At 72.1% G+C, this 230,686-nt stretch carries 192 protein-coding genes, 5 tRNA genes and 1 pseudogene (2 of these 198 cut by a window edge); 123 read left to right on the top strand and 75 right to left on the bottom strand.

What is annotated here, in order from left to right:
- Positions 1 to 433: the 3' portion of an ABC transporter permease gene (locus tag ACZ4VK_RS04505; protein ID WP_389679267.1), read on the top strand. It extends 443 nt beyond the left edge of the window; only the last 433 of its 876 coding nucleotides appear in the window; its start codon lies off the left edge, out of view; it ends in the stop codon at positions 431 to 433.
- Between the two features lie 17 nt (positions 434 to 450).
- On the opposite strand, the gene ACZ4VK_RS04500 is transcribed toward ACZ4VK_RS04505, so the two are convergent.
- Positions 451 to 1,170 (bottom strand): helix-turn-helix domain-containing protein, encoded by a 720-nt coding sequence (locus ACZ4VK_RS04500; RefSeq protein ID WP_468348323.1) that lies wholly within the window; start codon positions 1,168 to 1,170, stop codon positions 451 to 453.
- A gap of 215 nt (positions 1,171 to 1,385) precedes the next feature.
- Here ACZ4VK_RS04500 and ACZ4VK_RS04495 point away from each other — a divergent pair, with 215 nt between their 5' ends.
- The 4 genes from ACZ4VK_RS04495 (at position 1,386) to ACZ4VK_RS04480 (ending at position 6,956) form a co-directional block, all read left to right on the top strand.
- The gene (locus tag ACZ4VK_RS04495; protein WP_468348321.1) at positions 1,386 to 3,002 is read left to right on the top strand and encodes a vWA domain-containing protein; all 1,617 of its coding nucleotides are present in this window, start codon (positions 1,386 to 1,388) and stop codon (positions 3,000 to 3,002) included.
- Positions 3,003 to 3,035: 33 nt separating this feature from the next.
- A complete protein-coding gene (locus ACZ4VK_RS04490; protein WP_468348319.1) occupies positions 3,036 to 3,503 on the top strand; it encodes an anthrone oxygenase family protein in 468 nt (155 codons plus the stop codon).
- Positions 3,504 to 3,867: 364 nt separating this feature from the next.
- Entirely contained in the window at positions 3,868 to 4,749 is an 882-nt protein-coding gene (locus ACZ4VK_RS04485; protein ID WP_468348317.1) for an AfsR/SARP family transcriptional regulator, read from the top strand.
- Between the two features lie 179 nt (positions 4,750 to 4,928).
- The gene (locus tag ACZ4VK_RS04480; protein WP_468348315.1) at positions 4,929 to 6,956 is read left to right on the top strand and encodes a helix-turn-helix domain-containing protein; all 2,028 of its coding nucleotides are present in this window, start codon (positions 4,929 to 4,931) and stop codon (positions 6,954 to 6,956) included.
- A gap of 133 nt (positions 6,957 to 7,089) precedes the next feature.
- Here the strand turns inward: ACZ4VK_RS04480 and ACZ4VK_RS04475 are convergent, their stop codons facing one another.
- Positions 7,090 to 8,352 carry an IS701 family transposase gene (locus ACZ4VK_RS04475; protein ID WP_468348313.1) on the bottom strand — a complete coding sequence of 421 codons (1,263 nt, stop codon included), beginning with the start codon at positions 8,350 to 8,352 and terminating at the stop codon, positions 7,090 to 7,092.
- A 383-nt stretch (positions 8,353 to 8,735) separates the two neighbouring features.
- Here ACZ4VK_RS04475 and ACZ4VK_RS04470 point away from each other — a divergent pair, with 383 nt between their 5' ends.
- Positions 8,736 to 9,179 carry a fluoride efflux transporter FluC gene (locus ACZ4VK_RS04470; RefSeq protein WP_468348311.1) on the top strand — a complete coding sequence of 148 codons (444 nt, stop codon included), beginning with the start codon at positions 8,736 to 8,738 and terminating at the stop codon, positions 9,177 to 9,179.
- On the top strand, positions 9,176 to 9,529 hold the full coding sequence (gene crcB / locus ACZ4VK_RS04465) for a fluoride efflux transporter CrcB (protein WP_468348309.1): 354 nt from the start codon (positions 9,176 to 9,178) through the stop codon (positions 9,527 to 9,529). The genes ACZ4VK_RS04470 and crcB overlap by 4 nt, the downstream gene beginning before the upstream one ends.
- Positions 9,530 to 9,649: 120 nt before the next feature.
- On the opposite strand, the gene ACZ4VK_RS04460 is transcribed toward crcB, so the two are convergent.
- From ACZ4VK_RS04460 to ACZ4VK_RS04445, 4 genes are all read right to left on the bottom strand, one after another.
- Entirely contained in the window at positions 9,650 to 10,801 is a 1,152-nt protein-coding gene (locus tag ACZ4VK_RS04460; RefSeq protein ID WP_468348307.1) for a winged helix DNA-binding domain-containing protein, read from the bottom strand.
- Between the two features lie 32 nt (positions 10,802 to 10,833).
- Positions 10,834 to 11,472 (bottom strand): endonuclease, encoded by a 639-nt coding sequence (locus ACZ4VK_RS04455; protein WP_468348305.1) that lies wholly within the window; start codon positions 11,470 to 11,472, stop codon positions 10,834 to 10,836.
- Between the two features lie 176 nt (positions 11,473 to 11,648).
- Positions 11,649 to 12,185 (bottom strand): GNAT family N-acetyltransferase, encoded by a 537-nt coding sequence (locus ACZ4VK_RS04450; RefSeq protein ID WP_468348303.1) that lies wholly within the window; start codon positions 12,183 to 12,185, stop codon positions 11,649 to 11,651.
- Between the two features lie 558 nt (positions 12,186 to 12,743).
- Positions 12,744 to 12,819 (bottom strand) — tRNA-Arg (locus tag ACZ4VK_RS04445).
- A gap of 302 nt (positions 12,820 to 13,121) precedes the next feature.
- On the opposite strand from ACZ4VK_RS04445, the gene ACZ4VK_RS04440 reads away from it, so the two are divergent.
- From ACZ4VK_RS04440 to ACZ4VK_RS04410, 7 genes are all read left to right on the top strand, one after another.
- Positions 13,122 to 14,732 (top strand): dynamin family protein, encoded by a 1,611-nt coding sequence (locus ACZ4VK_RS04440; protein ID WP_468348301.1) that lies wholly within the window; start codon positions 13,122 to 13,124, stop codon positions 14,730 to 14,732.
- Between the two features lie 157 nt (positions 14,733 to 14,889).
- Positions 14,890 to 16,710: a YfjP family GTPase gene (locus ACZ4VK_RS04435; protein ID WP_468348856.1), complete on the top strand. Its 1,821-nt coding sequence runs from the start codon at positions 14,890 to 14,892 to the stop codon at positions 16,708 to 16,710.
- A 150-nt stretch (positions 16,711 to 16,860) separates the two neighbouring features.
- Entirely contained in the window at positions 16,861 to 17,361 is a 501-nt protein-coding gene (locus ACZ4VK_RS04430; RefSeq protein WP_468348299.1) for a single-stranded DNA-binding protein, read from the top strand.
- A gap of 377 nt (positions 17,362 to 17,738) precedes the next feature.
- A complete protein-coding gene (locus ACZ4VK_RS04425) occupies positions 17,739 to 19,046 on the top strand; it encodes an LAETG motif-containing sortase-dependent surface protein (RefSeq protein ID WP_468348297.1) in 1,308 nt (435 codons plus the stop codon).
- Positions 19,047 to 19,351: 305 nt separating this feature from the next.
- Positions 19,352 to 21,016 (top strand): energy-dependent translational throttle protein EttA, encoded by a 1,665-nt coding sequence (gene ettA, locus ACZ4VK_RS04420; protein WP_468348295.1) that lies wholly within the window; start codon positions 19,352 to 19,354, stop codon positions 21,014 to 21,016.
- Positions 21,017 to 21,018: 2 nt separating this feature from the next.
- Positions 21,019 to 21,456 (top strand): acyl-CoA thioesterase, encoded by a 438-nt coding sequence (locus ACZ4VK_RS04415; RefSeq protein WP_468348293.1) that lies wholly within the window; start codon positions 21,019 to 21,021, stop codon positions 21,454 to 21,456.
- Positions 21,453 to 22,118: a DUF8010 domain-containing protein gene (locus ACZ4VK_RS04410; protein ID WP_468348291.1), complete on the top strand. Its 666-nt coding sequence runs from the start codon at positions 21,453 to 21,455 to the stop codon at positions 22,116 to 22,118. Before ACZ4VK_RS04415 ends, ACZ4VK_RS04410 begins: the two co-directional genes overlap by 4 nt.
- A 111-nt stretch (positions 22,119 to 22,229) precedes the next feature.
- On the opposite strand, the gene ACZ4VK_RS04405 is transcribed toward ACZ4VK_RS04410, so the two are convergent.
- The 5 genes from ACZ4VK_RS04405 to ACZ4VK_RS04385 all read right to left on the bottom strand — a co-directional run bounded on the left by ACZ4VK_RS04405 (position 22,230) and on the right by ACZ4VK_RS04385 (position 30,812).
- Positions 22,230 to 22,829: a hypothetical protein gene (locus ACZ4VK_RS04405; RefSeq protein WP_468348289.1), complete on the bottom strand. Its 600-nt coding sequence runs from the start codon at positions 22,827 to 22,829 to the stop codon at positions 22,230 to 22,232.
- Positions 22,830 to 22,893: 64 nt separating this feature from the next.
- On the bottom strand, positions 22,894 to 23,862 hold the full coding sequence (locus ACZ4VK_RS04400) for an ABC transporter ATP-binding protein (RefSeq protein ID WP_468348287.1): 969 nt from the start codon (positions 23,860 to 23,862) through the stop codon (positions 22,894 to 22,896).
- A complete protein-coding gene (locus ACZ4VK_RS04395; RefSeq protein WP_468348854.1) occupies positions 23,859 to 26,663 on the bottom strand; it encodes an FtsX-like permease family protein in 2,805 nt (934 codons plus the stop codon). Before ACZ4VK_RS04395 ends, ACZ4VK_RS04400 begins: the two co-directional genes overlap by 4 nt.
- 188 nt (positions 26,664 to 26,851) lie before the next feature.
- On the bottom strand, positions 26,852 to 30,199 hold the full coding sequence (locus ACZ4VK_RS04390; RefSeq protein ID WP_468348285.1) for an FtsX-like permease family protein: 3,348 nt from the start codon (positions 30,197 to 30,199) through the stop codon (positions 26,852 to 26,854).
- A gap of 208 nt (positions 30,200 to 30,407) precedes the next feature.
- On the bottom strand, positions 30,408 to 30,812 hold the full coding sequence (locus ACZ4VK_RS04385) for a globin (protein WP_468348283.1): 405 nt from the start codon (positions 30,810 to 30,812) through the stop codon (positions 30,408 to 30,410).
- 85 nt (positions 30,813 to 30,897) lie between these two features.
- Here ACZ4VK_RS04385 and ACZ4VK_RS04380 point away from each other — a divergent pair, with 85 nt between their 5' ends.
- The gene (locus ACZ4VK_RS04380; protein WP_468348281.1) at positions 30,898 to 31,854 is read left to right on the top strand and encodes a methyltransferase domain-containing protein; all 957 of its coding nucleotides are present in this window, start codon (positions 30,898 to 30,900) and stop codon (positions 31,852 to 31,854) included.
- 9 nt (positions 31,855 to 31,863) lie between these two features.
- Here the strand turns inward: ACZ4VK_RS04380 and ACZ4VK_RS04375 are convergent, their stop codons facing one another.
- The 14 genes from ACZ4VK_RS04375 to ACZ4VK_RS04310 form a co-directional block, all read right to left on the bottom strand.
- A complete protein-coding gene (locus tag ACZ4VK_RS04375) occupies positions 31,864 to 33,231 on the bottom strand; it encodes an FHA domain-containing protein (protein WP_468348279.1) in 1,368 nt (455 codons plus the stop codon).
- Between the two features lie 41 nt (positions 33,232 to 33,272).
- On the bottom strand, positions 33,273 to 34,604 hold the full coding sequence (locus tag ACZ4VK_RS04370; protein ID WP_468348277.1) for a vWA domain-containing protein: 1,332 nt from the start codon (positions 34,602 to 34,604) through the stop codon (positions 33,273 to 33,275).
- A 53-nt stretch (positions 34,605 to 34,657) separates the two neighbouring features.
- The gene (locus tag ACZ4VK_RS04365) at positions 34,658 to 36,061 is read right to left on the bottom strand and encodes a PP2C family serine/threonine-protein phosphatase (RefSeq protein WP_468348275.1); all 1,404 of its coding nucleotides are present in this window, start codon (positions 36,059 to 36,061) and stop codon (positions 34,658 to 34,660) included.
- 2 nt (positions 36,062 to 36,063) lie between these two features.
- Positions 36,064 to 38,655, bottom strand: coding sequence for a serine/threonine-protein kinase (locus tag ACZ4VK_RS04360; RefSeq protein WP_468348273.1), 2,592 nt, complete (start codon positions 38,653 to 38,655; stop codon positions 36,064 to 36,066).
- A 59-nt stretch (positions 38,656 to 38,714) separates the two neighbouring features.
- Entirely contained in the window at positions 38,715 to 39,992 is a 1,278-nt protein-coding gene (locus ACZ4VK_RS04355; protein WP_468348271.1) for a hypothetical protein, read from the bottom strand.
- Positions 39,993 to 40,038: 46 nt separating this feature from the next.
- Positions 40,039 to 41,076: a glutamate ABC transporter substrate-binding protein gene (locus ACZ4VK_RS04350; protein ID WP_468348269.1), complete on the bottom strand. Its 1,038-nt coding sequence runs from the start codon at positions 41,074 to 41,076 to the stop codon at positions 40,039 to 40,041.
- An 11-nt stretch (positions 41,077 to 41,087) separates the two neighbouring features.
- Complete coding sequence (locus ACZ4VK_RS04345; RefSeq protein WP_468348267.1) at positions 41,088 to 42,512, bottom strand: hypothetical protein; 1,425 nt, start codon at positions 42,510 to 42,512, stop codon at positions 41,088 to 41,090.
- Positions 42,513 to 42,818: 306 nt separating this feature from the next.
- Positions 42,819 to 43,793: an N-acetylglucosamine kinase gene (locus ACZ4VK_RS04340; protein WP_468348265.1), complete on the bottom strand. Its 975-nt coding sequence runs from the start codon at positions 43,791 to 43,793 to the stop codon at positions 42,819 to 42,821.
- Positions 43,784 to 45,049, bottom strand: a complete 1,266-nt coding sequence (locus ACZ4VK_RS04335; RefSeq protein WP_468348263.1) for a 6-phospho-beta-glucosidase — start codon at positions 45,047 to 45,049, stop codon at positions 43,784 to 43,786. The genes ACZ4VK_RS04340 and ACZ4VK_RS04335 overlap by 10 nt, the downstream gene beginning before the upstream one ends.
- Before the next feature lie 7 nt (positions 45,050 to 45,056).
- The gene (locus ACZ4VK_RS04330; RefSeq protein WP_468348261.1) at positions 45,057 to 45,944 is read right to left on the bottom strand and encodes a carbohydrate ABC transporter permease; all 888 of its coding nucleotides are present in this window, start codon (positions 45,942 to 45,944) and stop codon (positions 45,057 to 45,059) included.
- A 3-nt stretch (positions 45,945 to 45,947) separates the two neighbouring features.
- Positions 45,948 to 46,829, bottom strand: a complete 882-nt coding sequence (locus tag ACZ4VK_RS04325; protein ID WP_468348852.1) for a carbohydrate ABC transporter permease — start codon at positions 46,827 to 46,829, stop codon at positions 45,948 to 45,950.
- A 133-nt stretch (positions 46,830 to 46,962) separates the two neighbouring features.
- On the bottom strand, positions 46,963 to 48,300 hold the full coding sequence (locus ACZ4VK_RS04320) for an ABC transporter substrate-binding protein (protein ID WP_468348259.1): 1,338 nt from the start codon (positions 48,298 to 48,300) through the stop codon (positions 46,963 to 46,965).
- A 46-nt stretch (positions 48,301 to 48,346) separates the two neighbouring features.
- A complete protein-coding gene (locus tag ACZ4VK_RS04315) occupies positions 48,347 to 49,561 on the bottom strand; it encodes an ROK family transcriptional regulator (RefSeq protein ID WP_468348257.1) in 1,215 nt (404 codons plus the stop codon).
- 219 nt (positions 49,562 to 49,780) lie between these two features.
- Positions 49,781 to 50,875, bottom strand: coding sequence for a mechanosensitive ion channel family protein (locus tag ACZ4VK_RS04310; RefSeq protein WP_468348255.1), 1,095 nt, complete (start codon positions 50,873 to 50,875; stop codon positions 49,781 to 49,783).
- A 222-nt stretch (positions 50,876 to 51,097) separates the two neighbouring features.
- Here ACZ4VK_RS04310 and ACZ4VK_RS04305 point away from each other — a divergent pair, with 222 nt between their 5' ends.
- Entirely contained in the window at positions 51,098 to 51,661 is a 564-nt protein-coding gene (locus tag ACZ4VK_RS04305; RefSeq protein ID WP_468348253.1) for an HNH endonuclease, read from the top strand.
- Between the two features lie 87 nt (positions 51,662 to 51,748).
- Here the strand turns inward: ACZ4VK_RS04305 and ACZ4VK_RS04300 are convergent, their stop codons facing one another.
- A complete protein-coding gene (locus ACZ4VK_RS04300) occupies positions 51,749 to 54,952 on the bottom strand; it encodes a beta-N-acetylglucosaminidase domain-containing protein (RefSeq protein WP_468348251.1) in 3,204 nt (1,067 codons plus the stop codon).
- A gap of 238 nt (positions 54,953 to 55,190) precedes the next feature.
- Here ACZ4VK_RS04300 and ACZ4VK_RS04295 point away from each other — a divergent pair, with 238 nt between their 5' ends.
- The 3 genes from ACZ4VK_RS04295 to ACZ4VK_RS04285 all read left to right on the top strand — a co-directional run bounded on the left by ACZ4VK_RS04295 (position 55,191) and on the right by ACZ4VK_RS04285 (position 57,751).
- Positions 55,191 to 55,391, top strand: coding sequence for a hypothetical protein (locus ACZ4VK_RS04295; RefSeq protein WP_468348249.1), 201 nt, complete (start codon positions 55,191 to 55,193; stop codon positions 55,389 to 55,391).
- A gap of 1 nt (position 55,392) precedes the next feature.
- Positions 55,393 to 57,456: a 4-alpha-glucanotransferase gene (gene malQ / locus ACZ4VK_RS04290; protein WP_468348247.1), complete on the top strand. Its 2,064-nt coding sequence runs from the start codon at positions 55,393 to 55,395 to the stop codon at positions 57,454 to 57,456.
- A gap of 67 nt (positions 57,457 to 57,523) precedes the next feature.
- On the top strand, positions 57,524 to 57,751 hold the full coding sequence (locus tag ACZ4VK_RS04285; protein WP_384100669.1) for a hypothetical protein: 228 nt from the start codon (positions 57,524 to 57,526) through the stop codon (positions 57,749 to 57,751).
- A gap of 96 nt (positions 57,752 to 57,847) precedes the next feature.
- Here the strand turns inward: ACZ4VK_RS04285 and ACZ4VK_RS04280 are convergent, their stop codons facing one another.
- A complete protein-coding gene (locus ACZ4VK_RS04280) occupies positions 57,848 to 58,354 on the bottom strand; it encodes a MarR family winged helix-turn-helix transcriptional regulator (RefSeq protein WP_389679222.1) in 507 nt (168 codons plus the stop codon).
- A gap of 136 nt (positions 58,355 to 58,490) precedes the next feature.
- On the opposite strand from ACZ4VK_RS04280, the gene ACZ4VK_RS04275 reads away from it, so the two are divergent.
- The 5 genes from ACZ4VK_RS04275 (at position 58,491) to ACZ4VK_RS04255 (ending at position 64,432) form a co-directional block, all read left to right on the top strand.
- The gene (locus ACZ4VK_RS04275; RefSeq protein ID WP_468348244.1) at positions 58,491 to 59,450 is read left to right on the top strand and encodes an EamA family transporter; all 960 of its coding nucleotides are present in this window, start codon (positions 58,491 to 58,493) and stop codon (positions 59,448 to 59,450) included.
- Positions 59,451 to 59,455: 5 nt separating this feature from the next.
- Positions 59,456 to 60,457, top strand: a complete 1,002-nt coding sequence (locus ACZ4VK_RS04270) for a DMT family transporter (RefSeq protein ID WP_468348242.1) — start codon at positions 59,456 to 59,458, stop codon at positions 60,455 to 60,457.
- A 10-nt stretch (positions 60,458 to 60,467) separates the two neighbouring features.
- Complete coding sequence (locus ACZ4VK_RS04265; protein WP_468348239.1) at positions 60,468 to 61,424, top strand: LysR family transcriptional regulator; 957 nt, start codon at positions 60,468 to 60,470, stop codon at positions 61,422 to 61,424.
- Positions 61,425 to 61,483: 59 nt separating this feature from the next.
- The gene (gene alc, locus ACZ4VK_RS04260) at positions 61,484 to 62,617 is read left to right on the top strand and encodes an allantoicase (protein ID WP_468348237.1); all 1,134 of its coding nucleotides are present in this window, start codon (positions 61,484 to 61,486) and stop codon (positions 62,615 to 62,617) included.
- Between the two features lie 99 nt (positions 62,618 to 62,716).
- Complete coding sequence (locus tag ACZ4VK_RS04255) at positions 62,717 to 64,432, top strand: FG-GAP-like repeat-containing protein (RefSeq protein ID WP_468348235.1); 1,716 nt, start codon at positions 62,717 to 62,719, stop codon at positions 64,430 to 64,432.
- A gap of 64 nt (positions 64,433 to 64,496) precedes the next feature.
- On the opposite strand, the gene pepN (ACZ4VK_RS04250) is transcribed toward ACZ4VK_RS04255, so the two are convergent.
- The 4 genes from pepN (ACZ4VK_RS04250) to ACZ4VK_RS04235 form a co-directional block, all read right to left on the bottom strand.
- Positions 64,497 to 67,070: an aminopeptidase N gene (gene pepN / locus ACZ4VK_RS04250; protein WP_468348232.1), complete on the bottom strand. Its 2,574-nt coding sequence runs from the start codon at positions 67,068 to 67,070 to the stop codon at positions 64,497 to 64,499.
- Between the two features lie 139 nt (positions 67,071 to 67,209).
- The gene (locus tag ACZ4VK_RS04245; protein ID WP_468348230.1) at positions 67,210 to 68,226 is read right to left on the bottom strand and encodes an aspartate-semialdehyde dehydrogenase; all 1,017 of its coding nucleotides are present in this window, start codon (positions 68,224 to 68,226) and stop codon (positions 67,210 to 67,212) included.
- Between the two features lie 159 nt (positions 68,227 to 68,385).
- Positions 68,386 to 71,697, bottom strand: coding sequence for a S8 family serine peptidase (locus ACZ4VK_RS04240; protein ID WP_468348228.1), 3,312 nt, complete (start codon positions 71,695 to 71,697; stop codon positions 68,386 to 68,388).
- A 181-nt stretch (positions 71,698 to 71,878) separates the two neighbouring features.
- Positions 71,879 to 72,421 carry a CGNR zinc finger domain-containing protein gene (locus tag ACZ4VK_RS04235; protein WP_468348226.1) on the bottom strand — a complete coding sequence of 181 codons (543 nt, stop codon included), beginning with the start codon at positions 72,419 to 72,421 and terminating at the stop codon, positions 71,879 to 71,881.
- A gap of 359 nt (positions 72,422 to 72,780) precedes the next feature.
- Between ACZ4VK_RS04235 and ACZ4VK_RS04230 the strand changes: the two genes are divergently transcribed.
- The 3 genes from ACZ4VK_RS04230 (at position 72,781) to ACZ4VK_RS04220 (ending at position 75,012) form a co-directional block, all read left to right on the top strand.
- Complete coding sequence (locus ACZ4VK_RS04230; RefSeq protein WP_468348850.1) at positions 72,781 to 73,224, top strand: HPP family protein; 444 nt, start codon at positions 72,781 to 72,783, stop codon at positions 73,222 to 73,224.
- A 9-nt stretch (positions 73,225 to 73,233) separates the two neighbouring features.
- A complete protein-coding gene (locus ACZ4VK_RS04225; protein WP_468348224.1) occupies positions 73,234 to 73,701 on the top strand; it encodes an NUDIX hydrolase in 468 nt (155 codons plus the stop codon).
- A gap of 183 nt (positions 73,702 to 73,884) precedes the next feature.
- Complete coding sequence (locus ACZ4VK_RS04220; protein WP_468348222.1) at positions 73,885 to 75,012, top strand: serine hydrolase domain-containing protein; 1,128 nt, start codon at positions 73,885 to 73,887, stop codon at positions 75,010 to 75,012.
- 2 nt (positions 75,013 to 75,014) lie between these two features.
- Here the strand turns inward: ACZ4VK_RS04220 and ACZ4VK_RS04215 are convergent, their stop codons facing one another.
- Positions 75,015 to 76,019: a hypothetical protein gene (locus tag ACZ4VK_RS04215; protein ID WP_468348220.1), complete on the bottom strand. Its 1,005-nt coding sequence runs from the start codon at positions 76,017 to 76,019 to the stop codon at positions 75,015 to 75,017.
- Between the two features lie 185 nt (positions 76,020 to 76,204).
- Positions 76,205 to 78,766 carry an aminopeptidase N gene (gene pepN / locus ACZ4VK_RS04210; protein WP_468348218.1) on the bottom strand — a complete coding sequence of 854 codons (2,562 nt, stop codon included), beginning with the start codon at positions 78,764 to 78,766 and terminating at the stop codon, positions 76,205 to 76,207.
- A gap of 141 nt (positions 78,767 to 78,907) precedes the next feature.
- On the opposite strand from pepN (ACZ4VK_RS04210), the gene ACZ4VK_RS04205 reads away from it, so the two are divergent.
- Positions 78,908 to 79,543, top strand: a complete 636-nt coding sequence (locus ACZ4VK_RS04205) for a mycothiol-dependent nitroreductase Rv2466c family protein (protein ID WP_468348216.1) — start codon at positions 78,908 to 78,910, stop codon at positions 79,541 to 79,543.
- A 118-nt stretch (positions 79,544 to 79,661) separates the two neighbouring features.
- Here ACZ4VK_RS04205 and ACZ4VK_RS04200 read toward each other — a convergent pair whose 3' ends face one another.
- From ACZ4VK_RS04200 to ACZ4VK_RS04190, 3 genes are all read right to left on the bottom strand, one after another.
- Positions 79,662 to 80,306, bottom strand: coding sequence for a superoxide dismutase (locus tag ACZ4VK_RS04200; RefSeq protein WP_468348214.1), 645 nt, complete (start codon positions 80,304 to 80,306; stop codon positions 79,662 to 79,664).
- Between the two features lie 198 nt (positions 80,307 to 80,504).
- A complete protein-coding gene (locus tag ACZ4VK_RS04195; RefSeq protein ID WP_468348212.1) occupies positions 80,505 to 81,917 on the bottom strand; it encodes an amino acid permease in 1,413 nt (470 codons plus the stop codon).
- A gap of 199 nt (positions 81,918 to 82,116) precedes the next feature.
- Positions 82,117 to 83,499 carry an amino acid permease gene (locus ACZ4VK_RS04190; protein WP_468348210.1) on the bottom strand — a complete coding sequence of 461 codons (1,383 nt, stop codon included), beginning with the start codon at positions 83,497 to 83,499 and terminating at the stop codon, positions 82,117 to 82,119.
- Between the two features lie 254 nt (positions 83,500 to 83,753).
- On the opposite strand from ACZ4VK_RS04190, the gene ACZ4VK_RS04185 reads away from it, so the two are divergent.
- Positions 83,754 to 84,347, top strand: coding sequence for a biotin transporter BioY (locus tag ACZ4VK_RS04185; RefSeq protein ID WP_468348207.1), 594 nt, complete (start codon positions 83,754 to 83,756; stop codon positions 84,345 to 84,347).
- A 71-nt stretch (positions 84,348 to 84,418) separates the two neighbouring features.
- On the opposite strand, the gene ACZ4VK_RS04180 is transcribed toward ACZ4VK_RS04185, so the two are convergent.
- On the bottom strand, positions 84,419 to 85,852 hold the full coding sequence (locus ACZ4VK_RS04180) for an amino acid permease (RefSeq protein WP_468348205.1): 1,434 nt from the start codon (positions 85,850 to 85,852) through the stop codon (positions 84,419 to 84,421).
- Between the two features lie 196 nt (positions 85,853 to 86,048).
- Between ACZ4VK_RS04180 and ACZ4VK_RS04175 the strand changes: the two genes are divergently transcribed.
- Positions 86,049 to 86,543, top strand: coding sequence for a ribose-5-phosphate isomerase (locus ACZ4VK_RS04175; protein WP_468348203.1), 495 nt, complete (start codon positions 86,049 to 86,051; stop codon positions 86,541 to 86,543).
- Entirely contained in the window at positions 86,543 to 87,352 is an 810-nt protein-coding gene (locus ACZ4VK_RS04170; RefSeq protein ID WP_468348201.1) for an Fpg/Nei family DNA glycosylase, read from the top strand. The genes ACZ4VK_RS04175 and ACZ4VK_RS04170 overlap by 1 nt, the downstream gene beginning before the upstream one ends.
- Positions 87,353 to 87,416: 64 nt before the next feature.
- On the opposite strand, the gene ACZ4VK_RS04165 is transcribed toward ACZ4VK_RS04170, so the two are convergent.
- On the bottom strand, positions 87,417 to 88,646 hold the full coding sequence (locus ACZ4VK_RS04165; RefSeq protein ID WP_468348199.1) for a GNAT family N-acetyltransferase: 1,230 nt from the start codon (positions 88,644 to 88,646) through the stop codon (positions 87,417 to 87,419).
- Between the two features lie 106 nt (positions 88,647 to 88,752).
- Between ACZ4VK_RS04165 and ACZ4VK_RS04160 the strand changes: the two genes are divergently transcribed.
- Entirely contained in the window at positions 88,753 to 89,898 is a 1,146-nt protein-coding gene (locus ACZ4VK_RS04160; RefSeq protein WP_468348197.1) for a PP2C family protein-serine/threonine phosphatase, read from the top strand.
- Positions 89,899 to 90,055: 157 nt separating this feature from the next.
- Positions 90,056 to 90,250, top strand: a complete 195-nt coding sequence (locus ACZ4VK_RS04155; RefSeq protein WP_015033610.1) for a hypothetical protein — start codon at positions 90,056 to 90,058, stop codon at positions 90,248 to 90,250.
- Positions 90,251 to 90,323: 73 nt separating this feature from the next.
- Here the strand turns inward: ACZ4VK_RS04155 and ACZ4VK_RS04150 are convergent, their stop codons facing one another.
- Together ACZ4VK_RS04150 and cutA are read right to left on the bottom strand one after the other, a co-directional pair.
- On the bottom strand, positions 90,324 to 91,892 hold the full coding sequence (locus ACZ4VK_RS04150) for a hypothetical protein (protein WP_468348194.1): 1,569 nt from the start codon (positions 91,890 to 91,892) through the stop codon (positions 90,324 to 90,326).
- 509 nt (positions 91,893 to 92,401) lie between these two features.
- On the bottom strand, positions 92,402 to 92,719 hold the full coding sequence (cutA, locus tag ACZ4VK_RS04145; RefSeq protein ID WP_468348192.1) for a divalent-cation tolerance protein CutA: 318 nt from the start codon (positions 92,717 to 92,719) through the stop codon (positions 92,402 to 92,404).
- A gap of 848 nt (positions 92,720 to 93,567) precedes the next feature.
- On the opposite strand from cutA, the gene ACZ4VK_RS04140 reads away from it, so the two are divergent.
- Complete coding sequence (locus tag ACZ4VK_RS04140; protein WP_468348190.1) at positions 93,568 to 93,867, top strand: hypothetical protein; 300 nt, start codon at positions 93,568 to 93,570, stop codon at positions 93,865 to 93,867.
- Positions 93,868 to 93,952: 85 nt separating this feature from the next.
- On the opposite strand, the gene ACZ4VK_RS04135 is transcribed toward ACZ4VK_RS04140, so the two are convergent.
- The 4 genes from ACZ4VK_RS04135 to ACZ4VK_RS04120 form a co-directional block, all read right to left on the bottom strand.
- On the bottom strand, positions 93,953 to 94,477 hold the full coding sequence (locus ACZ4VK_RS04135) for an AAA family ATPase (protein WP_468348848.1): 525 nt from the start codon (positions 94,475 to 94,477) through the stop codon (positions 93,953 to 93,955).
- Between the two features lie 42 nt (positions 94,478 to 94,519).
- Entirely contained in the window at positions 94,520 to 94,864 is a 345-nt protein-coding gene (locus ACZ4VK_RS04130; protein WP_468348189.1) for a hypothetical protein, read from the bottom strand.
- Positions 94,865 to 94,968: 104 nt separating this feature from the next.
- Positions 94,969 to 95,364: a hypothetical protein gene (locus ACZ4VK_RS04125; protein ID WP_468348187.1), complete on the bottom strand. Its 396-nt coding sequence runs from the start codon at positions 95,362 to 95,364 to the stop codon at positions 94,969 to 94,971.
- 119 nt (positions 95,365 to 95,483) lie between these two features.
- Positions 95,484 to 95,557: transfer RNA gene (locus tag ACZ4VK_RS04120), tRNA-Gly, on the bottom strand.
- Positions 95,558 to 95,689: 132 nt separating this feature from the next.
- Between ACZ4VK_RS04120 and ACZ4VK_RS04115 the strand changes: the two genes are divergently transcribed.
- The 5 genes from ACZ4VK_RS04115 (at position 95,690) to clpX (ending at position 100,342) form a co-directional block, all read left to right on the top strand.
- Positions 95,690 to 95,766 (top strand) — tRNA-Pro (locus tag ACZ4VK_RS04115).
- 170 nt (positions 95,767 to 95,936) lie between these two features.
- On the top strand, positions 95,937 to 97,322 hold the full coding sequence (gene tig, locus ACZ4VK_RS04110) for a trigger factor (RefSeq protein ID WP_468348185.1): 1,386 nt from the start codon (positions 95,937 to 95,939) through the stop codon (positions 97,320 to 97,322).
- 238 nt (positions 97,323 to 97,560) lie between these two features.
- Positions 97,561 to 98,178: an ATP-dependent Clp protease proteolytic subunit gene (locus ACZ4VK_RS04105; RefSeq protein WP_389679192.1), complete on the top strand. Its 618-nt coding sequence runs from the start codon at positions 97,561 to 97,563 to the stop codon at positions 98,176 to 98,178.
- A gap of 62 nt (positions 98,179 to 98,240) precedes the next feature.
- Positions 98,241 to 98,903, top strand: coding sequence for an ATP-dependent Clp protease proteolytic subunit (locus ACZ4VK_RS04100; RefSeq protein ID WP_468348183.1), 663 nt, complete (start codon positions 98,241 to 98,243; stop codon positions 98,901 to 98,903).
- 155 nt (positions 98,904 to 99,058) lie between these two features.
- Positions 99,059 to 100,342, top strand: coding sequence for an ATP-dependent Clp protease ATP-binding subunit ClpX (gene clpX, locus ACZ4VK_RS04095; protein ID WP_015033605.1), 1,284 nt, complete (start codon positions 99,059 to 99,061; stop codon positions 100,340 to 100,342).
- A 63-nt stretch (positions 100,343 to 100,405) separates the two neighbouring features.
- Here the strand turns inward: clpX and ACZ4VK_RS04090 are convergent, their stop codons facing one another.
- Positions 100,406 to 101,362, bottom strand: coding sequence for a hypothetical protein (locus tag ACZ4VK_RS04090; protein WP_468348181.1), 957 nt, complete (start codon positions 101,360 to 101,362; stop codon positions 100,406 to 100,408).
- 138 nt (positions 101,363 to 101,500) lie between these two features.
- Between ACZ4VK_RS04090 and ACZ4VK_RS04085 the strand changes: the two genes are divergently transcribed.
- The 12 genes from ACZ4VK_RS04085 (at position 101,501) to ACZ4VK_RS04030 (ending at position 117,860) form a co-directional block, all read left to right on the top strand.
- Complete coding sequence (locus ACZ4VK_RS04085) at positions 101,501 to 104,122, top strand: valine--tRNA ligase (protein ID WP_468348179.1); 2,622 nt, start codon at positions 101,501 to 101,503, stop codon at positions 104,120 to 104,122.
- Positions 104,123 to 104,296: 174 nt separating this feature from the next.
- Complete coding sequence (locus ACZ4VK_RS04080) at positions 104,297 to 105,439, top strand: sensor histidine kinase (protein ID WP_468348177.1); 1,143 nt, start codon at positions 104,297 to 104,299, stop codon at positions 105,437 to 105,439.
- A 125-nt stretch (positions 105,440 to 105,564) separates the two neighbouring features.
- Positions 105,565 to 107,067: a bifunctional tetrahydrofolate synthase/dihydrofolate synthase gene (gene folC, locus ACZ4VK_RS04075; protein ID WP_468348175.1), complete on the top strand. Its 1,503-nt coding sequence runs from the start codon at positions 105,565 to 105,567 to the stop codon at positions 107,065 to 107,067.
- A gap of 5 nt (positions 107,068 to 107,072) precedes the next feature.
- A complete protein-coding gene (locus ACZ4VK_RS04070) occupies positions 107,073 to 107,438 on the top strand; it encodes a DUF4233 domain-containing protein (protein WP_468348173.1) in 366 nt (121 codons plus the stop codon).
- A 66-nt stretch (positions 107,439 to 107,504) separates the two neighbouring features.
- Positions 107,505 to 107,918 carry a nucleoside-diphosphate kinase gene (gene ndk, locus ACZ4VK_RS04065; protein WP_121830245.1) on the top strand — a complete coding sequence of 138 codons (414 nt, stop codon included), beginning with the start codon at positions 107,505 to 107,507 and terminating at the stop codon, positions 107,916 to 107,918.
- Positions 107,919 to 108,143: 225 nt separating this feature from the next.
- On the top strand, positions 108,144 to 109,163 hold the full coding sequence (locus ACZ4VK_RS04060; protein ID WP_215065773.1) for a rod shape-determining protein: 1,020 nt from the start codon (positions 108,144 to 108,146) through the stop codon (positions 109,161 to 109,163).
- Positions 109,164 to 109,246: 83 nt separating this feature from the next.
- Complete coding sequence (gene mreC / locus ACZ4VK_RS04055) at positions 109,247 to 110,269, top strand: rod shape-determining protein MreC (RefSeq protein WP_468348171.1); 1,023 nt, start codon at positions 109,247 to 109,249, stop codon at positions 110,267 to 110,269.
- Complete coding sequence (mreD, locus tag ACZ4VK_RS04050) at positions 110,266 to 110,934, top strand: rod shape-determining protein MreD (protein WP_468348169.1); 669 nt, start codon at positions 110,266 to 110,268, stop codon at positions 110,932 to 110,934. The genes mreC and mreD overlap by 4 nt, the downstream gene beginning before the upstream one ends.
- Positions 110,935 to 110,953: 19 nt before the next feature.
- Positions 110,954 to 113,140 (top strand): penicillin-binding protein 2, encoded by a 2,187-nt coding sequence (mrdA, locus tag ACZ4VK_RS04045; protein ID WP_468348167.1) that lies wholly within the window; start codon positions 110,954 to 110,956, stop codon positions 113,138 to 113,140.
- 4 nt (positions 113,141 to 113,144) lie between these two features.
- Entirely contained in the window at positions 113,145 to 114,344 is a 1,200-nt protein-coding gene (rodA, locus tag ACZ4VK_RS04040) for a rod shape-determining protein RodA (RefSeq protein WP_468348165.1), read from the top strand.
- A gap of 20 nt (positions 114,345 to 114,364) precedes the next feature.
- Positions 114,365 to 115,879, top strand: a complete 1,515-nt coding sequence (locus ACZ4VK_RS04035) for a CYTH and CHAD domain-containing protein (RefSeq protein WP_468348163.1) — start codon at positions 114,365 to 114,367, stop codon at positions 115,877 to 115,879.
- A 52-nt stretch (positions 115,880 to 115,931) separates the two neighbouring features.
- On the top strand, positions 115,932 to 117,860 hold the full coding sequence (locus ACZ4VK_RS04030; protein WP_468348161.1) for a TIGR03960 family B12-binding radical SAM protein: 1,929 nt from the start codon (positions 115,932 to 115,934) through the stop codon (positions 117,858 to 117,860).
- Between the two features lie 84 nt (positions 117,861 to 117,944).
- On the opposite strand, the gene ACZ4VK_RS04025 is transcribed toward ACZ4VK_RS04030, so the two are convergent.
- The gene (locus ACZ4VK_RS04025; RefSeq protein ID WP_468348159.1) at positions 117,945 to 120,254 is read right to left on the bottom strand and encodes a bifunctional glycosyltransferase/CDP-glycerol:glycerophosphate glycerophosphotransferase; all 2,310 of its coding nucleotides are present in this window, start codon (positions 120,252 to 120,254) and stop codon (positions 117,945 to 117,947) included.
- Between the two features lie 363 nt (positions 120,255 to 120,617).
- Between ACZ4VK_RS04025 and ACZ4VK_RS04020 the strand changes: the two genes are divergently transcribed.
- Positions 120,618 to 124,220, top strand: a complete 3,603-nt coding sequence (locus ACZ4VK_RS04020; protein ID WP_468348157.1) for a bifunctional glycosyltransferase/CDP-glycerol:glycerophosphate glycerophosphotransferase — start codon at positions 120,618 to 120,620, stop codon at positions 124,218 to 124,220.
- Positions 124,221 to 124,371: 151 nt separating this feature from the next.
- Here the strand turns inward: ACZ4VK_RS04020 and ACZ4VK_RS04015 are convergent, their stop codons facing one another.
- A complete protein-coding gene (locus ACZ4VK_RS04015) occupies positions 124,372 to 126,336 on the bottom strand; it encodes a glycosyltransferase (protein WP_468348155.1) in 1,965 nt (654 codons plus the stop codon).
- 200 nt (positions 126,337 to 126,536) lie between these two features.
- Between ACZ4VK_RS04015 and ACZ4VK_RS04010 the strand changes: the two genes are divergently transcribed.
- The 8 genes from ACZ4VK_RS04010 to galE all read left to right on the top strand — a co-directional run bounded on the left by ACZ4VK_RS04010 (position 126,537) and on the right by galE (position 137,859).
- A complete protein-coding gene (locus ACZ4VK_RS04010; RefSeq protein ID WP_468348153.1) occupies positions 126,537 to 127,655 on the top strand; it encodes a hypothetical protein in 1,119 nt (372 codons plus the stop codon).
- A gap of 124 nt (positions 127,656 to 127,779) precedes the next feature.
- Positions 127,780 to 128,571 carry a TIGR03936 family radical SAM-associated protein gene (locus ACZ4VK_RS04005; RefSeq protein WP_468348151.1) on the top strand — a complete coding sequence of 264 codons (792 nt, stop codon included), beginning with the start codon at positions 127,780 to 127,782 and terminating at the stop codon, positions 128,569 to 128,571.
- Between the two features lie 228 nt (positions 128,572 to 128,799).
- Positions 128,800 to 132,714 (top strand): Rne/Rng family ribonuclease, encoded by a 3,915-nt coding sequence (locus ACZ4VK_RS04000; RefSeq protein WP_468348149.1) that lies wholly within the window; start codon positions 128,800 to 128,802, stop codon positions 132,712 to 132,714.
- A gap of 248 nt (positions 132,715 to 132,962) precedes the next feature.
- Positions 132,963 to 133,283: a 50S ribosomal protein L21 gene (gene rplU / locus ACZ4VK_RS03995; protein ID WP_056558958.1), complete on the top strand. Its 321-nt coding sequence runs from the start codon at positions 132,963 to 132,965 to the stop codon at positions 133,281 to 133,283.
- 13 nt (positions 133,284 to 133,296) lie between these two features.
- Positions 133,297 to 133,551 carry a 50S ribosomal protein L27 gene (rpmA, locus tag ACZ4VK_RS03990; RefSeq protein ID WP_030317577.1) on the top strand — a complete coding sequence of 85 codons (255 nt, stop codon included), beginning with the start codon at positions 133,297 to 133,299 and terminating at the stop codon, positions 133,549 to 133,551.
- Between the two features lie 108 nt (positions 133,552 to 133,659).
- Positions 133,660 to 135,099, top strand: coding sequence for a GTPase ObgE (gene obgE / locus ACZ4VK_RS03985; protein WP_468348146.1), 1,440 nt, complete (start codon positions 133,660 to 133,662; stop codon positions 135,097 to 135,099).
- A 130-nt stretch (positions 135,100 to 135,229) separates the two neighbouring features.
- Entirely contained in the window at positions 135,230 to 136,858 is a 1,629-nt protein-coding gene (locus ACZ4VK_RS03980; protein ID WP_468348144.1) for a glycosyltransferase family 2 protein, read from the top strand.
- A 14-nt stretch (positions 136,859 to 136,872) separates the two neighbouring features.
- A complete protein-coding gene (gene galE, locus ACZ4VK_RS03975; RefSeq protein ID WP_468348142.1) occupies positions 136,873 to 137,859 on the top strand; it encodes a UDP-glucose 4-epimerase GalE in 987 nt (328 codons plus the stop codon).
- Positions 137,860 to 137,984: 125 nt separating this feature from the next.
- On the opposite strand, the gene ACZ4VK_RS03970 is transcribed toward galE, so the two are convergent.
- The 3 genes from ACZ4VK_RS03970 to ACZ4VK_RS03960 form a co-directional block, all read right to left on the bottom strand.
- Complete coding sequence (locus ACZ4VK_RS03970) at positions 137,985 to 139,091, bottom strand: glycosyltransferase (protein WP_468348846.1); 1,107 nt, start codon at positions 139,089 to 139,091, stop codon at positions 137,985 to 137,987.
- A gap of 62 nt (positions 139,092 to 139,153) precedes the next feature.
- The gene (locus ACZ4VK_RS03965; protein ID WP_468348140.1) at positions 139,154 to 142,024 is read right to left on the bottom strand and encodes a bifunctional glycosyltransferase/CDP-glycerol:glycerophosphate glycerophosphotransferase; all 2,871 of its coding nucleotides are present in this window, start codon (positions 142,022 to 142,024) and stop codon (positions 139,154 to 139,156) included.
- 89 nt (positions 142,025 to 142,113) lie between these two features.
- Positions 142,114 to 143,658, bottom strand: coding sequence for a hypothetical protein (locus tag ACZ4VK_RS03960; RefSeq protein WP_468348138.1), 1,545 nt, complete (start codon positions 143,656 to 143,658; stop codon positions 142,114 to 142,116).
- 241 nt (positions 143,659 to 143,899) lie between these two features.
- Here ACZ4VK_RS03960 and ACZ4VK_RS03955 point away from each other — a divergent pair, with 241 nt between their 5' ends.
- The 7 genes from ACZ4VK_RS03955 (at position 143,900) to ACZ4VK_RS03925 (ending at position 150,665) form a co-directional block, all read left to right on the top strand.
- On the top strand, positions 143,900 to 144,895 hold the full coding sequence (locus ACZ4VK_RS03955) for a glycosyltransferase family 2 protein (RefSeq protein ID WP_468348136.1): 996 nt from the start codon (positions 143,900 to 143,902) through the stop codon (positions 144,893 to 144,895).
- A gap of 188 nt (positions 144,896 to 145,083) precedes the next feature.
- Positions 145,084 to 145,506, top strand: a complete 423-nt coding sequence (locus ACZ4VK_RS03950) for a GtrA family protein (protein ID WP_468348844.1) — start codon at positions 145,084 to 145,086, stop codon at positions 145,504 to 145,506.
- Positions 145,507 to 145,614: 108 nt separating this feature from the next.
- Complete coding sequence (gene proB / locus ACZ4VK_RS03945; RefSeq protein ID WP_468348842.1) at positions 145,615 to 146,718, top strand: glutamate 5-kinase; 1,104 nt, start codon at positions 145,615 to 145,617, stop codon at positions 146,716 to 146,718.
- A 156-nt stretch (positions 146,719 to 146,874) separates the two neighbouring features.
- Entirely contained in the window at positions 146,875 to 147,396 is a 522-nt protein-coding gene (locus tag ACZ4VK_RS03940; protein ID WP_468348134.1) for a hypothetical protein, read from the top strand.
- Positions 147,397 to 147,502: 106 nt separating this feature from the next.
- Entirely contained in the window at positions 147,503 to 148,786 is a 1,284-nt protein-coding gene (locus ACZ4VK_RS03935) for a glutamate-5-semialdehyde dehydrogenase (RefSeq protein ID WP_468348132.1), read from the top strand.
- Positions 148,787 to 148,862: 76 nt separating this feature from the next.
- A complete protein-coding gene (locus tag ACZ4VK_RS03930) occupies positions 148,863 to 149,423 on the top strand; it encodes an SCO2584 family spore wall biosynthesis protein (RefSeq protein WP_468348130.1) in 561 nt (186 codons plus the stop codon).
- 156 nt (positions 149,424 to 149,579) lie between these two features.
- Positions 149,580 to 150,665, top strand: coding sequence for an SCO2583 family membrane protein (locus tag ACZ4VK_RS03925; protein ID WP_468348127.1), 1,086 nt, complete (start codon positions 149,580 to 149,582; stop codon positions 150,663 to 150,665).
- Here ACZ4VK_RS03925 and ACZ4VK_RS03920 read toward each other — a convergent pair.
- Positions 150,650 to 151,780, bottom strand: coding sequence for a M48 family metallopeptidase (locus ACZ4VK_RS03920; RefSeq protein ID WP_468348125.1), 1,131 nt, complete (start codon positions 151,778 to 151,780; stop codon positions 150,650 to 150,652). The two genes, ACZ4VK_RS03925 and ACZ4VK_RS03920, sit on opposite strands and share 16 nt — an antisense overlap.
- A 292-nt stretch (positions 151,781 to 152,072) precedes the next feature.
- On the opposite strand from ACZ4VK_RS03920, the gene ACZ4VK_RS03915 reads away from it, so the two are divergent.
- The 6 genes from ACZ4VK_RS03915 (at position 152,073) to ACZ4VK_RS03890 (ending at position 156,036) form a co-directional block, all read left to right on the top strand.
- Positions 152,073 to 152,234, top strand: a complete 162-nt coding sequence (locus ACZ4VK_RS03915) for a hypothetical protein (RefSeq protein WP_468348123.1) — start codon at positions 152,073 to 152,075, stop codon at positions 152,232 to 152,234.
- Positions 152,235 to 152,285: 51 nt separating this feature from the next.
- Positions 152,286 to 152,906, top strand: coding sequence for a nicotinate-nucleotide adenylyltransferase (gene nadD / locus ACZ4VK_RS03910; protein WP_468348121.1), 621 nt, complete (start codon positions 152,286 to 152,288; stop codon positions 152,904 to 152,906).
- A gap of 19 nt (positions 152,907 to 152,925) precedes the next feature.
- Positions 152,926 to 154,668: an LCP family protein gene (locus tag ACZ4VK_RS03905; RefSeq protein WP_468348119.1), complete on the top strand. Its 1,743-nt coding sequence runs from the start codon at positions 152,926 to 152,928 to the stop codon at positions 154,666 to 154,668.
- 83 nt (positions 154,669 to 154,751) lie between these two features.
- Complete coding sequence (rsfS, locus tag ACZ4VK_RS03900) at positions 154,752 to 155,219, top strand: ribosome silencing factor (protein ID WP_468348840.1); 468 nt, start codon at positions 154,752 to 154,754, stop codon at positions 155,217 to 155,219.
- Complete coding sequence (locus ACZ4VK_RS03895; RefSeq protein WP_468348838.1) at positions 155,216 to 155,869, top strand: histidine phosphatase family protein; 654 nt, start codon at positions 155,216 to 155,218, stop codon at positions 155,867 to 155,869. Before rsfS ends, ACZ4VK_RS03895 begins: the two co-directional genes overlap by 4 nt.
- Before the next feature lie 94 nt (positions 155,870 to 155,963).
- A tRNA-Ala gene (locus tag ACZ4VK_RS03890) sits at positions 155,964 to 156,036 on the top strand.
- Positions 156,037 to 156,078: 42 nt separating this feature from the next.
- Here the strand turns inward: ACZ4VK_RS03890 and ACZ4VK_RS03885 are convergent.
- Positions 156,079 to 156,948, bottom strand: a complete 870-nt coding sequence (locus ACZ4VK_RS03885) for a helix-turn-helix transcriptional regulator (protein ID WP_468348117.1) — start codon at positions 156,946 to 156,948, stop codon at positions 156,079 to 156,081.
- Between the two features lie 101 nt (positions 156,949 to 157,049).
- Between ACZ4VK_RS03885 and ACZ4VK_RS03880 the strand changes: the two genes are divergently transcribed.
- Together ACZ4VK_RS03880 and ACZ4VK_RS03875 are read left to right on the top strand one after the other, a co-directional pair.
- Positions 157,050 to 158,483 (top strand): MFS transporter, encoded by a 1,434-nt coding sequence (locus ACZ4VK_RS03880; protein WP_468348115.1) that lies wholly within the window; start codon positions 157,050 to 157,052, stop codon positions 158,481 to 158,483.
- 137 nt (positions 158,484 to 158,620) lie between these two features.
- Entirely contained in the window at positions 158,621 to 158,854 is a 234-nt protein-coding gene (locus ACZ4VK_RS03875) for a hypothetical protein (protein WP_015033559.1), read from the top strand.
- On the opposite strand, the gene ACZ4VK_RS03870 is transcribed toward ACZ4VK_RS03875, so the two are convergent.
- Entirely contained in the window at positions 158,833 to 160,053 is a 1,221-nt protein-coding gene (locus ACZ4VK_RS03870; RefSeq protein WP_468348113.1) for a glycosyltransferase 87 family protein, read from the bottom strand. The genes ACZ4VK_RS03875 and ACZ4VK_RS03870 overlap by 22 nt on opposite strands.
- A gap of 124 nt (positions 160,054 to 160,177) precedes the next feature.
- Between ACZ4VK_RS03870 and ACZ4VK_RS03865 the strand changes: the two genes are divergently transcribed.
- The 8 genes from ACZ4VK_RS03865 to ACZ4VK_RS03830 all read left to right on the top strand — a co-directional run bounded on the left by ACZ4VK_RS03865 (position 160,178) and on the right by ACZ4VK_RS03830 (position 170,848).
- A tRNA-Ala gene (locus ACZ4VK_RS03865) sits at positions 160,178 to 160,250 on the top strand.
- Between the two features lie 293 nt (positions 160,251 to 160,543).
- Positions 160,544 to 163,420, top strand: coding sequence for a leucine--tRNA ligase (leuS, locus tag ACZ4VK_RS03860; RefSeq protein WP_468348111.1), 2,877 nt, complete (start codon positions 160,544 to 160,546; stop codon positions 163,418 to 163,420).
- Between the two features lie 135 nt (positions 163,421 to 163,555).
- Complete coding sequence (locus ACZ4VK_RS03855) at positions 163,556 to 164,335, top strand: hypothetical protein (protein WP_468348109.1); 780 nt, start codon at positions 163,556 to 163,558, stop codon at positions 164,333 to 164,335.
- A 49-nt stretch (positions 164,336 to 164,384) separates the two neighbouring features.
- Complete coding sequence (locus ACZ4VK_RS03850; protein ID WP_468348107.1) at positions 164,385 to 165,230, top strand: DegV family protein; 846 nt, start codon at positions 164,385 to 164,387, stop codon at positions 165,228 to 165,230.
- Between the two features lie 372 nt (positions 165,231 to 165,602).
- Positions 165,603 to 166,355 (top strand): ComEA family DNA-binding protein, encoded by a 753-nt coding sequence (locus ACZ4VK_RS03845; protein ID WP_468348105.1) that lies wholly within the window; start codon positions 165,603 to 165,605, stop codon positions 166,353 to 166,355.
- On the top strand, positions 166,352 to 168,856 hold the full coding sequence (locus tag ACZ4VK_RS03840; protein ID WP_468348103.1) for a ComEC/Rec2 family competence protein: 2,505 nt from the start codon (positions 166,352 to 166,354) through the stop codon (positions 168,854 to 168,856). The genes ACZ4VK_RS03845 and ACZ4VK_RS03840 overlap by 4 nt, the downstream gene beginning before the upstream one ends.
- 29 nt (positions 168,857 to 168,885) lie before the next feature.
- Complete coding sequence (locus ACZ4VK_RS03835) at positions 168,886 to 169,575, top strand: winged helix-turn-helix domain-containing protein (protein WP_468348101.1); 690 nt, start codon at positions 168,886 to 168,888, stop codon at positions 169,573 to 169,575.
- A gap of 4 nt (positions 169,576 to 169,579) precedes the next feature.
- Complete coding sequence (locus ACZ4VK_RS03830; RefSeq protein ID WP_468348099.1) at positions 169,580 to 170,848, top strand: MFS transporter; 1,269 nt, start codon at positions 169,580 to 169,582, stop codon at positions 170,846 to 170,848.
- Positions 170,849 to 170,865: 17 nt separating this feature from the next.
- Here the strand turns inward: ACZ4VK_RS03830 and ACZ4VK_RS03825 are convergent, their stop codons facing one another.
- A complete protein-coding gene (locus tag ACZ4VK_RS03825) occupies positions 170,866 to 171,126 on the bottom strand; it encodes a hypothetical protein (RefSeq protein WP_389679148.1) in 261 nt (86 codons plus the stop codon).
- Between the two features lie 33 nt (positions 171,127 to 171,159).
- Between ACZ4VK_RS03825 and holA the strand changes: the two genes are divergently transcribed.
- Entirely contained in the window at positions 171,160 to 172,149 is a 990-nt protein-coding gene (gene holA / locus ACZ4VK_RS03820; protein ID WP_468348097.1) for a DNA polymerase III subunit delta, read from the top strand.
- Between the two features lie 328 nt (positions 172,150 to 172,477).
- On the opposite strand, the gene rpsT is transcribed toward holA, so the two are convergent.
- Positions 172,478 to 172,744 carry a 30S ribosomal protein S20 gene (gene rpsT, locus ACZ4VK_RS03815; protein WP_266965826.1) on the bottom strand — a complete coding sequence of 89 codons (267 nt, stop codon included), beginning with the start codon at positions 172,742 to 172,744 and terminating at the stop codon, positions 172,478 to 172,480.
- A gap of 184 nt (positions 172,745 to 172,928) precedes the next feature.
- On the opposite strand from rpsT, the gene lepA reads away from it, so the two are divergent.
- The 3 genes from lepA (at position 172,929) to hemW (ending at position 178,217) form a co-directional block, all read left to right on the top strand.
- Positions 172,929 to 174,794, top strand: coding sequence for a translation elongation factor 4 (gene lepA, locus ACZ4VK_RS03810; protein ID WP_468348095.1), 1,866 nt, complete (start codon positions 172,929 to 172,931; stop codon positions 174,792 to 174,794).
- 247 nt (positions 174,795 to 175,041) lie between these two features.
- Positions 175,042 to 176,919, top strand: coding sequence for an AMP-dependent synthetase/ligase (locus ACZ4VK_RS03805; RefSeq protein WP_468348093.1), 1,878 nt, complete (start codon positions 175,042 to 175,044; stop codon positions 176,917 to 176,919).
- A 65-nt stretch (positions 176,920 to 176,984) separates the two neighbouring features.
- Positions 176,985 to 178,217, top strand: a complete 1,233-nt coding sequence (gene hemW, locus ACZ4VK_RS03800; RefSeq protein WP_468348091.1) for a radical SAM family heme chaperone HemW — start codon at positions 176,985 to 176,987, stop codon at positions 178,215 to 178,217.
- Between the two features lie 115 nt (positions 178,218 to 178,332).
- Here hemW and ACZ4VK_RS03795 read toward each other — a convergent pair whose 3' ends face one another.
- The gene (locus tag ACZ4VK_RS03795; RefSeq protein ID WP_468348089.1) at positions 178,333 to 179,136 is read right to left on the bottom strand and encodes a DUF3097 domain-containing protein; all 804 of its coding nucleotides are present in this window, start codon (positions 179,134 to 179,136) and stop codon (positions 178,333 to 178,335) included.
- A gap of 10 nt (positions 179,137 to 179,146) precedes the next feature.
- Entirely contained in the window at positions 179,147 to 179,875 is a 729-nt protein-coding gene (locus ACZ4VK_RS03790) for an MBL fold metallo-hydrolase (protein ID WP_468348088.1), read from the bottom strand.
- A gap of 147 nt (positions 179,876 to 180,022) precedes the next feature.
- Between ACZ4VK_RS03790 and hrcA the strand changes: the two genes are divergently transcribed.
- From hrcA to ACZ4VK_RS03740, 10 genes are all read left to right on the top strand, one after another.
- A complete protein-coding gene (gene hrcA, locus ACZ4VK_RS03785) occupies positions 180,023 to 181,042 on the top strand; it encodes a heat-inducible transcriptional repressor HrcA (RefSeq protein WP_389679138.1) in 1,020 nt (339 codons plus the stop codon).
- Positions 181,043 to 182,182, top strand: a complete 1,140-nt coding sequence (dnaJ, locus tag ACZ4VK_RS03780) for a molecular chaperone DnaJ (RefSeq protein ID WP_389679137.1) — start codon at positions 181,043 to 181,045, stop codon at positions 182,180 to 182,182.
- Between the two features lie 151 nt (positions 182,183 to 182,333).
- The gene (locus ACZ4VK_RS03775) at positions 182,334 to 183,425 is read left to right on the top strand and encodes a nitronate monooxygenase (protein ID WP_468348085.1); all 1,092 of its coding nucleotides are present in this window, start codon (positions 182,334 to 182,336) and stop codon (positions 183,423 to 183,425) included.
- Complete coding sequence (locus ACZ4VK_RS03770; protein WP_468348083.1) at positions 183,422 to 184,165, top strand: 16S rRNA (uracil(1498)-N(3))-methyltransferase; 744 nt, start codon at positions 183,422 to 183,424, stop codon at positions 184,163 to 184,165. The genes ACZ4VK_RS03775 and ACZ4VK_RS03770 overlap by 4 nt, the downstream gene beginning before the upstream one ends.
- Before the next feature lie 28 nt (positions 184,166 to 184,193).
- Positions 184,194 to 185,522 (top strand): ATP-binding protein, encoded by a 1,329-nt coding sequence (locus ACZ4VK_RS03765; protein ID WP_468348081.1) that lies wholly within the window; start codon positions 184,194 to 184,196, stop codon positions 185,520 to 185,522.
- Positions 185,519 to 186,613, top strand: coding sequence for a tetratricopeptide repeat protein (locus ACZ4VK_RS03760; protein WP_468348079.1), 1,095 nt, complete (start codon positions 185,519 to 185,521; stop codon positions 186,611 to 186,613). Before ACZ4VK_RS03765 ends, ACZ4VK_RS03760 begins: the two co-directional genes overlap by 4 nt.
- A gap of 80 nt (positions 186,614 to 186,693) precedes the next feature.
- Positions 186,694 to 187,053 carry a histidine triad nucleotide-binding protein gene (locus ACZ4VK_RS03755; protein WP_468348077.1) on the top strand — a complete coding sequence of 120 codons (360 nt, stop codon included), beginning with the start codon at positions 186,694 to 186,696 and terminating at the stop codon, positions 187,051 to 187,053.
- A 3-nt stretch (positions 187,054 to 187,056) separates the two neighbouring features.
- Positions 187,057 to 187,962, top strand: a complete 906-nt coding sequence (locus ACZ4VK_RS03750) for a ribonuclease Z (protein WP_468348075.1) — start codon at positions 187,057 to 187,059, stop codon at positions 187,960 to 187,962.
- Between the two features lie 2 nt (positions 187,963 to 187,964).
- Positions 187,965 to 188,963: an adenosine deaminase gene (locus tag ACZ4VK_RS03745; RefSeq protein WP_468348836.1), complete on the top strand. Its 999-nt coding sequence runs from the start codon at positions 187,965 to 187,967 to the stop codon at positions 188,961 to 188,963.
- 117 nt (positions 188,964 to 189,080) lie between these two features.
- On the top strand, positions 189,081 to 189,986 hold the full coding sequence (locus ACZ4VK_RS03740) for an RICIN domain-containing protein (RefSeq protein ID WP_468348073.1): 906 nt from the start codon (positions 189,081 to 189,083) through the stop codon (positions 189,984 to 189,986).
- Positions 189,987 to 190,047: 61 nt separating this feature from the next.
- On the opposite strand, the gene ACZ4VK_RS03735 is transcribed toward ACZ4VK_RS03740, so the two are convergent.
- Positions 190,048 to 191,385, bottom strand: coding sequence for an MFS transporter (locus tag ACZ4VK_RS03735; RefSeq protein ID WP_468348071.1), 1,338 nt, complete (start codon positions 191,383 to 191,385; stop codon positions 190,048 to 190,050).
- Between the two features lie 270 nt (positions 191,386 to 191,655).
- Between ACZ4VK_RS03735 and ACZ4VK_RS03730 the strand changes: the two genes are divergently transcribed.
- The 5 genes from ACZ4VK_RS03730 (at position 191,656) to ACZ4VK_RS03710 (ending at position 196,115) form a co-directional block, all read left to right on the top strand.
- Positions 191,656 to 192,789 (top strand): carbohydrate kinase family protein, encoded by a 1,134-nt coding sequence (locus ACZ4VK_RS03730; protein ID WP_468348069.1) that lies wholly within the window; start codon positions 191,656 to 191,658, stop codon positions 192,787 to 192,789.
- Positions 192,790 to 192,904: 115 nt separating this feature from the next.
- Positions 192,905 to 193,951, top strand: coding sequence for a PhoH family protein (locus ACZ4VK_RS03725; RefSeq protein WP_468348067.1), 1,047 nt, complete (start codon positions 192,905 to 192,907; stop codon positions 193,949 to 193,951).
- A 13-nt stretch (positions 193,952 to 193,964) separates the two neighbouring features.
- Positions 193,965 to 194,462, top strand: coding sequence for an rRNA maturation RNase YbeY (gene ybeY / locus ACZ4VK_RS03720; protein ID WP_468348065.1), 498 nt, complete (start codon positions 193,965 to 193,967; stop codon positions 194,460 to 194,462).
- 4 nt (positions 194,463 to 194,466) lie between these two features.
- Positions 194,467 to 195,762, top strand: coding sequence for a hemolysin family protein (locus ACZ4VK_RS03715; protein ID WP_468348063.1), 1,296 nt, complete (start codon positions 194,467 to 194,469; stop codon positions 195,760 to 195,762).
- On the top strand, positions 195,759 to 196,115 hold the full coding sequence (locus ACZ4VK_RS03710) for an MmcQ/YjbR family DNA-binding protein (protein WP_468348061.1): 357 nt from the start codon (positions 195,759 to 195,761) through the stop codon (positions 196,113 to 196,115). The genes ACZ4VK_RS03715 and ACZ4VK_RS03710 overlap by 4 nt, the downstream gene beginning before the upstream one ends.
- Before the next feature lie 43 nt (positions 196,116 to 196,158).
- Here ACZ4VK_RS03710 and ACZ4VK_RS03705 read toward each other — a convergent pair whose 3' ends face one another.
- Entirely contained in the window at positions 196,159 to 197,601 is a 1,443-nt protein-coding gene (locus ACZ4VK_RS03705) for an MFS transporter (protein ID WP_468348059.1), read from the bottom strand.
- A 157-nt stretch (positions 197,602 to 197,758) separates the two neighbouring features.
- On the opposite strand from ACZ4VK_RS03705, the gene ACZ4VK_RS03700 reads away from it, so the two are divergent.
- The 9 genes from ACZ4VK_RS03700 (at position 197,759) to ACZ4VK_RS03660 (ending at position 205,704) form a co-directional block, all read left to right on the top strand.
- On the top strand, positions 197,759 to 198,580 hold the full coding sequence (locus tag ACZ4VK_RS03700) for a helix-turn-helix transcriptional regulator (RefSeq protein WP_468348834.1): 822 nt from the start codon (positions 197,759 to 197,761) through the stop codon (positions 198,578 to 198,580).
- A 67-nt stretch (positions 198,581 to 198,647) separates the two neighbouring features.
- Positions 198,648 to 199,010, top strand: coding sequence for a cytidine deaminase (locus tag ACZ4VK_RS03695; RefSeq protein ID WP_468348057.1), 363 nt, complete (start codon positions 198,648 to 198,650; stop codon positions 199,008 to 199,010).
- A 198-nt stretch (positions 199,011 to 199,208) separates the two neighbouring features.
- Entirely contained in the window at positions 199,209 to 199,688 is a 480-nt protein-coding gene (locus ACZ4VK_RS03690) for a hypothetical protein (protein ID WP_468348055.1), read from the top strand.
- A 191-nt stretch (positions 199,689 to 199,879) separates the two neighbouring features.
- Complete coding sequence (locus ACZ4VK_RS03685) at positions 199,880 to 201,211, top strand: beta-xylosidase (RefSeq protein ID WP_468348053.1); 1,332 nt, start codon at positions 199,880 to 199,882, stop codon at positions 201,209 to 201,211.
- Positions 201,212 to 201,278: 67 nt separating this feature from the next.
- Positions 201,279 to 202,250, top strand: a complete 972-nt coding sequence (locus tag ACZ4VK_RS03680) for a COG1470 family protein (RefSeq protein WP_468348051.1) — start codon at positions 201,279 to 201,281, stop codon at positions 202,248 to 202,250.
- 21 nt (positions 202,251 to 202,271) lie between these two features.
- On the top strand, positions 202,272 to 203,222 hold the full coding sequence (era, locus tag ACZ4VK_RS03675) for a GTPase Era (RefSeq protein WP_389679117.1): 951 nt from the start codon (positions 202,272 to 202,274) through the stop codon (positions 203,220 to 203,222).
- A gap of 149 nt (positions 203,223 to 203,371) precedes the next feature.
- Positions 203,372 to 204,358: an AraC-like ligand-binding domain-containing protein gene (locus ACZ4VK_RS03670; protein WP_468348049.1), complete on the top strand. Its 987-nt coding sequence runs from the start codon at positions 203,372 to 203,374 to the stop codon at positions 204,356 to 204,358.
- Positions 204,359 to 204,455: 97 nt separating this feature from the next.
- A complete protein-coding gene (locus tag ACZ4VK_RS03665) occupies positions 204,456 to 204,812 on the top strand; it encodes a peptidase inhibitor family I36 protein (protein ID WP_468348047.1) in 357 nt (118 codons plus the stop codon).
- Positions 204,813 to 204,816: 4 nt separating this feature from the next.
- The gene (locus tag ACZ4VK_RS03660) at positions 204,817 to 205,704 is read left to right on the top strand and encodes a hypothetical protein (protein ID WP_468348045.1); all 888 of its coding nucleotides are present in this window, start codon (positions 204,817 to 204,819) and stop codon (positions 205,702 to 205,704) included.
- Positions 205,705 to 205,721: 17 nt separating this feature from the next.
- Here the strand turns inward: ACZ4VK_RS03660 and ACZ4VK_RS03655 are convergent, their stop codons facing one another.
- Positions 205,722 to 205,985, bottom strand: coding sequence for a protealysin inhibitor emfourin (locus ACZ4VK_RS03655; protein WP_468348043.1), 264 nt, complete (start codon positions 205,983 to 205,985; stop codon positions 205,722 to 205,724).
- 20 nt (positions 205,986 to 206,005) lie between these two features.
- The gene (locus ACZ4VK_RS03650; RefSeq protein ID WP_468348041.1) at positions 206,006 to 207,058 is read right to left on the bottom strand and encodes a M4 family metallopeptidase; all 1,053 of its coding nucleotides are present in this window, start codon (positions 207,056 to 207,058) and stop codon (positions 206,006 to 206,008) included.
- A gap of 298 nt (positions 207,059 to 207,356) precedes the next feature.
- Here ACZ4VK_RS03650 and leuA point away from each other — a divergent pair, with 298 nt between their 5' ends.
- On the top strand, positions 207,357 to 209,120 hold the full coding sequence (gene leuA / locus ACZ4VK_RS03645; protein ID WP_468348039.1) for a 2-isopropylmalate synthase: 1,764 nt from the start codon (positions 207,357 to 207,359) through the stop codon (positions 209,118 to 209,120).
- 329 nt (positions 209,121 to 209,449) lie between these two features.
- Positions 209,450 to 210,142 (top strand): TerB family tellurite resistance protein, encoded by a 693-nt coding sequence (locus tag ACZ4VK_RS03640; protein ID WP_468348037.1) that lies wholly within the window; start codon positions 209,450 to 209,452, stop codon positions 210,140 to 210,142.
- A gap of 12 nt (positions 210,143 to 210,154) precedes the next feature.
- Here the strand turns inward: ACZ4VK_RS03640 and ACZ4VK_RS03635 are convergent, their stop codons facing one another.
- The 6 genes from ACZ4VK_RS03635 to ACZ4VK_RS03610 form a co-directional block, all read right to left on the bottom strand.
- Positions 210,155 to 211,525 (bottom strand): FAD-binding oxidoreductase, encoded by a 1,371-nt coding sequence (locus ACZ4VK_RS03635; RefSeq protein WP_468348035.1) that lies wholly within the window; start codon positions 211,523 to 211,525, stop codon positions 210,155 to 210,157.
- Between the two features lie 80 nt (positions 211,526 to 211,605).
- Positions 211,606 to 213,381, bottom strand: coding sequence for a helix-turn-helix transcriptional regulator (locus tag ACZ4VK_RS03630; protein ID WP_468348033.1), 1,776 nt, complete (start codon positions 213,379 to 213,381; stop codon positions 211,606 to 211,608).
- Between the two features lie 74 nt (positions 213,382 to 213,455).
- Complete coding sequence (locus ACZ4VK_RS03625) at positions 213,456 to 214,826, bottom strand: FAD-dependent oxidoreductase (RefSeq protein ID WP_468348031.1); 1,371 nt, start codon at positions 214,824 to 214,826, stop codon at positions 213,456 to 213,458.
- Between the two features lie 145 nt (positions 214,827 to 214,971).
- Positions 214,972 to 215,787 (bottom strand): hypothetical protein, encoded by an 816-nt coding sequence (locus ACZ4VK_RS03620; RefSeq protein WP_468348029.1) that lies wholly within the window; start codon positions 215,785 to 215,787, stop codon positions 214,972 to 214,974.
- A gap of 33 nt (positions 215,788 to 215,820) precedes the next feature.
- The gene (locus ACZ4VK_RS03615; RefSeq protein WP_468348027.1) at positions 215,821 to 216,015 is read right to left on the bottom strand and encodes a DUF397 domain-containing protein; all 195 of its coding nucleotides are present in this window, start codon (positions 216,013 to 216,015) and stop codon (positions 215,821 to 215,823) included.
- Positions 215,997 to 216,833 (bottom strand): helix-turn-helix domain-containing protein, encoded by an 837-nt coding sequence (locus tag ACZ4VK_RS03610; protein WP_468348024.1) that lies wholly within the window; start codon positions 216,831 to 216,833, stop codon positions 215,997 to 215,999. Before ACZ4VK_RS03610 ends, ACZ4VK_RS03615 begins: the two co-directional genes overlap by 19 nt.
- Positions 216,834 to 216,964: 131 nt before the next feature.
- Between ACZ4VK_RS03610 and ACZ4VK_RS03605 the strand changes: the two genes are divergently transcribed.
- Together ACZ4VK_RS03605 and ACZ4VK_RS03600 are read left to right on the top strand one after the other, a co-directional pair.
- The gene (locus ACZ4VK_RS03605; RefSeq protein ID WP_468348022.1) at positions 216,965 to 217,186 is read left to right on the top strand and encodes a hypothetical protein; all 222 of its coding nucleotides are present in this window, start codon (positions 216,965 to 216,967) and stop codon (positions 217,184 to 217,186) included.
- A complete protein-coding gene (locus ACZ4VK_RS03600; RefSeq protein WP_389679103.1) occupies positions 217,183 to 217,401 on the top strand; it encodes a hypothetical protein in 219 nt (72 codons plus the stop codon). The genes ACZ4VK_RS03605 and ACZ4VK_RS03600 overlap by 4 nt, the downstream gene beginning before the upstream one ends.
- A 40-nt stretch (positions 217,402 to 217,441) precedes the next feature.
- Here ACZ4VK_RS03600 and ACZ4VK_RS03595 read toward each other — a convergent pair whose 3' ends face one another.
- Complete coding sequence (locus ACZ4VK_RS03595; protein ID WP_468348020.1) at positions 217,442 to 218,041, bottom strand: maleylpyruvate isomerase family mycothiol-dependent enzyme; 600 nt, start codon at positions 218,039 to 218,041, stop codon at positions 217,442 to 217,444.
- 71 nt (positions 218,042 to 218,112) lie between these two features.
- Between ACZ4VK_RS03595 and ACZ4VK_RS03590 the strand changes: the two are divergent.
- The 4 genes and pseudogenes from ACZ4VK_RS03590 (at position 218,113) to ACZ4VK_RS03575 (ending at position 221,311) form a co-directional block, all read left to right on the top strand.
- Positions 218,113 to 219,035 (top strand): annotated as a pseudogene (locus ACZ4VK_RS03590) (LysR family transcriptional regulator).
- Between the two features lie 60 nt (positions 219,036 to 219,095).
- The gene (gene recO / locus ACZ4VK_RS03585) at positions 219,096 to 219,845 is read left to right on the top strand and encodes a DNA repair protein RecO (RefSeq protein ID WP_468348019.1); all 750 of its coding nucleotides are present in this window, start codon (positions 219,096 to 219,098) and stop codon (positions 219,843 to 219,845) included.
- Positions 219,846 to 219,857: 12 nt separating this feature from the next.
- A complete protein-coding gene (locus tag ACZ4VK_RS03580; protein WP_468348018.1) occupies positions 219,858 to 220,682 on the top strand; it encodes an isoprenyl transferase in 825 nt (274 codons plus the stop codon).
- Positions 220,683 to 220,759: 77 nt separating this feature from the next.
- Positions 220,760 to 221,311: a YcxB family protein gene (locus tag ACZ4VK_RS03575; protein WP_468348017.1), complete on the top strand. Its 552-nt coding sequence runs from the start codon at positions 220,760 to 220,762 to the stop codon at positions 221,309 to 221,311.
- 63 nt (positions 221,312 to 221,374) lie between these two features.
- On the opposite strand, the gene ACZ4VK_RS03570 is transcribed toward ACZ4VK_RS03575, so the two are convergent.
- From ACZ4VK_RS03570 to ACZ4VK_RS03555, 4 genes are all read right to left on the bottom strand, one after another.
- Positions 221,375 to 221,785 (bottom strand): Fur family transcriptional regulator, encoded by a 411-nt coding sequence (locus tag ACZ4VK_RS03570; protein WP_141297974.1) that lies wholly within the window; start codon positions 221,783 to 221,785, stop codon positions 221,375 to 221,377.
- A gap of 81 nt (positions 221,786 to 221,866) precedes the next feature.
- Complete coding sequence (locus ACZ4VK_RS03565) at positions 221,867 to 222,760, bottom strand: metal ABC transporter permease (RefSeq protein ID WP_468348016.1); 894 nt, start codon at positions 222,758 to 222,760, stop codon at positions 221,867 to 221,869.
- A 2-nt stretch (positions 222,761 to 222,762) separates the two neighbouring features.
- The gene (locus tag ACZ4VK_RS03560) at positions 222,763 to 223,551 is read right to left on the bottom strand and encodes a metal ABC transporter ATP-binding protein (RefSeq protein WP_468348015.1); all 789 of its coding nucleotides are present in this window, start codon (positions 223,549 to 223,551) and stop codon (positions 222,763 to 222,765) included.
- A gap of 26 nt (positions 223,552 to 223,577) precedes the next feature.
- A complete protein-coding gene (locus ACZ4VK_RS03555; RefSeq protein WP_468348013.1) occupies positions 223,578 to 224,603 on the bottom strand; it encodes a metal ABC transporter substrate-binding protein in 1,026 nt (341 codons plus the stop codon).
- A 212-nt stretch (positions 224,604 to 224,815) separates the two neighbouring features.
- On the opposite strand from ACZ4VK_RS03555, the gene ACZ4VK_RS03550 reads away from it, so the two are divergent.
- Positions 224,816 to 226,198, top strand: coding sequence for a glycine--tRNA ligase (locus ACZ4VK_RS03550; RefSeq protein ID WP_468348011.1), 1,383 nt, complete (start codon positions 224,816 to 224,818; stop codon positions 226,196 to 226,198).
- Positions 226,199 to 226,290: 92 nt separating this feature from the next.
- Here the strand turns inward: ACZ4VK_RS03550 and ACZ4VK_RS03545 are convergent, their stop codons facing one another.
- Together ACZ4VK_RS03545 and ACZ4VK_RS03540 are read right to left on the bottom strand one after the other, a co-directional pair.
- Positions 226,291 to 226,881 (bottom strand): TetR/AcrR family transcriptional regulator, encoded by a 591-nt coding sequence (locus ACZ4VK_RS03545; protein ID WP_468348009.1) that lies wholly within the window; start codon positions 226,879 to 226,881, stop codon positions 226,291 to 226,293.
- A gap of 43 nt (positions 226,882 to 226,924) precedes the next feature.
- Positions 226,925 to 227,962 carry an aldo/keto reductase gene (locus ACZ4VK_RS03540; protein WP_468348007.1) on the bottom strand — a complete coding sequence of 346 codons (1,038 nt, stop codon included), beginning with the start codon at positions 227,960 to 227,962 and terminating at the stop codon, positions 226,925 to 226,927.
- Positions 227,963 to 228,010: 48 nt separating this feature from the next.
- Between ACZ4VK_RS03540 and ACZ4VK_RS03535 the strand changes: the two genes are divergently transcribed.
- Both ACZ4VK_RS03535 and ACZ4VK_RS03530 read left to right on the top strand, forming a co-directional pair.
- Entirely contained in the window at positions 228,011 to 228,136 is a 126-nt protein-coding gene (locus ACZ4VK_RS03535; protein ID WP_468348005.1) for a hypothetical protein, read from the top strand.
- Positions 228,137 to 228,195: 59 nt separating this feature from the next.
- Positions 228,196 to 228,420 (top strand): DUF6243 family protein, encoded by a 225-nt coding sequence (locus tag ACZ4VK_RS03530; RefSeq protein ID WP_468348003.1) that lies wholly within the window; start codon positions 228,196 to 228,198, stop codon positions 228,418 to 228,420.
- Positions 228,421 to 228,514: 94 nt separating this feature from the next.
- Here the strand turns inward: ACZ4VK_RS03530 and ACZ4VK_RS03525 are convergent, their stop codons facing one another.
- Positions 228,515 to 229,954 carry an MFS transporter gene (locus ACZ4VK_RS03525; RefSeq protein WP_468348001.1) on the bottom strand — a complete coding sequence of 480 codons (1,440 nt, stop codon included), beginning with the start codon at positions 229,952 to 229,954 and terminating at the stop codon, positions 228,515 to 228,517.
- A 144-nt stretch (positions 229,955 to 230,098) separates the two neighbouring features.
- On the opposite strand from ACZ4VK_RS03525, the gene ACZ4VK_RS03520 reads away from it, so the two are divergent.
- Positions 230,099 to 230,686, top strand: the 5' portion of a protein-coding gene (locus ACZ4VK_RS03520; RefSeq protein ID WP_468347999.1) for an MmyB family transcriptional regulator. The gene runs 276 nt beyond the window's last position; 588 of the gene's 864 nt are visible here — the first part of the coding sequence; its start codon is at positions 230,099 to 230,101; the stop codon falls past the right edge of the window.

Here is a 230,686-nt window from a genome sequence, read left to right as displayed (position 1 = left end):
CCTTCCGCTCGTCGCCCTGGCCGTGGGCACGGTCGCCTACGGCTGGGGCCCGCTCCAGCTGCCGACCGGCGGTTCGGTGCCCGCGGGGGACGCGCTGTTCCGCATCGCCGTCGCCGTCGCGTTCGTCTTCGCCTCCCAGCTGGTCACCGCCGGTCTCGCCTTCTGGCTCTCCACCCGCACCGACGCCCCGCTCGGCGCGGTGGGCGGCGCCGTCGGCCTGACCATCGTCGGCAACGTCCTGGACGCCGTCACGGCCCTCGGCGACTGGCGCGAATACCTCCCGGCGCACTGGCAGTTCGCCTGGATCGACGCGCTCCAGCCCCAGCTGGAGTGGGGCGGCATGGTGAAGGGGACCGCGATCTCCCTGACGTACGCCCTCGTCCTCTTCGCGCTCGCCTTCCGGGGCTTCGCCCGCAAGGACATCGTGTCGTAGAAGCTCCTACGGTCGTCTCACAGCCACCCCCTCCGAGCCGCTTCCGCGCCCGCGCGGAAGCGGCTCGTCGTGCCGAGGGCGGCCATCAGCTCGCCGACCCGGCGGCTGTACGTCCGCGCGGACATGCCGAGCCGGGCCGCCGCCGTCTCGTCCGTGACCCCCGACAGGAGGGCGTCGAGCACCGGACGCAGCTGCGGCGGCAGATCGCATGGCGGCGCCGGGGGCGGCGTCGTGTACGTCAGCTCCTCGGCCGTCGCCCAGCAGGCGTGGTGAGCCCGGGCGAGGGCCTGCACCACCACGGGGTCGCGGATCAGCAGCAGTCCGTTGTAGAGCAGCTCCAGATCGAGCGGGACCGCGGCCACCGTCCGGTCGACGACGATCATCTTGAACGGGATGGCCTCCGCGAGACGGGCCCGGCCGGGGAGAGCGAGCCCCCCTTCGAGCCTCGCGAGGGCGTGCCGCGGCACGATCCGTCTGACCTCGGCGGCCCGCTCGGCCGCCGCACGCATGCACGCTCCCGCCAGCTGGAGGAACGGCTCGGGGATCGCACAGCCCGCCGAGGCGACCGGGTCGTCGAAGGTCAGCAGCTCGTACCGGGTGGAAGCGGCGAGCCCGGCGAGCGCCGCGCTGATGCGCCGCGCGCCCCGGACCGGCCGCCCCGCGGGCCGCTGTCCCTCGGTCACGGCCCGGTTCATCGCCGAACGGGCGAGCACCACGGAGCCCGCGCTCTCTGCCACCGCTGACCACCCCCGCCCGATCGATGTCCACTCCATGTACGCATGCGACTGCACACGGTGACAAGCCCTGTTGAGAAGGATGGCGAATCCATGCCACCGGTCGTCACGCCGGCCGCCGTTGCCGCATCGAGATCCATCCGCAACCCCTTCGACGGCTCCGGGCGGACCTCTCGTTCGTCACAGTCACAAGTGCCATACGAAGTGGGGGAGATGAGATGCATCGACACAAGACCCGGACACCCGCGCGACGCCGGGCCCGGTTCCCGGCCGTGCTCGCGGGGCTGCTCGCGGCCGGGCTCGCCGTCGGAGGCTGCTCGGACGGCGGCCACGAACGCACCGTCGACCGGTCGAGCGGGACGGGCGGCAGGACCGCCCCCGCGGCCCCCGACGGCGCCCAGAGCGTCCGCCCCGACGGCGCGTACGAGGAGGGGAAGGAGAGCGCGGGTGGCTCCAGGGCGCCCGCCCCCGACTACCTGTCCACCTTCGCCCTGGACGTGGACACCGCCTCCTACGGCTACGCCCGCCGGACCCTCGCCGAGGGACGGCTGCCCGATCCGGTGACCGTGCGCCCCGAGGAGTTCGTCAACAGCTTCCGCCCCGACTACCCGCGCCCCGCGGACAACGGCTTCAGCGTCACCCTCGACGGGGCCCGCACCGGGCAGGACGGCTGGTCCCTCGTCCGGGTCGGGCTCGCCACCCGGGGCGCGGACCGTGGCGCCGAACGGCCGCCCGCCGCCCTCACCTTCGTCGTCGACGTCTCCGGCTCGATGGCCGAGCCGGGGCGGCTCGACCTGGTCAAGGAGTCCCTCGGGCTGCTCGCGGGACGGCTCCGCGACGACGACTCGATCGCCCTCGTCACCTTCAGCGACGAGGCCGAGACCCGGCTGCCGATGACCCGGGTGGGGGAGGCGCGGGGCCGGATCCGCGAGGTGGTGGACTCCCTCGCGACGAGCGCCTCCACCAACGTCGAGGCGGGCGTCCTCACCGGCTACGACGTCGCCGTCGAAGGCCACAGGAAGGGCGCCACCAACCGGGTCGTGCTGCTCTCCGACGCCCTCGCCAACACCGGTGCCACCGAGGCCGCGACGATCCTCGAACGCATCGACGAGGAGCGGAGGGAGTACGGGATCACCCTCTTCGGCGTCGGTGTCGGCAGCGAGTTCGGCGACGACTTCATGGAGCAGCTCGCCGACCGGGGCGACGGCCAGACCACGTACGTCTCCACCTCCGCGCAGGCCCGCAAGGTCTTCGTCGACCAGCTGCCCTCCCATCTCGAGCTGCGCGCCCGGGACGCCAAGGCGCAGGTCTCCTTCGACCGGCGGACCGTCGAGAAGTTCCGGCTGATCGGCTACGAGAACCGGGAGGTCGCCGACGAGGACTTCCGGAACGACCGGGTCGACGGCGGCGAGGTCGGTGCCGGCCACACCGTCACCGCGCTCTACGCGGTCAAGACCCGGCCCGGTGCGACCGGTCAGGTCGCCACCGCCACCGTCCGCTGGCTCGACCCGGCCACCCGGGCGCCGCACGAGCGCTCCGGCTCCGTCGCCACCGGCGGGCTCACCGCCGACCTCTGGGGCGGCGGTCACGACAGTCTGCAGCTGACGGCGATCACCGCCTACTTCGCGGAGGCCCTGCGCGGGGGCGACCTGCCGGGCTCCCCGGGGCTGCACCGGCTCGCGAACCATGCCGGGGCGATCGCCGACCGGTCGGGTTCGGCGGTGGTCCGCGAACTGGCCGACGCCGTCCGGCAGGCCTACGGCCTCATCGGGGACGGGCAGGGCGAAAACCCCTCCCAGGAAGGCGAGTGGGAATCGGGGGACCCGTACAGCTGACGCCTGCGGCGGGCAGCGGGACAGAATGGCCCCATGGCCTCCCTGCTGCTCGCCCTCGCCGTCGGATGCACCGGCCTCTACGCCGGTTTCATGCTGATCTTCCAGACCGGGATCATGCCCGCGCTCGCCCGGCTGACGGACGCCGAGTTCGTCACGGCGATGCGCCGGATCAACGAGTACGTGCCGAGGGCCGTGTTCCTGACCGTCTTCCTCGGAGCCGTCGCCTTCCCCGCCGCCGCGTTCCTCGTCCCCGCCGACGGTCGTACGGACACGCAGAAGTGGCTCGTCCTCGCGGGGCTCGTGTGCGCGGTCCTCAACCACGCGGTCACCATCGGCGGCAACATCCCGCTCAACAACGCGCTGGCCGCGTCGGAGACCCCGGGCGACGACCCGGCGACGGTCCGGGCGGCCTTCGAGAAGCGCTGGAACGGCTTCCACCGGGTCCGTACGGCTCTGGTCACCGTCGCGTTCGCCCTGCTGACGGCCGCCGCCGTCCTCTAGACAGAGCCCCGGGCGCGGCCCGCCTCCGCCCCTCCCTGCCCCGCCGACCCCCTCAGGCCGCCTCGGAACCGTACCGAGCGGCCTGATTCTGGCGTGAACTCGCGCGTGTCGGCCGCTCAGGCATCCGCAAGGACCCTGCGAAAGCGTACCCCCGAGTCCGGAAACAGTCTTCCGGCGTGCGCACACCCCCCTGTGTGACCAAACCCTGACGCCCCAATACCCCCATAAAGGGGGTGAATCACCCTGATATCCAGGGTCGGGTTTCCATACCCTCCGGTTTCTTATTGACATGCCTACGGGGGTCTTTTCTAATCAACGAGAGTCATCCCGCGCGCAGACACCGCACAGGCACTGAGGGGGCAAGGTGGACGTCCGGATCCTGGGGGGACTGTCGGTACGTGAGCACGGGGTGTCGATCACCCCGACGGCGGCCGCGCCCCGGCAGCTCCTCGCCCTGCTCACCGCCAGCGCCGACCAGGTCGTCCCCGTGACCGTGCTGACCGAGGAGCTGTGGCCGTCCGGCGCCCCCCGCGGCGCCCGCACCGAACTGCAGGCCCACATAGCCGAGTTGCGCGCGCTCATCGCGGCCGCGCTGCGCGGTGCCCACCCCGCGGAACCCGGCGTCGGCTGGTCCGAGCGGCGGACCGCCGACGCGATCCTCGTCTCCCAGCCCGGCGGCTACCGGCTCGACACCGGCGGCGGCGCCCACGACGTCTGGCAGTTCGAGCGCGCGGCCGGCGCCGGCTACCGCGCCATGGAGGCGGGCGACCTCCCCCGCGCCGCGCTCCGCCTCGGCGAGGCACTGGCCCTCTGGCGCGGCGAACCGTACGCGGGCGTCGCGGCCGGACCGCGCCTCCGCAGAGAGATCGAACGCCTGGAGACCTCCCGGCTGAGCGTCCTCGACCAGTGGGTCGAAGCGCAGCTCGGCCTCGGCCGGCACGCCGAACTCGTCTCCGAACTCTCCGGGCTCGTCGCCCGCTACCGCACCAACGAGCCCCTCCACGCCCACTACATGGTCGCCCTCCTCCGCTGCGGACAGCACGACGAGGCCCTCACCGTGTACGAGCGGCTGCGCGTGGCGCTCAAGGGGGAGACCGGCATGGAACCCTCGGCCCGGCTCCGCCGTCTCCAGCGCTCCGTCCTCACCGTACGGAACACCACGGTCCGCCCCCTCTACACCCCGCGCATCCCCGCCCAGTTCAGCCCGCCACGGGCCCGGCTCGTCCCCGCGGGCTCCGTCGGCTGACCACCCGGCGGGACGACCGGTCCGCCATGCGGACCACGGCGCTCACGGCGGGACCGTGACGGGGAATGAAGTGCGGCAACTCACCGTTGACCGACTCCCGAAGCCGAATTAGTTTCGGCGAGCAGTACGGGTTTCCTCCCAGGGTGCCCGATTTCGCTCGACCACGGGGGACGGGAACCATGACCTTGCACGGCGCCGACGGAGCCGGTGGTGCCGACGCGCTGCTCACGGTCCTCGAACTGCTCGCCCGACAGGCCCCGCCCGCCCGCTTCGACGCCCTCCTCGACGAGGCCCGCCTCTCCGGACTCGCCGGCGAGGACCTCCACCGCCTCGAACGGGCCGTCGCACTCGCGGGCGAGGTCCGCTCCGGACACGAGCAGGAGGCGCGCCGCGAGGCCGGAATCGCCGCCCTCACCGACACCGCCCGCGACCTGACCTCCTCCTACGACCTCGACAGCCTGCTGCGCGTCATCACCCGCCGCGCCCGCCGGCTGCTCGGCCTCGACCTGGCGTACGTCACCCTCCGCGGCCCCCACGGAGCCTGCTACGTCCACAGCACGGAGGGCTCCCGCACCGGACGCGCCGAAGGACCCAGGCTCGCCCCCGGACTGCGGATCGCCGAGGGATACGGGCTCGCCGGCGCCGTACAGCTCCACGGCGAACCCGTCTGGACCGCCGACTACCTCGCCGACGAGCGCTTCGCCCCCTCCGGCTCCCTCGACGCCGGCGTCCACGCGCCCGCCTTCGACGAAGCCGCCGAAGCGGCCCTGCGCTCCGAGGACCTGCACGCCATCATGGCCGCGCCGCTGCGCAGCGGCGACACCGTGATCGGCGCCCTCCACGGCGCCGACCGCCGCGTCCGCCACCACACCTCCGAGGAGATCGGGCTGCTCGCGGCCCTCGCCGACCTCGCCGCCCTCGCCGTCGACAAGGCCGGACTCCTCGACCGCACCCGCGCCGAGGTCTCCGAACTGGAACGCGACAGCTCCCGGGTCCGTACGAGCCTCACCCGCATGCGGCACGTCAGCGAGGCCCACGGCCGCATCATGAACCTCGTCCTCGCGGGCGGCGACCTGTGCAACGTCGCCAAGGCCGCGGCCGACGCCCTCGACGCGACCGTGATGATCCGCGACCAGGGCGGCCGCTGCCTCGCCGTCGCCGGAGACCTCCCCGGACTCGACGAGGAGGCCGTCGCCAAGGCCTCGCTCGACGCCCACGCCCGCCGTCGCCCGGTCCTCGCCGCCGACGACACCTGGGTCGCCCCCGTCATCGCCGGCTCCGAGGACCTCGGAGGCCTCGTCATCCGCGCCGCCGGCGGGCTCACCGGCGAGGACGAGCGGCTCCTCGAACTCGCCGCCCAGTCCGTCGCCTTCCTCCTCCTCATGCGGCGCTCCACCGCCGTCGCCGAAGGACCCGTCCGCGACGAACTCCTCGACGACCTCATCGCGGACCCTCCGCACGCTCCGCAGCAGATAGCCCAGCGGGCCCGCCGCCTCGGCGTCGACCTGCGCAAACCGCACGTCCTGGTGCTCGCCCGGCCCGAGGGCGGCGAGCAGGGCAGGGCCGTGGTGTGGGCCTCCTCGTACGCGTACCGCCTCTCCGGTCTGAAGACCGTCCAGGGCGGCTGCATCGTGCTGCTGCTCCCGGGCATCGACGCCTCCGCCGCCGCCAAGGCCGTCGCCGCCGAACTGTCACCGCTGCTCGGCCACCCCGTCTCGGTCGCCGCCGCCGGACCCGGCTGGAGCCCGGACGGCGTCGCGCGGATGCACCAGGAGGCCGGGCGCTGCCTCGACGCGATGAGCGCGCTCGGCGGCACCGGCTCCGCGGCCTCCGTGCAGGACCTGGGATTCCTCGGGCTGCTGCTCTCCGACGACAACGACGTCGACGGCTTCGTCGAGGCCGCCATCGGCCCCGTACTCGACTACGACGCCGAGCGGTTCACCGACCTCACCCACACCCTCGAGGCGTACTTCGCCTCCGGCGGCAGCCCGACCAACGCGGCCGAGGCGCTGCACGTCCACCCGAACACGGTCTCCCGCCGTCTGGAACGGATCAGCGAACTCCTCGGCCCCGAATGGCAGAAGCCCGGCCAGGTCCTGGAGGTCCAACTGGCCCTGCGCCTCCAGCGCACCCGGGAGGTCCTGGCCCGCGGCCGCGCCACGACGGACCCGCCCCGCCAGCCGGGGCCGCCGGAACGGGGCAACTGACGGGGCCTTCCCACGCGCGCGTACGTGGGGAGGGCTCTCCCCCCGCGCGCGTACGTGGGGAGGGCTCTCCCCCCGCTCGCGTACGACCCCGCCGGGCGTACGCGCGCGCGTACGCCCCGCGCCCGTCGCCCCGTCAGCTCGCCGTGCGGCGCGAGCCGTAGCCCGAGGCGTAGGCCGCCGACCAGTCCGTGGCGGCCATGACCGTCGCCGCGTGGGCCGCCGAGGCCAGCGTGATGTGACGGTGCCAGCCACGGAACGAGCGGCCCACGAAGTCGCGGAGGCCCGCCCCCTCCCCGACCTCGAGGAAGTCCCGCTCCACCCGCCGGGCCAGCTTCGTCAGGCGCAGCAGGGAGCCGACCGGAGACCCGGTCAGATCGCTGATCCACACCCGCGCCGGCGCCCGCCGGGGATCGTCCCACTCGCCGAGCAGCACCAGCGGACGCATCCGCTCCCCGCCCGGCGTCGGCAGCGCCACCCGGACGGCCGTGGCGAGCGACGTACGCGAGGTCCGCGCCCCGGCCACGGTGTCCACCCAGCTCACCGGCCTCCGCAGCCCCTTGAGCGACTCCAGGATCTGTACGGCGGTCAGCGGGCCCGCCCCGAACCCGGGCAGCGACCGGTCGGCGATGGCGAGCCGGGAACCCGGACCGATCCGGGCCACGACCGGCACCCCCGCCCCGGCGAGCCGGGTGAGGGCCGCCCGCCCCGCGCCGCCCCGGATGTCGAGCAGCACCGGCTTGCGGGTGACGTCGGACCAGCGGGCGGTGTCGAGCGCCGCGGCGACCGCGCACTCCTCCAGGGTCTCCTCGCCGGCCTCCTGCGGAACCTCCGCGCGGTCCCGCCGGGTCCGGTCGTTGACCCAGGGGTCCGGCAGGAACAGGCGCCAGTTCACGGGGACGCTCAGCTCGTCGCTCGCGAACCACACCCCGAACGCCTGCTGGCCGTGGAAGACCTGCCCGCGCTCCGGGTCGAAGCGCCGGTCCACGCCCACCGAGTGCTCCCCGGCCTTCGGGATCGGCATGGGACGCACCACCCAGGCCTGCGGGCAGCTGTTCCGCTCGAGGAACCGGGCGAGCGCGGCCCGCATGGGCTGCCAGTCCCAGGTCGAGCTGGACACGAAGTGGTGCAGGCTCTGCTCGGCCGCCGGACCGCCTATCTGGGCGGCGATGTTACGGATGGACTTGCGGCCCTGCGCGGTCAGCAGACCGTGCAGATACTGCTCGGCCTTCAGACGCTGATCGCGGCGCGGAAAACCGGAGAACAGCGCGCCGCACAGCTCGGCGTAGACGTCCTCGCGCGAGCCGGCCACGCCGACGGAACTGACGACGCCCAGGGGAACGGCCGGCGGAACAGCCCCGGCGACGGCCCTGCGCTTGATTGCGACGGATGTACTCACGACACTCCTGCCCGAAGGTTGCGCAGCTCCCTCCCGCTGCTCCACCACCGTCGCCCGTCACCGCCCGCCGGGACGAGGTGTACCCGGCACCCGAATCGGCCGCCGGATGGTGGCCGGACCACCTCCCGCCGTGTCGTCGCAGGTCGCAGCCCTTTCCGGCCGGCCGCTCCCGGCCCCGATGCGACCTCCTGTCCGCCTTCCGGGATACCCCGGGGGAGAACCGCCGGGGATCTGACAGACTCGCCCCCTCCGCTTTGACCCGTCGCGGTGCGTGGCCGGACCATCGCAGAGCGAGGCTGCACGGGCCGGACTCCGGTTAATGCCCCAGGCCGGGGACCGAGCCTGTGCGCCTCGCCTTCTCCGTCCCCTCGTAGTCTGTGGGGATGCGAGTGCGTGCCGAACTGCCGGTCGTCGCGGTGGTGGCCGCCGGCGGCGCGCTCGGCGCGACCGCCCGCTACGGCGCGGGGCTGCTCCGGCCGACCCCGGAAGGCGCCTTTCCCTGGACGACGTTCGTGGTGAACGCGGCCGGGTGCGCACTCCTCGGTGTTCTGATGGTCCTTCTCACGGAGCGGTCGACCGAGTGGTCGACCGCCGTCCCGCACCCGCTTCTCCGCCCGTTCCTCGGCACCGGATTCTGCGGCGGGTTCACCACCTTCTCGACGTACGGCCTCGAAACGGAGCGGCTGTTGAGCGCGGGTGACCCGACACGGGGCCTGCTCTACCTGGGCGGGACCGTGGTCACCGCGCTCGCCGCCGTCCTGGCCGGGGTCACCGCCGCCAGGGCCGTACGCGCGCGGACCGGCCGGGGGCGGGTGGGGCGCGCGTGAACTGGCTGCTCGTCGTCGCGGGAGCCGCCGCCGGCGCGCCCCTGCGGTACCTCACGGACCGTGCGGCACGGGCCCGGTTCGGCCCCGACTTCCCCTGGGGCACGTTCCTGGTGAACGTCGTCGGCTCCTTCGTGCTCGGGCTGCTCACCGGAGTCGCGTCGACCCACGTCCACCTGTTGCTCGGCACGGGCCTGTGCGGGGCGCTGACGACGTACTCCACCTTCTCGTACGAGACGCTGAAGCTCTACGAGGACGGCGAGAAGGGGTACGCGCTGCTCAACGTCGCCGTGAGCCTGGCCGCCGGGCTCGGAGCCGTATGGCTGGGAGTCCGGGCGGCCGGGCTGTGGTGAGCCGGGTACGGCTCAGGCGGTGATCCAGTCGCTGGTCGCGTCACTGGCAAGGGGATCGGCCGCGCGGAGGACCGGGGCCTCCGGCTGAGGGGCGTCTTCGGCCGAGGAGCGGGCCGGGCGTCAGGCGGCCGGGAGGAGGCGGGTCTCGACGGCCGGCAGGCCCTTGGTCCACCAGTGGTCGTAGCGGCGGTAGACCCCCGGGTCCCGGGCGGCGAGGAGACCGCCGAGTGCCCCGGCCTCCTCCGCGAGGCCCTCCCAGACGGCGGCGGGCAGCGGGTGGAAGGCCGAGGCCTCGATGCCCCCGCCGGCGACCGGCCGCCAGACCCCGGCGACGTACCCGTCGACGAGGAGCGTCGGCAGCGTGTCGCCGTTCACGCGGATCACATGCTTGCGGTACGCGGGCGGGATGACCCGGCCCCGGTCCGCGTAGGCCAGCAGGACGCTGTCCCACATGGCCATGAGACGGGGCGGCGCGTGGACCTCCTCGCCGGGCAGGGGCGCGCCCAGCACGTCGTACAGCACCGTCCCGTCGGGCCCCTCCAGCTGGTCGAGCTCCCCGCCGAGCGCCCGCACCGCCTCGCGGACCTTGCCCCGCGGGGCCATCGTGAACTGGGCCATGTCGGGTACGGACGCCGGACCGAAGCCCTCCAGATAGCGCCGGAGCAGAGTGGCGAGGCCCGCCGTCGCCGCCTCCGGGTCGGCGAGCACCGGCAGGGTGCTCGCCGTCACGAACGCCTGCGCCGTCCCGAACGACCACGGCGGCCCCGTCGGCGCGTGCCACAGCGGCGCGTACTGGCGGATCATCCGCCAGACGACGGCCTCCACGGGCCCGCCCCGCGCCTCCTCGAGACGGGCCCGGAGCTGGGCGCCGGTCCGTGCCTCCCCGGCGTACGTCAGGAGCTCCGGCAGCAGCGCGTCGGCGTCGGCGGCCGTGAACCCGGCGGCCTTGAACCGGGGATCGTGCAGCCGCGCACCGCGCATCGTCGGCTCCATGCCCTCCCGGAAGGCCCGCCAGTCCCCGGCGTGCACCAGGTGCAGCGTGAGCCGCATCAGGGTCGACCTGACCAGCCCGAAACCACCGACGGCCCCGTCGAGCCGCGCGGGATCGAAGTCCGCGACCCGGTTCCACAAGGCGACGTAGGGCGAACCCGGTTGCTGCGCCTGAAGCGCCACCACCCGCCGGACGGCGTCCTCGACACCTATCGGGGCGCGGTCGAGGAGCAACTGCCGGGCGAGAGTGGAGCGGTTGAGGGCGCGCGGGGTGATCACCATGGCGCGATTGTCCTCCAGCCCGCGGCCGTCCCTCACGCCGCCCGCAGCTCCCGCTCCGCCTCCTTCGACAGGCTGACGCGTACGAGGGCGGCAGCCAGACGGGCCGTGTCCTCGCCCGACACGTGCCGGGCGAGCCCGGCCGCGGTGTGGGGCAGGCCGAGGGCACCGGCGGTCGCGAGCGCGCGTTCGTCGAAGAACGGCCGCAGCTCCGGCCAGACGGCCTGTACCTCCCGGCAGAAGATCCCGGCGCCCACCGGCCCGATCCTGGGCACCTCCCGCAACAGCTGCCGCAGCTCCTCCCCGGAGCCGTCGGCCTGCTCGCGGAGCCGGCGCAGATCGCCGTGGTACCGGTCGAGGACCAGCGTCGCGCCCTCGCCGAGCGCGGTCGCGGTGCTCTCGTCGTACCGCACGTAGTGAGCCCGCCCGAGGGCGTCCACCCGCTCCTGCCAGGAGGAGTCGACCATGGCCCGGGGCGTCCGCAGCCCGGCGGCGAAGAGCTCGCGGGCGGCGGCGGTGGCGATGTCCGCCTTGATGCGGATGGAACAGAGGACGGTGAGCACGAGCAGCTGGTAGAGCGGTGACGGCTTGTCCCGCAGGGCGATCCCGGCCTCGTCGGCGTAGGTCCGCCCGTGCTCGCGGAGCAGCTGGTCGATCGTCTCGACGGTGTCCACGGAACGCTCCCTCCTCCCGCCCCTGCGGCCTACCTCCGAGCGACTACCCGAAGGGAGGCCCACGGATTCGTCCTGGGAGGGGGTGACGCGTGGGCGGGTACGCGGTTCTCGCCGGTGGCGTCAGAGCCGGTGGCAGAACGCGCTGATCCGGGGGTACAGGACGCCCGGAGGGGCCGTCACATCGGGAGGGAGAGGAGTCGCACAGGCCCTGCGGGCCAGTGCGCGTCGTCGCGCAGGGGCGTCACCATGGTCCGCAGCGGCATGGTCACCACGCGGGTCTCGGGCTGTTCGACGAGTACGTCCTGGTCGAGCGGATGCCACCCGAGGCGCTGGTACAGCGGCACGAGGGGAGGCCGGCAGAACAGGAGCGCATGGTGGGGACCCATCGTGCGCGCGTGGTCAAGTGCCGCTGCGACGACGAGCCGAGCCAGACCATGACCTCGCACATCGGGCGCGACGGCCACTCCGCCGACGCCCACCACCTCCGTCTTGGCGGCACCGATCGCGACAGCCAGCCGTAGCAGGCCGGCGTGGGCCACAAGCCGGCCGCCGCGCCTGACACCGAAGTGTTCTTCCTTGGGCAGCCAGGTCAAGCCGGTCGCGGCAACCCCGAAGGGGTCATCGCCGCCACCGAGAATCTCTTGCTGCTCCGCTTTCGTGTACCGGGTGAGCCGCACCACGGCCGGTGCTGCAGAGGATGGGTTCTCAGGCATCCCCACATGATGATCTCTCCACCGCGGCGTGGCCAAGCGCTCGGCAGTCGCTCGTCACAAGGAGGGGCTCAAGCCCGGTGAGCTGCTGATGCAGGGAGAAAAATGCGGCGACCTCGCGGGGTCCGTGATCAGGCGGGCGTGGCGGCGGGCTCGAAAAGAAGTGCTCAATTCGTACGAATTCGGCACTCTGCTCGGTCGTCGCGTATACGACCTCCGCACACCTGCCTGACGAACTGGCTCAACGCCGGCGTTCCGGCCGCGAGCGTGGCCGAGTGGGCGGGCAACAGCGTTCCCGTCCTCCTGGCCGCGTACGCCCGACGGGCAGCTCGACGACCTGAAGCAGAGGATCGAGGAGGCGGGGGAGTTCTCGGACCCGCCGCGCCGAGGTGCTGAAAACTTCTCCGCGTATTCTCCGCGGCCACCCGCGGAAACCCGGAATCAGCCGGATACCGCCGGACGTGCCCCCTGCCCGCCGAGGGCCACGTCCGGCCTCTGTGCCGCTCGCTGAAAACCGCCCCTGACCAGCAAAAAGGACCCTCCCGAAGGAGGGTCCTCGTGTGGTGCCCCCGGCAGGACTCGAACCTGCGGCCAAGTGCTTAGAAGGCACCTGCTCTATCCACTGAGCTACGGGGGCCGGGTGGTGGCCGTGTGGCCAGGAGCCCCTTGTGGGTGGGGTGTGGCCTGACGGGACAAGGATAGGGCTCCGATCGCCTTGGCCCGGTTGCTTCACCTGCGTGGCACGATGTGGAGGTTCGGTGAAGCGGAACGATAATCGCAGGCAGGTGCGATTCGCGCAGCGCTTTTCGCGTCGCTCCGGGCGGGTGTTGTGCACTCGTTATGCCCGTGGTTCCGGTCACCGGCCCTCTCTTCGGCGCGCAGGGCCGCAATAGGCTTCAAAAACACTCATAAATTGGGCATTCTTCGCATGTGGTGACCTTGGACGAACGGCCTCAGCTGATCGACGCACTCTCCGCCCTGCGCGACCGTGTCGCCGCCGTGCGTCTCCCCCTGCCCCTGCCCGACACGCCACGCGCCCGGCAGACCCGGGCCGAATTGCTCGCCCAGCTCGACGACTATCTGGTGCCACGACTGAAAGACCCCGACGCCCCGCTCCTCGCCGTCGTCGGCGGCTCGACCGGGGCCGGCAAGTCCACGCTCGTCAACTCCCTTGTCGGACGGCGCGTCAGCGAGTCCGGCGTGCTCCGACCCACCACCCGGACCCCCGTGCTCGTCTGCCACCCCGAGGACCACCACTGGTTCGCCGGGATGCGGGTCCTCCCCCAGCTCACCCGCGTCTGGCTGCCCCAGGCCGACGAGGACCACCCCGCCGACGAGGCCGCCCTCGAGGAGAACGCCCTCCGCGTCGAGACCGCCTCCTCCGTCCCCCGGGGGCTCGCCCTCCTCGACGCGCCCGACATCGACTCCCTCGTCGTCGAGAACCGGCTCCTCGCCGCCGAGTTGATCTGCGCCGCGGACATCTGGGTGATGGTCACCACCGCCTCCCGGTACGCCGACGCCGTGCCCTGGCATCTGCTCCGTACCGCCAAGGAGTACGACGCCACCCTCGTCACCGTCCTCGACCGCGTCCCCCACCAGGTCATCGGCGAGGTCTCCCGGCAGTACGGAGCCCTGCTCGACAAGGCCGGCCTCGGCGACGTACCCCGCTTCACCATCCCCGAACTGCCCGAGTCCGCCGACGGCGGCAGCGGACTCCTGCCCGACAGCGCCGTCGCCGCCCTGCGCGGCTGGCTCGCCCACCGCGCCGAGGACCCGGCCGCCCGGCAGCAGGCCGCCGACCGGACCGCCTCCGGCGTCATCGACTCCCTCGACACCCGGCTCCCCGAGCTGGCCGCCGCCGTCGCCGCCCAGTACGCCGCCGCCGTCCGCCTCGGCGGCGCCGTCGAAGCCGCCTACGGGGAGCAGGGCACACGCGTACGCAAGGAGCTGGGCCGCGGCGCCGTCCTCGCCGGGGACGCCCGCACCCGCTGGCGCGCCTACCCCCGCGACAGCACCGCCGACGAGCTCCTCGACGCCCTCGCCGAGTCCCTCGCCGCCCTCCTCCACTGCGCCGTCTCCGCCGCGGAGGAGCGCGTCTGCGACGCCTGGCGCCGCGAGCCCGCCTCCGGCGCCCTGGGCCCCCTCCGGGCCGGCGGCGACCGCGAGGCGGGGGAGCGGATCGGTGTCGAGGTGCGGCGCTGGCGCCGGGTGCTGGAGGAGCTCGCCGAGGAGGAGGTACGGACCGTGGAGCGCCCCTCCACCTCCCGTACGGCCGCCCCCGAGGCCGACACCGTCGCCGCCCTCCTCGCCGCCTCCCTCCTCGGCGGCCGCCGTACCCGGCCCGCCGGTGAACGCCTCGCCGAACTCCTCGGCGCCCAGGCCGCTCTGCGCCTGCGCGACAAGGGCGGCGAACTCGTCCTCTCGTACGTCGACCGAGTCCTGCGCGCCGAGCGCGACCGGCGCCTCGCGCCCCTCGCGGCACTCGACGTGACCCCCGAGCCGCAGGCGGAGCTGATCGCCGCGCTCTCCGTACTGCAGAAGGAGAAGTGACGTGGCGGACGACCGCGACCGGAACCGGGACCTCCGGAACCAGGAGCACGACCACGACGGCGACCACGACGGCGACCGGGACCGGGGCCGGGACCAGGGCCGGGACCGTGAGCGCGACCACGGCCGGAATCGTGCACCCGGATCCGTATCCGCGTCCCTGCTCGTTCCCGCGTCCCCTTCCGATTCCGACTCCGGCCGTCGTCCCTGGGACGACGGCCTGATCGCCCGCCGCGCCGCCGAGCGGGCCGCCGCCGTCGAGCTGTCTCCCGGTGAGGCGGGAACGGTCCAGCAGGAGGAGGACACGTTTCCGCCCCTCGGCGGGAGCTACGGCGGCCCCCTCCGTGCCCGCCTCGACGCCCTCCACGAGCTCGTCGGGCTCTCCCGTACGCGGGTCGAGAGCGAGGCGCTCGCCGAGGCCGGGCGGGTGCTCGACGAGGCCGCCGCCCGGCAGCGGCTCTCCTCCCGGCACACCGTGATCGCCATCGCGGGCGCCACCGGAAGCGGCAAGTCCACGCTCTTCAACGCCCTCGCCGGCGTCCCCGTCTCCGAGACCGGACTGCGCCGCCCCACCACCTCCGCGCCCATCGCGCTCAGCTGGTCCGAGGGCGCCGCCGGACTGCTCGACCGGCTCGCCGTCCCCGGCCGCCTGCGGCGCAAGCCGCTCGCGGGCGGCGCGGCCGACACCGAGCTCCAGGGCCTCGTCCTCATCGACCTGCCCGACCACGACTCGGCCGTCACCGCCCACCGCGACCAGGTCGACCGGGTCCTCGGTCTCGTCGACGCCGTCATCTGGGTCGTCGACCCCGAGAAGTACGCCGACGCCGCCCTCCACGAGCGCTACCTCCGGCCGCTCGCCGGGCACGCCGAGGTCACCTTCGTGGTCCTCAACCAGATCGACCGGCTGGGTACGGAGGCCGCCGACCTCGTCCTCGACGACCTGCGCCGCCTCCTCGACGAGGACGGCGTGGCGCTCGGCGAGCACGGCGAGCCCGGCGCCACCGTCCTCGCCGTCTCCGCGGTGACCGGCGAAGGCGTATCCGAACTGCGGGAGGTGATCGGCCAGTTCGTGCAGGAACGCACCGCTCCCGAACGTCGGCTCGCCGCCGACGTGGACGCCGCCGCCGCCCGGCTGCGCCCCGCCTACCTCGCCGACGGGCGGCCCGGCCTCGACGAACGGGCCAGGGACGCCTTCACGGACCGGCTCGCGGTCGCCGTCGGGGCCCAGGCCGCGGGCGAGGCCGCCGAACGGGTCTGGCGCAGGGGCGCCATCCGCGCCTGCGGCACGCCCTGGCTGCGGCTCTACCGCTGGTACGAGCGGATCCGCGCCCACGGTTCCACCGACCCGCACCTGTCCTCCCCGGTGGAGGACGAACTGACGGCACGCCAGCGCGTGGAGCAGGCGGTACGGATCCTCGCCGCGGAGGCCTCGCGCGGGCTCCCGACGCCATGGGCGCAGGCGGTGCGCGAGGCGGCGGCCCGCGGGGCGGACGGGCTGCCCGAGGCCCTGGACGAGCTGACGGCCACCATCGGAGACCCGGCGGCCCGCCCGCCGCGGCCCGCCTGGTGGCCCGCGGCCGTCCTCGCCCAGGTCGTGATGACGCTCCTGCAGATCTTCGGCGCGCTGTGGCTGGTGGGTCAGATCGTCGGCGTCGTGGAACCCGGGCTGCTTCCGCCGGTCCTCGTGATGCTCGGCGGCATCATCGGCGGACCGCTCGTCGAATGGGCCTGCGAGGGTGCGGTGAAGGGCCCGGCGCGGCGGTACGGGCAGGAGGCCGAACGGCGCCTGCGGGAGGCGGCGGCGGCCTGCGGCCGGGCCCGGGTGCTCGACCCGGTGGCGGCGGAGCTGATGCGCTACCGGGAGGTGCGTGAGCAGTACGCGGCGGTGGTGGGCACGCGGTCCTCCGCGCGGATCGTCGGCGGGAGCCGCTCCGGCGCGACCCGGCTGGGCGCGACGCGTGCGGGGGTACGGGGAAGGTGACGGGGCTCGTACCGTCCCGGGCTTCCGTTCCCTCTTCCGGGTGAGGACGTCGTCCCCATCCGCCCGGCTGTCCACAGGCGCGAGCGGGATCTCGCGGGCCGCCCCAGCATGGTGGTGACCGAGAGAAACGCAGAGGTTGGGGGCGGGACCATGAACGACACGACCGTGACGCTCGTCGGCAATGTGGCGACGGCGGTGGAGTACCGGGACACGGTGACGGGCGGGGTGGCCAGGTTCCGCTTCGCGGTGACCGCACGCCGCTGGGACCGGGAGCGGAGCCTCTGGACCGACGGGCACACCAGCTTCTACACGGTGTCGGCCTGGCGGTCGCTCGGGGCCAACCTCGCGGCCTCGGTCTCCGTCGGCGAACCCCTCGTGGTGCACGGCCGGCTGAGGATCCGTGAGGAGGAGCGCGACGGCCTTCGAAAGACGTTCGTGGATGTGGCCGCGGTGGCCGTGGGGCACGATCTGACGCGGGGTACGGCGGCGTTCCGGCGCGCGGTGCGGACGGAGCCGTCGCCGCGTGCCGAGCCGTCGCCCCACCCCGAACCGGCGGAATCACTCCTTCCGGAGCCCCAACGGGACCCGTGGGCAGGGGCGGTGACGGACGCCGGGGCGGAGGCGACAACGCGGCTGGTGACCGTCCCCTGACCTTGTGTTGTGGGGATTTGTCGACCAACTCGCGCTGCTGATAACGATTCCGAGTCGGAATGGTTATCTGAACGTATGGCAGGGCACCGGGGGGTTCCGCATCCCTAGGATTCGCGAGTACTCATGTGGCACATGAGCCCATCGGGTCTGTGAATCTGCTGGCGTGCGCTCCCCCCACGCGAATCGACCAAGTTCGCGGAGCGGCTCGCCCGGAGGGGAATGCAATGTTTTCAGTTCGTGGGCGCGGCGCTGCCCGCCTTGCCGCTGCGACGCTGGTCTCGGGCCTCGTCGCGGTCGGATCCATCGCGACCGCCGGTCCGGCACTCGCCGATGACGGTGCTTCGGGTACCGGTGGCGTCATGGCGAAGCTCGGCGGTATGACCGACGACGCCGGCGCTGTCGAGATCACCGAGAAGAACGGCGAGAAGTGGCCGGTCGACGGTGGTCTGTTCAAGATGGAGGTCGAGGGCGGGGGCACTCTCTTCACCTACTGCATCGACCTCCGTACCGGGGCCAAGCAGGACTACGACTACAAGGAAGTCGGCTGGGAGGAGTCCTCCCTGCACAACAACGGGAACGCGGGCAGGATCCTCTGGATCCTTGAGAACGCCTACCCGAAGTTCTCCGCCGAGGCCCTCGGCGCCAAGCTGGGCGTCGACCTCTCCAAGAAGGAGGCCGCGGCCGGCACGCAGGCCGCGATCTGGACCCTCTCCGACGACGTCACGGCGACGCCGAAGGACGAGGACGCCGAGAAGCTGAAGGCATACCTGCTCGAGAAGGCCGTCCAGCTCGACGAGCCGACCGCCTCCCTGAGCGTCTCGCCGTCCTCCGTCGCGGGCAAGGCCGGCGAGAAGCTCGGCCCGATCACCGTCGACACCAACGCCGAGACCGCCAAGATCTCGGTCGTGCCGGGCGCCCCCGCGGGCGTCACGGTCGTCGGCAAGGACGGCAAGCCCGTCACCGAGGTCCCCAAGGGCAAGACCGAGCTCTTCTTCGACGTTCCCGCCGGCACCGCCGACGGCTCCGCCGAGCTGACCGCCGAGGCCACCACCAAGGTCTCCCTCGGTCGCGCCTTCGTCTCCGTCGACGGCCCCTCGCAGACCCTGATCCTGGCCGGCTCCAGCGAGTCCACGGTCACCGGCAAGGCCTCCGCGACCTGGGCGAAGACGGGTGCCGTCCCGGCCATCACGGTCGCCAAGGACTGCGCCAAGGGCGGCCTCGAGGTCATCGCCTCCAACGAGGGCGACGAGGCCTGGACCTTCGACCTGAAGGGCACCTCGCACACGATCGCCCCGGGTGAGCGCAAGACCATCCCGGTCCCGCTCGCCGAGGACGAGGCGTACAAGTTCACCGTCACCGGCCCGAACGGCTTCGAGGAGACCTTCGAGGGCGTCCTGGACTGCAAGACGGCCACCCCCGGCCCGAAGCCGTCCGAGACCCCCACCACGGAGCCCTCGGCCGAGCCCACCCCGTCGACCTCTCCGTCGACGTCCACCGGCACCACCGGTGACACCACGGGCGGCTCCACCGGCACGACCGGCTCCACCACGACCGGTGGCGGCGACCTCGCCGAGACCGGCAGCTCCAACGCCACCCCGATGATCGCGGGCATCGCCGCCGCGCTCGTCGTGATCGGCGGCGGCGCGGTGTTCTTCCTCCGCAAGAAGAAGACCGCCGGCCACTGAGCCCGGACCCCCGGCGCCGGCCCCGCCGGCACCGGGGGCACCTGACCCCACGGGATGACCCGCCACACACCGGCCCCACCCCGTGACCCCCGCCCGACCCCGGACCGCACCAGCGGCCGGGGTCGTCGCACGTCCGGGCCCCACGCCCTCGCCCCACTGCGCTGCTGACAGTGAGCGGACCGCTACGGACCGACCCGGGAAAAGGGCGGTCGAGCCCTTCCCCCGTCAACGAGTTCGCCCCCGAGGGTGGCGGTCAGGCAAGATGGGGTGTATCTGCCCACTCACTCTTTGCCGGACGGTTTCTCTTGGCTGAGTACATCTACACGATGCGCAAGACGCGCAAGGCGCACGGCGACAAGGTCATCCTCGATGACGTGACGCTGAGCTTCCTGCCCGGTGCGAAGATCGGTGTGGTCGGCCCGAACGGTGCCGGTAAGTCCACCGTTCTGAAGATCATGGCGGGCCTTGAGCAGCCGTCCAACGGTGACGCCTTCCTGTCGCCCGGCTACAGCGTCGGCATCCTCATGCAGGAGCCGAAGCTGGACGAGGCCAAGACGGTCCTGGAGAACGTCCAGGACGGCGCCGCCGAGATCATGGGGAAGCTCAAGCGCTTCAACGAGGTCGCGGAGCTCATGGCGACCGACTACTCGGACGCGCTGATGGACGAGATGGGCAAGCTCCAGGAGGACCTGGACCACGCCAACGCCTGGGACCTCGACGCGCAGCTCGAGCAGGCCATGGACGCCCTGGGCTGCCCGCCCGGCGACTGGCCCGTCACCAACCTCTCCGGTGGCGAGAAGCGCCGTGTCGCGCTCTGCAAGCTGCTGATCGAGGCCCCGGACCTGCTCCTCCTCGACGAGCCCACCAACCACCTCGACGCCGAGTCGGTGAACTGGCTGGAGCAGCACCTCTCGAAGTACGCGGGCGCCGTCGTCGCCGTCACGCACGACCGGTACTTCCTGAACAACGTCGCCGAGTGGATCCTCGAGCTCGACCGCGGCCGCGCGATCCCCTACGAGGGCAACTACTCCACGTACCTGGAGAAGAAGGCCACCCGTCTCAAGGTCGAGGGCCGCAAGGACGAGAAGCGCGCCAAGCGCCTCAAGGAAGAGCTGGAGTGGGTCCGCTCCAACGCCAAGGGCCGGCAGACCAAGTCCAAGGCCCGTCTCGCTCGCTACGAGGAGATGGCGGCCGAGGCCGACAAGATGCGGAAGCTGGACTTCGAGGAGATCCAGATCCCGCCGGGCCCGCGTCTGGGCTCCATCGTCGTCGAGGTCAACAACCTCTCCAAGGCGTTCGGCGACAAGGTCCTCGTCGACGATCTGTCCTTCACCCTGCCCCGTAACGGCATCGTCGGCATCATCGGCCCGAACGGCGCCGGCAAGACCACGCTGTTCAAGATGATCCAGGGTCTCGAGGCGCCGGACTCCGGCGAGGTCAAGATCGGCGAGACCGTCAAGATCAGCTACGTCGACCAGACCCGCGCCAACATCGACCCCAAGAAGACCCTCTGGGCCGTCGTGTCGGACGAGCTGGACTACATCAACGTCGGCCAGGTCGAGATGCCGTCGCGCGCGTACGTCAGCGCCTTCGGCTTCAAGGGGCCGGACCAGCAGAAGCCCGCCGGTGTCCTCTCCGGTGGTGAGCGCAACCGCCTGAACCTGGCGCTCACGCTCAAGGAGGGCGGCAACCTGCTGCTCCTCGACGAGCCCACCAACGACCTCGACGTCGAGACCCTCTCCTCGCTGGAGAACGCGCTGCTCGAGTTCCCCGGTGCGGCCGTGGTCATCTCCCACGACCGCTGGTTCCTCGACCGGGTCGCGACGCACATCCTCGCGTACGAGGGCGACTCGAAGTGGTACTGGTTCGAGGGCAACTTCGAGTCGTACGAGAAGAACAAGATCGAGCGCCTCGGCCCGGACGCGGCCCGTCCGCACCGTGCCACGTACAAGAAGCTGACCCGAGGCTGAGCGTGCGCCACATCTACAGCTGTCCCCTGCGCTGGTCGGACATGGACGCCTTCGGGCACGTCAACAACGTCGTCTTCCTGCGGTACCTGGAAGAGGCACGGATCGACTTCATGTTCCGGCTGGCGCCGGGGGACGGTTCCCCCTCGTTCTCCGGCGGGTCCGTCGTGGCCCGGCACGAGATCGACTACCTGCGGCCGCTGGTCCACCGGCACGAGCCGGTGACCATCGAGTCCTGGGTCACGAAGATGGGCGCGGCGTCGCTGACGATCGCGTACGAGATCAAGGACCCCGACGTCACGTACGTACGGGCGTCCACGGTCGTCGTGCCCTTCGACCTGGAGGCGCAGCGACCGCGCCGGATCTCCGCCGAGGAGCGCGCGTTCCTCCAGGAGTACGTCGACGACGCGATGACCTCCGGAGGGGCGAAGTCCGCCGCATGACCGTGTTCGCTCCGCTGCACTTCGACGACGCCAGGGAGGCGGCGGCGCTCGCCGCCTTCCTGACGCGCCTGGTCCACTACGACCGGGCCGCCGCCGTCCGCCTCCAGGCGGGCGGCGGAGCGCTGGCCGTCTTCGGCCGGCCCGCGTCCTTCGAGGTGCTCGCGATCCGTACGGCCCGGCTCGTCGACGCCGTGGAACTCGACGTCACCGTCTCCGCCGGCGAACTCCTCGAAGGCATCGAGGAGTCGGCGGGCAAGGCGGTCGTCCCCCAGTCCGTGACCGGGCCGGCCTGGGCGGGCGTGCTCCCGCCCCGCACCGGCTGGGCGCCGGTCGCCGGGCTGCCGGGTGCCGCGGAGATGCGGGGCGCCGTCGCCGCCGCCGTCGCCGAGTTCCGGGCGCGGGACGAGGAGTTGCCCGAGGAGCGGCGGACCAGGGCGGAGCGCGACCGCATCGGCCGCGAGATCTGGTCCCGGACCCTCGGGCCCACCGGTCTGCCCCTGCGTGCCGTGCACGCCGCACAGTCGCTGGGCTTCCTGCCGTCGGCGGACCCGGATGCCGCCGTCGCGCTGTTCGCCTCCGGGCCGTGGCTCCGGCTGCGCACCGCGTACGGCTCGATCGCCCTCCGTACCGCACCGATGTCCCTGACGGTCGCGCCCCGCTGAAACGTCGGGCCTGAGGGTCCGATGAACGTCGGGCCTGAGGCGACGCCGATGACTGTCGGGCCTGAGGGTCCGATGACCGTCGGGCCGGCTTCCGGCCCACCGTCGCCGGGCTCATTCCTCCGGACTGCCGCCCTGCCGGCTGAACCGCCTCGCCCCCGCGGTCGCCGCCGCCAGCAGGAGGACGGCGAGAACCGCCTGCCGCAGCGGCGAGGTGGAACCCTCGAGAGCCGGGGCCACCCGGCGTCGCGGGTCGTACGCCACCCGTACCTCCCCGCCGTCCTCGGCGGCCCGGTGGTCCTCCGTGACGGTCGACGGGTAGCCGCCCGGGCAGCGCAGGGTGTGGTGGTACACCACCGTGGTCGCACCGCCCTCGCCGACCGAGGTCCGCTCCTCCGCTCGGACCGTCACCACCACACACGTGGCGACCGCCCCCCGCGAGGCCGCCTGGTCCGCGGTGGCCACGGTCAGCAGCAGCCCGCCGACCAGCGCGAGCGCGCCGAAGAGGCCCATGGCCCCGTCGACGAGCAGGAAGTACGCCACGGCCGCCGCGAGGATCGCCGCCCCGCCGACCGATACCGCGACCGTGGTGGACGGCGCGCTCTCGCCTCCGAAGCACCAGGCCGACCAGGCGTAGAGCGCGGCCGCGCAGACCGCGGGCAGAGCCACGATCCCCCAGGCCCGCATGTTTCCCGACGACTCCGTCGATGACATGGACATCACCCCGGGAGTGGGACGTCCGCCGCCGCTCCCCGGTTTCACCCCCACCCGCCCCCTCTCACCGCTCCGCGTCGTCCGGCCACACCCCGATGTGGTCCTGTTCGAGCTCAAGGGCCACCCGGTGCTCCATGCCGAGGGCCTGGGTGTACTCCGCCGGGAGCTGGAGCCGGCCCGCGCGGTCGAGCATCGCGTACTCCCGTGCCACCAGCGACTCCTGACCCTGCTCGTCGACCTCCGTGCGCCGCAGCACCTCCGAGGAGGTGCGGCCGTCGCGGATGGCGACCGTCCGGCGTACCTCCGAGGCGACGGCCTGGTCGTGGGTGACGATCACGATCGTCGTGCCCAGTTCGTCGTTGGCGCGGCGGAAGGCCGCGAAGACCTGCTCGCCGGTGGCCGAGTCCAGCTCGCCCGTCGGCTCGTCGGCGAGGAGCACGGACGGGTTGTTGGCGAGGGCGACCGCGATGGCCACCCGCTGCTGCTGGCCGCCGGACAGCTGGTGCGGCCGCCGGTCCCTGACCTCCGCGATGCCCAGCATCGCGAGGAGCTCCTCGGCCCGCCGCGTCTTCTGCCGGGCCCTGCCCCGCAACTGCATGGGCATCGCCACGTTCTGTGCGGCCGTCAGGTAGGGCAGGAGGTTGCGGGCGGTCTGCTGCCAGACGAAGCCGACGACCTCGCGGCGGTAGCGCAGCCGCGCCCTGCCGTCCATGGCGAGCAGATCGCACCCGGCGACCCGGGCCGCGCCGGCGGTCGGCACGTCCAGGCCCGCGAGGATGTTCATGAGCGTCGACTTGCCGGAGCCCGAGGCGCCGACCAGGGCCATCAGCTCGCCTTCCTTGACGAGGAGGTCGAGCCCCTGGAGGGCCTGCACCTCCACCCCGTCGGTGGTGAAGATCCGGACCAGCCGGTCGCAGGCGATGAGCGCGTCATGACCGTACGAGGGCCGGTCGCGGTGCGCGGTCGCCCGCCGTTCCAGCTCCTCCAGGGTGGTGTCCGAAGCGGTGCTGAGGGTCGTCCCGGTCTTCGTCATCGTGCGTCTCCTGCCCTGAGTTCCTTGATCGAGCCCTTGCGCCCCGCCCACCAGGCCTGTCCGGCCGCCGCCGTCGCCGTCAGGAGGACGACCCCGAGCGCCGGCACGAGCAGCGACCACGGGTCCGCGCGCAGCGGCGCGCTGTCCAGCGGCGCGTACCCCGGTGTCGTCGCGAGCGCGAGCCGGAACAGGTCGATGCCGGGGGCGAGCAGCGGCACCGTCGCCCAGCCGACGAGCGTCCCGCCGAGCGCCGCGAGGACCGCCTGCGGTACCGCTTCGAGTCCGAGCAGCCGCCGCCCCTGCTTCCGGGTCAGCCCCATCGTCCGCAGCCGTGCGAGGAGCGTCGTCCGCTCCGGCGCGTTCTGCGTGAGGGAGAGCAGTACGGCCACCACGGCGAAACCGGCGCCCACGCCGATCGCGCCCAGGTACATCCGCTCGGCGCCCGACTGGAGCGGCGAGTCCACATAGCCGGCCCGCTCCTCGCTGCGCATCGTCACGAGCAGGGCGCCGGACTTCGCCTTCACGGCGGCCCGCAGCGCGGCACCGTCCTTCGGGCCCGTGACGAGCAGCGCCGTCGGGGTCCGGTGGGTGAGGTCGGCGGCGTTGACGAGCAGGAAGTCCTCGCCGGGCAGGGCCGGGGTGGCCGACCGGACGGCGACCACCCTCACACGGAAGACGCCGGCCGCCGACACGATCTCCTGCGGCGCGCTGCCGAGGCGTTCGGCGACCGAAGGGGAGGCGACCGCGGGCAGCACCCGCTCGGTGTCGGCCGCGGCCTCCTTGCCGCCCTTGCCCGTCGACGCGAGCAGCCCCGCGGGGAACGGGCCGAAGCCGGTGCGTTCCGCGTGCCGGGTGTACGAGCCCGGTTCGACGCCCACGAGCGTGCCGCTCATCGGCTGGGCGGAGGTCCCCTGGAAGGACGGCAGCGCCACGCCGTACTCGATCTGCAGCGGCGCCACGTCCCGTACCCCCGCCGTCCCGCGCACCGACTCGGTGAGACCGGCGGGCAGCGGGGTCCACTCCGCGGAGCCGTCGATCCGGGCGTCCGCGCCGGTCGCCAGGAGAGCGGCCCGGTCGCGGGCGTCGGCGACCCCGGCGAGGACCGAGCCGCCGAAGGCCGCCGTGGTCAGCGCGAGGACGAGCGCGAGCAGGGGGAGCGTGCCCGCCGATGAGGAGCGTCCGGCGCGGGCCAGGGCCAGCGGACCGACCGCCCCGCGCAGCCGGCGGGCGGGCCGGGCGAGCCACCGCAGCGGCAGCGGATAGATCCGTACGAGGAGCGCGGCGGCGATCAGTCCGACGAGCACCGGGGCGGCGCTCACCAGATGGTCCCCGGAGTCGCCGGTTCCGCGGAGTCGGAGGGAGGCGACCGCGCCCACGGCGAGGACGAGGACGGTGAGTTCGGCGACCGTACGGCGCCGGGAGGGGCGCGCGGTGAGCAGGTCGTCGCGGCCGCCGTGCAGGCGCGGCCGCCGGTGCAGGACGACCGCCCGCACCGGCAGGACGAGCATCGCGAGCAGGGCGACCACCGAGGCGGCGAGGAGCGAGGGGCCGAGGGGGATGTCGCCGGACCCGCCGGCGGGCGCCCGTACCGTCGCCACCGCGAGGGCCAGGGCGAGCGCCGCGGCCGGTACGGCGACCGCCGAGGTCTCGCCGAGCAGCCGCAGCCCGATGCCGGTGAGCGAGGCGCCGCGCGAGCGGAGCAGGGCCAGTTCGCCGTCCCGGCGGGCGACGAAGAGCCCGCCGGTCATGGCGAGGACGACCGCGGCGACCGCGCCGATCCCGAAGACGGCGACGGCGACGACCGGACCGATCGCCTCCCGCATCGAACGGTACGCGTCCACGATCGCGTCGAGTTCGGTGGTGAGCGCCCCGGTGGGCCCGAGGACCTTCCGCATCCTGACCAGGTCGGGGCCGCCGGCCGCCGAGTCGAGCGCGGCGGCGAGCCGGTCGGTGTCCCGGCCGGTGAGATGGCCGGACGTCGGCATGAACCGGAAGAAGACCTCCGGGTCGCCCATGGTGGAGGGCAGAACGGGCGCGGACGTGGGGGAGAGGAGCAGCGCGCCCTGCCAGTAGTGCTTCACCTCGCCGTTCTCGACCAGCGCGGCGAGCGCGGGGGTACGGAGGAGCGGCTCCACCGCCCAGTACGCCCCCTCGGGGCCGCGCGGCTCGACGATCCCGGTGACCGTGACGGCGATCGGCTCCGCGCTGACCTTGCTCGGCACGTGCACCACGGAGCCGGGCTTCAGACCCAGGGACGCGGCGGTCCTCGCGGTCACCACCGCTTCCGGCGCACGGGCCGTGCCCGCGGCGAGCCGGCCCTTCCGCAGGGTGGCGTGCCCGGTGAGGTCGGAGGGGGAGGAGAGCACCAGCTCGGGGGACATGCCGTCGGGCCGGGGCAGCCAGGGGTCGAGCGCCTCGACGCGCTTGACCGTACGGACGCCGTGGACGCTCTGTCCCGGGTCGGTCCGGATCGGCTCGGGGAACAGGCCGCGCACCGCGTCGCGCTGCTCCTGGAGGACACCGGGGGCCAGGCTCGACTCGGGCGGGGCCACGGGGAGCGGGACGGTGAGTTCGAGGACGGAGGTGCGGGGTGCGGCGGTCCGGATGTCGTGCCGCAGCCCCTCGGTCTCGTACACGTCGACCGCGCGCGGCAGCGCGGCCGCGAGGTAGGCGGTGACCAGGACGAGGAGGGCGAGGGAGGCGGCGGCCCACGGTGCGGTCCGCAGCCGGGTCCGCACCCAGGGCGCCACGGCGCGGGCGGGCTTGTCGGACCGGGACGGGCGAGACCGGGGCCGGGTCATGTCGGGAGCCTTCCTGCGTACGGCGGGCATGTCGGTGCGGTCGCGGTCGCCGTGGCCTTCGCGGTCGCTGTCGTGGTCGCCGTGGCCGGCACGGTCGTCGGCAGTGTCGCGGTCGCCCTGACCGGCCCGGTCGCCGTGGCTGTCGCCGCTCTCGTCGCTGCGGCCGTCGTACGGCGTGGCCGGCGCCATCAGTTCTCCCCCTGGTGGCGCAGGGTCACGGCCGGGTCGGTCGGGCGCAGGGCGATCGCGGCGACCATGGCCAGCGGCAGCGCCGCGACGCCGGCGAGCAGCAGGGCCACCTGGCCGACGGGCAGTTCGACCAGGACCGGGGGCACGGGACGGGCGGCCTGGCCGGTGAGGACGACGAGCGGGACGACGGCCCGGGCCAGGACGGTGCCGAGTCCGATGCCGACGAGCAGGCCGATGCCGATGAGCAGTCCCTGCTCGGCGGCGATCAGCCGGGCGAGGCGGCGGCGCGGCGCGCCGAGCGCCCGCAGCACCCCGAACTCGGCGGAACGTTCCCGCATCGCGCCGGCCGAGCCGACCGCGAAGCCGACGGCGGCGAGCGCGGCCGCGGCGGCGGCGACCGCCATCAGGGCGGCGTTGGGGCCCGCGCCGAGCGGGTCGCCGAGCAGCTCGGCGGCGAGCTCGTCGCGTACGAGGACCTGGGCGGGGTCCGCGTCGGGCCGGGCGCGCAGGGCCGCGGCGACCTCGTCGGCCCGGCCGGGAGCGACGGTCAGCCACCATTCGGTGGCGGGCACGGTCGACGCCTCGCCGGTGGACAGGTACTGGTTGACCGAGGCGAGGTCGAGGAGGATCGCCCCGCCGTCGTTGGGGGTGGTGAGGGGAGTGGTCGCGGAGGGTGCCCGGCCGCCCGGCCCGGTGGTGGGCAGTTCCCCGACGACGTGGTCGACGGTGACGTCGACGTTCCGGCCGCCGATGGGGACCTCGATCGGCTCGCCGGGTTCGGCTCCGGTAGCCGCCATGAAGGCCCCGGTGGCCACGGCCGACAGCCGTTCGGGTGCCTTGGGCCCGGGGGCGGTCATCCGGAGGAGGTACTCCTCGGGCCCCCGGTAATTCTCTTCGGGGGGCGCGCCGGTGACCGCGAAGGAGACGGTGTACGGGGCGGGCCGGCCCCCGCGGCCGGGGGCGCCGGGGACGCCGGACGTGGGACCGCCGCTCTTCGTGTCCTCCCCGGCCTGCTCGGAGAGGTGCGTCCAGGCGGCGAGGAGCTGCCCCGGGGCGTGGACCCGCTCGCCGGCGCCACCGATCACGCCGAACCGTTCGACGCGCACGGTCTGCGTGTCCTCCGCGCCGTCGTCGATCAGGGCGGCGGCCTCCAGGCCGGTGAGGGTGAGCAGGCCGCCGGAGCCGCGGCTCGCGTCGGTGCCCGGTACGGCGGTCACGCCGCCGAGGTCCAGGGTCAGCCGGTGCGTCCGGCCGTCGGAGGGCACGGACCCCATGGTCTGCCGGTACGGGATGCCGTTCGGGTCCTCCAGGACGGCCGTGACCCGGGCGGCGGCGGTCGGCCCGGTGAGGCGCAGGTCGGCGGTGAGCGCCCGGGTGCCCGCGGGCAGCGCGAGACCGGGGCGGGTGGTCGCCCGGGGAGCGAGCGGGGCGAGCAGGGAGCGGACGGGGACGTCGGCGAGGTCGGGACGGAGGAGCAGGCCGCCGGCGGCGTTGCGGGTGTCGACGGCGAGGACGGTCGCGTTCTTCCCGGCGACGTCCATGGTGGTGCGGTGCACCGGGGCCACCGCGCGGACGCCCGGTACGGCGCCCAGCTGCTCGGTCCTGGTGGGCTCGCCGGGGCCCGTGCCGAGGACGCGGACGGCCGCGCCGGTGCGGAAGTCGGCCTGGTCGCGCTGCGAACGCTCCCACGATCCGCTCTGTCCGATGGCGAGCATGCCCATCGCCACGGCGAGGACGAGGAGGAGGACGGGGCCCGCGCCGCGCAGCGGCCGGCGGCTGAACTGCCAGCCGGCGAGGGCGGCGGAGAGCCCGCGGCCGCCCGCCGCGCGCCGCTCGGCGAGCCGGGCGGCGGGCGGCAGCAGACGCAGGGTCAGGACGGTTCCGGCGAGCAGGGCGAGGGCGGGCGCGGCGATGAGCACCGGGTCCACGGAGCCTCCGCCGGACTCCCCGGAGCCGAGGGCGCCGCCCGCCGCCGACGGGCGCTGCAACTGCCAGTACGCGACGGCGGCGACGGCAAGGAGAGCGACGTCGGCCCCGGCCCGTACGGGACCGGGCAGCGAGGCCGAACGGGCCTTGCGCAGCGAGACGACGGAGCCGTCACCCGCGGCGAGCGCGGGCGCGACGACGGCCGCCGCGCAGCACAGGGCCACGGCGGCGGCGACCAGCCACACCTGGAGCGAGGGCGTCGTGTCGAGCCGTACGCCGAGGGAGGAGAGCGCGGACCGCTCGGCGAAGAGCCGGGTCAGCGGTCCCGAGAGGAGCGGGGCGGCGATCGCCGCGGGCAGGGCGAGCAGCAGCGCCTCGACGGCGGCGAGGCCGGCGATCCGGCGCCGCGAACCGCCGCGGGCCCGCAGCAGCGCCGTCTCGCCGGAGCGCTCGGTGCTGAGCAGCCGGGCGACGAGCAGCAGCGCGTACGCGGCGAGGAGCACCAGCTGGACGGCGACGATCAGCAGGGTGGAGCGGGAGACGAGCAGCGACCGCTGGGTCTGCTCGAGGACGGTCGGGAGGGCGGTGGTCGCGGAGATCGTCGTACCGAACCGGGCGTGGTCGTCGGCGAGCGCCTTCGGGCCCTCGGTCGCCGTGGCCCGCAGGGCGTCGATGCGGTCGGTGGTGAGGCCGGTGAAGTCGGCGATGCCGAGCCAGGAGGTGTCGCCGGAGCTCAGCGTCCCGGAGACGACGACCGCCGGGTCGACGAGGAGCGGGCCGTACGTCGTGAAGGCGACCGTCCGCACGCCCCGGCCGCCTGCGGGGTCCAGCCGCCAGTACAGGTCACCGGGGTCGGCGGGCCGGTAGACGCCGGTGATCCGGGTCCTCAGCCGCCGGTCTTCGAGCCGGTCGCTCAGGTCGAGCACGGTCCCGGGGCCGACCCGCAGCCGCCGTGCCGCCTCCTCGGGCAGCGCCGTCTCGACCACGCCGGCCGTGCGGGCGGCCGAGGGCCAGGCGCCCCGGACGAGGGTGAGCTTCGAGCGGTCGAGGGCGGCGAAGTGGGTGAGGTCGGGTTCGCCCTTGCGGGCGGCGGACGCCTGGAGACTCCGGGGCAGCGCGTACGGCCCGGAGCGTTCGAGCCGCCGTACGGTCACCGGCAGCCCGTCGAAGGTCTTCCGGGCCCCCTCCCGGACGGCCTCCTCGGCACCGGGCCGCCGGGCGGCGGGCACCTGCCCGCTGACGTGCAGCGAGGCGGCGGCCGCGGACCCGCCCCGCAGCCCGGCCTGGAGCGCCGCGTCCCCGATGGCCCCGGAGAACGCGGCGAGGGTGGCGAGCACCGAGGTGGTCAGGAGCACGGCGAGCAGCGCCGCGGAGAGCAGCAGCCGGTGTGCCCTGACGCGCAGAAATACGAACCCCGTCACCCATCCCCCTGGCCACCCTGATCACGGTGCGCACGTCGACGACGCTCCGAGCGCTCCCGAAACTTCCTTCGGATGCTTTCAGAGCGCATGTGCCGCTGGAAACCGCTTACGGGCGCACCTTGATGCGATCGTGACCGTTATCCGGCGTTCCGGGTCCGGAATGTGTCCGTCCAGGGCCGACGGGCCGCGAACGGGAGATGAGGGGCCGTCAGCCCGCCGTGTTCACCATCGAGGCCGCCGCGTAGGTCAGATAGCGCCAGAGCTCCCGCTCGTGCTCCGGGGCGAGCGACAGCTCGTCCACGGCCGCGCGCATATGGCGGAGCCAGGCGTCGTGCGCCGCCTGGTCCACGGTGAACGGGGCGTGGCGCATACGGAGACGGGGGTGGCCGCGGTGGTCGCTGTAGGTGCGGGGACCGCCCCAGTACTGCATCAGGAAGAGCGCGAGGCGCTCCTCCGCCGGGCCGAGGTCCTCCTCGGGGTACATCGGGCGCAGCAGCGGGTCCTCCGCGACGCCCTCGTAGAAGCGGCGGACCAGACGGCGGAACGTCTCCTCGCCGCCGACCAGCTCGTAGAAGGTCTGCTCCTGTGTTGTTTCCCCGGGAATCTCGTTCACCGTTCCATCGTCTCAGATGCCCGGCCCTAGGACCGGAGGTCCAGGACCGCTCGCCCGAGACCACCGGCGGCGGGAGAGTGGAGGCATGGAAGAGCGGCGGGACGAGTTCGCCGAGGCCGGCGCGCGGGCGCGACGGGCGCTCGTGCGGGAGATCGAGGCGGAGGGCGATCTGACCGACCCCACCTGGCGCGCCGCCTTCTCCGACGTCCCGCGCCACCTCTTCGTCCCGTACTACTACGTCCCCGGGCCCGGCGGCTACGAGCGGCTCTGGTCCGGCGACCCCGACCCCGAGCGCCGGGAACGCTGGCTGCGCGGGGCGTACGAGGACACGGCGATCGCCACCCGCGTGCGGGACGGCGAGCTGTTCTCGTCCGCCAGCCAGCCCTCCCTGATGGCGCTGATGCTCCAGGCCCTCGACGTACGCGACGGGGACGACGTCCTGGAGATCGGTGCCGGGACCGGCTACCACGCGGCGCTGCTCTGCCACCGCCTCGGCGAGGAGCACGTCACCACCGTCGACCTGGACGAGGAGATCACCGAGTCCGCCAGGACCCATCTGGCCGCCGCCGGATACCGCCCCGCGGTCGTCGCCGCCGACGGCGCCCGGGGCTGCCCCGAGCGCGCCCCCTACGACCGGATCGTCGCGACCTGCGAGGTCCCCTCGGTGCCGTACCCCTGGCTCGCCCAGTGCCGGCCCGGCGCCCTCGTCCTCACCCCGCTCTCCACGGGGCTGCTCCTGCTGCGGGTGCGCGACGGGACGCACGCGGAGGGACGGTTCCTCGCGACCTCCGCGTACTTCGTGGCGCTCCGGGGCGCCACGGGCCACGCGACCCCGCCCGACCTGGCCGGGGACGAGCGCTTCCGCTTCCTGCGGGGTCTCGTCGGCGGAACCCTCGACAGACGCGAAGCGCTCTCGCTCTGGCTGCGCGAGGGGCGGCCGGAGCGGGAGCGCTTCGGGGTGACGGTCAGCGGCGACCGGCAGTGGGCCTGGCTCGACGACCCCGGAGGGCCGTACGCCTGGCCCCTGCCCGGCGACCGCTGACGGGCGCCGTCAGCCCAGCCGGACCGTGATCGTCGTCCAGGCGCCGACGTGCACCCGGTCGCCGTCCTGGAGCTGGACCGGGACGTACGGCTGGATCGGCTCCTCGCCGCCGTTGACCGTGGTGCCGTTGGTGGAGTTCTGGTCCACCACCGCCCACGAGCCGTCCGGCTGCTGCACGAGCACGGCGTGCTGGTGCGAGACGCCCGGGTCCTCCGGCGGCACCGACAGGTCGATGTCGGGGGACTCGCCGGTGGAGTGCCGGCGGCGGCCGATGGAGATCTGGTTGCCCTGGAGCGGCAGGTGCTTGGCCGGCGAGTACGCGGGCAGGTTCAGGCCCGTCGCCTCCGGGCCGCTGCGCTGCATCATCGCCATGAAGTAGTCGCGGTCCGGGCCGATGACCGCGGTCCAGGAGAGCGGCTGCCGCGGCGGCTGGAACTGCTGCGGGGGCTGCTGGCCCGGGTGCTGCCCCTGCTGTCCGTGGTGAGGCTGCTGTCCCTGGTGCTGCGGAGGCCCCTGGTGCGGCGGCGGTCCCTGGGGAGGCTGGTGCTGCGGCGGGCCCTGGTGCTGCGGCGGTCCCTGCGGCGCCTGGTGCTGCGGAGGCGGCGGGGGAGCCTGGTGCGGCGGGGCCTGCGGTGCCTGCGGGGCCTGGTGCGGCGGGGCCTGGTGCTGCGACGGCGGGGAGAGGACCCAGTCGTCGTCCGCGCGCGGCTGCGGCGGCGCGGGCGGGGCCGGAGCCTGGGCCGGGGCCTGGAGGTACGCGGGCGGGCCCGGCTGCTGCTGGCCCGGCTGCTGCTGCGCCGGCGGGCGCTGCGGCGGGGCCTGGTGGTGCGTGGGGTCGCCGCCCAGCGGCTCGGCCGGGCGGTTCACCTGCGAGGGCCGGGAACCCTGGTAGCCGAACGGGTCCTGCGGCTGCTGCGGCGGCCCGGGCGGCGGGGACTGGAACCCCGGCGGCAGGTTCAGGCCGGGCGGCGGCCCGGGCTGCTGCGGCGGGGCCGGGGCGTTCTGCGGGGCCAGCGGCGTATAGGAGGTCGCCGTGTTCGTGAGGAAGTTCCAGCGGCACTCCTCGCAGAACGGCGCCATGTACTCCCGCGGCGTACGGCACTGCGGGCACAGCTCCGCCTGGGCCGTCGCGTTCGGGTCGCCACCGGGACCGAAGCCGCCGGGAGCGGCCGGAGCACCGTGACCGCCGTGACCGGGCGCGCCGGGCGGCGGGCCCGCCGGGGGCTGTCCGGGGCCGGGGTATCCGTACGCGGGGGGCGGCGGCGGGGGAGGCGGCGGTACGGCACCCGTCGGCGCACCCGCCCCGGCCATGCGATGGCCGCAGACCTCGCACCAGTCGTCGGAGACCGACTGGTGTCCGTTCGGGCAGGTCGGCATGTCGGTGCTTCCCCCTCTCGTCGTCCGGCCCGGTGGCCGGGCTACCTCTTGACGCGAACGGTCTTGGTGGAGCGGGTCTCGAGTGTCATCTCGTCCGCTTCCGCGACCTTCGCCTTCAAACGCACAGTACCGGTCGCCGCGTCGACGACGTCGACCACCTTCGAAAGCAGTTTCGCCGTATCCGCGTTGCCCGATGCCGCCGCGAGCTGCACGGCACGGCCCAGTTTCGCCGTCGCGCCGTCCTGATCGCCCGATTTGCGGGCATCGAGTCCCTGCTGGATGACGTCCGCCAGCTCGGCCTGGCCCGTGTAGTGCGCGACCTGCGGGTTGATCGACGTGGACATCGCCAGGTCGTCCGTCCACACCGCCCGTACCAGTCCTTGAGACAGCGGGCGCGGATCGCCGCCCGCCGGGTCCGGGGCGATCAGGGAGACGCGGGCGGCGAGCATCTCCTGCCCGACCGCGGCCCGGGGGACCCGCACGCTCACGTGGTAGTCGCGGGACTCGTCGCCCCAGGAGCCCGTCGGGTAGTCCCCGGCGCGCGGCCCCGCCTCCGTACGCCGTCCGGTCAGGTCCTCGACCGTCGGCGCCACCTGCTTCACGAAGGCGATCTCCACCCCGACCGGCGTCCACAGGCGCAGCGCGACGTCCGCGACGCCCTTGCCCATCGCCTGCTCCATCATCGTCGTGAAGTCGTCGGCGAGGCCGGACGGGTCGGCGACGATGTCGGCGGTGCCGAGGAGCGCGGAGGCGATCCCGGTGACCTCCTTGACCTCCCAGTCGGTGCCCACTCCGCGCGCGTCGCAGGTGAAGCGGCCCGCGCAGGCGTCGAGCGCGGCCCGCAGCTCCTCCGGCGACTCGTGCTCGTTGCGGCCGTCGGTGAGCAGGATGCCGTGCCGGATGGTGAGGCCGGCGGCGGAGGAGAGCAGCCGGTCGGCGAGCCGCAGCCAGGTGCCGATGGCCGTGCCGCCGCCCGCGCTGAGCCGGCGCAGCGCCTCCTTGGCCTCGGCGCGGGTCCTGGCGTCGGCGACGGCGAGGCCGCCGTTCCCCGGGTAGACCTCCTTCGCCACGTGCGTCCCGGCGACGACGGCGAAGGACGTGCCGTCGCGCAGGGTGTCGACGGCGGCGGCGGTCGCCTCACGGGCGCCGCGCATCTTGGTCGGGGGATAGTCCATCGACCCCGAGCAGTCGACCATGATGACGACCCCGGCCGCGCCGCCCGCCGGGCCGAACAGCCGCTGTCCGCTCGTGCCGCCCCCGGTCGACGTGACCGTCACGATCGCGCTGACGTCACGGCCGCCCTCGGGCAGGAACTCGTTCTGGTAGACGTCCACCGAGAACTGGGGCACGGTCGACTTGGAGAAGTTCGCCATCTGTTACGGCTCCTCGGACAACAACGGTGAAGGGACAGGGGATCGGCGACCGCTCAGGCGGATCCTGCCCCTGGAGTGGAGACGGTGAACGGCACGACGGCGACCGTGATGTTGTCGTGGCCGCCGCCGTCCAGGGCGTGGCCGACGAGGACCTGGGCGCTGTGCAGGGGGCGGTCCGCCGCGTCGGCCGGGACGACCCGGGCCATGTCGTCGGCGCCCTCCGCGTAGTTCCACAGGCCGTCCGTGCAGACCACCACCACACCGGAACGGTCCGGCTTGAACGCGGCCGTGTGCGGCTCCAGCTCGTACGCGTCGGCGCCGAGCCAGCCGGTGATCGCGTGGGCGCGCTCGTCCGCGTACGCCTCGGCCTCGTTCATCAGGCCCGCCGCGACCATCTGCGCGGCCCAGGAGTCGTCCTCGGTGAGCCGGGCGGGCGGGGTGGCGCGGTCGTCCGGCACCCAGTAGACGCGGCTGTCGCCGATCCAGCCCACGACGAGCAGGCCGTCGGCGACGACGGAGCCCACGATGGTGCAGGCCGGGGCGTTGCGGTGGCGGTGCGGATCGTGCTCCGCCCCGTCCTGACCGGGCTCCTCCGCGAGGGAGTTGACGGCCTCGGACGCTGCCACGATCGCCTCGTGCATCGCCTGCTGGGGGTGGGTGCCCCGGGGCAGCGCCGCGTGCAGCGAGGCGCCGGCCGCCGCGGCGGCGGCCGCGGAGGCCTCGTCGGGCCGGGTCGCCGAGGACACGCCGTCGCAGACGATCGCGACGGTGGCGGGGGAGCCGTCGGGGAGCGTGGTCGCGGAGACGGCGAACGCGTCCTCGTTGCGGTGGTGGCGAAGGCCGCGGTCGCTGACGGCGGCGACACCGGTGACCTCGCGCTCCATGTGGTCGCGCTCGCGGGGCTGCGCGTGCCCGCAGTTCTCGCAGTAGCCGTCGGTGTCGACGCGTCCGGCACGGCAGGCCACACACACGGCGGCGGCGTGGGCGGCCGGCGCCTGACCAGCGGGGGCCGGGGCCGGGGCCGGAGTGGGAGCCGGAGTAGGGCTCGGGCCCGGGTTCGGGGCAGGAGGGGCCGGGGCCGCCCGTACCGCCGTACGCGGATCCGGCGCGGCCAGTTCGAAGTCCCCGGTGCCCGCCGTCGTGTTCCCGCCGGGCGGGACCGGGCCGTCCGTGCGCACCGGCATCGTGGGCAGGTCGCGGCCGCCGGAGTCGGTGCCCGGCAGGTCGCCCGGGTGCTGGGTCATGGTCGACAGCGAACCGGGCTCGCGGGGCGGGGCGTCCGGCCAGGCCACGGGGGTGGCGATGGCCACGGTCGGGCGGTCGGGCTCCACCCCGGCGGCCGGCACGGCCGTCAGGTCGTGACCGCACGCCCCGCAGAACCGGTCACCCGACTCCAGCGGCTCCGCGCACTCCGGGCAGACGGCGAGACCGTGCGACGGCTTCGGCTTCTGGGACATCCTCACACCCACGTCCGGGGGCGGAAGCGGTTGGCCCGCTCCACCAGTTCGATCCTCTCCTCGCCGCGCTGGGCGAGCCGGGCCAGCACCCGGTACGAGCGCTCCAGGCCGAAGCGCAGTCCGCGCTCGTCCAGTTCACTCCCGAGCAGCAGCGCGCCGCCGCCCGGTTCCGCACCGGGACTTCCGGAGAGTACCCAGTCCAGGGCCGCTCCGAGGACCTCCGTCGACAACTGCTCCCGGCGCACCGCGTCTAGACCGAAGCCCTGGAGCGCGGAGACCTGCGCCGCGGCCGCCGTCAGATCGGCGCCCAGCGGGTCCCGCGCGGGCCGCCGCCGCAGCCGCGCCCGCACGGCCGCCACCCGGGCCGCCGTGTAGTGGATCGACGCCTCCGGTACGGACTCCAGGGCCTGGACGGCTCCCGTACGGTCACCTGCCGCGAGCCGCACCCGGGCGAGTCCGAAGGCCGCGCTGACGAAGCCGGGGTCGGTGGCCCACACCAGCCGGTAGTACTCGGCGGCGTTGTCCAGCTGGCCGAGCACCTCGGCGCAGATCCCGAGGGCCAGCTTCGGCGCCGGTTCCCCGGGGAAGGCGTCGTAGACCGCGTCGAAGGCGAGCGCCGCGTGCTCGTGGTCCCCGGTGACCAGGGAGGTGACGCCCCGGTACCAGACGACCCGCCAGTCGTCCGGGTCCCGCTCCTCGATCCCGGCGAGGGTCCGTACGGCGGCGGGCAGGTCGCCCAGCTGCAGCTGGGCCCGCAGGGTGCGCAGCCACAGCTCGGCGGAGGGCGTGGGCGCGGCCTGGAGCGCGCCGAGCAGCTCGCCGGGAGCGGCGGCGGCCAGGCCGGCGAGGAAGCCGGCGTTGGGGTCGCCCGGGTCGACGCGCGGCACGGGCAGCGCGAGCGCGGTGGCGGGCGTGTCGAGCGGAGCGAGCGACCCACCGAGCAGCCCCGGCGCGACGGAGGGCACGGCACCGGGAGCCGGCCTGGGGGAGGGCACGCCCCCGGAAGCCGACCCAGGGGAGGGCACGCCACCGGAAGCCGCCCCGGCGGACGGCACGGCACCCGAAGCCCCGGCGGCGCCTCCCGGCAGCGTCCGCCGCTTGCGGGCCCCGCGGCCCCCGCGCGCCCCGAGCAGTGACACGTCCTCCGCCAGTTCGGCGAAGAGCGCGGTGTCCGTGACGCGGACCTCCGTGCCGAACAGCGTCGAGAGCGCCGGGCGCGGCCGCCCCGACTGGAGCGCGACCACCTCCCGCAGCACACCCGTCAGCTGCTCCGCCATCTCCTGCGCGGAGGCGAACCGGCGCGCCGGGTCGGGGTCGGTGGCCCGGACCAGGAACCGGTAGAACGACTCGTAGGTCCGGAACACCGCGATGTTGTCCGGTTCGGGCAGCGAGTCCACGAAGACGTTCGTGTAGCCCTGGAAGTCGAAGGTCATCACGGCGAGCGTGCGCGCCACCGTGTACAGGTCGCTCGCCACCGAGGGGCCGACCTCGCCCACCTCGGGCGCCTGGTAGCCGACCGTGCCGTAGATCGCGGACTCGTCGTCGTCCATCCGCCGGACCGCGCCCATGTCGATCAGCTTCAGCTGGTCCTCGGACTGGATGGCGTTGTCGACCTTGAAGTCGCAGTACAGCAGGTTCCGGCTGTGCAGGTGCCCGAGCGCCTCCAGCGCCTCGATCCCGTACGCGCAGGCCTGTTCGACCCGCAGCGGGTCGCGCCGGCCGTCGGGGGTGCGCCGGTCGTTGGCGATCTCCTTGAGCGACTTGCCGCCGACGTACTCCATGACGATGTAGCCGTCCATGGAGCCCGTGCGCTGGTCGAGGTGCTCGACGAAGTTGTAGATGCGGACGATGTTGGAGTGCTCGATCTCGGCGAGGAAGCGGCGCTCGGAGATCGCGGCGGCCATGGCGTCCTGGTCGCCGGTGTCGAGGAGGCCCTTGAGGACGACCCACCGGTCGGAGACGGCCCGGTCGACGGCGAGGTAGATCCAGCCGAGGCCGCCGTGCGCGAGACAGCCCGCGACCTCGTACTGACCGTGGACGATGTCGCCGCCGCGCAGCTTCGGCACGAAGGAGTACGGATGCCCGCACTTGGTGCAGAAGCCCTCCGTACGGCCCGGCCGGTCACCCCGCGAACGCCCCACCGGCGCCGCGCAGTCGGAGCGGGAGCAGAATCGCTTCCGCTCGGGGACCTCGGGGTTCTCCATCACCGCGCCCCGAGGGTCCGGACGCGGCACCTCCGGGATCGACACCAGACCCGCGCCAAGCCGGTTCCTCGCGGACTGACCGGTCGAGGTGCCCGAGCTGCGCACCGACACCGAGCGGGACGTGGAGGCCCCGGAGAGCGAGCGCGAGAGCCGCCCGGAGACCGAACGGCGAGACGTGGACGAGCGGGAGGAGCGCGACGAGGCCCGTGAGGACGCCCGCGAACTGCTCCGCGCGGAGCCGGAGTCCGCCCCTCCGACACCCGCTCCGGAACCCGTACCGGTGCCCCGGCCGGGCACGGCCATCCCCGTCGGCGTCGAGCCGATCAGGCCGCCGGGGGCCACCACCGGGGCGAGCCCGCAGGTGTCGCAGTACAGCTCACCGCCTCCCATGTCCTCGTACGAACCCTCGCACGAAGGACGCTGACAGCTCCCCACGCCCGTCTCCCCGCTCACCACTCTCGTCCTTCCGCGTCTCTCGGGCCGGACAGTACGTCCGCCGCCGCCTGCTGGTAGCGCAGCACGGCCTGTTCCGCCACGCGCAGATCGCAGGGCGCGCTCCACAGCATCCTGCGGGCCGCGTCGTACCGCTCCACGAGCAGCGGATCCTCCGCCGCGCCGAGGCGCGCCACCTTCGCCTTGTACGCGTCGAGCCGGCCGCGCAGCTCCGCCCGGACCGCGAGCGGCGCCGTGACCGCCGTCAGCGACTCCCGTGCCCGCAGCAGTTCGTCCTCGGCCTCCCGCTCCAGGGACTCCAGGAGCGGGGAGAGCCGGTGCCACCGGGCGTGCCTGCGGTATTCGGCGGCGGCGGCGAGCCGCTCCTGGAGCGCGGTCGGCGGCCCGCTGACGGCCGGCACCTCGGAGGCGGCGATCTTCGCGAGGACCTCGCCGCGCGCGGCCCGTGCCTCGGCGAGCGTACGGTCCGCCCGCGAGAGCACGTCCCGCAGCCTGAGGAGCCGCTCCTCGGAGTCCTGCCGGACCGCGAGCACCGCCTCGATCTCCCGCCGGACGTCCTCGAGGGCCAAGGCGGCCCTGTCGTACCGCCCGGTGTCGGGACGGCCCCCGCCGGGCGCCGAACTGCCGACAGCGGGACGCCAGAACGCCAGCGGGTCCGTCACCACCTGGGAGCGCAGCAGGGTCAGCTCGGCGGTGATCGCCTCCAGCTCGTCCCCTGCCGGGTGCTCTCCCGGACGTACGCCGACGGAGTGGGCGAGCGAGCGCGTACGGCGCAGTTCGGCGGCGAGCAGGTCTATCCGGGCGGGCAGCGCCGACCAGACGGCGTCGGCGGTGACCACCACGTCGAGCGAGGACGCGTACAGCTCGTTCATCCGCCGGACCAGGCCCTCCAGGGTGAACCGCTCGGAGAGCAGCCCCTGTTCGCCCGCCCCGCCCGCGACGTGCACGCTCTCGCCGCGCAGCCGGTCGGTCAGCTCCACGAGCTCCTCACGGCCGGGCCAGCGGCGCCGGGCGCGCAGCTCGCGGGCTTCCCGCAGGGCGCCGGTGTACACGTCGAAGCAGGTCCAGAGCAGGGTGATGGTCCGCTCGGTCGCCGCCCAGCGGTCCCGGGTCGTGCCGGTCAGCTCGGCCCCTTCGAGCAGTCTGCGGCCCGCGTGGTCCTGGAGCGCGAGGAGCGAGTCCTCGATCGCCTTGTGCTCGGCGCCGAGCCGTCCCAGCGCACGGTCCACCTCGTCCCGGTCCATCACCGGCCCAGGGGGTCCCGTGACGCCCATCGGTCACCTCTTCCTCTCCGCGTACAGGGCTGTCGTTCGGGCGGGGCTACTTGTACAGGGGAGCGGGCGGGCCGGGTATGCCGGGCAGGTCCTTCTCCAGCCAGTCCTTGTACGCCTGCTGCCAGGGGCCCTGCCGGTAGTTCACCAGGACGTGGTTGACCCGGCGGATCAGGTCGTCGTTGCCGAGTTTGGCGGCCACGCCGTAGAACTCCGTGGTGAACGGCCGGCCCTTCAGCTCGACCGCCGGGTCCTGGGCGGCCTGGCCGGCCGCGAGGGCGTTGTCGGTGACGACGGCGTCGACCTCGCCCAGCTGGAGCCGCGCCAGACAGTCCAGCTGGTTGGGCACGGTCAGCAGGTCCTCGTCGTCCTTGGTGCCGTCGCCCTCGTCCTTGAAGATCGCGCCGAAGGAGTTCTCCTCCAGGGCCTCGTAGGCCGTGGAGCCCTCGGCGGTGCAGATCCGCTTGCCGCGCAGCGAGGAGTCGTAGCCGGTGATGTCCTCGGCGCGCTTGGGCGCGAGGACCTGCTGCCCGGCCTGGAAGTAGGCGGTGGAGAAGGCGACCTGCTGGATCCGCTTGCAGTTGATCGTCATCGTGCGCACGACGAGGTCGACCTTGCCGCTGTCGAGGGCGGCGATCCGCTGGTTCGTCGGGATCGCCCGGAAGATGACCGCGTTCTCGTCGCCCAGGACGTCCCGGGCGATGGCGCGGGCCAGATCGATGTCGAAGCCCTCCAGGGTGCCCTTCTCCGGGTTCCGGTAGCCCCAGCGGTAGCTGGACTGGTCGACGCCGACGACGAGCTTCCCGCGGTCCTTGATGGCCTGGATCGACGGACCGTCCGCCGGCGAGGGCCGCAGGGACGCCTCCGGGTTCTCGCAGGTGTCGGCGGTGACCTGGACCGCGGTGCCCACGCCCGCCGCGGACGCGGCCGTGCCGGGTACGGCCGCCGCGTCCCCGCCGTGGTGGGCCAGCGGAAGCAGGGTGAGCGAGGCGGTGAGCCCGCAGGCCACGGCCATGGCGGCGACCCCGCCCCAGCCCCGGAAGCGCTGCGCCGTCCGCCGCACCAGCGGGTACGTGCCGTTCGGCATCCCGCCCCCTCTCACCGGTACTCCGACAGTCTGCGGTTGATGCCGAGCACGGCGCCCGCCGCGCCGAGGATCCCGAGGGCGGCGGCGCCGAGGGGCAGCGCCGTCAGCGCGTCCCTGGCGTTCCCGGCGGCGAGGGTGAACTCGTCCTGCTCGTGGTCGAGGGCCTCGTCCAGGGCCGCGTCGACCTGGTCGAAGGACTGGCCGGTCGTCTCCCTGGGGCCGACGATCCGGCCGAGGGCGCCGTCGAAGTCTCCGGCCTCGTCCTTCGCGCGGGCGTCCTTGTGGCGCTTCTGCCACTCGCCGGTGCGGGAGACGGCCTCGTCGACAGGGGTGCGACCCTTGTCGTCGTCGGCCCGCTCGCGCGCCGTGGCGAGCGCCGCCGTCAGGGCGTCCATGCTCGCCGTGTACTCGGCCTCGTACTTGTCGTTCTTGCCGTCCTCGGTGAGGACGGCGCCCCGGGCGACCAGGGTCAGGTTCTCGTTGGCGCGGGCCGTGAGCGAGCTGATCCGGGCCGTGTTGAGCACCTGGAGGGACTCCTGCCCGTGCTTCCGCGCGCTGTCGAGCCCGCCGCGCGCGATCGTGTGCGCGGCGAGGAGCCACAGCACGACGGTCACCGTGGCGGCGGTGGCGGCGAGCAGCCCGTGGTTGAAGACCCGGTTCGTCCTGGCGTAGTTGCGGCGCTGGGCCCAGACGAGGACGGCGAGGGTGAGCAGGCCGAGGCCGAGGGAGAGGAACGGCCAGGAGCGGGCCGACTCGTCGTCCTCCTGGAGCCGTACGGTCTCCGCCGCGTACAGCCGCTCGGCGGCGGGCAGCAGCGTGCTGGTCATCTGCTGGTTGGCGTACCGCAGATAGGCGCCGCCCAGCGGAAGGCCCTGCCGGTTGGCGGCCCGCGCCCGCTCGATCAGGCCCGTGTAGCGGGGGAGCTGCTGGTTGAGGGTGGCGATCTCACGGGCCGACTCGCTGGAACCGCCGGTGCTCGCGGCGGCCTTGACGAGGAGCCGGGCCGCGGTCGCGATGTCCCGGTCGTACCGCGCGCGTGAATCCGCCGGCTCCAGGGTGCCCGCGAGGAAGCCGCTGGCGGCCGTGGTGTCGGCGTCGGCGAGGGAGCGGTAGATCGCGGCGGCGTCGGCGGACAGCGGCTGGCTGCGGCTGACGACGTCGTCGGCGGCGGTGGCCCGGTCGTCGACCTGGAGGGCGGTGACGGCGCCGAACGCGACGACGAGCAGCGCGAGGACGGCCCCGAGGATCTGGAGCCGTCCCGGCTCCGTCGTCGTGGCGACCCGCAGCCGCTCCCGGCCCACGGCCAGGGCACCGCGTCCCGCGGGCGGGGCGCCGGGCGCGGGCGACGGCTGCGCGGGCACGCCGGCCGGGCGTGCGGGCGCGGGCGCCGTGCCCCGCGCCGCCGAGGCGGCGGACGCGTTCGGCGGGTGTGTCACTTGACCTCCCCCTCGGTCGCTGACGTCGGCCCGTCCGGCCGGTGCTCCGGTGGTCACCGGTCCGGTGGACGACCACCCGGCCAGCAGTATGGCCGCAGGGGGCCGTCCGCACACCGGTATTGACTCGATCTTGTTCTTATCGTGCCGTATGCCTCCGGCACATCCGCGAGCGAACCCCCTCACTGTGAATACGTCGCGGGGCGGAGATCGGTTCCGCGAGGGGCATCGCTCGAACAGGTGAACATGGCCGTGGGGCGTCCCTCCGAAGAGAGGAGACGCCCCACGACCCGCCCGTCCAGAATCTGTTCAGGCCCCGTAGTGCTCCCGCAGCCTGGCCGCCGCCTCCGGCCCCGCCGCCACCTCGTCCAGGGCGAGCAGCCCCGCCCCGAGCACCGGCGGCGCCGTCACGAAGCCGACGACGGCCTTCGGCGCCCGCTCGGCGAGGAGTTCACGGATCCGCTCCTCCAACTGCGGGTGCCGCGCCGCGAGCACGCTGCCGCCCAGCATCACCGGAGCCTCCTCGTCGAGCAGACCGAGCCGCCCGAGAGCCACCGCGGCCAGCGCGACGACCTCCTCGGCGAGCCGGTGCACGAGCGACAGGGCGACCTGGTCACCCGCCGCGCTCACCCGGAACAGCACCGGCGTCAGCTCGTGCCGCCGCTCGAAGGGCAGCAGACCCAGGTGCAGCGCCTCGATCAGCGCGTACATCGTCTCCAGACCGAAGTGCTCCGGCAGCGCCCGCGCGAGCTCCGTCGGCTCGCCGCGCCCGTCCTCGGCGCGCGCCGCGAACCAGAGCGCCTCCTCGGCCATACCGCTGCCGCCGCCCCAGTCCCCGGAGATCTTCCCGATCGCCGGGAAGCGCGCGGTCCGTCCGTCCGGGGTCATCCCGACGCAGTTGATCCCCGCCCCGCACACCACCGCCACACCGCGCGGCTCGTCGAGCCCGGCGCGCAGGATCGCGAAGGTGTCGTTGTGGACCCGTACCGACCCGCTCCAGCCCCTGCCGAGGAGTTCGGCCTGGAGCGCGGTCTCCTCGACGGGCAGGTCGGCGTTGGCGAGACAGGCCGAGACATGGGCGAACCCTGCCGGGACGCCCGCCTCCGCGCCCGCCCGGCCGACGATCTCCGCGAGCGCGTCGACCGCCGCCGTCACCCCCACCAGAGGAGGCTGGAACCCGCCGCCGCGGGCCGCGCCGAGGACGGTGCCGTCCGCGCCGAGGACCGCGACGTCGGTCTTGCTGTTGCCGGCGTCGATGGCGAGCACGGCTCCGGTCAGGCCCACGCGAGGTGCTCCCGGTTGTGCGCGATCAGCCGGTCGGTGAGCCCGTCGGCGTACGCGTACTGCCCCACCAGGGGGTGCGCGAGGAGCGCCTTGAACACCCGGTCGCGGCCACCGCGCAGTGCCGCTTCGAGGGCCAGGTCCTCGTAGGCCGTGACGTTCGCGATCAGACCGGCGTACAGCGGGTCCACCGGCGCGACCGGCAGCGGGGTGGCGCCGTGGGCACCGACCGCGGCCTGCGTCTCGATCACGGCGTCGTCCGGCAGGAACGGCAGCGTGCCGTTGTTGTACGTGTTCACCACCTGGTACGGCGAACCCCCGCCGCCGAGGAGGGAAGCCGCCAGGTCCACGGCCGCCTCCGAGTAGAAGGCGCCGCCGCGCTTGGCGAGCAGGGCCGGCTTCTCGTCGAGCGCCGGGTCCCCGTACATCTCCAGGAGCTCCTTCTCCATCGCGGCGACCTCGGCGGCCCGCGAGGGCTTCGTGCCGAGCTCCCGCACCACCTCGTCGTGCGCGTAGAAGTACCGCAGGTAGTACGAGGGGACGACGCCGAGCCGGTCCAGGACCGGGCGCGGCAGACGGAGGTCGTCGGCGACGGCGTCGCCGTGCTCGGCGAGCAGCCGGGGCAGCACGTTCTCGCCCTCGGGGCCCCCGATCCGTACGGCACGCTCCCAGGTCAGGTGGTTCAGCCCGACGTGGTCCAGGTGGACGTCGGACGGGGCCACGCCGAGGAGCCCGGCGAACTTCCGCTGGAAGCCGATGGCCACGTTGCACAGGCCGACGGCCTTGTGCCCGGCCTGGAGCAAGGCGCGCGTGACGATGCCCACGGGGTTGGTGAAGTCGATGATCCAGGCGTCGGGGTTGGTGCGCCGGACCCGCTCGGCGATGTCCAGGACGACCGGGACGGTGCGCAGCGCCTTGGCGAGACCGCCGGCGCCGGTGGTCTCCTGGCCGACGCAGCCGCACTCAAGCGGCCACGTCTCGTCCTGCTGCCGGGCGGCCTGTCCGCCGACCCGCAGCTGGAGCAGGACGGCGTCGGCGCCCTCGACCCCGGCGTCCAGGTCGGTGGTGGTGACGATCTTCCCCGGGTGGTCCTGCCGGGCGAAGATGCGCCGGGCGAGCCCGCCGACGAGTGCGAGCCGCTCGGCGGCCGGGTCGACGAGGACGAGTTCGGTGATGGGCAGGGTGTCGCGCAGGCGCGCGAATCCGTCGATCAGTTCGGGGGTGTAGGTGGAACCGCCCCCCACGACAGTGAGCTTCATGGTTGAGTCAGCCCTTCACTCCGGTCAGTGTGACTCCCTCGACGAACGCCTTCTGGGCGAAGAAGAAGACGAGGATCACAGGGGCCATGACCAGGACGGTCGCGGCCATGGTCAGATTCCAGTCGGTGTGGTGCGCGCCCTTGAAGGACTCCAGGCCGTAACTGAGCGTCCAGGCACCCGGGTTCTCCGAGGCGTAGATCTGCGGCCCGAAGTAGTCGTTCCAGCAGTAGAAGAACTGGAAGAGGGCCACGGCGGCGATGCCGGGCTTCGCCATCGGCAGGACGATCCGGATCAGGGTGCGGAACTCGCCGCAGCCGTCGATCCGCGCGGACTCGATGTACTCGTTCGGGATGGTCAGCAGGAACTGGCGCAGCAGGAAGATCGCGAAGGCGTCGCCGAAGGCCATCGGGATGATCAGCGGCCACAGCGTGCCGGAGAGATCCATCTGCTTCGCCCAGAACAGGTACATCGGGATGATGACGACCTGCGGCGGCAGCATCATCATCGAGATGACGAGCAGCAGCGAGAGGTGCCGGCCGCGGAAGCGGAACTTGGCGAGCGCGTACGCCACGGGGACCGAGGACACCACGACGAGTGCGGTGCCGACGCCCGCGTAGAGCAGCGAGTTCCGCCACCAGGTGAGGAAGCCCTCCGTCTCGAAGACCCGGACGTAGTTGTCCCAGTGCCAGGAGTTCGGGGTCAGGTCAGGGGTGAGCGCCTGCTGGTCGCTCATCAGGGAGGTGAGGAGGACGAAGACGAACGGCAGCACGAAGAAGAGGGCCGCGGCGATGCCGAGCGAGTGCACGGCGATCCAGTGAAGGAGCGCTTTGCGGCGGGCGGTCTTCTCGGCCGGGCTCGCCGTCGCGGGACGGTAGGGGAGGGGCGAGGTCGTCATGGTTCAGTCACCCGAGCCGATCAGGCCGCCGCGCCGGCGCATGAGGAGCGCGGTGAAGGCCATGGAGAAGGCGAAGAGCACCAGCGCCACCACACAGGCCGCGCCGTAGTTGAACTGGCTGAAGCCGAGGCTGTAGACGAGCTGCGGCAGGGTGAGCGTGGAGTCGTCCGGGTAGCCGGGGACGAAGACCTCGCCGGAGCCGCCCATCTTCCCCGAGGCGACCTTCGCGGCCACGATCGGCTGCGTGTAGTACTGCATCGCGCCGATGATCCCGGTGACGACCGCGAAGAGCACGATCGGCGAGATGTTCGGCAGGGTCACGTAGCGGAACCGCTGCCACGCGGACGCGCCGTCCAGTTCGGCGGCCTCGTACTGCTCCTTCGGTACGTCGAGGAGCGCGGCCATGAAGATGACCATGAGGTCGCCGACGCCCCACACGGCGAGGACGGTGAGGGCCGGCTTGGCCCAGTCCGCGTCGTTGAACCAGGAGGGGGCGGGTATGCCGACCGCCTCCAGGAGCGAGTTGACGGGTCCGGTGCCGGGGTTGAGGAGGAAGACGAAGGCGAGCGTGGCGGCCACCGGTGGCGCCAGGTACGGCAGGTAGAAGAGGGTGCGGAAGACTCCCGTACCCGTCTTGATCCTGGTGATGAGCATGCCGATGCCGAGGCCGAAGACCACCCGGCAGCTGACCATCACGACACAGAGCCAGAGGGTGTTCTGCAGGGCGGGCCAGAACTGGGGGAACTCGCCGAAGACGTACGACCAGTTGTCCGTGCCCCGCCAGGTCGGCGGGTTGAGGCCGTCGTACCGCATGAACGAGAAGTACAGGGTGGAGATCAGCGGATAGGCGAAGAAGACGCCGAAGCCGATCAGCCAGGGCGACATGAACGCCAGGGTGCGGAGCGCGTCGCGGCGGCGCTTCGACCGCAGCGTGTTCCGTCCCCCGGCGGAGGGGGCGGCCGGGGCGGCCGCCTCCTTCGCGGGCAGGGTGTCCGTGCTCATGGATGGGTTCCGGTCGTCACTTCGCCGCGGCGATGTCGCGGTCGATCTGGGCCGCGGTCTCCGCGAGGCCCTTCTTCAGGTCGGCGACCTCGCCCTTCTCGTACTTCTGGGCGAACTTCTGGAGGCTGTCCTGGTAGGCGGAGCCGTTGACCGCGCCGTCCGAGGTCGTGGAGGCGGGGTGCCGGGCGATGTCGAGGAAGACCTTGAAACGCTCGTCGAACTTCAGGTTCGGCGACTTCAGCGCCTCCAGGGTGGAGGGGACGTTGCCGATGTCGTTGGCGAAGCCCACCACGGCGTCGGTGTCCGTGGTCATGTACTTGACCAGCTCCCAGGCCGCGTTCTGCTTCTTGCTCTGCGGCGCGATGCCCATGATCGTGCCGGAGAGGTAGCCCTTGCCGTACTCGGCGACCTCGTCGTCGGCGACGGGCATCGGCGCGACGCCGACCTCGAAGTCCACCTTGGCGGCCTTGACGAAGTTCAGCCGCCACTCGCCGTCCAGCTGCATGGCGACCTGGCCGGTGTGGAAGGGGTGCTTGGCGCCCCACTCGTCACCGAAGGTGGTGCGGTACTTGTCGAGCTTCTTGAAGCCGCCCAGGGCGTCCACCAGGGACTTCTGGTACGTCATCATCTCGGCGAACGCCGGGTCCTTGGCGATGTTCGACTTGCCGCTCTCGTCGAAGTACCTGTGGTCCCACTGGGACATGTAGTGGGAGACGACGGTCTCGTAGCCGAGGTAGTTCGGCATGAAGCCGAGCTGCTCGTACGAGTCGCCCTTGGACTTCGTGAGCTTCTTGGCGACCTGGGTGAACTCGGACCAGGTCTTCGGGGCCTCCTTGATGCCGGCCTTCTCGAACGCGTCCTTGTTGTAGTAGAGCCCGTACGCGTCGGAGAGCAGCGGCAGCGTGCAGCGCCTGCCCTCGAACTGGGTGTACTCCTGGAGGACCTTCGGGAAGGTCTTGTCGAGGTCCAGCTTGTCCTTCTCGATGAAGGGCTTGAGGTCCGCGAGGGCGCCCGAGGCGCAGAACTTGCCGACGTTGGCCGTCGTGAAGGAGGAGACGACGTCCGGGCCGTTCGAGCCGCCCGCGCGCAGGGCCTGGCCCAGCTTGTCGTCGTTGATGTTGCCGACGACCTTCACCTTGATGTTCGGGTGGGCCTTCTCGAAGCGGGCGATGTTGTCCTCGATCGCCTTGACCTCGGCGGGCGCCACCCAGCCGTGCCAGAAGGTGATGGTCGTCTCGGCCTTGGGGTCGTCGGAGGCCGCGTTGTTCGCGGAGCCCGTGCAGGCGGAGGCGAAGAGGGCGATCGAGGCGGTGGCGGCGAGCGCGGCGGCTGCTCCGCGTGGGCGTACGGGCATGACGGTGTCTCCCTGTGGCGGGGGTGATGGGCGGGAATCGGTCAGGTCAGCGCGAGGTGTCGAAGACCTCGTCGCGCGTGGTGGCGAGGGCGCTTTCGAGGGCGCCGCGCAGGACGGGCCGCACGGGGACGGCGGCGAGGACGAGCCGGGGCCGGGAGGCGGCGAGGTCGGCGAGTTCGGACTGCACGCGGGCGCGCAGGGCTTCGCCGCCGGCGACGAGGACGTCACCGGACAGCACGATCAGTTCGGGGTCGAGGACCGCGACGATCGAGGCGAGGCCGGTGGCGACCCGCTCGGCGTACCGGTCGAGCAGCTCCGCGTACCGGGGGTCCTCGCCGTGCGCCTCGGCGGCGTGGGCGAGCAGCCGGGACGCGACCGGGACGTACGGCTGCTCGGGCGTCTCGATCCCGGCGGCGCGGGCGATCCGGGGGACGGCCTGGACGCCGGCGAGCTCCTGGTAGCCGCCGGAGTTGGCCTTGGCGACCTGCCGGACGAGCGGGGTGCCGGGGACGGGCAGGAAGCCGACCTCGCCGGCGCCGCCGGTGAAGCCGCGGTGCAGTCGCCCTCCGAGGACGAGGGCGGCGCCGAGGCCCTCCTCGTTCCAGAGGAGGGCGAAGTCCGTGTGGCCCCGGGCGGCGCCGACCCGCTGCTCGGCGACGGCGACCAGGTTGACGTCGTTCTCGTACTCGAACGGCATGGGCAGGGTGGCGGCCAGTTCCTCCAGGAGCGTGGGGGAGTGCCAGCCGGGCAGGTGGGAGGCGTACCGCAGGCGTCCGGTGGCCGGGTCGAAGGCGCCGGGGGTGCCGATGACGAGGCGCCGGACGTCCTCGCGGGTGAGGCCGGCCGCCTTCACGGCCCCGTCGAGGGCTTCGGTGACCTGGCGGACGACGCCGGAGGAGGCACGGCCCGGGGTGCGGAGCTCGTACTCGCCGACGATCTCGCCCGCGATGTCGGCGACGGCGGCGTGGATGCGGAACTGGTTGACGTCGAGTCCGGCGGCGTACGCGGCCCGCGCGTTGACCGCGTAGAGCTGGGCGTTGGGTCCCGGCCGGCCCGCGGTGGTGCCGGTGGCGACGACGAGCCCGGCGGCTTCGAGGCGGGCGAGGAGCTGGGAGGCGGTCGGCTTGGACAGGCCGGTGAGCTTGCCGATCCGGGTGCGGGAGAGCGGCCCGTGCTCCAGGAGCAGGTCCAGGGCGGCACGGTCGTTCATGGCGCGCAGCACGCGCGGTGTACCGGGGGTTCCCGGGGTCGTACCGGCCATGGGTCGCACCTGCCCTTCCGTTCCGCTCGGGCCATTCTGCTGCCTCGCGGCGGCCCGCTCTCCCACGGTGCTGTCGGAGAAGCACTGTTAGGAAAGTTTCCTATTCGATGGGAGGAAAATAAGGCGGCCGTCACGGAACCGTCAATACCCGGGAACGCAGGACGCCCCCGAAGGCAACCGAAGCGTTACCTGCGGGGGCGTCGGGCCCTGCGTTCCGCGCTACTTGGAGAGGTCGGACCTCGGCAGCGGGGTCGCCGCCGCCGACTGCGGCGAGGTCGCCGAGGCGAACGCCGAAGGGGCCGCCATGCCCGCCGTCGGATCGGCCGCCGACTCCTCGGCCTGCGCCGGGAGCCCGCCGACGATACGGATGCCCGCCGCGTCAAGACCCTGCTTGATGCGCCAGCGCAGCTCGCGCTCCACGCCCAGCGCCTTGCCCGGCATGGTCTTCGCCGAGACCCGGATCGTCATCGAGTCCAGGAGCACCTCGCTCAGACCGAGCACCTCCACCGGACCCCAGAGGCGCTCGTTCCACGGCTCCTCCTTCGCCATGGCCTCCGCCGCCCCGGTGATCACGGACCGCACCCGCTCCAGGTCCTCCGTCGGCCGGACCGTCACGTCGACGCCCGCCGTCGCCCAGCCCTGGCTGAGGTTCCCTATCCGCTTGATCTCGCCGTTCCGCACGTACCAGATCTCGCCGTCGACGCCGCGCAGCTTGGTCACCCGCAGACCCACCTCGACGACCTCGCCGGAGGCCACGCCCGCGTCGACCGAGTCACCGACGCCGTACTGGTCCTCCAGGATCATGAAGACACCCGAGAGGAAGTCCGTCACGAGGTTCCTGGCGCCGAAACCGATCGCCACACCGGCCACACCGGCCGAGGCGAGCAGCGGCGCGAGATCGATCTTGAACGCGCCCAGGACCATCAGTCCCGCCGTGCCCAGGATCAGGAACGACGCCACCGAACGCAGCACGGAGCCGATCGCCTCCGAGCGCTGCCTGCGCCGCTCGGTGTTGACGAGGAGACCGCCGAGAGCCGTCCCCTCCACCGCCTGCGCCGAACGGTTCATCCGCTCGATCAGCTTCGTCAGGGCACGGCGGACGGCCATCCGGAGCAGCAGCGCGACGACCAGGATCAGCAGGATGCGCAGGCCCGTGTTCAGCCAGGTGGACCAGTTCTCCTCCACCCAGCTCGCCGCGCTCGTCGCCTTCTGCGCCGCCTCGTCCAGGGTCGTCGGCAGGGGTTCGGGCTCGGTGGCAGCCGCCAGGGCGGACCAGGACACGGAAGACCTCCAGGCATCGTGTACGCAGGCCATCCACAGTAACGGGGCGGCGGGCATGGTCCCGTAGCCCTGTTCGAGGGAGAGACCGACCTCACCAGGGCAGAAAGAGAACAGACATGCCGATGTGGTCGAGAACACGCCGGGCCCGTCACCCCGATCCCCGAACGTGGTGGCGTTCCGACCAGGCATGAGGGGAAACTGAGAGCAGTTCGTCCCGGCGCGAGCCACGCGCCGCCGGCGTCATAGGAGGCATCCGTGCCGCATGTCCTGGTCCTCAACGCGTCGTACGAGCCGCTCGGCGTCGTACCGCTCCGCCGCGCACTCGTCCTCGTCCTGGAGAACAAGGCTCTCTGCCTCGAGGAATCCGGCGCCTTCCTGCACAGCGAGACCCAAGTCCTGCCCGCACCCAGCGTGGTGCGACTGAAACGCTTCGTGCGGGTCCCCTACCGGGGGCCCGTTCCCTTGACCCGCCGGGCCCTCTTCGCCCGCGACGGCGGGCGCTGCATGTACTGCGGGGCCGTCGCGACCAGCGTCGACCACGTCATCCCCCGCAGCCGCGGGGGCACGCACGCCTGGGAGAACGTGGTGGCGGCCTGTCGCCGCTGCAACCACGTCAAGGCCGACCGGCACCTGCGCGAGATCGGCTGGCGCCTGCGCCACCAACCGGCCCCGCCGACCGGCCTGGCCTGGCGGATCATCGGGACCGGACACCGGGACCCCCGCTGGCTGCCGTACCTCAAGCCGTACGGAGCCGAGGACGTGATGGCCCGGATCGACTCCGCCGCCGACGCCCCTGTGAGGGCGCTGACGACGGGTTGAGCCGGGCCTTCCGCGTACGCGGGGGGTCGCCGGACCGGGAGCCTCCTCGCGTACGCGAGGGGTGGCGGGACCGGGAGCGGCGCGCCGTCAGGGGGTGGGCTGCTCCTCCGGCGTGCCCTCGGGCGGTGTCCCCGGCCCCTGAGGCGTGTCCCCGGTCGGCGTCCCGGGCGTGTCCTCCGTAGGTGTCTCCGGCGTGTCGGGGGTGTCGGGCTTGTCGGCCGTGCCGGGTGTGTCGGGCGCGTCCCCGGCCGGCGCACCCGGCTTCTCCGGCGCGTCCTGCGGGGCCACCGCGTACGACTCCACCGACCAGAGCGAGTAGCCGTACGGAGTCGCCCGCTGCTCGCCCTGCACCCGCAGGAAGCGCGTGTCCGCCGCGTCCATCCGGACCGACTCCCGGCCGCCCTTCCCGTTCGCGACCGTCGCCGCCGTCCGCCAGACACGCCCGTCGGCCGACACCTGGACCCGGTAGCGGGAGGCGTACGCGTCCTGCCAGTGCAGCACCACCTGTCCTATCCGGGCCGGCTCGGACAGCTCCATCTGCCACCAGGCGCCGTCCTCGGCGGGGGACGACCAGCGGGTGGCCGGATCGCCGTCCACCGCCGAGGACGCGGGGAAGTCCGCCGTCTCGTCGCCCGAGGAGGAGGCCGTCGCCGTCCGCGCCAGGTCCGGGCCAGCCGTCCGCGGGAAGGCCCGCACCGTCAGGACCCGCTCCTCGCCCGCGAAGGACACCGGCACCCGGTACGCGCCCGCGGGGGCGTCCGCCGCCACCGACACCTCCAGGGGGACGGTCGTCCGCGCGCCTCGCTCCACCACCGCCTGCTCCGGCAGCCGGACCGTGATCCCCTTCGGGGCCTTCGCCGTCACCGGCCCGCGCACCTCGCCCGCGCGCCGGCCCGAGAGCTCCACGTCCACCCGCTGGGCCGGGCCGCCGATCTCCGCGTCCGTCTCCGTACGGGCCAGGTCGAGCCCCGCGCGCGGACCGTCCGCGAACCACGGCACCAGGGAGCGCACCTCGGGGGCCGGTCCCTCCTCGCTCCACACCACCCGCAGCGCCTCGGCCCGCAGCCCCTTGAGCGCGGCCTGCGTCCACCCGGACACCGACAGCGGGCCGAGCGGCCGCCAGCCCTCGCCCGGGACGTACGCCTCCACGCGCGCGTCGCCGCCTTCGCCGTTCCCCGGCTCCGCCATCACCGTCAGGGCCTCCACGGGCCGCGCCCGGTCGAGCCGCACGGTGTACGAGCCGGTGGCGCGGTCGGCGGGGGCAGCGGGAGGCCGGTCGGCGCCCGTCCAGGCCGCCGCCCGCTCCACCGCGCGCGTGAGGAACGGGTCGAGCACCCCCGCGCCGACCGTCACCGGGCTCGCCTTCAGCTCCTCGCGCAGCGCTTCGAGGCGCAGCTGCGCCTTCCACGCGGCCGCGCCGTCGCCGGCCGCCTGGGCGAGCAGCATGTCGACGGCCGTCTCGCCCGCCTCGCCGTACCGGGAGAGCTGGTCGAGCCAGGGGCCGGTCTCGTCGTCGAGGGTGCCGCCCGCGGTGCCCGCGAGCCGCGCGGGGGCCTCGCGCATCACGGTGAAAGCGGCCCGCAACTCGCGCGCCGCCTTCTCGCGGCCCGTGCCGCCGCCGCTCGTTCGGGAGGCCCAGAAGGCCGCGAGGAGCGGCTTCAGATAGGCCGACTCGCCCGCCGGGTCGAGGACCGAGGAGGCGCCGTTCCCGGCGAGCGCGCGGAGCGCCTCGCGGGCGGCGGGATCCGGTCCCGCCAGGTCGTCGACGGCCGCCCGCCAGGACTCCTGGGGCCGGTAGCCGCGCGGGTTCCAGGCGTAGTCGGCCGTGGTGAAGAGCGGGACGCGGGAGGCCGCGGGCTGCTCCATGGCGTGGGCGAGGAAAGCAGCGGAGCCGGCCGCCACGCCCGGCTCCCGGCCCGTGGCGGGGCCGAGGAACAGCCGGTCCTGCGCGTAGTCGTTGACCGGGTAGTTGTCCATGGTGACCAGCGGGTGGCGCAGGGCGCCGCGCGCCCCCGCGAGTTCGCCGCCGGTGATGGTGCGCGGCACGACGCCGACACCGGTCCACGCCACCCGTACGTCCGCGTCGAGCGCGTCGGCGAGCTTCGTGCGGTACGCGGTCGCGCCGTCCTGGTAGTACTCCGTCGGCATCACCGTCAGCGGCTCGGCGTCCGGGTGCCGTGCGGCGAGGTGACGGGCGACCGCGTTCGCCACGCGCGCGTGGGCGTCGGCCGCGGACTCGGGGCCGCGCCCGAAGGTGTCGGCGTCCCGGTCGCAGTGCCACTCGTCGTACGAGGCGTCCTGGAACTGGAGCTGGAAGGCGCGCACCCCCAGCGCCCACATCGCGTCGATCTTCCCGGTGAGCGCCGCCATGTCACCGGCCGATGACAGGCACATGGACTGGGCGGGCGCGACGGCCCAGCCGAGCGTCACATGGCGGGCGCGGGCCCGCTCGGCGAGCGCGCGGAACTCGGCCTGCTGCGCGGCCGGGTAGGGCTCGCGCCACTGCGCCCCGCGGTACGGGTCGTCGCCGGGCGCGTACAGATAGCGGTTCTGCTTGGTCCGGCCGAGGAAGTCGATCTGGGCGAGCCGCTGTTCGGCGGTCCAGGGGCGGCCGTAGAAGCCCTCGGTGATCCCGCGCTCGGCCGTACCGGGCCAGTCGCGCACGACGACCCCCGGGATCCGCCCGTCGCCACCGACGAGCTGACGCAGCGTCTGCACGGCGTGGAACAGGCCGTCCTCACCCACCCCGTCCAGGACGACCGTGTCCCGCCCCTGGAGGCGGCCCGTGGCGAGCCGGTAGCCGCCGCGCGGCAGATCGAGACGGTCGGGCACGCGCAGGGCGGTCAGCGCGTCTTCGGCGGCCTCGCCGGAGGGGCCCGAGGCGCGGAGGACGGGCCCGCGGCCCGGGAGGCCGGTGTGGACGCTCCGTACCCCGGTGGTCCGCAGCAGCTCACGGAGGGCGGCGAGGGCGTACGGGTCGGCGTCGTCGTCCGCGAGCAGCGTCACCTCGTCCCCGAGGCGTACGGCGGGCCCGGCGGCGGCCAGGGACTGCGGGCGGGGCCAGACGGCGGGGAGCGGGCTTCCCGGGGCGGCGGGAGCGGAGGGCGAGGTGGCCGGTGCGGTCGGTGAAGTGACCGGTGGGGCCGGTGCCGCCGGAGCGAGGGGCAGCGCCGGAAGGCGAGCCGCCGTCGGGGTCGCGAGCGCCGAGCCCGGCACCACGCCGCCGAGGAGGCCGCCGATGACGGCGGCGGCCACGGCCGTCGCGGTGCGCTTCCTGCGCCCGAGGTGCACGGGGTCTCCCTTCGGCAGGGCCGGCCGCTCCGCCGGGTTTGGTCACGAGTGGGTCACGAGCCCACCACCCGTCGCACTGAGGTGTCAATGCGCGTGGCCGATGTGTCGCCTTTGCCCGGCGAGCCGTCGGCGAGGTGACGTCACTCCGCCACTTTCCGCCGGTAAAACGTGGTGCGGTGGGTAGGGCTCAGTCGCTACCCCTGGTCCCACCAGTCGAGACGAAACCCGGGAGACCCCCGTGACCACGACCGCCCGCCACCTCGGACGGATACGCCTGCCGGAGCAGCCGGCTCCCGCAGGCGAACCGCTGACCAGCGAACCGCCGCTCCCCGACGCCGCTCCCCTCACCAGCGAACCGCCCCTGACCGAGGCGGCCCCCCTCACCAGCGAACCCACCGCCCCCGGCAGCGCGGGCGGCACGGAGTCCCCCGGAGTGTGAAGTGACCCTGGCCCGTCTCGCCGCCCGTCACGGCGTCGCCACCGCCTACAGCCCCTCCGAAGGTGTCACCGTGCCCGTGCCGGAGGCCACCGTGGTGGCCGTCCTCGGCGCCCTCGGCGTGGACGCGGCCACCCCCGAAGCGGTCGAGGCCGCCCTCGGCGCGGCGGAACGGGCCGACCGGGAGCGCCTCCTGCCCCCGACGCTCGTCCGGCGGCGGGGCGAGGAGCCGGCCCGCCCGCCCGCGGGCCTGCCGCCCGGCACCCGGCTCCGGGTCACCACCGAGGACGGCGCCGTCGTCACCGGCCCCGACTGGGAGCGGCTGCCCCTCGGCGTCCACACCGTGGAGGCCGAGGCCCCCGACGGGCGCGCGGCCACCAGCACCCTGATCGTGAGCCCCGCGCGCGTGCCCGGCCCCGGTCGGCGCTCGTACGGCCTCCTCGTCCAGCTCTACTCACTGCTCTCCCACCGCTCCTGGGGCATGGGCGACCTCGGCGACCTGCGGGAGCTCGCCACCTGGGCGGGCCGCACGCACGGCGCCGGTTTCGTCCAGGTCAACCCGCTCCACGCGGGCGTGCCCGGGGCTCCCAGCGACCCGTCCCCGTACCGCCCCTCCTCGCGCCGCTTCCCCGACCCCGTCCATCTGCGGATCGAGGAGATCCCCGAGTACGCCCTGGTCGGCCCCGAGCGCCGCGAGGAGCTCGACCGGATCCTCGCCGAGGCGGCCGAGCTGCGCGAGCGGGTCCTCGGCAAGGGCGCGGTGATCGACCGGGACGCGGTCTGGGAGGTCAAACGCCGGGCCCTCGAACTCGTCGTCGAGAGCGTGGAGCTCGGCCCGGGGCGGCGCGCCGACTTCCATGACTTCCTCGCCGCCCGCGGCCGCGCCCTGGAGGACCACGCCACCTACCAGGCCCTCGCCGAGCGGCACGGCCACCACTGGCGCGACTGGCCCGAGGGGCTGCGCGATCCGCGCGCGGCCGAGACCGCCGTCCGCGACGACCCCGCCCTGGCCGCACGGGTCGACTTCCACTGCCGGCTCGCCTGGCTGACGGACCGACAGCTGGCCGACGCCGCCGCGGCCGCCCGTGAGGCCGGGATGGAGGTCGGGATCGTCCACGACCTGGCGGTCGGCGTCCACCCGGAGGGCTCGGACGCCTGGGCCCAGCAGGAGGCCTTCGCGGCCGGCATGTCGGTCGGCGCGCCCCCCGACGCCTTCAACTCCCGTGGCCAGGACTGGGGCCTGCCCCCGTGGCGCCCCGACGCCCTCGCCGCCGCCGGGTACGCGCCGTACCGGGGGCTCCTCAAGGAACTCCTGCGCCACGCGGGCGCGCTGCGCATCGACCACGTGATGGGCCTGTTCCGGCTCTGGTGGGTCCCCGAGGGCCGCGAGCCCACCGAGGGCACGTACGTCCGGTACGACGCCGAGGCGATGCTCGCCGTCCTCGTCCTGGAGGCCCATCGCGCGGGGGCCCTGGTGATCGGCGAGGACCTCGGCACGGTCGAGCCCGGCGTACGGGAGGAGCTGGCCGGGCGCGGGGTGTTCGGCACCTCCGTGCTCTGGTTCGAGCGGGACTGGGCGGGCACGGGACGTCCGCTGCCCCGGGACGGGTGGCGCGCCGAGTGCGTGGCCACGGCCACCACCCACGACCTGCCGCCGACGGCCGCCCGGCTCTCCGGCGACCACGTCACCCTGCGGCACCGCCTCGGGCTGCTCTCCGGGGACCTGGAGCGCGAGCGGGCGGAGGACGCGGCGGAGACCGCCGAGTGGCTGGGCCTGTTCCAGCGGCTCGGTCTGCTGCCGGAGGGCCCGGGCGACGAGGAGGCCGAGATCAGGGCCGTCCACCGGTTCCTGCTCGGCACCCCGGCCCGCATGGTGGGGGTCTGGCTGCCGGACGCGGTGGGGGACCGCAGGCCGCAGAACCTGCCGGGCACCTGGGACCAGTACCCCAACTGGCGGCTGCCGCTCGCGGGCCCGGACGGGCAGCCGCTCACCCTGGAGGAGCTGGCCGCCTCGCCCCGGGCGCACGCGCTGCTGCGCGAGCTGCACGCCCGTACGGCGGCCCCTTAGGGCGCTGGCGGCCCCGTACGGCACCCCCGGGCGCGCGGCCCGTTCGGGCGTTCGCTAGTTTTGCACCGTGGACAAGAAGAACGCTCTGCGCGCCGGCTCGCTCGCGGCCGGTACGACGCTGATGATGCTGCTCATGTCGTCCCCCGCGCTCGCGCTCACCCGCGACGACGGCGACGACCCGGCCCCCAAGCTGGAGGTCGTCGAGACCCTCGGCCTGTTCGTGGCCGCACCGCTGGTGCTGTTCCTGGTGATCGCCGGTCTGGTGATGGTGCTCGACAAGTCCAAGAAGGCCTGACCGCCTCCTCCTTCTTCACCGAGGGCGCCGCACGGTACGACGTACCGCGCGGCGCCCTCGCGTGCGTCCACGCGACCCTGATCCGCCGGACACGCCCTACGCCGTGGTCGCGAGGAGCTTGCGCAGGAGCCCGGCCAGCTGGTCCGCCTCCTCCTCGGTGAGCGCGGCCTCAAGGGCGGCCCGCTGCTCCGCGAGACCGGCCCCGACGGCCTGGTCCACCAGTTCCCTGCCGCGCTCGCTGAGCGTGACCCGCAGGCCGCGCCGGTCGTTCGGGTCGGGGCTGCGGGTGAGCAGCCCGGCCTTCTCCAGCTTGTCGAGCCTGCCGGTCATCCCGCCGGTGGTGATCATCAGCGTGGCGGTCAGTTCGCGCGGTGAGAGCGTGTACGGCGCTCCGGACCTGCGCAGGGTCGCGAGGACGTCGAACTCCCCGAGTGCCATGCCGTAGGGCGCGTACGCCTTGTCCACCTTGCCGCGCATGGCGTTGGCGAGCCGGTAGATCCGCCCGAAGACCGCCATGGGGACGGTGTCCAGGTCCGGGCGGACGGCCGCCCACTGGTCGGTGATGGCGTCGACGGCGTCGTGTCCGGGGGTCTGCGTCTTCATGACCTCAGTGTTCCCTTCTTTCCTCCTCGATGGCAACTAAGTCACTTGCAAGTAAGTAGCTTAGTGGTAAGTTAATTACTGCCAAGCCAGTCCGGCTCCGCACCGGCCGGCACTCCACAGCAGGGGGGAACCCGTCATGTCCCGCAAGGCGGCCGTCGTCGCGCTCACCGCACTCGCCCCGATCTCCTGGGGCTCCACCTACTTCGTCACCACGGAGTTCCTGCCGCCCGACCGGCCGCTCTTCACCGGCCTGATGCGCGCCCTGCCCGCCGGACTCCTGCTCCTTGCGCTCACCCGCAAGCTCCCCCGGGGCGCCTGGTGGTGGAAGTCGGCCGTCCTCGGCGCACTCAACATCGGCGCCTTCTTCCCCCTGCTCTTCCTCGCCGCCTACCGGCTCCCCGGCGGTGTCGCCGCCGTCGTCGGCTCCGTCGGCCCGCTCTTCGTCGTCGGCCTCGCCGCCCTCTTCCTGGGCGACAAGCCCACCGTGAAGTCCTTGCTCACCGCCGTCGCCGCCGCCTTCGGCGTCAGTCTCGTGGTCCTCAAGGCCGGGGCCGCGCTCGACCTCGTCGGAGTGGTCGCCGGGCTGCTCTCCGCCCTCTCCATGTCGGCGGGAGTCGTCTTCACCAAGCGCTGGGGCCGCCCCGAGGGCGTCGGAGCCCTCGCGCTCACCGGCTGGCAGCTCACGGCGGGCGGCCTGGTCATCCTGCCGGTCGCCTTCCTGATCGAGGGCGCACCGCCCGCCCTGACCGGCACCCACCTGGCCGGCTACGCCTACCTCGCCTTCGGCAACACCGCGATCTCGTACTTCCTCTGGTTCCGTGGCATCGAGCGGCTGAGCGCCTCCTCGGCCACCCTCCTCGGCCCGCTCTCGCCGATCACCGCCGCGATCATCGGCTGGGCGGCGCTCGGCCAGGCGCTCGGCCCGGTGCAGCTGCTCGGCATGGTCATCGCCTTCGGCGCCACCCTGGTGGGGCAGCTGGGGCCGCGTACCCCGAAGAAGGCCGCAGCTCCGGAGGGCACCGAATCGTTCAGCTCAGCTGAAGGAACTGGTCAGGAAGTTTCGATGGACCTTGAGGGTTCCGTGGTGCGACGGTAGGCGGCATGAGCCTGATCACCGCCCGCCACCCGACCGCCCCCCTCGCCACCCCGACCGAGACCGCCGCCCCGACCGAGACCGCCACCACCGTCACCACCGTCACCACCGCCACCGAGAGGCCGGCGCCCGCGAGGAAGCTCGCACGGGGCGCCGGCCTCGGCGTGCTCCTCGCCCTGCTCGCCACCGTCGTCTGGTCCGGCAGCTTCGTCGCCACCCGCGACATGGCCGACACCGTCCCGCCCGTCCAGGCCGTCTTCTGGCGCTGGATCATCGCGCTGACCGCCGTCGCGCCGTTCGCCGCCCGCCCCTTCCTGCGCCAGTGGCGGACGATCCGCCGTCACCTCGGCTTCGTCGCCCTCGCCTCGCTCTTCGGCGTCGCCCTCTACAACACCCTCGTGCACCAGGCGGGCCTCACCACCTCCGCCTCCAACATGGGCATGATCATGGCGGCGTCCCCGGTGATCATGGCGGTCTACGCCCGGCTCGGCGGTGAACGCCTCGGCGCCCGGCGCGTCCTCGGGATGCTGACCGCCGCCCTCGGAGTGCTCCTGCTCGTCGGAAAGGGTTCGCTCGCCGTGGAGTTCACCAGCGGCGACCTGTGGATGTTCGCCGCGGCCCTGTCCTTCGCCACGTACAGCGCCCTGCTCAGGCGCAAGCCCGCCGAGATCGACGGACTCGCCTTCCTCTTCACCACGTTCCTGCTCGGCGCCCTCATGCTCGCCCCCGCGTACGCCGTGTCCCTCGCCGTCCAGGGCGGGTTCACCGTCGGCGCCGCCACCGCGGGCCCCCTCCTCTACGTCGGGGTCTTCTCCTCCGCCGTCGCCTTCTTCGCCTGGAACAAGGCCATCGCCCTCATCGGCGCGGCCCGCGCGGGCGTCGTCTACTACCTCCAGCCCGTCTGCGTCGCCCTCCTGTCGTACGCGCTGCTCGGCGAACGGCTCGGCCTCCTCGGGGGCGCGTGCATGGCGCTCATCCTCGGCGGGGTCGCGCTCAGTGCCGCCCGGTAGGTTGCGCCCCATGACCGAGTGGGACATCAAGAAGCTCCAGATCCTCCGCACCCTCCGCGACCGCGGCACCGTCACCGCGACCGCCGAGGCCCTGCTCATGACCCCCTCGGCCGTGTCGCAGCAGCTCACCAACCTCGCCAAGCAGCTCGGCGTACGGCTGCTCGAGGCGCAGGGCCGCCGGGTCCGGCTCACCGACGCCGCCCATCTGGTGCTGCGGCACGCGGAGGTGGTCTTCGCCCAGCTGGAGCGTGCCGACGCCGAGCTCGACGGCTATCTGCGGGGCGACGCCGGGCAGGTGCGGGTGGCGGCCTTCTCGACCTCCGTGCCCGCGCTCGTCGTGCCCGCCGTGCGGCAGCTGCGGACCGCACACCCCGGACTCGACGTCCGCGTCCGGGAGGCCGAGGCGGCGGAGGCGTACGAGCTGCTCTCGGCTGGCGAGGTCGACCTGGCGCTCTCCCTCGCCGCCCACGCCCCCTCCGTACGCGACCCCAAGTTCAGCCGCGTGCCGCTGCTCGCCGATCCGCTCGACGTCGCCCTGCCCGCCGGCCACCCCTGCGCCGACGCGCCCGGACTGCGGCTCGCGGACCTGGCCGCCGAGCCGTGGATCTTCGGGGGCTCCGGGCCCTGGTCCGAGATCACCACCGCGGCCTGCGAGGCCGCCGGATTCGTGCCCGAGCAGGCCCACAGCGCCTCCGGCTGGACCGCGATCCTCGCCATGGTCGAGGCCGGGATGGGCATCGCCCTCGTACCCCGGATGGCCTCGGCGGAACGCCGGGGCGGCACCGGGGCCTCCTCCACACAGGGCGGCGGCACCGGCGTCGTCATGCGCGTCCTCTCCGCCGACCAGCCGCGCCGTCATGTCGTGGCGGCGGTACGGCGCGGCGCCGAGGAGGGCCCGGCGGTGGCCCGGGTGCTCGCCGCGCTGCGACAGGCGGCCGCCGCGCGCGAGACCGTTCAGCAGAACTGAACATGTCCGTCGAAAACATTCGATGGACCGCCGGGGCGGGCTCGCGGGAGAGTCGAGCCATGAGCAGCTTCGACGGGAACGACGCGAACACCGACCCGCACGCGAACGACGCCGCCCCCTACTCCGGGGGCGACCCGTACGCCGACTACCGCACCGGTGACTTCCCCTTCACCGAGCTCGTCGACCTCGCCGACCGCCGCCTGGGCGCCGGTGTCGTCGCCGCCAACGACGAGTTCTTCGCCGAGCGGGAGAACCTCCTCGTCCGCGAGCGGGCCGTCTTCGACCCCGAGCACTTCGGCCACAAGGGCAAGATCATGGACGGCTGGGAGACCCGCCGCCGCCGTGGCGCCGACGCCGGGAACGTCTTCCCCGCCCCCGAGGACCACGACTGGGCGATCGTCCGCCTCGGCGCCCCCGGCGTGATCCGCGGGATCGTCGTCGACACCGCGCACTTCCGGGGCAACTACCCCCAGCGCGTCAGCGTCCAGGCCACCTCCGTGGAGGGCTCACCCAGCCCCGAGGAGCTGCTCGAAGCGAAGTGGGAGGAGCTCGTCCCGCCGACCCCCGTCCGCGGCCACGCCGCCAACGGCTTCACGATCACCGCCGAGCGCCGCTTCACCCACCTCCGGCTCTGCCAGCACCCCGACGGCGGCATCGCCCGTCTCCGCGTCCACGGCGAGGTCGTGCCCGACCCCGAGTGGCTGGAGCTGCTCGGCACCCTCGACCTGATCTCCGTGCTCAACGGCGGTTCGTACGAGGACGCGTCGGACAGGTTCTACTCCTCGCCCACCCAGATCATCCTGCCCGGCACCTCCCGCAAGATGGACGACGGCTGGGAGAACCGCCGCCGCCGCGTCCGCGGCACCAACGACTGGGTGCGCTTCCGGCTGGCCGCGCAGGGCGCCGTCCGCGCCGTCGAGATCGACACCGCCTACCTCAAGGGCAACTCGGCCGGCTGGATCGCTCTCCAGGGCCGCAACGGCGAGTCGGGCGAGTGGTTCGAGATCATCCCCCGGACGAAGCTCCAGCCGGACACCCTCCACCGCTTCAAGCTGCCCGCCCGGGCCGTCGTCACCCACGTCCGCCTCGACGCCTTCCCCGACGGCGGCGTCGCCCGGATGCGACTGCACGGCACCCTCACGGAGCAGGGCGCGGCCGACCTGCGCGCCCGTTTCGCGGCACTCGGCGGCTGACGCCGCAAGGACCTCCGCCCGGCGGCAGCGGCAGCGCACCGACGCCCGCCCGCCGGGCGGACACCACGACCGCGTTCCATGATCAGTACGCTGATCCGAATGACACACCTTCGAAGATCGGCCCTGCGCTGGGGAGTTCGCCTCACCGCCGTCCTGGCCCTGCTCGCCGGCACGGTGACCGTGGCCGCGGCCGACACCGTGGACCCGGCCACCGCGCCGCCGGTGCGCACGATCACGTACAACGTCTGCGGCGCGTGGGACTGCCAGAGCGAACTGGACCTCGCGACCTGGACCGGCAAGGTCCGTGACCAGACACTCGCGTGGGACACCGACGCGCTCATGCTCCAGGAGCTCTGCTTCGGACAGTGGGCCGCCCTGCGCGACGCACTGCCCGGCTACACCGGCGTGTGGACCAGTGCCAGGTCCCATGACGGATGCGCCAAGTGGTCCGCCACCGACACCCGGTTCGGCATGGGGGTCTTCCTCAAGGCACCGTCGGCCGACCGGTACGCGGCCCAGCTGAGCGTTCCCGACGGGCAGACCGCGCGGGCCGTGCTCTGCGCCCGGGGTCCCGTCGACGGCCGCACCACCCTCGCCTGCACCACGCACCTCGCCCAGTACATCGTCCCGGACTTCGGGACCTCCGAGACGCTCGCGAAGATCGACGCCTGGGCCGCGGGCGTCCCCGTCATCCTCGGCGGCGACTTCAACGCGGGCCCCGGGTACTCCCAGCTCGACCCGATACGCGCCGGGCTGCCCGGCACCGGCCCGTTCGCCGAGGCCGACGAGAACGACACGGAGTTCTTCACCAAGGCGTGCGAGGACGACCACGCCACCGTGTGCCGGTCGGGCGAGAGCACGACCTACGAGAACATGAAGTTCGACCACGTCTTCCTCAGCTCCCGCGACTTCCACACCGTGCGCGCCGACGCGATCGAACCCGAGCCCGAGGGCACGCCCCCGCTCTCCGACCACAAACTGCTGCGCGCCGCCGCCCACCCCGAGACCCGGACGGGCTCCGGCACCGGCGGTGACCTCACCGGCGACGGCCGCCCGGACTTCCTGGCCGCCAAGGACGACGGCAACCTGCGTCTCTACTCCGGCACCGGCGGCGGCACCCTGGCCGGCATGCGCCAGATCGGCACCGGCGGCTGGGCCGACGCCGTGATCAGCCACCGCGGCGACTGGACCGGCGACGGGCGCGAGGACGTCCTCGCCCGCATCGGCGACGCCCTCTGGGTCTACCCCAACACCGGCAGCGGAGAGCTCGGCACCCGGATCGCGATGGGCGGGCGCCCCACCGGCTGGACGGGCACCACCCCGCTCGCCGCCGGTGACGTGGACGGCGACAGCCTCCCGGACGTCCTCGTCCGCAGCGTGACCGGCCTCTGGCTGCACCGCGGCGGCCCCGCCGTCGACGGCAGGCCGACCTTCGCCGCCAAGGCCGCCGTCAAGATCGGCGAGGCCGAGTGGGCCGGTCACGACGTGATCCTGCCCGGCGACGTGACCGGCGACGGCAGGGCCGACGTCTGGGGCCGCGACCGTGCCACCGGCGAGATCGAGCAGTACGCGAGCCAGGGCAGCGGACTCCTCCTCGGTCCTGCCGCACTCACCGGCGGCCCGTGGACCGTCGCCGACCGCCGCCTCGCCGTCTCGGCCGGCGACGTCACCGGGGACGGACTTCCCGACCTGTGGACCACCCGTACCTCCGGCACCGCGGAGAACCTGGAGTTCCTCCCGGGCACGGCCACCGGCCTCGGCACCCCGAGGACCATCGGCACCGGCGGCTGGCAATGGATGAAGGCCCTGGGCTGACCACGCCCGAAACGCCGAAGGGCCCCGGACCGCTGCCGGTCCGGGGCCCCTTCACCGGGTACCGCTACTTCGCCGCGTCCGCCGCCCGCGCCCGGAGCGCGCGCTCGACACCCGCGCGGCACTCCGTCACCAGACGCCGCAGCGCCGGGGCCGGGTCGTGCTCGGCGATCCACGCGTCCGTCGCGTCCAGCGTCTCCTGCGAGACCTGGAGCGTCGGGTACAGACCGACCACGATCTGCTGGATCATCTCGTGGCTGCGGGTCTCCGAGACGCCCTTGATCGACGCGAAGTACTTCGCCGTGTACGGGGCGAGCAGCTCACGCTGGTCGGACTGGACGAAGCCGCCGATGACGGCCTCCTGCACGGCGTTCGCCAGCTTGTCGTCCTCGACGACCGAGGACCAGGCCTCGGCCTTCGCGGCCTCGGTCGGACGGGCCGCGCGCGCCGTCGCCGCGTGCCGCTCGCCCGCCGCGGTGCGGTCGCGCTCCAGCTCGCCGGCGATCTCCGTCTCGTCGTAGACACCGGTCGCCGCGAGCCGCTGGACGAACGCCCAGCGCAGCTCGGTGTCGATGGCCAGGCCCTCGATCGACTCGCGGCCCTCGAGGAGCGCGGCGAGCAGGTCGAGCTGCTGCGGCGTGCGGGCGGTCGCGGCGAAGGCACGCGCCCACGCCAGCTGGTGGTCGCTGCCCGGCTCGGCCGCCTGGAGGTGCGCCAGCGTCGCCTCGGTCCAGCGGGTCAGCCCCGCCTCCCGCCACTCCGGCGCCGCGTACAGGTCGAGGGCCGCCTTGACCTGGCCCTGGAGCGACTGGACCACGCCGATGTCGGACTCCTTGGCGATGCCGGAGAGCACAAGCTCCAGGTAGTCGCGGGTGGCCAGCTCGCCGTCGCGGGTCATGTCCCAGGCCGAGGCCCAGCACAGGGCGCGCGGCAGCGACTCGGCGAAGTCGCCGAGGTGCGCGGTGACGTTCTTCAGGGACACGTCGTCGAGGCGGACCTTGGCGTACGACAGGTCGTCGTCGTTGAGGAGGACGACCGCCGGGCGGGACTTGCCCGCGAGCTGCGGTACGGCGGTCAGACCGGCGGCCTCGATGTCGAGTTCGAGACGCTCGGTGCGGACCAGCTTGCCGGTCTCGTTCAGCTCGTAGAAGCCGATCGCGATCCGGTGCGGGCGCAGGACGGCCTCGCCCTTGGCACCGGCGGGCAGCGCGGGCGCCTCCTGCCGTACGGCGAAGGAGGTGATGGAACCGTTCTCGTCGGTCTCGATCTCCGGCCGGAGGATGTTGATGCCGGCCGTCTCCAGCCATGCCTTCGACCAGGTCCTGAGGTCGCGCCCGGAGGTCTCCTCAAGGGCGCCGAGCAGGTCGGAGAGGCGCGTGTTGCCGAAGGCGTGCGCCTGGAAGTAGGCCTGCACGCCCTTGAAGAACTCGTCCTGGCCGACGTAGGCGACGAGCTGCTTCAGGACGCTCGCGCCCTTGGCGTACGTGATCCCGTCGAAGTTGACGAGCACGTCCTCCAGGTCGTTGATCTCGGCCATGATCGGGTGCGTCGACGGCAGCTGGTCCTGGCGGTAGGCCCAGGTCTTCTCCGCGTTCGCGAAGGTCGTCCAGGCGTTCGGCCAGCGGGTGCCGGCCACCGAGGCCTGGCAGGCGACGGAGGTGTAGGTGGCGAACGACTCGTTCAGCCACAGGTCGTTCCACCACTCCATGGTCACGAGGTCGCCGAACCACATGTGGGCGAGCTCGTGCAGGATGGTCTCGGCGCGCCGCTCGTACGCCGCGTCCGTCACCTTCGAGCGGAAGACGTACTGGTCGCGGATGGTGACCGCGCCCGCGTTCTCCATGGCGCCCGCGTTGAACTCCGGCACGAAGAGCTGGTCGTACTTCGCGAACGGGTAGTCGTACGCGAACTTCTCCTGGAACCAGTCGAAGCCCTGCCGCGTGACGTCGAAGATGTGCTCCGCGTCGAGGAACTCGGCGAGCGACGGACGGCAGTAGATGCCCAGCGGGACCGTCTGCCCGTCCTTCTCGTACGTCGAGTGCACCGAGTGGTACGGGCCGACGATCAGCGCGGTGATGTACGTGGAGATGCGGGGCGTCGGCTCGAAGACCCAGATGTCGTCCTTCGGCGTCTCCGGCGTGGGCGAGTTGGAGATGACCTTCCACCCGCTCGGCGCCTTCACGGTGAACTGGAAGGTCGCCTTCAGGTCGGGCTGCTCGAACGAGGCGAAGACGCGGCGCGCGTCCGGGACCTCGAACTGCGTGTACAGATAGGCCTGGTCGTCGACCGGGTCGACGAAGCGGTGCAGGCCCTCACCGGTGTTGGTGTACGCGCAGTCGGCGACGACCTTCAGCTCGTTGCGGCCCTCGACGAGGTGGGCGAGCGCGATCCGCGCGTCGCGGAAGACGGCGGCGACGTCAAGCGCGTGGCCGTTCAGGACGACCTCGTGGACGGCGGGCGCGACGAGGTCGATGAAGGTCGAGGCACCGGCCTCGGCGGAATCGAAGCGGACGGTGGTGACGGACCGGTAGGTGCCGCCCTCCTGCGCACCGGTGAGGTCGAGTTCGACCTCGTACGCGTCCACGGTCAGCAGCGCCGCCCGCTGCTGAGCCTCTTCACGGGTCAGGTTCGTGCCAGGCACCCGGTCAACTCCTCGGTTTCGTGACGTTTGGCCCATCCTTCCACGGGGCCCTTCCCCGGCGCACGACACATTTCCCAGGGCGAACACGGGAGGGGCGGCCACCCACCCGGGTGGCCGCCCCTCTTCCGTACGACCGGTGTCAGCCCTTGAGCTCGGCCGCGACCAGCTCCGCGATCTGCACGGCGTTCAGCGCCGCGCCCTTGCGCAGGTTGTCGTTGGAGAGGAAGAGCGCCAGACCGTTGTCGACGGTCTCGTCCACGCGGATGCGGCCGACGTACGAGGCGTCCTTGCCGGCCGCCTGGAGCGGGGTCGGGATCTCGGAGAGCTCGACGCCCTCGGCGTCCTTGAGGAGCTCGTAGGCGCGCTCGACGCTGATCGGACGCTCGAAGCGGACGTTCACCTGGAGGGAGTGGCCGGAGAAGACCGGGACGCGCACGCAGGTGCCGGAGACCTTCAGCTCGGGGATCTCCAGGATCTTGCGGGACTCGTTGCGGAGCTTCTGCTCCTCGTCGGTCTCGTGCGAGCCGTCGTCGACCAGGTTGCCGGCGAGCGGGACCACGTTGAAGGCGATGGGGCGCCGGTAGACGTTCGGCTCGGGGAAGGCGACGGCCTCGCCGTCGAACGCCAGCTGGTCGGCGGTCTCGGCCACGGCACACGCCTGCGTGCGCAGCTCGGCGACACCGGCCACGCCCGAGCCGGAGACGGCCTGGTAGGTGGTGGCGACGAGCGCGGTGAGGCCGGCCTCCTGGTGGAGCGGCTTGAGGACCGGCATGGCGGCCATCGTGGTGCAGTTCGGGTTGGCGATGATGCCCTTGGGGCGGTCCTTGATCGCGTGCGGGTTGACCTCGGAGACCACCAGGGGGACCTCGGGGTCGCGGCGCCAGGCGGAGGAGTTGTCGATCACGACGGCGCCCTGGGAGGCGACCTTCTCGGCGAGGGCCTTGGAGGTGGCGCCACCGGCCGAGAACAGGACGATGTCCAGACCCGTGTAGTCGGCGGTCGAGGCGTCCTCGACCGTGACGCCGTCCACGACGGTGCCGGCGGAGCGGGCGGAGGCGAAGAGCCGCAGCTCGTCGACCGGGAAGTTCCGCTCGGCCAGGATGCTGCGCATGACTGTGCCGACCTGACCGGTGGCTCCGACGATTCCGACCTTCACGGGGACTCCTCCGTACGTATGTGCAGGGTGCTGCCGGACCATGATGCGTATGTCCCCGGCCACCTTGTCCAATCCATTGTCCACAGGCCGGGACGAGTGTCGGGACGTGAAAGGGGCGGACACCGGTTCCGGTGCCCGCCCCTCACTGGTCCCGCGGTGTTACGGGGTGACGTTCCCGATCAGGACGCTGCCGGAGCCCGCGACGGTGCCGCGGGCGTTGAGCAGCTGGACCTCGCCGAAGAACTGCCGGCCCTCGGGGGCCGCGCCGGCGACGACGACCTGGGCCGCGACCTCGGCGCTCGCGCCGTGGGCGAGCGGGTAGGTCGCGCCGCTGTCGACCTGGACGCTGCCGAGCGAGGCGGAGTAGTACACGTCCTTGTAGTCGTAGGTCGTGCCGCCCTCGGCGTGGACCGCGTAGCCGTCGATGACGACGGTGTACGTGCCCGCGGCCGGCTTCACGAGGGAGACGGACTCCTCCGAGTCGCCGTCCGCCGACTGGCCGACCTGCTTGCCGCCGAAGGAGACGGTGAGGTCGAGGTCGGCGGCCTTGTCGGAGGTGTTGCCGATCGCGATGTCGAGCCGCTCGACGCCCTCACCGATGGTGACCGTCTTCGTCTGCTTCTCGTGGTGCTGGATGGTCGGGGTCTCGACCTTGGCCGAGCCCAGCGAGCCGCCCTTCAGCTTGCCGTCGATGCCGGCGAACTTGTTGGTGACGGTCCACTCGACCGGGGCCGGGGTGCCGACCTTCGCCTCGGCGACGGTCCGCACGGCCGGGTCGAAGGCGGCGCCGAGCACCGAGACACCCAGGGTGTACGGGTTGTCCAGGTCCGGCGACGTCCGGCGGGACTCGACCTCGATCTCCCACACGCCCGGCGTCGGGTTGGCGTAGGAGCGCAGGTCCGGGCGGCAGGTGTTCGCCGGGTTGTAGTGCGGGTAGCACGCGGTGGACGCGGTCGACTCGATGGCCACGCCGTACGGGTGGATCGCGATGAACCGGGTCTGGCTCTTCGACTTCAGACCGCCGAGGGAGACCTCGAGGGAGGTGGCGCCCGCCGGCACGGTCACGAAGTACGACTTGTGGCTGTTGCGCTGGACGGAGCCGGCGGCGGAGAAGCCGTAGCCGGGGGCGACCAGGTCGCTCGCGACGACCGAGGTGGCGAGGATCTGCTTGTCGACGCCCTCGGTGCGCTCGTCGTCGGCCTCCAGGATCACGCTGTGCACGCCGGCGGTGGTCGGCCGGGCCTGGATCCTGACGGTGACCGGCTTGTTCAGCGGCAGGTCGATCTCGTCGTCGCCGAGGATGCGGAAGGTGCCGTCGTTGTATTTGAGGTCCAGCTCGTGCTCGATGGCACGGTCCGGGCCGCTCGTGCGCGTGACGGTGACGTCGTAGACCTTCTTCTGGCCGACCTTGAGGCCGCCCTCACGGTCGTACACACCGGTGCCGGTGTGCGGGGCCGGGAAGATCGCGGTGTCGACCGGGGCCTCGACCTTGTAGTCGTGGGCGGTCGCGCCGTCCTTGATCGAGTCCCAGGCCTCGTTGATGTCGATGAGGCCCGAGCCCTGCTCGTGGGCCGCGACACCGGAGATCCGCTGGGCGGTCGAGGTGAGCGCGGTGCGCAGGGTGAGCGGGGAGAGCGCGATGCCCTTCTGCTTCGCGGCGGAGAGCAGCAGCGCGCTCGCGCCCGCGACCTGCGGGGAGGACATCGAGGTGCCGTTGAGCATCCCGTAACCCGCGGGCAGCGCGTAGCCGGACTCGGCGACGCCGGCGCCGGCCAGCCAGGTCGGGATGGTGTTCACGGCCGAGCCGGGACCGGTGATGGTCGGGGTGAAGCCGCCGTCCTCACGCGGGCCGCGCGAGGAGAAGGGGAACATGGCGTACTTCTTCTCGACCGCGGAGCCGTAGTTGGCGGCCCAGGTCGACTGGGAGATCGCCGCGCCGACCGAGACGACCTTGTCGGCGAGGCCGGGGTCGCCGATCGTGTTGATGCCCGGGCCGGAGTTGCCGGCCGAGATGATCAGCTGCACGCCGTACTGGTCGATCAGACGGGTGTAGAGCCGCGAGCGGACGTTGTCGCCGTCGTTCTGCGCGGGCAGGCCGCCGATCGACATGTTGACGATGTCGACGCCGCGGTTGACGACGAGGTCCGTCATGCCCTCGGTGAGGGCGGTGTTGGTGCAGCCGCCGGTCCAGGTGCACGCGCGCGAGGAGACGATCTTCGCGCCGGGGGCGGCGCCGTTCATCTTCCCGCCGAAGAGGCCGTGGGCGGCGGTGATGCCGGCGACGTGCGTGCCGTGGGACGACTCGACGATGCCGATGTTGACGAAGTCGCGCTTCTGGCCGACCCAGGTCCCGCCCAGCGGGTCCATCGCGACGTCCTTGCGGATCTCGACGACGAACGGCGTCTTCTCGACGACCTCGGTGGCCGGGTCGTCGGTACCGAAGTAGCCGATCTGGTACCCGTCCTTGTACGGCTTCATCGGCGCGTTGTCCGTGAAGTCGTTGTTCTGGTCGGTGTCCAGGCGGACGGTGCCGGCGGCCGGGTCGTACAGCATGCCGAAGACGTCGGTGGTGTCGCCGTCGCGGTTGATGTCACCGGCCGGGTCGCCGCCCGCGGTGATCGACTCGCTGAAGCGGCTCCACTGGTAGGAGCCCTCGGGCGCCTTCCAGCTCTGGGTGGCCGCGGTGAAGACGGGGCCCGCGACGGGGGTGATCTGGGCGCGCCAGGTGGCGTCGCCCTCGGTCAGCGGGTCGGTGGCGGTGACCCAGTCGACGATCTTGCGCTCGCCGGTGGTGGTCTTCTGCAGCGCCGGGTGGCCCAGGTCGACACCGGAGTCGAGGACGCCGATGGTCACGCCGCGGCCGTCGGCCCTGGGGTGGTCCTCGACGAACTCGACCGCGCCCGTCTCGTGCGACGGGTTGTACGGGTTCTTCGCCGGGGTGCTCTTCGACGGGGCCGGGTAGGTCCGGCTGACCGTGGTGCCGTCGACGGCACCGGCGTCCGGGGTCGGGTCGTCCAGCTTGATCTCGGCCTGGAGGTCGATCGACTGGACGGAGGAGAGCTTCGCCGCGGCCTTGATGGCCGCCTCGGCCTTGGCCGTCGGCAGGGTCGCGCGGACGTAGCCGAGCGCGTCCTGCCGCTTGCCGACGGAGGCGCCGGCGACGGCGTCGAGCTGGCCGGCGACCTGCTCGGTGGCGCCGGGAGCGGTGGCGACGAGGATCGTGACGTGCTTGTCGCCGCTGACCTCGGCCTCGGTGAGGCGCTGGGCGTCGGTGGCGCCGAGCTTGTCGGTCTCGTCGGAGGGCTTGGTCGCCTTCACCGGGGGAGTGGTCGCCGGATCGTCGACGGCCAGGACCGGGGCGGCACCGGCCGCGACGAGCGCGGCGACGAGTCCTGCGGCGGCCGCGATGCGGGCCGCGCGTCTCCCGGAGGGCGAGCGCCCGGGTATGGAGCTCTGGGGGGTCATGTACATCCCTGGTTGTGAAAGAGAGGGTCCGGATTTCGGTACCGGATGACCGCTCAGCCTTTCGTAAACGACAGGGATTTGTGGAGGGCTGACAGGTGGCGGAATGCGTCGATGGCATACATCCGCCACCGTCGACGACACGCCATCAGGGACCAATCACCCTCAACCGGGGCGAACGGGTGGGGTGTCAGTGGTCCTTCGTACGGGCGTAGTGGCGCGAGGCCTTGGCCCGGTTGCCGCAGGCGGCCATCGAGCACCAGCGGCGGGTGCCGTTCCGCGAGGTGTCGAAGAAGTGCAGGATGCACGCCTCGTGGGCGCAGGCCCGGATGCGGTCGGGGGCGGTGCGCAGCAGGTCGAGGTAGTCGCGGGCGGCGGTCCAGCCGGGGCCCCAGGCGGGGTTCGCGAACTCGGGCTCCTCGCCGGGGCCTTCGGTGGTGAGGGTGGCCCGGATGCGGCCGTGGCCGAGGACGGCGTCGACGCGGGCGGTCGCGGCGGGGTCGCCGGGGTGGTCGACGAGCGCGGCGAGCGCGTCCCTGGCGGCGAGGGTGTGGCGCAGGGTGCCGGCGTCGGCGGCGAACCGTCGGTCGAGGCCGTTGGCGGCGAGCCAGACGGCGAGCCCCTCGACCCCGGTGAGCAGGTCCTGGCGGACGCCCTCCTCGTTCCAGCGGGTGTTGAGGAGGTCGAGGGAGACGGGCTCGCCGGTGAGGGGCCGGGGGTCGATGACGGTCATGGCGGCGGCACCCTCCTCGATGAACTAACCCCTCAAGAGTACGTGAGCGGTTGACGCCCCCTATTTCTAACCCCTAAAGTTGTATTAATCGGTTAGGCTGCGTCGTCCGCTGCCGTATCGGGCGCACGGTCGAGACCCCGGCGGGCAGCCCCCTGCGCTGGCCGCCCCCGGAGTACTCCCCCGCCAACCCGACCGAGCCCTGACCCCGGCGCACGCTCCCACCCCACCGACACCCGAGGACCGCCCGTGACCACCACCCCGGCCCCCGACGCGACCCTGCCCACGACGGGAATCGCGACGGTAACCGCGACCGGAACCCCTGCCCCCCGCCCCGGCCCGCCCCGCGCCCCCGGCCCCGGATCCTGCTCGTCTCCACCGCGGGCAGCGTCGCCGCGCTCCTCCTCCTGGTCGCCGTCGGTACCGTGCTCGACGAGCCCCTGCTCATCCCGCCCCTCGCGGCGAGCATGGCGCTCGTCGCCGGCGCCCCCGATCTCCCGCTGTCCCAGCCGCGCTCGGTCGTCGGGGGCCAGCTGCTCTCCGCCCTCACCGGCTTCGCCGTCCTGGCCGTGGCGGGTCCCGGCCTCTGGAGCGCCGCCGTCGCGGGCGGTCTCGCCCTCGGCGTGATGATGTGGGCCCGCACCCCGCACTCGCCCGCCGCGGCCACCGCCGTGATCGTCGCCCTCCAGGCCCCGCACTTCTGGTCGTTTCTCGGCCTTCTCGCCCTCGCCTCCCTCCTCCTGGTCGCCGTCGGCCTCGGAGCCGCCCGCGCCTCCGGCCGGACGTATCCCGTCTACTGGTTCTAACCTCTCCTCATGAAGCAGGAGTTGAGGGTGGCGGCCTACGCCGTGTGCGTACGGGACGGTGAGGTGCTCCTCGCCCGCTGGGTGGCGAGCGACGGGACCAAGCGGTGGACCCTGCCCGGCGGCGGCATGGACCACGGCGAGGAACCCGTACGGACCGTGGTCCGCGAGGTGGAGGAGGAGACCGGCTACCTCACCGAACCCACCGCCCTCCTCGGGATCGACTCCATCCGGCGCGCCTGGCTGCGCCGCCTGGCGAGCCCCGGCGACTTCCAGGGGCTGCGGATCATCTACGAGGCCCAGGTCACCGGCGGCGCGCTGCGCAACGAGACCGGCGGTTCCACGGACCTCGCCGCCTGGCATCCGCTCGACGCCGTCGCCGGACTACCCCGGGTCGAACTCGTCGACATAGGCCTCGACCTGTGGCGCGAACGGCCCCCGGTCGGCCGCTCCCGGCTCGCCGACCCGTCGAACGGCTGACGCCTCCTCCGCCACGAAGCCGGACCCATGCCAAACACCCGGCCCCTCCGCCGCCAGGCCGGCCCCTCTTCCGAACGGCTGAAAAGCGCTCAACCGTCACCCTCCCGCTCAACCATCCCGCCGGCCCCACGGTCCTCCCCGCCGACCGCAGCACACGCACCGCAGAGTTTCAGGGGAGCCCGCATGTCAGCCGTACGCACGACCCGCACCGTCCTCGCCACCGCCCTGGTCGCGGGGCTCACCGCCACGGCGCTCGCCACTCCCGCCCTCGCGGCGCCCGCGCCCGTGAAGCAGGACCACGCCGCCACCCAGCAGGCCCTCCAGGCCGCGGTCGACGCCGGCGTCCCCGGTGTCGTCGCCTCGGCCCGCGACGGCCACGACCGGTGGACCGGCACCGCCGGGGAGCGCGGGGGCGACGATCACTACCGCGTCGGCTCCATCACCAAGACCTTCGTCGCCACCGTCCTCCTCCAGCTCCAGGCCGAGGGCCGCCTCGACCTCGACGACCCGGTCGAGAAGTGGCTGCCCGGCGTCGTCCGGGGCAACGGCCACGACGGGAGCACGATCACCGTCCGCCAGCTGCTCAACCACACCAGCGGCATCTACAGCGTCACGTCCGACGCCGGTTTCCAGGAGAAGGTCTTCGGCCCCGGCTTCCTGGAGCACCGCTACGACCGGTGGACCCCGCGTCAGCTCGTCGACATAGCGATGACCCACGCCCCGGACTTCGCCCCCGGCACCGACTGGAACTACTCCAACACCAACTACGTCCTGGCCGGCATGGTGATCGAGAGGGTTACCGGACGCCCCTACGGCAAGGCGGTCGAGAACCGCATCATCAAGCCGCTCAAGCTGCGCGCCACCAGCGTCCCCGGAACCGACGTGAGGATGCCGAAGCCGAGCTCCCCCGCCTGGTCCAAGCTCTTCGGCGGCCCGGACGCACAGGTCCACGACGTCAGCCGGCTCAGCCCCACCCTCGCCTACGCGGCCGGCGAGATGATCTCCGACTCCAACGACCTGCAGACCTTCTACCGCGCCCTGCTCAAGGGCAGGCTGCTCCCGAAGGCGGAGCTGAAGGAGATGACGACCACCGCCCCCGGGGCGGGGTACGGCCTCGGCCTGATGCAGTCCGAGCTGAGCTGCGGCAAGGAGGTCTGGGGCCACGGCGGCGGCATCCACGGCTCCGGCTCGATGGCCGTGGTCACCAAGGACGGCAGCCACTCGCTCGCCATGAACTTCAACGCAGACTGGACGGGAGACTCCTCGGCCGTCGTGGAGGCCGAGTTCTGCGGCACCGCGCCGAAGAAGTAGCGTCACCGCGGCAGGACGACGACATACGCGGCCGGCTGCCGGTCGGCCGCGGCCATCAGGGCCGTACGCACCACGGTGGCCTGCTGGTCCATGGCCTCGCGCAGCTTGCGCGGGGTGAGGTGGACGACCGTGATGCCGAGCCGCTCCAGGTGCTCCCGCTTGCGGGTGTACTCGGACCAGAGCGCGTCGTCGTCCTGCCGCGGGGCCCGGGTGTCGAGCTCCACGGCGACCGCCTGGTCGGGCCAGTAGGCGTCCACCCCGCCCAGGTGGGGGCCGCCCGGCAGGCGCAGGTCCACGTTCCACAACGGGTCCGGCAGGGCGAACTCCCGCACCATCTCGTACAGGCGCTGCTCCGAGAGCGACCGCCCCTCGGCGAGCAGCGCGTCCACCGCGTCCACCACGTGCGGCCGGGTGAGCAGCCGGGCCCGGTTCAACTCCCTTACGACCGCCCCCGGTTCGCAGTGGCCGCCGCGGACCGCCTCGGTGAGCAGCCGGCGTACCGTCTCCGCGTCCGAGAGCCCGGACACCGCGTCGGCGACGGCGCGGGCGACGGGGGCGACGGTGATCCCGGCCAGTTCCATCGGTTCGGGGGACTCGGGGGAGCGCACCACCCGCACCCAGCCGGTCGAGCGCAGCCGCCGGGTGCGCGGCACCAGGACGTCGATCCGGTCCAGGGCGGTGAGCGGGGGTGAGGAGGCGAAGCGGTGCAGGGTCAGCGCGGCGAGTCCGGTGATCATCGCGTCGGGCCCCTGCGGGGGGACGGCTCCGGTCCTGCGGGCGTAGAGCAGTGCGGCGCGCAGCCGGTCCTCGCTGGTGGGCGGTCCGGGCTGGAGCAGGAAGACGCCGGGCAGCAGCTGCTGCCAGCCGCCTGGCCGGCAGTGTGCGGCGACCTCGGCGGCGGGGATGCCCCGGGCCCTCAACTCGTCGGCGGAGGCGAGGCGTTCGGGCCGTCCGGTGCGGGAGGCGAGGGGGAGGGGACGGGGAGTGATGGGGGTGTTGTGGTTCATGCCGGGGGTCTTCCGCTCCCGAAGGCTCCCCTAACCCCTGTTACACGCTCGTCGACAATCAGGGACAAGCCCGCCCTAAAGTACGCACGTTCGAGTGCCGATGAGGGGCCGCGCGCCCGAGGCCCGCGACCCCCGCCGATGAGAGGCCGCGCGCCGGAGGCCCGCGACCCCCGCCGGTGCCGGAGCTACGCCGCCAGGCGGTCGCAGGCCTGGGCCCGGAGCGCCCGAGCCAGGTCGTCCCGTGCCTCGACGACCAGACGGCGCAGCGCCGGAGCCGCCGACGCGTGGGCCGCCAGCCAGGCGTCCGTCGCGGCCAGCGTCGCCTCGTCGTCCTGGAGCGCGGGGAACAGGCCCCGGACCACATGGATGCCGATCTGGATCGACCGCTCGGCCCACAGCCGCTCGATCACCTCGAAGTACTTCTCCGCGTACGGCGCGATCAGCTCACGCTGCGAGGGCTGGGTGAAGCCCGCGATCGTCGCCTCCACCAGCGCGTTCGACAGGGTGTCCGACTCGACGACCTGCGCCCATGCCTGCGCCTTGACGGCTGCCGAGGGCCGCGAGGCGAGCAGGCGGACCTGGTGGCGCTTGCCCGTCGCCGTGTCGTCCCGGGCCAGCTCCTCGTCGATCCGCGCCTCGTCCGCCCGGCCGTGCGCGGCGAGCGGGGAGAGCAGGGCCCAGCGCAGCTCCTGGTCGACGTCGAGCCCGTCGATCTTCGCCGTGCCGTCGAGCAGCCCCTCGAGGAGCTGGAAGTCGGCGTCGGTGGAGGCCGATGCCGCGAAGAACCGCGCCCAGGTCAGCTGGTGCTCGCTGCCCGGCTCGGCCAGACGCAGCTCGCGGAGCCCGCCCTCGGCGAGCAGCCGGCCTCCCTGCTCGCGCCACTCGGGCGTCGCGTAGAGCGTGACGGCCGTCCTCGTCCAGGTGTGCAGCATCTGGAGGACGCCGATGCCGGTCTCGCGGCCCGCGTGGGCGAGCGCCACGGCGACGAAGTCCCGGGCGGGCATCAGCCCGTCGCGGGTCAGGTTCCACAGGGCCGACCAGCACAGGGCCCTGGCCAGGGGGTCGGTGATGTCACCGAGGTGCGCCCGCAGGGTGTCGAGGGAGCCGTCGTCGAAGCGGATCTTGCAGTAGGTGAGGTCGTCGTCGTTGACGAGGACGAGGTCGGGCCTCGTCTCGCCCCTGAGGTCGGTGACGACCGTCCGGACGCCGGTGATGTCGGTCTCGGCCCGCGCGTACCGGACGAGCTCCCCGCCGGAGAGCCGGTAGAGGCCGACGGCGGCCCGGTGCGGACGCAGTTCGTCGCCCTCCTGGACGACGGCGAGCTCGGTGATCCGGCCCTCCGCGTCGTAGGTGACGGCCGGCGTCAGGGTGTTCACGCCGGAGGTCTGGAGCCAGGACTTCGCCCAGACCTTCATGTCGCGCCCCGAGGTCTCCTCCAGGATCGCGAGGAGGTCGGCGAGCCGGGTGTTCCCGTACGCGTGGCGCTTGAAGTAGCGGCGCGCGCCCTCCAGGAACGCGTCCCGGCCCGCGTACGCGACGAGCTGCTTGAGCACCGAGGCGCCCTTGGCGTACGTGATGCCGTCGAAGTTGAGCTTGGCGTCCTCCAGGTCACGGATGTCGGCCGTGATCGGGTGGGTGGAGGGCAGCTGGTCCGCGCGGTACGCCCAGGACTTGCGGTTGTTGGCGAACGTGACCCAGCTGTCGGTGAAGCGGGTCGCCTCCGCGTTCACGAAGGAGCCCATGAAGTCCGCGAAGGACTCCTTCAGCCAGAGGTCGTCCCACCACACCATGGTGACGAGGTCGCCGAACCACATGTGCGCCATCTCGTGCAGGATGACGTTGGCCCGTGCCTCGTACGCCGCCCGCGTGACCTTGCCCCGGAAGACGAGCTCCTCGCGGAAGGTCACCATGCCCGGGTTCTCCATCGCGCCGAGGTTGTACTCGGGGACGAAGGCCTGGTCGTACTTCCCGAAGGGGTACGGGAAGTCGAAGTTGTCGTGGAAGAAGTCGAAGCCCTGCTTGGTGATCAGGAAGATGTCGTCCGCGTCGAAGTGCCTGGCGAGCCCCTTGCGGCACATCGCGCCGAGCGGGATCTCGAGCTCCGTCCCGTCGGCCAGCGTCCGCTCGAACGTGTCGGTGACGTAGTGGTACGGGCCGGCGACGACACAGGTGATGTACGTGGAGATCGGCTTCGTCTCCGCGAACCGCCAGACGCCCTCGGCGTCCTGCTCGCCCGCGCCGTTCGACCAGACCGTCCAGCCCTCGGGCGCGGTCACCGAGAAGCGGTACGGGGCCTTGAGGTCGGGCTGCTCGAAGTTGGCGTACACCCGGCGGGCGTCGGCCGGCTCGTACTGCGTGTAGAGGTAGACCTCGCCGTCCTCGGGGTCGACGAAGCGGTGCATGCCCTCGCCGGTCCTGCTGTAGGCACACCGCGCGTCCACCACGAGCGTGTTCTCGTCGGCGAGGCCGTCGAGCGCGATCCGCGAGCCGTCGAAGACGACCGCCGGATCCAGGGCGCGCCCGTTGAGCGTGACCGCGTCCACGGCCGGGGCGATCAGGTCGACGAACGTGCTCGTGCCCTCGCCGGTGCGGCGGAAGCGGATCGTCGTCTCCGAACGGAAGGTGCGCACCGCCTCGGCGGAGTCGCCGACCGCCGACCTCAGGTCGAGGACGACCTCGTACCCGTCGACGGACAGCAGGGCCGCCCGCTCGTGGGCCTCGTCGCGGGACAGATTCTCACCGGGCACGGTCACTCCTTCGTGGCGCGTTCGAAACAGCACCGATCCTCCCATGTGCCACTGACGCCCGGTGCACGGGAATGCGGTCACCGGCCGTGGCGTTGGCTCCTTTCGGCGCACCACCTTCTGACGGCCGTACCGAGGAGTGACATGTCCGAGAGCAGGACCACCGCCGAGTTCTTCTTCGATCCGCTGTGCCCGTGGGCCTGGATGACCTCGCGCTGGATGCTGGAGGTCGAGAAGGTGCGGCCCGTGGACGTCAGCTGGAAGGTCATGAGCCTGGCCGTGCTCAACGAGAACCGGCTCGACGAGCTCCCGGCCGAGTACCGGGAGATGCTGGAGACCCAGGCCTGGGGCCCGGTCCGGGTCGTCGTCGCCGCCCAGCAGCTGCACGGCGACGAGGTCGTCGGCAAGCTGTACACCGCGCTCGGCACCCGCTTCCACAACGACGGCGAGGGCCCGACCCGCGAGTCGATCGTCGGCGCCCTGACGGACGTCGGCCTGCCCGCGGAGCTCGCGGACTACGCAGACAAGGACACGTACGACACCGAGCTGCGCGCCTCCCACAAGGAGGGCATCGACAAGGTCGGACAGGACGTCGGCACGCCGGTCATCGCGGTCCCCGGCCCCGAGGGCGACGAGGTCGCCTTCTTCGGTCCCGTCGTCACCCCGACCCCGCGCGGCGAGGCGGCGGCCCGGCTGTGGGACGGCACCCTGCTCGTGGCGTCGACGCCCGGCTTCTACGAGATCAAGCGCACCCGGACGGCGGCGCCCAGCTTCGAGTGATCCGTGCCAGCAGGCACAGAAGAACCCCCGTGATTCCTGTCATCACGGGGGTTCTTCGTCATTCCGCCCGCACGTGAAGGGTGAGAAGACGATCACGAGCAGGACGAGCGGGGGCCGGTCAGAAGGAGATCAGCGGGACCGAGGCCCTGGCGGCGTGGTACCGCTTGCTGACGTCCTGCCAGTTGACGACCTGCCACATGGCCTCGATGAAGTCGACCTTCTGGTTCTTGTACTGGAGGTAGAAGGCGTGCTCCCAGGCGTCGAAGACCAGGATCGGGACCGAGCCCTGGCCGACGTTGCCCTGGTGGTCGTAGACCTGCTCGACGATCAGCCGGCCGCTGATCGGCTCGTACGCGAGGACGCCCCAGCCGGAGCCCTGGGTGGTCGCGGAGGCCTTGGTCAGCTGGGCCTTGAACTTGGCGAAGGAACCGAAGGACTCGGTGATCGCGTCGGCGAGGTCGCCGACACCGTCGGCGGCCAGCGGCTCGCCGCCGCCCCCGTCCTTCGGGCTGTCCATGTTGTTCCAGTAGATGGAGTGGAGGATGTGGCCGGAGAGGTGGAAGGCCAGGTTCTTCTCCAGGCCGTTGACCGCGCCCCACTGGTCCTTGTCGCGGGCCTCCTCCAGCTGCTCCAGGGTGTCGTTGGCTCCCTTGACGTACGCGGCGTGGTGCTTGTCGTGGTGCAGCTCGATGATCTGCGGATTGATCACCGGCTCCAGCGCCGCGTAGTCGTACGGCAGCTCGGGAAGTGTGTAGATCGCCATGTGCCCGGTCCCCTTCGACTGCTCCTGCTTATTGCAACCTATATGCAAGTGCAGGCTAACAGCAGATGCACCCCGTAGTTGATCAGCCCTTGGTCCTAGGTCCCGTGTCCCGGCCGCCCCCTCGTCAGGACACGACGGAACCCCCGGACCGAGCGGCGGTCCGGGGGTTCCGTGGGTGCGCGGGGAGCGGAGGGGACGTCAGGACGTACGGTCCCCGGCGGTCTTCTGGCGTACGAAACCGGCGACGGCGAGGAGCAGCGTCAGGCCGCCCGTCCAGTACAGCTGCACCCGCGTGCCCTCCTCACGGGCCATCAGGACGAAGATCGCCGTCATGCCGGCGAGCGCCACCCAGGTCAGCACCGGGAAGGCCCACATCCGCACGACCAGCTTCTCGGGCGCCTCGCGCTCGGTGCGGCGGCGCAGCACCAGCTGGGAGGCGGCGATGAAGAACCAGACGACCAGGATGATCGCGCCGATCGTGTTGAGCAGCCAGACGAAGATGTCCTCGGGACGCCAGTAGCTGAGCAGCACACAGCCGAAGCCGAAGACGGAGGAGACGAGCACCGCCGGGCGCGGGACGCCGCCGAAGGTACGGCCGAGCGCCTTCGGGCCCTGACCGCGCGCGACCAGCGAACCGGCCATGCGGGAGGCCCCGTAGATGTTGGCGTTCATCGCCGAGAGCAGGGCGACGAGCACGACCACGTTCATGATCTGGCCGGCCGCCGGGATCCCCAGGTGGTCGAGGGTCGCCACGTACGGGCCCTTCTCGACGACCGCCTTGTCGCCCCACGGGACGAGCGTGACGATGACCGCCATCGAGCCGATGTAGAAGAGCGCGATCCGCCACATCGCCGTCCGCACGGCCTTGGCGACGCCCTGCACCGGGTGCTCCGACTCGGCCGCCGCGATGGTGACCGTCTCCAGACCGCCGTACGCGAAGACGGAGGCGAGCAGACCCACGATCAGGCCCTCGGAGCCGTGCGGGAAGAAGCCGCCCTCGCCGGTGAGGTTCGCGGTGCCGGGGGAGTCCGTGCCGGGCAGGACACCGACGATGGCGAGCACGCCGATGCCGAGGAAGAGGACGATCGCGCCGACCTTGAGCGCGGCGAACCAGAACTCGAACTCGCCGAAGTTCTTCACCGCCGCCAGGTTGGTGGCGCAGAAGGCCAGCATGAAGAGCGCGACCCAGGCCCACTCGGGGCTTCCCGGGAACCAGCCGGTCATGATCTTCGCGGCGCCGATGCCCTCGAGGCCGACGGCGACACAGAGCAGGAACCAGAAGGCCCACCCGGCGGTGAAGCCCGCCCAGGGGCCGAAGGCCCGCTCGGCGTGGACGGAGAAGGAGCCGGAGGCCGGGTTCGCCGCGGACATCTCGCCGAGCATCCGCATCACGAGCATCACGAGGACGCCCGATATCGCGTAGGCGATCACGATCGAGGGCCCGGCGGCGGCGATGCCGGCGCCGGAACCGACGAAGAGTCCGGCACCGATCACACCACCGAGGGCGATCATCGAGAGATGGCGCTGCTTGAGGCCGTGCGTGAGGCCCTCCGCAGGTGCGGTCGCGCCGTCCTTGCGGTCGGCGGGCGCCGGCGCGGTGGTCCGAGACATGGGCGAGCCCTGTTCACTAGCTGAGACGGGGAGAGCCCACAGTCTGGGCGGCCACCCCGCTCACAGGGAACCGGAGTCCGCTATACGGTCACGAGCCTCACACATTGTGAAGGACTGGTTCCGGTTCGTACGCGGTTCCCGCACCCGTGCTTTCAGGCGGACCGGTTCCGGTTCGTACGCAGTTCCCGCAGCCATGCTCTCAGGCGGACCGGTTCCGGTTCGTACGCACTTCCCGCAGCCACGCCACCAGGAGCACCGCCCCGGTCGCCGCCCCCGACCACAGCACCTGCGGCCGCGCCCCGTCGTCCCAGAGCATCAGGACGAGCACCGCCGCCATCGCGGCGAGCGCCACCCACGTCAGCCACGGGAAGCCCCACATCCGCAGCGTCAGCGTCTCCGGCGCCTCCCGCTCGATCCGGCGCCGCAGCCGCAGCTCCGAGACAGCGATCAGCGCCCAGACGAAGAGCAGCACCGCCCCGACCGCGTTGAGCATGTAGAGGAAGACGGAATCCGGCCACTTCAGATTGAGCAGGACGGAGACGAAGCCGAAGGCGACCGAGGCGAGCACCGCCCGCCGCGGCACCCCGCCGCCCGAGACCCTGAGCAGCCCCTTCGGGGCCTCCCCGCGCTCGGCGAGCGAGAACACCATCCGGGAGGAGCCGTACAGGTTCGCGTTGAGCGCCGAGAGCAGCGCCACGAACACCACCACGTTCATGATCTGCCCCGCCGCCGGCACCCCGATCGTGTCCAGGACCGCCACGTACGGCGACTCGCCCGGCTTCATCGAGGTCCACGGCAGCAGCGTCACGATGACCAGCATCGAGCCCACGTAGAAGAGGAGGATCCGCCACACCGCGCTGCGCACCGCCCGCGCCACGTTCCTGGCCGGGTCCTCCGACTCGGCCGCCGCGATCGTGACGACCTCGAGACCGCCGAAGGCGAAGACCACCGCGAGGACCCCGGAGACCACGCCCGCCCAGCCGTTCGGCAGGAAACCGCCCTGACCGGTCAGGTTCGCGAGCCCCACCGGATCGGTCTCGGGCAGCCAGCCGACGATCGCGAGCACGCCGAGCACCAGGAAGAGGACGATCGCGCCGACCTTGAGCGCCGCGAACCAGAACTCGAACTCGCCGAAGTTCTTCACCGCCGCCAGGTTGGCCAGGGTGAACACGATCATGAAGATCAGCACCCAGCCCCACTGCGGCACGTCCGGCACCCAGCCGTGCGCGATGCGGGCCGCGCCCGTCGCCTCCACGGCGAGGACCACCACGAGCAGGAACCAGTACAGCCAGCCCACCGAGAAGCCCGCCCACCGGCCGAGCGCCCGCTCGGCGTGGACCGAGAAGGCCCCCGAGGCCGGCATGGCCGCCGACATCTCGCCCAGCATCCGCATGACCAGCATCGCGAGCGCGCCGGCAAGCAGATACGAGACCACGATGCCGGGCCCGGCGACGGCGATGCCCGCGCCCGAGCCGACGAAGAGCCCGGCGCCGATCACACCGCCGAGACCCAGCATCGTCAGGTGACGCTGCTTCAGACCGTGGGAGAGGGGCTCCGGTTCGGTGGTGAGTGAGTCGCGCATGTGGGGGCTCGTGCTCTCTGGCGGTTTATGGAGACTCCACAGTCTCTCCAGCGAACCTCCCCTGGCGCAAAAGGGACCTCCGTGTACGAGTTCCCAGTGACAAGCGTCACGTGGCGCGAGGGGTGGACGGCGGGTTTTGTTCGATCCCCACGAAGCGCGCGGCAGCCGCTTTGTCGACGCCTTACGGTGATCGAGCGTTCACTCCTGGCATACCGTCAACCTGTCCCACCCACCCTCACCCTCGCGGAGTACCGATGAGCACCGCCGCCGCCCCCGCCCGTACCCTCCGTGCGGGCACCGTCCTCGCCGACCTCCTCCCGGCGAGCCGCACCCGCGACATCGCCCTCGTCGTCGGCGGCGCCGCCCTCACCGGCCTCGCCGCGCAGCTCTCCGTCCCGGTCCCCGGCTCCCCGGTCCCCGTCTCCGGCCAGACCTTCGCCGCCCTGCTCGTCGGCACCGCCCTCGGCGCCCGCCGCGGCTTCCTCGCCCTCGCCCTGTACGCGGTCGCCGGCATGGCGGGCGTCCCCTGGTTCGCGCAGGCCACCTCCGGCTACGGCATGCCGTCCTTCGGCTACATCCTCGGCATGCTCCTCGCCGCGACCGTCGTCGGCGCCCTCGCCCGCCGCGGCACCGACCGCTCGGTGCTCCGCACGGCCGGCGCGATGGTCCTCGGCTCGGCGATCATCTACGCGGTCGGTGTGCCGTACCTGGCGCTTGCCACGGGTATGACCCTCGGCCAGGCCGTCGCCGCGGGCCTGACCCCGTTCCTCATCGGCGACGCCCTCAAGGCCGCCCTCGCCATGGGCGCCCTGCCGTCCGCGTGGAAGCTCCTCGGTCGCAAGGGCTGATTCCCGTACGCACACGAAGAGGGCCCGTCGTTCCCCGAGGAACGGCGGGCCCTCTCGCGTACGTACGGGAATCAGTCCCGTACGGCCTTCGCGAACCGCTCCCTGACGAGCGCGACCACGATCACGAGCGCGGCGACGAGGAGCGAGAGCACGACCTGCTCACGGGCGCTGCCGCCGTCGTACAGCATGTAGCCGAGGACGAAGACGATCATGGCGATCGTCGCCCAGGTCAGATACGGGAAGAGCCACATCCGCACGACCAGCTTCTCCGGCGTCTCGCGCAGGATGATGCCGCGCATCCGCAGCTGGGTCACGCAGATGACCAGCCAGACGAAGAGCGCGACCGCGCCGGAGGAGTTCAGCAGGAACGCGAAGACGGTGTCCGGCCACTTGTAGTTGAAGAAGACCGCGACGAAGCCGAAGACGACCGAGCCGAGGATCGCGGCCGTCGGCACGCCCCGCTTGTTGACCTTGGCGAAGGCCTTCGGCGCGTCACCGCGCTGCCCGAGCGAGAAGGCCATGCGGGAGGCCGTGTAGAGGCCCGAGTTCAGGCAGGACAGCACGGCCGTCAGGACGATCACGTTCATGATCTGGCCGGCGTGTGCGATGCCGATGGAGTCGAGGGCGGCGACGTACGAGCCCTTGTCGACGATCGACTTGTCGTTCCACGGCAGCAGGGTGAGGACGACGAAGATCGAGCCCAGGTAGAAGACGCCGATCCGCCAGATCACGCTGTTGGTGGCCTTGGTGACCGCCTTCTGCGGGTCCTCGGACTCGCCGGCGGCGAGGGTGACGATCTCGCTGCCCATGAAGGAGAAGACGACCATCAGCACACCGGTGAGGATCGCTCCCGCACCCATCGGGAAGAAGCCCCCGGCGTCGGTGAGGTGGGCGAACCCGGCGCCCGGGTTGTCCGAGCCGGGCAGCACGCCGAAGACCGCGAGCAGTCCGATGGCGACGAAGGCGGCGATGGCGACGACCTTGATGCCGGCGAACCAGAACTCGAACTCGCCGTACGAGGCGACCGAGGCGAGGTTGGTGGCGGTCAGCACGACCATGACGATGAGCGCCCAGCCCCACTGCGGCACGGCCGGGATCCAGCTCTCCAGGATCTTGGCGCCCGCCGTCGCCTCGACGGCGAGGACGACGACCCAGAAGAACCAGTAGAGCCAGCCGATGCTGAAACCGGCCCAGCGGCCGAGGGCCCGGTCGGCGTAGGCGGAGAAGGAGCCGGAGGAGGGCCGGGCGGCGGCCATCTCACCGAGCATCCGCATGACGAAGACGACCATGGTGCCGACGAGTGCGTACGAGAGCAGGATCGCGGGGCCGGCGGCGGCGATGCCGGAGCCGGAGCCGACGAACAGGCCGGCGCCGATGACGCCACCGATGGCGATCATCGACAGGTGACGGTTCTTGAGTCCGGCCTTGAGACCGTCGGAGGAGTGCGGTGTCCCGGGGTTGCCGGTCTCCTCGCCGTCCTTCGTCAGGGTCGGTTGCGTGTTCATGAACGCTTCCTCGTGTGTGGGGGGCGCTCGGGTCGCGAGCCTGAGCATTGAACACCGCGGACGGGGATGATCGGAAGACCTCATTCCGGATCGTTGTACGGACGACCTCGCGAGAGCCGAAAGTCCGTACCGGGCCGGGTGAAGGTCCCGACCCCGCTGCCTGCTACCCGCTCCCTGACATGCCACACTCGGCACCATGCGCGTCTACATCGGTTCCGACCACGCCGGATACGAACTCAAGAACCACCTCGTCGAGTGGCTCACGGCACACGGCCACGAGCCCGTCGACTGCGGTCCCCACATCTACGACGCCCTCGACGACTACCCGCCGTTCTGCCTGCGCGCCGCCGAGAAGACGGCCGCGGACCCGGACAGCCTGGGCATCGTCATCGGCGGCTCCGGCAACGGCGAGCAGATCGCCGCGAACAAGGTGAAGGGGGTGCGCGCCGCCCTCGCCTGGAGCGAGCAGACCGCCGCCCTCGGCCGCGAGCACAACAACGCCAACGTGATCTCCGTCGGCGGCCGGATGCACACCCGGGAAGAGGCGACCAAGTTCGTCGAGATCTTCCTGGCCACCCCGTACTCCGGTGACGAGCGTCACACCCGCCGCATCGACATGCTCACCGCGTACGAGACCACCGGCGAGCTCCCCCCGATCCCGGCCCACCACCCGCAGGAGCCGACCGCCTGATGCCCGAGGGGCACACGATCCACCGGCTGGCCGAGGACTTCCTGAAGAAGTTCGCCGGCCGGCCGGTGCGCGTCTCCAGCCCCCAGGGCAAGTTCGCCGACTCGGCGGCGCTGCTCGACGGCGCTGTCCTGGAGACCGCCGAGGCCCACGGCAAACACCTCTTCCTCGCCTTCGAGGACAGGGAATGGATCCACATCCACCTCGGCCTCTTCGGCAAGGTGAACTTCGGTGACGCCCCCGCCCCGCCGCCCACGGACACCGTCCGGCTGCGCCTCGCGGACCCCGAGGGATACGTCGACCTCCGCGGCCCCACCACCTGCGCGTACATCACGCACGCGGAGAAGCAGGCGATACACGAGCGCCTGGGCCCCGACCCGCTCCGGAGCGGCGACGACCCCGACAAGGCCTGGCGCCGGATCTCGAAGTCCCGCACCACCATCGCCGCCCTGCTCATGGACCAGAAGATCATCGCCGGCGTCGGCAACGTCTACCGCGCCGAGGTCCTCTTCCGCCACGGCATCGACCCGTACCGCGCGGGCAGGGACCTCACGCCGGGGGAGTGGGACGCGATCTGGACCGACCTAGCGGCCCTGATGCGCGAGGGCGTCCGCCTCAACCGCATCGACACCGTCCGCCCCGAGCACACCCCCGAGGCGATGGCCCGCCCGCCGCGCGTGGACGACCACGGCGGCGAGGTCTACGTCTACCGCCGGGCCACCATGCCCTGCCACATCTGCACCACGGAGATCCGCACGGCGGACCTGTCGAACCGCAACCTCTTCTGGTGCCCGACCTGCCAGCACGCGTAGGACCAGGTGTGGGCACCACCACCAGGGCGGCGCCCGTCCCCGTCTCGCTCACCCCTGGAACCCGTTAGAACCCGTGCGGCAGCCAAGGCGCGACCGGAGACCCGAACGCCACCGACGCCTCCACAAGCGCCCCCTCCCGAAGCTCCCGCACCCGCCCCGCCGAGGCCAGGGACACCAGCGAGGTCCCGCCCAGATACGCCGCGCCCAACTCCCGTACGGAGAGCGCCAGGTCAGGTGCGTCCTCCGTACGGGTACAGCTCGCGCCCTTCTGGTCCCCGGTCAACCGCCAACGCCCCGCGTTCCAAGGACAGAACGCGTCCTCCACCTCGAACACCACGTCCACCGGTGCCTGATACGTCCGCGCCTCGAGCGCCGCGCCCAGCTCCACGAGTCGGACGTGCAAGGCGTCCCGCAGTGTCGGCTCGCACCGCCTCACGTCGCTCACCAGGTGCTGCCAGCCGTCGTCCACGGGCCGGCTGCGGAACCGTACCCTTGAGGTCAGGTCCACCGAACACAGGAACCGCCACAGCGCCGCCTCGGCCACCGGGTCGAGCCCCATCAACTGGTGCACGTCCACGGAACCCTCGGCCCCGGCGAGCGACCAGTCCGGCTTGATCGCGTAGTGCGCGAACCCCACGACCTCCCCGCCCCGCTCCGCGAGCACGCACAGCCGGGGCGACGCCCCCGACCGGTCGCCCGGAGGGTCGATCAGCGGCTGCCGCTCCCACTCCGGCTGCCGCGCGAGCATGCCGGGCCGCGCCGGCACCAGCTTCGCGTAGACCGCCTCGCACACCGCGGAGGACTCCGCCGGGTCGACCATGCGCAGGGAGACCCCGTCCGTGCCCTCCGGCACCGAGAGCCGCACCCGGTTCGTGTCGATCGTCGCGTGCACCGCGTACGCGGCGACGCCGTACCCGAACCGCCCGTAGATCTCCGGCTCCGATGCCGTGAGCACCGCGAGCGGCTCGCCCGCGGCCCGCAGGTCGTCGAGCTGCCGCCGCATCATCGAGGTCAGGATCCCCCGCCGCCGGTGCGTGCCGGCCACGCTCACCATCGTCACGCCGCCCGCCGGGACCGAGGCCCCGCCCGGCACCGTGAGCCGGAACGTGAACGCTCCCGCCGTCCCCACGCACAGGTCACCGTCCCAAGTCCCTATGAAACGGTCGAACTCGGTCAGGTCGCGCCAGAGCTGTCGCTCCTCCGGCGCCTCCGGCACACCCCCGAAGGCGAGTTCGAGAACTCCGTACCAGCGGTCCCACTCGCTCGGGTGAAGAACCCGCAGTTCAGTCGTCATATGCCATCGATATCAGCGGCGCGCGCCCGGGGCGACCCGATTTCGCGCACATTGTCACAGGGGTACCCCTGCGCGATGTCGGACGGGATGGATAGGGTCCAGGCCAATGGGACACCGCGCCGGAGTGAACACGTACGCGGCCCGGATGCGCAGACGCGCCCGCCGGGCCCGCACAGCGCTGCGCAGATCCGGCGTCGACTACTTCCGCGGGGACGGTTCCGACTGGCTCGCCTTCGCCGGACTCCTCCTGATGATTCCGGCCATCGCCTGCGCGACCCTCCTCGACCCCGTCTGGTTCGCACCCGCCGCGCTCGTCCTGCCCATCGTGGCCGGCGGCCTGCTGCTGCGCCCGGCGAGCCTGCTCGGCCTGTACGCGGCCGCCGCGGGCGCGCTCATCGTGGAGTCGGTCGTCCTCGGCCCGTACACCCAGGGCCCCGCCCGGGTCACTCCCGGAACCGTCCTCGTCGTCGCCGCCTGCGGACTCTTCGGACTGCTCATCGCCCAGTTCAGGGCCCGGGTCGGCGTGCCCTGGCGGCGCGGCGGCACCATGCTCTTCGACCTGCGCGAACGCATCCGCGTGCAGAGCGCCCTGCCCCGGCTCCCGCAGGGCTGGCACCGGGAGATGGCGCTGCGGCCGGCCGGCGGCCAGTCCTTCTCCGGCGACTTCGTCGTCGCGGCCCGCACCCACGGCGGCCGCACCCTGGAAGTGGTCCTCACCGACGTCTCCGGCAAGGGCATGGACGCCGCCTCCCGCTCCCTGCTGCTCTCCGGAGCGTTCGGCGGCCTCCTCGGCTCGCTCCCGCCGCACGGCTTCCTGCCCGCCGCGAACGGCTATCTGCTCCGGCAGAACTGGGAAGAGGGCTTCGCCACCTCCATCCACCTCGTACTGGACCTGGACTCCGGGGACTACGAACTCTTCTCCGCCGGCCACCTCCCCGCCCTCCAGCTCCACGCGGGCAACGGCCGCTGGGAGGAGAAGGCCGCGGAAGGCCCCCTGCTCGGCGTCTACGACGGCGCCGACTTCCACCCGGTGAAGGGCTCGCTGCGCCCCGGCGACGTCCTCATGCTCTTCACCGACGGTCTGGTCGAGGCCGCGGACCGGGACATCGCCGAGGGCATCGACCGCCTCACGGGCGAGGCCGACCGCTGCGTCGCCGAAGGCTTCGAGGGCGTCGCCTGGCACCTGATCGAGGCGGTCGCCAAGGACGTCAACGACGACCGCGCCCTGCTCCTCATCTCCCGCCCCGCCTAGCCAGTCGTCTCGCTTTCCCCGCCGGCCCGCGCCGAGACGATTCGTCACCGGGCAGCGAGGGCAGGGGGGTTGGTGGCACGATGGAGGCAGCGGGGGGTGTTCCGGGACACGGGCTCCCTGGTGGGCAAGGCGGGACCGACCGAGGGTGTGATCAGTTGTGGCCATTTCACTGTCTGTGGTGTTGCTGTTGGCAATCATCCTGGTGGTGCTGATCCGCGGGGGAAACCTCAAGGGCGGCCCAGCCGTGGTCGCGGTCCTCTTCGGCTTCTTCCTCGCCTCCACGGGCATGGCGGACGACATCCAGCGCTTCCTGGACTCGATAACGCAGACGGTCGCCTCGATAAAGTTCTGAGCGAGCACGACGCGCGTACGACGAAGGGCCCCCGCCGAGACCGGCGGGGGCCCTTCGTGTGAGACCGGACGGCTCAGAACAGCCGCGTCCCGGACGGCACCGCACCCTGGACCGTCTCAGGGGCGGCCGGAGTCCCGCCCGTCCCCACCGCGCGCAGGGCGAGCCCGCCCTGCCGGTCACCGGTGATCAGGTCGACGCGCTCGTCCCCGGTCAGATCCCCGACGGCGACCAGCGACGGCATCTGCCGGGTGCTGAACCCGGAGGCGGCGACCGTCACCGGTGCGACCAGCGTGTACGGGGCATCCGTCCCGTAGTCGATGCCGAAGAACTCCAGCGTGCCGCTGCGGGTGTCACGCGCCCAGAACGTCCCCAGGGCGGTACCCGGGTCCGTGTCCGAGGCGACGAGCTCCTTCGTGTCCCAGCCGCTCGCGGCGAGAACCGTCGGCTCCGCGGCACGGATGCCGTTCCCTCCCACATACACGTCGAAGTGGAGCAACTGCCCGTTCTTCACGGCGACCAGACTCGGATTCCCGAAGTTCTGGTGGCTGATCGCGAACCGGGTCACACCGGACCAGTCGAACCCGGTGATCTCCACCGGCTCCCCGAAGCCGCCCTCGCCCATGCCCGGGTACGCGTACAGCCGGCCGTCCCGCAGCGCCACGAGGTCGTTGCGCACGTCGTTCGCCTCCTGCGGCCCGTACCGGTTGATCAGCCAACCGGCGCGAGCCACCCGCGTGTTCGTCCAGTCCCGGGTGTCGGCCACGGCCTGGGCCGCGAAGCCGCCGCCCTCCAGGCCCGCGAGCAGCGTCAGCCGGCCCGCCGTGTCGACGCCGAGCAGATCGGGTCGGCCGTCACTGTCGTAGTCGCCGAACGGCTCGATGAACGGGTAGGTGACCCAGTAGTCGGCACTCGCGGTGTCGGACAGGTTCCCCGCCCGGTCGAAGGCCCGCACCCACACACTCGCGGGCCCGGTGCGCTCCGGGGTCACGAACGTGGTGGTGGCGGTGCCGTCCGCACCGACCGGGATGCGGCGGTCGGCGGCGCAGCCGTAGGTGCCCGTGGTGGCGAGCGGGTCGAGGCAGAAGTACGCGGCCTCCGTCCCCGCCGGCAGGCTGATGCGCACCGTACGGACGGTCCCGGAGGGCGCCCCGTTCGGGTACGACGCCGCGTCCAGGAACGCGACGGTGGGAGCGGCGGGCCGGGTCTGGTCCGTGCCGAACCCGCACGGCGCGGTCCATGCCGAGGCGCCGTCCGCGGACTCCACCCGGGCCTGCCACCAGTACGGGCCCTCCGCCGGGATCAGTTCCTTGGGCACCACCAGGGTGGCCACCGATCCGAGCGATGTGTGAACGACGACATCGGCGACGGGAGTCTCCGCGGCGCCCTCCTTCCACACCCGGAACCGGGCGTCCAAGGAGTTCCCGTCGGGCTCCTCGCCCACGGTCCGGACGGACAGACTGACGTCCGTGTTCCCCACCCAGGGCAGCTCGCCGCCCGTCACGCACCCGCCGGGCCGCGCCGACGGCTCGGCCACCGCGTACGGAAACTCCGCCGCGAGCGCGGTCTCCCCGCCCAGCAGCCCCGCCGCGCAGGCCAGCGCGAGCGCGGCCACCACCGTGGGTCTTCCCGTTCTCTTCTCCATGAGGTCCCCTCCCCGGATCGCGTCGTTCCACGGCTGATCAACAGCTGATCAACGGCTGATCGACAAGGGGGAACGTAGCCACCGGCGAGGCGGAAGCGCGCGCGATTAAAGCGGACCGGCGGGTGCGAGCCGACACATGGCCGGGAAACGACCACGGCCCGGATCGCTCGAGGCGAACCGGGCCGTGGACTCGAGATCCTGATCACGACCGGCCGATGCTGGGCGGAGCCGCACCGGCCACTGCGCGCGATTCCGGCCCTGGAAGACGCCCTGGCGCGCTACGACGACACACGAGCTCGGGACAAAACCCTGTACCTGTCGTGGCTGGCGTCGGCGTACCTGGACGCCGGAGAGGTCGAGCACGCCGCAGCGATCACCTCGCGGGTGCTGGACCTCTCGGAGGGTCTGGCCTCGAACCGCCCGGCGGGACGGGCCCGGCTGACGATGCGACGACTGGAGCCGCACCGGGCCCTCGCCCCTGTCGGGGAGCTACTGGAACGTGCGCAGGTCTAACGGGTCGCGCGGGTGCTCCACTCCAGGTACTCGGCCCGCCCGGCGTCGATCCCGAAGGAGATGACCTCCGGGGAGTCGTAGGGGTGCGCGGCCACGATGTGCTCCTCCAGGGCTTCGCGCTGGTCGGCGGCCGTACGGAAGGTGACCTGCCACTCCGTCCCCTCGGAGACCTCTCCGAGATGCCGGTACGTCGTCTCGATCGGGCCGGTCACTTGACCGGAGGCGGCCAAGCCCTTCTCGACCGCCGAGCGGGAGAGGGAACGAGCGGCGTCATGGGTGTCGGTCGTCGTGATCACGATCACGAAGTCAGCCATGCGGGCACCGTAGCCGTGCTGTGTCAGGCCGGTCACGGAAGCGCGGCCACGAGGAGCCAGAGCGTCAGAGAGCGTTTCTCGGGCGGCAGCGCGTCCAGCGAGGCGCGCGCGTGGGCGGCGCCCCAGCGGTCGCCGGAGGCGGGCGAGACTGGGGCCGCGCTGCAGAACTGCGAGCCTTCTCCAACCTCACGCTGAGGCGGAAGTACAGGGCCCGGACCCGGTGCGATTCGCGTTCCTCAACGCTCTAGCCGTCCGGTCGGCCGAGTGTGAAAACCAACGCTCTGGCGAGTAATGGTTCTTGACCATTTGGTAGTTCGACATCAAGCATGAGAGTCAAGCAGCCGTCGCCGACTGACCTGAAGGCGACGGCCTCAGCAGCAGGTATGGGGAACTGATGCTTGCTCTTCTACGGCGTCGTACCGCAGTGGCGGCTACCGCGGCCGCCTTGTGCCTGTTCGGAGCAGGGGCAGTACCTGCCCAGGCTGCCACGAATCCCAACCCCATCGACTGGACGGTGTATTCCACTCACTTCGGCCCGGAGGGCGAAGACTTGCCACTCCGAGTCGGACAGAAGGACGCCGGGAACGTGGATGGGTTCGGTAAGCGGCACATTGAATCGGGCCACTCGGATGAGATCTCGAGCTGGACGAACATGAAGCGGGACATCGACAAGACACTGGATCGTGGCGCGTGCGCGACGTCCGGCAGCAAGACCACATGCAACCTGCGGAGCAACTCTCTCTCCAACCCTCGCGCGGGCGGCATGAAGGTCGTGTTCACCGAACGCGTGGACTCCCGGTCCAGGGATCGCCGTCCCGTCGGTATCATCACGGCCTATTATTACGGCTGTGGATGCTGACAAAGTGCCGATGATCATTACGTATCGGGAGTACCTCGAGGAGTTCCGCTCCGAGGTGGCCGATGGTGTCGCCACCGAACTCATGGAGCGCGGCTCCAGGCTGGGCAGCCTCTCATTTTCTGAGAATGAAGAAGGAATCTGGGTGGAAGCGGAGGTTGAACTCCCCGACCAGCAGGAGACCTGGATCCGGCGGCGTCTCATCATTCCGAAACTGGGGCCAGACAAAGACGCTTGGCTTGCTGGGACCATCTTCTCCTCGGCTCTGATCGAGGAGCTCGACACGAAGTAGAGCACCCTTCCACGGTGCGGTATTGGCAAGGCAGCAAGGGTGCCACTTCTCGGAAGTGGCACCCTTGCTGCCTTCGCTCACTCCTTCAGCTCGGGTGGTAGTTCGATCCACCATGACAGCCGCCTTCTTGTCGCTGCGCTCGTCGTCGGTCTCGGCCGCGACGAGGTGTTCCGCCCGGTACCCCGAGGTGCCGTCCCGCTCGATGCGGGCGCAGTCGACGTTGGTTGCCTCGACCAGCTGGTAGACCATCGTCGGAGGCTTGACGGCCACGTTCATCTTCACCGGGGCCATCAGCCGGCGAGGACCGCCCGGGTCGTCGGGGTCGGGGGCGTTGAGGTACCGGCACGTGCGGCGCCGATGATCCCGATCGACACCCCGCCCCGGTACATCGCTTTGCCCCCTGCGCTCTTGTTGAGATCCGGATGACGACGAAGGCGGCGCCGGTCGACTCGGCCGGCTTCGCGATCGGGTGCAGCGCCCGCCGGACGCTCTGGTCGTTGTGGGAGTCGACGCCGGCCAGGAACGCCATCAGCGGGTCGATCACGACCATGCGCACGCCCTCCTCTCGGATGATCCGGGCGACATGGGGCAGGTCTGCAGGTAACTCCACAGGGCGTATGTGCGCGTTGTCGTAATCGTCCGGCTCGCTCACCTACGACATCACGATGGCGCGCGCCATATCGGCATCGGCGGCCGATGCGATGGTGCGGATGGCCTCTGTCGGACCGAGACCAATGGACGCGGCTGCCTCCTGCAAGGCGAATTCCACAGCCTCGGGCGAGAGCTGGCCGTAGCCCGCCCGGGTGCCCAGGCTGAACGCGGCACGGTGCAAGGTGTCGTTCCGGGCCCCGGGTCGAGCACGCAACACGGCCTCGACCTCTCGCCACGAGGCGGCGGCGCTGTCCCCCGGAACAGCATGCGGCCGGACAATGGGTGCCGCGACCTCGACGACGGGCGCGGCGAGATCCGCCAACCAGTCAGGCAACGCGGTGAGCATGTGTCCGGGGGAGCCTCCGGCCCACCGGTGGGCACGCCCGGAAACAGTCGTCGGAGGGGCCACGACGTATCCGCCGACACCCCGCGCTGTTACGGATCTCCCGGTCAGCCGGGGCCTTGTAGTACAGGTGCAGACCACCTGAGCCCGTCAGCGCGATAGCTTCGTGATCTTGGGGTTCGTCTCCAGCCACAGGAACAGGTAGTCGGGAGGGGGCGGTCGCCTCTGCTGGGGTCGAACCAGTCGCCCCGGTCGATCGCCGCGAGGTGCTGGCGGTTCCACGCCTGCGCCTCCGTCTTCGTCGCGAACGTAGCCGGGGCGTAGTGCCGCTCGCTCGTGGCCGGATGCAGATAGCTCGCGCGGTACCTGCCGGACTTCTGTCGCTCGGGCGGCCTGTCTTCGGGGTCGATGCCTCGGAGGAAGGAGACGAGGAAGGAGACGAGGAAGGGGAAGGGGACAAGGGACTCGTGCCTCTCGGGTGCCGGTGGTTGATCACCAGCCATTCCCTCCGGGGTGACTTCCTCGCGCTATCCCGCGTCATCCCGGCTCGGCGGTACGGGAACGGAAGGAGCCGGTCTCCGTAGATCACGGAAAACCGGCTCTGACCAGGCAACTCGCCACGTGGAGCGGGTGACGGGAATCGAACCCGCGTAGCTAGTTTGGAAGACTAGTGCTCTACCATTGAGCTACACCCGCACAGCATCGCGCCGCAGGTCAGGAGGACCGCGGCACGAAGAGCATGGTAGCGCTTCCGGGGCCGTTCGTGCACACCTCGAAATCGAGGGGCGCCGGACAGTCCCCGTCCATGTACCCTACGTGTCGCACCGACGGGGTGTGGCGCAGCTTGGTAGCGCGTCCGCTTTGGGAGCGGAAGGCCGTGGGTTCAAATCCCGCCACCCCGACCATGACGATCGCGCGGCCCACCTCGCGTTCTTGATCACGTTGTGGGCGCCATCCCGCTTGCGGTTACTATGCAAGCTGCGTGCCCGTGTGTCTTTCTGACCGGGCCGACCCGCCGGAACCGCCACACGCGGCGCCGGTGGATTCCAGGAATCAGCCACAAGGAGACCGAACCGTGAAGAGCGCCGTGGAGACCCTGAACCCGACTCGGGTTCGGCTCACTGTCGAGGTGCCCTTCGAGGAGCTCAAGGACAGCCTCGACGCGGCGTACAAGAAGATCAACCAGCAGGTCACGGTCAAGGGCTTCCGTAAGGGCAAGATCCCTGCTCGCGTGATCGACCAGCGGTTCGGCCGCGGCGCCGTGCTGGAAGAGGCCGTCAACGACGCGCTCCCGAAGTTCTACACCGAGGCCGTCAACGAGGCCTCTGTCAACCCGCTCGGCCAGCCCGAGGTCGACATCACCGAGCTGAAGGACGGCGAGCTGCTGGCCTTCACCGCCGAGGTCGACATCCGCCCGACGATCGAGATCCCGGACTACTCCGGCATCGAGGTCACCGTCGACGCGGTCGAGGTCACCGACGAGGACGTCGAGAAGTCCGTGGAGCAGCTCCGCGAGCGCTTCGCCTCGACCTCCCCGGTCGAGCGCGCCGCCCAGGACGGGGACGTCGTCACCATCGACCTCGAGGCCAAGGTCGACGGCGAGGTCCTCCCCGACGGTGTCGCGAGCGACGTCTCGTACACCATCGGCTCGGGCGAGCTGCTCGACGGCATCGACGAGGCCGTCAAGGGCCTGGAGGCCGGCGGCGAGGCCACCTTCACCTCGCAGCTGAAGGGCGGCTCCGCCGAGGGCAAGGACGCCGAGGTCACCGTCAAGGTCACCACGGTCGCCGCCCGTGAGCTTCCCGAGCTGGACGACGAGTTCGCGCAGATGGCGTCGGAGTTCGACACCCTCGACGAGCTCAAGGCCGACAGCCGCAAGCGCCTCGAGAACATGAAGCAGTTCGACCAGGCCACCCAGGCCCAGGAGCGCGTCCTCGACGAGCTCCTCAAGCTGGTCGAGGTCCCGATGCCCGAGAAGCTTCTCGAGGACGAGATCAACACCCGCAAGCACAACCTGGAGCACCACCAGCTCGGCCAGATGGGCCTCGACCTCGCGAAGTACCTGGAGATCCAGGGCAAGACCGAGGAAGAGTTCCTGGCCGAGACCAAGGAGCAGGCCGAGAAGGGCATCAAGACGCAGTTCATCCTCGATGAGCTCGTCAACAAGGAGAAGCTCGACGTCTCCCGCGAGGAGCTCACCGAGCACCTGTTCCGCCGTGCCGCCTCCTCCGGCATGAGCCCCGACCAGTTCGCCCAGGCCGTGGCCGAGGGCGGCCAGGTGCCGATGCTCGTTGGCGAGGTCGCCCGCGGCAAGGCCCTCGCGGTCGTCGTCGAGGCCGCCAAGGTCGTCGACACCAACGGTGAGGTCGTCGACCTCTCGGACGACGAGGACGAGACCGAGACCGCCGCGGACGCCGTCGAGGCCGTCACCGGCGAGGCCGAGGTCTCCGAGGACAAGTAAGGGCTCCCGCCCCGCGCGGACCCTGTGCCACGGGCCCGTACGCACTCCGGTGCGTGCGGGCCCGTGGACGTACGCGGACCCCTCGCACGCCCCCAACTACCTTGCGCTCCCAGCGAACAGTTCGGGAACCGGGATGGCTCTGTCCTACCTGCGCGTTAGGGTCCATGAATACGAGGGCAGTGCCCTCAGAACGAGACGCTGAGACGGCCCCGGCCGTCGGAGACGAGCAGGTGGATACGTGACGAATCTGAAGCCTTACGCCGCGGGTGAGCCGTCCATCGGTGGCGGCCTCGGCGACCATGTCTACAACCGGCTGCTCGGCGAGCGCATCATCTTCCTCGGCCAGCAGGTCGACGACGAGATCGCCAACAAGATCACCGCCCAGATGCTCCTCCTGGCCGCCGACCCGGACAAGGACATCTTCCTCTACATCAACAGCCCCGGTGGCTCGGTGACGGCCGGCATGGCCATCTACGACACCATGCAGTACATCCCGAACGACGTCGTCACCATCGGCATGGGCATGGCCGCCTCCATGGGCCAGTTCCTGCTCACCGGCGGCAGCGCCGGCAAGCGCTTCGCCCTGCCGAACACCGACATCCTGATGCACCAGGGCTCCGCCGGTATCGGTGGCACCGCCTCGGACATCAAGATCCAGGCCGAGTACCTTCTCCGCACGAAGAAGCGCATGGCCGAGATCACCGCGCTGCACTCCGGCCAGACCGTCGAGGCGATCATCCGCGACGGCGACCGCGACCGCTGGTTCACCGCGGAGGAGGCCAAGGACTACGGCCTCATCGACGAGATCATCTCTGCCGCTTCGGGCGTTCCGGGCGGCGGCGGCACGGGCGCCTGAGCCCCGGCAGTCCGCTCAAGAGCCCCAGCCCACCGAACGCCACCAGGACGGTGAACACCCAGATGCAGAACAACCTCTCCGCGAGCGGCCTCTACACCGGCGCGCCGATGGACAACCGCTACGTCGTGCCGCGCTTCGTCGAGCGCACGTCGCAGGGCATCCGCGAGTACGACCCCTACGCGAAGCTGTTCGAGGAGCGCGTGATCTTCCTCGGCGTGCAGATCGACGACGCCTCCGCGAACGACGTCATGGCGCAGCTGCTGTGCCTGGAGTCGATGGACCCCGACCGCGACATCTCCATCTACATCAACAGCCCCGGTGGCTCCTTCACCGCGCTGACCGCCATCTACGACACGATGCAGTTCGTGAAGCCGGACATCCAGACGGTCTGCATGGGCCAGGCGGCCTCCGCCGCGGCCGTGCTGCTCGCCGCCGGTACGCCGGGCAAGCGGATGGCCCTGCCGAACGCCCGTGTGCTGATCCACCAGCCGTCCGGCGGCACCGGCCGTGAGCAGCTCTCCGACCTGGAGATCGCGGCCAGGGAGATCCTGCGCATGCGCACCCAGCTCGAGGACATGCTGGCCAAGCACTCCTCGACGCCGATCGAGAAGATCCGCGACGACATCGAGCGTGACAAGATCCTCACGGCCGAGGACGCGCTCGCGTACGGCCTGGTCGACCAGATCGTCTCGACCCGTAAGAGCACGTCCGCCGCGGCACAGTGACGCCGACCTTCCCCTGGCACGGTCCGCGTGGCCGAATCGCGACCATGTGAACCGTGCCAAGGGGGGCCCGAACGGGGGGCCCGGCAAGGTACCGTCGAATATGAGGCACCAGGAGTCGCTGAACCAAGCGCTCCCAGGCGAAGGGGAAGCACCTCGTGGCACGCATCGGTGATGGCGGCGACCTGCTCAAGTGCTCGTTCTGCGGAAAGAGCCAGAAGCAGGTGAAGAAGCTCATCGCGGGACCCGGTGTGTACATCTGCGACGAGTGCATCGACCTCTGCAACGAGATCATCGAGGAAGAACTCGCGGAGACGAGCGAGGTGCGCTGGGAGGAACTCCCCAAGCCCCGCGAGATCTACGAGTTCCTCGAGGGGTACGTCGTCGGGCAGGAGCCCGCGAAGAAGGCCCTGTCGGTAGCGGTGTACAACCACTACAAGCGCGTCCAGGCCGGTGAGAACGGCGGCGCGCAGGGCCGGGACGACGCGATCGAACTGGCGAAGTCCAACATCCTGCTGCTCGGCCCCACGGGCTCGGGGAAGACGCTGCTCGCGCAGACCCTGGCCCGGATGCTCAACGTCCCGTTCGCCATCGCCGACGCGACGGCGCTGACGGAGGCCGGCTATGTCGGCGAGGACGTCGAGAACATCCTGCTCAAGCTGATCCAGGCCGCCGACTACGACGTCAAGAAGGCCGAGACCGGGATCATCTACATCGACGAGATCGACAAGGTCGCCCGTAAGAGCGAAAACCCGTCGATCACGCGCGATGTGTCCGGTGAGGGCGTGCAGCAGGCCCTCCTGAAGATCCTCGAGGGCACGACGGCCTCGGTCCCCCCGCAGGGCGGACGGAAGCACCCGCACCAGGAGTTCATCCAGATCGACACGACGAACGTGCTCTTCATCGTGGGCGGCGCCTTCGCCGGCCTGGAGAAGATCATCGAGTCGCGGGCGGGCGCCAAGGGCATCGGTTTCGGAGCGACCATCCGCTCCAAGCGCGAGATCGAGGCGAGCGACCAGTTCCAGGAGGTCATGCCGGAGGACCTGGTGAAGTTCGGGATGATCCCGGAGTTCATCGGCCGTCTCCCCGTCCTCACCTCCGTCCACAACCTGGACCGCGAGGCGCTCCTCCAGATCCTGGTCGAGCCGCGGAACGCCCTGGTGAAGCAGTACCAGCGCCTCTTCGAACTCGACGGCGTGGAGCTGGACTTCGACCGCCCGGCCCTGGAGGCCATCGCCGACCAGGCGATCCTCCGCGGCACCGGCGCGCGTGGCCTGCGGGCCATCATGGAGGAGGTCCTCCAGTCGGTGATGTACGAGGTCCCGTCCCGCAAGGACGTGGCCCGGGTCGTCATCACGGCGGACGTCGTCCGCAACAACGTCAACCCGACGCTGGTCCCGCGGATCGTGAAGAACGACGGCAGGCACGAGAAGTCGGCCTGAGCCGTACGGACAGGGAAGGGGCGCCCCACCGGACCGGTGGGGCGCCCCTTCCGCGTGTGTGCGTCAGAGCTTGACGCGGACTTCCTTGCGGAGCTTGGCGGTGGTCGCGGCGGCCTCCTCGGCCGAGCCGCCCCCGCCCGTGAGCATGGTAGCCATGTCGATCGGGATGACGAGGCCCACCGTGCTGTGGTCGGCCCACACGCACATCGTCATGGTCATCGAGGGGACGCTCTTGGCGGCGTCGGCCTTGGTCTTGAGCTGCTGGCACTTCAGGACGGCGTCGCCGAGCTCGGCCGGGCTGTAGCCCTGCGGGCTGCCGACCAGCTCCGGTGCGTCGGCGTCGCTCTTGTCCTTCTCGGTCTCGACCTTGGCGGCGGCGAAGATGGAGTCGACGACCTTCTCCGGGTCGTCGACCTCGCCGTAGAGGCCGCTGAGGGAGAGCATCTTGCCCCCGAGCGGGTTGGCCGCGTCCTTCACCTCCCAGGAGGCGTCGACCTCCGTGGCGTTCGTGACGCCGTTCTTCTCGGCCTCCTTCAGGAACTCCTTGTCGGACGAACCACCCTTGCCGGGAGACTTCTTGTACTCCGTGAGCACCGTCTCCGGGGTGGTCAGCTTGTGGGGGCCGTCGTTCGCGACCGAGGCACCCCCACCGCCGCCGAACACGAAGTACGCGCCCACGCCCAGCGCCGCGACCACCGCGACCGCGGCGATGACGATGCCCGCCTTGGACTTCTTCGGGGCCGGCGGGTGGGGGACGTAGCCGCCGGGGCCCTGGGGGGCGCCGTACTGCGGCTGCTGGCCGTAGGGGCCGGGCTGCTGCTGCGGGTAGCCGTAGGGGGGCTGCTGCGGCGGGACGCCCTGCGGGGCCTGCTGGGGGTATCCGTAACCCGGCTGGGGAGCCTGCGGCTGGCCGTACGGGCCCGGCTGCTGCGGCTGCTGGCCGTACGGGCCCGGCTGGCCGTAGGGGCCGGGCTGCTGGGGCGGCTGGCCGCCGTACGGGCCGGGCTGGTTGTAGCTCATCGACAGGTTCCCCTCACAGGATGTTTATGCCTGCCGAACATCCTGACGGAACCGTCGGCGGGGAAGTGCGGCGGGGGCCACACCGTTACCGAACCAAAGCGTTTCAGGACAGGGCGGCGACACCCCTAAACTGGCCCCGTGACCGAGAACACTCAGCAGCAGACAGCGCCCACCACCGAACTGCCGACCCAGTACGCGCCGGCCGAGGTAGAGGGGCCGCTGTACGAGCGCTGGGTGGAGCGGGGGTACTTCGAGGCCGACGCGAAGAGCGAGAAGCCCGCGTACACCATCGTCATCCCGCCGCCGAACGTCACGGGCTCGCTCCACCTGGGTCACGCCTTCGAGCACACGCTGATCGACGCCCTCACCCGCCGCAAGCGCATGCAGGGCTTCGAGACGCTGTGGCAGCCCGGCATGGACCACGCCGGCATCGCCACCCAGAACGTCGTCGAGCGCGAGCTCGCCAAGGAGGGCAAGTCCCGCCACGACCTGGGCCGCGAGGCCTTCGTCGAGCGCGTCTGGGAGTGGAAGGCCGAGTCCGGCGGGCAGATCGCCGGGCAGATGCGGCGCCTCGGCGAGGGTCTGGCGTGGAGCCGGGACCGCTTCACCATGGACGAGGGCCTGTCCCGGGCCGTCCAGACCGTCTTCAAGAAGATGTTCGACGACGGTCTCATCTACCGCGCCGAGCGCATCATCAACTGGTGCCCGCGCTGTCTGACGGCCATCTCCGACATCGAGGTCGACTACCAGGACGACGACGGCGAGCTCGTCTCCATGCAGTACGGGGAGGGTGACGACACCATCGTCGTCGCCACGACCCGCGCCGAGACGATGCTCGGCGACACCGCCGTCGCCGTCCACCCCGACGACGAGCGCTACGCCCACCTGATCGGCAAGCGGATCAAGCTGCCGCTGACCGACCGGACGATCCCGGTCGTCGCCGACACGCACGTCGACCCGGAGTTCGGCACCGGCGCCGTCAAGGTGACCCCGGCACACGACCCGAACGACTTCGCCATCGGCCAGCGCCATGACCTCGAATCGATCGAGGTCCTCGACGAGCGCGGCGTGATCACCGTCCACGGCCCCTTCCAGGGTCTGGACCGCTTCGAGGCGCGCTCCGCGATCGTCGCCGCCCTGCGCGCCGAGGGCCGGATCGTCGCCGAGAAGCGTCCGTACGTCCACTCCGTCGGCCACTGCTCGCGCTGCAAGACGACGCTGGAGCCGCGTCTGTCGCTGCAGTGGTGGGTCAAGGTCGAGACCCTCGCCAAGGCCGCCGGTGACGCGGTCCGCGACGGGCAGGTGAACATCCACCCGGCCGACATGTCGCAGCGGTACTTCGACTGGGTCGACAACCTCAACGACTGGTGCATCTCGCGCCAGCTGTGGTGGGGCCACCGCATCCCCGTCTGGCACGGCCCCGACGGCGAGCTCGTCTGCGTCGGCCCCGACGAGGAGCCGCCCACGGGTGAGGGCTGGACGCAGGACACCGACGTCCTCGACACGTGGTTCTCGTCCGGCCTGTGGCCGTTCTCGACGATGGGCTGGCCGGAGAAGACCCCGGACCTGGAGAAGTTCTACCCGAACTCCGTCCTGGTCACCGGCTACGACCTCATGTTCTTCTGGGTCGCGCGGATGATGATGTTCGGCCTGTACGCGATGGACGGCCAGCCGCCGTTCCGCACGATCGCGTTCCACGGCATGGTCCGCGACGAGTTCGGCAAGAAGATGTCGAAGTCGTTCGGGAACACGGTCAACCCGCTGGACTGGATGGACAAGTACGGCTCCGACGCCCTGCGGTTCACCCTGGCCAAGGGCGCCAACCCGGGCGTCGACGTCCCGATCGGCGAGGACTGGGTCCAGGCCTCCCGCAACTTCGCCAACAAGATCTGGAACGCGACCCGTTTCGCGATGATGAACGGCGCCACGGTCGAGGGCCCGCTGCCGGACGTCTCCGAGATGACGGCGACCGACCGCTGGATCCTGTCGCGGCTGAACAAGGTCGTCGCCGAGGCGGACGCGTACTACGACGACTACCAGTTCGCCAAGCTCGCCGACGCCCTCTACCACTTCGCGTGGGACGAGGTCTTCGACTGGTACGTCGAGCTGTCCAAGACGACGTTCTTCGCGGGCGGCGAGCAGGCCAAGGTCTCGGCCCGTGTCCTCGGTGAGGTCCTCGACGTCACCCTGCGCCTGCTGCACCCGATCGTCCCGTTCGTCACCGACACCCTGTGGACCACCCTCACCGGCGGTGAGTCCCTCGTCGTCGCCGACTGGCCGAAGGACAGTGGCTTCCGCGACGAGGCCGCCGAGCGGGAGATCGAGCTCGTCAAGGAGGTCGTCACCGAGGTCCGCCGGTTCCGCTCCGACCAGGGTCTCCAGCCCGGTCAGAAGGTCCCGGCCCGCCTCGACGTGACCGGCACCGCGCTCGCCCCGCACGAGGCGGCCATCCGTCAGCTGCTGCGCCTCCAGCCGGAGGGCGAGGGCTTCTCCGTCACCGCCTCCCTGCCGGTCGCCGGCGCCACCGTCGCGCTCGACCTGTCGGGCACCATCGACGTGGCCGCCGAGCGCAAGCGCCTCGCGAAGGACCTCGCGGCAGCGGAGAAGGAGAAGGCCCAGGCGAACGGGAAGCTCGGCAACGAGGCCTTCCTCGCCAAGGCCCCGGACAACGTGGTCGACAAGATCCGTACCCGCCTCGCCAAGGCGGACGAGGACATCGCCCGCATCGAGGCCCAGCTGGCGAACCTGCCGCAGGCCTAGCACGCGGAGGGAAGGGCCCGGAACCGGTACACGGTTCCGGGCCCTTTCCGTCCCCCCCCCACGAGGGATCCCCGACGAGGGATCCCCCCCAAGAGGGACGAAGTGCCCGAAGTCACATCAGACGGGACTTCAGGTCCTCGGCGTCGGGACGAAAGACCTTGGATGATGGAAGGCATGCACCGCCTCCCCACCGTCCCCGCGCTGCGCCGTCGCGTGGACCGGTGGGCCGGCACGCCCCGCGCCCTCGACGCCGTCGCCGCGCTCAGCGCCTTCGCCCTCATGGTCCTGGACGTGCCGGGGCTCGCCCGCGCCGACAACTCCCTCACCGGCGTCACCGCGACCCTGGTCCTCGCGGCCGGAGCGGCCACCCTGGCGCTCCGGCGCCGACTGCCCTGGCTCCCGTACCTGGTGGCCCTGGCCCTGCTCGGCTGGCTGCACGAGCTGACGATGGTCCAGTTCGCCCTGTACTCCATCGGCCGCTACCGGGGGCGGCGGGCCGCCGTCGCCGCGACCCTGCTGTACGTCGGCGTGGCCTACGCGCTCTTCCACGCGACGCCCGGCCGGCCCGCCCCGCACGGCGACACCCTGAGCGACTTCCTGAGCCTGGTCGTCCCCATCGGCGTCCTCGCCGCGGGCGTCGGCATCGCCGCCTACCGGCACGACCTCGTCCGCGCCCTGGAGGCCCAGCGGGCCGAGGCCGCCGCCCGGCAGGCCGTCCAGGAGGAGCGGATCTCCGTCGGCAGGGACGTCCACGACCTGGTCGGCCGTGAGCTCACCGTCCTCGCGGTACGGGCCGAGGTCCTCGCCGTACGGGCCAGGGGAGACGCCCACCAGAAGGACTTCGAGGAGCTCGCGGACACCGCCCGGCGCGCCCACCTCATGCTCAACGAGACGATCGTGCGCCGCGCCGACCGGGACACGGCCACGCCGTGTCTCGAGGGGCTCGCCGAGCTCGCGGGGGAGACCGAGCGGATGGGCAGCCCCGTGGAACTGGCGGTCGCCGAGGAGGCCAAGGCGCTGTCGCCGCTGCGGCAGGCGGCCGTCCACCGGGTCGTCCAGGAGTGCCTGACGAACGCCGCCAAGCACGCGCCCGGCCTGCCGGTGACGGTCGCGATCACCCTGGAGGGCCCCGATCTGCGGATCGAGGTGCGCAACCCGCTGCCGAAGTCCCCGCCGGACCCGTCCCCCGTCTCGACGGGCACCGGCCTGCTCTCCATGGAGGAGCGGGTCACCAGCATGGGCGGCACGCTGAAGGCCCGCCACGAGGACGACGGCTATGTGGTGACGGCGCTGCTTCCGGCGGGCCTGGACCGCTGACGGCACTCCTTCCGACGGGGCTCGGTGCCCGCCAGGGGGATGTACGGCGGACCGAAAAGGCCCGAAAGGGGCGGGTCCGTGGTCCTGTCGGTCGTCGTGTCGGTACCCCTCCGTAGACTGGGCCTGTGAGTGAGCCGAGCGACCAGAGCGACGACCAGTTCGACGACATCGTCGACGCCGAGACCCATCGTGACCCCGACCTGGCGGTGATCGAGGCCGGCAGCCGCACCCTGCGCACGCAGGCCGGGCCGCCCCAGGGCGACCCCGTGCCGAGCCGCCCGGAGGACCCGGAGCTCGACAAGGCGCTGCGCGAGGTCGAGACCGAGCTGTCCACCCGCTGGGGCGAGACGAAACTGGAGCCCTCCGTCACCCGGATCGCGGCCCTGATGGACGTCCTCGGCGATCCGCAGCGCGCGTACCCCTCGATCCACATCACCGGCACCAACGGCAAGACGTCGACGGCCCGCATGATCGAGGCCCTGCTCGGCGCCTTCGAGCTGCGCACCGGGCGGTACACCTCGCCGCACGTGCAGACCATCACCGAGCGCATCAGCCTGGACGGCGCCCCGATCTCCGCCGAGCGGTTCATCGAGACGTACCAGGACGTCAAGCCGTACGTGGAGCTGGTCGACTCCCGCGAGGAGTACCGCCTCTCCTTCTTCGAGGTCCTCACCGGAATGGCGTACGCGGCCTTCGCCGACGCCCCGGTCGACGTGGCCGTCGTCGAGGTCGGCATGGGCGGCACCTGGGACGCGACGAACGTCATCGACGCCTCCGTCGCCGTCGTCACCCCGATCGACCTCGACCACACCGACCGGCTCGGCGGGACGACCGCCGAGATCGCCGGCGAGAAGTCCGGGATCATCAAGCAGGGCGCGACCGTGATCCTGGCCCAGCAGCCGGTGGACGCGGCGCAGGTCCTGCTCAAGAAGGCCGTCGAGGCGGACGCCACCGTCGCCCGCGAGGGCATGGAGTTCGGCATCGTCTCCCGCGAGGTCGCGGTCGGCGGCCAGCTCCTCACCCTGCGCGGCCTCGGCGGCGAGTACGACAACGTGTTCCTGCCGCTGCACGGCGCCTACCAGGCGCACAACGCGGTGGTGGCGCTCGCGGCGGTCGAGGCGTTCTTCGGCATCGGCGCCGACCACGCCAGGACCCTGGACATCGACACGGTCCGCCGGGCCTTCGCCCAGGTCGCCTCGCCCGGCCGCCTGGAGATCGTCCGCTCCTCCCCGACGGTGATCCTGGACGCCGCGCACAACCCGCACGGCGCGCGGGCGACGGCGGAGGGCGTGAGCGAGGCCTTCGGCTTCTCACGGCTCGTCGGCGTGGTCTCCACGAGCGGCGACAAGGACGCCCGGGGTCTCCTCGAGGCCTTCGAGCCGATCTTCGCGGAGGTCGTGATCACCGCGAACTCCAACCCCCGGGCCACGGACGTCGACGCGCTCGCCGCGATCGCGGTCGAGGTCTTCGGCGAGGACCGGGTCGTCGTCGAGCCGCGGCTCGACGACGCCATCGAGGCGGCCATCACCCTCGCGGAGGAAGAGGCCGAGTACGGCGGCGCGGGCGTGCTGGTGACCGGATCGATCTTCACGGTCGGCGACGCCCGGCTGCTGCTGCGAAGGGGCTGAACGGGATGCGTACGCTCTGTTCGTCGACGCTCATCGGCGAGTTCTTCGTCATCGGCTTCGCCGGGCTCGTCGCCATGAAGGACGACAGCCTCGCGATGTCCACCGTGTGGTGGGTCTGCGGTGTCGCGATGGTCTTCTCGGTGCTGCTGTGCGGGATGGTCACCCGGCCCGGCGGGGTGCAGCTCGGCTGGGCCCTGCAGATCGGCCTGGTCCTCAGCGGCTTCGTCGTCCCCACCATGTTCTTCCTCGGCGCGGTCTTCGCCGGCCTGTGGTGGGCCTCGGTGCACTACGGACGGCGGATCGACGACATCAAGGCGCGCTGGGCCGAGGCGCAGACCGCCGGGGCCTCGGCAGGGCCTGACGCTGCGTAATCGACGGGGGTCCGGGGCCTGTAGCCTCGGAGGTCCCGCACACCGCTTTTCCGAAGGAGTTCCCCCGTGAGCCAGCGCACGCTCGTCCTGCTCAAGCCCGACGCCGTCCGCCGCGGCCTGGTCGGCGAGATCATCGGCCGTATCGAGCGGAAGGCCGGCTGGACGCTGGCGGCCCTGGAGCTGCGCGAGCTGGACCAGGAGACCCTGGAGCAGCACTACGGCGAGCACAAGGGCAAGCCCTTCTACGAGCCGCTGATGGGCTTCATGTCCTCCGGTCCCGTCGTCGCGCTCGTCGTCGAGGGCGAGCGGGTCATCGAGGGCGTCCGCCAGCTGGCCGGCCCGACGGACCCGATCGCCGCCGCTCCCGGCTCCATCCGGGGCGACTTCGGCACCATCGTCCGGGAGAACCTGATCCACGCGTCCGACTCGGAGGAGTCCGCCCTCCGCGAGCTGAAGATCTTCTTCCCGGGTCTCGTCTGAACCGACCGGTACTGACCCCGCGTCAGCCGAACGCAGGACCCTGTGGGGCGACCGAAGGAATTTCGGTCGCCCCCAGGCATATGAACGCCGATCGCGGGAACGGATCGCCGCGTCCTTCCGTCACCTGTACAGAGGTGGACCACCGCGCGGTATCCGGGCGGGCGGCACTACGATGGAAAACTCCACGCCGCACCACCCTCAGCCATGGGAAACAAGGGGAACTCTATGTCGTTCATCGGCCGTGACATGGCTGTCGACCTCGGGACCGCCAACACGCTGGTGTACGTCAGGGGTCGAGGCATCGTCCTCAACGAGCCCTCCGTCGTCGCCATCAACACCAACACCGGCGGCATCCTCGCGGTCGGTTCCGAGGCGAAGAAGATGATCGGCCGGACCCCTGGCAACATCGTCGCCGTCCGGCCTCTGAAGGACGGCGTGATCGCCGACTTCGAGATCACCGAGCGGATGCTCCGCTACTTCATCCTCAAGATCCACAAGCGCCGCTACCTGGCCCGCCCCCGCGTCGTCGTCTGCGTGCCCTCCGGCATCACCGGAGTCGAGCGCCGCGCCGTCATCGAGGCCTCGACGCAGGCCGGCGCCCGCCAGGTGCACATCATCGAGGAGCCCATGGCGGCGGCCATCGGCGCGGGCCTCCCGGTCCACGAGGCCACCGGCAACATGGTCGTGGACATCGGCGGCGGCACGACCGAGGTCGCCGTCATCTCCCTCGGAGGAATCGTCACGGCACAGTCGATCCGGGTCGCCGGCGACGAGCTGGACAACGCGATCATCCAGCACATCAAGAAGGAGTACTCGCTCCTCCTCGGTGAGCGCACCGCCGAGCAGATCAAGATCACCATCGGTTCCGCGTACGACCTCGACAAGGACGAGCACACCGAGATCCGCGGCCGCGACCTCGTCTCCGGTCTCCCCAAGACCGTGGTCATCTCCGCCGCCGAGGTCCGCAAGGCCATCGAGGAGCCGGTCAACGCGATCGTCGACGCCGTGAAGACCACCCTCGACAAGTGCCCGCCGGAGCTCTCCGGTGACGTCATGGACCGCGGGATCGTTCTCACGGGTGGAGGCGCGCTGCTGCGCGGCCTCGACGAGCGTCTCCGCCGCGAGACCGGGATGCCGATCCACATCGCCGAGGACCCGCTGGACTCGGTGGCGCTCGGCTCCGGCAAGTGCGTGGAGGAGTTCGAGGCCCTGCAGCAGGTCCTGGACGCCCAGCCGCGCCGCTAGCACCACCCGTACGGCCCACCGCACAGCCGTTTCACCCGCACAGCCGAACAACCGAACCACGAGGAAAGGCACGGCCGCCGCACGTGAGGGACACACGAGAGAGCCGGCTGCTCCTGGTGCTGCTGATCGCCATCGCGTTCGCACTGATCACGGTGGACATCCGCGGCGGTCAGGAGTCACCCGTCGACGGTGCCCGGCAGGCCGCAGCGGCGGTCTTCGGCCCGGTCGAGAACGGCGTGGCGGCCGCCGTCGACCCCGTCGGCAACGCCATAGGGGCGGTCCGGGACTCGGGCGAGCGGCACACCCGTATCGCCGCCCTGGAGAAGGAGAACGCCGAGCTCAAGGCCGCGCTCGGCAGCGACGACCGCAACCGCAACCGGCTGCGCGAGCTCGACTCCATCCTGAGGACCGCGGGCGCCGGGCAGTACGGCATCAAGGGCGCCCAGGTCATCGCCATAGGAGCGGCCCAGGGCTTCTCCTGGACGGTCACCCTCGACATCGGCGCGCGGGACGGCGTCAAGCGGGACATGACCGTCCTCAACGGCGCAGGGCTCGTCGGCCGCGTGACCACCGTCGGCCCGTCGACCTCCACGGTCCTCCTCGCCAACGACCCCGACTTCACGGTCGGCACCCGCATGGAGAAGTCGAACGAACTCGGCTTCGCCACCGGCCAGGGCGACCGGCCGCTGCTCGTGCAGCTGCTCAACGGCAAGGCCAAGGTGAAGCCGGGCGACCGGCTCGTCACCTTCGGCTCGGCCGGCGACAAGCCCTTCGTGCCCGGTGTCCCGGTCGGCGAGATCGTCCGCGTCGACCCGGCGGGCGGCGGCCTGACCCGTAACGTCTACGTCCGTCCGTACGTCGGCTTCACCAAGCTCGACATCGTCGGCGTGGTCGTCCAGGCACCCGCCTCCGACCCGCGCGACATGGTCCTGCCGCCGAAGCCCAAGCCCGCGCCGACCGTCACCGTCACGGTCACGCCACCGCCACCGGAGGGCCAGGCGAACCAGCAGAACCAGGGTCAGAAGCCGGACCAGGGACAGGATCAGGGCCAGAACCAGGGTCAGAACCAGCAGGCACCGCAGGACCAGGGGGACGCGACACCGTGAAGTTCAACCGCATCCTCCTCTCCGCGACGCTGATCGTGGTCGCCCTCGTCGTCCAGGTCTCCGTCCTCGCCCGCCTCCAGCTCCCCGGCGCCGTCCCCGACCTGGTCCTCCTCACCGTCGTCGGCCTCGCCCTCGTCTACGGACACGTCAGCGGCGCCCTCATCGGCTTCAGCGCGGGACTCCTCGCCGACCTCGCCCCGCCCGCCGACCACGCCGCCGGCCGCTACGCCCTGGTGCTCTGCGTCGTCGGCTACCTCGTCGGCCTGGCCCGCCCGGAGAACGGCCGGCTGACGTCCGCGAGCGGCCCCATGGCCGTCGTCGTCGTGGCGGCCGTCGGCTCCACCCTCCTGTACGCGGGGGTCGGCGCCCTCGTCGGCGACACCGCCGCCCGCCACGTGGGCCTCGGCTTCCTGCTGTTCACGGCGGCCGTGTACGACCTGCTCCTCGCGCCCTTCACGGTGCCGCTCATCATGGCGCTGGCCCGCCGCGCGGAGAACGACCCGATCGCCGACGCCGGCGGGGGCGGCGGCACCGACGTCGCCTCCGGCTGGCTCTCCTCAGGCACCGGCCTGAGGATCGGCACCCAGCGCGGCGGCCTGCGCGTGAAGGCCGCCCGGAGCCGTGCCTCACGGGCCGGACGCATCAAGGGAGTCAAGCGACTGTGACCGAGGGGGCACCGGCGGTATGAGCAACATCCCCGAGACCGGGCGGACCCCGCGGGTCCAGATCCGGCTCGTCGTCATCCAGATCCTCGTCTTCTCGCTGTTGCTGACCCTGGGGGGCCGGCTCTGGTACCTCCAGATCCGCAACGGCAAGGAGTACGCCGACGAGGCCAAGAGCAACAACATCCAGCAGGTCGTGCAGCCCGCCGTGCGCGGCTCCGTCCTGGACGCCCGCGGCGTCCCGCTCGCCGACAACGAGACCCGGCTCGTGGTCTCCGCGTCCCGCACCGAGCTGATGAAGATGAAGGACCGCGGCAAGGCCGTCCTGACCCGGCTCGCCGGCGTCCTCGAGATGAAGCCCGACGAGGTCATCAACAAGATCCGGCTCTGCGACTCCAAGACGCCGAAGCCCTGCTGGAACGGCTCGCCCTACCAGCCGATCCCCGTCACCGACGAGGCCACCACCCAGCAGGCGCTGACGATCCGTGAGAGTTCCGAGGACTTCCCCGGCATCACGGCCGAACCCACCGCCGTACGCCGCTACCCCGCGCCCGGCAAGGCCCGTACCGCGCAGGTGCTCGGCTACCTCTCGCCCGTCACCGACGGGGAGATCGAGAAGGCCAAGGACACCGACTCGCCGTTCCTCCGCTCCGACCAGGTCGGCCGCTCCGGGATCGAGCGCACGTACGACAAGGAGCTGCGCGGCAAGGCCGGCGTGACCCGCTACGAGGTCGACAACCTCGGCCGTGTCATGGGCCAGACGAAGTCCGACCCGGGGGTGGCCGGCTCCACCCTCATCACCAGCATCGACGCCCGCGTCCAGGCCGTCGCCGAGTACGAGCTGAACGAGGCGATGAAGGTCGTCCGCAAGGAGACCGACAAGATCACCGGCCGCACGTACGAGGCCGACGCCGGCGCCGTCGTCGTCATGGAGACCAAGACCGGCCGTGTCGTCGCGATGGCCTCCCAGCCCGACTACGACCCCAACGCCTGGGTCGGCGGCATCTCCGCCAAGGACTACGCCGCGATGACCAGCAAGGGCTCCAACTACCCGCTGCTCAACCGGGCCATCCAGGGCCAGGCCCCCGCCGGCTCCATCTTCAAGGTCGTGTCCGCGAGCGCCGCCGTCCGCGCCGGCTACGACTTCAACGACACGTACAACTGCAGCAGCTCCTACAGCCTCGGCAGCCGCAGCTTCGCCAACTTCGAGTCGAAGGGCCACGGCCCCATCACCCTCGGGGACGCCCTCAAGTTCTCCTGCAACACCGTCTTCTACGCCCTCGGCCACAAGGAGTGGCAGCGCGACGGCGGCATCACGCCCAAGAAGGACGCCCACGACTGGTTCTACCGGACCGCCCGCGACTTCGGATTCGGCTCCGAGACCGGCATCGACCTGCCGAACGAGGTCACCGGACGGATCCCCGACCGGAAGTGGAAGCAGAACTTCTGGGAGGCCAACAAGGACTCCTGGTGCAAGCAGGGCAAGAAGGGCGGCAGCTACGTCGAGCAGATCGCGTACGAGAGCTGCCTCGAAGGCAACCAGCTGAAGGCCTACGACAGCATCAACTTCGCCATCGGCCAGGGTGACGTCCTCGTCACCCCCATCCAGATGGCCACCGCCTACGCGGCCATCTCCAACGGCGGCACCCTCTTCAACCCCACCGTCGGCAAGGCCGTCATCAGCCCCGACGGCAAGACGATCCGCGAGATCAGGCCCACGCCCCACGGCAAGCTGCCCGTCGGCGCGCAGACCATCCGCGACCTCGACAAGGGCCTGCGCTCCGTCGTCGAACCCGGCGGCACCGCGGCCTGGCGGTTCGGCGGCTGGCCCCAGGACAAGATCCCCATGCGGGCCAAGACCGGCACCGCCCAGGTCTACGGCAAGCAGACCACCTCGTGGCTGGCGACGTACACCGACGACTTCACGATCGTCATGACGATCTCCCAGGGCGGCACCGGCTCCGGAGCCTCGGGACCCGCCGTCCGCAACATCTACGACGCCCTCTACGGCCTCGACGACGCCGGCAAGCAGGACCTCAAGCGCGCCCTGCTGCCGAAGCCGCAGAAGACGCTGCCGAAGATCAACGCCGACGGCACCATCGACGCCCCCGCGATCAAGCCGTACGACCCGAAGTCGCAGCTGGTCGACCCCGCCGAGGGTGGCGCCGTACCACCGCTCGCGGGCCCGCCTCCCCACCTGAGGGACTGACACGATGACGACCCGTACGAGCTTCTCCGTGTCCCGCTACGCCCCCGACCGCGGGCCGGTCGCACGCCTCACCGCCCGCGACTCCGTGCTGCGCCGGCTCGACTGGCCGATCCTCCTCTCGGCGCTCACGCTCTCCCTCCTCGGCGCCCTGCTCGTCTGGTCCGCCACCCGCGGCCGCACCGAGCTCAACCAGGGCGACCCGTACTACTTCCTCTTCCGCCACCTGCTCAACACCGGCATCGGTCTCGCCCTGATGATCGGCACGATCTGGCTCGGCCACCGCACCCTCCGCGGTGCCGTGCCCGTCCTCTACACGATCTCCGTCGTGCTGATCCTCGCCGTCCTCACCCCGCTCGGCGCCACCATCAACGGCGCCCACGCGTGGATCGTGATCGGCGGCGGCTTCTCCCTCCAGCCCAGCGAGTTCGTCAAGATCACGATCATCCTGATCATGGCGATCATCCTCGCCGCCAAGGTCGACGCGGGCGACCAGCTCCACCCCGACCACCGCACCGTCGCCAAGGCCCTCGTCTTCGCCGCCCTGCCCATGGGCATCGTCATGCTGATGCCCGACCTCGGTTCGGTCATGGTCATGGCGGTCATCGTGCTCGGCGTCCTGCTCGCCTCCGGCGCGTCCAACCGCTGGGTCCTCGGTCTGATCGGCGCCGGCGTCGGCGGCGCGGTCCTCGTCACCGCCCTCGGCATGCTCGACGAGTACCAGATCAACCGCTTCGCCGCCTTCGCCAACCCCGAGCTCGACCCCGCCGGCGTCGGCTACAACACCAACCAGGCCCGCATCGCGATCGGCTCCGGAGGCCTGTACGGCGCGGGCCTCTTCAAGGGTCACCAGACCAGCGGCCAGTTCGTGCCCGAGCAGCAGACCGACTTCATCTTCACCGTCGCGGGCGAGGAGCTCGGCTTCGTCGGCGCCGGACTCATCCTCGTCCTCCTCGGCGTCGTCCTCTGGCGCGCCTGCCGCATCGCCCGCGAGACCACCGAGCTCTACGGCACCGTCGTCGCGGCCGGCATCATCGCCTGGTTCGCCTTCCAGTCCTTCGAGAACATCGGCATGACCCTCGGCATCATGCCCGTCGCGGGCCTGCCGCTGCCCTTCGTCTCGTACGGCGGCTCGTCGATGTTCGCCGTCTGGGTGGCCGTCGGGCTGCTCCAGTCGATCAGGGTGCAGCGCCCCATGACAGCGTGACCGCTGGGTAGATGCGAGACATGGCCGAGACGAAGCGAGAGACCGAGCGGAAGTACGAAGCCACCGGCGAGACCCCGGTGCCGGACCTCACACGGGTCCCCGGAGTGGCGTCGGTCGTGGACCGGGGCGTCATGGAACTCGACGCCGTCTACTACGACACCGCCGACCTGCGCCTCGCCGCCGACTCGCTCACCCTCCGCCGCCGCACCGGAGGCGACGACGCCGGCTGGCACGTCAAGTTCCCCGTCGCCCCCGGCGTCCGCGACGAGATCAGGGCCCCGCTGGCCGACACCCTGCCGGATGAGCTGGCGCGGCTGCTGCGCTCCCGGGTCCGCGACGAGGAGATCGTCCCCGTCGTCCGGCTCGGCTCCGCGCGGGACGTCCGCCACCTCGTCACCGACGACGGCACCCTCCTCGCCGAACTCTCCGTCGACACCGTCCACGCCGAACGGCTGCCGGGCGGCGCGCGGGCCACCTGGACGGAGATCGAGGTGGAACTCGCCGACGGCACCGACCCCGCCGTCCTCGACGCCGTCGAGAAACGCCTCGGGAAGGCCGGCATCCACCCCGCCACATCCCCGTCCAAACTGGCCAGGGCCCTCGCCGAGACCGGCGCGGCGCCCCAGGAACCGCCCGCCCCCGGGAAACCCGGCACCGCGGCGGCCGCCGTCCTCGCCTACGTACGGGAACAGGCCGAGGCGATCGTCACCTACGACCCCGCCGTACGGCGCGACCTGCCCGACGCCGTCCACCAGCTCCGCGTCGCCTGCCGCCGGATGCGCAGCGCCTTCAAGACGTACCGGCGCGTCCTCGACCGGAACGTCACCGACCCCCTCGGCCAGGAACTGAAATGGCTCGCGGGAGAGCTCGGCGTCGCCCGCGACCAGGAGGTCCTCGACGAACGCCTCCGTGCCCACGTCGACGGGCTGCCCGACGCGCTCGTCCTCGGCCCGGTCAAGGCCCGGCTCCGCCGCCGGGACGCCGCCCGTGGCCGGCACGCCCGGCGCCAGGCGCTCGCCGCCCTCGACTCGGCCCGCTACCTCGCGCTCCTCGACCGCCTCGACGCGTTCCTCGCCGACCCGCCCCTGCGCAAGGCCGCCCGCCGTGACGCCCCCGAGGTCCTCGCCCGGGCCGTCCGCAAGGACCACGGCCGTCTCGCCGCCCGGGTCGAGCACGCCCTCTCCCTCGACCCCGGCCACGAACGCGACCTCGCCCTCCACGAGGCCCGCAAAGCCGCCAAACGCGCCCGGTACGCCGCCGACGCGGCCCGCCCCACCCTCGGAAAGCCCGCCAAGCGGCTGTCGAAGCGGGTGAAGGCCGTCCAGTCGCTGCTCGGCGAACACCAGGACGCCGTCGTCGCCCGCACGGCGCTGCGCGAGCTCGGGCTCCAGGCCCACGGAGTCGGCGAATCGGCCTTCACCTGGGGACTTCTCTACGGACGCGAGGAGGCCGCCGCCGAAACGGCCGAGCGGGAGCTGCCCGAGGTCTGGGCCCGCGCCGCGGCCCCCGGCCTCGGGGCGGCTCTGACCCGCTGAGCACCGGGGTACGCTTGAGAGTCGCCCCCCTGCCAGCTCACGAAGGTTCGAGATGTCTGCTGCCGAGTCTGTCTTCCCGCAGCTCGAAGCTCTGCTCCCGCACGTGCAGAAGCCGATTCAGTACGTCGGTGGAGAGCTGAACTCCACGGTCAAGCCGTGGGAGTCCGCCGATGTCCGCTGGGCGCTGATGTACCCGGACGCGTACGAGGTCGGCCTGCCCAACCAGGGCGTCATGATCCTGTACGAGGTGCTGAACGAGCGCGAGGGCGTCCTCGCCGAGCGCACCTACAGCGTCTGGCCGGACCTGGAGGAGCTGATGCGGGAGCATCAGGTCCCGCAGTTCACCGTGGACAGCCACCGGCCCGTCGGCGCCTTCGACGTCTTCGGCCTGAGCTTCTCCACCGAGCTCGGCTACACGAACATGCTCACCGCGCTCGACCTGGCCGGCATCCCGCTGGAGGCGAAGGACCGGACCGTCGACCACCCGATCGTCCTCGCCGGCGGCCACGCGGCCTTCAACCCCGAGCCGATCGCGGACTTCATCGACGCGGCGATCATCGGCGACGGCGAGCAGGCCGTCCTCGACATGACCGAGATCATCCGGAAGTGGAAGGCCGAGGGCCGGCCGGGCGGCCGCGAGGAGGTCCTCTTCCGTCTCGCGAAGACCGGCGCGGTCTACATCCCGCGCTTCTACGACGTCGAGTACCTGCCGGACGGCCGCATCGGCCGTGTCGTGCCCAACAGGTCCGGTGTGCCGTGGCGCGTCTCCAAGCACACCGTCATGGACCTCGACGAGTGGCCGTACCCCAAGCAGCCCCTCGTGCCGCTCGCGGAGACCGTCCACGAGCGCATGTCCGTCGAGATCTTCCGCGGCTGCACCCGAGGCTGCCGTTTCTGCCAGGCCGGCATGATCACGCGCCCCGTGCGGGAGCGAAGCATCACCGGCATCGGCGAGATGGTCGAGAAGGGCCTCAAGGCGACGGGCTTCGAGGAGGTCGGTCTCCTCTCGCTCTCCTCGGCGGACCACTCCGAGATCGGTGAGATCGCCAAGGGCCTCGCGGACCGCTACACGGACGACAAGGTGGGCCTGTCCCTCCCCTCGACCCGCGTGGACGCCTTCAACGTCGACCTGGCCAACGAGCTGACGAGGAACGGACGCCGCTCCGGCCTCACCTTCGCCCCCGAGGGCGGCTCCGAGCGCATGCGCAAGGTCATCAACAAGATGGTCTCGGAGGAGGACCTCATCAGGACCGTCTCCACCGCGTACGGCAACGGCTGGCGCCAGGTGAAGCTGTACTTCATGTGCGGCCTGCCGACGGAGACCGACGAGGACGTCCTCCAGATCGCCGACATGGCGATGAACGTGATCGCCGAGGGCCGCAAGGTCTCCGGCCAGAACGACATCCGCTGCACCGTCTCCATCGGCGGTTTCGTCCCCAAGCCGCACACCCCGTTCCAGTGGGCCCCGCAGCTCTCCGCCGAGGAGACCGACGAGCGCCTGCGGAAGCTCCGCGACAAGATCCGCGGCGACAAGAAGTACGGCCGCTCGATCGGCTTCCGCTACCACGACGGCAAGCCCGGCATCGTCGAGGGCCTCCTCTCCCGCGGCGACCGCCGCATCGGCGCGGTCATCCGCGCGGTGTACGAGGACGGCGGCCGCTTCGACGGCTGGCGCGAGCACTTCTCGTACGACCGCTGGATGGCCTGCGCCGAGAAGACGCTCCCCGACTTCGGCGTGGACGTCGCCTGGTACACCACCCGGGAGCGCACGTACGAGGAGGTCCTGCCCTGGGACCACCTGGACTCCGGTCTCGACAAGGACTGGCTCTGGGAGGACTGGCAGGACTCGCTCGACGAGACCGAGGTCGAGGACTGCCGCTGGACCCCGTGCTTCGACTGCGGCGTCTGCCCGCAGATGGACACCCACATCCAGATCGGCCCCACGGGCAAGAAGCTGCTCCCGCTCACGGTCAAGAAGTAGCCCACCGCCGCGACAGGCACGCGAGAGGCGCCCGGAGGATTCTTCCTCCGGGCGCCTCTTCGTTCGTGTCGGCGGCCGTTCGTCCTAGCGGTCGGCCTCGGCGAGTTCGTCGTGGTCCGACAGGCGGGGGGCGAAGGGGCCGGTGGCCTCCGCCACGTGGGGTGCGGGGGCCGGGGTGCGTTCCGTCACGGGGACCACCGGCGGGCGGAGCCTCTCCTCGCCGAGGAAGACGCGGCGGACGACCCGCTCCGCGGCGGAGCCGTCGTCCCACATGCAGAACCGCTCACGGAAGGCCTGGCGCAGCGCGGTGGCGCGCTCGCCCTCCCAGGCGCCGCCGCGGAACGCCTCGATCAGCTCGTCCTCGGTGGTCGTGATCACACCGGGGGTCTCGCCGGGTTCGCCGGAGAGCAGGTCGAAGGTCACACCGCGGCAGGTGCGGTACGCCTCCCAGTCATCGGCGTACGTCACGATCGGCCGGTCGAGGTTGGCGTAGTCGAACATGATCGACGAGTAGTCGGTGATCAGCGCGTCCGCCGCGAGGCAGAGCTCCTCCACCGACGGGTACCGCGACACGTCGACGAGCGCGCCCCGCTCCGCGAGGGCGTTCAGCTCCGGGTCGCCGCCGTAGAAGTAGTGGGCGCGGACGAGGAGGACGAAGTCCGGGCCGAGCTCGCGGGAGAAGCGGGCGAGGTCGAGCCGTGAGACGAAGGCGTTCTTCTGGTGGTCGCGCACGGTGGGCGCGTACAGGATCGCCTTCTTGCCCGGCTCGATGCCCAGCTCGCCGCGGATCCGGCGGACGTCCGCGGCGGTGGCCCGGTAGTAGACGTCGTTGCGTGGGTAGCCGGTGTTGAGCGACCGGAAGGCGGCCGGGTAGACCCGCTCCCAGTGCTCGGTGGAGTGCTGGTTCGACGAGACGCTGTAGTCCCAGCGGTCGACGCGCTCAAGGAGCTTGTCGAAGTCCATGCTGCGGGCGACGGCCGGGTAGTTCTGCTGGTCGAGGCCCATCCGCTTGAGCGGGGTGCCGTGGTGGGTCTGCAGGTGGACCTGGCCGGGGCGCTTGATCACGGCGTCGGGGAAGTTGACGTTGTTGACCAGGTACTTGGCCCGGGCCATCGCCTTCCAGTAGCCGAAGGTGGCCGGGGCGATCCGGGTCAGGCCGGCCGGGGTGCTGCCGGCGTACGCCTGGTTCACCACCCACACCCCGCGGAGTTCCGGCGCGAGCTTCTTGGCGGCCTCGTGCACGGCGAGCGGGTTGCAGCCGGGCGTGCGGCCCCAGTACGCCGAGTAGACGGCGAGGCTCTCGTCGAGGGGGAGGCGGCGCTGCACGGCGTAGTAGGCGCGCAGGGCCTTGCGGCCGCCCCAGCGCTTCGACCGGCCGAGGGCGCCGAAGGCCGTCTCACGGGTGCCGTTGACCGCCTTGAGGGCCTCGAAGGCGGCGTACGAGCCGGTCTTGAGGACCTTGAACTTCAGGCCGATCATGCCGGGCGGCGGGGTGAAGCCCGCGGGCTCGTTGCGGCGGTACGTCTGGCCCGCCTGCTTCAGGTAGGCGCGCCGGTGGCTGCGGGGTATTCGGAAGCCACGGGCGAAGGTGTAGAGGAAGTGGGTGACCATCCGCTCGAAGACGAGCTTGCGGTACTCGTCGAGGCCGGGGCGGCCTTCGAGGTAGTCGAAGACTCGCTGGTACTGGTCGAAGATCACGAAGTGCTTGCGCGGGGAGCTGCTGCGCATCGAGCTGCCCTGGCGGCGCTGGCGGTACTCGACGACCACGTACTCCAGGCCCGCGACGCGCCGGGCGGCGGCCATGGACGTGTAGACCATGAGCGCGTCCTCGTACAGGCCGTCGGTGAAGGCGTAGCCCTCGCCGGTGAAGAAGTCGCGGCGGTAGACGCGGTTCCAGACCACGGCGAAGATCCGCAGGAGTTCCAGGTGGTCGACGGGGCGGACGACCTCGCCGCGGATGCCGGCCAGGTACGGGCCGGTCTTGCTGGCCTCGACGCTGCCGTCGACATGGGTGCGGACGTGGTCGAAGAGCAGGATCTCGGGGTCCTCGGCCTCGGCGAGCCGGTCGGCCATGGCCTGGAGGGAGCCGGGGCGGATCGAGTCGTCGCCGTCCACGAAGAGCAGGTAGTCGCCGCGGGCGTGCTCGACGCCGGTGTTGCGGGCGGCGCCGATGCCGCCGTTCTCGGCGCGGTGGACGGCGCGCACCCGCGGGTCGCGGGCGGCGAACTCGTCGATGATGGCGCCGCTGCTGTCGACGGAGCAGTCGTCGACCGCGATGACCTCGAAGTCCCGGTAACCCTGCGAGGTCACCGACTCGAGGCACTCGCGGATGTAGCCCTCGACCCCGTAGACAGGGATGATCACGCTGAATCGGGGGTTAGCTGCAGCCGGCATGCCGTGTGTCTCCTCAGTCGAACCGCTCGAACGCAGTATGACAGGAGCACAAACGACGGCAGAACGCCCGAGGGGGCGGATCGTCTATCCTGGAGAGCTGCGGTGGCCTGGGGCCGCCGCAGCGTCATGTAGGCCGAGGTCCTGTGCTCCCAGCCGGGGCGGATGAGCCGGCAGCTAAGCTGCGGACCGGGTACCGGGAGAAGTACTGCAGTTCGACGGCGGGCGTGCGGCCGTCAGGCGGGTCTTCCTCGGAGGGTGGAGACGCTCGCCGTCGGTCCGCTGGAAAACCGAAAGCACGCCCCGTCACCCCTCAGGCGCTCGGCTTGTCGAGCGGGTCTGAAACGGAAAGGAACGCAGAACTTCATGGCACCCCGGCTCAGCGTCATCGTCCCGATCTACAACGTGGCGCAGTACCTGCCCGCCTGCCTCAACTCGTTGGCCGTGCAGACCTTCCAGGACCTGGAAGTGCTCATGATCGACGACGGCTCCACGGACGAGTCCAACGAGATAGCGGCGGGGTTCGCGGCCAAGGACCCCCGCTTCCGGCTGATCCGCAAGGAGAACGCCGGCCTGGGTGCCGCGCGCAACACGGGTCTCGACAGCATGGCGCCGGGGAGCGAGTTCCTGGCCTTCGTCGACAGCGACGACATGATCCCGCCGGACGCCTACCGGCTGATGATCGAGACCCTGGACGAGACCGGCTCCTCCTTCGCCACCGGCAACGTGGAGCACATCAACTCGACCAGGGTGTGGCAGTCCCCGATGCACCGGTTCCTCTCCCGGGGCGCGGTCAAGCAGACCCACGTCCGGAAGAGGCGGATGCTCCTCACGGACCGGATCGCCTGCAACAAGGTGTTCCGCCGTGACTTCTGGGAGGCGAACGCCTTCCGCTTCCCCGAGGGCGTGCTGTACGAGGACACCCCGGTCATCGTCCCGGCCCAGTACCTCGCCGAGTCCGTCGACATCATCAGCCAGACCACGTACTACTGGCGGCTGCGCGAGGGCGAGGCGAGCCCGTCGATCACGCAGCGCAGGAACGAGCCCAAGGCCGCCCGCGACCGCGCGTCCGCCGTGGAGTCCGTCAGCCGGTTCCTCGCCAGCCGCAAGGAACCCCTCGCCGACGAGCTGAAGCGCGAGTACGACAAGACCGTGCTCACCGGTGACCTGCGCATCTTCCTCAACGTGCTGCCCGACGGCGACGACGAGTACCGCGCCGAGTTCATGCGCGTGGCCAACAAGTACCTCGACCAGGTCGACCTCAAGACGGTCACGGCGCTGCCCACGCCGCTGCGCGTCAAGTGGCTCCTCGTCCGCAAGCACGCCCTCACCGAGCTGCTCCAGTTCATCGAGTCCGAGCGGCTCGGCGAGCCCGTCGAGCTCGACGGCGCCTTCCGGAAGTACGCGAAGTTCCCGTCGCTCGACGAGGACCTGCTGCCCAAGAAGGTCCTGCGCATGGACCAGGACCTCCAGCTGCGCTCGCCGCTGACCGAGATATCGTGGCAGGACGGCAAGCTGCGGCTCGCCGGCAACGCCTGGGTCGACCGCGTCGACCAGGACGGCAAGCGCAGCGTGGTCAAGCTGCTGCAGCTGAAGAAGGACGGCACGCAGCGGCGTGTGTTCATCCCGCTGAGCAACATCTTCACCTCCGAGGCGACCACGGCCTCCGGGTACAAGGGGCGCGGCCACAGCTTCGACTGGGCCGGCTGGGAGACGGTCATCGACCCGGCCCGCTTCCGCAAGGGCGGCCAGTGGCAGGAAGGCCTCTGGCACGTGGGCATGCGTGTCCTGTCCAGCGGCCTCGTGCGCTCCCGTTCCGTGCACTCGTACGGTTCGGACCGGCTGGCCTACCCGCCGTACCAGTGGCTCGACGACGACTACCGCCTGGTCCCCGAGCTCCGGCGCGCCGCGCTCAAGCTGCGCGTCGAGAAGGTGCCGTTCCTCGTCACCGGCTTCGAGTCGGCCGGCGAGGAGATCGTCATCGACGGCGTGTTCCGTGAGACGGCCCCCGCGGGCACCACGTTCTCGCTGCGGGTCATCAACCAGAGCAGTGGCGAGGTGCTCCTCTTCCCGGCGGAGACCGTCGCATCCGCCGGTGAGCGGACCTCGCTGCGGATCCACATCCCGCTGCGTGACATAGCCCTCCTTCCCGAGCACCTGGACACCACCGAGACCGGCGGCGCCGACCCCGCCAAGTCGATGCGCCGCAACTGGAGCACGCAGCTCCAGCTGAACGCGGCGGACGACCCGGAGAAGGCGGCCCGCAGGGTCAGGGTCGTCGTCAAGGACGGCGTGGCCGACCACCAGATCGGCCTGCCCGCCGCCTTCGGCGAGGGTGCCGAGCTCAACGAGGTGGCCATCCTCTCCGGCACCAACGGCTACCTGAAGTTCTCCGGCCGCCCCCTCCGCGCCAAGATCACCGAGATCACCTGCGAGGACGGGACCTTCACGGTCCGGGGCACCGCCCCCGTCGCCCTCTCCGGCCACCACCTGGTCGTCAGCGCCAAGAACCGCTTCGACGAGCGGACGGTCCCGCTGACCGTCCGCCCCGACGGCTCCTTCGAGGCCTCCTTCCGGCCCTCCACGATGTCGGGGACCGGCGGGCGGCTGCCGCTCAAGGCCGGCCGCTGGGTGTTCCGCCTGGAGGCCGACGGCGACGGCCCGTCGATGCCGCTCGTCGTGGACCGGCTCGCCGTGCCCCAGTTCCCGCTGGAGGGCTCGCACAACGGCCGCGAGTACCAGCTGGAGGTCCACTGGCAGGACCACCCGCAGCTCAACTGCCTCTCCGACCTCACGCCGATGGAGCGGGGCGACAACCGCCAGTACCAGCTCCGCCAGGAGGTCTACGAGGCGGGCCGCGAGCTGCCGCTGCGCGACCAGGTGCTGTACGTCAGCTACAACGGCAAGCAGTTCTCGGACAGCCCGCGCGCCGTCCACGAGGAGCTGCTGCGCCGCGGCTCGGACGTGGAGCACCTGTGGGCGGTCAGGGACGGCCAGGTCGAGCTCCCCGACACGGTCAAGGCGGTCCGGTTCCAGGGCACCGAGTGGTACGAGGCGCTGGCGCGCTCGCGGTACATCGTGACCAACGGACACCTCCCGCACTGGATCAAGCGCCGGGCGGGGCAGGTGATCGTGCAGGCCTGGCACGGCACGATGCTCAAGAAGATCGGCCTGGACATCGACGCGCCCAAGTTCGACCCGAACTACCACGAGCGGCTGGTCCAGGAGGCGGCGAACTGGAACATCCTCGTCTCGTCCAACCGGTTCAGCACGCCGATCCTGAAGCGCGCCATGGGGTACGACGGGCTGATCGCCGAGACGGGCTACCCGCGCAACGACTACCTCTACGCCGAGGACCGCGAGGAGCGGGCCAAGGCCGTGCGGGAGCGGCTCGGGCTGCCCGAGGGCAAGAAGGTCGTGCTGTACGCGCCGACCTGGCGGGACGACCTGTCGCACAGCCGCGGCCAGTTCAAGTTCGACCTCCGGGTGGACCTGGAGGACGCCCGCCGTCAGCTGGGTGACGACCACGTCTTCCTCATCCGGCGCCACTCCAACATCGTGGACAGCATCCCCGGTGCCGGGAACGGTTTCGTCTTCGACGCCTCCGACTACCCGGACATCGCGGACCTGTACGTGGCCGCCGACATCATGATCACGGACTACTCGTCGGTCATGTTCGACTACGCCCACCTGCGTCGTCCGATGCTGTTCTTCACGTACGACCTGGAGCACTACCGCGACAAGCTGCGCGGCTTCTACTTCGACTTCGAGAACGACGCCCCCGGGCCGCTCATCAGCACCTCCGAGGAGCTGATCAAGGCGATCCGCGAGGTCGACGAGGTCGCGGGCGAGTACCAGGAGAAGTACGACAGGTTCCACCACCTGTTCTGCGACCTCGACGACGGCCACGCGTCGGCGCGTCTCGCGGACCTGATGTTCAAGATGGCCGAGGAGGGCGCGCCGCTGTAGGCGGTGCCCCCCGGGCGTACGGAAGAGCCCCGGTCCGCAGGTCTCCCTGCGGGCCGGGGCTCCGTCGTGCGGGCCGGGGGCCGGCGACCGGTGGCCTGGGCCGGGGCCCAGGAAGCGGTGGCCGGGCGGGGGCCCGGCTACCGCTCGCCGGTCACTTCTTGTCGATGATCTTAAGCGAGAGCTGGCCGTTGCTGGAGAAGTACGGGCGCAGCTCGTTCCGGACGGGCGCGCCGGGGACGGCGGACAGCCGGCTGCGCCAGACGCTCTTCGCCTTGGTCTCCACGGCGGCAGGGGCGCCGGACTGCTTCACCACCGGGTACGGGTAGGTGAAGACGTCCATCGGGGTGAGGACGTCGGTGGCCAGCTTGCAGACGCGGATCCGGGCGGAGTCCCGGTCCGGCAGCAGCCAGAGGTCCCAGACGTCCTCCGCGCCGGCCTGGTGGAGGCGGGCCGCGGCGGCGTTGTCCAGGGTGGCCGTGAAGCGACCGTCGGCGCCGGCCTTGACCGGGAAGGTGAAGTTCCGGTCGGCCTCCTTGCGGTGCACGGCCTCGATCACGCTGCCGGCGCCGGGCTTGACGCCCCAGGCAGCGGCTTCGATGACGATCGAGGTGGCGCCGGCGTTCAGGGCCGCGACCTCGACGTGCTGGGCGCGCACCCGGCTCTGCACCCGCAGGGTGCCGTCCGTGTGAGTGTGCGGCAGCAGCAGCGACAGGGCGGGGCCCTCGGTGCGGGGCAGCTTCAGCGACAGGATCTGGAGGGTGTCGCAGCCGGCCGACCGCAGCGGCATGTCGAAGCCGGCGGCGCGGATCTGCAGCTCCCAGTCGCCCTCGACGAGCTTGCCGAGCGCGGGGACCATCGCCTCGCCGTCGACGAAGGGGAGGACGACCTCGTCGGCCTTCTTGCGGATGTCCTTGCAGACCAGCTGGGCGTCGCTGTCGGCGGCCAGCCCGTCGACCAGCACCCGGACGTCGCCCTGCGGGGCGACCACGGCGGTGGCCGTGCTCGGGATGGCCCGGCGGGCCCGCATGGTCTCCACGAGCCGCTCGAAGCGGGCGACGGTCTCGGCCTCCTGGAAGCGGACCACGTTGGCCACCGCTGCGGCCGCCATCTTCCGGCGCAGGTCCTCGTCGGAGATCAGCTTCTCGATGCGCTCGGCGAGCGCCTTCTTGTCGCCGAGCGGCACGACGTAGCCGTCCTCGCCCTGCGTGATGATGTTGCGCGGGCCGTGCGGGGCGTCGTAGCAGACCGCCGGCAGGCCGGCCGCCATCGCCTCGACGGTGACGTTGCCGAAGGCCTCCAGGTGGGACGGGAGGACGAACACGGAGGCCTTGGCGAACTCCGGCGTGACCGGGGTGGCCGGGCCCATCAGGAAGATCTGGTTGTTGCTGTCCGTGTCGTTGATCTTCTTGCGCAGGTTGGCGCGCTCGGGGCCGGAGCCGTAGATCCGCAGGCTCCAGTCCGGGTGGCGCGGCGCCACGGTGGAGAAGGCCTCGATGAGGTCGGCGAAGCCCTTGTGGGACTTGAGCAGGCCGGCGGTGACCACGATCTTGTTGTCGCCGGTCGACATCTGGCCCTCGTGGGCCGGGATGCAGTTCGGCATGGGGGAGAGCAGGTGGCTCACGGCGGGGACGACCCCGGCGATGGTCCGGCACTCGTCCGGCGTCGGCGCGGTGATCGCGTCCATCTTCGGGTACGCGTCCTTGAAGAGGGCGTCCCGGATGTGCGCGCCGTACCGCGCGGGCCGGGAGTGCTCCATCGCGACCTTCAGGAAGTCGCGCTCCGCGTAGGCCAGCATGATCGTGATCTTCGGGTTGTTGCTGACCACGACGTCGGCGTCGGTCGTGGCCAGGTACTCCATCAGCCGCCGCTCGGCCAGACGGCTGATCCACGGCTTCTTGTCCGTGGGCTCGTTCGGGTAGATGTGCGGGAAGACCTCGATCATCGGGTCGTCGCCGTCGTACGTGTGGGAGTGCTTCCGCATGTCCGAGAGAGCGAGCGTCTTCACCCGGGGGTCGAGCGGGAAGAACGCCTGGTCGCGGTTGCGGCGGAGGGCGACCAGCTCGACCTCGTGGTGGTCCGCGAGCGCCTTGGCGAGGTTGTGGATGGCGCTGACCACGCCGCCGATGTGACAGCGATCGACCAGAAGGAAGGATATTTTCATACCAAGCCTCAACGTGTACGGGTAGGAAGAGCGGAAGCCGAGAGGGGCACACGGCACGGACGTCGGCCCCTAGGCTACGGGCCCACCCCCGAAGGCGGAGCCTGCCCGTCCGGGCCGATCTAAACCGCGCGCGGCCGTTTCGCGTCCTCACCTTCATGGACCTGGAGAAAACCGCCCCCCGGCCGCCGGAGCCCGAAGGCTGTCTGACGACGGCCATCAGGATTCCCGTACGGATCGTGGTGCTGGTCGTCGTCGTCCCCGTGCGCCTCGTGTGGGACGCCCTGGTGCTCTGCGGTGCCTTCCTCGGCCGGGTGCTGCTGCGCCCCCTCGGGCGGGCCGGCGCCTGGCTCCGCCGGACGGTGCTCGCCCCGGTGGGACGCGCCCTCGCCCGGACGGCCGAGCTCCTCGGCCTCGCCGTGTGGTGGCTGCTCAGGGCGGTCCTCTACTGGCCCTGGCGCGCGCTCTGGCGCCATGTGGCCGTACCGCTCGCCGTCCATCTGATCGCGAACCCGGCGGCCTGGCTGTACCGGACCGTCCTGAAACCCCTCGGACAGGCACTGGCCCGGGGAGCGGCCTGGGCGTACGCCCGCCTGCTCACACCGCTCGGGCGCGGGACCGGCCTCGTGCTGTGGGCGGTGCTCGTCCGGCCGTGGACCGCCCTGTGGCGGTACGTGGTCGTGCCCGTCGCGCGGGGGACGTACCGCTTCGTCCTCACCCCGCTCGGCCACGGGCTCGTCCTCCTCGGTCGCGGCCTCGCCTGGCTCGTGAAGCGCCTCGTGAGGGTTCTCGTCGTCATCCCGGCCGTGTTCCTGTACCGATGGGTGCTCGCCCCCGCCGGACGGCTCCTCGCCGTGATCGGCCGCGAGACCGTCGACGCGTTCAAGGTCGCCTGGCGCGTCGCGGGATACGTCACACGGGCCGCCGGGCGCGCCCTGAAGTGGCTGGCACGCCACCTGATCGGCCGCCCCGCCGGCTGGTTCTACCGGAACGTGTGCACCCCGGTCGGCCACGTCGTGCGCGACGCCCTGTGGCGCCCGGCGCGAAAGGTCGCCGTGGAGACCGGCCGGGCGGCACGCGCCGCCCTCGCCTCGGCACGCGCGACCGTGCGCCAGGCCCGCCGGGACGCGTGGCGCGCGCTCGTCGGCGGAGCACGGCAGCCCGATCCTGTGACCGTCCTGCCGGGTCGGGCGCGTAACCTGGGAGGTACTGCACCACGACACACCGTTCCCGGCGTGGCGGCCGAGACCGAGATCTCCCTGCACGAGCGAGGGTGAACCGGCCGGCCCCGAGGGAACCCCCTGGACGTCCGTGGGCGGCGCGACACCCGCGCCCGCCCCGCAACGAGGAGAAGAACCACTGGGCAAGCGACAGCCCGAAGGCCCGCCGCCCGCACCGGCGGTGCAGCGCATCCGACTGCGCTACACCAAGCGCGGCCGCCTCCGGTTCACCAGCCACCGTGACTTCCAGCGCGCTTTCGAGCGTGCACTGCGCCGTGCCGAGGTGCCCATGGCGTACTCGGCCGGCTTCACCCCGCACCCCAAGGTGTCGTACGCCAACGCCGCCCCGACGGGCACGGGCTCCGAGGCCGAATACCTGGAGATCGCCCTCACCGAGGCGCGTGACCCGGAGACCCTGCGGGCCCTGCTCGACGAGTCCCTCCCGGCCGGCCTCGACATCACCGACGCCGTCGAGGCCCGCACCTCGGGCCTCGCCGACCGGCTCACCGCCTCCGTGTGGGAGCTGCGGCTCGAAGGCGTCACCGTCGAGGACGCCGAGAAGGCCGTCGACACGTTTCTCGCGGCCGAGACCGTGGAAGTACAGCGCAAGACCAAGAACGGCGTCCGCACCTTCGACGCGCGTTCCGCGGTCACCGAGCTGACGGCGACCCGTCCCCAGGGTGATCCCCAGGGTGATAGGCCGCTGGACAGCGCTTGTGCGATACTGCGGCTGGTTGTTCGGCACGTGACACCTGCCGTGCGACCCGACGACGTCCTGTCCGGTCTCCGAGCTGTGGCCGACCTGGCGCCGCCGGTCCCCGCTGCGGTGACCAGGCTGGCGCAGGGGCTCTTCGACGAGGAGTCCGGCACGGTGACCGACCCGCTCGCGCCCGACCGCGAGGCAGTCACGGCCGCTTCTACCACGGCCGCCCCGACCGCCTCTGCGACGGCGCCGGGTACCGGCATCGCGTAGGGAGCGGTCGTTGTAGCGATGCCCTGGTACTCGGGAGCCACCTGGGTCGGGCACCGCACTGACCAGGAGACTTTCGCCAGGCCGTCCGCACAGGGCGTACGGAACCGGCGAGCCAGACATAGAGCTCCCGTGCGGCGCCCGCGCCCCGGGCGGCGGCACCGCGCCACAGGCGCGACCGCCGGACCGGAACAAGGCGCGGCGCCCGGGAGCGTGACGGGAGAACCCCGCATGCTCGAGTCCAACGAAGACACCAACGCGCCCGGTGACAAGCTGCCGCCGCGCCGCAGGCGCCGCGCCGCTTCCCGCCCCGCCGGTCCGCCGGTGACGGGTGCGACCGCAGAGGTCCCGGCCGTCACCGCCGAGGCCGCGGCCGTCGAGACGTCGGCCGCGGAGGCCGCTCCGGCCGCGGAGGCCGAGGCCGCACCCGCGCCGCGCACCCGCCGCCGCGCCACCCGCAAGGCCACCGCGCCCGCCGCGGAGACCGCCGAGACCGTGGCGCCCGTCGCGCAGACCCCGGAACCGGTCGTGGAGACCGCCACCGGGTCCGAGGCCGTCGAGGAGGCCCCCGAGGCCGCCCCCGCCCGCCCGCGCCGCCGCGCCACCCGTAAGGCCACCGCGCCGGTGACCTCCCCGGCCGCCGCCGAGGAGCCCGCCGAGACCACGGCGCCCGCCCCGGCCGCCGAGGCCGTCGCGGAGGAGGCCCCCGAGGCCGCCGCGCCCGCCCGTACCCGCCGCCGGGCCACCCGTAAGGCCACCGCCCCGGCCGGCGCGCCTGCCGCCGCCGAGGAGACCGCGGTCGCGGCCCCCGCCGCCGAGCCGGTCGTGGAGACCGCCGAGGCCGCGGAGGAGGACGCCGCACCCGCCCCGCGCACCCGCCGCCGTGCCACCCGCAAGGTCACCTCTCCCGAGGTGGCCACCGAGGCCCCCGCCACCGGCGAGTCGCTGCCCGCGGCCGCCGCCGCGCAGATCGCCGCCGACGAGGCCGAGGTCACCGCCGCCGAGACCGCGGCCACCCGTGGCCGCGGCCGCCGCCGCGCGACCTCGCCGCAGTTCACCTCCGAGCCGGCCCCGGTCAGGGAGACGCGCCGTGCCGCGCGCCCCGCCGTCGCCGTCTTCCAGGCCCCGGTCTTCGCCGAGCCGATGTTCCAGACCCCGGAGACCGCCGCGGCCGCCGCCGCGACCGCCGTGGAGCCGGAGGACGAGGAGGAGACGGTCGAGGAGACCGAGGCCGTCGAGGCCGAGGTCGTCGAGACCCCCGAGCCCGCCGAGCGCGCCGAGGCCGGCTCCCGCCGTCGCCGTCGCCGCCGCGGCGAGCCCGTCGCCGTGGAGCCCGTCCCGGCCACCGTCGCCGACGAGCCCGAGGTCGAGGCCGTCGCCGACGAGGTCGACGAGACCGTCGAGATGGAGGAGCCCGAGGCGGCCGAGGAGACGGACGAGTACGAGGACCGCCCCTCGCGCCGGCGCCGCCGTGGTGGCCGCCGCCGCCGTCGCGGTGAGCTCAGCGACGTCGAGGAGGGCGAGGAGCCCCGCTCCGACGAGTCCGACGACACCGAGGAGGCCGAGGAGCCCGAGGAGTCCGAGGAGGACCAGGACGAGGCCTTCGCCGGCGGCTCCAGCAGCTCCCGTCGTCGCCGTCGCCGCCGCCGTCGCAGCGGGGACGCCTCCGCCGACGCCGAGGGCGCCGACGAGGAAGGCGTCCGTACGGTCGTCAAGGTCCGAGAGCCCCGTCCGGCCCGCGAGAAGGCCGAGCCCGGCACGGGCGCCGACGAGGTCCAGTCCATCAAGGGCTCGACCCGTCTGGAGGCCAAGAAGCAGCGCCGCCGCGAGGGCCGCGAGCAGGGCCGCCGCCGCGTCCCGATCATCACCGAGGCCGAGTTCCTGGCCCGCCGCGAGGCCGTCGAGCGGGTCATGGTCGTCCGCCAGAACGGCGAGCGCACCCAGATCGGCGTCCTGGAAGACAACGTGCTCGTCGAGCACTACGTCAACAAGGAGCAGGCCACCTCGTACGTCGGCAACGTCTACCTGGGCAAGGTCCAGAACGTGCTGCCGTCCATGGAGGCCGCCTTCGTCGACATCGGCAAGGGCCGCAACGCCGTCCTGTACGCCGGCGAGGTCAACTTCGAGGCGCTCGGCATGGGCAACGGCCCGCGCCGCATCGAGACCGCCCTCAAGTCCGGCCAGTCGGTCCTCGTCCAGGTGACGAAGGACCCGATCGGCCACAAGGGCGCCCGGCTGACCAGCCAGGTCTCGCTGCCCGGCCGCTACCTCGTGTACGTGCCCGAGGGCTCGATGACCGGCATCAGCCGCAAGCTCCCGGACACCGAGCGCGCCCGCCTCAAGACCATCCTCAAGAAGATCGTCCCCGAGGACGCGGGCGTCATCGTGCGCACCGCCGCCGAGGGCGCGAGCGAGGACGAGCTGCGCCGTGACGTCGAGCGTCTGCAGGCGCAGTGGGAGGACATCCAGAAGAAGGCGAAGAGCGGCAACGCCCCGACGCTGCTCTACGGCGAGCCGGACATGACCGTCCGGGTCGTCCGCGACATCTTCAACGAGGACTTCTCCAAGGTCATCGTCAGCGGTGACGACGCCTGGGAGACCATCCACGGGTACGTCCACCACGTCGCCCCCGACCTGACCGACCGTCTGTCCCGGTGGACGAGCGAGGTCGACGTCTTCGCGACGTACCGGATCGACGAGCAGCTCATGAAGGCGCTCGACCGCAAGGTCTGGCTGCCGAGCGGCGGCTCGCTGGTGATCGACAAGACCGAGGCGATGATCGTCGTCGACGTCAACACCGGCAAGTTCACCGGCCAGGGCGGCAACCTCGAAGAGACCGTGACGAGGAACAACCTCGAGGCGGCCGAGGAGATCGTGCGTCAGCTGCGGCTGCGCGACCTCGGTGGCATCGTCGTCATCGACTTCATCGACATGGTCCTGGAGTCCAACCGCGACCTGGTGCTGCGCCGCCTCCTGGAGTGCCTGGGCCGTGACCGGACCAAGCACCAGGTGGCCGAGGTCACCTCGCTCGGCCTGGTCCAGATGACCCGCAAGCGGGTCGGCCAGGGACTCCTGGAGTCCTTCTCCGAGACCTGCGTCCACTGCAACGGCCGCGGTGTCATCGTGCACATGGAGCAGCCGACCACCGCCGGTGGCGGTGGCGGCGGCAAGCGCTCGAAGAAGCGCGGCCGCGGCGGCGCCGAGCACGTCCACGAGCACGAGCACGCCGAGGCGGCGGAGACCGAGGCCGAGGCCCTGGTCGAGACCGAGGCCGAGGTCGCGGCCGAGCTGGCCGCCCCGGTGGCCCTTCCCGAGCCGATCGCCCCCGACGAGGAGCTGTACGGCTCCGTCGCCGAGGCGGAGGCCGCCGCCACGCGCGGCCGTGGCCGCCGTCGCGCCACCCGCAGGGTGTCGGCGCCGGTCGCCGCGCGGCCGGTCGTGGAGACCGAGCCGGTCGAGTTCGAGGCGAAGCCTCAGCCCGTCGCGGAGCCGGAGCCGGTCGTGGAGCAGCCGGTCGCCGAGCCGGAGCCCGTCGTGGCGCCCGAGCCCGTCGCCGAGCCGGTGGCCGACGAGGCCGCCGCGCCGGCCCCGCGCGGCCGCCGTCGCGCCACGCGCCGGGCGACCTCCCCGGTCGTCTCGACCACGGAGCCGGCCGCCGAGCCGACCGTCGTCGAGCCGACCGTCGTCGAGCCGACCGTCGTCGAGCCGGCGCCGGCCGAGCCGGTCGCCGTCGAGCCGGTCGCCGAGGCCGCCCCGGAGCCCGTGGTGGAGCCGGTCGCCGAGCCCGTCGTCGAGGAGGCCCCCGTGGCCGCCCCGCCGCGTGGGCGCCGCCGGGTGGTCCGTAAGGCCACCGCCCCGGCCGGTTCGCCCTCGGGCGCCGAGGAGGCCGCCGTGGTCGTGGTGACCACGGCCCCGGCCGAGGCCGCCGAGGCGGTCACCGAGGCCACCGAGGCGCCCGTCGAGGCCGAGCCCGCCCCCGTCAAGAAGACGGCGGCGCGCAAGACCGCGGCGAAGAAGGCCACGGCCAAGAAGGTCGCCACCAAGAAGACGGCGGCGACCAAGAAGACCGCGGCGAAGAAGACCACCGCCAAGAAGGCCCCGGCGAAGAAGGCGGCGGAGAAGACCGCCGCCCCTTCCCAGGACTGACCGGCGGGCACGGGCCGCCCTCCCCGGACGGGGCGGGCGGCCCGTGCCGATCGGGCGAATTTGACCCTCCGTGGCAGCCGCCCGTAACCTAGACCGTCGGCGTGTCTATCGATGCGCCGCGCCTCTGAGCACTTCCCTCCCGCTCGTCGGGAGAGGCCGCTCGTCCGATTCCGGAACGCCGCGGGCCCTCGGGTCCGTGTGAGCGGCTGGCTTCAGAGGTTTCGATCCCGAGTGAGAGAGAGATCCGCGTGTACGCCATCGTGCGCAGCGGTGGTCGCCAGCACAAGGTTGCTGTCGGCGACATCGTTGAGGTTGACAAGATTCCCACTGCCAAGGTTGGCGACACGGTCGAGCTCTCGACCCTGCTCGTTGTCGACGGCGACGCCGTGACCAGCGACCCGTGGGTCCTGGCCGGGATCAAGGTCCAGGCCGAGATCGTGGACCACCACAAGGGCGCCAAGATCGACATCCTGCGCTACAAGAACAAGACCGGCTACCGCCGTCGCCAGGGTCACCGCCAGCAGTACACGGCGATCAAGGTCACCGGTATCCCCGCGGCTGCGAAGTAAGAGGGACTGAGACATGGCACACAAGAAGGGCGCATCGTCCACCCGGAACGGGCGCGACTCCAATGCCCAGCGGCTCGGCGTGAAGCGCTTCGGCGGTCAGGTCGTCAACGCGGGTGAGATCCTGATCCGCCAGCGTGGCACCCACTTCCACCCGGGCTCCGGCGTCGGCCGTGGCGGCGACGACACGCTGTTCGCCCTGCAGGCCGGTTCGGTGCAGTTCGGCACCCACCGTGGCCGCAAGGTCGTGAACATCGTTCCGGTCGCCTGATCGGATCTTTGCGGAGGCGGACCTCACTTCCCGTAACGGGAAGCGGGTCCGCCTTTCGCGTGTTACTAGATAGACATTCCACCCAGAAGTAACTGGAGGCACAGAACCATGACCACCTTCGTGGACCGCGTCGAGCTGCATGTCGCCGCGGGTAACGGAGGCCACGGCTGCGCCTCCGTTCACCGGGAGAAGTTCAAGCCGCTCGGCGGACCCGACGGCGGCAACGGCGGCCGTGGCGGCGATGTGACCCTGGTCGTCGACCAGGCCATCACCACGCTCCTCGAATACCACCACTCGCCCCACCGCAAGGCCACCAACGGCCAGCCCGGCGCCGGTGACAACCGCTCCGGCAAGGACGGCCAGGACCTGGTCCTGTACGTGCCCGACGGCACCGTCGTCCTCGACAAGCAGGGCAACGTGCTCGCCGACCTCGTCGGCCAGGGCACCACCTTCGTCGCGGGCCAGGGCGGCCGCGGCGGCCTCGGCAACGCCGCGCTCTCCTCCGCGCGCCGCAAGGCCCCCGGCTTCGCGCTGCTCGGCGAGCCGGGCGAGGCGCGCGACATCGTCCTGGAGCTCAAGACCGTCGCCGACGTGGCGCTCGTCGGCTACCCGAGCGCCGGCAAGTCCTCGCTCATCTCGGTCCTCTCGGCCGCCAAGCCGAAGATCGCGGACTACCCGTTCACCACCCTGGTCCCGAACCTGGGCGTCGTCACGGCCGGCTCGACGGTCTACACGATCGCCGACGTGCCGGGCCTCATTCCCGGCGCCAGCCAGGGCCGCGGCCTGGGCCTCGAGTTCCTGCGCCACGTCGAGCGCTGCTCGGTCCTCGTGCACGTCCTGGACACGGCGACGCTGGAGTCCGACCGCGACCCGGTCACCGACCTCGACATCATCGAGGAGGAGCTGCGGCAGTACGGCGGCCTGGAGGACAGGCCCCGCATCGTCGTGCTCAACAAGATCGACATCCCGGACGGCCAGGACCTCGCGGAGATGATCCGCCCGGATCTCGAGGCCCGCGGCTACCAGGTGTTCGAGGTCTCCGCCGTGGCCCGTCTCGGCCTCAAGGAGCTCTCCTTCGCCCTCGCCGGCATCGTCGCCGAGGCGCGCGCGTCCAAGCCGAAGGAGGAGGCGACCCGCATCGTCATCCGCCCGAAGGCCGTCGACGACGCGGGCTTCACCGTCACGTACGACGAGGCCGAGGACGTGTACCGGGTGCGCGGCGAGAAGCCGGAGCGCTGGGTCCGCCAGACCGACTTCAGCAACGACGAGGCCGTGGGCTACCTGGCCGACCGCCTCAACCGCCTCGGTGTCGAGGACCGGCTGATGAAGGCCGGTGCCCGCGCCGGCGACGGCGTCGCCATCGGCTCCGAGGAGAACGCGGTCGTCTTCGACTGGGAGCCCTCGATGATGGCGGGCGCCGAGATGCTCGGCCGCCGGGGCGAGGACCACCGCCTCGAGGCCCCGCGCCCGGCGGCCCAGCGCCGCCGCGACCGCGACGCCGAGCGGGACGACGCCCAGCGGGAGTTCGACGAGTTCGACCCCTTCTAGGGCCTGTCCGCCTCTTTTGCGGCCGTCCGTCGCCCGTGAGGTCCTCAGGGACCGAGCGGTGCGCGGGCGGCCGTTCGCGTTTCCGGCGGACGGGAGTGGAGGGCGGCGGGAGTCCCGTACCATCCTCCGTGTGAGTAGTATCACTACCCCTCAGGTAGCAGGAAAGCTCGGCGTTGTGGTAATCGCACACAATGACGAGGTGCTGGTACGCGACGCGATCCGGTCGGTGCTCGACCAGGGCCCGGTCGTCGCGGAGGTCGTGGCCGTCGACGACGGATCGAGCGACGGCACGGCCCGGGTCCTGGACGAACTGGCCGCGCTGCACCCCCGGCTCCGTGTCGTCCACCGCGCGGAGAACAGCGGCGGCTGCGGCACCCCCCGCAACGACGGCTTCCGGGCGGTCACCGCGCCCAGCGTGATATTCCTCGACAGCGACGACATCCTGCCCGAGGGCGCCGCCGAGGCCCTGGTGGCGGCGGCCGAACGCCACGGGGCGCCCGTCGCGGTCGGCGCCTGTGTGCGGCGCGAACTGCCCGAGGGCCGCGACGTCCGCTGGCAGCCCGCGCTCTACCACGAGCCCGCCCTCCTGGAGACGGCGGCGGACCTCATGCCGCTCGTGCACGACACGCTCTGCGTCAACAAGGTGTACGACCGCGCCTTCCTCGCCGAGCACGGCATCCGCTTCCCCGACGGCCGCTGCGTCTACGAGGACTTCCTCTTCACCGCCCGCGTCCTGGCCGCCGCGCCGCGCGTCGCCGTCGTCCCCGACACCGTCTACATCTGGCACGTACGGCGGGCCACCGCGCGGCTGTCGATCTCCCTCGACCGCGACGGCATCGCGAACTGGCAGGCGCGGATCGCCGCTCACCGCATGGCCGTGGAGACCTTCGAGACGGCCGGCCGCAAGGAACTCGCCGCCGCCTGCCGCACCAAGTTCCTCGAACACGACCTGCTCCTGTACGCCCGCGAGCTGAGGCTGCGCGACACCGCGTACCGCACCGGCTGGTGGGGGTCGGCCAGGGAACACCTCGCGACCTTCGGGGAGGGCGACATCGCCGCCGCGTCCCCGCCCGCCCGCTGGGCCGCCCGGTTCCTCCTCGCCGCCGAGGAGCCCCGGGACCTGCTCAGGCTGTCCCGGCTCGCCGCCGATCCGGCCCGGCTGCTCCCGCCGTACGCCCGGATCGGGGACGCCGCCGTCTGGTCCGAGGACCTTCCCGTGGAACTCGACGGCGTGGAGACCCTGCCGCTCGCCGGGCTCCCGCTGCTCGTCGACGGCGACCTGCGGCGCCCGGCCACCGGGGGCCAGGTGCGGTTCACGGTCCGCGACCTGTACGGACGGCTGGGCGCCGCCGTCCCCCGTACCGCCACGGTCGACTTCCTGCCCCGGGGCGCGGACACGCCCGCCCGCACCGAGCGGGCCGAGCTGAGCGAGGTGGCGGGCGGCTGGTCCGGCCGCGTCCCCGCCGGGCTCACGGGCCTGGCCCGGGAGGGCTGCCGCCGGGGGCGGCGGGGCGTCCAGCTCTGGGACGTCCGGATCACGGTGACCTGCGCGGACGGTGAGACCTTCACGACGGCGCTGCGGCTGCCGGAGGACCGGCAGCGACGGTCGGTCGTGCCGAGCAGCCGGTACGGTGTACTGCTGGTGCGGCAGTACACCACGGCGAACGGCTCGCTGGCGGTACGGCTCGCACCCGGTGTCCGTGACGGGCTCCGGGCGGTGGGGGCCAGGCTCCGACGGCTCTCCCGCAGTTCTCAGTGAAAAGGGGTTTGGGCATGACTTACCTGATCACCGGCGGCGCCGGGTACATCGGCTCCCATGTGGTCCGCGCCATGACGCAGGCGGGCGAGCGGGTCGTCGTCCTCGACGACCTGTCCACGGGGTACGAGGAGCGGGTGCCCGAAGGCGTCCCCCTGGTGGTCGGCTCCACCCTGGACCGCGAGGTCCTCGACCGGACGATCGCCGAGCACGGCGTCACGGGCGTCGTCCACCTCGCCGCCAAGAAGCAGGTCGGCGAGTCCGTCGAACTGCCGCTGCACTACTACCGCGAGAACGTGATCGGCCTCACCGTCCTCCTTGAGGCGGTCGCCGCGGCGGGCGTGCGCAACTTCCTCTTCTCCTCCTCGGCCGCCGTCTACGGCATGCCGGACGTCGACCTCGTCACCGAGGAGACCCCCTGCCTGCCGCTCAGCCCCTACGGCGAGACGAAGCTGGCCGGCGAGTGGCTGGTCCGCGCCGCGGGCGCCGCGCACGGCATCTCCACGGCCTGCCTGCGCTACTTCAACGTGGCCGGTGCCGCGGCCCCGGAGCTCGCCGACACCGGCGTCTTCAACCTGGTCCCGATGGTGTTCGAGCGGCTCGACGCGGGGGAGTCCCCGCGGATCTTCGGCGACGACTACGACACGCCCGACGGCACCTGCATCCGTGACTACATCCACGTCGAGGACCTGGCCGACGCGCACCTCGTCGCCGCGCGCAAGCTCGCCGAGTGGGCCGAGGCGGGGGAGCCGCGCGACCTCACGGTCAACATCGGCCGTGGCGAGGGCGTCTCCGTCACCGAGATGGTCGAGCTGATCAACGAGATCACCGGCCACGCCGTCGCCCCCGTCGTCACGCCGCGCCGCCCCGGCGACCCCGCGCGGGTCGTCGCCGCCGCCGACCGGATCGCCTCCGAGCTCGGCTGGAAGGCCCGTCACGACGTGCGCGACATGATCGGCTCCGCCTGGGCCGGCTGGGTCGCCCGCCGCGGCGCGGCGGTCTGACCGCGAGGAGACCCCGCGCACCGGGGGGTCTCCTCGCGAGCGCCTGAGGAAGGGCCGGGGGTACGCACCCCCGGCCCTTCTCTCGTTCCGACCGCCGTTTTTCCCGCCGGCCGCTCCGGCGAGGGTCAGCGCTCCAGGAAGGCGAAGAGCTCCTCCCAGCGGTCGGTGATCTCGTCCGAGGCGTACCGCTTCACGTTCTCGAAGGCCGCGTCGCCCATGCGGTCCCGCAGCTCCTTGTCGGTGATCAGCGTGCTGATGTGGCCGCCGAGCTCCACGGTGTTGCCGAGCCGGGCGAGCAGACCGTCCTCGCCGTCCCGGATGATCTCCCGGACGCCCGGCGCGCAGTCGAACGCGGCACAGGGCACCCCGGCCGCCATCGCTTCGAGCAGGGTGATCGGGAAGCCCTCGGCCCGGGAGGCCTGGGCGAAGACCGAGGCCCGGGAGAGCGCACCGAGGACGTCGTTGGTGCGTCCCATCCACTCCACCGAGCCGTCGAGACCGAGGTCGGTGGTCCGGCGGCGCAGCGCTTCCTCCTCGTCGCCCGTCCCGTAGATCCGCAGCTTCCAGTCGGGGTGGCGGGGCGCGATCTCGGCCCAGCTGTCGAGCAGTATGTCCACGCCCTTCTCGTGCGAGAGACGGCCGACGCTGGCGACGGCCTTCTCGGTGCGCGGCGCCGGGACGTCGGGCATGAACGGCAGGGCGTTGGGCATGTGGCCGACGTTGTCCATGCCGGCCCGGATCCACCGGTCCGCGTCGCCGGGGGTGAGGACGAGGAGCCGGTCGACGTCCTTGTAGTACCGCTTCACCCGCCCGTGCCGCGAGGTGGCCGCGGTCGCCGCGTACGACTCGTGGCTCATGCCGATGACGACGAGGCCCTTGGTGTCGGCGAGGGACACCCACTCCATCGCCCAGGCCTGCGTCACGATCACGACGGCGCCGGGCCGGGCGGCGGCGAACAGGGCCGTCATCCGGTCGGCCCGCTCCCGCATGCCGGCGGCGCGGACCGCGTTGCGACGGCGCTCGACCGCGTTCAGCCTGCCCTTGATGCCGCGAAGCGAGCGGAACTTCGGCGGGTGCTCGTCGTACAGCGTGGTGGTGTCGTACGGCAGCGGCTCGGGGAAGTCGTGTCCGCGCCCGGCGGGGGCCGGACGGATGCCGATGACGTGGACCCTGTGGCCCCGGCCGGTGAACTCCCGGGCCATCTGGTGGGTCCAGGTCGTCACCCCGCCCATCTCGTCCACGCTGTTGGAGACGATGAAGATGTCGCGGCCGCCGGACACGGTGGGCTGGTTGGTCACTTCCCGCTCCTGGTGAAGAACTGGTCGACGATCCGACGGGCCGCGTCACCCCGGTCGTACTCGCTGAAGTCCGCGTTGAACCGCCGGCGTGCCGCCGCGTACTTGATGTCGGCCTCGTCGTGCAGGTGGGCGACCGCGTCGAAGAACTCGTCCTCCGTGGCGACGACCGGGCCGGGCGCCCGCTCCTTCAGGTCGAAGTAGGTGCCCCGGTTCTCCTTGGCGTACTCCTCGTAGTCGTACGCGAAGAAGATCATCGGACGGTCGAGCAGCCCGTAGTCGAACATCACGGAGGAGTAGTCCGTGACGAGCCCGTCCGCGAGCGCGAGCAGCGGGGTGACGTCGTGGAGGCGGGAGACGTCGACGACCCGTCCCCGGACCGACGCCGGGAGCGTCACGCTGTTCAGGTAGTGCGTCCTGATCAGGAGCGTGTGGGTCTCGCCGAAGCGCTCGGCGAACTCCTCGATGTCGAAGGGCGCGGCGAAGGGACGCACCTTGCCGCCCGGATGGGCGCGGAACGTCGGCGCGTACAGCAGCACCTGCTTCTCCGGCTCGATGCCCAGCTCGGCCGCGAGCGGCCCCCGTTCCCGGTGCCCGGTCCTGCTCTCCTCGACGCGGGCCCGCACGAGCTCGTCGTTGCGCGGGTAGCCCACCGGCAGCAGCACCTCCTCGCGCAGCCGGAAGCCCTTGGCGAGGGTGCGCCGGTCGTGCTCGCCACGGATCAGGAAGTGGTCGAAGCGGTCGAGGGACCGCTGGAACGACTCCTGCGCGGCCAGGCCGCGGGACTTGGTGTGCGGCTCGTCGAAGCCCATCCGCTTCAGCGCCGTGCCGTGCCAGGTCTGGATGTACGTGGTGCCCGCCCGTTTCGTCAGGCGCAGCGGGAACCCCTGGTTGTCGATCCAGAACTCGGCCTGCGCCAGCGCCCGCAGGTACTGCCAGCTCCAGCGCCGGACGAGGGTGACGTCCTCGGGGAAGCCGGTCGGCTTCGCCCCGGCGTAGGACCAGACGGCCTCGAACGCGACGCCCCGGCGGCGCATCTCCTCGTAGATCGCCCGGGGGCTGTCGCTGTACTGCCTGCCGAGGTGGCTCTCGAAGACGACGAGCCCCTTGCGGATCGGCAGCTTGCTGTAGAACTCGTGGTACACGCGGAGCTTGGTCTCGCCCGAGTGCAGGTCCTTCTTCGCCTTGAGCAGGCGCCGCAGGCTGGTCTTCGCCAGTTTGGCGGCGCGCCCGTGCATGGCTCCCTCGATCATCGCCGAGGTGTGCACGGCCGCCTTGCCCTCGGCGACGAGGACGTACGACAGGTTGCCCTTCTTGGTGACCTCGGGGACGAAGCGGTCGGAGACCAGCTTGGTCAGCCGGGGCCGGATCCGCAGGCTCTCGGCCTCGTCGACGGGGGTGCCGCCGACGGACACCCGGGTCCTGAGGCGCTGACCGTCGACCGTGAGGATCAGCCGCGCGTCCCAGACCACGTCGATGACGCCGAGGGGCCGGACCGTGCGGGCGATGTCCGCCCGGCCCTCCCACTCGATCCAGTCGCCCGCGTGGCGGAGCGCGGTGACCGGGACGCGGGCGGTCCGGCCGCCGACGCTGCGGCGGGGCGAGAACTCGAGGACCGCTTCGAGCTTCGCGTCCGGGCCGATCCGGCCCAGCGGGTTGACCACGCGCCCGGCGAGGCTGACGACCCCGTCGTCGCTGGAGTACGAGGTCAGCCGGTTGCCCAGGGCCAGCGAGGTCAGCGGCCTGGTGTGGTAGTTGGACGGGGTGACGTCCAGGATCCGGCGGCCCTGCTCGGTGTCCAGGTGCTCGGCGCACCAGTAGATCTGCCCGTCCCGCTCGGCGAGCGGGTTGGTGAGCCGGCCGGGGTTGGTGAGCGCCTCGGTGGCGGGGAGGAGGTTGGTCCAGTCCTCCTTGCTCAGCAGATACGCGCAGATGGCCTGCAGGCGGTTGACCTCCTCGTACGCCTGCGGATCGATCTCCGCGAGATAGCCGTTGGCCAGCTCGGCGAACTCGCGCCGGTACGCGTCGCCGAGCAGCGGCAGGTCCCGCAGATGGAGGACGAGGTCGTGCTTCAGGAACTTGATGTCCTTGCGGTACTTGAGCTCGTCGTGGCCCCTGCTCTCCAGAAGGGCGTCCACCCGGCGGTGGATCTCCATGCGGTGCACGAAGTTGGCGATCTCGTGACGCCGGTTGCTGATCGACTTGGCGGCTGCGCGCTCCTGCACGTTCCAGTAGTAGACGTGGTTGGGGATGAGCGTGATCCGGTTCGCGGCGACATACGCCCTGGCCGAGAAGAGCAGGTCCTCGTAGTGGATGCCGACCGGGAACTCCAGCCCCTGTTCGAGGAGGAACGCGCGCCGGTAGCACTTGTTCGTCGACAGGGTGTCGAAGACCAGCAGGTCGGGCAGCTCGGTGATCGAGTCGATCGTCCGGGTCCGCGAGTAGAGCCAGGGGTACCACTCGGTGGTCCTCCGGTTGCGGCTGTCCAGATGGACCCGGACGCACAGGCCGGAGACCAGGTCGGCGCCGGTGCTCTCGGCGGCGGCCAGCATGTTGCGGCAGGCGTTGCGCTCCAGCACGTCGTCACTGTCGAGGAACATGACGTACGTGCCGGTGGCGCGCCGGATGCCGTGGTTGCGAGGCGCACCGCAGCCACCGCTGTTGCGCTCCAGCTGGAACGCCCGTACCCGGTCGGGGTGTTCGGCGGCGAGCGCCTGGGCGACCGCGTACGTGTCGTCCTTGCTGCAGTCGTCGACGATCACCACTTCGACGCCGTGCAGGGTCTGATCCAGCACCGACCGTACGGCCGTCGGCAGACGCTCTGCGTCGTTGTAGGCGATGACGACCACGGAGACGTCAGGCACTTGCACCTCGATTCACTTGTCTTTCCTCCAGACAGCTCCAAACTACCTTGTGTTCAGGGCCCGTCACGCAGTGTCATATGCCGCCGGGTCCTCGGTCAGGGGCGGTTCAGCCGGTCCACGCCGTAGTACGAGGCCGCGCACTGGGCGGCCCAGTCCCGTGCGTACACCGTGGTGAAGAACGGTTCCGCCAGCCCTCCGATGAGCAGCGGGCGGTACGTGACCTCCCGGGCGCCCGCTTCCACCTCCGCCCGGATCCTGGCGTCCTGCCGGTCCCACACCAGGCTGCGGGCCACCGTCTTCGTGGTCAGCGTCCGCACCGCGGGTGCCAGCGCGGCCGTACCGGCCAGGGCGACGGCTCCGGCGGCGACGAGGACGGCGTACCGCGCGACGCGGACGCCCGTGGGTGCCGGGCGCGCGGCGAGCCGTCGCCCGAGCCGGAGTCCGAGCCAGGTCCCGTAGGCGCAGAGCGCGATCAGGAACGGCACGAGGAAGTTGGTCCACGCGCGCGCGTACGTCCAGCCGCCCTCTCCGTATCCGCCGCGCAGGCCGTACGTGGCCACCAGGCTCCCCAGCGCGATCAGGGGGACCGGCAGGACGGCGGCGGCCAGGAACGTTCCTCTCGGCGGCCGGGCGGCGTTCTCCGGCGCGGAGGAGCGGCGGCCCTGGAACGCCATCGCGAGCCCGATGAGGACCCCGACGGCGAGAGCGCTCGCGTACGCCCACTGCCCGCCGATCGTCTCCCAGATCCGGTGCCAGTCCCGCAGCGTCGCCCCGAGCTCGGCCAGGGACAGCGGCCGCTCCGTCCGCTGGTCGCGTCGCCAGCGGGCGCCGGGCGACGTGGAGAGGATCACGAACCCGGTCAGCAGGCCCAGGCACCAGGCCGCACACCAGGTCGACGCGTACCGGTCACGGGTGACACGGAGCTGGGGAAGGCACAGCACGCCCGCCGCGGCGGCGATGAGACCGGACATCGCGACGAAGGCCTCGCTGAGCATGCCGGTCGCCGTGCCGAGCAGGACCGCCGAGCCGACGGCGGTGCTGCGGGCCCAGCGCCGCCGGCTGCGGGCCGCCCACACGGCGGAGAGGACCGCCCAGATCCCGATGAGGCTCGGCAGGGTGTGGGACACGGTGGCCGGGGCCCAGAGCAGTGCCTGGTAGGAGCGGGTCCCCGCGAAGAACAGCAGCGCCTCCAGGACCAGGACGGCCGCCGCCGTCGCCGCCGTGGGGAACGGCAGACGCAGGGCGCGCAGTGCCTCGCGGGCCAGGAGGAAGAGGCCGGCGGCGAGCGCGACCACCAGGAAGACGGGGAGCAGTTTCGGCCCCCGCATGTCCTCGGAGTAGAGCAGACCGGTCAGGACGGCGTTCGTCACGCGCCCGTTCTGGGTGCGGTAGAAGTCCGCCGTGATGCCCAGGACGCCCAGGTCCCGGGATTTCCACAGCGCGCACCAGTCGTCCGATGTGGGGCGGATGTAGACGCCGAGGAAGGCGCCGACCGAGAGCAGGGCCCCGGCGCAGGCCGCGACGACGAACGCGACACCGCGCAGCGCCCTCGGCAGCCGGCCTCCCTCGCCCGTCCCGGTGTCCTCGCCGTCGTCCGGTCTCCGTACCTCGCCGCGCTCCGAGATGGTCGTCCTGCTCACCGGTGATCGCTCCCGTTGGCCCGAGGTCGTCTCTATGGGTGACATGTGAGTCAAAAGGCCACGTATACCAATACCTTCCCCACATGCTTTGCTGCATGGACGACATGCCGACCAGGGGCGGTCACTCGGGCGACCCCGGGCGGTCACCGCCGCTTCGTACCCTGGCCGCGCTGCTCGAAGGAGAGTCCGGTGGCGGTCCCCTCAGGACGTACTCTCGCCCATCCCTCTGGAGTGACCGTTCATGACCCGGCTTTCCGTCGTCGTCCCCTGCTTCAACGAGGAGGACGTCGTCGAGCTCTTCGACGCACGAATGCGACAGGTGCTCGACACCCTCCCCGTCGGCTACGAGATCTGCTACGTCGACGACGGCAGCTCCGACGGAACCCTCGGCAAACTGCGGGAGATCGCCGCCCGGCACCCGCACCGCACCCAGTACGCCTCCTTCAGCCGCAACTTCGGCAAGGAGGCCGCCATGCTCGCCGGCCTGCGCAAGTCCACCGGCGACGCCGTGGTCATCATGGACGCCGACCTCCAGCACCCGCCCGAACTCCTCGCGCGCATGCTGGACCTCCACCACCAGGGCCACGACCAGGTCATGGCACGGCGGACCCGCGAAGGTGACAAGAAGCTCCGCTCCGCGTTCAGCCGGATGTACTACCGGGCCGTCAACCGCTGGGTCGACGTCGAACTCACCGACGGCGTCGGCGACTTCCGGCTGCTCTCCCGCCCCGCCGTCGACGCCCTGCTCTCCCTGCCCGAGTACAACCGCTTCTCCAAGGGGCTCTTCTCCTGGATCGGCTTCGACACCGTCACCTTCGACTACCAGAACGCCGCACGCGAGGGCGGTGAGACGAAGTGGAAGTTCAGCTCCCTGGTCAACTACGGCATGGACGGCCTGATCTCCTTCAACAACCGGCCGCTGCGCATCGCGCTCTGGCTCGGGATGATGCTCACCGGCCTCGCCGCGCTCTACGCCGTCTGGGTGACGGCCGCCGCCCTCACCCAGGGCGTCACCGCCCCCGGTTACGTCACCCTGGTCGCGATCATCGTGGGCCTCGGGGGTGTGCAGATGGTGATGCTGGGCCTGATCGGCGAGTACATCGGCCGCATCTACTACGAGACCAAGCGCCGGCCGCACTTCCTCGTGAAGGAGACCCACCGCTCCTTCGGCCGCGGGGCCGCCGAACGCGCCACCGCCGAACGGATCCGCGTCGTGGCCACCGACGGGGAGCGCTGATGGCGACGGGGCCCGAGGAGAGGTCCGGCGCGGGGGCGCCGGCCGGGCCGGGTCCCGGGCCCCGCTCCGAGCCCGGTTCCGAGTCCGGTCCCGGGCCCTGTTCTGCGCCCGGCTCCGAGCCCATTTCCGAGCCCGGTTCCGAGTCCCGTTCCGAGCCCGTCGGGCCGCGGCGCGGGCGGCTCGCCGAGATCGTCCGCTTCGCTCTGGTCGGCGGCGTCAACACCGGCACCTTCTTCGGGTGTTACCTGCTGCTCCACCCCTGGATGCCGTACTTCGCCGCGTACTCCCTCGCCTTCCTCCTCAGCATGGTCGGCTCCTTCTTCCTCAACACCTACTTCACCTACCGCACCCGGCCCACCTGGAAGAAGTTCGCCCTCTTCCCCCTCACCAACGTCACCAACTACCTCGTGCAGAGCGTCGGTCTGTACGCGCTCGTCACCTGGGCCGGCATGGACGACAGGATCGCGCCACTCGTCGCGGCCGTCGTCGCCATCCCGTTCACCTACCTGATCTCCCAGCGCATCCTGGTGCCCCGGAGCGCCGGACACGATCCCTCCGCCCCGGGTCCAGGGAGCGAAACGGACGAGCGGCAGCCCTCCCGGCTCGCGTAGATTGCCTGGCAGCCGCGGCGGGGAGCACGCGTCGCGCGGGACAGCCGAGTGAGGACGACGCAGGTGACGACGCAGGTGACGGGACAGACGGACGTGGCGAGGCAGTACGTGACGGAGGCCCGCAGGATCGTCGTCAAGGTCGGCTCCTCCTCGCTCACCACGGCCTCCGGGGGACTCGACGCCGACCGCGTCGACGCCCTCGTCGACGTGCTCGCCAAGATCCGCAGCGGCGGCGAGAAGGAGATCGTCCTCGTCTCCTCCGGCGCCATCGCGGCGGGCCTCGCACCGCTCGGCCTCACCCGCCGCCCCAAGGACCTCGCCCGCCAGCAGGCCGCCGCCAGCGTCGGCCAGGGACTCCTCGTCGCCCGGTACACCGCCTCCTTCGCCCGCTACGGCGTCCGCGTCGGACAGGTCCTCCTCACCACCGACGACACCAGCAGGCGCGCCCACTACCGCAACGCCTACCGGACCCTCGACCAGCTCCTCGCGATGGGCGCGCTGCCCGTCGTCAACGAGAACGACACCGTCGCCACGGACGAGATCCGCTTCGGTGACAACGACCGGCTCGCCGCCCTCGTCGCCCATCTGGTCCGCGCCGACCTGCTCGTCCTCCTCTCCGACGTCGACGGCCTCTACGACGGCGACCCGTCCAAGCCCGGCACGTCGAGGATCGCGGAGGTCACGGGACCGGAGTCCATCGCCCACGTGGAGATCGGCTCGGCCGGCAAGGCGGGCGTCGGCACCGGCGGCATGGTCACCAAGGTCGAGGCCGCCCGGATCGCCGCCGCCGCGGGCATCCCCGTGGTCCTCACCTCCGCGAGCCGCGCCGCCGACGCGCTCACCGGCCGTGACACCGGCACGTACTTCCACCGCACCGGCCGCCGCTCCGCCGACCGGCTCCTCTGGCTCGCCCACGCCTCCACCCCGCAGGGCTCCCTCACCCTGGACGCCGGAGCCGTACGCGCCGTCGTCGAGGGCAAGAAGTCGCTGCTCGCGGCCGGTGTCGCGGGAGTCGAGGGCGACTTCGTGGCCGGCGACCCCGTGGAGCTCCGCGACACCGAGGGCCGGGCCGTCGCCCGCGGTCTCGTCAACTTCGACGCCAAGGAGATGCCCCGGATGCTGGGACGCTCCACCCCTGAGCTCGCCAAGGAACTCGGACCCGAGTACGAGCGCGAAGTCGTCCACCGCGACGACCTGGTCGTCATCGGCTGACCCTCGCGGCCCTCCCGAAACGGCTGAAAGTGTGGCCATCCGGAAGGGACGTTTACCAAAACCGCCCCACGTGCCGCCTCGGGCTGGTCAACTTTGTCTCGGGGGTTAAGAGCAGGGCGGGGTACAGCACCACACGCATCACACAGGAGGCCGCCGGTGAGACGAGCGCGCCCAGGGGCACCGCCCCGAGGGACTGCCGAACGCGCCCTGACCAGTGTCGAGGCCGGAGCCGACTTCGACGAGGCACGGGACAGGTCCACGGACAGAACGACCGAGACCACCACCGAGACACATGAGGTTCGCGAGGCGCGTGAGGCACGCGCCAGGGAACAGCCCGTGTCCAGACTCTGGCACATCACCCTCAGCGTGTCGGGTGTGGAGTCGCCGCTGAAGGAGGTGCGACGCGGGCTCGAGCAGCTGGCCCACGACCACCCCTTCCTGCTGACCAGCCGGTACGCCAACGATCACGCGGAGATCCGGTACTGGGAGGAGGCCCGCGACCTCCACGACGCCGCGGCCGTCGCCCTGCGGCTCTGGGGCGAGCACCGGCAGACCGCCAAACTGCCGCCGTGGGAGATCGTCGGCCTGGAGGTCATCGACCGCGAGACCTACCACCAGCGGATCGCGGAGGGCTACGGCCCACCCCCGGCCGCCCCGGTCGGCGTCCACCCGTACTGAGCGGCGGAGGGGCCCCGCTACGGCGCCCGTCTCGCGCCGGTGGATGTACGTCTCGGAGTGCGGGATACGTGAGGGATGTCCGCAGGGGTGCCAGTACCCTGCGGGCATGACCTCGCTCACGCCCCTCGACAACCTCTCCCCGGTCACCCGGGCCGCCTACCGGGCCCGTGGCGCCGCCGCCGAAATCGCGCCACTCCCGCGCGCGGCCAAGGACGACGCCCTGCTGGCGATCGCGGACGCCCTCGAAGTCCGCACCGCCGAGATCGTCGAGGCCAACGCCGAGGACATCGCCAAGGCCCGCGAAGCCGGGACCAGCGAGGCGATCATCGACCGGCTCACCCTGACCCCGGAGCGCGTCCGGGCCATCGCCGCCGACGTCCGTCACGTGGCCGCGCTGCCCGACCCCGTCGGCGAGGTCGTCCGCGGCTCCACCCTCCCCAACGGCATCGACCTCCGCCAGATCCGCGTGCCGCTCGGCGTCGTCGGCATCATCTACGAGGCCCGCCCCAACGTCACCGTCGACGCCGCCGCCCTCTGCCTCAAGTCCGGCAACGCCGTCCTGCTCCGCGGCTCGTCCTCCGCGTACGCCTCCAACACCGCCCTGGTGAAGGTCCTGCGGGACGCCGTCGGCGGCGCCGGGCTGCCCGCCGACGCCATCCAGCTCGTCCCCGGCGAGTCCCGCGAGTCGGTCCGCGAGCTGATGCGCGCCCGCGGCCTCGTCGACGTCCTCATCCCGCGCGGCGGCGCCTCCCTGATCCGGACGGTCGTCGAGGAGTCCACCGTCCCGGTCATCGAGACCGGCACCGGCAACTGCCACGTCTACGTCGACGCGCAGACCGACCTCGACATGGCCGTGGACATCCTGCTCAACTCCAAGGCCCACCGGGTCAGCGTCTGCAACGCGGCCGAGACCCTCCTCGTCCACCAGGACGTCGCCGAGGCCTTCCTGCCCCGGGCCCTCGACGCCCTCGCGGAGGCCGGCGTCACCGTCCACGCCGACGAGCGGGTCCTCGCCCTCGCCGAGGGCTCCAAGGCCACCGTCGTCCCCGCCACGGCGGAGGACTGGGAGACCGAGTACCTCTCGTACGACATCGCCGCCGCCGTCGTCGACTCCCTCGACAAGGCCGTCGAGCACATCCGGACCTGGTCCTCCGGCCACACCGAGGCGATCGTCACCACCTCGCAGGCCGCGGCCCGCCGCTTCACCCAGCTGGTCGACTCCACCACGGTCGCCGTGAACGCCTCCACCCGGTTCACCGACGGCGGCGAGTTCGGCTTCGGCGCCGAGATCGGCATCTCCACCCAGAAGCTGCACGCCCGGGGCCCCATGGGCCTTCCGGAGCTGACCTCGACCAAGTACATCGTCACCGGCGACGGTCACGTGCGGTAATCCCTCCTTTCCGTACGGGCGGGGAGGGTTCGCACTCTCCCTGCCCAAAACCACCTCCCGGGTCTACTCTGAATCCGTGCCGGACGACGTGGGGGGCAGGCCGTTCCAGGACGGCGGGGACCCTGAGGACTCTGTCGACCGCGGAGGCGCCGACGAGGTCCACGCCGACGTGGTGTTCGACGAGGACTTCGTACGGGCGGCCACCGTGCACGAGCCGACCGCGGTCGAGCGGCTCCTCGCCGCCGCACAGGCCCGCGCCGAGGCCGAGGCGGCCCGCGCCCGCGCCGGCGGAGGACCGGCCGACGACGACCCCTACGAGGACCTCCACGACCCCACCGGGCCGACCTACGAGCCCGACGACGTCGGCGACGACGCCAGCCCCTACGGCCGTCACGGCGGCGCGCTGCGGCCCTACCGGGGCGGCCCCCGCTGGCACCGGCCCGTCGCCTGGCTGCTCGCCGTCCTCATGGGAATCGGGATGGTCGCCCTGGCTTTCAGCGCCGTCTACCGGGGCGCCGCCGCCAACCGCCAGGACCAGGTCCCCCCGCCGGCCACGACCGGAGTCGACACGCCCAAGCCGCACCCGGCCCCACCCGCCGCCCACGCCCCCGCGGCACGGTCGGCAGCCCCCGAATAGCGGCCGCGTCCCCCGAACGGCACTCGCCGTCCCCCGAGCGGCCGAACCGCCCGGTCCGACCTCCGCCGGCCCCGGCTCGTCCCGCCGACGGAATTCCTCGGAACTTGTCGTGTACCTGGGCGTTTACCGAAGCCCCCGCGGACCTACCCTGAAGGTATGGCAGGGCGTGGCGACCCGCCTGAGGGGACACCCGAGGGGTTCCCCGGCGGTGAGGACGAATACCGATCCGTCGTCTTCGACGAGGCGTTCGTCCGCGCTGCCCACCTCCAGGAGTTCTCGGCCCAGGAGCGGATGGGCGAGCACGCCCTGGCCGTCCGCAGCCGTACCTCCTCGGGGGAGGGCAGGAGCGGCTCCCGCCAGGCCCTCATGCTGGTCCTGCTGATCCTCCTCGCCTTCGGCACCGCCATCTACCTCGGCGTCCGCAACCCGTACCAGCCCCCCATCGACCAGCGGGCCGAGCCGCTGCGGACCACCGTGGTCCCACTCGCTCCCCAGGGCCCCGTGCCGGGCGGCGTGCCGGCCCGGCTGTTCGACCACAGCCCCGCCGCCGAGCACCGCACCGGGGCCGCCGGCATCAACCTGCCCATCACGGGACGCACCACCCACTTCGCCGAGAGCCAGGTCGTCACCGCCCTCAGCATCGCCAAGGACTATCTGGTGGCCTCCGCCCTGGAACCCGACGTCCTGTCCGGGGCGACCGTCCGGCCCCCGCGCCTGCTGATCGACCCGGACCAGCTGGCACAGTTCGACCGCAGCGTCGAGGAACCGGCCGACGACGGCCGGCACGCCCTCGCGGGCTGGATCGTCCGCTTCGACCCCCGGCAGGTGGTCCTCGCGGATCCCGCCACCCGCGTCCAGGGCACCCTCCGCTTCGAGGAGACCGGGCCCGACACCCTGGACGTCACCGCGGACCACACGTACACCTACGCACTCCGCCCGGCCGTGCGGGGCGCGGGACCGGTCGCCGAGGCGTCGCTCTTCACCGTCCACCGCGAGCTGCACTTCCGGTTCGACCGCGAGGACCTGCGCATGCACCGCGCCGAGCTGGTGACCAGCACCGTCGAGGCGGGCCCCCAGGCGTGCGGCGCGGACGCCACCGGCTCCCTGAAGCCGCTCCTGGCGGGGGCGAGGGCCTCCGGGGCGGGTGACGGCCCGGCGGTCACCGACCCGTACGCCACGGGCCGGCCCGCCGCCCCCTCGCTCTGCGGAGCGCTGGCGCCGAAGGCTCAGCCCTCGTTCTGACCGTCCCCGGGGCCCTCGCCGCCCTCGGGGCCCTTGCCGTCTCCGGCCGCCGTTCCGCCGCCGTCCGGCCCCTTCGGGGCGGGACCGCCGCCGAACCGGTTGCGCAGCCGCCCGCCGAGGTCGCCCGCCAGGTCACCGGCGCCTCCGGCTATGTCCCCGACCAGCTTCATCAGCGGATCCTTGCTGGTCCGCACCGTGTCGGCGTAGTGCCCTGCCGACTCGCGGAAGGAGTCCGTGACCGAGGTGTCCTTGTCCTCCGAGCGCTTCGGGTAGTGACCGTCCATGGTCCGCTGGAAGTCGCGGCTCTCCGACCACTTCTTCAGCTCCGCCGCCCGGACGGTGGTGAAGGGGTGCGACCGCGGCAGCACGTTGAGGATCTTGAGGACCGAGTCCCGCAGGTCCCCGGACTTCTCGTACTCGTCGGCCTGGGCGAGGAACGCGTCCACGTTCATCTCGTGGAGGTGGTTGCCGCCGGCGATCTTCATCAGACCGCGCATCGAGGCCTGGACGTCCTGGCCGACGAGCAGCCCGGCCCGGTCGGCGGAGAGCTCCGACTTGCGGAACCACTCGCGCAGCGCCGTCACGATGGCCATGATCGCGACGTTCCCCAGCGGGATCCAGGCGATCTTGAGCGCCAGGCCGGTGAGGAAGAGCAGCACCGTGCGGTACACGGAGTGCCCGGAGAGGGCGTGTCCGACCTCGTGGCCGACGACCGCCCGCATCTCCTCCTCGTCGAGGAGCTCCACCAGACCGGTGGTGACGACGATGATCGGCTCGTCGAGGCCGATGCACATGGCGTTGGGCTTCGGGTCCTGCGTCACGTACATCGGCGGGACCTTCTCCAGGTCCAGGATGTAACAGGCGTCCCGCAGCATGTCGTTGAGATGGCTGAACTGCGCGTCGCTCACCCGGACGGAGTCCGAGAGGAAGAGGAGTCGCAGGCTGCGCTCGGGCAGCAGCCCGCTGAGCGCCTTGAAGACCGTGTCGAAGCCGCTGAGCTTGCGCAGCGCCACCAGCGCCGAGCGGTCGGCAGGATGCTCGTAGGCCCGCGAGGAGATGCCGGGGAAGCGCTTGCGCTGCCTGCTCGGCACGTTCCCCTGGTCGTTCTCGGTCATGGATGCCCCCTGTTCGTACGAGTCGGTGCTCGTCCCCCTGACGCCCCCCAGCCTAGGCGTTGGCGCTACCGCGTGCCGGGGCCTGTGGATAACTCGGGCACCGAGGACGACGGAGGAGCACGGCCGACATGCCGGACACCGCCGACACCGCTGACGACGGCAACGGCGGCGGCACGGACGGCGGCACGGACCGCGGCGTCAAGGCCTGAGTCGGCGTGAGCCCGTCGGGACGGCCCGCATACGATGTGCGCGAAGTCTCCGCTCCCATCCCCGATCGATAGGTCTGTCGAAGATGAGCCTCCACAGCACCGCCGCCAACCTGGTCTCTCTCGCCGAGGGCGCCGAGCACGGCGGCAACCACGAAAGCCTCAGCCCCTACCTCACCGGCTTCGGCGCCTTCGGTGTCCTGATGCTGATGCTGTGGATCACCACCCGCTTCAACCGCGACCGCTGAACCGGCGACCCTGATCAGGCGTCCGCTGCCGTGCCAGTAGGCTCTGCACGCATGGGAGAGCAGGAAATGCCTACTGGCGGGCGCGGGAAGCGCCGACTCGGCGTGATGGGCGGAACCTTCGACCCGATCCACCACGGACACCTGGTGGCGGCCAGCGAGGTCGCCGCCCTGTTCCACCTGGACGAGGTGGTGTTCGTGCCGACCGGGCAGCCGTGGCAGAAGAGCGACAGGGCCGTCTCGGCGCCCGAGGACCGCTATCTGATGACGGTCATCGCGACGGCCTCCAACCCCCAGTTCTCGGTCAGCCGCATCGACATCGACCGCGGCGGCGCGACCTACACCATCGACACCCTGCGGGACCTGCACGCCCTCAACACCGACTCGGACCTGTTCTTCATCACCGGGGCCGACGCGCTGTCGCAGATCCTCACCTGGCGCGACGCCGAGGAGCTCTTCTCGCTCGCCCACTTCATCGGCGTCACCCGCCCGGGCCACGACCTGACCGACGACGGACTGCCCAAGGGCGGTGTCTCGCTGGTCGAGGTCCCCGCGCTCGCCATCTCCTCCACCGACTGCCGGGCGAGGGTCGCGCAGGGGGATCCCGTCTGGTACCTGGTCCCGGACGGCGTGGTGCGCTACATCGACAAGCGCCAGTTGTACCGCGGCGAGTGAGCTTCGGGGAGGGGCACCGGTGAACGATCAGCAGCATCCGTACGACCCGTACTATCCGCAGCCGCAGATCATCGGCTACGACGAGTACGGGCAGCCGGTGTACCAGCAACCGCAGGCGCCGCAGCAGGCGCAGGGACAGTACGACCCGCAGCAGTACGACCCGTACGGCGGCGGCCCCCAGCAGCAGGCCCAGCAGCCGCAGCAGGGGTACGGCTACGACCCCTACGCGGCCCAGCAGCAACAACCGCAGCAGCAGTCCCAGGAACCGCAGTACGACCCGTACGGGCAGCAGGGCTACGCCTACCCCTCGTACGACACGGGACAGCAGTGGGCCACCCCGGCCGAGCCCGCCGCCACTCCCGCGACCGGCCCCTCGCAGGCGGCTCCGGCCGCCCCCGCGGCTCCTGCGGCGCCCGTCGCGGCCCCGGCCGGTGTCCCCGGCCAGCGCCCCGCGCCCGAGCGGTCCACCCCGGCCCGGCCGGCCGGTGACGACGAGCGCGAGTACCGCACCGAGCAGTTCTCGTTCATCGAGGAGCCGGACGAGGACTCCGAGGACGTCATCGACTGGCTCAAGTTCACCGAGAGCCGTTCGGAGCGGCGCGAGGAGGCCAGGCGGCGCGGCCGCAACCGGGTCGTCGCGCTCGTCGTCGTGCTCGTCCTCGCGGTCGTGGGAGGCGTCGGCTACCTCTGGTCCGCGGGCCACCTCCCCGGCTCGTCCGACGAGGAACAGAAGGGCGGCACCGCGACCGGCGGCCCCCAGAAGCGCGACACGATCGTCGTCCACCTCCACGACACCAAGAACGGCGGCACCTCCACCGCTCTCCTGGTGGACAACACGACCACCCGCCAGGGCACCACGGTCCTCATCCCCAACTCCGTCGTCGTCGCCGACGACGAGGGCTCCGCGACCACCCTCGGCAAGTCCGTCGAGGACGACGGGGCCGGCGGAACCCGGGAGGCGATCGGCAACCTCCTCGGCACCCGGATCACCGGCACCTGGCGCCTGGACACCCCGTACCTGGAGAACCTCGTCGAGACCGTCAGCGGTATCGAGACCGACACCGACACGGACGTCCCCGACACCAAGAAGGGCGCCGAGCCGCTCGTCAGGAAGGGCGAGAAGCAGACGCTCAACGGCCGCGCCGCCGTCGCATACGCCACCTACCGGGCGCCCAGCGAGGCCGAGGCCGCGCAGCTCCAGCGCTTCGGACAGGTCATGTACGGCGTGCTGCGGAAGATCTCCTCCGACCCCGAGGCCGCCACGGTCACCATCGAGACCCTCCAGCAGATCCTCGACCCCTCGCTCCCCGAGAAGGACCTGGCCGCCTCCCTCGCCAGGCTCGCCGAGCACGCCAAGATCGGCGACCACAAGACGGCCCTGCTCCCGGTCGCGGAGGACGGCACGCTGAACGAGGACGACGGCGCCAGTGTGGTGAAGGACATCCTCGGCGGAAAGGTCACCGCACCCGAGGCGGGCGAGGTGCCCAAGGTCTCGCTGCGGGACGGATCCGGGAAGGACGCGGCCGAGGCCGCCAAGATCGTCCTGATCAACGGCGGATACGCCTTCGTCGGCGGCGCCGAGACGGGCACCAGGGAGAAGTCGCAGGTCCTCTACGGTGACGACGCCCACAAGGCGACGGCGGCCGAGGTCGCCACGACGCTGGGTCTGCCGGCCGACTCGGTGACCAAGGGCAAGCCCTCGGGCGCGGCCGCGGTCACCGTGGTCCTGGGCAGGGACTACGAGGTTCCGGGAGCCCGGTAACGGCACTCCGTAAATCGTTGGCGGGGGCGTCGGCGGTCCGTGAGACCCTGGAGGGGTACTGGACCGCCTACGAAAGCCTGCTTGTGACCGCCACGGATCGTTCCATCGAACTCGTCAACGCCGCCGCTCAGGCGGCCGCCGACCGGCTCGCGCACGACATCATCGCGTACGACGTCAGCGATGTGCTGTCGATCACCGACGCCTTCCTGCTCGCCTCCGCGCCCAACGACCGCCAGGTCAAGTCGATCGTCGACGAGATCGAGGAGCGCCTGAACAAGGACCTCGGCGCCAAGCCGGTCCGCCGCGAGGGCGACCGCGACGCCCGCTGGATCCTCCTGGACTACGTCGACATCGTCGTCCACGTCCAGCACAGCGAGGAGCGCGTCTTCTACGCCCTGGAGCGGCTCTGGAAGGACTGCCCCGAGCTGCCGCTCCCCGAGGACGCGCAGAAGACGCGCGGCAAGGGCGCCGAGCACGCGGAACTCGCCGGGATCGACCTCAGCGACCACGCCGCCGGACTCCCCGACGAAGCGGACGGTGAGCTGCGCTGAGCACCACCAAGGGCGGCAGAGGCCGCCGCATCGTCCTCTGGCGCCACGGCCAGACCTCCTGGAACCTGGAGCGCCGCTTCCAGGGCTCGACGGACATCGAGCTGACGGAGGCCGGCGTCTCCCAGGCGCGCCGGGCCGCACGGCTGCTCGCCGCGCTGAAGCCGGACGCCATCGTCGCCTCCGACCTGAAGCGGGCGGCGGCCACCGCCGCCGAGCTGGCCGCGCTCACCGGCCACGCCGTCGCCCACGACTCCGCGCTGCGCGAGACGTACGCGGGGGAGTGGCAGGGGCTGACCCATGACGAGATCGTGGCGCGGTACGGCGACCAGTACGCCGCCTGGAAGCGCGGCGAGCCCGTGCGCCGGGGCGGCGGAGAGCTGGAGACCGAGGTGGCCGACCGGGCCGCCCCGGTGGTCCTCGAGCACGCCGACAAGCTGCCCGAGGACGGCACGCTCGTCGTGGTGAGCCACGGCGGCACGATCCGCACCACCATCGGCCGGCTCCTCGAGCTGGAGTCCCGGCACTGGGAGAGCCTGGGTGGCCTCTCGAACTGCTGCTGGTCGGTCCTCGGCGAGGGCGCCCGTGGCTGGCGTCTGATGGAGCACAACGCGGGCACGCTGCCCGAGCCGGTGCTCGGCGACGACGACTGAGCCCCGCGACCGGCCTGCCGGACCGGATTTCACTTTCCGGCAGGTCACAGGCTAAAGTTCTTCTTGTTCGCAGCGCGGAGCGCGAAGAACACGAGGGGCTATAGCTCAGTTGGTAGAGCGCCTGCATGGCATGCAGGAGGTCAGGAGTTCAATTCTCCTTAGCTCCACAATCACCGGATCCCGTCCCCAGCAGGGGGCGGGATTCGTCGTTACGTCACCTGGCTCAGGGACGCGAGCCCCTGGCGGCTCTCCTCGTCGTTCGGCGTGTACGTCACGATCCGGCACTCCGGCATCCCGTTCACGGAGAGGGAGACCGAGGTCAACCGGAGCTCCCCCGCCCGCTCGTGGCGGAAGACCTTCACCCGTGTCCCCGGCGGGACCACGTCACCGCTGTGCCACAGCCGGGCGAACTCCGGACTGGCCTCCGCGAGCGCCCGTACGAACTCCTCCCAGGCGGGCTCGCCCACATGACGTCCGTACGCGCCGCGCAACTGGGCCACCATCAGCGGCAGCTCCCGCTTCCGGTCGACGACCGGGCACGTCGGGCCCGGGACGCTGAAGAGCGCCCACAGCACGTTGCGTATGCCGAACGGGCCGGTGTCCAGGTCGTTCCGTCCCTCCTGGAAGAAGAGCCGCTCGTACATGGCGTTCGTCGCGAGCACGTCGTACCGCGCGTTGTAGAGCACCGCCGGGTGCGGGTCCAGGGCGTCGAGGATGCCCTGGAGCTCCGGGCTGACCGCCTCGGTGTCCGCGGCGGCCCGCTCGGGGGCGTACGGCACCTCCGCCAGGTGGTAGAGGTGCTCGCGCTCGGGCCGGTCGAGCCGCAGGGTGCGGGCGACCGCGTCGAGAACCTGCGCCGAGGCGTTGATCGGACGCCCCTGTTCCAGCCAGGTGTACCAGGTGACGCCGACCCCGGAGAGCTGGGCGACCTCCTCACGGCGCAGCCCCGGCGTACGGCGGCGGAGTCCCGGCGGCATCCCGACGTCCTCCGGGGTCACCCTGGCTCTGCGGCTGCGCAGGAACGCGGCCAGTTCCGGCCGTCGCCGCCGCTGTGTCGGTGCTGCTGCCACGATCGTCACACCCCCATGGTCGAGTCCCCGTGCCGCCGCTGCCAGGTGGTGTCAGTACCAGCATCAGCGGGCTCTCGTTACCCGTATTCGATCAGGGTCACGCTCGGCGCATGACCCCGACCACAACACGTCCCGCACTCAGTAAAGACGGTGGCACCGACAATCGCCCCAGACCGCTGCTCGGTGTGCTCCTCGCCGCCCAGTTCATGGCGCTGCTCGACGTCTTCATCGTCAATGTCGCCGCGCCCACGATCCGGGCCGAACTCTCCGCGTCCGGAGCCGGACTGCAGCTCGTGGTCGCCGGATACACCATCGCCTACGCCGTGTTGCTGATCACCGGAGCGCGTCTCGGGGACCTGCTCGGGCACCGCCGGATGTACCTCTTCGGCCTCGCCCTCTTCACCGCGGCCTCCCTCGCCTGCGGACTCGCCGCCGGGACCGGGCAGTTGATCGCCTTCCGGCTCGCGCAGGGCGCGGGCGCCGCCCTGATGATCCCGCAGGTGCTCAGCCTCATCCAGCGTCACTTCACCGGCGAGCGCCGGGTCCGGGCGCTCAGCGCCTACTCCGCGGTCCTGGCCACCGGCGCCGCCGCGGGGCAGGTCGTCGGCGGCGTCCTGGTGAGCGCCGACCTCTTCGGCACCGGCTGGCGGCCCGTCTTCCTCGTCAACGTCCCGATCGGCGTCGCCCTGCTCGCCCTCGGCGCCCGCGTCCTGCCCCGCGACACCAGGACGGCACCCACGCGCGCGCGTGACCTCGACCTGCCGGGCCTGCTCCTGCTCGCCGCCGCCGTGTCCCTGCTGACCGTCCCGCTGGTCCTCGGCCAGGAAGAGGACTGGCCGCTGTGGTCCTGGCTCTCCCTCGGCGGTTCCCTGGCGTTCCTCGCCCTCTTCGGCGCGTACGAGTCGGGGCTGGCCCGGCGCGGCGGCGCACCGCTCATCGCCCCACGGGTCCTGCGGCTCCCCGGTATGGGACGGGCCGTCCTCGGGATCACCCTGGCGATGGGTGTCAACGCCGGCTTCCTGTTCACCCTCACCCTGCACCTGCAGGGCGGTCTCGGGCACAGCGCCCTGCGCGCCGGGCTCACCTTCGGTCCCGCCGCCGTCGTCTTCGGCGCCGTCGGACTGACCTGGCGACGCCTGCCCGCCCGGCTGCACCGCGCTCTCGTCCCGGGCGGCTTCCTGATCACCGCCGCGGCGGTCCTCGCCGTGGGGCTGCTGCTCGCGGACGGCGGCACCGGCGGCTGGGGTCTCTATCCGGCCCTGGGCGCGCTCGGCGCCGGGATCTCGCTGGCCTTCAGCCCCGCCCTGACCGGCGCCCTCGCCGCCGTACGGCCCGAGGACGCCGCCGACGCCAGCGGACTGCTCGCCACCGTCACCCAGCTCGGCCAGCTCATCGGGGTCGCCGCCTTCGGCACCGTCTTCCTCGGCGCGGCGGCCGGATCCGGGGCGCGGGACTCCGCCGACGCGTTGTGGGCGGCCGCCCTCGCCCTGGCCGTCGCCGCGCTCATCGGGGCGGCCGCCGGACCGTCACGCCGAGCACGCTGACCCCCTTGCGGGGCCATGGCAGAATCGGACGGCCGGAGGGGGACGACGATCCGGACGGGAGGGTGGCCCAAGTGCTCGGCGACAACGGCGGGGTGTCCTGTGGGTGCACGGCCTGCGGCCACAGCTGGAGCTGACTGATGGGTGCACACAGGCGGAAATGCGACTGGTGCGGCAGCGGCACGCCCATCGTGCGCGACATGGACCCCGTCAATCCGGGGTTCCAGTACTGGTGCGAGGAGTGCGCGAGGGCGCTGATCATAAAAGGCGACCCCATCGAGACGTACCGCGAGCTGGAGGGGGAGCCGATCTACGGCCGGCTCCTCGATGAGCACTGCACCCTCAAGCGGTTCTACTCCTTCGCCACGGCCTGACGCCGCAGGGTCAGGGCGTACCCCACGAGCAGCGCCGTCGCCGTCAGCGGATAGACGGCCGACAGCACCATCTGACCCGCGTTCTGGTCCAGCTCGGGCCGGCCCGGGTCGTGCGGGACCCACCACAGCGCGAACGAGGCGAAGGCGAGGGCCACCGCCCCCGTCACCTGCCACGCGCGCGTGGCGCGGTCCGCGAGCAGGATCAGCAGGGGCACGCACCAGACCCAGTGGTGCGACCACGAGATCGGGCTGATCATCAGCGCCGTGAACGCGCAGACGACCACCGCCACCGCCTTGTCGCCGCGGAGGGCGGCCCGTACCGCGAGCACCATCGCCGCGCCGCCCAGGAGCGCCGCGCTCACCGCCCACCACATGCCCGGGTCGTCGGTGTGCATCAGCCGCGCCAGGACCCCGCGGATCGACTGGTTGGCGGTCTCCTCGGCGAAGCCGACCCGGCCCGTCTCGAACAGGGTCTCCGTCCAGAACCGCTTCGAGTCCGCCGGCAGTACGAGCGCCACGGCCAGCGTCGTCCCCAGGAACACCCCGGTCGCCGTCGCGGCCGTGCGCAGCCACGTGTTCCAGACCCGGTCACGGCGCCACAGCAGCACTCCCGCGACGAGCAGCAGGACCACGAAGAGCCCCGGTGTGAGCTTCACCGCCGTCGCCAGGCCGATGCCGAGCCCGGCCCAGCGGCTGCCCGGCCGGCGGGTCAGGTCCCAGAGCACCGCCACCGCTATGAGCAGGTTGATCTGGCCGTACCGCAGGGTCGTCCACACCGGCTCGCACCAGACCACGGCCGCGGCGACCCACAGCGTCGTACGCCACAGGTCCGTACGGGACAGCGAGGGGCGGACCAGCTGGAGCGACAGCTGGACCAGGGCGACGACCAGGAGCAGGTTCCCCGCCGTGGCGAGCGTCCGCATCAGCGGCACGCCCACCAGGGTCAGCGGGACGAACAGCAGGGCCGCGAAGGGCGGATAGGTCATGCCGAGGTTCGCCGATGTGGCGCGCATCGCGTACAGGTCGCCGCCGGCCCGCACCGTCTCGCCCTCGGCCCGGTAGACCATCACGTCGAGCATGTTCACGTGGGCGAGGCGTTGCGCCACCCAGAAGGCCGCGAACGAGAGCAGACAGACCGCCGCGGCGGTGGCCAGGGGCCACGGCCGGGCGCGGGTTCGGGAGAGCACGGAGACGGACACAGTCGGCGACCCTACCTCGCAGGTCAGAGGGGCCAGGAGAATCGATTTGGAGATCTGCGGGGGAGCCGGTTAATGTTCTGTCTGTCGCCGCGAGGGAAACCGAGACGGAGACGGAAACAGGCAAGGGGCTATAGCTCAGTTGGTAGAGCGCCTGCATGGCATGCAGGAGGTCAGGAGTTCAATTCTCCTTAGCTCCACAGAAAAGAAGCGGGCCACCCGGATCGGGTGGCCCGTTTCTTCGTGTGCCCGTTCCCCTCGCCGTACACACCGCGCCGCTCCGTGGAACGCCGGTGCGGCCCGCTCGGGCCCTGCGGTACCCTGGCGCCATGCGTGCCGTACGCCTTCTGCTTACCGAGCCGCGCTGATCAGTCCCGACGGATGACAGACATCTGTCGGAGTCGGCGCGGCGTCCCCTCCTGTGCGAGGGGATTTTTCATTTCACGGCAGTCCGTGGCAGTGGGCAGAGACGATCGATGGAGCTTCAAGGACCATGACCGAGATCAATACGGCCGCCGAGACGGCGGCCCCGCATCGCTACACGGCGGCCATGGCCGCCGACATCGAGGCACGCTGGCAGGACTTCTGGGACGCCGAGGGCACGTACGAGGCGCCGAACCCCACCGGTGACCTGGCGGGCGACCCCGCGGTCGCCGCCCGGCCCAAGAAGTTCATCATGGACATGTTCCCGTACCCCTCGGGTGCGGGCCTGCACGTCGGCCACCCGCTCGGCTACATCGCCACGGATGTCTTCGCCCGCCACGCGCGCATGACCGGCCACAACGTGCTGCACACCCTGGGCTTCGACGCCTTCGGCCTGCCGGCCGAGCAGTACGCCGTGCAGACGGGCACGCACCCGCGTGTGTCCACCGAGGCCAACATGGAGAACATGAAGGTCCAGCTGCGCCGCCTGGGCCTGGGTCACGACAAGCGGCGGTCGTTCGCCACGATCGACCCCGAGTACTACAAGTGGACCCAGTGGATCTTCCTGCAGATCTTCAACTCCTGGTACGACGACGAGGCCGGGAAGGCCCGTCCGATCGCCGAGCTGATCGAGCAGTTCGAGAACGGCACGCGTGAGGTGCCGGGCACCACGCGCGCGTGGAGCGAGCTGAGCGCCGCCGAGCGCTCCGACGTCCTGGGCGAGTACCGCCTGGCGTACGCCTCCGACGCGCCCGTCAACTGGTGCCCCGGCCTGGGCACGGTCCTGGCCAACGAGGAGGTCACCGCCGACGGACGCTCCGAGCGCGGCAACTTCCCCGTCTTCAAGTCCAAGCTGCGCCAGTGGAACATGCGGATCACCGCCTACGCGGACCGCCTGCTCGACGACCTGGACGCGCTGGACTGGCCCGAGGCCATCAAGCTGCAGCAGCGGAACTGGATCGGCCGCTCCGAGGGCGCCCGCGTCGACTTCCAGGTCGGCGACACCGGTGCGATCACCGTCTTCACCACCCGCCAGGACACCCTGTTCGGCGCCACCTACATGGTTCTGGCCCCCGAGCACGAACTGGTCGAGAAGATCGTCCCGGCCGCCTGGCCCGAGGGCACCCACGACGTGTGGACCGGCGGACACGCCACCCCGTCCGAGGCCGTCGACGCCTACCGCAAGCAGGCCGCCTCCAAGTCCGACGTCGAGCGGCAGGCCGACGCCAAGGAGAAGACCGGCGTCTTCACCGGCGCGTACGCGACCAACCCGGTCAGCGGCGAGCAGGTCCCCGTCTTCATCGCCGACTACGTCCTGATGGGCTACGGCACCGGCGCCATCATGGCCGTCCCGGCGCACGACTCCCGCGACTTCGCCTTCGCGCGCGCCTTCGAGCTGCCGATGCGCTGTGTCGTGCAGCCCAGCGACGACCGCGGCACCGACCCGTCCACGTGGGACGACGCCTTCTCCTCGTACGAGGCGAAGCTGGTCAACTCCACGAACGACGACATCTCCCTGGACGGCCTGGGCGTCGTCGACGCCAAGGAGAAGATCACCGCCTGGCTGGCCGACCGCGGCATCGGCGAGGGCACCGTCAACTTCCGGCTGCGTGACTGGCTGTTCAGCCGCCAGCGGTACTGGGGCGAGCCCTTCCCGATCGTCTACGACGAGGACGGCGTCGCCCACTCGCTGCCCGAGTCGATGCTCCCGCTGGAGCTGCCGGAGGTCGAGGACTACTCACCGCGCACCTTCGACCCGGAGGACGCGGACACCCAGCCGGAGACCCCGCTGTCCCGCAACGAGGACTGGGTCGACGTCACCCTGGACCTCGGCGACGGCGCCGGCCCGCGCCGCTACCGCCGCGAGACCAACACCATGCCCAACTGGGCGGGTTCCTGCTGGTACGAGCTGCGCTACCTCGACCCGCACAACTCCGAGAAGCTGGTCGACCCGGCCGTCGAGCAGTACTGGATGGGCCCCCGCGAGGGCATGCCGACCGGTGGCGTCGACCTGTACGTCGGCGGCGCCGAGCACGCCGTGCTGCACCTGCTGTACGCGCGCTTCTGGTCCAAGATCCTGTTCGACCTGGGTCACATCTCCTCGGCCGAGCCGTTCCACAAGCTGTACAACCAGGGCATGATCCAGGCCTTCGTCTACCGGGACGCGCGCGGGATCGCCGTGCCGGCGGCGGAGGTCGAGGAGCGGGACGGCGGCTTCTGGTACCAGGGCGAGAAGGTCAGCCGAGTCCTGGGCAAGATGGGCAAGTCCCTGAAGAACGCCGTGACGCCCGACGAGATCTGCGCCGAGTTCGGCGCCGACACCCTGCGCCTGTACGAGATGGCGATGGGCCCGCTGGACGTGTCCCGGCCCTGGGACACGCGCGCGGTGGTCGGCCAGTACCGGCTGCTGCAGCGGCTGTGGCGCAACATCGTCGACGAGTCGACCGGCGAGGTCACCGTCGTCGACACCGAGGCCGACGAGGACACGCTGCGCGCCCTGCACAAGGCGATCGACGGCGTCTCGCAGGACATGGCGGCCATGCGCTTCAACACCGCCATCGCCAAGGTCACCGAGCTGAACAACCACCTGACGAAGTCGGGTGCCCCGCTCTCCCGGCCGGTCGCCGAGAAGCTGGTGCTGCTGGTCGCCCCGCTGGCCCCGCACATCGCCGAGGAGCTGTGGCGCAAGCTGGGCCACGCCGACTCGGTCGTCCACCAGGACTTCCCGGTCGCCGACCCGGCGTACGTCGTCGACGAGACCGTGACCTGTGTCGTGCAGATCAAGGGCAAGGTCAAGGCCCGCCTGGAGGTCTCGCCTTCGATCACGGACGCCGAGCTGGAGACGCTGGCGCTCGGTGACTCGCACGTGGTCGCCGCTCTGGGCGGCGCGGAGATCCGCAAGGTGATCGTGCGGGCGCCGAAGCTGGTCAACATCGTGGCCGGCTGACGGCATGTGTGACGGCACATAGGGGTTTCCCCTACGGGCAGGTTGGGGGTTCCGATGGAACCCTCGGCCTGCCCGTTCCGTTTACCGTGGAGGAACCACATCCGTGGGGACTCGACGGACGCCGGAGGGGCGCACATGAACGCCGCGATTATCACGATCATGGCACTGCTCTTCTTGTCGTTCGTGGTGCTCGGGGTCTACGTCACCGTGAAGGCGGCCAAGGCCGCCAAGCGGGGCGTCGACCGCACCATCGACCAGGCCAGGCGCACGGTCGAGGACACGACGCTGCGGGCCAAGAGCTTCGGCCAGACCGGCGTCGCCGGCGAGCTGGCCAGACTGCGGCTGTCGCTGCGCACCTCGATGCGGGCCACCCAGGAGGCGCTGCAGGCCGGGGTCGGCGAGGACGCCTCGCTGAAGGAGTCGCTCGACCTGTTCCACCGGCTCAGCGGGCACGGACTCGAACTGGACGAGGACCTCAAGCGCCTTGAGCGGGAGCCCGACCGGGCCTACGTGTCGGCGCAGCTTCCCGAACTCACCGCGCGGACCGAGCGGATCACCGGCTCGGCCGAGGCGCTGCGCCGCGCCGCCCGGGACCGCGCACTCAAGTTCGCCGAGGACGACCTGTCGGCGCTCAGCGACCAGATCGACGTCGAGGCGGGTGCGCTGCGCCACTGGACCGGCCCGGAGACCACCCAGGGACCGGTGCCGGGGACCGCCGCCGGAACCGCCGCCGGAACCGCTCCCGGAACAGGTACCGGTATCGGGGAGGAGCGGGCGCGCCCTGCCGGGGCGTCAGGGAAGTCGGCGCAGGGCGGCCCGGGGGTCGGCGGCGAGCAGCCCGCGATCACGGCGCCCGATCCCCGACTGACCGCCTACCCCTGGGAGAAGTCGGCCCGCCCGGAGACCACCACCTGACGGGGGGCCGGGCTGCCGTGCGGCGGCTTCGGCGGGTAACCTCCCGCTCATGTCCCGGCATGTCGCGATCGTCACCGATTCCACGGCCTACCTGCCACGCCAGACGAGGGAGCGGCACGCCATCACCACGGTCCCGTTGACCGTCGTCATCGGCGACCGCGCCCTTGAGGAAGGTACGGAGATCTCGGCCAGGGCCCTCGTCGAGGCCCTCCAGAAGAAGCGGTCCGTCACCACCTCGCGGCCGAGCCCCGAGATCTTCGCCGAGGCCTACCGCGCGGCCGCCGAGGCGGGCGCGCCAGGCGTCGTCTCGCTCCATCTGTCCGCCGAGGTCTCCGGGACCTATGACGCGGCCGTCCTCGCGGCGAAGGACGCCCCCGTACCCGTGCGAGTGGTGGACACCCGCATGATGGGCATGGCGCTGGGCTTCTGCGTGCTCGCGGCGGCGGAGGTCGCGGAGGCGGGCGGCTCGCCGGACGAGGCGGTCGCGGCCGCCGAGAAGCGCGCGGCGGGAACCTCCGCCTACTTCTACGTCGACACCCTCGACCATCTGCGCCGCGGCGGGCGCATCGGGGCGGCGCAGGCCCTGCTCGGCTCCGCGCTCGCCGTGAAGCCGCTCCTCGAACTCGACGGCGGGCGGATCGAGCTGCGGGAGAAGGTCCGGACGGCCTCGAAGGCCATCGCACGGCTCGAGGAGATCGCCGTCGAACGCGCCGGTTCCGGCGCCGTCGACATCGCCGTCCACCACCTCTCCGCGCCCGAACGGGCCGCCGTCCTCGCCGACCGGCTGAGGGAGCGGGTACCGGGCATGGGGGAACTCCACGTCAGCGAGGTGGGGGCGGTCATCGGCGCCCACACGGGGCCCGGGCTCCTCGCGGTCGTCGTCTCGCCGCGCTGAGACGGGCCGTCCCCCGAGGGAGTGACGGAGTTGTCCACAGGGACCTCCCCGTCCACGGAAGCCGGGTGAGTCCCGCACGGCACGGCGGTGATCCCTACCGTCAGCCGCATGACTCTTCGTACACGCATCGCAACGACCACTCCTGACGTCCTCGGCGCGGCGGGCGCTCCGTCCAGCGGTCCCGGCAGGCCGCCGGGTTCCGACGGGCGGAGCCGCCCCGGGGCGCGTGGCGCGTCCGTGGGGCGGGCCCGGAGGCGGGCCCGGGTCAGGACGGCCGCGACGGTTCCCGGGGGCGTCGTACGGCGGCGGGGGGACGCGCTGTTCCCGTCGGCGGCACCCTCGGCACCGGCGGCTCCGCCAGAAGAGCCTGCGGTGGCGGAGTCCCCAGGGGCTCCCGAGGCTGTGGAGCGGGGGTCCCCGCCCGGTGCCTGGAAGCGGATGGCGGCGACGCTCCGCGAGCGGACCCCGGTGTGGGTGCAGACCCGGTGCGGGCTCGAACCGAGGGCGCTGGGCGCGCTGTCGGTGGTCCTGGTCGCGGCAGCGGCCCTCGCCGGCGGCTACTTCTGGACGGGGCGGCCGGAGCCGGTGCGGGCGCCGGACCTCGTCCGCGCGGTCCCCGTGGCGGCCGCGCCCACCTCACGGGCCGGAGGAGGGGCGGGACCGGGTTCGGGGCCGACGGCGGGCGGTGCGAAGGTGATCGTCGACGTCGCCGGCAAGGTGCGCAGGCCCGGAGTGCTGACCCTGCCCGCGGGCTCGCGTGTGGCGGACGCCCTGCGCGCCGCGGGCGGGGCGAAGCCCGACGCCGATCTCACGGGGCTCAACCGGGCCCGAGTCCTCTTCGACGGTGAGCAGGTCCTCGTCGGGCTGCCGGGGACACCGGTCGGCGGCTCCGGCTCCGGTCCGGGGACCGGCGCCGGTGGGGCCGGGCCGGGGGTGCCGTTGAGCCTCAACACGGCCACGGTGGAGCAGCTCGACACCCTGCCGGGCGTCGGCCCGGTCCTCGCCCGGCACATCGTCGACCATCGAACCGAGCACGGGGGCTTCCGGTCCGTGGGGGAGCTGCGCGAGGTCAACGGCATCGGCGAGCGGCGGTTCGCCGACCTCGAACCCTTGGTCCGGCCATGAACCGCGAGGGGACGACGGGCGACGAGCGGGGGGCCTCGGAGCCCCCGTGGAGGGAGGGGCCCACCGATCTCCGGCTCGTCCCGCTCGCGGTGGCGGCCTGGGTGGCGGCGGCCTGCGCGGTGGGTGTCCCGGGGTGGTGGACGCTGGCCGGTGTCGCGGTCTGTCTGGCCGGAGCCGCCGTCCTGATGGCCCCGGCCGTGGCGCGGCGGCTCGGCGGCGGGGGCGTCGCTCGGGGCGCGCCCGGGTGGCGGTTGCGGGCGACCGCCTGCGCGGGAGTCCTGCTGTGTGCCGCGGCCGGGGCCACCTCGGCGGGGCTGCACGCGGCGGACCTGCGGCGGGGCCCCGTACCTGCCCTGGCACAGGAGTACGCGCGGGCTCAACTGGAGGTGACGGTGACCTCCGACCCCCGGCTCACCCGGCCGCGCGTACGGGGCAGCGAGACGGTTCCGGTCTCGGTCGTCCTGGACGGCGAGGTGACCCGGGCGGAGAGGTCCGACGGTACGGTCCACCGGACCCGGGCGCCGGTCCTGGTGATCGTGCCGCCGGGGGACGGACGGGAGGCATGGCTGCGGCTCCTGCCCTCCACCCGGCTGAGGATCGCCGCCCGGCTCGCGCCGCCGTCGCATCCCGGCGAGCCCTTCGCGGCCGTGCTCAAGGTCGCGGGTGGCGGCCCGCCGCACGTCATCGGGCCCCCGAGCGCGACGCAACGGACGGCGGGGGAGCTCCGCGCCGGTCTGCGGCGGGCGACCGAGGGGCTCGATCCCGACGCGCGGGCCCTGCTGCCCGGCCTGGTGGTCGGGGACACCTCCCGGATCGGGCCCGAGCTGCGGGACGCCTTCGAAGCCACTGATCTCACTCACCTGCTCGCTGTCTCCGGAAGCAACCTCTCCATCGTCCTGCTCCTGCTCGTCGGCAGGCCCGGGCGGGCGCACCAGGTGGAGCGGGGCGGGCTCGCGCCCCTGCTGGGGATGTCTCTGCGGGCCACCGCGCTGGCCGGGGGAGCGCTGACGCTCGCCTTCGTGGTCGTCTGCCGGCCCGACCCGAGTGTGCTGCGCGCCGCGGCCTGTGGGCTCGTCGTGCTGCTCGCGATCGGTACCGGCCGCCGGAGATCGCTGATCCCCGCGCTGGCCGCCGCCGTCCTGCTCCTGGTGCTCTACGACCCCTGGCTCGCGCGGAGTTACGGATTCCTGCTCTCCGTCCTCGCCACCGGGGCGCTGCTCACGGTCGCCCCCAGGTGGAGCGAGGCGCTGAGTCGGCGCCGGGTGCCGGGCAGGCTGGCGGAGGCGCTGGCGGCCTCCCTCGCGGCGCAGGCGGTGTGCGCTCCGGTCGTGGTGGTGTTCGCCGCCCGGGTGAGCCTGGTCGCGATCCCGGCGAATCTGTTCGCCGAGCTCGCGGTGGCGCCCGCGACGGTGTTCGGCTTCGCCGCGCTCGCCCTTGCCCCGGTCTGGACGCCGGCCGCGGAGGGCCTTGCCTGGGTGGCTGGTTGGCCCGCCGGGTGGATCGCGGGGGTGGCCCGTACCGGCGCCGCTCTGCCGGGGGCGGAGCTCGCGTGGTCCGGCGGATGGTGGGGCGGCCTTGCCCTCGCCCTGCTCACCGCTCTGGTGGTGCTCGGGGTGCGAAAGCTGCCGTACCGGGGGCCGGTCGGCGCGCTCGTCGCCGTACTGCTGGTCCTTGTGGTGGTGCGGCCGGTTCCGTTGGCCCGATGGGCCACCGGCTGGCCGCCGCCGGGCTGGGTGTTCGCGATGTGCCAGGTGGGGCAGGGGGATGCGACGGTGCTCGCGGCGGGCGGGGACGCGGCCGTCGTCGTCGACGCGGGCCCCGATCCCGTGTCGGTGGACCGCTGTCTGCGTGAACTCGGGGTGCGGCGGGTGCCGTTGCTGGTCCTGACCCACTTCCACGCGGACCATGTGGCCGGGCTGCCGGGGGTGTTGCGGGGCCGGTCGGTGGGGGCGATCCAGACGACGGGGCTGGAAGAGCCGCCGGCCCAGGCCCGGTTCGTACGGCGGACGGCGGCGGCCGCGCGTGTGCCGGTGATCCTCGCGGGGCCGGGGGAGCGGCGGCGGGCCGGAGCGCTGGAATGGCAGGTGCTGTGGCCGACGGAGGGCCCGGGTTCCGGGGTGTCGTCCGACGGGCCGAACGACGCCAGCGTCACGCTGCTCGTCCGGACCGCCGGAGGAGTGACCCTGCTGCTTCTCGGCGATCTGGAACCGCCGGCCCAGCGGGCCTTGCTGCGGGCCCATCCGGGGCTCGCGCCGGTGGATGTGCTCAAGGTGGCCCACCATGGATCGGCCCATCAGGACCCCGGGCTCATACGGGCCGTACGGCCGCGGCTCGCGCTGGTGTCGACGGGGCGCGACAACCCGTACGGGCATCCCTCGCCCCGGACGATGGAGGCGTTGCGGGGCGGTGGGGCGCGGGTGCTGCGGACCGATCGGGACGGGGCGATCGCGGTGACGGGAGCGGGGGCGGGGTTGGTGGCCGTACCGCGAGGAGGCTTGTAGAGGAGTCTTTCTAAAGATACCTTTTCATCATGCCGGAGACCAGCGACCCGCAGCCCGGGGGCGAGCAGCCCCGCAGTATCCGACTCACCGACCCGCGAGCCCTGCGGGCCTACGCCCACCCCCTGCGGATGACCCTGGTGGGCCTGCTGCGCAGCAGCGGACCCTTCACCGCCACCCGGGCCGCCGAACTGACCGGGGAGTCCGTGGCCAGCTGCTCCTACCACCTGCGGATACTCGCCAAGTACGGGCTCGTGGAGGAGGCACCGGGCGGCCGGGGGCGGGAAAAGCCCTGGCGGGCGACGGCCCGGTACACGGAGTGGCCGGAGTACAGCGAGGACGCGACGGTCGCGGAGGCGGCCGACGCGCTGAGCGCCGCCGTCGCCGAGCGCTACTTCGAGCGGGTCACCCGGGCCATGGAGAACCGGCACCGGCTGCCGAAGGAGTGGCGGGAGGCGGAGGAGTTCGGCGACTCCCTGCTCCACCTCACGCCGGAGGAGCTGACCGGCCTCGGCGAGCGGATCGACGCGCTGCTGCGGCCCTACGAGGCCCGTCAGTCGGATCCCTCCCTCCGGCCGGAGGGCGCCCGGCCCGTCACGGTCCTGCGGATCGCCTACCTGGACCAGGACTCGCCCCAGGACATCCCCCACATCCCTCAGGAAACCTCCCAGGACGCCCCTCAGGTCACCCCTCAGGACCTCCCCGGAAGCGAAGAGGAGTAGAGACGTGGCCCTCGTGGAACGCGTACCGGCGCTGCTGCGCGAGCGGTCCTTCCGCCGCTACTGGACCGGGCAGACCATCTCCCTCGCCGGGGACCAGATATCCCTGATGGCGATCCCGCTCGCCGCCGTCCTGGTCCTCGGCGCCGACGCGGCGGCGATGGGCTGGCTCAAGGCCGCCGAACTCCTGCCCGCACTCCTGCTCAACCTGCCGCTCGGCGCCTGGGCCGACCGGCAGGCGAGCCGCAGGCGCGCCATGATCGCGGCCGACCTCGGGCGGGCGGCGCTGGTGCTGACCCTCCCCGTGGCCTACGCCCTCGACGCGCTGACCCTCACCCAGCTGTACGTGGTGGCCTTCGGGATCGGCGCGCTCACCGTGCTCTTCGAGGTCTGCAACACCACGCTCTTCGTGGCGCTCGTCCCCACCGAGAGCTACGTGCAGGCGAACGCGCTGGTCAACGGCAGCCGTTCGACAGCCTGGCTTGCGGGGCCGGGGATCGGCGGCCTGCTCGTGCAGTTCCTCACCGCTCCCCTGGCCCTGCTCGCGGACGCCCTGACCTATCTGGTGTCGGCCGGGTACCTGGCGCGGATCAGGCCGGTCGAGCCCCCGCCGGCCCCCGTGGAGAAGGGCCACTTCACCGAGGGTCTGCGCTGGGTGCTCCGGGACCGCTCGATGCGAGCCCTGTTCGCCGCCTCCGGCACGGTCCAGTTCTTCAACTACATGTTCCACACCCTCTTCGTGCTCTACGTGACCACCGAACTCGGCATCACCGCGGGCCTGCTCGGGCTGATCCTCGGAGCCGGGGCCGTGGGCGGTCTCCTCGGAGCCGTGTTCAGCGGGGTGGTCGTCCGGCGGATCGGCATCGGGGGCTCGCTCGTCGCCGGGTTCCTCGGATTCACGCTGCCCCTGGTCCTGATACCCCTGGCCGAGGGCCCGCTTCCGCTGGTGGTGTTCGTGATGTTCCTCGCCGAGTTCCTGTCATGCGTGGGCGTGATGATCGTGGACATCGCCGCGGGGTCGTTCCAGATGGCGTTGATACCGGACGCCGTTCGGGCCCGGGTCATGGGGGCGTACCGGACGCTCAACCACGGCTTCCGCCCGATCGGCGCGCTCGTCGGCGGTCTGCTCGGCACCGCGATCGGGCTGCGCCCGACCCTGTGGATCGCCACCGTGGGGGCGGTGCTCGCCGTGCTGTGGGTGCTGCCCTCGCCACTGCCGCGCATGCGGGAACTTCCCGCGCGGGAAGGGGAGCCCGCGACGCCGGTCGGCGGGTAGGCGGTCCGCTCGCCGCGCTACGGGGCCTCCAGCCAGCCGTCGTACTCGGCGGCCAGTCCGTCGAGCGCCGCCGGGTCGAGCCGGCCCTCCGGGTCTTCGACGACCACCAGCCACTGGGCGTCCTCGGCGTCGTCCTCCCCGGCGAGGGAGTCCCGTACGAGCTGCGGTTCCTCGGCGACGCCGAAACGATCGGGGAGTTCCCCCGCGACCTCCTCGGCGGCGTCGCGGTCGGGGAGTACCAGTACGTGTCGTTCACTCACCCCGCCATTCTCGGGCATGGCTGTCAGTGGCCCGTGGGATGCTGGATCGCGATGGCCACCAGAAAGACTTCCCCCGACGACCTCCTCGGCCCCGTGACGCTCGCCGTGGGCCAGGAGGACCTGCTCCTCGACCGTGTCGTCCAGGAGGTGGTGGCGGCCGCCCGCGCCGCCGACGCCGACACGGATGTGCGCGACCTCACGCCGGACCAGCTCCAGCCCGGCTCGCTGGCGGAGCTCACCAGCCCCTCGCTCTTCGCTGAGCGCAAGGTGCTCGTCGTGCGGAACGCGCAGGATCTCTCCGCCGACACGATCAAGGACGTCAAGGCCTACCTCGACGATCCGATCGAGGACATCTCGCTCGTCCTGCTCCACGCGGGCGGTGCCAAGGGCAAGGGTCTGCTCGACGCCGCGCGCAAGGCGGGGGCGCGGGAGGTGGCCTGCCCGAAGACGACGAAGCCGGCGGAGCGGCTGACGTTCGTACGGCAGGAGTTCCGCGCCCTCGGGCGGGCGGCCACGCCGGAGGCCTGCCAGGCGCTCGTGGACTCGATCGGCAGCGATCTGCGGGAGCTCGCGTCCGCGGTCGCTCAGCTCACGTCCGACGTGGACGGGACGATCGACGAGGCCGTCGTCGGGCGGTACTACACGGGCCGCGCCGAGGCCTCCTCCTTCAACATCGCGGACCGTGCGGTCGAGGGGCGGGCGGCGGAGGCCCTCGAGGCCCTGCGCTGGTCACTGTCGACCGGGGTCGCGCCGGTGCTCGTCACCAGCGCGCTCGCGCAGGGGGTACGGGCGATCGGCAAGCTGTCGTCGGCGCGGGGCGGCAGGCCCGCCGACCTGGCGCGGGAGCTGGGAATGCCGCCGTGGAAGATCGACCGCGTGCGGCAGCAGATGCGGGGCTGGACGCCGGACGGGGTGTCGGTGGCGCTGCGGGCGATCGCGGAGGCGGACGCGGGGGTGAAGGGCGGGGGGGACGACCCGGAGTACGCCCTGGAGAAGGCGGTGGTCGCGGTGGCGCGGGCGGCGAGGATGCGGCGGGAGTAGCCGCCGGGGGTCTTCCGGGCCGGCCCTGCCGGCCGGGCCTGTCGGACCAGCCGTGCTGGGCCGGGCTTGTGGGGCCGGTGCGGGATGGTTCGTGGCTGGTGCCGAGCGGTCCCCCACCCCCCTTCCCGAAACCCTGCCGGGGGCTGGTGGCCCCTGGACGCGACGAAGGCCCCGGTCGCTCCTGGGGAGGAGGCGGCGGGGCCTTCGTCGTTCAAGCTGGGTGGGCTCGCACCCGCGTGGCGAACGCGTCCGCGTGCGAGTCCTGGGTGGCCGGGCGGGAGCGGGAGAGAGGGCCCGCTGGGTCCCGTACGGCCGATCACATCAGAGCTCAGCCCTGGAGAGCGGCAACCTTGGTGGCCAGCGCCGACTTCTTGTTGGCGGCGGCGTTCTTGTGGATGACGCCCTTCGAGACAGCCTTGTCGAGCGCGCGCGCGGCGGCGCGGGAAGCCACGGTGGCCTTCTCGACGTCACCGGCGGCGACAGCCTCGCGGGCCTTGCGGATCGCGGTCTTGAGCGACGACTTGACGGCCTTGTTACGCAGGCGCGCCTTCTCGTTGGTCTTGTTCCGCTTGATCTGGGACTTGATGTTCGCCACGAAAAGAGCCTTTACAGGTTCGATGTTCCTTCTGGAGTGTGACTCGCAGCTGAGAGGGCACACGAGGCACAGCTGTCCACAGTATCAGTGACCCTCGGGGCCGCCCAAACCGGGCACAGGGCGACGGGCATGGGACCATGGAGCCTACGTATCGATCCGACATCGCCCCGAGACGAGACCCTGCGTGCCCGCGACTCCTACCCACGTGCCCGAGCCGAGCCGTACCGACCCGGCTCTGATCCGCAACTTCTGCATCATCGCGCACATCGACCACGGCAAGTCCACGCTCGCCGACCGGATGCTCCAGCTGACCGGTGTGGTCGACCAGCGGCAGATGCGTGCCCAGTATCTCGACCGCATGGACATCGAGCGGGAGCGGGGCATCACGATCAAGTCCCAGGCGGTCCGGCTGCCGTGGGCGCCGACCGAGGGGCCGGCTCAGGGCACCACGCACATCCTGAACATGATCGACACCCCGGGGCACGTCGACTTCACGTACGAGGTCTCGCGTTCGCTGGCGGCCTGCGAGGGCACGGTCCTGCTGGTGGACGCGGCCCAGGGCATCGAGGCGCAGACCCTGGCCAACCTGTACCTGGCGATGGAGAACGACCTCACCATCGTTCCCGTACTGAACAAGATCGACCTGCCGGCCGCCCAGCCGGAGAAGTTCTCCGAGGAGCTCGCCAACCTCATCGGCTGCCAGCCGGAGGACGTCCTCAAGGTCTCCGCGAAGACCGGTGTCGGCGTCGAGGCCCTGCTCGACCGCGTCGTCCGGGACGTCCCCGCGCCCGTCGGTGTCGCGGACGCCCCCGCGCGCGCGATGATCTTCGACTCCGTGTACGACTCGTACCGGGGCGTGGTGACGTACGTACGAGTGGTCGACGGTCAGCTCAACAAGCGCGAGCGCATCAAGATGATGTCGACCGGCGCCACCCACGAGCTGCTCGAGATCGGTGTCTCGTCCCCGGAGATGACGCCCGCCGACGGCATCGGCGTCGGCGAGGTCGGCTACATCATCACCGGCGTGAAGGACGTCCGTCAGTCCAAGGTCGGTGACACGATCACCTCCCTGAACAAGGGCGCGACCGAGGCCCTGGGTGGCTACAAGGACCCGAAGCCGATGGTGTTCTCGGGCCTCTACCCGCTGGACGGCTCCGAGTACCCGGACCTCCGCGAGGCCCTCGACAAGCTCCAGCTCAACGACGCCGCGCTGGTCTACGAGCCGGAGACCTCCGCCGCGCTCGGCTTCGGCTTCCGCGTCGGTTTCCTCGGACTGCTCCACCTCGACGTGATCCGTGAGCGGCTCGAGCGCGAGTTCGGGCTCGATCTGATCGCCACCGCCCCCAACGTGGTCTACCGCGTGGTCATGGAGGACGGCAGCGAGCACACGGTCACGAACCCGAGCGAGTTCCCCGAGGGCAAGATCGACGACGTGTACGAGCCCGTCGTCCGCGCCACGATCCTCGCCCCCAGCGAGTTCATCGGCGCGATCATGGAGCTCTGCCAGACCCGTCGCGGCACCCTCATGGGCATGGACTACCTCTCCGAGGACCGGGTCGAGATCCGCTACACCCTGCCGCTCGCCGAGATCGTCTTCGACTTCTTCGACCAGCTGAAGTCCAAGACGCGCGGTTACGCCTCCCTGGACTACGAGCCCACCGGCGAGCAGGCCTCCAGCCTGGTCAAGGTCGACATCCTGCTGCACGGCGACAAGGTCGACGCGTTCTCCGCCGTCACCCACAAGGACGCCGCGTACGCCTACGGTGTGCGGCTCGTCGCGAAGCTGCGCGAGCTCATCCCGCGGCAGGCCTTCGAGGTGCCGATCCAGGCCGCGATCGGCTCCCGCGTCATCGCCCGCGAGACCATCCGCGCCATCCGCAAGGACGTCCTCGCCAAGTGCTACGGCGGTGACATCTCCCGTAAGCGGAAGCTGCTGGAGAAGCAGAAGGAAGGCAAGAAGCGCATGAAGATGGTCGGTTCGGTGGAGGTGCCGCAGGAGGCCTTCATCGCCGTCCTGTCGAGCGACGAGTCCTCCGGCAAGAAGAAGTAGCGTCGGCCGGAAGAGGCAGTCGGTGAACGGGTCCACGCGCCACGCGCGCGTGGGCCCGTTCTCGCGACCGAGCGTGGCCGGTTCTCGCGACCACACGAGGGCCCGTTCGTTATGGAAGCGACGTGAAGCGACGCCCTGTAGCCCCTTACGCGCCGGTCCTCGGCGCTTTACTCTGATCCCGGCTCGAAGGTTACTCGCCAGTTAGTTACGAACCACCAGCAGGCACCGCCGCCGCCCGGAGGACGTCGTGAGCGACACACAGACCCAGATCGAGAACCGGCCGCCTTCCGTGGCGACCCTCTTCCTTGAGCGCGTGGAGCGGACTCCGGACGCGGAGGCCTACCGCTACCCCGTGCCCGCCGCCTCCGGCGCCGGTCCGGACGACTGGAAGTCGCTCAGCTGGGGCCAGGCCGCCGAGCGCGTCTACGCGATCGCCGCCGGCCTCGTCGACCTCGGCGTGCAGCCCGAGGAGCGCGTCGCACTCGCCTCCTCCACCCGCGTCGAGTGGATCCTCGCCGACCTCGGCGTGATGTGCGCGGGCGCCGCGACCACCACGGTCTACCCGCAGACCAACGCCGAGGAGTCGGCGTTCATCCTCTCCGACTCGGAGTCGAAGGTCCTCATCGCCGAGGACGCGGCCCAGCTCGCCAAGGCCGTGGAGCGTCGCGCCGACCTGCCCAACCTCCACCACGTGGTCGTCATCGACGCCACCGGCGTGGAGAGCGACGGCGAGTGGGTGCTCTCCCTCGCCGAGCTCGAGGCGCGCGGCAAGGCGTACCTGGAGAAGCACCCCGAGGCCGTCAAGGAGCGGGTCGCGGCGATCACCCCCACCCAGCTCGCGACCCTCATCTACACCTCCGGCACCACGGGCCGCCCCAAGGGCGTCCGCCTCCCGCACGACAACTGGTCGTACATGGCGAAGGCCATCGCCGCCACCGGCCTCGTCACCCAGGACGACGTCCAGTACCTGTGGCTGCCGCTCGCGCACGTCTTCGGCAAGGTCCTCACCTCGGGCCAGATCGAGGTCGGGCACGTCACCGCCGTCGACGGCCGCGTCGACAAGATCATCGAGAACCTGCCGGTGGTCCAGCCGACCTACATGGCCGCCGTGCCCCGCATCTTCGAGAAGGTCTACAACGGCGTCGCCGCCAAGGCCCGCGCCGCCGGCGGAGCCAAGTACAAGATCTTCCAGTGGGCGGCCGGCGTCTCCCGCGCCTACGCCAAGGCGAGCCAGGACAACTTCCGCCGCACCGGCACCGCCTCCGCGCCCTTCGGCCTCACCGCCAAGCACAAGATCGCCGACGCCCTCGTCTACTCCAAGATCCGCGACGCCTTCGGCGGCAACCTGCGCGCGTGCATCTCCGGCTCCGCCGCGCTCGCCCCCGAGATCGGCTACTTCTTCGCCGGCGCGGGCATCCACATCCTGGAGGGGTACGGACTCACCGAGTCCTCCGCCGCCTCCTTCGTCAACCCGGGGGAGGCCTACCGCACCGGCACCGTCGGCAAGCCGCTTCCCGGCACCGAGGTCCGCATCGCCGACGACGGCGAAATCCTGCTGCGCGGCCCCGGCATCATGGAGGGCTACCACGGCCTCCCCGAGAAGACGGCCGAGGTCCTGGAGTCCGACGGCTGGTTCCACACCGGTGACATCGGCGAGCTGTCCGCCGACGGCTACCTCCGGATCACCGACCGCAAGAAGGACCTGATCAAGACGTCCGGCGGCAAGTACATCGCGCCCGCCGAGGTCGAGGGCCAGTTCAAGGCCGTCTGCCCGTTCGTCTCGAACATCCTCGTCCACGGCGCCGACCGGAACTTCTGCACCGCGCTGATCGCCCTCGACGAGCCCTCCCTCCTCGGCTGGGCCGCCGAGCACGACCTCGCGGGCAAGTCGTACGCCGAGGTCGTCGCAGCCCCGCAGACGGTGGCGATGATCCAGGGCTACGTCGACCGCCTCAACCAGGGCCTCCAGCGCTGGCAGACGATCAAGAAGTTCCGCCTGCTGCCGCGCGACCTCGACATCGAGCACGGCGAGCTGACCCCGTCGCTGAAGCTGAAGCGGCCGGTGGTCGAGCGCGAGTACAAGCACCTCATCGAGGAGATGTACGCGGGCTCCCGGGAGTCCTGACCAGCCAGGACCGCGGTTGTCCACAGGCAGACGGTTCACCTCGGGCAGTACGGGACAATGGGCTCATGCCTTCCGTACTGCCCGATGGTGAGACCGTTCCCGACGACGGGGCGCTGCCCCCGCACGCCCTGGAAGGGGCCGGCGAGCGGCCGCTCGGGTTCTACCTGCACGTGCCGTACTGCGCCACGCGCTGCGGCTACTGCGACTTCAACACCTACACGGCGAGCGAGCTGCGCGGCACCGGAGGCGTGCTGGCCTCCCGCGACAACTACGCCGACCAGGTCGCCGACGAGATCCGGCTCGCCCGGAAGGTGCTCGGGGACGACCCCAGACCGGTGCGGACCGTGTTCGTCGGCGGCGGTACGCCCACGCTGCTCGCCGCCGGTGACCTCGTACGGATGCTGAAGGCCGTCAGGGACGAGTTCGGGCTCGCGGACGACGCCGAGGTCACGACCGAGGCGAACCCGGAGTCCGTGAACCCCGCCTACCTGGAGGAGCTGCGGGCCGGGGGGTTCAACCGGATCTCCTTCGGCATGCAGAGCGCCCGGCAGCACGTCCTGAAGGTCCTCGACCGCACGCACACCCCCGGACGGCCCGAGGCGTGCGTCGCGGAGGCGCGGGCCGCCGGGTTCGAGCACGTGAACCTGGATCTCATCTACGGCACGCCCGGGGAGTCCGACGACGACTGGCGGGCCTCGCTCGACGCGGCGATCGGCGCCGGGCCCGACCACGTCAGCGCGTACGCCCTCATCGTCGAGGAGGGCACGCAGCTCGCTCGCCGCATCCGGCGCGGCGAGGTGCCGATGACCGACGACGACGTGCATGCCGACCGGTACCTGATCGCGGACTCCGTTCTCGCCGAGGCCGGATTCGACTGGTACGAGGTGTCCAACTGGGCCACCTCGGAGGCCGGCCGCTGCCTCCACAACGAGCTGTACTGGCGTGGTGCGGACTGGTGGGGGGCGGGTCCGGGGGCCCACAGCCACGTGGGCGGGGTGCGGTGGTGGAACGTGAAGCACCCGGGCGCGTACGCGGCGGCGCTCGCCGGTGGGAGGTCGCCCGGGGCCGGGCGGGAGCTGCTGTCGGACGAGGACCGGCGGGTGGAGCGGGTGCTGTTGGAGCTGCGGCTTCGGGAGGGGTGCCCGTTGGACCTTCTGCGTCCGCAGGGGCTTGCCGCGGCTGAGCGCGCGCTGGCGGACGGGCTTCTCGCGCCTGAGCCGTACGAGGCCGGGCGGGCCGTTCTGACGCTGCGGGGGCGGTTGCTCGCCGATGCCGTGGTGCGGGACCTGGTGGACTGAGGTCCGGGCGCGAGGGGCGGAGGCGCCCGCCAGGGCGCCGTCCCGTGTGCCCACCCGTCCCGCCCTGCGGGACGATTGCCCACACGGGGGTGGGCGGGTGATGGTCGTGGGCTCGCTACGGGGCTGTGACGAAGTCGATCAGTTCCTCGACTCTGCCCAGGAGCTCCGGTTGCAGGTCCTTGTACGAGGTGACCTTCGACAGGATGTGCTGCCAGGCCGCGCCCGTGTTGTCGTGAGGCCAGCCGAGGGCCCGGCAGACGCCCGTCTTCCAGTCCTGGCCCCGGGGGACCTTCGGCCAGGCCGGGATGCCCAGGGACGACGGCTTCACCGCCTCCCAGACGTCGATGTACGGGTGGCCGACGACCAGCACGTCCGGGGACACCACCTGTGCGGCGATGCGCGACTCCTTCGAGCCCGGGACCAGGTGGTCCACCAGGACGCCCAGGCGCGCGTCCGGCGCCGGGCCGAACTCCGCCACGATCGACGGCAGGTCGTCGACGCCCTCCAGGTACTCCACGACCACGCCCTCGATGCGCAGGTCGTCGCCCCAGACCCGCTCCACGAGCTCGGCGTCGTGGCGGCCCTCCACGTAGATCCGGCCCGCCCGGGCCACGCGCGCGCGTGCGCCCGGCACCGCGACCGAGCCCGAGGCCGTACGGGTGGGGCGGGCGGGAGCCGCGACCGGTCGCACCAGGGTCACCACCCGGCCCTCCAGGAGGAAGCCGCGGGGTTCCAGCGGGAAGACCCGGTGTTTGCCGAAGCGGTCCTCCAGTGTCACCGTGCCCGCCTCGCAGCGGATCACCGCCCCGCAGAAGCCCGTCGTGACCTCCTCGACGACGAGGTCACGGTCGGCCGGGATCTCCGGGACGGGCGCCGAGCGCTTCCAAGAGGGCGTCAGATCAGGGTCGTAGCTGCGCATTCGCGCGACGTTATGACACCCCGAAGCGCTGTGCCAGTTCATCGCGCTGTGCCCGCACGAACGTGGCGTCCACCACCGCGCCGTGCCCCGGTACGTACAGCGCCTCCTCGCCGCCGAGCCGCAGCAGCCGGTCCAGGGCGTCCGGCCAGCGGGAGGGGATCGCGTCCGGGCCCGCCTGGGGCTCGCCCGACTCCTCCACCAGGTCGCCGCAGAAGACCACCTCCCGCTCTCCCGGGACCAGGAGCACCAGGTCGTGGCCCGTGTGGCCGGGCCCGACGTTCGCCAGGAGGACCTGCCGGCCGCCGAGGTCGAGCGTCCACTCGCCGGAGACCACGTGCCGCGGAGCCACCAGGACGTCCACGGCCTCCGCCGCCTCCGTCTCGTCGAGGCCCTGCCGTACCGCGTCCGTGCGCAGCTCCTCCCGGTCCCGCGTCCGGCCGAGCAGCTCGTCCGAGCCGACCGCGCCGAAGACCTCCGCCCCCGAGAAGGCCGCCGTGCCCAGCACATGGTCGAAATGGGGATGGCTGAGTGCGATGTGCGTCACTCTCCGGCCGCCCGTGAGCTCCGCCACCTGGGTCCGCAGCTCGCCGCCCTCGGCGAGCGAGGCGCCCGTGTCGTACAGCAGCGCCGCCCGTTCGCCCAGTACCAGTCCGACCGTGGCGTCCCAGCGGGGCAGCCGTCGCCGGCCCACCCCGTCCGAGAGCCGCTCCCATCCGTACGCTTCCCAATCCACGTCCATGGGGCGACGCTAGCCGGTGGGGCGCCGCCTCCTTGCCAGGAGCGACGCCCGCCGCCGTACACTGGCCGGGGGCTCGCTGGCACTCGGACAGGGTGAGTGCCAAAAGCGGAGCAACCGGAACGACGACGACAGCTGGAGGTGCGCACGATGCTCAGCGAACGCAGACTCGAGGTCCTGCGCGCCATCGTCCAGGACTACGTCGGGACGGAGGAGCCCGTCGGCTCCAAGGCGCTCACCGAGCGCCACAAGCTCGGCGTCTCGCCCGCCACCGTGCGCAACGACATGGCCGTCCTGGAGGAGGAGGGCTTCATCGCCCAGCCCCACACCAGCGCCGGCCGCATCCCGACCGACAAGGGCTACCGGCTCTTCGTCGACCGGCTCGCCGGCGTCAAGCCGCTGTCGACGCCCGAGCGCCGGGCCATCCACAACTTCCTCGACGGCGCGGTGGACCTGGACGACGTCGTCGGCCGCACGGTGCGGCTGCTCGCGCAGCTGACCCGTCAGGTCGCCGTCGTCCAGTACCCCTCGCTGACGCGTTCGACCGTCCGGCACGTGGAGCTGCTCTCGCTGGCCCCCGCCCGCCTGATGCTGGTGCTCATCACGGACACCGGCCGCGTCGAACAGCGGCTCATCGACTGCCCCGCGCCCTTCGGCGAGACCTCGCTCGCCGATCTGCGGGCCCGGCTCAACAGCCGGGTCGTCGGCCGCAGGTTCGCCGACGTGCCGCAGCTGGTGCAGGACCTCCCCGAGTCCTTCGAGGAGACCGAGGACCGCGCCACGGTCTCGACCGTGCTCGCGACCCTCCTCGAATCCCTGGTCGAGGAGCACGAGGAGCGGCTGATGATCGGCGGCACCGCCAATCTCACCCGCTTCGGACACGACTTCCCCCTGATGATCAGGCCCGTCCTGGAGGCTCTGGAGGAGCAGGTCGTGCTCCTCAAGCTGCTTGGCGAGGCCAAGGAATCGGGCATGACCGTACGCATCGGGCACGAGAACGCCCACGAGGGGCTGAGCTCCACGTCCGTCGTCTCGGTCGGCTACGGTTCGGGCGGCGAGGCAGTCGCCAAACTCGGCGTGGTCGGACCGACCCGCATGGACTACCCCGGAACGATGGGAGCGGTACGCGCAGTGGCACGTTACGTCGGACAGATCCTGGCGGAGTCGTAAGTGGCCACGGACTACTACGCCGTACTCGGCGTGCGCCGCGACGCGTCCCAGGACGAGATCAAGAAGGCTTTCCGGAGGCTCGCCCGCGAGCTGCACCCGGACGTCAATCCCGATCCGAAGACGCAGGAACGCTTCAAGGAGATCAACGCCGCCTACGAGGTCCTCTCGGACCCGCAGAAGAAGCAGGTCTACGACCTGGGTGGCGACCCGCTCTCGGCCTCCGGCGGAGGCGGCGCGGGCGGCTTCGGTGCCGGTGGCTTCGGCAACTTCTCCGACATCATGGACGCCTTCTTCGGCACGGCCTCGCAGCGCGGACCGCGCTCGCGGACCCGCCGCGGCCAGGACGCCATGATCCGTCTGGAGATCGACCTCAACGAGGCGGCCTTCGGCACCACCAAGGACATCCAGGTCGACACGGCGGTCGTCTGTACGACCTGCTCGGGCGAGGGCGCCGCTCCCGGCACCTCCGCGCAGACCTGTGACATGTGCCGCGGCCGCGGCGAGGTCTCCCAGGTCACCCGGTCCTTCCTCGGCCAGGTCATGACCTCCCGCCCCTGCCCGCAGTGCCAGGGCTTCGGCACCGTCGTCCCGACCCCGTGCCCCGAGTGCGCGGGCGACGGCCGGGTACGGTCCCGTCGCACGCTCACCGTCAAGATCCCGGCCGGTGTCGACAACGGCACCCGGATCCAGCTCGCGGGCGAGGGCGAGGTCGGCCCCGGCGGCGGCCCCGCCGGCGACCTGTACGTCGAGATCCACGAGACCCCGCACGACACGTTCCAGCGGCGCGGCGACGACCTGCACTGCACGGTCACCCTCCCGATGACGGCGGCCTCGCTCGGCACCAAGGTGCAGCTGCAGACCCTCGACGGCCTCGAGGAGATCGACATCCGCCCGGGCACCCAGTCCGGCCAGTCGATCCCGCTGCACGGCCGTGGTGTCACCCACCTGCGCGGCAACGGCCGGGGCGACCTGATCGTGCACGTCGAGGTGCAGACGCCGAGCAAGCTCGACGCGGAGCAGGAGCGGCTCCTGCGCGAACTGGCCAAGCTGCGCGGCGAGGAGCGGCCCACCGGCCAGTTCCAGCCGGGGCAGCAGGGGCTGTTCTCGCGGCTGAAGGACGCGTTCAACGGGCGTACCTGATCCGGTCCGTGCACCGGAGCGGGAGGGGCGGGACGGCGGTCAGCCGCCCCGCCCCTCCGTCGTCTCCCGTGTCCCCGGCTTCCGGAGCCGTCCCTTCCATGACCTGACGTACGGATTCGGCCCCGCAGCAGGGCCATGGCACGATGCCCATATGTCCACCACCGCACTGAACGATCTCTCTCGGTATCCGATCGTGCAGGCCCCCATGGCGGGTGGCGCCTCCTGTCCCGAGCTGGTCGGAGCCGTCTGCGAGGCCGGGGCGCTCGGCTTCCTGGCCGGCGGGTACAAGACGGCCGGAGGCCTGTACCAGGAGATCAAGCAGGTACGCGGGCTCACCGGGCGCCCATTCGGCGTCAACCTCTTCCTGCCGCCGAGCGGACGGCCCGCCGACCCCGCCGCCGTCGAGGTCTACCGCCACCAGCTCGCCGGCGAGGCCACCTGGTACGACACGCCCCTCGGCGAGACCGACGACGGCCGCGACGACGCCTACGACGCCAAGCTGGCCATCCTCCTGGAGGACCCGGTCCGCGTCGTCTCCTTCACCTTCGGCTGCCCCTCGCCCGAGGTCGTCGCCTCCTTCGCCCGTGTCGGTACGTTCACGATCGTCACCGTCACCTCCGCCGAGGAGGCCCTCGCCGCCCAGCACGCCGGCGCCGACGCCGTGTGCGTCCAGGGCTTCGAGGCCGGCGGCCACCAGGGCACGTACCGCGACGACCCGGCCGACGACGGAGCCCCGGGCACCGGGCTGCTCACCCTTCTCACCCGGATCCGCGAGAGCGTCGCCCTGCCGATCGTCGCCACCGGCGGGATCATGCGCGGCGCGCAGATCGCCGCCGTCCTCGCCGCCGGGGCCGACGCCGCCCAGCTCGGCACCGCCTTCCTCTGCTGCCCCGAGTCGGGCGCCCACCCGCTGCACAAGCGGGCCCTGACCGACCCCCTGTTCACCAGGACCGCCCTCACGCGCGCGTTCACCGGGCGCCCGGCCCGCGGCCTCGTCAACCGCTTCATGCGCGAGCACGGGCCGTACGCCCCCTCCGCGTACCCCGAGATCCACCACCTCACCGCCCCGGTCCGCAAGGCCGCCGCCGCGGCGGGCGACGCCCAGGGCATGGCCCTGTGGGCCGGCCAGGGCCACCGGCTCGCCCGCGAACTCCCCGCGGGACAGCTGGTCGAGGTGCTGGCCGCCGAACTCGACACCGCCCTCTCCGACCTCTCCGGGCCCGCCCACAGGAGCGCCTCATGACCGCACCCGTCTTCGTCGTCGACGCCGTCCCCGGCGCCGGCACCTTCGTCCTCGAAGGGCCCGAGGGGCGGCACGCCGTCTCCGTGAAGCGGCTCCAGGGCGGCGAGGAGCTCGTCCTCACCGACGGCCGGGGCCGTTGGGCCGACTGCGTGGTGCTCACCGCCGAGGGCAAGGACCGGCTGACCGTCCAGGTGTCCCGCGACCACGAGGACCCCGAGGAGGAGCCCCGCGTCACCGTCGTCCAGGCGCTGCCCAAGGGCGACCGGGGCGAACTCGCCGTCGAGACCATGACGGAGACCGGGGTGGACGCCGTCGTGCCGTGGGCCGCCTCCCGCTGCATCACCCAGTGGAAGGGCGACCGGGGTCTCAAGGCGCTCGCCAAGTGGCGTTCCACCGCGCGCGAGGCCGGCAAGCAGTCCCGCCGCACCCGGTTCCCCGAGGTCTCCGAGCTGATGACGACCAAGCAGGTCGCCGCGCTGCTCGCCGACGCCGACTTCGCGGCCGTCCTGCACGAGGACCGCGACCACCCGAGCGGCGCGCTCGCCACTGCGGAACTCCCGGAGAAAGGTTCCATCGTGCTGATCGTCGGACCCGAGGGCGGTGTCTCGCCGCAGGAGCTCGCCGTGTTCGAGGAGGCCGGGGCGAAGCCGTACCGGCTGGGCCGCAGCGTGCTGCGCACCTCGACGGCGGGCACGGCGGCGGCGGCGCTCGTCCTGGCGCGTACGGGGCGCTGGAACTAGCCCGGACGGCCCGCCTTAGGCTGACCGCATGGCCGACGAGTCCCCCCTGATCCGCAGTCTGCGTGCCGCCGTGGCCGCCGCACCCGGTGACGTACCCCTGCGTCTTCACTTCGCCGAACTCCTCCTCTCCGAGGGCCGGAACGACGAGGCCGTCACGGAGGCGGCGGTCGCGCTCCAGCACGCGCCGGGGGACGCGGAGGCGCGTGCCCTGATGATGCGGGCGATGGGCGTGACGCCTGTCGACAAGCCGGTCGACGAGCCCGTCGAGCTGCCGACCGACAAGCCGGTCGAGCAGTCCGTAGGGCACGCGGCGCAACCCGAAGAACAGCCCGCCGACCCGCGCCCCCAAGGCGACCGGACCGCCTTCGACTGGGACGCCGCCGAGCAGCAGGTCCAGGACCTCGTCGGTCCCCGTTTCCTCGAGGACCCGCAGGCCGCCGGCGGCGAGGGGCCCGCCGGGGACGCCGCCGCCTGGGACGTCGACGCCCCCGGCTCCGTACGCCTCGCCGACGTCGGCGGCATGGAGGAGGTCAAGGACCGGCTCGAAGCCGCGTTCCTCGCTCCCATGCGCAACCCCGAGCTGCGTCGGCTGTACGGCAAGTCGCTCCGCGGCGGACTGCTCCTCTACGGGCCGCCCGGCTGCGGCAAGACCTTCATCGCGCGGGCCGTCGCCGGTGAACTCGGCGCGAACTTCCTCACCGTCTCGCTCTCCGACGTCCTCGACATGTGGATCGGCGCCTCGGAGAAGAACATCCACGACATCTTCGAGACCGCCCGCCGCCAGGCCCCGTGCGTCGTCTTCCTCGACGAGCTGGACGCCCTCGGCGCCAAGCGCTCCCGTACTCACCACAGCGGCCTGCGCAACGTCGTCAACCAGCTCCTCACCGAGCTCGACGGCATCGCGAGCGGCGCGGGCAACGAGGGCGTCTTCGTGCTCGCCGCCACCAACGTGCCCTGGGACGTCGACATCGCGCTCCGCCGCCCCGGCCGCCTCGACCGCACCCTGCTCGTGCTCCCGCCGGACGCCACCGCCCGCGAGGCGATCCTCCGCTACCACCTGCGCGAGCGCCCCATCGAGGCCGTCGACCTCGGCAGGCTCGTCAAGGCCACCGAGGACTTCTCCGGCGCCGACCTCGCCCATGTCTGCGAGAGCGCCGCCGAGACCGCGCTCCTCGACTCCGCCCGCAGCGGCTCCGTACGCCTCATCACCACCAAGGACCTGCTCGGCGCGGCCAAGCAGATCAAGCCGTCCACGGAACCGTGGTTCGCCGCCGCCCGGAACGTCGCCATGTTCGCCAACGAGGGCGGCCTGTACGACGACCTCCTCGCCCACCTCAAGCGGAAGCGCAAGCTGTGACCGCCCCGACCTCCCTCCTGCGCGCCGAGGCCCTGTACGACACGGGGAGGTACGCGCAGGCCGGCGAGCTCGTCGCCCGGCATCTGGCGACCGAACCGGAGGACGCCGAGGCCCTCGTCCTGCTCGCCCGCTGCCACCATCGCGCCGAGGACCACCCGGCCGCGCTCGCCGCCGTGGACCAGGCGCTCGCCGCCGAACCCGAACTGCTCATGGCCTGGCTGATGCGCGTCCAGATCCTGCTCGGCCTGCGACGGTTCCAGGACGCCGAGACCTCCGCCCGGTACGCCGTCCAGCTCGCCCCGCAGTACTGGGGCACCCACTACGCCCTCGGCGCGGCCCTCGCCCAGTTCGGGGAGCACGCGCGCACGCCCGCGCGTGCCGTCGAGGCGTACGAGGCGGCGCGGGCCGCCGTCAGCCTCGCCCCCGAGGAGGACGCGGCCCACTTCCTCGTCGGGCTCACCGCCCAGCGCCGGGGCGACCACGCCACCGCGCAGCGGGCGTACGAGACGACGCTGCGGCTCAACCCGCAGAGCAGCGAGGCCCACAACAACCTGTCGCTGCTGCGGCTGCGGCGCCGCTGGTTCCGGCGCGGGGCCTGGACGCAGGCCGCCGAGGGCTTCGTCGCCTCCGCCGCGCTCGACGTCCAGGACCGCAAGGCCCGCTACAACCTGGAGGCCATGGCCTGGAACACCGTCGCCGGGGCCCGTTGGGTGGCCCTGCTCGGCTTCCTCGCCTCCACGTTCGGCTCCGCACCGGTCCGCACCGGAGCCACCGGCGCCGAGGCCGTCGTCCCCTTCGTGATCGGCGCGGCCGTGCTCCTCGGCGCCTGGGGCGGCTGGGTGCTGTGGATGGGCCGCCGGGTGCCGCCCCGGTTGCGCCGCCCCCTGTTCCTCGTGGCGCGCTCCTGCCGGCCGGTGATCGCGATGGCCGCGGCCGTGGGGCTGCTCGGCCTCTACTCGGCGGTGACGATGGCCCTGTGGTCGTTCGGTGCGGGTGCGGTCGGCGGGCTCGGGACCCCGCTGTTCTGGGCCGTGATCATCACGTACTGGGTGAGCCGCTCGGCCCTGAACCGGCGCGCCCCCAAGGACTGACGGCCCGGGGGGCCGGGGATGTCGGAGATGGCGGATAGCATGCGCGTGAAGTGACCGACGAGGCGAGGAGGCCCAGGGCCATGGCCGGAGAGCCGCAGAGCGACTGCCTGTTCTGCAAGATCGCGGAGGGTGAGGTCCCGGCGACGATCGTGCGCGAGACGGAGACGATCGTCGCGTTCCGCGACATCAACCCGCAGGCGCCGACCCACGTCCTCGTGATCCCGCGCCTCCACTACCCGGACGCCGCGTCGCTCGCCACCGCCGCGCCGACCGTCGCCGCCGACATACTGCGTGAGGCCGGAGAGATCGCCGCGCAGGAGAAGGCCGACGACGCCGGCTACCGCATCGTGTTCAACACCGGCGCGGGCGCCGGCCAGACCGTCTTCCACGCCCACGCGCACGTCCTCGGCGGCCGCGGCCTCAACTGGCCCCCGGGATAACACGTGTCCGTACGCGAACTGGTCGTCCTCGGGACCGCCAGCCAGGTCCCGACCCGGCACCGCAACCACAACGGCTATCTGCTGCGCTGGGACGGACAGGGCATCCTCTTCGATCCAGGTGAGGGCACCCAGCGCCAGATGCTGCGGGCCGGGGTCGCCGCGCACGACATCGACCGGATCTGCGTGACGCACTTCCACGGCGACCACTCGCTCGGCCTGGCCGGGGTGATCCAGCGGATCAACCTCGACCAGGTCCCGCACCCGGTCACCGCGCACTACCCGGCGAGCGGACAGCGCTTCTTCGAGCGCCTGCGGTACGCGACGGCCTACCGCGAGACCGTGAAGCTGACCGAGTCGCCCGTCGCCGCCGACGGGCCGCTCGCCGTCACCGACACGTTCACCCTCGACGCGTACAGGCTCTCGCACCCCGTCGAGTCGTACGGCTACCGGCTCACCGAGCCCGACGGGCGCCGCATACTCCCCGAGAGGCTGGCCGCGCACGGCATCAAGGGCCCCGACGTGGGCCGGATCCAGCGCGAGGGCGTCCTCGACGGCGTGACCCTCGACGAGGTCAGCGAGGTCCGGCGCGGGCAGCGCTTCGCCTTCGTCATGGACACCCGGCTCTGCGAGGGGGTGCACGCCCTCGCGGAGGGCGCCGACATGCTCGTCGTCGAGTCGACCTTCCTCGACGAGGACGTCCGCCTCGCCACCGACCACGGCCATCTGACGGCGGGTCAGGCCGCGTCCGTCGCCCGGGACGCGGGTGTACGGCACCTCGTCCTGACCCACTTCTCGCAGCGCTACTCCGACCCGGACGAGTTCGAGCGCCAGGCGCGGGCGGCCGGGTTCGACGGCGAACTGAGCATCGCCAAGGACCTCATGAGGGTCCCCGTACCGAAACGAACGTGAACATGCCCGTACCCAAGGCCGAACTGCACCTCCACATCGAAGGCACCCTCGAACCCGAGCTGGCCTTCGCCCTCGCCGCGCGCAACGGCGTCACGCTGCCCTTCGCGGACACCGAGGCCCTGCGCGAGGCGTACCGTTTCAGCGACCTCCAGTCCTTCCTCGACCTCTACTACGGCCTGATGGCCGTCCTGCGGACCGCCGAGGACTTCACGGAGCTCACCGACGCCTATCTGGAGCGGGCCGCCGCCCAGGGCGTCCGGCACGCCGAGATCTTCTTCGACCCGCAGGCGCACACCGCCCGGGGCATCGGCATCGGCACCGTGATCGAGGGCCTGAGCGCCTCCCTCGAACGCTCCGAGGAGCGGTACGGGATCTCCACCCGGCTCATCATGTGCTTCCTGCGCGACGAGTCGGCCGAGTCGGCGCTCGCCACCCTGGACGCCGCGAAGCCGTACCTGGACCGGATCACCGGCGTCGGCCTCGACTCGGCCGAGGTCGGCCACCCGCCGGCGAAGTTCCGCGAGGTGTACGAGGCCGCGGGGGCGCTCGGACTGCGCAAGGTCGCCCACGCGGGCGAGGAGGGCCCGGCCGCGTACATCCGGGAGGCCCTGGACGTCCTCGGCGTGGAGCGCGTCGACCACGGCCTGCGCTGCCTGGAGGACCCGGAGCTCGTCGACCGCCTCGTCCGGGAGCGGGTGCCGCTCACCCTCTGCCCCCTGTCGAACGTACGGCTCCGCGCGATCGACGTGCTCGCCGACCATCCGCTGCGGACGATGATGACGGAGGGCCTCCTGGTCACCGTCAACTCCGACGACCCCGCGTACTTCGGGGGATACGCCGGGGACAACTTCGACGCCGTACGGGACGCCCTCGGGCTGACGCCGGAACAGCTCCGCGAGCTCGCCCGCAACTCCTTCGAGGCCTCCTTCCTGGAGGACGACGAACCGCGCAGGGCCCGCTACCTCGCCGAGGTGGACGCGTACGCGTTCGACGAGGCGTAGCGCCCGCGTCTCCTGAGGCCTGACGTACGGCACGGGTTTCTCGACGTACGGGGTCCCCGGAGGCGGCCGTGTGGCGATACTTGGGGCGACGACAGTTGTTTCGGGGGGAGCAGCACGGTGTCAGACACGCCCGGTCCCGCTGGGGACCCCACGGCCACGCAGTCCGGTCCCGCCACCGGGGGAGGCCCGGCCTCCCCGGCCACCACCCACCAACCGCCCCGGTGGGCCTGGTGGGTGGTCGGAGTGGTGGTGCCCCTGGCCGGCGTCCTGGCGACGGTCCTTGCCCAGACGCATCGCGCGGGCGGCGTGGCGCAGCCACCCGCGCAGGTCTTACCGTCCGGGGCGCCGTCCACCGTGACCGCCGCCCCGGCCCCGTCGCCGTCCTCCACGGCACCGTCCTCCGCGCCGCCCTCCTCGGTGCCGCCCTCGACGGCCGCCCCGTCCCGGCACGCACCGCCCTCCGCGGCCACACAGGCACCCGGCCGCCCCTCGCAGACCCCGAGGACGGCCCCGCCCGCGGCCCCGCCCGACGAGCCCCCGCCGAAGCTCCCGCCCCTGGTCCTGCCCCCGGCCGACACGCCCGTGCGGATCGTCAACGGCAACAGCGGCTTCTGCCTCGCCGTCCCCGGGGCGTCGAGGGAGGTCGTCGACCTGAACCAGTTCGGCTGCGGCGACCACCCCGACCACCTCTGGCGGCTCACGCCCTCGGGCAGGGACCCCGCCGGACGGACCCGGTACCGGATCGTCAACGGCAACAGCGGCTTCTGCGCGGCCGTTCCCGGCGCCAGCACGGCACCGGCGGTCAACGTCAACCAGTACCCGTGCGGCCCGGAACCGGACCACTTCTGGCGCGTCGAGTACCAGAAGCGGGACGCGGACGGACGCCCGCTCTACCGGATCGTCAACGGCAACAGCGGCCTCTGCCTCGCCGTCCCCGACGCGAGCGCCCGGCAGACGGCGGACGTCAACCAGTTCCCCTGCGGCCCCTACCCCGACCACTTCTGGCGCTTCGGCCCGCCCTGATGGACCGGCGCGGCGGGCTGGGGCCCTCCCTGACCACGCGCGCCCGAGCAGGCCCGGCCCGCTACCCCCGGTCGCTCGGCCTCGCAAGGCGGAACGCCGACTTCGCGAGGCTCCGGCGGCCCGCCGGGGAGGGGACCGTGATCGCGGCGACCTCCTGCTCCGGAGCGCCCATCTGGGGAACGAGCGCAGGGGTCGCCGCGGCCGTGCCCGCGAGGACCGCCGCCGGCGCGCCGCCCCTGCGGCGCACCGAGCCCGGGACCAGCGGGCGGCCGGAGACATGGCGGGCCACCGCCGTCATCGGGACGGCGACCACGAGCAGCAGGGCGCACAGCACGGCGCCCATGCCCGGATACCCGGCACCCTCCGAAAGGAGGCTCCCCGCCACCGGACCGCAGGCCACGCCGAGCGAGGACGCCGAGCCGACCAGGACGGCCCAGCGGCCGCGCGGGTCGAGCGAGGCGGCCAGACCCAGGAGGTACGACAGGACCACCGGGTAGACGGCGTTCCACAGGATCTCGCCGGTCGCGAACGAGGCCAGGTCCCCGGCCGCCGAGCTGAGCAGCACGCATCCCGCGATGAGGACCGTCCCCGCCCCGATGGGCACTGCCCGGCCCAGACGCGAGCCGAGCGCACCCGCCGCCGTGACCCCCGCGAGCCCGGCACCGAGCGCCGCCGCGAAGACCGCGCCGACGGTGACCTCGGAGAGCCCGGCCTGGGTGAGTCCGATGCGGCCGCTCACCCCCCACAGCGCGTTCTGCGCGAGGGACCAGCACAGGATGCCGGCGGCGAGCACGGCCCCGGCCCGGCGGTGGGGGAGAGGGCCCGAGACCGCCGAGGCGTCCCGTACCGCGCGCGTGGCGCCCTGCAGGCGGCCCGTCAGCGGCCACACCAGAGCCGCCGCGCAGGCGATCGCGAGCAGTGGCGGCGCGTGGCCGCCGGCCAGATGCGGAAGGGTCAGATAGAGGGCGCCCGCCGTCGCGGAGACGGACAGAAGACCGAGCGTGGAGGCCCGGTGCGGGTCCCGCTGCCCGGCGATCCCGGCCGCGGCCACCGCCGTCGCCGTACCCGAGCCGACGCCGCCGAGGACGGCGCCCGCGACCACCAGGGGCACAGCGCCGCTCGCGGCGGCGGAGCCGTAACCGACGGCCATCGCGAGGAGGCCCGCGCGGGCCGCCCGGCGCGGCCCGAAGCGCTCGCCGCGCGCGGCGAGCGTGAAACCGGCGGACGAGGAACCGAGCAGCAGCACCGAGCCGACCAGGCCCGCCTGCGAAGGAGTGAGGCCAAGCCCGGCGGAGAGCCGGCCGACGACCGTCGGCAGCAGGTACGGGGCGAGGTAACCGGCCGTGAAGAGGGCGACGAGGGCGACGAGAGCCCCCGGGACGCGCGGGCGCGACGACATGGGCGTTCCAGGAACTGAACAGGGAAATGAGACGGCGCCCGGTGATCCACGGGGTCGCGGCACCATGTGTATCAAGCATCGGAGTGGGCGGAGAAGGCGGTATCCCCCGATTCGGTCTGTGATACGGGTCACGATCGGTTTGGGACGGGTGCGACGGGGCAACGCGCGATGGCCGTGTTGCGTCACCCCCGTCTCCCCACCCCCATCGGGCACACTGTCCAGATCAGCACCACGGTGCCGATCCGCCGCACCACGACCGGGGAGACCGCCGTGACCACAGCAAGGGGAGAGCAGCCGCGACACGACACCGGGGTCGACCCGCTGGTGTGCCTCCGCGAACCCACCGACCCCGCCTGCGACGTCTTCCTGACCGGCACCGTCTTCCTCGACATCATCTTCACCGGCCTCGACAGCGCACCCGTCCGGGGCACCGAGTCCTGGGCCCGCGGCATGGGATCGAGCCCCGGCGGCGTCGCCAACATGGCCACCGCCCTCGCCCGCCTCGGCCTGCGCACCTCCCTCGCCGCGGCCTTCGGGGACGACCACTACGGCGAGTACTGCTGGGACGCCCTGGAACAGGGCGAGGGCATCGACCTCTCCCTCTCCCGCACCGTCCCCGGCTGGCACTCCCCGGTCACCGTCTCCATGGCCTACGAGGGAGAGCGGACCATGGTCTCCCACGGCCACGAGGCCCCGCCCGCCGACGTCGCCGACGCCGTCGGCGCCCTGCCCGCCTACCCGCCGCACGCGCGCGCGGCCGTCGCCTCCCTGGTCCCCGGCCGCACCGAGGAATGGGTCGCCCGGGCCGCCCGCGGCGGCGCCAAGGTCTTCGCGGACGTCGGCTGGGACGACACCGGCCGCTGGGACCTGGCGGGCCTCACCGACCTGGAGCACTGCGAGGCCTTCCTGCCCAACGCGGCCGAGGCGATGCGCTACACCCGCACCGACTGCCCGCGCGCCGCCGCCCGCGCCCTCGCCGACAAGGTCCGCTACGCCGTCGTCACCCTCGGTTCCGAAGGCGCCTACGCCGTCGACGGTGGCACCGGCGCGACCGCCGAGGTCCCCGCCATCCAGGTCTCGGCCCTCGACCCCACCGGCGCCGGCGACGTCTTCGTCGCCGGATTCGTCACCGGCACCCTCGCCGACTGGCCCCTCGCCGACCGGCTCGCCTTCGCCGGCCTCACCGCCGCCCTCTCCGTCCAGGAGTTCGGCGGCTCCCTCTCCGCCCCCACCTGGGGCGAGATCGCCGCCTGGTGGCAGCGGGTCCAGGGCCACGCCATGCAGGACCCCGAGGCCCTGCGCGACCGCTACGCCTTCCTGGAGAGCCTCCTGCCCGCCCCCGCGCGCGCGTGGCCGCTGCGCCGGGCGGTGCCCACGATCGGCTTCCGCGCGGCCCACTCGTGAACCGCGTAAACCACTACGGGCTTGTCGGCGCCGAGTCGTAGGCTGGGAAGCCGAGAGGTTGTCGAGCAGCGAGAACCCTGCAACGGGAGGTATGCGCAGGCCTTAGTGCCGGCCCATGACTCAGACACCCACAGCCCACGACGGAGCGCCCCGCGACGAGGCGCCCGGACAGGCCCGCGCCCACTTCACCGTCCCCGCCAAGCACCCGATGGTCACCCTGCTCGGCTCCGGTGACGCGCTGCTCCGCGTGATCGAGCGGTCGTTCCCACGGGCCGACATCCATGTCCGGGGCAACCAGGTCAGCGCGGTCGGAGACGCGGCGGAAGTCGCTCTCATCCAGCGCCTGTTCGACGAGATGATGCTGGTGCTCCGCACCGGTCAGCCGATGACGGAGGACGCAGTGGAACGCTCGATCGCCATGCTCAGGGCGAGCGAGAACGGATCGGCGGAGGGCGGCGACGAGACCCCCGCCGAGGTCCTCACGCAGAACATCCTGTCCAACCGGGGCCGCACGATCCGCCCCAAGACGCTCAACCAGAAGCGGTACGTCGACGCGATCGACAAGCACACGATCGTCTTCGGCATCGGCCCCGCCGGTACCGGCAAGACCTATCTCGCCATGGCCAAGGCGGTCCAGGCCCTGCAGTCCAAGCAGGTCACCCGGATCATCCTGACCCGCCCGGCCGTCGAGGCCGGCGAGCGCCTCGGCTTCCTGCCCGGCACGCTCTACGAGAAGATCGACCCGTACCTGCGCCCGCTCTACGACGCCCTGCACGACATGCTCGACCCGGACTCGATCCCCAAGCTCATGGCGAGCGGCACGATCGAGGTCGCGCCGCTGGCGTACATGCGCGGCAGGACGCTGAACGACGCGTTCATCATCCTGGACGAGGCGCAGAACACGAACCCCGAGCAGATGAAGATGTTCCTCACCCGCCTCGGCTTCGACTCGAAGATCGTCATCACCGGTGACGTCACCCAGGTCGACCTGCCGAACGGGACGAAGAGCGGTCTGCGGCAGGTCCGCGACATCCTGGACGGGGTCCAGGACGTCCACTTCTCGACGCTCACGTCGCAGGATGTCGTCCGGCACAAGCTCGTCGGCCGTATCGTCGACGCGTACGAGCAGTACGACAGCCGTAACGGCCGCAACGGGAAGTAGTCACAGAAACACCATGTCGATCGACGTCAACAACGAGTCCGGTACCGAGGTCGACGAGCAGGCGATCCTCGACATCGCCCGCTACGCCCTGGCGCGCATGCGCATCCACCCGCTCTCCGAGCTCTCGGTGATCGTCGTGGACGCGGAGGCGATGGAGCAGCTCCACATCCAGTGGATGGACCTGCCGGGGCCGACGGACGTCATGTCCTTCCCGATGGACGAGCTGCGTCCGCCGACGAAGGACGACGACGAGCCCCCGCAGGGGCTCCTCGGCGACATCGTGCTCTGCCCCGAGGTCGCCACCCAGCAGGGCAAGGACGCGCCGACGGAGCACTCCATGGACGAGGAGCTGCAGCTCCTCACCGTCCACGGAGTGCTCCACCTCCTCGGGTACGACCACGAGGAGCCCGACGAGAAGGCCGAGATGTTCGGCCTCCAGGCGGCGATCGTCGACGGCTGGCGCGCGGAGAAGGGCCTGACCGGCCCGTCCCCGGCGCCGACCGTCTCCTGACCCGATGGACATGTCGCTGATCCTCGGCGCGGTGGCCCTGGTCGTCGTGGCCTGGCTCGCCGCCTGCGCCGAGGCCGGGCTCGCCCGTGTCTCCAGCTTCCGCGCCGCCGAGGCCGTACGGTCCGGGCGGCGCGGGGCGGCGAAGCTCGCCCAGGTCGCCTCCGACCCGACCCGCTATCTCAACGTGGCGCTGCTGGTGCGCGTCGCCTGCGAGATGGCGGCCGGCGTCCTCGTCACGTACGCCTGTCTCGAGGCCTTCCCCGAGACGTGGGAGGCGCTGCTGATCGCCATCGTCGTCATGGTCCTCGTCTCGTACGTGGCCGTCGGCGTCTCGCCGCGCACGATCGGCCGCCAGCACCCGCTGAACACGGCCACGGCCGCCGCGTACGTGCTGCTGCCGCTGGCCCGGATCATGGGGCCGATCCCGCAGCTGCTCATCCTCATCGGTAACGCGCTGACCCCCGGAAAGGGCTTCCGGAAGGGCCCGTTCGCCTCCGAGGCGGAGCTGCGGGCCATGGTGGACCTCGCCGAGCAGGAGTCGCTGATCGAGGACGACGAGCGCCGCATGGTGCACTCCGTCTTCGAGCTGGGCGACACGCTGGTACGGGAGGTGATGGTGCCCCGTACGGATCTGGTCTGCATCGAGCGGTACAAGACGATCCGTCAGGCCCTCACGCTCGCGCTGCGCTCCGGTTTCTCCCGGATCCCGGTCACCGGTGAGAACGAGGACGACATCGTCGGCATCGTGTACCTGAAGGACCTGGTCCGCAAGACGCACATCAACCGGGACTCCGAGTCCGACCTGGTGGCGACCGCGATGCGGTCCGCCGCCTTCGTGCCCGACACCAAGAACGCGGGCGACCTGCTGCGCGAGATGCAGCAGGAGCGCAACCACGTCGCCGTCGTCATCGACGAGTACGGCGGCACGGCCGGGATCGTCACCATCGAGGACATCCTGGAGGAGATCGTCGGCGAGATCACCGACGAGTACGACCGTGAGCTGCCGCCGGTCCAGGACCTCGGCGAGGGCCGTCACCGGGTCACGGCCCGGCTCGACATCGGGGACCTGGGCGAGCTGTACGGCCTGGGGCCCGACGAGTACGACGACGAGGACGTGGAGACCGTCGGCGGTCTGCTCGCGAAGGCCCTGGGCCGGGTCCCGATCGCGGGCGCCAAGGCGGTCGTGGAGCTGCCGGACGGGCGTTCCCTGCGGCTGACGGCCGAGTCCCCGGCCGGCCGGCGGAACAAGATCGTCACCGTCCTCGTGGAACCGCTGGAAGCGGAGGAGAAGCCGGAATGACCCCCGACGAGCTGCGTGCCCTCTGCCTGGACTTCAACGACGCGACGGAGGAGTTCCCCTTCGGCCCCGAGGCCTCCGTCTTCAAGGTCGCCGGGAAGATGTTCGCGCTGTCGTGGCTCGACGGCGAGCCGCTGCGGGTCAACCTCAAGTGCGATCCGGACGAGGCGGTACGGCTCCGCGAGGAGCATCCGGCAGGGGTCGCCCCCGGCTATCACATGAACAAGCGCCACTGGAACACGGTGACCGTCGGAGAGCTCCCGGACCGGATGGTCCGGGAGCTCGTCGAGGACTCGTACGACCTGGTGGTCGCGGGTCTGCCGAAGGCCGTACGGCTCCGCCTCGACAGGCCCTGACCCCCGCCCGTCGCGGCGGGGGCCGGGACCGTCGGCGCGGGGCTCAGGACCGGCGCCGCAGGCCGAGGCCGACCAGGGCCGCCGTGCCGAGCACGATCGCCGTGTCCAGGGCGAGCACCGTGCGGACGCCACCGAACAGATCGTCGCCCGTGGTGGCGAGCACGCCGAGCAGCGGGATGCCGACGGTGAGGCCCACCTGCTGGGTGGTGGTCACCAGGCCGGTCGCAAGGCCCTGCTCCTCGTCGGGGACGCCGGAGGTGACGGTCAGCCCGTACGAGATGATCGCGCCGAGGTGGCACATGGAGGCGAGCGAGACGAGGACGGTCGCCAGGATCACGCCCGACTCCTCGCTCAGGCCGAGCAGTCCGGCCGTGAGGAGGCCCTGTCCGGCGAGCGAGCCGACGAGGGTGCGGCGGGCACCGATCCGGCCGATCACCTTGGGCGCGAACATCCCGGCCACGACCGACATCACGCCCTGCAGGCCGAAGATCAGGCCGGTCTGGAAGGCCGAGAGGTCCAGGGTCTCCTGGAGGTACAGGGTCAGGACGAAGACGACCGTCGACATCATCGAGAAGGTGATGAGTCCGCCGAGGTTGCCGAAGGCGACCGTGCCCCGGCGCAGCATCGGCAGGGAGACCAGCGGGGCCGCGTGCCGGGACTCGACCCGTACGAACGCCGCGAGCAGCAGGACGCCCGCCACCAGCGTGACCTGTACGTCCGTGCCGCCGAAGCCGCGCTCGGCCGCCGTCGACAGGGCGTAGATCAGGGCGAGCAGACCGCCGGTGACGGTCACCGCGCCCGGCACGTCGAGCCGGGGCCGCTCGGGGGTGCGGGACTCGGGGAGGAGGCCCGGTGCGAGCGGGAGCACGATCACGCTGAAGAGGGCGAGCAGGCCCATGGTGGAGCGCCAGCCGAGGGTGTCGGTCATGACGCCGCCGAGGACCATGCCGACGGTGAAGCCGAGCGAGAGCAGGGTGCCGGAGATGCCGAGCGCCCGGTCGCGCAGCGGGCCTTCGGGGAACGTGGTGGTCAGCAGGGACATGCCGGTGGGCACGATCGTGGCGGCGCCGAGGCCCTGAAGGGCGCGTGCGGTGAGGAAGGCGGCCGGGTTCCAGGCGAAGGTGGCGAGCAGCGAGGCCGCGCCGAAGAGGGCGAGCCCGGCGAGGAACAGCTTCTTGCGTCCGTAGAGGTCGCCGACGCGTCCGAAGAGGAGCAGGAATCCGCCGGAGGGCAGCGCGAAGGCGGTGACGGCCCACTGGAGGGCGGAGTGGCCGAGGCCGAGGTCGGCGCCGAGGACGGGCAGGGCCACGTTGAGGACGGAGAAGTCGAGCGCGACCATGAACTGGGCGGCGCAGAGCACGAAGAGGATGAGCCGGGTGCGGCCGGTGAGGGTCGGGGGAGCGGCGGGGGTCACGGCGGTCTCGCCGGCCGGGGTGGTCCCGGTGGCCTTGGCGGCGTCGGCGGGAGGGGGAGTCAGGGTTGCCATGACCCCACCCTCGGCGCGCGGGAACAACGCTGGGGAGCGGGAACTTATCCTGTTGGTCGCACCACCAGGCATCCAGGGGGAGGAAGCACACGTGGCCACCGCTCTCGAGAGCACCACGGCGAAGCAGCACCGACTGGCCGAGCTGCGCGAGTTCCTGATGAGCCGCCGGGCCCGGGTCAGCCCGGCCGACGCGGGCCTTCCGGACGGTGGCGCGCGGCGCCGCACGCCGGGGCTCCGGCGCGAGGAGGTCGCGGTCCTCGCGGGCGTCGGGGTCTCCTGGTACCAGTGGCTGGAGCAGGGCCGGGACATCACGGTCTCGCCGCAGGTGCTCGACTCGGTGGCGCGGGTGCTGCGGCTCAGCCCGGCGGAGCGGCGTCATCTGTACGTCCTCGCGGCGCTGAACCCGCCGGCTCTGGAGGCGGCTCCTGAGGACCGGGACATGTGCCAGGGGCTGCGGCGCCTCATCGACGCGTGGATGCCGTTCCCCGCGCACATCATGGACGTGTACTGGAACACGGTCCTCTACAACGACGCGGCGGCGATCGTGCTCGGGATGCGGCCGGAGATCTCGCAGAACTGCCTGGTGAACTTCTTCACCGATCCGCTGTACCGCTCGCGGGTGGGGCACTGGGAGGAGCTCGCGCCGAAGGTGGTCGCGCAGTTCCGTTCGGCGTGCTCGGAGTGCCCGGACGACGAGGGTTTCCGGGCGGTGGTCGAGGAGGCCAAGGAGCTCAGCCCGGAGTTCGCGGAGCTGTGGGAGCGGCGGGACATCCTGCCGGGCGGCCAGAACCGCAAGGAGATGGAGCATCCGCTGGTCGGCACGCTGGTCGTGGAGGCGACGCAGCTGCGGGTCCCGGCCCGTCCGGACCTGGTGATCGTGATGCACACGCCGCTGCCGGAGGCCGACACCGCGGAGAAGCTGGAGTGGCTGGTGTCCCCGGAGGGGCGGCGCGGGGCGATGTACCCGGTCGCGGGATGAGACCGGGAGCGGTCGCGGGCTGAGACGCGGTCCGGGTGTGCCCGGCCCCCGACCTATGCTCAGGGGCATGACACTCAGCAGCGAGCACGGCGACCTCGGCGCCGAGGACCTCAAGATCATCACCCTGGCGCGGAGCGCCCGCGCCCGCAACGGTGTGCCCGAGGGGGCGGCCGTGCGGGACGAGACCGGTCGTACCTATGTCGCGGGGACCGTGGAGCTCGAGTCGCTCAAGCTGAGCGCCCTGCGGACCGCGGTCGCGATGGCGGTGGCGAGCGGGGCGCAGTCCCTGGAGGCGGCGGCCGTCGTGTCGAGCGCGGATGCCGCCACGGACGAGGACCGCGCGGCGGTACGGGACCTCGGCGGCCCGGAGACCCCGGTGCTGCTCGCAGGGCCCGACGGGCAGCTGCGCGCGGCGGTCACGGCGGGCTGACACGCGCGAGCGGCAAAGGGTCCGGTGCCTCGGCGCCGGGCCCTTGCGCGTTTGTGAAGGATCACCGTGGCTTCTCTTGCCTTCCCCGGCGGTCTGCGCGTCAATGGCAGCGACCGGTCCGACGGACCGTCAGATCTCTCGTCCTCCACGCAGCGCCCGCACCCCTGCGTTCTTCGATGGAAGGGGTACGACCTCGCCATGAGAACCAGAAGCAGCTCAGGAGCCGTCGCGGTGCTCGCCGGAGCGCTCGCCGCCACCGGACTCGCCTTCGCGCCGACGGCCGCCGCCGTCTCGCCGGGGACCGCCACGGCGACGTACGACTGCGGCAGTTGGGGCGGCGGCACCGCCACCCTCACGGCCACGCAGAGCGGCACCGCCGCGACGATCAAGGTCACCTCCGCCGTGACGACGCCGATCGCGGTCGGCGCGGACCAGATCAACGCCACGCTGACCATGGCCAAGGCCGGTGGCGGCACCCGGGTCTTCACCGGCAAGAAGAACCCGGCGCTCGGTGCCGGGCAGTCCGTCGTCATCGGCCCGCTGAGCGGGACCGTGGCCTCGGGCGACAGCCTCAACTCGTACTTCGCGGGTGTCGCCCTCAAGATGGTGATCTTCGGGGTCACGGTGAACTGTGACGCGGTGACCTCGCAGTCGCCGGGTCCGTTCGTCTTCAGCTGAGCCCCGAGCCACCCCGGACCGGTGTCGCCACTGGCGGCACCGGTCTCTGTCGTGACCTGGGGAAACGCCCATAATGTGCCGATCTTGACAGGAACTGATGGGTCATCAGTCGATGTCTTTCGCGTGCATTGACTTATCGAAGCCCGCGGCCGTCAATGGCGCCCACTCATCCCTCAGGAGGGGGCACACCCATGGCACTCACCCGATCCCGGGCGGCGGCCCGAAGACGGCGCTGGACCGCCGTCCTCGGCGCCACCGCCCTCGCGGTCGGCGGCGGCGCGCTCGCCGCCCCGGCCGGCGCGACCAGCACCTCCGCGGAGGTGCGGTTCCCCACCCGCTGCGTACCGCCGCCGATCGCCGGCATCCCGCCCATCGAGGGCACCACGACCGCCGCGATCACGGTCGACAAGAGCAGCCCCAAGGTCGGCGACACCGTGACCGTCACCTACACGATCACCAAGCCCGCCGCGTCCAACCCCGTCGACCTCGCGCTCCCGGCCGACATCATGACGCCCAGCGGCAAGGTCGTCCTCGGCGGCGCCCAGACCGGCGCGATCAGCGTCACCGGCCCCAAGAAGAACCCGCCGGTCCCCGGCAAGGGCTCCTTCCCGGCCTTCTCCATGACCGGCACCTTCACGGTCGCCCAGGCCGGATCGATCACCCTCTCGCCCGGCGACTACAACATCCACACCAGCTACCTCATGGAGCTCGACACCCCCTGTACGGTGCTCAGCCCGCCCGCCCCCGTCTCCGAGACGGTCGTCGCGAGTCCCGTCACCAGCCCCAACACCCGCGCGCTCCAGCTCGACAGCGCCTCCGGGGACCCCGGCGTCCGGGTCACCGTCAACGGCTCGAAGTTCACCCCGCTCACCGAGGTCACCGTCGCCGGCCGCGCCGGAGCGGCGGAGACCGCCGACCGGATGACGGTCACCACCGACAGCGAGGGCGGCTTCGCCGCGCGCCTGAAGGTCAACGACGTGGCGACCACCGGGATCGTGGCGTACGAGGGCGCGGCCTGGGACCCCGACAAGGGTGCGGGACCCGCCGCGTACAAGGTCGTCGTCCCGGCCCCGCCGAACAGCCAGACGATCACCGCGGCCGTCACGGCGGGCGAGCTGTCCATGACCCAGGCCGGGGACGCCGTCCAGCTGACCTCCGTCGACTTCGGCCAGGGCGGCGCCGCCACCGGCGACCTCCACACGGTGACCGTGAAGGACTTCCGCGGCGGCCCCGCGGGCTGGTCCCTCACCGGCAAGGTCACCGACTTCACCGGCCCCGGCGGCTCCATCGGCGCCGGGAACCTCAGCTGGACCCCGGCGTGCACCGCCAGGGCCGGCAGTCCCAGCGCCTGCGCGGCCGGCTCGCCCGGCCCCGTCGGCAGCGGCGGCGCGACCCTCGCCTCCACCGCGAACGGCACCCTCACGGGCGGCGAGTTCACCGTCGGCGCCGGGCTCTCCCTCGACGTCCCGGCGTTCACCGCGCCCGGCTCGTACGCGGGCGTGCTGACCCTGACCCTGTCCTGACCCGTCCGGCGGGCCGGGCGCGCACCCGCCCCGCCCGCACCGATCCGCACCCCGGGGGTTCCGCACCGTGCGCCGTACGCCGTACGTCCTCCTCCTGAGCACCCTCCTCGCGATCCTGAGCCCCGCGCCGGGCGCGGAGGCCGCCGAGAACGGCGAGTGGGCCGTCTATCCGGCCGCCGCCCGGCTCGGCAGCCGCCCCTACTTCTTCCTCACCGCCGACCCCGGCAGCACCCACACCGACCGGGTCACCGTCGCCAACAAGACGGCCGCCCCACTGACCTTCCGGCTCTACGGCGCCGACGCCTACAACACCGACCGGGACGGCGGCTTCGCCGTCCGCACCCAGCGGGAGCGGCAGACCGGCGCCGGTGCCTGGATCAAGCCCGGGCGGACCCGGATCACCGTCCCGCCGCGCTCCGCCGTCACCGTCCCGTACACCCTGACCGTCCCCGCCGACGCCGACCCCGGCGACCACCCCGGGGCGCTCGTCGCCCTCGACGAGCGGGTCGGCTCCGGGACGAAGGGCTCCGTCGCCGTCGGCGTCCAGCGGGCGGTCGCCGCCCGCCTCTACCTGCGGGTCAGCGGACCGGCCGTCCCCGCCCTCGCCGTCGAGGACGTCACCCTCGACCAGGACCGGCCGCTGGTCCCCGGCACGCGTACGAGCAGCGCCGTCGTCTCGTACACCCTGCACAACCGGGGCAACGTCACCCTCAGCCCCAAGGTCGCACTCCGCGCGGAAGGGCTCTTCGGCCGCACCCTCCTCGCCCGCGATCTGGCCCGGGTGCCGTCCGAGCTGCTGCCCCGCCAGAAGATCCGGCTCACCGAGCGGTGGACCGGCTCCCCGCAGTTCGACTGGGGCGACGTCACCCTCACCGCCACCGCGAAGGACGTGCGGGAGACCGGCGCCGTGTCCTTCCTCGCCCTGCCCTGGCTCGCCGCCGCGACCCTGCTCGTGGGAGGCGCGGCGGGCGTCTTCGGCCTGCGGATACGGCGGCGCCGGGCGGCCCGTACGACCGCGGATCCGCACGGAGGTACGTGAGGCGGGCGCGCATCGGGGACAATGGCCCCCATGAGCGCTCGCAACCAAGAAACCGAAGCCGTCCACCGGGCCGGCTTCGCCTGCTTCGTCGGCCGCCCCAACGCGGGCAAGTCCACCCTCACGAACGCTCTGGTCGGCCAGAAGGTGGCCATCACCTCGAACCGGCCGCAGACCACCCGGCACACCGTCCGAGGCATCGTGCACCGCCCGGAGGCGCAGCTGATCCTCGTGGACACCCCCGGGCTCCACAAGCCGCGCACCCTCCTCGGTGAGCGGCTCAACGACGTCGTGCGCACCACCTGGGCCGAGGTCGACGTGATCGGCTTCTGCCTGCCCGCCGACCAGAAGCTCGGCCCCGGCGACAAGTTCATCGTCAAGGAACTCGCCGCGATCAAGAAGACCCCCAAGGTCGCGATCATCACCAAGACCGACCTGGTCGACTCCAAGACGCTCGCCGAGCAGCTCATCGCCGTCGACCAGCTCGGCAAGGAGCTGGGCTTCGAGTGGCAGCAGATCGTCCCGGTCTCGGCCGTCGGCGACAAGCAGGTCCAGCTCGTCGCCGACCTGCTGATCCCGCTGCTCCCCGAGTCCCCGCCGCTCTACCCCGAGGGCGACCTCACGGACGAGCCGGAGATGGTCATGGTCGCGGAGCTGATCCGCGAGGCCGCGCTCGAAGGCGTACGGGACGAGCTGCCGCACTCGATCGCGGTGGTCGTCGAGGAGATGATCCCGCGCGAGAACCGCCCGGCGGACCGGCCGCTGCTCGACATCCACGCCAACGTGTACATCGAGCGCCCCAGCCAGAAGGGCATCATCATCGGCCCCAAGGGCAGCCGCCTGAAGGAGGTCGGCATGAAGTCCCGCAAGCACATCGAGGCACTGCTCGGCACGCCCGTCTTCCTCGACCTCCACGTGAAGGTCGCGAAGGACTGGCAGCGCGACCCGAAGCAGCTGCGGAAGCTGGGCTTCTAGCGGAACCCTCCCCCGTCCGGCCGGAGGCCGGCCACGCGATGCCCGGAGCGCCGTGTTGTCCCCCCGTGCCATCGGCACGAGCATCCTGTCCCGCACGTCTGGACACGGCCGGCCCGACCGGCCGACCGGTCGAACATGGGGGACGACACATGGACGTTGTTTTCGACAGTGACGCGTTACCGGAGGCCGCGCGGGCCGGTGCCTGGCAGGAACTCACGGCCGAGGCCCTCTGCACCACCCAGGTCCGGTTCCCCGACGCGAGCCGGCTGCGGGTCCGGCTCGCGTCGACGGCCCTGGGGGAGGACGTACAGCTCTCGGCGCTGGCCTACGACTCGCTGGCCTGCCGCCGGACGCCCGAGCTGATCAGGCGGTCGGACCCCGGCCTTTACCAGCTGGCCCTGATCACCAGCGGCCGGCAGTACCTGGAGCAGTGCGGCCGGAGCGCTTCCCTGGGCCGGGGCGAGATGGTCCTGTACGACACCTCGCGCCCGTACGAGGCCTCCGTCGCCGCCGACGGGTCGGGGGCCGACTCGCTCCTCGTGAACCTCCCGAAGCGGCTGCTGCCGCTCCGGGAGGCCCAGCTCTCCCGGATCCTGGCCGTGCCGCTGTCCGCACGCCACGGCGTGGGCCGGATCCTCGCCCATCTCCTCACCGGCTTCGGCGAGGAGGCGGCGCACTGCACGCCCCAGGACACCCACCGGCTCCGGAGCACGGTCCTCGACCTGACGAGCGCGGTCCTCGCCCACCACCTCGACCGGGAACGGGCGCTGCCGGCCCCCTCCCACCAGCGCGTGATGTTCCTGCGGATCGAGTCGTTCATCCGCGCGCACCTGGGCTGCGAGGAGCTGACGCCCGCCGCCGTCGCCTCCGCCCACCAGATGTCGCTGCGGGCCCTGCACCGGCTCTTCGGGCACCACAACACGACGGTGGCCGAGTTCATCAGACGCCAGCGCCTTGAGCACTGCCGGCGCGACCTGGCCGCCCGCCACCTCAGCCACCTCACCGTGCACGCGATCGGCGCGCGCTGGGGTTTCCCCCGGCCGGCGGTCTTCAGCCGGGTCTTCCGCGCCGCGTACGGGGTGCCGCCGGGGGAGTACCGGCACAGCGTCCTCATCGGCGCGGGCACGCAGGGGTAACGGCCGGGCACGGAGTGCGAATGACCCGGTGGCCCGGGGTGGCTAGCGTCCTGCCCGGCGGTGGAACCACCGCTGTTCGCAACGGGAGGAAATCCGCATGCTGAAGAAGCTCATCGCGAGTGTGGCCGTCATGGCGTCGGCGGGGATCGGCCTCGGCGTCGCCGCCTCGCCGGCCGCCGCCAGCCCCTGTCCGTCCGGGATGCTCTGCGCGTACCTGTACACGAACTACGTGGGCGACCCGGGCACGGTCGAGTTCAACAACACCAACCTGCTCCAGTACAACAAGTTCAACAACGCGGTGTCGGTGTCGAACTCGGGCAGGGACTGCAGCGTCCGCATCTACAGCGGTACGGGTTACACCGGCTCCTCGGTGGTCATCCCCCGCGGCTACGGCATCGGCAACCTCGCCGGCACGGCCTACTACAAGAACGTCGCCTCGAACCGCTGGTGCTGATGCCGTGAACCTGCGACCAGCAGCCCTGTTCGTCCTGTGCCTGCTGGCAGTGGGCGGGTGCTCCTCGGCACCCGCCCACCGGGACGCGAGCGGTCTCCCCGTCCCCCTGGACGGGGCCACCGTCGTCCCCGAGCGGCAGGCGGGGACGCTGTACGAGGCCGAGGAACGAGCGGTCGGCGCGTGCATGCGCCGGCGTGGATTCGCCTACGAACCGGTGCGGGCCGGCCGGTACGTCTCCGCGAACCCCTACGGCCTGCTCACGGAGGACGCCGCCAGGGCCGACGGGTACGGCATGGCGTCCGTCGCGCTCGCCGGCCGCCCCGACGACCCCAACGCGACCGCGGTCGCCCGGCTCGACGAGTCCCGGCGGACGGCCTGGCAGAAGGCGCTGACCGGCTCGGGCGAGCGGCAGATCACCCTGACGGCGAAGGGGGCGCCCTCGCTGCGCGTCAACACCGACGGCTGCGTCTACCTGGCCCGCCGCGAGGTGTACGGCGGCGCGTGGGAGCAGGCGGAGGTGGACGCCACCGGAGTGAGCGCGGAGGTCGTCTCCCGGGTCGCCGCCGCCCCCGAGTTCCTGGCGGCGCAGCGGACGTGGGCCGCGTGCATGGCGGAGCAGGGGGAGACCGTCGGCACGCTCCAGGAGGCCCGGGGCCTCGTCCAGGACGCGCTGTCCCAGGCCGGCGACGACCGTGAGGCCCTGCTGCGGACGGGCCGGCGCGAACAGGAACTCGCCGTGCGGGACGCGCTCTGCCAGGACCGCGGTGACCTCGCCGGGGTCACGCGTACGGCTCAGGAACGCGTCCAGGCCCGGCTGCCGAAGACTTCCTGGGCCAAGGCCACCCAGGTCAGGGAGCTCCGTGACCAGGCCCTTCGGCGTACGGGCGCGTGATCCGGGAGACAGGCCCCTCAGGCGCCTTCCTTGAGGACCCTCGTGATGAGGGTCCTCTGGGCCTCGGTCAGGCGCGGGTCGCCGCAGTGGACCGTCTCGCCGTCGACGGTGATCTCGTACGCGAAGCCGTCCGGCACGCCCCGGCCCTCGTCGCCGCCCCCGTCGAGGACCGCCACGGCCAGGGCGTGCCACTCGCCGGCGTCCGGCCGGCCGGAGGTGTCCACCTCCGCCGACCGCTCGATGCCCGCGAAACCGCCCGTGCGCCGCACTCGAATCCGCATGAGGCCTGTCTACCAGCCGGTCAGTCGGTGGGCACCCCCACCGCCGCCCAGGCCTTCAGGACCGCCTGGATCTCCTCGCCGTCGCCGAACCGGGCCCGCGCCGCCGCCACCGTGGCCGCCGCGAACTCGGAGAAGCGGGCCTCCGGGGTGAGGGTGCCGCCGGTCATCACGTCGTACCAGATCCGTCCGGCCCGCTCCCAGGCGTTCCCGCCGAGCTCGGTCGCGGCCAGGTAGAAGGCGTGGTTGGGGATGCCGGAGTTGATGTGCACCCCGCCGTTGTCACGGCCGGTGCGGACGTAGTCGTCCATGTGGGCGGGCTGCGGGTCCTTGCCGAGGACGTCGTCGTCGTACGCGGTCCCCGGGGCCTTCATGGAGCGCAGCGCCGTCCCCTCCACGTTGGGGTGGAAGAGGCCCTGGCCGATGAGCCAGTCGGCCTGCTCGGCGCTCTCCCCGCGCGCGTACTGCTTGACCAGCGAGCCGAAGACGTCGGAGACGGACTCGTTGAGGGCGCCCGACTGGCTGAAGTACTCCAGGTTCGCCGAGTACTGGGTGAAGCCGTGGGCCAGCTCGTGGCCGATGACGTCCACGGGCAGGGTGAAGTCGAGGAAGATCTCGTCGTCGCCGTCGCCGAACACCATCTGCTCGCCGTTCCAGAAGGCGTTGCCGTAGTTCACGTCGTAGTGGACGGAGGCGTGCAGCGGCAGCCCGGCGCCGTCGATCGAGTCGTGCCCGAAGGCGTTCAGGAAGAGGTCGAAGGTGGCGCCGAGACCCGCGTACGCCCGGTTGACGGTGGCGTCCCCGGTCGCCTCCTCGCCCTCGGCGCGGACCCGCTCGCCCGGCAGGTCGGTCCCCTGCCGGCAGTCGTAGACGGTGCGGTGCGGCCGGCTGGCCTCGGCGGGGGCGAGCGTGGGCGTGGCGCCGGGCAGCGGCAGCACGCGGAACGTACGGGCCGAGGCGTCCGCGATCAGGGTGCGGCGGGCGGCGGCCGCGACGGCCGGGTTCGAGGAGTGCGCCAGGTGCTCCAGGAGGTGCGGCGGGACGATCGAGCAGAAGACAGGCGTCTGGGGAGTCATCCTCGCAATGTGGCAGTGCGTGAGGCCGCTGTCACGGGATGAGACGAGGATTGGCGAAATGGAGTGATGCGTCACTGTTCGGGCTTGACGGCGCGGCCGTCCCGCATACTGAAACGGGACGTCCGCCTCCGTCGTCCCTGGGCTAGGCTGCGGCACATCATGCGTTTCGGGCTGCTTCTCCTTAGCTGCCGCGGCGAGGGCCTGTAGTCGTAGGCCGACCCCCTCCCCGCGGGACCTGGTGTTGCGTTCGACAGTCGGCCGTCCCTCCCTCTCGCAGGATTTCGAGGAGCCCAACGCAATGACCCAGTCTCCGTTCATCGGCCGCCCCACGCCCGTCACCAACGCGACGCAGCTGCAGAAGCCGTCCGGGATGCCGATCCACAAGTACGGCCGCTACGAGGCCGTGGAGATCCCCGACCGCACCTGGCCGGAGCAGCGCATCACCAAGGCCCCCCGCTGGCTGTCCACCGACCTGCGCGACGGTAACCAGGCCCTGATCGACCCGATGTCCCCGGCCCGCAAGCGCGAGATGTTCGACCTGCTGGTGCGCATGGGCTACAAGGAGATCGAGGTCGGCTTCCCGTCCTCCGGCGAGACCGACTTCGCGTTCGTGCGCTCCATCATCGAAGAGGGCGCGATCCCGGACGACGTCACCATCTCCGTACTGACCCAGGCCCGCGAGGACCTGATCGAGCGGACCGTGGAGTCCCTGGTCGGCGCGAAGCGCGCCACCGTCCACCTGTACAACGCGACCGCGCCCACCTTCCGCCGGGTCGTCTTCCGCGGCTCGAAGGAACAGATCAAGCAGATCGCCGTGGACGGCACCCGGCTGGTCATGGAGTACGCGGAGAAGCTGCTCGACGAGCGGACGGTCTTCGGCTACCAGTACAGCCCCGAGATCTTCACCGACACCGAGCTGGACTTCGCCCTGGAGGTCTGCGAGGCGGTCTGTGACGTCTGGCAGCCCGGCCCCGGCCGCGAGATCATCCTCAACCTGCCCGCCACCGTGGAGCGTTCGACGCCGTCCACGCACGCGGACCGGTTCGAGTGGATGTCCCGGAACCTGACCCGCCGCGAGTACGTCTGCCTGTCGGTGCACCCGCACAACGACCGCGGCACGGCCGTGGCCGCCGCCGAGCTGGCGATCATGGCCGGCGCCGACCGCATCGAGGGCTGTCTGTTCGGCCAGGGCGAGCGGACCGGCAACGTCGACCTGGTGACCCTGGGCATGAACCTGTTCAGCCAGGGCGTCGACCCGCAGATCGACTTCTCGCAGATCGACGAGATCCGCCGGACCAGCGAGTACTGCAACCAGATGGAGGTCCACCCGCGCCACCCCTACGCGGGCGACCTGGTCTACACCGCCTTCTCCGGCTCCCACCAGGACGCCATCAAGAAGGGCTTCGACGCCATGGAGGCCGACGCGGCCGCCGCGGGCAAGACCGTCGACGAGATCGAGTGGGCGGTGCCGTACCTGCCCATCGACCCGAAGGACGTCGGCCGCTCCTACGAGGCCGTCATCCGGGTCAACTCGCAGTCCGGCAAGGGCGGCATCGCGTACGTCCTGAAGAACGACCACAAGCTGGACCTGCCCCGCCGGATGCAGATCGAGTTCTCGAAGATCATCCAGCAGAAGACGGACGCCGAGGGCGGCGAGGTCACGCCGGCCGCGATCTGGGCCGCCTTCCAGGACGAGTACCTGCCCAACCCCGGGAACGCCTGGGGACGGATCCAGCTGCGCTCCGGCCAGACGACGTCCGACACCGACGGCACCGACACCCTGACCGTCGAGGCGGTCGTGGACGGCGTCGACACCGTCCTGACCGGCTCCGGCAACGGCCCGATCTCCGCCTTCTTCGCCGCCCTGCAGGCGATCGGCGTGGACGCCCGCCTGCTGGACTACCAGGAGCACACGATGAGCGAGGGCGCCTCCGCGCAGGCCGCCTCGTACATCGAGTGCGCCATCGACGGCAAGGTCCTGTGGGGCATCGGCATCGACGCCAACACGACCCGCGCCTCCCTGAAGGCGGTCATCTCGGCGGTCAACCGCTCCGCCCGCTGACCCCGGCTGACCCCGCCTGCGACGCCCCGCCCCGTCCCTTCCCGAGGGGCGGGGCGGTCCGCGTCCGCCACCCCGGAGGGTGATCTCGCGACGACCGGTTCGGCCATCGGACCCGGAGCGACCGGTGCCACCGTCGTGGCCGTCCTGCCCGGCGGAGGCTCCCTGGCCTTCGGAAAGCGTCGCCGCGGCGCCTCCCGGCCCTTCCGGGACGATGACGTGTCTCGGCCAACTCCGTGGTGAACTCCTGACGGGGTGCTGACGCCACATCAAGGATGTGGCTAACATCACGCCAACGCCGGCAGTGCAGCCGGGCCGTTGAGGAGGTGCGTATGCCGTCTGCCCGGAATTCACGTGGTGGGAAAGTGGCCGTCTGCGGAATTCGTACCTCCTGGAACACCGTCGGCGACGGCGAGTTCTTCTGCGAGGAGTGCGGCGGCGACCGGAACTACAGGCGGCGCACCGGCCGCCGCAGGTTCGCCGTCCTGGGCGTCCCGGTCCTGCCCCGCGGCTGTACGGGCCCGGTCGTCGAGTGCGCGGCCTGCCACACGCACTTCGGTACGGAGGTCCTCGACCACCCGACGACGAGCCGCTTCTCCGCGATGCTGCGCGACGCCGTGCACACCGTCGCCCTGGCCGTCCTCGCGGCCGGCGGCACCGACTCCCGCGCCGCCCTCGACCGGGCCGTGAGCGCGGTCAGGTCCGCCGGCTTCGCCGAGTGCACGGCCGTCCAGCTCGTCGACCTCGTCGAGGCGCTGGAGGCCGACACCGGGCGCTTCATGCCCGAGGTGAACCCCGAGGGGACCCTCCTCGCGATCGAGCTCCACGAGGCCCTGGAGCCGCTCACCCCGCACCTGGCGGCCGCCGGGCGGGAGTCCGTCCTGCTCCAGGCCGCCCGGATCGCCCTCGCCGACGGCGCCTACAGCCCGGCCGAGCGCGAGGTCCTCGGCACCGTCGGGAACGCGCTCGCGCTCGCCCCCGACGACACCGTCCGGCTGCTCGCCTCGGCGCGGACCGTCTCGTAGTCGTCGACACCCCTACGGAGCGATGTTCTGGTTGAGCCGGAACACGTTCCCGGGGTCGTACCGGCGCTTCACCGTCCGCAGCCGGTCCCAGTTCTGGCGGTAGTTGACCCGCACCCGGTCCTGGTCGTCGGTGTCCATGAAGTTCACGTAGCCGCCCTCCTGCGTGTGCGGGCGCAGCGCCTTGTCGTAGGCGCGGGTCCAGGCGATGTTCCGCGCGGAGTCCGCCGCGTCGGTCCAGGTGCCGCCGATGGAGTGCGAGAAGCAGGCGTCCCGGTAGGCGAACGCGGTCTCCTCCGGGCCCACCCGGTGGCAGGCGCCGTCGATCGGGAAGATCGCGGTGTCCGACTCCAGGGACGGCAGGGTCGCGCCGTACTCCACATGGGCCGCGACGGCCCCGTCCGTGAGGCCGCGGCTGAAGTTGCCCTTCCAGTAGTGGAAGAGCCCCGCCGGCAGCTGCTCGTCGAAGAGGGTGTTGATCACCGGGTACGGCATCCGCTCCATGAACCGGCCGATCACCGGTCCCAGTGCGTCGAGCCGGGCGAGGACCTTCTCGTCCTCCGTCGCCGGGCCGCTGAAGCAGGTGAACGCGGCGCAGATCGGGCGGCCGTGCCAGCGCTCCGGCAGGAACGGTTCCTCCGGGCCGAGCGCAAGCACCAGGATCGAGTTCAGCTCCTCCGGCGCGGCCAGGATCATGTCCCGCCAGGCGCGGATCACGTCCGCGTCGAGCGGATAGCAGCTCAGGCCGCCGAAGACGTCCGCGACCGGGTGCACCCGGAAGACGAGCGAGGTGGCGACACCGAAGTTGCCGCCGCCGCCCCGCAGCGCCCAGAACAGGTCCGGGTGCCGCTCCGCGTCACAGGACACGAGCGTGCCCTCGGCGGTCACCACGTCGGCCGCGACCAGGTTGTCGCAGCTCAGCCCGTACCGGCGGGAGAGATGGCCCATGCCGCCGCCGAGCGTCAGACCCCCGACGCCGGTCGTGGAGATCACCCCGCCGGTGGTGGCGAGCCCGAAGCCGTGGGTGGCGTGGTTGAAGTCGCCCCAGGTGGCGCCGCCCTCGGCCCGCGCGGTACGGGCCTCGGGGTCGACCCGGACGCCCCGCATCCGGGACAGGTCGACGACGAGCCCGTCGTCCACTGTGCCGAAGCCGGCCACCGCGTGGGAGCCGCCGCGCACGGCCGGCGGCAGGTCGTGCTCCCGGGCGTACAGCACCGCCGCGATCACGTCGGCCGCGTCCACGGCGTGGACGACGACGGCCGGGCGGCGGTCGTGCAGGGCGTTGTAGACCCGGCGGGACACGTCGTACGACGGGTCCCCGGGGGTCACGACGGTGCCGCGCACGGCACCGCGGAGCGTGTCCAGGGAATCGGTGGTGGTGGTCATGGTTCCGGTCTAGCCCCGCGGGTCCCGCCACCGCATCGCCCGAACCGCCCATGGTCCGGCGACGGTCCCGCATGGGCCGTTCAGACCAGGCCGTGCGCGTACGCGTAGGCCGTGGCGGCGGCGCGGGAGCCGACGCCCAGCTTGGCGAAGATGTTGTTCAGATGCCGGGCCACCGTGTGCTCGCTGATCACCAGGGCGCGCGCGAGGTCCTTGTTCGTCCCGCCCGAGGCGACGAGGCGCAGCACCTCCGCCTCCCGCGCGGTGAGCCCGCCCGGCAGCCGCCTCCGCGTCCCGGTGGAGAGCAGCGCCGCCGCGCGCCGGGCGTCCGGCACGGCACCGAGCCGCTCGAACACGGCCCGCGCGGCAGCCAGTTCGAGACGGGCCGCCTCCTCGTCACCGCCCGTCCGGTCGGCCGCCGCGAGCAGCATCCGTACCTGAGCGGCCTCGTACGGCACCCGGAGCTCCAGCCACCCGGCGAGCGCCCGCCGCAGCAGGCGCGGCGCCTCGCCGCTCCGCTCGGCCAGGGCCACCGAGCCGAGCGCCGTGTCGGCGAGGGCCCGCAGCAGCGGTACGTCCCCGGCCAGGGCGTCGAGCTCCGCCGCCGCGTCCGCCGCCCCCGGCACGTCACGGACCGCGAGGGCCACCTCGGCGCGGGCGGCGAGCAGCCGGGACCGGCCCAGGAGGTCGTGGTGGGGTTCGCTCCGGCAGGCCAGGGCCAGGTCGATGCCGGCCACCGCCGCGTCGGCCCTGCCCTGCGCGAGGCGCAGCAGCGCGAGCCCCGGCTGCGGGATCCGGCCGAGTTCATGGGCGTGGCCGTAGGAGACGGCGGCCGCTTCGAGGCGGCCCTGGCGGCGCTGGACGTCACCGGCGGCGTAGTACGCGGCGGCGGCCGACTCCAGACAGTCCACCGGCACCTCGCGGCAGGCCTGCCGGGCCTCCGCCTCCGCGAGCTCCCAGACTCCCAGGAGGTCGAGGACCTCGACCCGGTGGGCCCGGCAGACCCCGCGGAACGGGTTCTCGCCGGAGGGCACGGTCATGGGGAGCGGCGTGGGGGCGGGTGCGGGTGCGCCGGCCGGTTCTGTACGGGTCCCCCGGTCGACCTCCGGCGGGCGGCCCCGATCGTCCTCTGGCGCGCGACCCGACCACGGCGGGGCGCACCACTCCATCGCCGCGTTCGTCCACTCCACCGCCCGGCCGAAGTCGGCCGCCTCCATGCACTGGGTCAGGGCCAGACAGAACAGCCAGCCCGTGAACATGCCGCTCAGCTCGCCCGCCGACACCGCGCACATGGCGTCGTCGAGGAGGGCGAGGGCCTCGGTCCTGCGGCCGGCCGCGAGGAGGACACCGGACTCGGCCTGCCGGCTGAGGGCGAGGAGGTCGGGGCTGCCGGAGCCGAGGGCGAGGGCGGTCATCCGGCGGGCGGCGGCGAGGGCGGCCTCGTGGTCGCCGTGCGCCTGGGCCTCCTCGGCGTCGCTCCAGGCGAGGAAGCACTGCTCCGGACAGTCCGGCAGCTCCTCCAGGTGGTGCCGGGCCCGGTGGAGCCAGCCGGCCGCCGCCGCGGGGCGCCCGAGACCCAGGTACTCGTAGTGCAGCCACCAGGCGGCGAGCCCGGCGCCCCGGTGGTCGTCGGCCGCCAGATAGGCGGCGTGCGCCCTGAGCCGGGCGGTGACGGACTCGTCGACGTGCCCCGACCACCAGGCGGCGTCGGCGAGCACCGAGAGGTCGTCGGCGGTCAGACCGCGCGAGGGGTGCTGGTCGTGGGCGTGCAGCAGCGCGTACGCCTCCGCCCAGGACTCACGCGCCGCGGCGTCCCTGGCTCGTTCGACCGTGTCGGTCGTCGTGGTGGGTGCGGACATGGCCGCTCACCCCTTTCCCGGCCCTTTCAAGGGTAGGACCGGGGAGGGGTGAGGGCCTGTTGCGGCGAGAGCCCCTACTGGATGGCGCCGCTCGCGCGCAGCATGTCCTCGCGCTCGACGATCTTCACGCGCTCGCGGCCCTGCGGCTCGCCGAGCGCCTTCTCGGCGGCGTCCAGGGCGTACCAGCCCTCCCACGTCGTGTACGTGAGGCCCTTGCCCTCCAGGAAGGACACGACCGCGTCCGCCTCCGGGGCCTCGGGGGTCTGCAGGCGCCCGTTCGCGAAGTCGTCCAGGAGGTTCGCGACGGTCTCGTTGGCGTCGCCCTTGGTGTGGCCGATGAGGCCCACGGGACCGCGCCGGATCCAGCCGGTGACGTACGTGGAGGTCATGTGCTCGCCGGTCTCCTCGATCACCCGGCCGCCCGCGTCGGGGACGGTGCCGCTGGCGGTGTCCCAGGGCAGCTTGGGCAGCTCGTCGGAGAGGTAGCCGACCGCGCGGTAGACGGCCTGGACGTCCCAGTCCGTGGTCGCGCCGGTGCCCTTCACGTTCCCGGTGCCGTCCAGCTCGGTGCGCTCGGTGCGCAGACCGACGACCCGGCCGTCCTCGCCGAGGATCTCGACGGGCGACTCGAAGAAGTGCAGGAAGAGCTTGTGCGGGCGGTCGCCGATGTCGCGGATCGCCCAGTTCTCCAGGGTCTTGGCGACCATGTCGGTCTGCTTGTTCTTGCGGCGCTCGGCGATCGAGCCGTCGTCGTAGTCGATGTCCTCGGGGTTGACGATGACCTCGATGGTGGGGGAGTGGTCCAGCTCGCGCAGCTCCATGGGGCTGAACTTGGCCTGGGCCGGGCCGCGCCGCCCGAAGACGTGGATCTCCAGGGCCTTGTTGGCCTTGAGACCCTCGTAGACGTTGGCCGGGATCTCGGTCGGCAGCAGCTCGTCGCCGGTCTTGGCGAGGATGCGGGCGATGTCGAGGGCCACGTTGCCGACGCCGAGGACGGCGACCTTCTCCGCCTCGAGCGGCCAGGTGCGCGGGACGTCCGGGTGACCGTCGTACCAGGAGGCGAAGTCGGCGGCGCCGTACGAGCCGTCGAGCTCCACGCCCGGGATGTCCAGCGGACGGTCGGCCATGGCACCGGTCGAGAAGACCACCGCGTCGTAGAAGGCGCGCAGGTCGTCCAGGTGCACGTCGGTGCCGTAGTCGATGTTGCCGAAGAGACGGACCTGCGGCTTGTCGAGGACCTGGTGGAGGGCGGTGATGATGCCCTTGATGCGCGGGTGGTCGGGGGCGACGCCGTAGCGGATCAGGCCGAACGGGGCGGGCATCCGCTCGAAGAGGTCGATGGACACACCCGGCTCGGCGGCGGCCTCGGACTTCAGCAGCGCATCGGCGGCGTAGATTCCGGCGGGGCCGGCGCCGACGATCGCGACCCGGAGGGGGCGGGGCATGACGGGTTTCCCTTCGCAAGCGACATGGCGGCGAGGCCGCCGACACTTAGGCCACCCTAAATAACCCCGGGTATGGAACGGTACCCGCCCCCGGTCTATGGACTCATAAGCCGGACTTATGGCCTCCATAAGTCAAGGTGTCGGCTCAGAAATCACCCATGCCGAGAAGGCTCGTGACGGCGAGCGCGATCACCCCGGCGGTGAAGAGCAGACCGATGCCGACGCTGAGCGCGGCCAGGGAGGCGTCGAGGCGCAGCCAGGTCCGCTTCCCGAGGGCGGTCACGCGTCCGGGATCCTGCGGATCGTAGGCGACGTCGATCGTCCACGCGGCGGCGGTCGAATGCACGTCGCGCCGCAGCCCCGTGGGGTCCATGTAGCTGAACACGCCCCGCTCGCCCGCGACCCGCTCGGCGACGACCGTGACGCCGTGCTTGCGGAGGTGCCACTCCCGGTAGGGGAAGTACGCCACCGCCGAACCGGCCGCCAGGAACCCGAGCCCCATGAATCCGAACGGAATGATCAGGATGATGGCGCCCGCGTGCCCGGTGACGACCACGAGCACGCACAGGGCGATGATCGCGAGAGTGCCGTAGAGCAACGCCCGCTTGAGCGCGTGCAGCGCCTTCGTGGTGTGCGGGTCACCGCCCAGGCGGTCGCCCGAGACGTGCCCCGCGCCGTCGGCGAACTTCCCCTCCGTCGGCAGGGCCGCGTTCACCGCCTCGGCGAACGCGACGGCGGCGGCCTCGTCCACGCCCTCGAAGCGCTGCACGGACGGCGCCGTCCCCGCCGGGGCCGTCAGCTCGACGGCGACGCCTCGCCCCTCGGCGCTGACGCGCTCGACGGCCTTCAGCGGGATGTGCATCTCCTCGCGGGGGCGGCGCAGGATCAGGGTCTGGCCCTCGGCCCGCAGGAAGGTGCCTTCGGGCCCCTGGAGGCGGGGTATCGGGGAAGTGATCGACATGGCCGGGATCGTACGACCGGCCGGCGGCCCGCGTCAGTCCTTCAGGGCCGTGACGAAGGCGGTCCAGGCGGCGGCGGGGAGGATGAGGGCGGGGCCGGCGGGGTTCTTGCTGTCCCGGATGGGGACGACACCGGGGACACCGGAGGCGATCTCGACGCAGTTGCCCCCGTCGCCGTTGCTGTAGCTGCTCTTGCGCCAGTGGGCGTTGGTCAGGTCGTACGCGCGCATCGTCTGAAGTCCTCCGCCGCCGACTGGATCAGTGCGAGGGACGCCTCCGGCGACAAGGCGGCGACCCTGAGCAGATCGTAGGTGCGCTGGGCTTGCTTCACCACCGCCGGATCGTCGAGGAGCGTCCCTGAAAACGCCGTCTCCGTATAGGCGGTTGGCGGCTGGTCCTCAAACTCCATGAGCCTCAGCGAGCCCTCCATCGCAGCGTGTGCGCCCACCTCCCGGGGAAGTACCGTCACCAGCACCCACCGCTCCCGGATCAGTATCGCGATGTGGTCCAGCTGTGCGGCCATGGCCTCCGGACCCCCCACGGGGATGCGTAACGTGTTCTCGTGCAGGATCGCCCAATACTCGGGCCTTGTTGTCGCATCCCTGAGGATCCCCGCGCGCTCCATCCGGGGGTCGACCTTCTCCTCGACGAACTCCTCCGTGGCGAACGGGTGCGTAGCCACGGTCACGGCCCGCGCGTACTCCGCCGTCTGCATCAGCCCCGGCACCACCGTCGGCGCGAACTCGCAGATCTTCGTCGCCACCGCCTCAAGCTCCGCCACCTCGCTGAAATAAGTCGCGTACGGCGACTTGTTGATGAGCTTGCGCCACGTGCGTTCGAAAATACCGCCGGTTTGTAGGACTTCGTCGATTCGTTCCGCCACATCCCGCTGCGGCTTTCGAATTCCCTGCTCAAACAGACCGATGTACGCACCCGACACGAACACCCGTGCGCCCAGTTCTCCCTGGGTGAGGCCCGCCGCCTCCCTGCGTTCCTTCAGGACTTCCCCGAAGAACACCCACGCGTCCTGCTGCTTGCCTCTGGCCATGGATTAACTCCCCCACGCTACCCCGCAGTTGTACGGCTGCGCGTCTGCCGATTCTACGGATCAGGGGCCACCCTGGTGAGGCGAAGCAGGAAATGGATTCAGAAAGGCATACGTTGGTGAAGGAAGACATCATGAAGACGACCACGGGGGCCATCGAAGCCGCTCAAGAGGCAGTGACGGAATTGCGCGAGGCCCTCGCGAGGGCGGGAATCACGCTCCCCTCGCTCGGGCTCGACGTCGTCACCCTCGCCGCCGATCCTCCGAGGCCGCTCGTCGAATTGGGATGCTGCACGGCGGAAACGGCGCGGCTCATCGCCGCCGCCCTACTGCCGGGGGAGGAGAACCGGTCATGACCGCACTGCCCATCGGGTCGTACGTCGTGGAGATCCGCACCGGGCGGGTCGGGAGAGTGATGGGACACGAAGGGCCGTACGTCCAGATCCGCCCGCTCGGCGGCGGGCGGGAGTGGGACGTGGAGCCCGGGGAGGTCCGGGAGGCGACCACGTCCGAGCGGCTGAGCGCCGCCACGGCGCACGTCAACGCCCGCAGCAGGGGCGAGGTGCCCTGAACCTCGCGTGCCCGTGGCGGCGGCTCTCCGGGCGGGGCCGTCACTCCGCCTCGGGGAGCGCCCGTCCGTAGGCGAGCAGCAGGAGTTCCTGGGCGGGGCGGTTCACCGTCCGGGCGCCCGTGCCGTACGACCAGTCCAGGTCGGTGGCCCGCAGCGTGACGCCTTCGAGGTCCGCCCCGAAGAAGCGGAGCGTCCGGGGGGTCACGGTCCCCAGCAGGATCCGCAGGCGCTCCTCGGGGACCTGGCGGCCGAGGCCGAGCGGGACGGTGATGTCCAGGCCGTGGATCACGTCGTGGCCGAGGGCCGCCGCGAGGCCGCCCACCGGCGGTTTCCACGGGTGATGGGCGTTGTCCCGCAGGGCTGCCGCGAGTGCGCGCGGCGAGAGCGAGGCGGCGTCGCGGCGCGCGAGGCGGTCGGTCATCCGGTGCAGGTTGCCGCCCGCGCGGGCGAGTTCGCGGACGGTCCTGCCAAGCGAGTACCGGAAACCCATGCTCATGTGGCCGGCCACCTCCCGTACCCGCCACCCGCCGCACAGGGTCGGCGCGTCCCACTGGTCCTCCGTCAGCCCGTCCAGTACATCCGCGAGCTCGCGCCGCTCGGCCGCGATCGCCGCACGCGTCTCCTCCGCCGTGGTCTCCATGATCACCAGCGTGACGAAGCGTCCGCCAGAAGTCCAAGAGCGGCTTCTTCTTCTCACTAGAATCCCTGGTTATGGAGCTCCGTCAGCTGCGGTACTTCCTCGCCGTCGTCGAGGAGGCCGGCTTCACCCGCGCCGCCGCCCGCCTCCACCTCGCGCAACCGGGGGTGAGCGCCCAGATCCGGCAGCTGGAGCGGGAGCTCGGGCAGCCGCTGCTCGACCGCTCCGGCCGGACGGTGACGACGACGGCCGTCGGTGAGGCGGTCCTGCCCTTCGCGCGGGCGGCGCTCGCGGCGGCCGAGGGAGTGCGGCGGACCGTGGACGAGTTCACCGGGCTCGTCCGAGGCCAGGTGTCCGTCGGACTCGTGTCCGGCGCCGCCGCCGAGGAGTTCGACGTCGCCGCCGTCCTGGCCGACTTCCACGACGACCACCCGCAGGTGGAGATCTCCCTCGTCGAAGACACGTCGGAGCGGATGCTCGCGGCCCTGCACCGCGGCGAACTCGACCTCGCCGTGATCGGCCTCGCCGACGACGGCCCGCCGCAGGGCGTCAGCCTCCAGGTCTTCGTCGACATGCCCCTTGTCGCCGCCATGGCCCCGGACGACCCGCTGCTCACCCCCGGCGGTCGCACCGGGCTTCCGCTGGCCGCGCTCGCCGGCCGCCCCCTGATCAGCCTCCCGCGCGGCACCGGCCTGCGGGGCGTACTGGAGCGTGCCTGTACGGAGGCGGGCTTCCGGCCCCGTGTCGCCTTCGAGGCGGCCGCGCCGCAGCGGCCCGGCTCGCCGCCCGTGGCCTCGGTGTCGCCGTCCTCCCGGAGCTCCCGGCCGATGCCGCGGCCGAGCTCGGGCTCCGTACCCTCCCCCTCACCGACCCGCCCCTCCGCGGCCGGGTCGCCCTCGCCTGGCCGGCGGACGGCCCCGCCGCCCCGGCGGCCGCCGCGCTCCTCGCCCGCATGCGGAAGGCGTTCCCAGCTGTCGGAACACGGGTCCAGCCCTAGGTCCCTCCCGGCCGTGCCGCCCGTGGTCGGCCCGCCCCCGGCGTACGGGAGAATGGGCCCATGAGTCTGTTCCGCGACGACGGCATCGTGCTGCGCACCCAGAAGCTGGGTGAAGCGGACCGCATCATCACGATCCTCACCCGCGGTCACGGGCGCGTACGCGCTGTCGCGCGCGGGGTGCGGCGGACGAAGTCGAAGTTCGGGGCGCGGCTCGAACCGTTCTCCCACGTGGACGTGCAGTTCTTCGCCCGGGGGAGCGAGCTCGTCGGGCGCGGCCTGCCGCTCTGCACACAGAGCGAGACCATCGCCCCGTACGGCGGCGGCATCGTCACCGACTACGCCCGCTACACCGCGGGCACCGCCATGCTGGAGACGGCGGAGCGGTTCACCGACCACGAGGGCGAGCCCGCCGTCCAGCAGTACCTGCTGCTCGTGGGCGGCCTGCGGACCCTCGCCCGCGGCGAGCACGCGCCCCACCTCATCCTGGACGCCTTCCTCCTCCGCTCGCTCGCCGTGAACGGCTACGCCCCCAGCTTCGACGACTGCGCCAGGTGCGGCATCCACGGCCCCAACCGGTTCTTCTCGGTCGCCGCCGGTGGAGTGATCTGCGGCGACTGCCGGGTGCCCGGAAGCGTCGTACCCTCCTCGGAGGCCGTAGGCCTGCTCAGCGCGCTGCTCACCGGCGACTGGGCGACGGCGGACGCGTGCGAGCCGCGTCACGTCAGGGAGGGCAGCGGACTCGTGTCCGCCTATCTGCACTGGCACCTGGAGCGCGGCCTGCGCTCGCTGCGATATGTAGAGAAAAGCTAGGAGAGACCATCCATGGCCATCGCACGACTCCTCGGACGCCAGCGACGGGAGTACCGGACCCCCGAGCCGCATCCGTCCGGTGCCCGTCCGCCGAAGCTCCAGCCCGAGTTCGTCCCGGAGCACGTCGCGATCGTCATGGACGGCAACGGCCGCTGGGCCAAGGAGCGCGGCCTGCCCCGCACCGAGGGGCACAAGGTCGGCGCCGAGCAGGTGCTCGACGTGCTCCAGGGCGCCCTGGAGATGGGCGTGGGGGCGATCTCGCTGTACGCCTTCTCCACCGAGAACTGGAAGCGCTCGCCCGAGGAGGTGCGCTTCCTGATGAACTTCAACCGCGACTTCATCCGCAAGACCCGCGACCAGCTCGACGAGCTCGGCATCCGCGTGCGCTGGGTGGGCCGGATGCCCAAGCTGTGGAAGTCGGTGGCCAAGGAGCTCCAGGTCGCGCAGGAGCAGACCAAGGACAACACCAAGCTCACGCTCTACTTCTGCATGAACTACGGCGGCCGCGCGGAGCTCACGGACGCGGCGCAGGCGCTCGCGGAGGACGTGAAGGCCGGCCGGCTCGACCCGGCGAAGATCACCGAGAAGACCATCCAGAAGTACCTCTACTACCCGGACATGCCGGACGTGGACCTCTTCCTGCGGCCCAGCGGCGAGCAGCGCACCTCCAACTACCTGATCTGGCAGAGCGCGTACGCCGAGATGGTCTTCCAGGACGTGCTGTGGCCGGACTTCGACCGCCGCGACCTGTGGCGCGCCTGCGTCGAGTACGCCCAGCGCGACCGCCGCTTCGGCGGCGTCGACCCGGCCGACATGGCCGTCCTCGACAAGGCCTGAGAAAGCCTGACGAAGCCTGACAAGGCCTGAGAAAGCCTGAGGAGAAGCCGTCACGGGGTGACGCTACGATCCGGCGGATGAACGGGAAATCGGACGACTCCACGCTCCACGACCGGGTCGAACTCACCTACTCCGCCGCCCTCGCGGACGTGCGCGAGGCGGTACGCGTCACCCTGGGGGCCGCCCGCTGGTGGCGGGCGCTGCGGTGGCTCGCGTACGGCTCCGCCGTCCTCGCCTTCCTGATCGCCGCTCTGGAGCTGCTGCTCCCGGGCGAGCCGGAGGTGGGGACCGTGGCCGAGATGACGGGGCTCGGCGTCGCCGCCGTCTCCGTGATCCACCTGATGAGCTGGGCCGTCGCCCACGCCTTCTTCCTGGCCGCCCGCGCCCAGGGCGGCGAGGCCAGGGCCGTCGTCGACGCGGACGGCGGCCGGTGGACCGCCCGGAACACCGACACCACCATCCGCTGGGCGCTGCTGCCCCGGTACGTGGAGACCGACCGGCTCTTCGTCCTGCTCACTCCCCGGAAGACCGGCTCCGGCTTCGCCTACCTGCCCAAGCACGGCCTCGCCGACCCGGCCGAAGCGGACCGGCTCCGGGCCCTCCTGGACCGGCACAGCAGCCGCGTCTGACGACAGACGGGAGGGGCCCGCACCGAAACGATCCGGTGCGGGCCCCTCTCGTATGCGTACGGCCTACTTCGCCGCGCACTCCGCGCACGTGCCGAAGATCTCGACCGTGTGCGCCACGTTCACGAAGCCGTGCTCCGAGGCGATCGTCTCGGCCCACTGCTCCACCATCGGCCCCTCCACCTCGACGGCCTTGCCGCAGACGCGGCAGACCAGGTGGTGGTGGTGGTCGCCGGTCGAGCAGCGGCGGTACACCGTCTCGCCGTCGCTGGTGCGCAGCGCGTCGACCTCGCCCGCGTCCGCGAGGGACTGGAGCGTGCGGTAGACGGTGGTGAGGCCGACCGAGTCACCGCGGTGCTTCAGCATGTCGTGCAGCTCCTGAGCGCTGCGGAACTCGTCCACCTCGTTCAGCGCCGCCGACACGGCGGCCCGCTGCTTGGTCGAGCGCCCTCGTACGGGGGGTCCTGCCGTCACCACGGGGGCCTCCTTGGATGCTTGTCTGCCCCCGCCATTCTGCCAGTCCCCCGTGTCACTCCGAGCTGACCGGATCGGTCGGGATCAGACCTTCACGTCGTCCGTCGGCCTTCTGGTGGCCGGAACCGGTGCGTCGCAGCTCTCGGCGCCCTTCTCGGCCGCCCGCGCCCGCCGTTTCGCGAGGGGCGTGGCGAGCAGGGTCAGGAGGACGAACACCCCGATCGCGTACAGGACGATCGTCGCGCCGGGCGGCACGTCCCGGTAGTACGAGGTGACCGTGCCCGCCAGGGTGACCGTGATTCCGGTCACCACGGCGAGGACGAAGGTCGCGCGGAAGGACTTCGACAGCTGCTGGGCCGCCGCCACCGGCACCACCATGAGCGCGCTGACGAGCAGCAGGCCGACGACCCGCATGGCGACGGTGACGGTCACCGCGGCCGTGACGGCGATCAGCAGGTTCAGGGCGCGCACCGGGAGGCCGGTGACCCGGGCGAACTCCTCGTCCTGGCTGACAGCGAAGAGCTGCCGGCGCAGGCCGACCGTGACGAGGACCACGAAGGCGGCCAGGACGGCGATCGCGGTGATGTCCTCGCTGGAGACCGTGGAGAGCGAGCCGAAGAGGTACGAACTCAGGTTGGCGTTGGAGCCGGTCGGCGAGAGGTTGATGAGCAGGACGCCGCCGGCCATGCCGCCGTAGAAGAGCAGGGCAAGCGCGAGGTCGCCGCGGGTCTTCCCGTACGCCCTGATCAGCTCCATCGCGACCGAGCCGGCGACGGCGACGGCGGTCGCCATCCAGACCGGGCTGGAGTTCAGGAGGAAGCCGAGGCCGACACCGGTCATGGCGACATGGCCGATGCCGTCGCCCATCAGCGCCTGGCGGCGCTGGACGAGGTAGATGCCGACGGCGGGCGCGGTGATGCCGACGAGGACGGCCGCGAGGAGCGCCCGCTGCATGAAGGCAGGTTCGAGGAAGTCCATGGTCAGGTCAGCAGTCCCGTGCGGAGCGGCTCGTCGGCCGCGTGGGGGTGGACGTGGTCGTGGCCGGGCAGCGCGTGCTGGCCGAGGGCCTCGGGCGGCGGGCCGTCGTGGACGACACAGCCGTCGCGGAGGACGACCGCGCGGTCGATCAGCGGCTCCAGGGGGCCCAGCTCGTGCAGGACGAGGAGCACGGAGGTGCCGCCCGCGACCTGCTCGCGCAGGGTCGACGCCAGGATCTCCTGGCTCGCGAGGTCGACGCCGGCCATCGGCTCGTCCATGATCAGGAGTTCGGGCCCGGCGGCGAGCGCGCGGGCGATCAGGACCCGCTGGTGCTGTCCGCCGGAGAGCGCGGAGACGGAGTCCTTGGCGCGGTCGGCGAGGCCGACGAGGTCGATGGCCCGGTCGACGGCGGCCTTGTCGGCCTTGGTGAGCAGGCCGAACCTGCGGCGGGAGAGCCGGCCGGAGGAGACGACCTCGCGGACGGTGGCGGGGACGCCGCTGGCGGCGGTGGTGCGCTGCGGTACGTAGCCGACCCGGGCCCAGTCGCGGAACCGCTTCCGCTCGGTGCCGAACAGCTCGATCGTGCCGCCGGTGAGCGGCACCTGGCCGATGACGGCGCGGACCGCGGTGGACTTGCCGGAGCCGTTGGCGCCGAGCAGGGCGACGACCTCACCGCGGTGGACGGTGAGGTCGACGCCGCGGAGGACGGGCCGGGCGCCGAGTGCCGCCGTGGCTCCGCGGACGGAGATGACGGATTCCGGTTCCGGGGCTGCCGGTGTCGGGGCTGCCATGGCTCGTACCTCCTGCTGTGCTGTGATCACTTGGCGCCGAGGGCCTTCTGCAGCGCGGTGAGGTTGGACCGCATGACCTCGATGTAGTCATCGCCCTTGGAGGCGTCCGTGATTCCCTCGAGGGGGTCCAGCACGTCGGTCCTGAGGCCGGTGTCGGAGGCGAGGGTCCTGGCGGTCTTGTCGCTCGCGAGGGTCTCGAAGAAGACGGTGGTGACCTTCTCCTTCTTCGCCTTGTCCTGGAGTTCCTTGATCCGGGCGGGGCTCGGCTCGGACTCGGGGTCCATGCCGGAGATGCCCTCCTGGTCCAGGCCGTACCGCTCGGCGAGGTAGCCGAAGGCGGAGTGGGTGGTGATGAAGGTCTTCGTCGAGGTGTTCTTCAGACCGTTCGCGAAGTCGGTGTTCAGGGCGCCGAGCTTCTTGACGAGCGCGTCGGTGTTCTTCTCGTAGTCGGCGGCGTGGGCCGGGTCGGCCTTCTCCAGGGCGCTGCCGACACCCTTGGCGACCTCGGCGTACTTCACGGGGTCGAGCCAGATGTGCGGGTCGGCGCCGGCCTCGGAGCCGTGGTCGTGGCCCGCTTCCTCTTCCGCGTGCTTCTCGCCGGCGTGCTCGGCGTGCTCCTCGGCGGTCTCGCCCTCGTGGCCCGCCTCGCCCTCGTGGCCGCCGGTCCCGGTGCCGTGGGCCTCGAGCGTGGTGAGGGTGGCGGCGTCGACGGTGTTCTTGACGCCGGCCTGGGCGATGGCCTCGTCGACGGCGGGCTGGATGCCCTTGAGGTAGAGGATGACGTCGGCCTCGCCGAGCTCGCCGATCTGCTTCGGCTTGAGCTCCAGGTCGTGGGGTTCGACGCCGGGCTTGGTGAGCGTGTTGACGGCGACGTGGCCGCCGCCTATCTGCTCGGCCAGGTACTGCATGGGGTAGAAGGAGGCCACCACGTCCAGCTTGCCGCCGCTGCCCTGGCCCGCCGCGTCGGACGTTCCGCAGGCGGAGAGGGAGACGATGCCGAGCGCGACGGCTCCGGCGAGGGCGGTGCTGGGTATCAGGCGACGTACGTTCATGACACTCATTTTCAACAAAATTGGAAACGATTGTCAATTGTCCGACGTGTGGTCCCGCCCACGCCGGCCCTCGCGCGCCCCCCCCACGGACCCTCGCGCGCCCCCGCGCGATCCCCTCACGCGCTCCCCCCACCGAACCGATTTGATACGGGGGGCGTGGGCGCCGGTAACCTGTGGCATTCGCACTTCGTCGTCGTAATGAAGAGAGCACCGTGGCCGCCGACAAGATCGACACCATCGTCAGCCTGAGCAAGCGCCGTGGCTTCGTCTACCCGTGCAGTGAGATCTACGGCGGCCAGAAGGCCGCCTGGGACTACGGACCGCTGGGTGTCGAACTCAAGGAGAACCTGAAGCGCCAGTGGTGGCGTTACATGGTCACCTCGCGCGAGGACGTCGTCGGCATCGACTCGTCGGTCATCCTGGCCACCGAGGTCTGGGAGGCCAGCGGCCACGTCGCCACCTTCACCGACCCGCTGACCGAGTGCACCTCCTGCCACAAGCGCTACCGCGCGGACCACCTGGAGGAGGCGTACGAGGAGAAGCACGGCCGTCTCCCCGAGAACGGCTTCGCCGACCTCAACTGCCCGAACTGCGGCAACAAGGGCACCTTCACCGAGCCCAAGCAGTTCTCCGGCCTGCTCTCCACGCACCTCGGCCCGACCCAGGACACCGGCTCCGTCGCGTACCTGCGTCCCGAGACCGCGCAGGGCATCTTCACCAACTTCGGCCAGGTCCAGCAGACCTCTCGCAAGAAGCCGCCGTTCGGCATCGCGCAGATGGGCAAGTCCTTCCGGAACGAGATCACTCCGGGCAACTTCATCTTCCGCACCCGCGAGTTCGAGCAGATGGAGATGGAGTTCTTCGTCAAGCCGGGCGAGGACGAGCAGTGGCAGGAGTACTGGATGGAGCAGCGCTGGAACTGGTACACCGGCCTGGGTCTCCGTGAGGAGAACATGCGCTGGTTCGAGCACCCGCAGGAGAAGCTCTCCCACTACTCGAAGCGCACCGCCGACATCGAGTACCGCTTCTCCTTCGGCGGCAGCGAGTGGGGCGAGCTCGAGGGCGTCGCCAACCGCACCGACTACGACCTCACCGCGCACTCCAAGGCCTCCGGCGCCAACCTGACCTACCTGGACCAGGAGTCCGGCGAGCGCTACACGCCGTTCGTCATCGAGCCCGCCGCCGGTGTCGGCCGCGCGATGCTGGCTTTCCTCCTCGACGCGTACAACGAGGACGAGGCCCCCAACGCCAAGGGCGTCATGGAGAAGCGCGTCGTGCTGCGCCTCGACCCGCGCCTGGCGCCGGTCAAGGTCGCCGTCCTGCCGCTCTCCCGCAACCCGCAGCTCTCCCCGAAGGCCAAGGGCCTCGCGGCGGACCTGCGGCAGAACTGGAACATCGAGTTCGACGACGCCGGCGCCATCGGCCGCCGCTACCGTCGCCAGGACGAGATCGGCACCCCGTTCTGCGTCACCGTCGACTTCGACACCCTCGACGACAACGCGGTGACCGTGCGCGAGCGCGACACCATGAAGCAGGAGCGCGTCTCCCTCGACCAGATCCAGGGCTACCTGGGCAGCCGTCTGCTCGGCTGCTGAGTCTCCTTGTCGTACGGCGAAGCCCCCGGTTCCTTCTGGAACCGGGGGCTTTCCCGTGCGTCCTCGTGGGACCCGGGCTTTCCCGTCCGCGATCAGGCCCGCAGGGCGCGCTGTACGAGGGAGACGACCGCCGCGAAGGCGTCCGTGATGTCGGGGGCGGACCAGTCGGTGGCGTGCGCCGGGTCGTGGAAGCGGTCCGTCGCGTCGAAGACCGCGCGGGCCGTCGTCGCGAAGTCCCGCTCCGGGGCGGCATACACGCCCTCCCGGTGTCCGTCCTCCACGATTCGGGCGATCTGGCCCACGAGGTGCTCCACGTGCCGGTCGACGACCGCGCTGTTCTCGCCGATGAGGACCATGAAGGTGGCCATCAGCTCGGGGTCGCCGCCCGCCTTGTGGCGCTTGAGTCCGAAGAGGGCGGTCAGCCAGCCGGTGAGCCGCTCGTCGGCGGGACCCGTGCCCTCGACGTACGGCCGGAGCTCCACGACCGTCCGCTCCAGCCACCGCTCCGTGACCGCCTCGCGCAGCGCCGCCTTCGTGCGGAAGTGGCGGTAGACGCTGCCGTGGCTGACGCCGAGCACCCGGGCCACGTCCACGACGGTGGCCTTCGCCGGGCCGTAACGCCGCAGCACCTCCTCGGTGGCTTCGAGGATGCGCTCGGCGGTCAGGATGTCGGTGGCGGCCATGGAATGACAGTACCTGTCAGTCGCGGACGACCGGCGGGGCCGGTCAGCGCTCGCTGTCCAGGTGTGCCATCTGCGCCGCCGGGTAGCGCTCGCCCGCGGCCGCGCCCGCCGGGACGGCCTCCTCGATCGCGGCCAGGTCGGCGGCGTCGAGCGTGACGTCGAGGGCGCCGAGCGCCTCCGCGAGCCGGTCCCTGCGCCGGGCGCCGATCAGCGGGACGATGTCCACGCCCTGCCGTCCCGCCTGGGCGAGGACCCAGGCGACGGCGGTCTGCGCGACCGAGACGCCCTTGGCGTCGGCGAGCGCCCGCAGCCGGTCCACCAGGTCCAGGTTGCGCTGGAGGTTCTCGCCCTGGAAGCGCGGGCTCATGCCCCGGAAGTCGTTCGCCGCCAGCTCGCGGTCGCGGGTGAAGTGGCCGCTGATCAGACCGCGTGACAGGACTCCGTACGCCGTGATCCCGATGCCGAGCTCACGGGCGGCCGGGAGGATCTTCTCCTCGATGGAGCGGGAGATCAGCGAGTACTCGATCTGGAGGTCGGCGATCGGGGCCACCGCCGCCGCCCGGCGCAGGGTGTCCGCGCCGACCTCGGAGAGGCCGATGTGCCGTACGTGGCCGGCCTCGACCAGCTCGGCGATGGCGCCGACGGTCTCCTCGATGGGTACGTCCGGGTCGACGCGGGCGATCCGGTAGATGTCGATGTGGTCGGTTCCGAGGCGCTGGAGCGAGTACGCCGCGAAGTTCTTCACGGCGGCCGGCCGCCCGTCGTACCCCGTGAACCCGCCTTCGACGGTGCGGAGCGCGCCGAACTTCACGCTGGTGAGCGCCTGCTCGCGGGCGGCGACGGGGGCGGTCCTGAGCGCCTCCGCGATCAGCAGCTCGTTGTGGCCCATCCCGTAGAAGTCGCCCGTGTCGAGCAGGGTCACGCCGGCGTCCAGAGCGGCGTGGAGGGTCGCGATCGACTCGGTGCGGTCGGCGTCGCCGTACAGCGCGGACATGCCCATGCAGCCGAGGCCGAGGGCGGAGACGCGAGGGCCGGTGGTGCCGAGGGAGCGGGTGGGGACGGGGCGCTGGGTGGTGGTCATGACGGTCTCCCGGGGAGGGGCGGAGTGGGGTGACAGAACAACCATGGCATGACCGATGACAGATTTCAATATCTGTCATCGGTCATGGTGGTGCCGGGGAAATCGGTGTGCTCGGCGGCCCGCGGCCGGGGTACCGTCACCGGCATGTCTTCGTTCTTCCAGATCTACGGGTGAGCGCGCAGCCCAGCTGATCGAGCTCGACCACCGCCCACCTCACTGCACGGGAGAACCCCATGGCCAAGCGCAACAACCTTCTCGGCGTCGGCGGACAGCGCAAGAAGCTGTCCCGCGGCGACCAGCACGGCGGCGTCCAGAGCGCCGGTGCCGCCCGCCGCACGGCCGACGAGCAGAAGCAGGAGCTCCTGAAGAAGATGCGCGAGCGCGCCCAGGGGGCCGAGAACGCCGCCGGCGCCGAGGGCGCCGAGACCGGCGAGGCCGGCGAGGCCGGTCAGAAGTAGCTTCATCTGCACGACAGGGGGCCCGGGGCGCACGCCGCGCCGGGCCCCCTTTCGTATCCGATATTCGATATCCGATATGGGAATTTTGGATCCCTTATCCCACCGTCCTCGGCAGCCGCACGGACAGCGCCGCCGTGAGCAGCACCAGCGCCAGCTGGACGAGCAGCGTCACCGTCAGGGCCGTCCCCGAGTCCGCGGGGCCGGACGCGGCCAGGCTCAGGAACAGCGAGCCGAGCGTGGCCACGCCCAGGGCCAGGGCGGACTGCTGGGCCGTCACCATGACGCCGCTGCCCACCCCCGCCCTCTCCGGCGGGACCTCCGAGAGCACCACCCGGAACAGCACCGGCAGCTGGAGGCCCTGACCCAGGCCCGCGACGGCCATCCCCGGGAGCAGGAGCCAGACCGAGAGGTCCGGCCAGGCACGCCAGGCCGTCAGGGCGAGCAGCCCGAGGCCGAGGGCCTGGACCAGGCCGCCCGCTGTCACCACGCGCGTGCCCCAGCGCCGTACGAGCCGGGGGCCGGCGAGCGAGGCCGCGAAGAAGGCCACCGCCATCGGGGCGAGCGCCAGGCCCGAGACCACCGCGCTCAGCCCCAGGCCCTGCTGGAGCGCCACCGCGATCACGAACACGAAACCGCCGAAGCCCATCGACAGCGGCAGGATCAGCATCAGGCCGCGCCGCAGCGAGACCAGGCCGAGCAGGCTCGGCGGGACCAGGGGAGTGCGGCCCGCACGGTCCGCCCGCAGCTCCACCCGCCAGAACGCCCCCACCGCGAACGGGAACACGGCCAGGGCGATCCAGGTCCACAGCGGCCAGCCGGCGGCCCTGCCCTCCGTCAGCGGGGCGAGCAGGGCGAGCAGCGCCAGGCCGAGCAGCAGCGTGCCCGGCACGTCCACCGGCGCCGGGCGGTCGGAGCGGCTCTCCGGGACGGTACGGAGGGCGAGGACCAGGCCCGCCACCGCCACCGGGACGTTCACCAGGAACACCGCCCGCCAGCCGGAGCCCGCGAGATCGGCGGCGACGAGCACCCCGCCCAGGATCTGGCCCACCATCATCGAGAGGCCGACGGTCGCCCCGTACAGGCTGAGTGCCTTCGCCCGGCGCGGGCCCGACGTCGAGGCGTGGATGGTCGCCAGGACCTGCGGCAGCATCAGCGCCGCCGCGGCGCCCTGCGCCACCCGGGCCCCGACGAGCGTCCACGCGTCCGGCGCGAGCCCGCAGGCGAGGGAGGTGAGACCGAAGGCCGCCATGCCGGCGAGGAAGAGCCGCCGGCGGCCGAAGAGGTCGCCGAGCCGGCCGCCGAGGACGAGCAGCACGGCGTACGACAGGCCGTATCCGGCGACGACCAGTTCGAGCAGGGCGGGGCCCGCGGCGAGGTCGTGGTCGATGGACGGCAGGGCGACGTTGACGACGGAGAAGTCGATCAGCGGCAGCGAGGCGCCGAGGAGCACGGTGAACAGGCCGAGCGGGCCGAGCGCGGGGGCGGCGGCGACGGCCGGGGCGCCGGCCCGGGAGGAAGTGGAGGTCGAAGTCACGCGTCCGACGATCCGCCGCCGCTCAGCCTGGTACCAGAGCCTTCTTATCCTGGTACAAGCAGTACCTGGCACGAGTCTGGCCGCCCCGGCACCCTAGGTGCCAGGCGTGAGCCAGGCGGGACTTTCCGGAAAGGCCCTGTAACCGTGACGACAGCGACGACCGCCGAACCCCACACCCGGCGGCACGAGCTCGCCGCCTTCCTGCGCAGCCGACGCGAGCGCATCAGCCCCGAGCAGGTCGGCCTGCCCCGGGGGCGCAGGCGCCGCACCCCCGGCCTGCGCCGAGAGGAGGTCGCCCACCTCTCCGCCGTCGGCGTCACCTGGTACACCTGGCTCGAACAGGCCCGGGACATCCAGGTCTCCCCCCAGGTCCTCGGCGCCCTCGCCGACGCGCTGCTCCTCGACCCGACCGAGCGCGGCCACCTCTTCGCCCTCGCCGGACAGGCCGACCCGCATCCCGGCGCGCCCTGCCCGGCCGTCACCCCCGCCCTGCGCGCGCTCCTGGAGCAGCTGGAGCCCGTCCCCGCCGCCGTCCAGAACAGCCGCTTCGACTTCCTCGCCCACAACCGGACCTTCGGGCGGCTCTTCTGCGACCTCGACGCCCTGCCCCGAGAGGACCGCAACTCCCTCTGGCTCGCCTTCACCAACGAGGACTTCCGGGCGGCGGCCACCGATCTGCCGGAGCTCCTGCCGCTGCTCGCCGGGAAGCTCCGCGCCTCCATGGCCGAGCAC

The organism is Streptomyces sp. NPDC028711, assembly GCF_055565415.1.
This window is presented reverse-complemented; position numbering and strand designations above follow the sequence as displayed.

Coding starts and splice junctions, on each gene's coding strand:
- ACZ4VK_RS04495 (WP_468348321.1), top strand. CDS start 1,386: ATGCATCGACACAAGACCCGGACACCCGCGCGACGCCGGGCCCGGTTC.
- ACZ4VK_RS04490 (WP_468348319.1), top strand. CDS start 3,036: ATGGCCTCCCTGCTGCTCGCCCTCGCCGTCGGATGCACCGGCCTCTAC.
- ACZ4VK_RS04480 (WP_468348315.1), top strand. CDS start 4,929: ATGACCTTGCACGGCGCCGACGGAGCCGGTGGTGCCGACGCGCTGCTC.
- ACZ4VK_RS04470 (WP_468348311.1), top strand. CDS start 8,736: ATGCGAGTGCGTGCCGAACTGCCGGTCGTCGCGGTGGTGGCCGCCGGC.
- ACZ4VK_RS04460 (WP_468348307.1), bottom strand. CDS start 10,801: ATGGTGATCACCCCGCGCGCCCTCAACCGCTCCACTCTCGCCCGGCAG.
- ACZ4VK_RS04450 (WP_468348303.1), bottom strand. CDS start 12,185: ATGCCTGAGAACCCATCCTCTGCAGCACCGGCCGTGGTGCGGCTCACC.
- ACZ4VK_RS04430 (WP_468348299.1), top strand. CDS start 16,861: ATGAACGACACGACCGTGACGCTCGTCGGCAATGTGGCGACGGCGGTG.
- ACZ4VK_RS04425 (WP_468348297.1), top strand. CDS start 17,739: ATGACCGACGACGCCGGCGCTGTCGAGATCACCGAGAAGAACGGCGAG.
- ACZ4VK_RS04410 (WP_468348291.1), top strand. CDS start 21,453: ATGACCGTGTTCGCTCCGCTGCACTTCGACGACGCCAGGGAGGCGGCG.
- ACZ4VK_RS04405 (WP_468348289.1), bottom strand. CDS start 22,829: ATGTCATCGACGGAGTCGTCGGGAAACATGCGGGCCTGGGGGATCGTG.
- ACZ4VK_RS04400 (WP_468348287.1), bottom strand. CDS start 23,862: ATGACGAAGACCGGGACGACCCTCAGCACCGCTTCGGACACCACCCTG.
- ACZ4VK_RS04395 (WP_468348854.1), bottom strand. CDS start 26,663: ATGACCCGGCCCCGGTCTCGCCCGTCCCGGTCCGACAAGCCCGCCCGC.
- ACZ4VK_RS04380 (WP_468348281.1), top strand. CDS start 30,898: ATGGAAGAGCGGCGGGACGAGTTCGCCGAGGCCGGCGCGCGGGCGCGA.
- ACZ4VK_RS04375 (WP_468348279.1), bottom strand. CDS start 33,231: ATGCCGACCTGCCCGAACGGACACCAGTCGGTCTCCGACGACTGGTGC.
- ACZ4VK_RS04370 (WP_468348277.1), bottom strand. CDS start 34,604: ATGGCGAACTTCTCCAAGTCGACCGTGCCCCAGTTCTCGGTGGACGTC.
- ACZ4VK_RS04365 (WP_468348275.1), bottom strand. CDS start 36,061: ATGTCCCAGAAGCCGAAGCCGTCGCACGGTCTCGCCGTCTGCCCGGAG.
- ACZ4VK_RS04360 (WP_468348273.1), bottom strand. CDS start 38,655: ATGGGAGGCGGTGAGCTGTACTGCGACACCTGCGGGCTCGCCCCGGTG.
- ACZ4VK_RS04355 (WP_468348271.1), bottom strand. CDS start 39,992: ATGGGCGTCACGGGACCCCCTGGGCCGGTGATGGACCGGGACGAGGTG.
- ACZ4VK_RS04350 (WP_468348269.1), bottom strand. CDS start 41,076: ATGCCGAACGGCACGTACCCGCTGGTGCGGCGGACGGCGCAGCGCTTC.
- ACZ4VK_RS04335 (WP_468348263.1), bottom strand. CDS start 45,049: ATGAAGCTCACTGTCGTGGGGGGCGGTTCCACCTACACCCCCGAACTG.
- ACZ4VK_RS04330 (WP_468348261.1), bottom strand. CDS start 45,944: ATGACGACCTCGCCCCTCCCCTACCGTCCCGCGACGGCGAGCCCGGCC.
- ACZ4VK_RS04325 (WP_468348852.1), bottom strand. CDS start 46,829: ATGTCGCCCTGGCTGATCGGCTTCGGCGTCTTCTTCGCCTATCCGCTG.
- ACZ4VK_RS04320 (WP_468348259.1), bottom strand. CDS start 48,300: ATGCCCGTACGCCCACGCGGAGCAGCCGCCGCGCTCGCCGCCACCGCC.
- ACZ4VK_RS04315 (WP_468348257.1), bottom strand. CDS start 49,561: ATGGCCGGTACGACCCCGGGAACCCCCGGTACACCGCGCGTGCTGCGC.
- ACZ4VK_RS04310 (WP_468348255.1), bottom strand. CDS start 50,875: ATGGCCTGCGTACACGATGCCTGGAGGTCTTCCGTGTCCTGGTCCGCC.
- ACZ4VK_RS04280 (WP_389679222.1), bottom strand. CDS start 58,354: ATGAAGACGCAGACCCCCGGACACGACGCCGTCGACGCCATCACCGAC.
- ACZ4VK_RS04275 (WP_468348244.1), top strand. CDS start 58,491: ATGTCCCGCAAGGCGGCCGTCGTCGCGCTCACCGCACTCGCCCCGATC.
- ACZ4VK_RS04270 (WP_468348242.1), top strand. CDS start 59,456: ATGAGCCTGATCACCGCCCGCCACCCGACCGCCCCCCTCGCCACCCCG.
- ACZ4VK_RS04265 (WP_468348239.1), top strand. CDS start 60,468: ATGACCGAGTGGGACATCAAGAAGCTCCAGATCCTCCGCACCCTCCGC.
- alc (WP_468348237.1), top strand. CDS start 61,484: ATGAGCAGCTTCGACGGGAACGACGCGAACACCGACCCGCACGCGAAC.
- ACZ4VK_RS04255 (WP_468348235.1), top strand. CDS start 62,717: ATGACACACCTTCGAAGATCGGCCCTGCGCTGGGGAGTTCGCCTCACC.
- ACZ4VK_RS04240 (WP_468348228.1), bottom strand. CDS start 71,697: ATGTACATGACCCCCCAGAGCTCCATACCCGGGCGCTCGCCCTCCGGG.
- ACZ4VK_RS04235 (WP_468348226.1), bottom strand. CDS start 72,421: ATGACCGTCATCGACCCCCGGCCCCTCACCGGCGAGCCCGTCTCCCTC.
- ACZ4VK_RS04225 (WP_468348224.1), top strand. CDS start 73,234: ATGAAGCAGGAGTTGAGGGTGGCGGCCTACGCCGTGTGCGTACGGGAC.
- ACZ4VK_RS04220 (WP_468348222.1), top strand. CDS start 73,885: ATGTCAGCCGTACGCACGACCCGCACCGTCCTCGCCACCGCCCTGGTC.
- ACZ4VK_RS04215 (WP_468348220.1), bottom strand. CDS start 76,019: ATGAACCACAACACCCCCATCACTCCCCGTCCCCTCCCCCTCGCCTCC.
- ACZ4VK_RS04205 (WP_468348216.1), top strand. CDS start 78,908: ATGTCCGAGAGCAGGACCACCGCCGAGTTCTTCTTCGATCCGCTGTGC.
- ACZ4VK_RS04200 (WP_468348214.1), bottom strand. CDS start 80,306: ATGGCGATCTACACACTTCCCGAGCTGCCGTACGACTACGCGGCGCTG.
- ACZ4VK_RS04195 (WP_468348212.1), bottom strand. CDS start 81,917: ATGTCTCGGACCACCGCGCCGGCGCCCGCCGACCGCAAGGACGGCGCG.
- ACZ4VK_RS04190 (WP_468348210.1), bottom strand. CDS start 83,499: ATGCGCGACTCACTCACCACCGAACCGGAGCCCCTCTCCCACGGTCTG.
- ACZ4VK_RS04185 (WP_468348207.1), top strand. CDS start 83,754: ATGAGCACCGCCGCCGCCCCCGCCCGTACCCTCCGTGCGGGCACCGTC.
- ACZ4VK_RS04180 (WP_468348205.1), bottom strand. CDS start 85,852: ATGAACACGCAACCGACCCTGACGAAGGACGGCGAGGAGACCGGCAAC.
- ACZ4VK_RS04175 (WP_468348203.1), top strand. CDS start 86,049: ATGCGCGTCTACATCGGTTCCGACCACGCCGGATACGAACTCAAGAAC.
- ACZ4VK_RS04170 (WP_468348201.1), top strand. CDS start 86,543: ATGCCCGAGGGGCACACGATCCACCGGCTGGCCGAGGACTTCCTGAAG.
- ACZ4VK_RS04165 (WP_468348199.1), bottom strand. CDS start 88,646: ATGACGACTGAACTGCGGGTTCTTCACCCGAGCGAGTGGGACCGCTGG.
- ACZ4VK_RS04160 (WP_468348197.1), top strand. CDS start 88,753: ATGGGACACCGCGCCGGAGTGAACACGTACGCGGCCCGGATGCGCAGA.
- ACZ4VK_RS04150 (WP_468348194.1), bottom strand. CDS start 91,892: ATGGAGAAGAGAACGGGAAGACCCACGGTGGTGGCCGCGCTCGCGCTG.
- cutA (WP_468348192.1), bottom strand. CDS start 92,719: ATGGCTGACTTCGTGATCGTGATCACGACGACCGACACCCATGACGCC.
- ACZ4VK_RS04130 (WP_468348189.1), bottom strand. CDS start 94,864: ATGCTCACCGCGTTGCCTGACTGGTTGGCGGATCTCGCCGCGCCCGTC.
- ACZ4VK_RS04125 (WP_468348187.1), bottom strand. CDS start 95,364: ATGGCTGGTGATCAACCACCGGCACCCGAGAGGCACGAGTCCCTTGTC.
- ACZ4VK_RS04100 (WP_468348183.1), top strand. CDS start 98,241: ATGCAGAACAACCTCTCCGCGAGCGGCCTCTACACCGGCGCGCCGATG.
- ACZ4VK_RS04090 (WP_468348181.1), bottom strand. CDS start 101,362: ATGAGCTACAACCAGCCCGGCCCGTACGGCGGCCAGCCGCCCCAGCAG.
- ACZ4VK_RS04080 (WP_468348177.1), top strand. CDS start 104,297: ATGCACCGCCTCCCCACCGTCCCCGCGCTGCGCCGTCGCGTGGACCGG.
- ACZ4VK_RS04070 (WP_468348173.1), top strand. CDS start 107,073: ATGCGTACGCTCTGTTCGTCGACGCTCATCGGCGAGTTCTTCGTCATC.
- ACZ4VK_RS04060 (WP_215065773.1), top strand. CDS start 108,144: ATGTCGTTCATCGGCCGTGACATGGCTGTCGACCTCGGGACCGCCAAC.
- mrdA (WP_468348167.1), top strand. CDS start 110,954: ATGAGCAACATCCCCGAGACCGGGCGGACCCCGCGGGTCCAGATCCGG.
- rodA (WP_468348165.1), top strand. CDS start 113,145: ATGACGACCCGTACGAGCTTCTCCGTGTCCCGCTACGCCCCCGACCGC.
- ACZ4VK_RS04035 (WP_468348163.1), top strand. CDS start 114,365: ATGGCCGAGACGAAGCGAGAGACCGAGCGGAAGTACGAAGCCACCGGC.
- ACZ4VK_RS04030 (WP_468348161.1), top strand. CDS start 115,932: ATGTCTGCTGCCGAGTCTGTCTTCCCGCAGCTCGAAGCTCTGCTCCCG.
- ACZ4VK_RS04025 (WP_468348159.1), bottom strand. CDS start 120,254: ATGCCGGCTGCAGCTAACCCCCGATTCAGCGTGATCATCCCTGTCTAC.
- ACZ4VK_RS04020 (WP_468348157.1), top strand. CDS start 120,618: ATGGCACCCCGGCTCAGCGTCATCGTCCCGATCTACAACGTGGCGCAG.
- ACZ4VK_RS04010 (WP_468348153.1), top strand. CDS start 126,537: ATGGACCTGGAGAAAACCGCCCCCCGGCCGCCGGAGCCCGAAGGCTGT.
- ACZ4VK_RS04000 (WP_468348149.1), top strand. CDS start 128,800: ATGCTCGAGTCCAACGAAGACACCAACGCGCCCGGTGACAAGCTGCCG.
- rpmA (WP_030317577.1), top strand. CDS start 133,297: ATGGCACACAAGAAGGGCGCATCGTCCACCCGGAACGGGCGCGACTCC.
- obgE (WP_468348146.1), top strand. CDS start 133,660: ATGACCACCTTCGTGGACCGCGTCGAGCTGCATGTCGCCGCGGGTAAC.
- galE (WP_468348142.1), top strand. CDS start 136,873: ATGACTTACCTGATCACCGGCGGCGCCGGGTACATCGGCTCCCATGTG.
- ACZ4VK_RS03970 (WP_468348846.1), bottom strand. CDS start 139,091: ATGGGCGGGGTGACGACCTGGACCCACCAGATGGCCCGGGAGTTCACC.
- ACZ4VK_RS03955 (WP_468348136.1), top strand. CDS start 143,900: ATGACCCGGCTTTCCGTCGTCGTCCCCTGCTTCAACGAGGAGGACGTC.
- ACZ4VK_RS03935 (WP_468348132.1), top strand. CDS start 147,503: ATGACCTCGCTCACGCCCCTCGACAACCTCTCCCCGGTCACCCGGGCC.
- ACZ4VK_RS03925 (WP_468348127.1), top strand. CDS start 149,580: ATGGCAGGGCGTGGCGACCCGCCTGAGGGGACACCCGAGGGGTTCCCC.
- ACZ4VK_RS03920 (WP_468348125.1), bottom strand. CDS start 151,780: ATGACCGAGAACGACCAGGGGAACGTGCCGAGCAGGCAGCGCAAGCGC.
- ACZ4VK_RS03915 (WP_468348123.1), top strand. CDS start 152,073: ATGAGCCTCCACAGCACCGCCGCCAACCTGGTCTCTCTCGCCGAGGGC.
- nadD (WP_468348121.1), top strand. CDS start 152,286: ATGGGAGAGCAGGAAATGCCTACTGGCGGGCGCGGGAAGCGCCGACTC.
- ACZ4VK_RS03880 (WP_468348115.1), top strand. CDS start 157,050: ATGACCCCGACCACAACACGTCCCGCACTCAGTAAAGACGGTGGCACC.
- ACZ4VK_RS03875 (WP_015033559.1), top strand. CDS start 158,621: ATGGGTGCACACAGGCGGAAATGCGACTGGTGCGGCAGCGGCACGCCC.
- leuS (WP_468348111.1), top strand. CDS start 160,544: ATGACCGAGATCAATACGGCCGCCGAGACGGCGGCCCCGCATCGCTAC.
- ACZ4VK_RS03855 (WP_468348109.1), top strand. CDS start 163,556: ATGAACGCCGCGATTATCACGATCATGGCACTGCTCTTCTTGTCGTTC.
- ACZ4VK_RS03850 (WP_468348107.1), top strand. CDS start 164,385: ATGTCCCGGCATGTCGCGATCGTCACCGATTCCACGGCCTACCTGCCA.
- ACZ4VK_RS03840 (WP_468348103.1), top strand. CDS start 166,352: ATGAACCGCGAGGGGACGACGGGCGACGAGCGGGGGGCCTCGGAGCCC.
- ACZ4VK_RS03835 (WP_468348101.1), top strand. CDS start 168,886: ATGCCGGAGACCAGCGACCCGCAGCCCGGGGGCGAGCAGCCCCGCAGT.
- ACZ4VK_RS03825 (WP_389679148.1), bottom strand. CDS start 171,126: ATGCCCGAGAATGGCGGGGTGAGTGAACGACACGTACTGGTACTCCCC.
- holA (WP_468348097.1), top strand. CDS start 171,160: ATGGCCACCAGAAAGACTTCCCCCGACGACCTCCTCGGCCCCGTGACG.
- hemW (WP_468348091.1), top strand. CDS start 176,985: ATGCCTTCCGTACTGCCCGATGGTGAGACCGTTCCCGACGACGGGGCG.
- ACZ4VK_RS03795 (WP_468348089.1), bottom strand. CDS start 179,136: ATGCGCAGCTACGACCCTGATCTGACGCCCTCTTGGAAGCGCTCGGCG.
- ACZ4VK_RS03790 (WP_468348088.1), bottom strand. CDS start 179,875: ATGGACGTGGATTGGGAAGCGTACGGATGGGAGCGGCTCTCGGACGGG.
- hrcA (WP_389679138.1), top strand. CDS start 180,023: ATGCTCAGCGAACGCAGACTCGAGGTCCTGCGCGCCATCGTCCAGGAC.
- ACZ4VK_RS03775 (WP_468348085.1), top strand. CDS start 182,334: ATGTCCACCACCGCACTGAACGATCTCTCTCGGTATCCGATCGTGCAG.
- ACZ4VK_RS03770 (WP_468348083.1), top strand. CDS start 183,422: ATGACCGCACCCGTCTTCGTCGTCGACGCCGTCCCCGGCGCCGGCACC.
- ACZ4VK_RS03765 (WP_468348081.1), top strand. CDS start 184,194: ATGGCCGACGAGTCCCCCCTGATCCGCAGTCTGCGTGCCGCCGTGGCC.
- ACZ4VK_RS03755 (WP_468348077.1), top strand. CDS start 186,694: ATGGCCGGAGAGCCGCAGAGCGACTGCCTGTTCTGCAAGATCGCGGAG.
- ACZ4VK_RS03745 (WP_468348836.1), top strand. CDS start 187,965: ATGCCCGTACCCAAGGCCGAACTGCACCTCCACATCGAAGGCACCCTC.
- ACZ4VK_RS03735 (WP_468348071.1), bottom strand. CDS start 191,385: ATGTCGTCGCGCCCGCGCGTCCCGGGGGCTCTCGTCGCCCTCGTCGCC.
- ACZ4VK_RS03725 (WP_468348067.1), top strand. CDS start 192,905: ATGACTCAGACACCCACAGCCCACGACGGAGCGCCCCGCGACGAGGCG.
- ybeY (WP_468348065.1), top strand. CDS start 193,965: ATGTCGATCGACGTCAACAACGAGTCCGGTACCGAGGTCGACGAGCAG.
- ACZ4VK_RS03715 (WP_468348063.1), top strand. CDS start 194,467: ATGGACATGTCGCTGATCCTCGGCGCGGTGGCCCTGGTCGTCGTGGCC.
- ACZ4VK_RS03710 (WP_468348061.1), top strand. CDS start 195,759: ATGACCCCCGACGAGCTGCGTGCCCTCTGCCTGGACTTCAACGACGCG.
- ACZ4VK_RS03705 (WP_468348059.1), bottom strand. CDS start 197,601: ATGGCAACCCTGACTCCCCCTCCCGCCGACGCCGCCAAGGCCACCGGG.
- ACZ4VK_RS03700 (WP_468348834.1), top strand. CDS start 197,759: ATGAGCCGCCGGGCCCGGGTCAGCCCGGCCGACGCGGGCCTTCCGGAC.
- ACZ4VK_RS03695 (WP_468348057.1), top strand. CDS start 198,648: ATGACACTCAGCAGCGAGCACGGCGACCTCGGCGCCGAGGACCTCAAG.
- ACZ4VK_RS03690 (WP_468348055.1), top strand. CDS start 199,209: ATGAGAACCAGAAGCAGCTCAGGAGCCGTCGCGGTGCTCGCCGGAGCG.
- ACZ4VK_RS03685 (WP_468348053.1), top strand. CDS start 199,880: ATGGCACTCACCCGATCCCGGGCGGCGGCCCGAAGACGGCGCTGGACC.
- era (WP_389679117.1), top strand. CDS start 202,272: ATGGCCCCCATGAGCGCTCGCAACCAAGAAACCGAAGCCGTCCACCGG.
- ACZ4VK_RS03670 (WP_468348049.1), top strand. CDS start 203,372: ATGGACGTTGTTTTCGACAGTGACGCGTTACCGGAGGCCGCGCGGGCC.
- ACZ4VK_RS03665 (WP_468348047.1), top strand. CDS start 204,456: ATGCTGAAGAAGCTCATCGCGAGTGTGGCCGTCATGGCGTCGGCGGGG.
- ACZ4VK_RS03655 (WP_468348043.1), bottom strand. CDS start 205,985: ATGCGGATTCGAGTGCGGCGCACGGGCGGTTTCGCGGGCATCGAGCGG.
- ACZ4VK_RS03650 (WP_468348041.1), bottom strand. CDS start 207,058: ATGACTCCCCAGACGCCTGTCTTCTGCTCGATCGTCCCGCCGCACCTC.
- leuA (WP_468348039.1), top strand. CDS start 207,357: ATGACCCAGTCTCCGTTCATCGGCCGCCCCACGCCCGTCACCAACGCG.
- ACZ4VK_RS03640 (WP_468348037.1), top strand. CDS start 209,450: ATGCCGTCTGCCCGGAATTCACGTGGTGGGAAAGTGGCCGTCTGCGGA.
- ACZ4VK_RS03635 (WP_468348035.1), bottom strand. CDS start 211,525: ATGACCACCACCACCGATTCCCTGGACACGCTCCGCGGTGCCGTGCGC.
- ACZ4VK_RS03630 (WP_468348033.1), bottom strand. CDS start 213,381: ATGTCCGCACCCACCACGACGACCGACACGGTCGAACGAGCCAGGGAC.
- ACZ4VK_RS03625 (WP_468348031.1), bottom strand. CDS start 214,826: ATGCCCCGCCCCCTCCGGGTCGCGATCGTCGGCGCCGGCCCCGCCGGA.
- ACZ4VK_RS03620 (WP_468348029.1), bottom strand. CDS start 215,787: ATGTCGATCACTTCCCCGATACCCCGCCTCCAGGGGCCCGAAGGCACC.
- ACZ4VK_RS03615 (WP_468348027.1), bottom strand. CDS start 216,015: ATGCGCGCGTACGACCTGACCAACGCCCACTGGCGCAAGAGCAGCTAC.
- ACZ4VK_RS03610 (WP_468348024.1), bottom strand. CDS start 216,833: ATGGCCAGAGGCAAGCAGCAGGACGCGTGGGTGTTCTTCGGGGAAGTC.
- ACZ4VK_RS03605 (WP_468348022.1), top strand. CDS start 216,965: ATGAAGACGACCACGGGGGCCATCGAAGCCGCTCAAGAGGCAGTGACG.
- ACZ4VK_RS03600 (WP_389679103.1), top strand. CDS start 217,183: ATGACCGCACTGCCCATCGGGTCGTACGTCGTGGAGATCCGCACCGGG.
- ACZ4VK_RS03595 (WP_468348020.1), bottom strand. CDS start 218,041: ATGGAGACCACGGCGGAGGAGACGCGTGCGGCGATCGCGGCCGAGCGG.
- recO (WP_468348019.1), top strand. CDS start 219,096: ATGAGTCTGTTCCGCGACGACGGCATCGTGCTGCGCACCCAGAAGCTG.
- ACZ4VK_RS03580 (WP_468348018.1), top strand. CDS start 219,858: ATGGCCATCGCACGACTCCTCGGACGCCAGCGACGGGAGTACCGGACC.
- ACZ4VK_RS03575 (WP_468348017.1), top strand. CDS start 220,760: ATGAACGGGAAATCGGACGACTCCACGCTCCACGACCGGGTCGAACTC.
- ACZ4VK_RS03565 (WP_468348016.1), bottom strand. CDS start 222,760: ATGGACTTCCTCGAACCTGCCTTCATGCAGCGGGCGCTCCTCGCGGCC.
- ACZ4VK_RS03560 (WP_468348015.1), bottom strand. CDS start 223,551: ATGGCAGCCCCGACACCGGCAGCCCCGGAACCGGAATCCGTCATCTCC.
- ACZ4VK_RS03555 (WP_468348013.1), bottom strand. CDS start 224,603: ATGAACGTACGTCGCCTGATACCCAGCACCGCCCTCGCCGGAGCCGTC.
- ACZ4VK_RS03545 (WP_468348009.1), bottom strand. CDS start 226,881: ATGGCCGCCACCGACATCCTGACCGCCGAGCGCATCCTCGAAGCCACC.
- ACZ4VK_RS03540 (WP_468348007.1), bottom strand. CDS start 227,962: ATGACCACCACCCAGCGCCCCGTCCCCACCCGCTCCCTCGGCACCACC.
- ACZ4VK_RS03535 (WP_468348005.1), top strand. CDS start 228,011: ATGACCGATGACAGATTTCAATATCTGTCATCGGTCATGGTGGTGCCG.
- ACZ4VK_RS03530 (WP_468348003.1), top strand. CDS start 228,196: ATGGCCAAGCGCAACAACCTTCTCGGCGTCGGCGGACAGCGCAAGAAG.